This window comes from Stenotrophomonas sp. STEN035, assembly GCF_056759935.1.
Genome location: NZ_JBRRDY010000002.1, coordinates 1 through 230,686 on the forward strand (window position 1 = coordinate 1; position 230,686 = coordinate 230,686).

General features: G+C 61.7%; 178 protein-coding genes, 1 tRNA gene and 2 pseudogenes (1 of these 181 cut by a window edge). 100 read left to right on the forward strand and 81 right to left on the reverse strand.

Annotation, left to right across the window (positions count from 1 at the left end; genetic code table 11):
• The 6 genes from ACVOLL_RS01125 to ACVOLL_RS01150 all read left to right on the forward strand — a co-directional run.
• The coding region (locus tag ACVOLL_RS01125) for a hypothetical protein (RefSeq protein WP_481511187.1) at positions 1-1,438 on the forward strand (1,438 nt) is incomplete at its 5' end.
• A 910-nt stretch (positions 1,439-2,348) separates the two neighbouring features.
• Positions 2,349-3,833 carry an Ig-like domain-containing protein gene (locus ACVOLL_RS01130; RefSeq protein ID WP_481511188.1) on the forward strand — a complete coding sequence of 495 codons (1,485 nt, stop codon included), beginning with the start codon at positions 2,349-2,351 and terminating at the stop codon, positions 3,831-3,833.
• On the forward strand, positions 3,748-5,235 hold the full coding sequence (locus tag ACVOLL_RS01135) for an Ig-like domain-containing protein (RefSeq protein WP_481511361.1): 1,488 nt from the start codon (positions 3,748-3,750) through the stop codon (positions 5,233-5,235). The genes ACVOLL_RS01130 and ACVOLL_RS01135 overlap by 86 nt, the downstream gene beginning before the upstream one ends.
• A gap of 174 nt (positions 5,236-5,409) precedes the next feature.
• Positions 5,410-5,607: a hypothetical protein gene (locus tag ACVOLL_RS01140; protein WP_481511189.1), complete on the forward strand. Its 198-nt coding sequence runs from the start codon at positions 5,410-5,412 to the stop codon at positions 5,605-5,607.
• A gap of 782 nt (positions 5,608-6,389) precedes the next feature.
• Positions 6,390-11,441, forward strand: coding sequence for an Ig-like domain-containing protein (locus ACVOLL_RS01145; protein ID WP_481511190.1), 5,052 nt, complete (start codon positions 6,390-6,392; stop codon positions 11,439-11,441).
• A 682-nt stretch (positions 11,442-12,123) separates the two neighbouring features.
• Positions 12,124-17,076 (forward strand): Ig-like domain-containing protein, encoded by a 4,953-nt coding sequence (locus ACVOLL_RS01150; RefSeq protein ID WP_481511191.1) that lies wholly within the window; start codon positions 12,124-12,126, stop codon positions 17,074-17,076.
• Positions 17,077-17,824: 748 nt separating this feature from the next.
• Here ACVOLL_RS01150 and ACVOLL_RS01155 read toward each other — a convergent pair.
• On the reverse strand, positions 17,825-18,010 hold the full coding sequence (locus ACVOLL_RS01155) for a hypothetical protein (protein WP_481511192.1): 186 nt from the start codon (positions 18,008-18,010) through the stop codon (positions 17,825-17,827).
• Between ACVOLL_RS01155 and ACVOLL_RS01160 the strand changes: the two genes are divergently transcribed.
• From ACVOLL_RS01160 to ACVOLL_RS01180, 5 genes are all read left to right on the forward strand, one after another.
• Positions 18,009-19,610 carry a TolC family protein gene (locus tag ACVOLL_RS01160; RefSeq protein WP_481511193.1) on the forward strand — a complete coding sequence of 534 codons (1,602 nt, stop codon included), beginning with the start codon at positions 18,009-18,011 and terminating at the stop codon, positions 19,608-19,610. The two genes, ACVOLL_RS01155 and ACVOLL_RS01160, sit on opposite strands and share 2 nt — an antisense overlap.
• 316 nt (positions 19,611-19,926) lie before the next feature.
• Positions 19,927-20,835, forward strand: a complete 909-nt coding sequence (locus ACVOLL_RS01165) for an OmpA family protein (protein ID WP_481511194.1) — start codon at positions 19,927-19,929, stop codon at positions 20,833-20,835.
• A 133-nt stretch (positions 20,836-20,968) separates the two neighbouring features.
• Positions 20,969-21,862: an OmpA family protein gene (locus ACVOLL_RS01170; protein WP_481511195.1), complete on the forward strand. Its 894-nt coding sequence runs from the start codon at positions 20,969-20,971 to the stop codon at positions 21,860-21,862.
• Positions 21,863-22,025: 163 nt separating this feature from the next.
• Positions 22,026-22,712, forward strand: a complete 687-nt coding sequence (locus ACVOLL_RS01175; RefSeq protein WP_481511196.1) for a response regulator — start codon at positions 22,026-22,028, stop codon at positions 22,710-22,712.
• A gap of 23 nt (positions 22,713-22,735) precedes the next feature.
• Positions 22,736-26,392 (forward strand): ATP-binding protein, encoded by a 3,657-nt coding sequence (locus ACVOLL_RS01180; protein WP_481511197.1) that lies wholly within the window; start codon positions 22,736-22,738, stop codon positions 26,390-26,392.
• A gap of 31 nt (positions 26,393-26,423) precedes the next feature.
• On the opposite strand, the gene ACVOLL_RS01185 is transcribed toward ACVOLL_RS01180, so the two are convergent.
• From ACVOLL_RS01185 to ACVOLL_RS01220, 8 genes are all read right to left on the reverse strand, one after another.
• Positions 26,424-27,479, reverse strand: a complete 1,056-nt coding sequence (locus ACVOLL_RS01185; RefSeq protein ID WP_481511198.1) for a protein-glutamate methylesterase/protein-glutamine glutaminase — start codon at positions 27,477-27,479, stop codon at positions 26,424-26,426.
• On the reverse strand, positions 27,476-28,075 hold the full coding sequence (gene cheD / locus ACVOLL_RS01190; protein WP_481511199.1) for a chemoreceptor glutamine deamidase CheD: 600 nt from the start codon (positions 28,073-28,075) through the stop codon (positions 27,476-27,478). Before cheD ends, ACVOLL_RS01185 begins: the two co-directional genes overlap by 4 nt.
• Positions 28,072-28,917, reverse strand: a complete 846-nt coding sequence (locus ACVOLL_RS01195) for a CheR family methyltransferase (RefSeq protein WP_481511200.1) — start codon at positions 28,915-28,917, stop codon at positions 28,072-28,074. The genes cheD and ACVOLL_RS01195 overlap by 4 nt, the downstream gene beginning before the upstream one ends.
• Positions 28,918-28,930: 13 nt before the next feature.
• Positions 28,931-31,090, reverse strand: coding sequence for a methyl-accepting chemotaxis protein (locus ACVOLL_RS01200; RefSeq protein ID WP_481511201.1), 2,160 nt, complete (start codon positions 31,088-31,090; stop codon positions 28,931-28,933).
• A 358-nt stretch (positions 31,091-31,448) separates the two neighbouring features.
• Positions 31,449-33,818: a methyl-accepting chemotaxis protein gene (locus ACVOLL_RS01205; RefSeq protein ID WP_481511202.1), complete on the reverse strand. Its 2,370-nt coding sequence runs from the start codon at positions 33,816-33,818 to the stop codon at positions 31,449-31,451.
• Between the two features lie 83 nt (positions 33,819-33,901).
• Entirely contained in the window at positions 33,902-34,285 is a 384-nt protein-coding gene (locus tag ACVOLL_RS01210) for a hypothetical protein (protein ID WP_481511203.1), read from the reverse strand.
• A gap of 123 nt (positions 34,286-34,408) precedes the next feature.
• Positions 34,409-34,900 (reverse strand): chemotaxis protein CheW, encoded by a 492-nt coding sequence (locus ACVOLL_RS01215; protein WP_481511204.1) that lies wholly within the window; start codon positions 34,898-34,900, stop codon positions 34,409-34,411.
• 634 nt (positions 34,901-35,534) lie between these two features.
• Positions 35,535-36,302 carry a flagellar brake protein gene (locus ACVOLL_RS01220; protein ID WP_481511205.1) on the reverse strand — a complete coding sequence of 256 codons (768 nt, stop codon included), beginning with the start codon at positions 36,300-36,302 and terminating at the stop codon, positions 35,535-35,537.
• Between the two features lie 353 nt (positions 36,303-36,655).
• Between ACVOLL_RS01220 and ACVOLL_RS01225 the strand changes: the two genes are divergently transcribed.
• The 3 genes from ACVOLL_RS01225 to ACVOLL_RS01235 all read left to right on the forward strand — a co-directional run bounded on the left by ACVOLL_RS01225 (position 36,656) and on the right by ACVOLL_RS01235 (position 39,979).
• Positions 36,656-37,408 carry a class I SAM-dependent methyltransferase gene (locus tag ACVOLL_RS01225; RefSeq protein WP_481511206.1) on the forward strand — a complete coding sequence of 251 codons (753 nt, stop codon included), beginning with the start codon at positions 36,656-36,658 and terminating at the stop codon, positions 37,406-37,408.
• Between the two features lie 118 nt (positions 37,409-37,526).
• Positions 37,527-38,549, forward strand: a complete 1,023-nt coding sequence (locus tag ACVOLL_RS01230; protein ID WP_481511207.1) for a GNAT family N-acetyltransferase — start codon at positions 37,527-37,529, stop codon at positions 38,547-38,549.
• Positions 38,550-38,584: 35 nt separating this feature from the next.
• Entirely contained in the window at positions 38,585-39,979 is a 1,395-nt protein-coding gene (locus ACVOLL_RS01235; RefSeq protein WP_481511208.1) for an FAD-binding oxidoreductase, read from the forward strand.
• Positions 39,980-40,327: 348 nt separating this feature from the next.
• On the opposite strand, the gene ACVOLL_RS01240 is transcribed toward ACVOLL_RS01235, so the two are convergent.
• The 22 genes from ACVOLL_RS01240 to ACVOLL_RS01345 all read right to left on the reverse strand — a co-directional run bounded on the left by ACVOLL_RS01240 (position 40,328) and on the right by ACVOLL_RS01345 (position 68,977).
• Positions 40,328-42,559, reverse strand: a complete 2,232-nt coding sequence (locus ACVOLL_RS01240) for a methyl-accepting chemotaxis protein (protein ID WP_481511209.1) — start codon at positions 42,557-42,559, stop codon at positions 40,328-40,330.
• A gap of 409 nt (positions 42,560-42,968) precedes the next feature.
• The gene (locus ACVOLL_RS01245) at positions 42,969-45,602 is read right to left on the reverse strand and encodes a methyl-accepting chemotaxis protein (protein ID WP_481511210.1); all 2,634 of its coding nucleotides are present in this window, start codon (positions 45,600-45,602) and stop codon (positions 42,969-42,971) included.
• A 133-nt stretch (positions 45,603-45,735) separates the two neighbouring features.
• Complete coding sequence (locus ACVOLL_RS01250) at positions 45,736-47,988, reverse strand: methyl-accepting chemotaxis protein (protein ID WP_481511211.1); 2,253 nt, start codon at positions 47,986-47,988, stop codon at positions 45,736-45,738.
• A 296-nt stretch (positions 47,989-48,284) separates the two neighbouring features.
• Positions 48,285-50,246, reverse strand: a complete 1,962-nt coding sequence (locus ACVOLL_RS01255) for a chemotaxis protein CheA (protein ID WP_481511212.1) — start codon at positions 50,244-50,246, stop codon at positions 48,285-48,287.
• Positions 50,247-50,282: 36 nt separating this feature from the next.
• Positions 50,283-50,648, reverse strand: a complete 366-nt coding sequence (locus ACVOLL_RS01260) for a response regulator (RefSeq protein WP_038688521.1) — start codon at positions 50,646-50,648, stop codon at positions 50,283-50,285.
• Positions 50,645-50,953: an STAS domain-containing protein gene (locus tag ACVOLL_RS01265; protein ID WP_303749795.1), complete on the reverse strand. Its 309-nt coding sequence runs from the start codon at positions 50,951-50,953 to the stop codon at positions 50,645-50,647. The genes ACVOLL_RS01260 and ACVOLL_RS01265 overlap by 4 nt, the downstream gene beginning before the upstream one ends.
• A 279-nt stretch (positions 50,954-51,232) precedes the next feature.
• Positions 51,233-52,213, reverse strand: coding sequence for a chemotaxis protein CheW (locus ACVOLL_RS01270; RefSeq protein WP_481511213.1), 981 nt, complete (start codon positions 52,211-52,213; stop codon positions 51,233-51,235).
• Entirely contained in the window at positions 52,210-52,992 is a 783-nt protein-coding gene (locus ACVOLL_RS01275) for a ParA family protein (protein WP_481511214.1), read from the reverse strand. Before ACVOLL_RS01275 ends, ACVOLL_RS01270 begins: the two co-directional genes overlap by 4 nt.
• Positions 52,992-53,939 carry a flagellar motor protein MotD gene (gene motD, locus ACVOLL_RS01280; RefSeq protein ID WP_481511215.1) on the reverse strand — a complete coding sequence of 316 codons (948 nt, stop codon included), beginning with the start codon at positions 53,937-53,939 and terminating at the stop codon, positions 52,992-52,994. Before motD ends, ACVOLL_RS01275 begins: the two co-directional genes overlap by 1 nt.
• Positions 53,940-53,942: 3 nt before the next feature.
• Positions 53,943-54,683: a flagellar motor protein gene (locus ACVOLL_RS01285; protein WP_296250550.1), complete on the reverse strand. Its 741-nt coding sequence runs from the start codon at positions 54,681-54,683 to the stop codon at positions 53,943-53,945.
• Between the two features lie 160 nt (positions 54,684-54,843).
• Entirely contained in the window at positions 54,844-56,712 is a 1,869-nt protein-coding gene (locus ACVOLL_RS01290) for a chemotaxis protein CheA (protein WP_481511216.1), read from the reverse strand.
• A 3-nt stretch (positions 56,713-56,715) separates the two neighbouring features.
• Positions 56,716-57,336: a protein phosphatase CheZ gene (locus ACVOLL_RS01295; RefSeq protein WP_481511217.1), complete on the reverse strand. Its 621-nt coding sequence runs from the start codon at positions 57,334-57,336 to the stop codon at positions 56,716-56,718.
• A complete protein-coding gene (gene cheY, locus ACVOLL_RS01300; protein WP_296250556.1) occupies positions 57,336-57,728 on the reverse strand; it encodes a chemotaxis response regulator CheY in 393 nt (130 codons plus the stop codon). Before cheY ends, ACVOLL_RS01295 begins: the two co-directional genes overlap by 1 nt.
• Positions 57,729-57,741: 13 nt before the next feature.
• Positions 57,742-58,491, reverse strand: a complete 750-nt coding sequence (locus ACVOLL_RS01305) for an RNA polymerase sigma factor FliA (protein ID WP_481511218.1) — start codon at positions 58,489-58,491, stop codon at positions 57,742-57,744.
• Entirely contained in the window at positions 58,488-59,372 is an 885-nt protein-coding gene (locus ACVOLL_RS01310; protein WP_282271271.1) for a MinD/ParA family ATP-binding protein, read from the reverse strand. The genes ACVOLL_RS01305 and ACVOLL_RS01310 overlap by 4 nt, the downstream gene beginning before the upstream one ends.
• Positions 59,359-61,167, reverse strand: a complete 1,809-nt coding sequence (locus tag ACVOLL_RS01315) for an AAA family ATPase (protein ID WP_481511219.1) — start codon at positions 61,165-61,167, stop codon at positions 59,359-59,361. The genes ACVOLL_RS01310 and ACVOLL_RS01315 overlap by 14 nt, the downstream gene beginning before the upstream one ends.
• A gap of 152 nt (positions 61,168-61,319) precedes the next feature.
• On the reverse strand, positions 61,320-63,428 hold the full coding sequence (flhA, locus tag ACVOLL_RS01320; RefSeq protein WP_481511220.1) for a flagellar biosynthesis protein FlhA: 2,109 nt from the start codon (positions 63,426-63,428) through the stop codon (positions 61,320-61,322).
• Positions 63,425-64,555, reverse strand: a complete 1,131-nt coding sequence (gene flhB, locus ACVOLL_RS01325) for a flagellar biosynthesis protein FlhB (protein ID WP_481511221.1) — start codon at positions 64,553-64,555, stop codon at positions 63,425-63,427. Before flhB ends, flhA begins: the two co-directional genes overlap by 4 nt.
• Before the next feature lie 228 nt (positions 64,556-64,783).
• Positions 64,784-66,904, reverse strand: coding sequence for a putative bifunctional diguanylate cyclase/phosphodiesterase (locus ACVOLL_RS01330; RefSeq protein ID WP_481511222.1), 2,121 nt, complete (start codon positions 66,902-66,904; stop codon positions 64,784-64,786).
• A 169-nt stretch (positions 66,905-67,073) separates the two neighbouring features.
• The gene (gene fliR, locus ACVOLL_RS01335; RefSeq protein WP_481511223.1) at positions 67,074-67,865 is read right to left on the reverse strand and encodes a flagellar biosynthetic protein FliR; all 792 of its coding nucleotides are present in this window, start codon (positions 67,863-67,865) and stop codon (positions 67,074-67,076) included.
• A gap of 4 nt (positions 67,866-67,869) precedes the next feature.
• Positions 67,870-68,139 (reverse strand): flagellar biosynthetic protein FliQ, encoded by a 270-nt coding sequence (locus ACVOLL_RS01340; RefSeq protein WP_481511224.1) that lies wholly within the window; start codon positions 68,137-68,139, stop codon positions 67,870-67,872.
• 151 nt (positions 68,140-68,290) lie between these two features.
• Positions 68,291-68,977, reverse strand: a complete 687-nt coding sequence (locus ACVOLL_RS01345) for a TetR/AcrR family transcriptional regulator (protein WP_481511225.1) — start codon at positions 68,975-68,977, stop codon at positions 68,291-68,293.
• A gap of 110 nt (positions 68,978-69,087) precedes the next feature.
• Here ACVOLL_RS01345 and ACVOLL_RS01350 point away from each other — a divergent pair, with 110 nt between their 5' ends.
• The 5 genes from ACVOLL_RS01350 to ACVOLL_RS01370 are packed head-to-tail and all read left to right on the forward strand — an operon-like array spanning position 69,088 to position 75,619.
• Positions 69,088-70,083 (forward strand): HlyD family secretion protein, encoded by a 996-nt coding sequence (locus tag ACVOLL_RS01350; protein WP_481511226.1) that lies wholly within the window; start codon positions 69,088-69,090, stop codon positions 70,081-70,083.
• Positions 70,083-71,843, forward strand: coding sequence for an ATP-binding cassette domain-containing protein (locus ACVOLL_RS01355; RefSeq protein ID WP_481511227.1), 1,761 nt, complete (start codon positions 70,083-70,085; stop codon positions 71,841-71,843). Before ACVOLL_RS01350 ends, ACVOLL_RS01355 begins: the two co-directional genes overlap by 1 nt.
• A complete protein-coding gene (locus ACVOLL_RS01360; RefSeq protein ID WP_481511228.1) occupies positions 71,843-72,964 on the forward strand; it encodes an ABC transporter permease in 1,122 nt (373 codons plus the stop codon). The genes ACVOLL_RS01355 and ACVOLL_RS01360 overlap by 1 nt, the downstream gene beginning before the upstream one ends.
• Positions 72,965-72,966: 2 nt before the next feature.
• Entirely contained in the window at positions 72,967-74,112 is a 1,146-nt protein-coding gene (locus tag ACVOLL_RS01365) for an ABC transporter permease (RefSeq protein ID WP_481511229.1), read from the forward strand.
• 10 nt (positions 74,113-74,122) lie between these two features.
• The gene (locus ACVOLL_RS01370; RefSeq protein WP_481511230.1) at positions 74,123-75,619 is read left to right on the forward strand and encodes an efflux transporter outer membrane subunit; all 1,497 of its coding nucleotides are present in this window, start codon (positions 74,123-74,125) and stop codon (positions 75,617-75,619) included.
• Positions 75,620-75,673: 54 nt separating this feature from the next.
• On the opposite strand, the gene ACVOLL_RS01375 is transcribed toward ACVOLL_RS01370, so the two are convergent.
• Positions 75,674-76,942 (reverse strand): amino acid permease, encoded by a 1,269-nt coding sequence (locus tag ACVOLL_RS01375; RefSeq protein WP_481511231.1) that lies wholly within the window; start codon positions 76,940-76,942, stop codon positions 75,674-75,676.
• Positions 76,943-77,161: 219 nt separating this feature from the next.
• Here ACVOLL_RS01375 and ACVOLL_RS01380 point away from each other — a divergent pair, with 219 nt between their 5' ends.
• Both ACVOLL_RS01380 and ACVOLL_RS01385 read left to right on the forward strand, forming a co-directional pair.
• Positions 77,162-78,979 carry a DUF885 domain-containing protein gene (locus ACVOLL_RS01380; RefSeq protein WP_481511232.1) on the forward strand — a complete coding sequence of 606 codons (1,818 nt, stop codon included), beginning with the start codon at positions 77,162-77,164 and terminating at the stop codon, positions 78,977-78,979.
• A 512-nt stretch (positions 78,980-79,491) separates the two neighbouring features.
• Positions 79,492-80,649, forward strand: coding sequence for a metallophosphoesterase (locus tag ACVOLL_RS01385; RefSeq protein ID WP_481511233.1), 1,158 nt, complete (start codon positions 79,492-79,494; stop codon positions 80,647-80,649).
• Positions 80,650-80,801: 152 nt separating this feature from the next.
• Here ACVOLL_RS01385 and ACVOLL_RS01390 read toward each other — a convergent pair whose 3' ends face one another.
• The 4 genes from ACVOLL_RS01390 to ACVOLL_RS01405 form a co-directional block, all read right to left on the reverse strand.
• Positions 80,802-81,311 carry an MgtC/SapB family protein gene (locus ACVOLL_RS01390; RefSeq protein WP_481511234.1) on the reverse strand — a complete coding sequence of 170 codons (510 nt, stop codon included), beginning with the start codon at positions 81,309-81,311 and terminating at the stop codon, positions 80,802-80,804.
• A gap of 148 nt (positions 81,312-81,459) precedes the next feature.
• Positions 81,460-82,158 (reverse strand): acireductone synthase, encoded by a 699-nt coding sequence (mtnC, locus tag ACVOLL_RS01395; RefSeq protein WP_481511235.1) that lies wholly within the window; start codon positions 82,156-82,158, stop codon positions 81,460-81,462.
• Positions 82,159-82,290: 132 nt separating this feature from the next.
• Positions 82,291-82,845: a 1,2-dihydroxy-3-keto-5-methylthiopentene dioxygenase gene (locus tag ACVOLL_RS01400; protein WP_481511236.1), complete on the reverse strand. Its 555-nt coding sequence runs from the start codon at positions 82,843-82,845 to the stop codon at positions 82,291-82,293.
• A 28-nt stretch (positions 82,846-82,873) separates the two neighbouring features.
• Positions 82,874-83,521, reverse strand: coding sequence for a methylthioribulose 1-phosphate dehydratase (locus ACVOLL_RS01405; protein ID WP_481511362.1), 648 nt, complete (start codon positions 83,519-83,521; stop codon positions 82,874-82,876).
• 247 nt (positions 83,522-83,768) lie between these two features.
• On the opposite strand from ACVOLL_RS01405, the gene ACVOLL_RS01410 reads away from it, so the two are divergent.
• Entirely contained in the window at positions 83,769-84,161 is a 393-nt protein-coding gene (locus ACVOLL_RS01410; RefSeq protein ID WP_481511237.1) for a hypothetical protein, read from the forward strand.
• Positions 84,162-84,263: 102 nt separating this feature from the next.
• Here the strand turns inward: ACVOLL_RS01410 and ACVOLL_RS01415 are convergent, their stop codons facing one another.
• Positions 84,264-85,709 carry an amino acid permease gene (locus ACVOLL_RS01415; RefSeq protein ID WP_481511238.1) on the reverse strand — a complete coding sequence of 482 codons (1,446 nt, stop codon included), beginning with the start codon at positions 85,707-85,709 and terminating at the stop codon, positions 84,264-84,266.
• Positions 85,710-85,787: 78 nt separating this feature from the next.
• Positions 85,788-87,263, reverse strand: coding sequence for an amino acid permease (locus ACVOLL_RS01420; RefSeq protein ID WP_481511239.1), 1,476 nt, complete (start codon positions 87,261-87,263; stop codon positions 85,788-85,790).
• 149 nt (positions 87,264-87,412) lie between these two features.
• Between ACVOLL_RS01420 and ACVOLL_RS01425 the strand changes: the two genes are divergently transcribed.
• Positions 87,413-87,997 carry an NUDIX hydrolase gene (locus ACVOLL_RS01425; protein WP_481511240.1) on the forward strand — a complete coding sequence of 195 codons (585 nt, stop codon included), beginning with the start codon at positions 87,413-87,415 and terminating at the stop codon, positions 87,995-87,997.
• 324 nt (positions 87,998-88,321) lie between these two features.
• Here ACVOLL_RS01425 and serA read toward each other — a convergent pair whose 3' ends face one another.
• Positions 88,322-89,563, reverse strand: a complete 1,242-nt coding sequence (gene serA / locus ACVOLL_RS01430; protein WP_481511363.1) for a phosphoglycerate dehydrogenase — start codon at positions 89,561-89,563, stop codon at positions 88,322-88,324.
• Between the two features lie 204 nt (positions 89,564-89,767).
• Here serA and ACVOLL_RS01435 point away from each other — a divergent pair, with 204 nt between their 5' ends.
• Entirely contained in the window at positions 89,768-91,156 is a 1,389-nt protein-coding gene (locus ACVOLL_RS01435) for an FAD-binding oxidoreductase (RefSeq protein WP_481511241.1), read from the forward strand.
• A 37-nt stretch (positions 91,157-91,193) separates the two neighbouring features.
• Here the strand turns inward: ACVOLL_RS01435 and ACVOLL_RS01440 are convergent, their stop codons facing one another.
• Positions 91,194-92,261, reverse strand: coding sequence for an ATP-binding protein (locus ACVOLL_RS01440; protein WP_481511242.1), 1,068 nt, complete (start codon positions 92,259-92,261; stop codon positions 91,194-91,196).
• The gene (locus ACVOLL_RS01445) at positions 92,261-93,007 is read right to left on the reverse strand and encodes a response regulator (protein ID WP_481511243.1); all 747 of its coding nucleotides are present in this window, start codon (positions 93,005-93,007) and stop codon (positions 92,261-92,263) included. The genes ACVOLL_RS01440 and ACVOLL_RS01445 overlap by 1 nt, the downstream gene beginning before the upstream one ends.
• A 177-nt stretch (positions 93,008-93,184) precedes the next feature.
• Between ACVOLL_RS01445 and ACVOLL_RS01450 the strand changes: the two genes are divergently transcribed.
• From ACVOLL_RS01450 to ACVOLL_RS01470, 5 genes are all read left to right on the forward strand, one after another.
• On the forward strand, positions 93,185-94,288 hold the full coding sequence (locus ACVOLL_RS01450; protein ID WP_481511244.1) for an efflux RND transporter periplasmic adaptor subunit: 1,104 nt from the start codon (positions 93,185-93,187) through the stop codon (positions 94,286-94,288).
• A gap of 9 nt (positions 94,289-94,297) precedes the next feature.
• On the forward strand, positions 94,298-97,426 hold the full coding sequence (locus ACVOLL_RS01455) for a multidrug efflux RND transporter permease subunit (protein WP_481511245.1): 3,129 nt from the start codon (positions 94,298-94,300) through the stop codon (positions 97,424-97,426).
• A 93-nt stretch (positions 97,427-97,519) separates the two neighbouring features.
• Positions 97,520-97,819 (forward strand): DUF2388 domain-containing protein, encoded by a 300-nt coding sequence (locus ACVOLL_RS01460; RefSeq protein ID WP_481509754.1) that lies wholly within the window; start codon positions 97,520-97,522, stop codon positions 97,817-97,819.
• The gene (locus ACVOLL_RS01465; RefSeq protein ID WP_481511246.1) at positions 97,819-99,699 is read left to right on the forward strand and encodes a DUF7844 domain-containing protein; all 1,881 of its coding nucleotides are present in this window, start codon (positions 97,819-97,821) and stop codon (positions 99,697-99,699) included. The genes ACVOLL_RS01460 and ACVOLL_RS01465 overlap by 1 nt, the downstream gene beginning before the upstream one ends.
• Positions 99,696-100,814: a two-component system sensor histidine kinase NtrB gene (locus ACVOLL_RS01470; protein ID WP_481511247.1), complete on the forward strand. Its 1,119-nt coding sequence runs from the start codon at positions 99,696-99,698 to the stop codon at positions 100,812-100,814. Before ACVOLL_RS01465 ends, ACVOLL_RS01470 begins: the two co-directional genes overlap by 4 nt.
• A 179-nt stretch (positions 100,815-100,993) precedes the next feature.
• Here the strand turns inward: ACVOLL_RS01470 and yeiP are convergent, their stop codons facing one another.
• The 5 genes from yeiP to ACVOLL_RS01495 form a co-directional block, all read right to left on the reverse strand.
• Positions 100,994-101,560: an elongation factor P-like protein YeiP gene (gene yeiP, locus ACVOLL_RS01475; RefSeq protein WP_282270790.1), complete on the reverse strand. Its 567-nt coding sequence runs from the start codon at positions 101,558-101,560 to the stop codon at positions 100,994-100,996.
• Between the two features lie 124 nt (positions 101,561-101,684).
• Positions 101,685-102,455, reverse strand: a complete 771-nt coding sequence (locus ACVOLL_RS01480; RefSeq protein WP_481511248.1) for an SDR family NAD(P)-dependent oxidoreductase — start codon at positions 102,453-102,455, stop codon at positions 101,685-101,687.
• A gap of 65 nt (positions 102,456-102,520) precedes the next feature.
• On the reverse strand, positions 102,521-105,106 hold the full coding sequence (locus tag ACVOLL_RS01485; RefSeq protein WP_481511249.1) for a sensor domain-containing protein: 2,586 nt from the start codon (positions 105,104-105,106) through the stop codon (positions 102,521-102,523).
• A complete protein-coding gene (locus ACVOLL_RS01490; RefSeq protein WP_481511250.1) occupies positions 105,103-105,996 on the reverse strand; it encodes a hydroxymethylglutaryl-CoA lyase in 894 nt (297 codons plus the stop codon). The genes ACVOLL_RS01485 and ACVOLL_RS01490 overlap by 4 nt, the downstream gene beginning before the upstream one ends.
• A 48-nt stretch (positions 105,997-106,044) precedes the next feature.
• Positions 106,045-106,833, reverse strand: coding sequence for an enoyl-CoA hydratase/isomerase family protein (locus tag ACVOLL_RS01495; protein ID WP_481511251.1), 789 nt, complete (start codon positions 106,831-106,833; stop codon positions 106,045-106,047).
• 125 nt (positions 106,834-106,958) lie between these two features.
• On the opposite strand from ACVOLL_RS01495, the gene ACVOLL_RS01500 reads away from it, so the two are divergent.
• The 17 genes from ACVOLL_RS01500 (at position 106,959) to ACVOLL_RS01580 (ending at position 130,044) form a co-directional block, all read left to right on the forward strand.
• Positions 106,959-107,207: a FeoA family protein gene (locus tag ACVOLL_RS01500; protein WP_282270780.1), complete on the forward strand. Its 249-nt coding sequence runs from the start codon at positions 106,959-106,961 to the stop codon at positions 107,205-107,207.
• On the forward strand, positions 107,204-109,060 hold the full coding sequence (gene feoB, locus ACVOLL_RS01505; RefSeq protein ID WP_481511252.1) for a ferrous iron transport protein B: 1,857 nt from the start codon (positions 107,204-107,206) through the stop codon (positions 109,058-109,060). The genes ACVOLL_RS01500 and feoB overlap by 4 nt, the downstream gene beginning before the upstream one ends.
• Complete coding sequence (locus ACVOLL_RS01510) at positions 109,060-109,314, forward strand: DUF6587 family protein (RefSeq protein WP_481509751.1); 255 nt, start codon at positions 109,060-109,062, stop codon at positions 109,312-109,314. Before feoB ends, ACVOLL_RS01510 begins: the two co-directional genes overlap by 1 nt.
• A 311-nt stretch (positions 109,315-109,625) precedes the next feature.
• Positions 109,626-110,132, forward strand: a complete 507-nt coding sequence (locus ACVOLL_RS01515; RefSeq protein ID WP_481511253.1) for a hypothetical protein — start codon at positions 109,626-109,628, stop codon at positions 110,130-110,132.
• A 51-nt stretch (positions 110,133-110,183) separates the two neighbouring features.
• Complete coding sequence (gene dapB, locus ACVOLL_RS01520; protein ID WP_481511254.1) at positions 110,184-110,915, forward strand: 4-hydroxy-tetrahydrodipicolinate reductase; 732 nt, start codon at positions 110,184-110,186, stop codon at positions 110,913-110,915.
• A gap of 237 nt (positions 110,916-111,152) precedes the next feature.
• Positions 111,153-112,283: a glutamine-hydrolyzing carbamoyl-phosphate synthase small subunit gene (gene carA / locus ACVOLL_RS01525; protein WP_481511255.1), complete on the forward strand. Its 1,131-nt coding sequence runs from the start codon at positions 111,153-111,155 to the stop codon at positions 112,281-112,283.
• On the forward strand, positions 112,280-112,840 hold the full coding sequence (locus tag ACVOLL_RS01530; RefSeq protein ID WP_481511256.1) for a DUF2059 domain-containing protein: 561 nt from the start codon (positions 112,280-112,282) through the stop codon (positions 112,838-112,840). The genes carA and ACVOLL_RS01530 overlap by 4 nt, the downstream gene beginning before the upstream one ends.
• Positions 112,841-112,894: 54 nt before the next feature.
• On the forward strand, positions 112,895-116,137 hold the full coding sequence (gene carB, locus ACVOLL_RS01535; protein ID WP_481511257.1) for a carbamoyl-phosphate synthase large subunit: 3,243 nt from the start codon (positions 112,895-112,897) through the stop codon (positions 116,135-116,137).
• An 8-nt stretch (positions 116,138-116,145) separates the two neighbouring features.
• Complete coding sequence (gene greA, locus ACVOLL_RS01540) at positions 116,146-116,610, forward strand: transcription elongation factor GreA (protein WP_481511364.1); 465 nt, start codon at positions 116,146-116,148, stop codon at positions 116,608-116,610.
• A 2-nt stretch (positions 116,611-116,612) separates the two neighbouring features.
• The gene (locus ACVOLL_RS01545) at positions 116,613-117,536 is read left to right on the forward strand and encodes a phosphoglycerate mutase (protein WP_481511258.1); all 924 of its coding nucleotides are present in this window, start codon (positions 116,613-116,615) and stop codon (positions 117,534-117,536) included.
• The gene (recJ, locus tag ACVOLL_RS01550) at positions 117,529-119,256 is read left to right on the forward strand and encodes a single-stranded-DNA-specific exonuclease RecJ (protein WP_481511259.1); all 1,728 of its coding nucleotides are present in this window, start codon (positions 117,529-117,531) and stop codon (positions 119,254-119,256) included. The genes ACVOLL_RS01545 and recJ overlap by 8 nt, the downstream gene beginning before the upstream one ends.
• Positions 119,257-119,687: 431 nt before the next feature.
• On the forward strand, positions 119,688-121,934 hold the full coding sequence (locus tag ACVOLL_RS01555) for a type VI secretion system Vgr family protein (protein WP_481511260.1): 2,247 nt from the start codon (positions 119,688-119,690) through the stop codon (positions 121,932-121,934).
• Positions 121,935-121,952: 18 nt separating this feature from the next.
• Positions 121,953-123,569, forward strand: a complete 1,617-nt coding sequence (locus ACVOLL_RS01560; protein ID WP_481511261.1) for a hypothetical protein — start codon at positions 121,953-121,955, stop codon at positions 123,567-123,569.
• Entirely contained in the window at positions 123,566-123,697 is a 132-nt protein-coding gene (locus ACVOLL_RS01565) for a hypothetical protein (RefSeq protein WP_481511262.1), read from the forward strand. The genes ACVOLL_RS01560 and ACVOLL_RS01565 overlap by 4 nt, the downstream gene beginning before the upstream one ends.
• 18 nt (positions 123,698-123,715) lie before the next feature.
• Positions 123,716-128,338: an RHS repeat-associated core domain-containing protein gene (locus ACVOLL_RS01570; protein WP_481511263.1), complete on the forward strand. Its 4,623-nt coding sequence runs from the start codon at positions 123,716-123,718 to the stop codon at positions 128,336-128,338.
• Complete coding sequence (locus tag ACVOLL_RS01575) at positions 128,305-128,958, forward strand: DUF8184 family protein (RefSeq protein ID WP_481511264.1); 654 nt, start codon at positions 128,305-128,307, stop codon at positions 128,956-128,958. The genes ACVOLL_RS01570 and ACVOLL_RS01575 overlap by 34 nt, the downstream gene beginning before the upstream one ends.
• Positions 128,959-129,074: 116 nt before the next feature.
• Positions 129,075-130,044, forward strand: a protein-coding gene (locus ACVOLL_RS01580) for an IS5 family transposase (protein ID WP_481511265.1) whose coding sequence is annotated in 2 segments (ribosomal slippage) — positions 129,075-129,572 and positions 129,574-130,044 — 969 coding nt in all. Because the reading frame shifts where the segments join, the coding sequence is not laid out codon by codon here.
• A gap of 126 nt (positions 130,045-130,170) precedes the next feature.
• On the opposite strand, the gene ACVOLL_RS01585 is transcribed toward ACVOLL_RS01580, so the two are convergent.
• A complete protein-coding gene (locus ACVOLL_RS01585) occupies positions 130,171-130,353 on the reverse strand; it encodes an integrase core domain-containing protein (RefSeq protein ID WP_481511266.1) in 183 nt (60 codons plus the stop codon).
• 110 nt (positions 130,354-130,463) lie between these two features.
• Here ACVOLL_RS01585 and ACVOLL_RS01590 point away from each other — a divergent pair, with 110 nt between their 5' ends.
• The 4 genes and pseudogenes from ACVOLL_RS01590 to ACVOLL_RS01605 all read left to right on the forward strand — a co-directional run bounded on the left by ACVOLL_RS01590 (position 130,464) and on the right by ACVOLL_RS01605 (position 132,944).
• Positions 130,464-130,934 carry a transposase gene (locus ACVOLL_RS01590; RefSeq protein WP_481511267.1) on the forward strand — a complete coding sequence of 157 codons (471 nt, stop codon included), beginning with the start codon at positions 130,464-130,466 and terminating at the stop codon, positions 130,932-130,934.
• An 83-nt stretch (positions 130,935-131,017) separates the two neighbouring features.
• Positions 131,018-131,422 carry an Imm12 family immunity protein gene (locus tag ACVOLL_RS01595; protein ID WP_481511268.1) on the forward strand — a complete coding sequence of 135 codons (405 nt, stop codon included), beginning with the start codon at positions 131,018-131,020 and terminating at the stop codon, positions 131,420-131,422.
• A 40-nt stretch (positions 131,423-131,462) separates the two neighbouring features.
• Positions 131,463-132,278 (forward strand): annotated as a pseudogene (locus ACVOLL_RS01600) (RHS repeat domain-containing protein); the annotation flags it as partial.
• A 3-nt stretch (positions 132,279-132,281) separates the two neighbouring features.
• Positions 132,282-132,944 carry an imm11 family protein gene (locus ACVOLL_RS01605; protein WP_481511269.1) on the forward strand — a complete coding sequence of 221 codons (663 nt, stop codon included), beginning with the start codon at positions 132,282-132,284 and terminating at the stop codon, positions 132,942-132,944.
• Positions 132,945-133,131: 187 nt separating this feature from the next.
• On the opposite strand, the gene ACVOLL_RS01610 is transcribed toward ACVOLL_RS01605, so the two are convergent.
• The 8 genes from ACVOLL_RS01610 to tssJ form a co-directional block, all read right to left on the reverse strand.
• Positions 133,132-133,650, reverse strand: coding sequence for a DUF7738 domain-containing protein (locus ACVOLL_RS01610; protein WP_481511270.1), 519 nt, complete (start codon positions 133,648-133,650; stop codon positions 133,132-133,134).
• Between the two features lie 279 nt (positions 133,651-133,929).
• Complete coding sequence (locus ACVOLL_RS01615; protein ID WP_481511271.1) at positions 133,930-134,511, reverse strand: M949_RS01915 family surface polysaccharide biosynthesis protein; 582 nt, start codon at positions 134,509-134,511, stop codon at positions 133,930-133,932.
• Positions 134,512-135,051: 540 nt separating this feature from the next.
• Positions 135,052-135,609 carry a hypothetical protein gene (locus tag ACVOLL_RS01620; protein WP_481511272.1) on the reverse strand — a complete coding sequence of 186 codons (558 nt, stop codon included), beginning with the start codon at positions 135,607-135,609 and terminating at the stop codon, positions 135,052-135,054.
• A gap of 3 nt (positions 135,610-135,612) precedes the next feature.
• Positions 135,613-137,430, reverse strand: coding sequence for a peptidoglycan-binding domain-containing protein (locus ACVOLL_RS01625; RefSeq protein ID WP_481511273.1), 1,818 nt, complete (start codon positions 137,428-137,430; stop codon positions 135,613-135,615).
• Between the two features lie 12 nt (positions 137,431-137,442).
• The gene (gene tssI, locus ACVOLL_RS01630; RefSeq protein ID WP_481511274.1) at positions 137,443-140,358 is read right to left on the reverse strand and encodes a type VI secretion system tip protein TssI/VgrG; all 2,916 of its coding nucleotides are present in this window, start codon (positions 140,356-140,358) and stop codon (positions 137,443-137,445) included.
• Between the two features lie 10 nt (positions 140,359-140,368).
• Complete coding sequence (gene icmH / locus ACVOLL_RS01635) at positions 140,369-141,160, reverse strand: type IVB secretion system protein IcmH/DotU (protein ID WP_481511275.1); 792 nt, start codon at positions 141,158-141,160, stop codon at positions 140,369-140,371.
• Complete coding sequence (gene tssK / locus ACVOLL_RS01640) at positions 141,160-142,494, reverse strand: type VI secretion system baseplate subunit TssK (RefSeq protein ID WP_481511276.1); 1,335 nt, start codon at positions 142,492-142,494, stop codon at positions 141,160-141,162. Before tssK ends, icmH begins: the two co-directional genes overlap by 1 nt.
• A gap of 221 nt (positions 142,495-142,715) precedes the next feature.
• Positions 142,716-143,327: a type VI secretion system lipoprotein TssJ gene (gene tssJ / locus ACVOLL_RS01645; protein WP_481511277.1), complete on the reverse strand. Its 612-nt coding sequence runs from the start codon at positions 143,325-143,327 to the stop codon at positions 142,716-142,718.
• A gap of 238 nt (positions 143,328-143,565) precedes the next feature.
• On the opposite strand from tssJ, the gene ACVOLL_RS01650 reads away from it, so the two are divergent.
• From ACVOLL_RS01650 to ACVOLL_RS01755, 22 genes and pseudogenes are all read left to right on the forward strand, one after another.
• Positions 143,566-144,192, forward strand: coding sequence for a tetratricopeptide repeat protein (locus ACVOLL_RS01650; RefSeq protein ID WP_481511278.1), 627 nt, complete (start codon positions 143,566-143,568; stop codon positions 144,190-144,192).
• Positions 144,193-144,224: 32 nt separating this feature from the next.
• Positions 144,225-144,725, forward strand: coding sequence for a type VI secretion system contractile sheath small subunit (tssB, locus tag ACVOLL_RS01655; protein WP_481511279.1), 501 nt, complete (start codon positions 144,225-144,227; stop codon positions 144,723-144,725).
• Between the two features lie 3 nt (positions 144,726-144,728).
• Entirely contained in the window at positions 144,729-146,219 is a 1,491-nt protein-coding gene (gene tssC / locus ACVOLL_RS01660) for a type VI secretion system contractile sheath large subunit (protein WP_481511280.1), read from the forward strand.
• A 146-nt stretch (positions 146,220-146,365) separates the two neighbouring features.
• Positions 146,366-146,863, forward strand: coding sequence for an Hcp family type VI secretion system effector (locus ACVOLL_RS01665; protein WP_057628616.1), 498 nt, complete (start codon positions 146,366-146,368; stop codon positions 146,861-146,863).
• A gap of 120 nt (positions 146,864-146,983) precedes the next feature.
• Complete coding sequence (gene tssE / locus ACVOLL_RS01670) at positions 146,984-147,475, forward strand: type VI secretion system baseplate subunit TssE (RefSeq protein WP_481511281.1); 492 nt, start codon at positions 146,984-146,986, stop codon at positions 147,473-147,475.
• Positions 147,475-149,310 (forward strand): type VI secretion system baseplate subunit TssF, encoded by a 1,836-nt coding sequence (gene tssF, locus ACVOLL_RS01675; RefSeq protein WP_481511282.1) that lies wholly within the window; start codon positions 147,475-147,477, stop codon positions 149,308-149,310. Before tssE ends, tssF begins: the two co-directional genes overlap by 1 nt.
• Positions 149,274-150,359, forward strand: coding sequence for a type VI secretion system baseplate subunit TssG (gene tssG / locus ACVOLL_RS01680; RefSeq protein WP_481511283.1), 1,086 nt, complete (start codon positions 149,274-149,276; stop codon positions 150,357-150,359). The genes tssF and tssG overlap by 37 nt, the downstream gene beginning before the upstream one ends.
• Positions 150,360-150,425: 66 nt before the next feature.
• Complete coding sequence (gene tssH / locus ACVOLL_RS01685) at positions 150,426-153,176, forward strand: type VI secretion system ATPase TssH (RefSeq protein WP_481511284.1); 2,751 nt, start codon at positions 150,426-150,428, stop codon at positions 153,174-153,176.
• A gap of 21 nt (positions 153,177-153,197) precedes the next feature.
• On the forward strand, positions 153,198-153,548 hold the full coding sequence (locus tag ACVOLL_RS01690; RefSeq protein ID WP_481511285.1) for a hypothetical protein: 351 nt from the start codon (positions 153,198-153,200) through the stop codon (positions 153,546-153,548).
• 125 nt (positions 153,549-153,673) lie between these two features.
• On the forward strand, positions 153,674-156,403 hold the full coding sequence (locus ACVOLL_RS01695) for a type VI secretion system Vgr family protein (protein WP_481511286.1): 2,730 nt from the start codon (positions 153,674-153,676) through the stop codon (positions 156,401-156,403).
• A complete protein-coding gene (locus ACVOLL_RS01700) occupies positions 156,400-157,371 on the forward strand; it encodes a DUF4123 domain-containing protein (protein ID WP_481511287.1) in 972 nt (323 codons plus the stop codon). Before ACVOLL_RS01695 ends, ACVOLL_RS01700 begins: the two co-directional genes overlap by 4 nt.
• A complete protein-coding gene (locus ACVOLL_RS01705; RefSeq protein ID WP_481511288.1) occupies positions 157,364-160,864 on the forward strand; it encodes a T6SS effector BTH_I2691 family protein in 3,501 nt (1,166 codons plus the stop codon). Before ACVOLL_RS01700 ends, ACVOLL_RS01705 begins: the two co-directional genes overlap by 8 nt.
• Positions 160,865-160,894: 30 nt before the next feature.
• Positions 160,895-161,881, forward strand: coding sequence for a DUF6708 domain-containing protein (locus ACVOLL_RS01710; protein ID WP_481511289.1), 987 nt, complete (start codon positions 160,895-160,897; stop codon positions 161,879-161,881).
• 290 nt (positions 161,882-162,171) lie between these two features.
• The gene (locus tag ACVOLL_RS01715) at positions 162,172-163,095 is read left to right on the forward strand and encodes a DUF6708 domain-containing protein (protein ID WP_481511365.1); all 924 of its coding nucleotides are present in this window, start codon (positions 162,172-162,174) and stop codon (positions 163,093-163,095) included.
• A gap of 190 nt (positions 163,096-163,285) precedes the next feature.
• Complete coding sequence (locus tag ACVOLL_RS01720; protein WP_481511290.1) at positions 163,286-164,200, forward strand: hypothetical protein; 915 nt, start codon at positions 163,286-163,288, stop codon at positions 164,198-164,200.
• A gap of 220 nt (positions 164,201-164,420) precedes the next feature.
• On the forward strand, positions 164,421-165,332 hold the full coding sequence (locus ACVOLL_RS01725; protein WP_481511291.1) for a DUF6708 domain-containing protein: 912 nt from the start codon (positions 164,421-164,423) through the stop codon (positions 165,330-165,332).
• Between the two features lie 220 nt (positions 165,333-165,552).
• The gene (locus ACVOLL_RS01730) at positions 165,553-166,458 is read left to right on the forward strand and encodes a DUF6708 domain-containing protein (RefSeq protein ID WP_481511292.1); all 906 of its coding nucleotides are present in this window, start codon (positions 165,553-165,555) and stop codon (positions 166,456-166,458) included.
• Between the two features lie 845 nt (positions 166,459-167,303).
• Positions 167,304-167,582, forward strand: coding sequence for a hypothetical protein (locus tag ACVOLL_RS01735; RefSeq protein ID WP_481511293.1), 279 nt, complete (start codon positions 167,304-167,306; stop codon positions 167,580-167,582).
• Between the two features lie 141 nt (positions 167,583-167,723).
• Positions 167,724-168,710 (forward strand): DUF6708 domain-containing protein, encoded by a 987-nt coding sequence (locus ACVOLL_RS01740; RefSeq protein WP_481511294.1) that lies wholly within the window; start codon positions 167,724-167,726, stop codon positions 168,708-168,710.
• A gap of 128 nt (positions 168,711-168,838) precedes the next feature.
• A pseudogene (locus tag ACVOLL_RS01745) lies at positions 168,839-169,077 on the forward strand (transposase); the annotation flags it as partial.
• A 21-nt stretch (positions 169,078-169,098) separates the two neighbouring features.
• The gene (locus tag ACVOLL_RS01750) at positions 169,099-170,010 is read left to right on the forward strand and encodes a DUF6708 domain-containing protein (RefSeq protein WP_481511295.1); all 912 of its coding nucleotides are present in this window, start codon (positions 169,099-169,101) and stop codon (positions 170,008-170,010) included.
• A 215-nt stretch (positions 170,011-170,225) separates the two neighbouring features.
• Positions 170,226-171,140 carry a DUF6708 domain-containing protein gene (locus ACVOLL_RS01755; protein ID WP_481511296.1) on the forward strand — a complete coding sequence of 305 codons (915 nt, stop codon included), beginning with the start codon at positions 170,226-170,228 and terminating at the stop codon, positions 171,138-171,140.
• A 405-nt stretch (positions 171,141-171,545) separates the two neighbouring features.
• Here the strand turns inward: ACVOLL_RS01755 and ACVOLL_RS01760 are convergent, their stop codons facing one another.
• Positions 171,546-172,286, reverse strand: coding sequence for a hypothetical protein (locus ACVOLL_RS01760; protein WP_481511297.1), 741 nt, complete (start codon positions 172,284-172,286; stop codon positions 171,546-171,548).
• A gap of 489 nt (positions 172,287-172,775) precedes the next feature.
• Between ACVOLL_RS01760 and ACVOLL_RS01765 the strand changes: the two genes are divergently transcribed.
• The 6 genes from ACVOLL_RS01765 to ACVOLL_RS01790 all read left to right on the forward strand — a co-directional run bounded on the left by ACVOLL_RS01765 (position 172,776) and on the right by ACVOLL_RS01790 (position 180,715).
• Positions 172,776-173,369 carry a M15 family metallopeptidase gene (locus ACVOLL_RS01765; RefSeq protein ID WP_481511298.1) on the forward strand — a complete coding sequence of 198 codons (594 nt, stop codon included), beginning with the start codon at positions 172,776-172,778 and terminating at the stop codon, positions 173,367-173,369.
• Positions 173,370-173,470: 101 nt separating this feature from the next.
• Positions 173,471-173,731: a PAAR domain-containing protein gene (locus ACVOLL_RS01770; protein WP_481511299.1), complete on the forward strand. Its 261-nt coding sequence runs from the start codon at positions 173,471-173,473 to the stop codon at positions 173,729-173,731.
• A 76-nt stretch (positions 173,732-173,807) separates the two neighbouring features.
• The gene (locus tag ACVOLL_RS01775; RefSeq protein WP_481511300.1) at positions 173,808-175,199 is read left to right on the forward strand and encodes a hypothetical protein; all 1,392 of its coding nucleotides are present in this window, start codon (positions 173,808-173,810) and stop codon (positions 175,197-175,199) included.
• 16 nt (positions 175,200-175,215) lie between these two features.
• Positions 175,216-178,941 (forward strand): type VI secretion system membrane subunit TssM, encoded by a 3,726-nt coding sequence (gene tssM, locus ACVOLL_RS01780; protein WP_481511301.1) that lies wholly within the window; start codon positions 175,216-175,218, stop codon positions 178,939-178,941.
• The gene (gene tagF / locus ACVOLL_RS01785; protein WP_481511302.1) at positions 178,938-179,921 is read left to right on the forward strand and encodes a type VI secretion system-associated protein TagF; all 984 of its coding nucleotides are present in this window, start codon (positions 178,938-178,940) and stop codon (positions 179,919-179,921) included. The genes tssM and tagF overlap by 4 nt, the downstream gene beginning before the upstream one ends.
• Before the next feature lie 2 nt (positions 179,922-179,923).
• Entirely contained in the window at positions 179,924-180,715 is a 792-nt protein-coding gene (locus ACVOLL_RS01790) for an OmpA family protein (RefSeq protein ID WP_481511303.1), read from the forward strand.
• Positions 180,716-180,750: 35 nt separating this feature from the next.
• Here the strand turns inward: ACVOLL_RS01790 and tssA are convergent, their stop codons facing one another.
• From tssA to hutI, 5 genes are all read right to left on the reverse strand, one after another.
• On the reverse strand, positions 180,751-181,815 hold the full coding sequence (tssA, locus tag ACVOLL_RS01795; RefSeq protein WP_481511304.1) for a type VI secretion system protein TssA: 1,065 nt from the start codon (positions 181,813-181,815) through the stop codon (positions 180,751-180,753).
• Between the two features lie 271 nt (positions 181,816-182,086).
• A complete protein-coding gene (gene hutU / locus ACVOLL_RS01800) occupies positions 182,087-183,754 on the reverse strand; it encodes a urocanate hydratase (RefSeq protein ID WP_481511305.1) in 1,668 nt (555 codons plus the stop codon).
• Positions 183,751-184,602: an N-formylglutamate deformylase gene (gene hutG, locus ACVOLL_RS01805; protein ID WP_481511306.1), complete on the reverse strand. Its 852-nt coding sequence runs from the start codon at positions 184,600-184,602 to the stop codon at positions 183,751-183,753. Before hutG ends, hutU begins: the two co-directional genes overlap by 4 nt.
• Positions 184,603-184,975: 373 nt before the next feature.
• Positions 184,976-186,523, reverse strand: a complete 1,548-nt coding sequence (gene hutH, locus ACVOLL_RS01810; RefSeq protein ID WP_481511307.1) for a histidine ammonia-lyase — start codon at positions 186,521-186,523, stop codon at positions 184,976-184,978.
• A gap of 51 nt (positions 186,524-186,574) precedes the next feature.
• Positions 186,575-187,780 (reverse strand): imidazolonepropionase, encoded by a 1,206-nt coding sequence (gene hutI, locus ACVOLL_RS01815; RefSeq protein ID WP_481511308.1) that lies wholly within the window; start codon positions 187,778-187,780, stop codon positions 186,575-186,577.
• A gap of 66 nt (positions 187,781-187,846) precedes the next feature.
• Here hutI and ACVOLL_RS01820 point away from each other — a divergent pair, with 66 nt between their 5' ends.
• Entirely contained in the window at positions 187,847-189,211 is a 1,365-nt protein-coding gene (locus tag ACVOLL_RS01820) for a formimidoylglutamate deiminase (RefSeq protein WP_481511366.1), read from the forward strand.
• 42 nt (positions 189,212-189,253) lie between these two features.
• On the forward strand, positions 189,254-189,982 hold the full coding sequence (gene hutC, locus ACVOLL_RS01825) for a histidine utilization repressor (protein WP_481511309.1): 729 nt from the start codon (positions 189,254-189,256) through the stop codon (positions 189,980-189,982).
• Between the two features lie 60 nt (positions 189,983-190,042).
• Here the strand turns inward: hutC and ACVOLL_RS01830 are convergent, their stop codons facing one another.
• The 4 genes from ACVOLL_RS01830 to ACVOLL_RS01845 all read right to left on the reverse strand — a co-directional run bounded on the left by ACVOLL_RS01830 (position 190,043) and on the right by ACVOLL_RS01845 (position 193,017).
• Positions 190,043-191,065, reverse strand: a complete 1,023-nt coding sequence (locus tag ACVOLL_RS01830) for a restriction endonuclease (RefSeq protein ID WP_481511367.1) — start codon at positions 191,063-191,065, stop codon at positions 190,043-190,045.
• A gap of 95 nt (positions 191,066-191,160) precedes the next feature.
• A complete protein-coding gene (locus tag ACVOLL_RS01835) occupies positions 191,161-191,979 on the reverse strand; it encodes a YggS family pyridoxal phosphate-dependent enzyme (RefSeq protein WP_481511310.1) in 819 nt (272 codons plus the stop codon).
• Between the two features lie 218 nt (positions 191,980-192,197).
• Positions 192,198-192,662 carry a phasin family protein gene (locus tag ACVOLL_RS01840; RefSeq protein WP_481511311.1) on the reverse strand — a complete coding sequence of 155 codons (465 nt, stop codon included), beginning with the start codon at positions 192,660-192,662 and terminating at the stop codon, positions 192,198-192,200.
• 79 nt (positions 192,663-192,741) lie between these two features.
• Positions 192,742-193,017 (reverse strand): polyhydroxyalkanoic acid system family protein, encoded by a 276-nt coding sequence (locus ACVOLL_RS01845; protein ID WP_481511312.1) that lies wholly within the window; start codon positions 193,015-193,017, stop codon positions 192,742-192,744.
• 119 nt (positions 193,018-193,136) lie between these two features.
• Between ACVOLL_RS01845 and ACVOLL_RS01850 the strand changes: the two genes are divergently transcribed.
• From ACVOLL_RS01850 to aroA, 4 genes are all read left to right on the forward strand, one after another.
• Complete coding sequence (locus ACVOLL_RS01850; RefSeq protein ID WP_481511368.1) at positions 193,137-193,949, forward strand: FHA domain-containing protein; 813 nt, start codon at positions 193,137-193,139, stop codon at positions 193,947-193,949.
• 141 nt (positions 193,950-194,090) lie between these two features.
• Positions 194,091-195,176: a 3-phosphoserine/phosphohydroxythreonine transaminase gene (serC, locus tag ACVOLL_RS01855; RefSeq protein WP_481511313.1), complete on the forward strand. Its 1,086-nt coding sequence runs from the start codon at positions 194,091-194,093 to the stop codon at positions 195,174-195,176.
• Between the two features lie 50 nt (positions 195,177-195,226).
• Positions 195,227-196,453 carry a prephenate dehydratase gene (pheA, locus tag ACVOLL_RS01860; protein WP_481511314.1) on the forward strand — a complete coding sequence of 409 codons (1,227 nt, stop codon included), beginning with the start codon at positions 195,227-195,229 and terminating at the stop codon, positions 196,451-196,453.
• A 177-nt stretch (positions 196,454-196,630) separates the two neighbouring features.
• A complete protein-coding gene (gene aroA, locus ACVOLL_RS01865; RefSeq protein ID WP_481511315.1) occupies positions 196,631-197,944 on the forward strand; it encodes a 3-phosphoshikimate 1-carboxyvinyltransferase in 1,314 nt (437 codons plus the stop codon).
• Here the strand turns inward: aroA and ACVOLL_RS01870 are convergent.
• Both ACVOLL_RS01870 and ACVOLL_RS01875 read right to left on the reverse strand, forming a co-directional pair.
• Positions 197,928-198,419, reverse strand: a complete 492-nt coding sequence (locus tag ACVOLL_RS01870; RefSeq protein ID WP_481511316.1) for an energy transducer TonB — start codon at positions 198,417-198,419, stop codon at positions 197,928-197,930. The two genes, aroA and ACVOLL_RS01870, sit on opposite strands and share 17 nt — an antisense overlap.
• A 108-nt stretch (positions 198,420-198,527) precedes the next feature.
• Positions 198,528-199,178, reverse strand: a complete 651-nt coding sequence (locus ACVOLL_RS01875; RefSeq protein WP_481511317.1) for an energy transducer TonB — start codon at positions 199,176-199,178, stop codon at positions 198,528-198,530.
• A 113-nt stretch (positions 199,179-199,291) separates the two neighbouring features.
• Here ACVOLL_RS01875 and serS point away from each other — a divergent pair, with 113 nt between their 5' ends.
• The 11 genes from serS (at position 199,292) to ACVOLL_RS01930 (ending at position 210,944) form a co-directional block, all read left to right on the forward strand.
• Positions 199,292-200,569, forward strand: coding sequence for a serine--tRNA ligase (serS, locus tag ACVOLL_RS01880; RefSeq protein ID WP_481511318.1), 1,278 nt, complete (start codon positions 199,292-199,294; stop codon positions 200,567-200,569).
• A gap of 580 nt (positions 200,570-201,149) precedes the next feature.
• On the forward strand, positions 201,150-202,142 hold the full coding sequence (locus ACVOLL_RS01885) for a LysR family transcriptional regulator (RefSeq protein WP_481511319.1): 993 nt from the start codon (positions 201,150-201,152) through the stop codon (positions 202,140-202,142).
• A gap of 67 nt (positions 202,143-202,209) precedes the next feature.
• Positions 202,210-202,299, forward strand: a tRNA-Ser gene (locus tag ACVOLL_RS01890).
• A gap of 236 nt (positions 202,300-202,535) precedes the next feature.
• Positions 202,536-204,065: a sensor domain-containing diguanylate cyclase gene (locus ACVOLL_RS01895; RefSeq protein WP_481511320.1), complete on the forward strand. Its 1,530-nt coding sequence runs from the start codon at positions 202,536-202,538 to the stop codon at positions 204,063-204,065.
• A gap of 291 nt (positions 204,066-204,356) precedes the next feature.
• Complete coding sequence (tadA, locus tag ACVOLL_RS01900) at positions 204,357-204,860, forward strand: tRNA adenosine(34) deaminase TadA (RefSeq protein WP_481511321.1); 504 nt, start codon at positions 204,357-204,359, stop codon at positions 204,858-204,860.
• 91 nt (positions 204,861-204,951) lie between these two features.
• A complete protein-coding gene (gene orn, locus ACVOLL_RS01905; RefSeq protein WP_481511322.1) occupies positions 204,952-205,527 on the forward strand; it encodes an oligoribonuclease in 576 nt (191 codons plus the stop codon).
• Between the two features lie 5 nt (positions 205,528-205,532).
• Positions 205,533-206,387: an EcsC family protein gene (locus ACVOLL_RS01910; protein ID WP_481511323.1), complete on the forward strand. Its 855-nt coding sequence runs from the start codon at positions 205,533-205,535 to the stop codon at positions 206,385-206,387.
• Between the two features lie 94 nt (positions 206,388-206,481).
• Entirely contained in the window at positions 206,482-207,039 is a 558-nt protein-coding gene (locus tag ACVOLL_RS01915) for an NADPH-dependent FMN reductase (protein WP_481511324.1), read from the forward strand.
• Positions 207,040-207,254: 215 nt separating this feature from the next.
• The gene (locus tag ACVOLL_RS01920; protein WP_481511325.1) at positions 207,255-208,685 is read left to right on the forward strand and encodes a replicative DNA helicase; all 1,431 of its coding nucleotides are present in this window, start codon (positions 207,255-207,257) and stop codon (positions 208,683-208,685) included.
• A gap of 14 nt (positions 208,686-208,699) precedes the next feature.
• Positions 208,700-210,109, forward strand: a complete 1,410-nt coding sequence (locus ACVOLL_RS01925) for a cryptochrome/photolyase family protein (protein WP_481511326.1) — start codon at positions 208,700-208,702, stop codon at positions 210,107-210,109.
• Between the two features lie 136 nt (positions 210,110-210,245).
• The gene (locus tag ACVOLL_RS01930; RefSeq protein ID WP_481511327.1) at positions 210,246-210,944 is read left to right on the forward strand and encodes a YiaD family glycine zipper/OmpA-like lipoprotein; all 699 of its coding nucleotides are present in this window, start codon (positions 210,246-210,248) and stop codon (positions 210,942-210,944) included.
• 235 nt (positions 210,945-211,179) lie between these two features.
• Here ACVOLL_RS01930 and ACVOLL_RS01935 read toward each other — a convergent pair whose 3' ends face one another.
• The gene (locus ACVOLL_RS01935; protein ID WP_481511328.1) at positions 211,180-212,124 is read right to left on the reverse strand and encodes a GGDEF domain-containing protein; all 945 of its coding nucleotides are present in this window, start codon (positions 212,122-212,124) and stop codon (positions 211,180-211,182) included.
• A 159-nt stretch (positions 212,125-212,283) separates the two neighbouring features.
• On the opposite strand from ACVOLL_RS01935, the gene lexA reads away from it, so the two are divergent.
• From lexA to ACVOLL_RS01955, 4 genes are read left to right on the forward strand one after another with little or no spacing between them, the layout of a single operon-like run.
• Positions 212,284-212,892 (forward strand): transcriptional repressor LexA, encoded by a 609-nt coding sequence (lexA, locus tag ACVOLL_RS01940; RefSeq protein ID WP_481511329.1) that lies wholly within the window; start codon positions 212,284-212,286, stop codon positions 212,890-212,892.
• Positions 212,892-213,512, forward strand: a complete 621-nt coding sequence (gene imuA / locus ACVOLL_RS01945) for a translesion DNA synthesis-associated protein ImuA (RefSeq protein ID WP_481511330.1) — start codon at positions 212,892-212,894, stop codon at positions 213,510-213,512. The genes lexA and imuA overlap by 1 nt, the downstream gene beginning before the upstream one ends.
• Positions 213,513-213,515: 3 nt before the next feature.
• Entirely contained in the window at positions 213,516-214,937 is a 1,422-nt protein-coding gene (locus ACVOLL_RS01950; protein WP_481511331.1) for a Y-family DNA polymerase, read from the forward strand.
• Positions 214,934-218,023: an error-prone DNA polymerase gene (locus ACVOLL_RS01955; RefSeq protein WP_481511332.1), complete on the forward strand. Its 3,090-nt coding sequence runs from the start codon at positions 214,934-214,936 to the stop codon at positions 218,021-218,023. Before ACVOLL_RS01950 ends, ACVOLL_RS01955 begins: the two co-directional genes overlap by 4 nt.
• Positions 218,024-218,059: 36 nt before the next feature.
• On the opposite strand, the gene fliP is transcribed toward ACVOLL_RS01955, so the two are convergent.
• From fliP to ACVOLL_RS01980, 5 genes are all read right to left on the reverse strand, one after another.
• Complete coding sequence (gene fliP, locus ACVOLL_RS01960; protein WP_481511369.1) at positions 218,060-218,782, reverse strand: flagellar type III secretion system pore protein FliP; 723 nt, start codon at positions 218,780-218,782, stop codon at positions 218,060-218,062.
• A 74-nt stretch (positions 218,783-218,856) separates the two neighbouring features.
• A complete protein-coding gene (gene fliO / locus ACVOLL_RS01965) occupies positions 218,857-219,264 on the reverse strand; it encodes a flagellar biosynthetic protein FliO (protein ID WP_481511333.1) in 408 nt (135 codons plus the stop codon).
• Entirely contained in the window at positions 219,261-219,608 is a 348-nt protein-coding gene (fliN, locus tag ACVOLL_RS01970; RefSeq protein WP_481511334.1) for a flagellar motor switch protein FliN, read from the reverse strand. Before fliN ends, fliO begins: the two co-directional genes overlap by 4 nt.
• Positions 219,601-220,617, reverse strand: coding sequence for a flagellar motor switch protein FliM (gene fliM / locus ACVOLL_RS01975; RefSeq protein WP_481511335.1), 1,017 nt, complete (start codon positions 220,615-220,617; stop codon positions 219,601-219,603). The genes fliN and fliM overlap by 8 nt, the downstream gene beginning before the upstream one ends.
• 9 nt (positions 220,618-220,626) lie before the next feature.
• A complete protein-coding gene (locus ACVOLL_RS01980) occupies positions 220,627-221,142 on the reverse strand; it encodes a flagellar basal body-associated FliL family protein (protein ID WP_481511336.1) in 516 nt (171 codons plus the stop codon).
• Between the two features lie 208 nt (positions 221,143-221,350).
• Here ACVOLL_RS01980 and ACVOLL_RS01985 point away from each other — a divergent pair, with 208 nt between their 5' ends.
• The gene (locus ACVOLL_RS01985; protein ID WP_481511337.1) at positions 221,351-221,821 is read left to right on the forward strand and encodes an REP-associated tyrosine transposase; all 471 of its coding nucleotides are present in this window, start codon (positions 221,351-221,353) and stop codon (positions 221,819-221,821) included.
• A 113-nt stretch (positions 221,822-221,934) separates the two neighbouring features.
• Here the strand turns inward: ACVOLL_RS01985 and ACVOLL_RS01990 are convergent, their stop codons facing one another.
• The 8 genes from ACVOLL_RS01990 to ACVOLL_RS02025 all read right to left on the reverse strand — a co-directional run.
• Entirely contained in the window at positions 221,935-223,002 is a 1,068-nt protein-coding gene (locus ACVOLL_RS01990) for a flagellar hook-length control protein FliK (RefSeq protein WP_481511338.1), read from the reverse strand.
• On the reverse strand, positions 222,999-223,457 hold the full coding sequence (gene fliJ / locus ACVOLL_RS01995; RefSeq protein WP_481511339.1) for a flagellar export protein FliJ: 459 nt from the start codon (positions 223,455-223,457) through the stop codon (positions 222,999-223,001). Before fliJ ends, ACVOLL_RS01990 begins: the two co-directional genes overlap by 4 nt.
• Positions 223,454-224,839, reverse strand: a complete 1,386-nt coding sequence (gene fliI / locus ACVOLL_RS02000) for a flagellar protein export ATPase FliI (RefSeq protein WP_481511340.1) — start codon at positions 224,837-224,839, stop codon at positions 223,454-223,456. The genes fliJ and fliI overlap by 4 nt, the downstream gene beginning before the upstream one ends.
• Positions 224,836-225,477: a FliH/SctL family protein gene (locus ACVOLL_RS02005; protein WP_481511341.1), complete on the reverse strand. Its 642-nt coding sequence runs from the start codon at positions 225,475-225,477 to the stop codon at positions 224,836-224,838. Before ACVOLL_RS02005 ends, fliI begins: the two co-directional genes overlap by 4 nt.
• Positions 225,474-226,460 (reverse strand): flagellar motor switch protein FliG, encoded by a 987-nt coding sequence (gene fliG / locus ACVOLL_RS02010; RefSeq protein WP_481511370.1) that lies wholly within the window; start codon positions 226,458-226,460, stop codon positions 225,474-225,476. Before fliG ends, ACVOLL_RS02005 begins: the two co-directional genes overlap by 4 nt.
• Positions 226,461-226,470: 10 nt before the next feature.
• Positions 226,471-228,114, reverse strand: coding sequence for a flagellar basal-body MS-ring/collar protein FliF (gene fliF, locus ACVOLL_RS02015; RefSeq protein ID WP_481511342.1), 1,644 nt, complete (start codon positions 228,112-228,114; stop codon positions 226,471-226,473).
• 12 nt (positions 228,115-228,126) lie between these two features.
• Positions 228,127-228,483: a flagellar hook-basal body complex protein FliE gene (gene fliE, locus ACVOLL_RS02020; protein WP_481511343.1), complete on the reverse strand. Its 357-nt coding sequence runs from the start codon at positions 228,481-228,483 to the stop codon at positions 228,127-228,129.
• A 233-nt stretch (positions 228,484-228,716) separates the two neighbouring features.
• Positions 228,717-230,686: the end of a glycosyltransferase gene (locus ACVOLL_RS02025; protein ID WP_481511344.1), read on the reverse strand. 2,869 nt of this gene lie beyond the right edge of the window; the window shows 1,970 of its 4,839 coding nt (coding positions 2,870-4,839); its start codon lies beyond the right edge, outside the window; it ends in the stop codon at positions 228,717-228,719.

The window sequence follows — 230,686 nt, forward strand, 5'->3', positions numbered from 1 at the left end:
CACCGCTTCGGCACGGAACTCATCCGTGTACTGCTTGCTGTTGCCCATAAACACCTCGGTCATTGCCATGAATTATGGCAACCGGATGTCTACGAAAGGCTGGCCGGTCCAGGGTGTAACCAAGGACTTTTCCGTGGATGCACAGATTATTGGAAAGAACGGCACCATCGGCGCTTTGTCGAAGCCCTACGATGTGGTGGTCACCTATACGGTGTCTGCAGCGGTCAGCGACACGCTGTACAAGGATCCGTTGAACAATGCCTACCAAGGCACGGGATTCAAGCTGACGACTGATGGCGTGATTGCCAAAACGGCGGCGACAACCTCAACGCATGCTGGTATGACCTTGAGTGATGCCTCGTCACAAGCGAGCGCGCTGTTCACTTTGGCAAAGCCCGCGCGCGAGATCAGTTTGCGTCTCAGTGGAATTGACAGTGAGCAAGGCGTAAAGATCCAGCTGTTCGATGTGAAGGGAAATTTGATCGAGGAACAGACGATCTATGGCGACAAGACTGCATTCCACGCCAATGTTTTCAGCTACATGCCGGCTGATGAGCGGGTTGATATCGGGTCATTCAAGATAATCTCGAATGAAGAGAGTATTACGTTGGATGGATTTTCCAGGAAGGACGTCATACATACGGCCGATGTACGCGACCCCTATATTATCGAGTCGAACACCGAGAGTTTCTTTGGTACATCGGCTGATGATGTGGTGAGGCTGTCGGTTGGCGCATACACCTATTTCATGGGGGCAACTGCTGGTATACACGGTGGTGGTGGTATCGATACGCTGGTGCTTGCCGGAGCAGCAGATGGAGGGCTTCAGTTGGACAGCAACATGAGCTCAATGGAAATAATTGAGGTGGCTTCTTCAGTGTCGAGCGGCATATCCCTGAATTTGTCCGACGTGTTGCGTAATGGCGGTACGGACATCTTCTATACAGGGGATGTGAGTCGGGTGCAGATGATGGTTAAATCGAAGGGTGGATCAGCGACCGTCTATTTGTACGATTACCTGGTTGGTGGTTTGAATGTATCTTATAACCAAGGATACGTTGGGGGTGATCTTGGACATTGGGTGAAGAAGAATGCAGTAGCTATTGACGGTGTGATGTACGAGTCTTATCAGCATTCGACCTTGGCTGTTGAAGTCCTGACGCAGCAAGGGAGCGTGACCACCGGGATCAAAAGCCGTCCGGAGTTCCTGGAAGTTGGCGTCAAGAGTCTTCGGTCGGGTCCGCTGTCGGAGGAGGCTGATGTGCATGGGGAAGCATCGATCCTTCAGTCTGTAGAGCCTGCCCTGTTTACTTCCGAGCTTGGCTTGTTGGAGTCAGCTGTTGCTGCGGGTCCAGCCGCTGGTGGTACCACCCAGTCGTTCCATGGTTTGGGGAGTGAGCTCCTCGATCAGAATCATGTGTTGTACGCGGCGTACTGATTACTGACGGCGGCGGGTTCTCCTGTCACCAAACCTGTGTGAAACCAACGGGACGCTTCGGCGTCCCGTTTTTTTTGTTGGTTGGGGTCAGTGGCAGCGAGCCTGGCGTTGGATACTCAGAGTCAAGGTGTCTTGCAGCACGCGCAGCAGGTTCAGGGCTGAGTGAACTGTGCCGAGTCTGTGGTCAATTGTTGGGCAGGGCTGTGTAGATGGGTAGATCCCGCCTGGCCGGTCCTTGTGCTGTTCAACGGCGACGTGGCAGCTCCAATGATCTGGCTACCATTTTTAGGACTAAACCCATGTTTGCTGGCAGATGAAGGAAATATCATCGTCCCAGTTGAAACTGATCTGCATGACTCGCCTTGTAGCAGTCGGGCTTCATCCTTCGACAGCGTCCGCCTCCCGCACAACTGCCCTAGCGAAAGGGTGGGCTGCGCGCGCTATCTCTGCCGATGTCCGCAAAGGGCCGGAACTCCATACGCGCATTTTTCTGCACAAGTCAGTGCTTCCAAGGCGTCCGGCGGGCGCTGATACGACAGGAGCCGTCGGCGATCTGGTGCCCCGATCGGACTGAGGGCGCGTGCTGCCTGGGTCGTCCAGGCGGGCGGCGGTTTCTTCTATTTACCGGCCCTCTCTTCCGGTTTTGCATCATGTAGTTGCCGGCGCCTTGATAGCGCCTTTCGATGCGTGCGCCGATGAATATGGCCTCGCGCACGCGTGTGCGGCGTTCGGCCTAGGTCGATTACGCAAAAGTGCCGGGCTGTTTGAGACTCGTCCTATGTATGGCGCGTGTGGCGATAGGGATACTGCGCCCACTTGTGAAACCGACCTTGGAAGGTCGGTCCAATTTCTGTGGCGCCTGAAGTAGCGGCTCCACCAATCAATTCATGATCATTCAGGTGCTTCAGCAATGAACGTCAGCATTTCCGTAATCAGCGATAAAACCATTGTTCTGAACAAGCCGCTGGCTGATGCCAAAGGTGGCAAGTCTGTCCGCGTCAAGGCGGTCAAGGGTGGGCAATACATGCTCGCCGAGAACGGAAGTGGTGTTGGTCCAGAGAACATCACCGTCAAGCGCGTGGGCAAGAACCTGCACGTGGCACTTGAAGGTTCCGATCCGGATAGCCCGGAGCTGATCATCGAAGAGTTCTTTGGTTCTGGCGGTCAGTTGATCGGGCAGGGTGAAGATGGCCAGTACCACGAGTACATTGCGGCTGATGGCGACAGTGACAGCGCCGCTGCATTCCTGATGGACGGCATGTCCTCGCCGCTGGCGCTGGGCTATCCGCAGCTGGCAGGCTTCGGCGAAGGTCTGCTGGCTGCCGGCGGTGCTGTGATGCTGCCGTGGGCGCTGGCTGGCATTGGTGCCTTGGCTGGTGGCGCCATCGTCCAGCACAACAAGGGCGGCGACGACAAGCCAAAGGACACCACTGCGCCGGAGAACAAGGGCATTGGTTCGATCATTGATGACAAGGGTCCGACCAAGGGCGTCGTCACGCCGGGCGATGTGATTGACGATAACCGCCCGACCCTGGGCGGCTCCGGCCAGGAACCCGGTGACAAGGTCATCATCATTGACAACGGCAAGGTTATTGGCGAAACCATCGTTGATGGCGGTGGCAACTGGACGTTCACCCCGAAGGAGGATTTGGGCGAGGGTGAGCATACGTTGGAGATCGTGGTCGAGGACCCGTCCGGTAACAAGTCGGACCCGTCCGAAGGGATCGTGATCATCATCGACACCACGGCGCCGGCCAAGCCGGGTATCGACAGCGTCATCGATGATCAGGGCCCGGTTACTGGTCCTATCGCCAATGGTGGGCACACTGACGACACCCAGCCGACCCTGTCGGGCAAGGGTGATGCCGGCGATACCGTCACCATCTTCGACAATGGCAAGGTGATTGGAGAAGTGCAGGTTGGCAAGGATGGCAACTGGAGCTTCACCCCGAACAAGCCGCTTGGCGAAGGTGAGCATGCGTTCGAGGTTGTGGTCACCGACCCGGCTGGCAACAGCTCCAAGCCGTCGGACAAGCACGTTGTGCTTGTTGACACCACCGCGCCGGCCAAGCCGGATGTGGGTGGCGTGATCGATAATCAGGGCCCGATTACCGGCCCGGTCGAGAATGGCGGTGTCACCGATGACAACCAGCCCACGCTGACCGGCAAGGGCGATGCGGGTGAGCGAAGGCCAACACAGCTTGACCGCAACGGTGACCACGGTTGCCAATGGCGAGAGCGTCGCCAGCGCGCCATTCGATTTCCGCATCGACCTGACTGCGCCGGACAAGCCGTCCATCGACAAGATCATGGACGACGTGGGCGACCCGCAAGGTGCCCTGAGCCAGGGTCAGAGCACGGACGATACTACGCCAACCTTGTCAGGCAAGGCTGAGGCCGGCAGCACGGTGCATATTCTCGACAAGGGCGGTCTGTTGGGCAGCGTAGTGGCCGATGCCGGTGGTAACTGGAGCTTCACCCCGAACCCGCCGTTGCTCAGTGGCGAGCATGAGTTCACCGTGACTGCCGAGGACAAGGCGGGCAATGTCAGCGCGCCGTCGGACGGGTTTGCCATCGTCATTGACACGACCCCGCCTGCCGCGCCGTCGATCGACACCGTGCTTGACGATCAAGGCGCCAAGACCGGTGCTTTGGCCCAAGGTGAAAAGACCGACGACACCATGCCTACCATCAGTGGTAGGGCAGAGGCGGGCAGCACCGTGATCATCAAGGACAAGGGCCAGGCGATCGGCAGTGTAGTGGCGGGTAGTGATGGCAAGTGGACATTCGAGCCGAGTGCTGCGTTGGCCGCTGGTGGGCACGAGTTCACGGCTGAGGCAGTTGATGCTGCCGGCAATATCAGCCAGCCGTCCGACAGCTTTGCAATTGTTGTGGATTCGGTACTGCCAACGACGCCGAGGATCAGCAATCTCACCGACAATGTTGGCCAGCACCAAGGCCTGGTCATGAACGGCAGTGTTTCCGACGATACAAAACCGGAGCTCGGCGGTACCGGTAAGGCAGGGGAGACCATCGAGGTCCGCAATGATGGCGTCGCGCTTGGGCGCACTGTGGTGAATGAGAATGGCCGCTGGAGCTTCACCCCGGAAACGGCGTTGAAGGATGGTCATTACGTCTTCACGGCGGTGGCAATCAGCGCAGGCGGTGCCGAGAGCCCCAGCAGCAATTCCTTCCGTGTGGAGATTGATACGCTAGCGCCGGATCGCCCCCTCATCGTCAATGTCGAAGATGACAGTGGCTCCTGGCAGGGCAGCCTTTCCAACGGGCAGGTAACCGATGACCGTACCCCGACCTTCAATGGCAACGCAGAGGCGGGCTCCTTGATCCGGGTCTTCAACAACGGCGAAGAGGTTGGCGACACCCCGGTTGATGACGATGGCAACTGGACGTTCCAGACCAAGGTGCTTGATTTGGGCGAGAACGTCTTCACGTTCTACGCACTCGATCCTGCCGGCAACTGGAGCAAGGAGTCTGCGCCGTGGACTGTGATTGTGGCGTTGAACGGGCGCTCGCTCGACAAGAGTGTCGAGGTGGATGCCGCGCTGACCCTGCAGGATCTTCTGGTTGATGGGAGCGCTGAGGTTATTCCTCAGCCTTGTGATTCCGTGCACAGGACGCGCGCAGCGTTGCTGGAGCTGGATGTCGAGAACGATGCCGCCGACGAGCTGCAGGACAGTTGGGTAGTCAGCACCGCCAATGGCGGGGCCGAGAGCGAATGGATGGCTGCATACCCATTGCAGTCAGCTCAGTCGTACGATCACCAGTTGATGGGTTGATCGATGTGCTGTGCTCCGGGGAGCCTTGTTGAGGCTCTCCGGAATCGGTTCGAAATGATGTGCTACTCCGCTGGGTCGGCTGCATGGCCCGGAGAAGCTGACCAGGGCGCGAGCGACAACGTGCTCTCTCTGCGCGTTGCCGATCTGCTGGCCAATGATGCACGTGACAGGTAGTTGGCGGACGACAAGGTACAGGCGCTGGTCAGTGATGCTGATGGCGATATGAACTTGCTGGCTGAAGCCGAGGACTGGAGCGGTGCTGGAACGACCTCAGTGAATGCTGTGTCCAGCAGTGTAAGCACCCAGCACGCAGGAGCGTCGGAGCTGCCGGGCGAGGATGCGCTGCGTACTAGGAAGTTCCGCGTCGCATAGGCGCAGACTGAGTCGCTCGGTTGGGTGGCGCTTATCTCTGTTGAAGAGCCTCGCGCATTGAAGTCGCGCGACGGTTCACTTTAAGGGGCGCCTCCGGAAGTCGTCCGCCCGAGTGCCGGGCCTCGGTTACTCGACCCATTGATCTCGGGTCTGGTCCATTCGCCCTGGAAGATATCGTTACTACAGAAGGCCTCATGCGGTGCCGAATGCCTGCGATGGCTGTAACAGGCGATGGTCGAGGGTAGGTGCCAAGGTGGTCGCTGCTGTGAATGTGAAACCAACGGGACGCTTCGGCGTCCCGTTTTCGTTTTTGCCTTGCCGGAAGTTTGGGGAATCCGGCAAGCCGATGAGCGCGGCGCCTGCAGTTGGTATCACCCTTGAAACCAATCTTCAAGAAACCGGGTCACACCTACATATTTTTAGGATGAGTCTTGTGTATCCGTCGGAAATTTCAGCCCAGACTGATTTGTAAGAGGGCGAAAGTCTTGTTTGCCATGCTGCTCTCTGCGGCATTGGTTCATTGTTGAAATATTCGCCCTCTTGCGTGCGATGCGATTGCGCAATCTGGAGCATCTGTTGGTGCGGCATCTCTGTGATATGCGAGTGCAGATGGAAAGCAGCGGAAGAAATTTTCTTTCCTCTGCCTACGTCTTATGGGAGTGCCTGCACCTCATGTCGGCGATCAGCACGCGTCGTTAGCAAACGCTCCACTCCTGCGCGGAATTGCGCGGGGGAGGGCAGCTGCTGCTCAGTCAATACAGCTATGTGGAAAGGAAACGAAAATGATTACATCTGTGATAAGTGAAGCTTTCGCCGGTCGGACCCTCAAGTTCGACATCGGACGGAGCGCTGGCGAAACAACCGTCGCGGCCATCGCGGGTGCGCGCTATGTCCTGACCAATACGGATGCTGGCGCGGCAACTGCCGATATAGGTGCCAAGCGAATCGGGAATAGCCTGGTTATCAGCCAGAACTCGGACGGAGCCGGGCGTGACGTGCTGATCATCGAGGGGTTCTACGGAAGCGACGGGCGCTTGGTTGCAGTCAACGCTGATGGAAGCTACCAGGACTACATTGCCGTCTCCGATAGTGGGGCGACCAATGCAGCGCAGATGAGTGATGGAGCTTCATCTTTGCTGCAGTTGGCTGCAGCACAGAGCGCTTATCTGGGCGACGGATTTCGTGCAGTCCAGGACGGATCTGCGCTGCCTGGAGGTTCGCTGGCGAACGCCGGCGAAGCGGTCGGCAGTGCGACGAGTCTGCGGAGCGCAGATGGTGGTGGCGCATCCGGGGCGGCGAGCGCAAGTAGCTTGGTGCCAGAAATCCAGGTCGAAGGGGTTGATTCGCCTTCGACCATTGGCAGTACAGATGGGGTTCTGTTGGACGCAGTTGTTTCCAACGCTGCAGGTGGTGCAATAGCGGTATCAAGCCCAGGGTCAGAGTCAGAGGCCAATTCCGCTGGTTTGGGTGACGCAGCGGTTATCGCTGCAGCGTTCGCTGTCGATGATATTCCAGTCATTGAAAAGGTGGTGGATGACCACGGAGCAATCCAGGGTGTCATTGAAAATGGCGGTTACACCGACGACGGCTATCCGACCATCATGGGTAAGGCTGAGCCTGGCGTTAAAGTTCACGTCTATCGCAATGGTTACTTGCTGAACTATGTGTACGCGGACGCCAATGGTGAGTGGTCATACACGCCGACCACTCCATTCACCACCGGTATGCATGCGATCACCATTGTTCACGAGTATCCGGACAAGGAGATCAGTGAGCAGTCCGCGCCGTACACGATCACGATCGACAAAGTGGCCCCCGCTGTTCCGCAGATCATCGGCATTGTTGATGACGAAGGTCGTATCACCGGCGCGATTACCGACCAGACCATCACTGATGACAGCCGTCCAACCATTCACGGTACGGCAGAAGCGCACGCCAAGGTGACCGTCTACGACAGGGGCAAGGAAATCGGCACTACCACGGTCGGTGCCGACGGGAAGTGGAGCTACACCCCCGATCCGCCGCTGGCCGATGGTATGCATATACTCAGCTACTCAGCGATGGACCGTGCTGGCAACAGTAGTCAGCAAACTGCCGCGACAGAGTTTGTGGTGGATACGCGCGCAGAGAAGATCAATATCTACTATGCCGATGATGATGCGGGCAACGTGATAGGTGAGGTCTTCAGCGGCGGGGTGACCGATGACAGCATGCCAACCCTGTTCGGTACGGCGACGGCCGGCGGAACCGTCAGGATATTCGAAGGAAGCACCTTGCTTGGCGAAGTGGTTGCTGATGTTGACGGAACCTGGCAGTTCACGCCGAGCATCGCACTAAGCGAAGGGCCACATGGCCTGCACGCGACCGTAACCCTGGTCGCCAAGGGCGAAAGTGCAGCGAGCGAGCTGTTCAACCTGACCATCGATCTGACCGCACCGCAGAAGCCGCTCATCGAGCAGGTTCTGGACGACGTAGGCATCGTGCAGGGGGCGGTGACCGAAGGTTCCGTCACCGACGATAACCGGCCAACCCTGGTCGGCAAGGCCGAGGCTGGCAGCACGGTGCGGATCTATAGTGGCAGTGCGCTGCTTGGCAGCGTGGTTGCCGATGCAAGCGGCGAATGGACCTACACGCCCGATGCGCCGCTGGCCGATGGCGAGCACGCGCTCAGCGTGACTGCCGTGGATGCCGCGGGCAACGTTAGTGATAGGTCAGACGTTTTTGAGCTCGTCGTCAACGCAGCGCCTCTGGATAGGCCCACTATCGTCAGCATCCATGATGATGTTGGCAGCAGAACCGGGCTCGTTGCCATGGGCGAGGAGACGGACGACGATCGACCCGAAATCAGCGGTACGGCGGTGGTCGGTAGCACGGTGATCATCAAGGATCATGGTATCGAGATTGGTCGCGTGCAGGTTGACGCAGAAGGCGCGTGGACATTCACTCCACAGACTAGATTGGCGGACGGTTTGCACAAGCTAACCGCGGAGTCGCTTGGCATTGCAGGCAAGCTTAGCCCGCCATCGGAGCACTTTGATTTCAGCGTTGCGCAGAACGGTGACGACCATCCCCGGCATCTAAGCGCATCCGCGTCAGGGAAGATCAATGCTACGGTGGTTGTTGACACCTCTGGCAGCATGCAGGGGGTGGCAATAACCTCGGTGAAGAGCGCCTTGCAGCAGCTGGCGACGGAGTACCTGAGCGCAGCCGGCGGCGAGCCCATCACGTTGACGATGCTGACCATGACCAACACCAATCCGGTGAAATTTGTGTTCAGCAGCGTTGCAGATGCGGGTTATGTGAACTACATGGCCGCGGTGAATGCTTTGAATGGCAGTGGCGCGCCAATTTATGAAACGGCGATTACCGCGGCCATGAACAGTATCAAGGCCGATCATCAGGTCGGCAATGGCCCAAGTCAGGTATTCATCCTTGGTGATGCGCAGAACGGCCTGTCGCAGACCGTCGCTGACAAGTGGCAGGCGATGCTGCTCAACCCAACGGGTACCGCAGCGCTGGCAACTCCCATCGAGTCAACGCCGATCTCCTTCGTTCCTTTTCCGCATTCCTATGACTATTCGTTCCACTGGCTTGCCACGGACAAGAAGGCCATCGACATGCCGTCGGCGGAGATGATGCCGGAGATTCTGCTGTCAGCCGTGGTCGGTGACAGTGTTGGTGGCAACCTGCTGGTGAACGATGTCAAGCTGAGGCCGGACGGCAACGAGTATCTCACCCAGATCACCTTTGAAGGCGGAACGTTCCGTATCGCGCCCAACAATACGCTGGTGATGGCGAACGTTGACGGCAATGCGAAGGGAGCATATGCGGCGGCAACGGGCTTGCTGACCATCACCACCGAGAGTGGGACCCTGCGGGTTTACATGTATTCGTCTGACGGCAATCAGGCAGGGGACTACACCTACAAGTCAAAGGCGGTACAGCTATATCACGGTGAGCAGGCAAAGGAGGATGTCTTCGGCTACCTGGCATTGGATGGCAGCGGGGCATCGCAATCATCGAACCTGCACATTGTGCTGGAACCGGCCAACGCGCAGCGGCTGCTGACCATATCGAGAATCGGCAAGGACACCGGCACCCAAGGCGACTTTGTGACCGCCGATGGCAGCACCGGGCGAGAGATATCCGGCCTGCTGTCACAGCAACTGGCAGCGGGCCTGAAGATTCAGGTCTCGGTCGATGAAGGCAGGACCTGGCAGGACGCGGTGACGCACGGCAAGAACTGGAGCTTCATCGACATGTCGGCGCACTCGAGCAGCTGGACGGTGCAGGTGCGTGTTACTGACGGGGTCACTCACGGCACCAAGGTGCTCTCACAGGAAGTAACGCTAGTCGATGCAGTGGCTGCGCCGACCATCCTCAGCATTCCGGAGGCCGGGAGCATCTACACCGCGGCGCTCGCGCAGGATGGTTCCGAGATGACGGTGTCGCTCGCTGGAACAGGCGCCAAGGTGGGCGACAAGGTGCACATCCAATGGGGTACCAGCACCTACGATCAGGTGCTTACGCCGGTCAATATTGCCAATGGCGCGGTCACCCTCAATGTGCCGGCAAGCGTCACCTACTCAACAACCAGCTACAACTACGATTTCTCTGTGACTGCACAGATCATCGGTCAGGACGGTGCCATCGGCGCGTTGTCTGCGCCTTATGGCGTTGTTGGTACCTATGCGAGGGCGCTGGCAAGCGACACCCTGCAGCTCGCACCGGTAGACGATGTCTATACCGGCGCGGGGTTCACGGTGACAACGACGGGTGCGATGGCCAAGACGGCTGCCACCACCAGCAGTCTGTCGGGCCTGAGCTTGAGTGACAGCTTGCAGGCAAACGCAACGTTTACGTTGAGCAAGCCGGTGGATCAGATATCGCTACGCCTGAGCGGTGCGGAGAATGCTCTGGGTGCACAGATCCGCGTGTTCGACGTGGATGGCGTTCTGCTGCACCAGCAGACGGTGTTTGGCGATACTTCGGCACGCCACCTGGCCAGCTTCAACTGGGCAAAAACGGGTACGAAGGACATCGGCTCGTTCACTGTCACCGCGATGAGCCAGAACGTCACCCTGGATGCTTTCAGTCAATACGTGGTAACGCACACGCAGGACAAGCGCGATCCGAACCTGATCGACGTCCTTGCAGAGACGTTCTACGGCTCGGCGAGCGATGATGTAGTTTCGATCTCGCAGTATGCGCAGACCTATTTCGGTCAGGCGACGGCAGCCATTCACGGCGGTGGGGGTGTCGATACCCTGAAGTTGTTGGGGGGCGGCCACCAGTTGGACATGACGGCGGCCGGCAGCAAGATCAGCTCGATGGAGGTGGTCGACCTCACCGGTACCGGCAATAACACGCTGACGCTCAACCTGTCCGATGTGCTCCGCAATGGGGGTGTGGACCTGTTCCATGCTGGCGACCATAGCCGAGTGCAGATGATGGTCAAGGGTAATGCTGGCGACAGGGTGAACCTGAGTGATCTTCTGATCACAGGTGTGGATCATGGGGACTGGGTAAAGAAGACCGCCTTCTTGGTTGAAGGAGTGACATATGACTCCTACCAGCATTCCTCGTTGGGTGCAGAGCTGTTGGTGCAGCAGGGGGTGATCGTTGTGGTCACCAACTCGACTGTGGTTGGGGCGGCTGTTCTCTCCACCATGCCAGCGCTTGGTGCGGAGGCGGAACTTTTGTCGCAGCCTGAAGAGATGCTGTTTGGGCGAGACGCATCTGCGTCGGCAGTGCAGTCCGACAGTTTTGTCTCGGCGAGTTACTTCTCCTCCGAGCTGCAGCATCTGAACGAGTTCTGTCTTCAGGCTTACTGATAGAAGCAGGCAGTGGCGCTTTGGCGTCGCTGCCTGCTACCGTTCTTGAGTTGCTCGCATGTAGATGGAAGCGAAACATGCTTCTCCTCCTGTTTTCTGGATTCTGCGGATTTCAGCGTTCGGGCTATTGACGAAAGAAGGCAGCGGCGTGCTCACGCCGCTGCCTTCTTTCTGTATTCAGCTGCTTGTAGATCTGTGGACCAGCAATCGGCAGTGCTTCTCTTTGATGATTCAGTGCTGGATGATTTCAATCAAGCGGCACTTCGTTGGCGAGGGGCGATGTCGTGGCGAAGCAAGGTTCAGATCGAGCCGGCGCATCTTCCGCGGATATCCCGATTATGTGACTCCGAGGTCTTCGGTTTCACTGGTGAAACGGTGAGCGCAATAGGATTCCTCTTGTTTTCTCAAGTCTAGGACGCGTCCGATGTCCTGCCGCCTTTCGCAAAAACATACTCTCGCTGACAGATGATCTTACCTCTGCCTCATCATTAGACTGATTGCTTCTTTGGTCAGATTGATGTCTCAGAAAGGCTGCGGTGCTTGTTGTCGCCCCTGTAGGCAGGATTCGACTTGGGTTGGTTCCATTCGATGGCTGCTGCCCACGTCAAGGGCGCCACGGATGGTCTTCCCCCTGAATTCCCCGCTTAACGCTCGCATCGAATCGTCGAGGTGAGGTTATGAGATGGATCATCTGATATTCCGAACGCCGCAATGTCGTGTTATGCCCGCGACAGCGAAGCCGTGTTCGTTTCATCCCACAGCGCAAGGTATTCAGGTAATGGCAGTGATCGTATCGGTGGTAAGTGGCGGCTCCGTTGTTGGGGCCCAGTGGCTTGGCACGGCCAAGCAGGGGATTTCGCGCATCAAGGCGGTGGAAGGTGCGCGCTATGTGCTGGGCGGTGATGCTGCAGTCAGTGTGACGGCAAAACGTGTAGGCAAAAATCTGCTTATCAGCCAGGGCGATGCCGAGCAGGATGCGCTGATCATTGAAGACTTCTACACGTCAGCTGGCCAGCTGGTTTCGCAGGGCGCTGACGGGCAGTATCAGGACTATCTCGCCATCACCGCGCATGGTGCTGTGGAGGCCTCCGCGCTGGATGATGGCGAGCTGTCGTCGTTGATGTTGGCAAGCGCCCAGCCTGCAGCTTCTGCAAGTGACTTTCGGTTCTCCGAGGGCGGCTCGTCGCTGCTGTCCAGCCTGGCGACCAGTGCGGCGGTGGTCGCAGGTGGCATGGCGTTGAGTGGTGGTGGCAGGGCTGGTGGCGGCAAGTCGCAGGCGGCGCCCGCCGCCACTACCTTTGCGTTGCCTGACCAGAACACCGTCACCACCTCGAGCGTGCCGGCGCCGGCGGCGAGTGATGTGGTGCTCAGCGCCGATGTGCATGATTCGGGTGCCGTGCTGGCTTCCGAGGTTGCTGTCGAGGCCAGCAAGGCAGACGGCACCGATGGTGTCCGCGCTGCAATCGCAAGCTACTCTGTCGATGATGTGCCGGTCATCGATGCCGTCCTCGACGACCATGGTGCCATCACCGGCGTCATCGCAAATGGTGGCTATACCGATGACGGCTACCCGACCATCACCGGCAAGGCTGAGCCAGGCGTAAAGGTGCATGTCTACCGCAACAATTACCTGCTGAACTATGTATTCGCGGACGCCAATGGCGATTGGTCGTATACGGCGACCACGCCGTTTACCACCGGCAAGCACGCGATCACCATCGTCCATGAGTATCCGGACGGGGAAGTCAGCGAGCAATCCGAGCAGTACATCATCACGGTCGACAAGGTCGCGCCGGCTATTCCGAAGATCATCGGCATTTGGGATGACGAAGGCCGTATCACCGGTGCCATTACCGACCAGACCATCACCGATGACAGCCGACCAACCATCACCGGTACGGCGGAAGCGCACGCCAAGATAGTTGTCTACGACAAGGGCAGGGAGATCGGCAGCACCACCGTCGGCGCCGATGGCAAGTGGAGCTTCACGCCGGACACGCCGCTGGCTGACGGTTTCCATATGCTGAGCTATTCGACGATGGACCGTGCCGGCAATAGCAGTCAGCAGACGACGGTCAATGAGTTCATCGTCGATACGCGGCCGGAGAAGATCAACATCTACTACGCCGACGATGACGCAGGCAGCGTGACCGGCGAGGTCTTCAGCGGTGGCTCCACCGACGACAGCACGCCAACCTTGTTTGGCACGGCTACGGCCGGCGGCATCGTCAGGATCTATGAAGGCAGTACGCTGCTGGGTGAAGTGACGGCTGGTGTCGATGGCACCTGGCAATTCACGACGCCGGTATTGAGCGAAGGTGCGCACAGCTTCCATGCCACGGTGACCCTGGTGGCCAAGGGTGAGAGTGCGCCGAGCAAGCTGTTCACCTTGGAGGTGGACCTGACTGCGCCAAACGTGCCGACGATCGAGCAGGTGCTGGACGATGTCGGGGTCATTCAAGGCGTGATCGAGAAGGGCCAGTCAACCGATGACACCATGCCGACGTTGTCCGGCAAGGCGGAGAAGGGCAGTACGGTACGCATTCTGGACAACGGCGTTGTGCTGGGTAGTGCCGTAGCCGACGCCAATGGCAATTGGACGTATGCCCCGTCAACGCCGTTGATGGGCGGGGCGCATGACTTCACCATCATTGCGATTGATGCGGCCGGCAACGCCACGGCGTCGACCGACTCGTACGCGATCACCATCGATATCGAGGCGCCTGAAGCCCCGACTATTGTCAGTGTGGTGGATGACGTTGGGCCGATCCAGGGTCCGCTGCAGAGCGGTGCAACCACCGATGACGCTGAGCCGGCCATCAGTGGCAAGGCCGAGGCCAACAGCACCGTGATCGTGCGTGACCACGGTATCGAGATCGGTCGCGTGCTGGCCAACGCGGAAGGCGATTGGACCTTTACGCCGGGGGCGCCACTGAATGTCGGTGCACACCGCATTACGGTGGTGGCCTTGGACGCTGCAGGTAATCCGAGCGTGCCGTCACAGCCGTTTGAGTTTGATGTGAGCTTCGTGCCGCCGGTGGCGCCTAGCATTGTGTCGATCTATGACGACGTGGGGCCGTCGAAGGGACTGCTCGGAAGTGGTGCGGCCACCGACGACAACTTGCCGCTGATCAATGGCAAGGCAAACCCGAACAGTACGGTCATCCTCAAGGACAACGGTGTTGAGATAGGCCGTGCGCAGGCAGATGCGTCGGGCGACTGGTCCTTCATGCCGACGACGCCGTTGAGCATGGGCTTGCACAACCTGATTGCTACGTCGGTGGACAAGATGGGCAACCTCGGTGAGTCCTCGGCTGTTTTTGGCGTGCGGATCGTCGAGCCGGGTGGCGGCGGTGGGACGATGGAGAACTTCAATACGTTGAACGCCTGGCATGCAAGCGCATCGCACACCTACGGTACCGTCCTTCCGACCGGGGTAATACTGACGGGGAATTTCGGTGTTGAGAGCTATGGGAGAATTAGGACCTCAACCAGCGCAAGGCCCGAGGATCAAGATAATTGTCTTGCTGTGTTCAACACCGATTCGATGAAAATTCAACTGCCTTCAGAGAGTGGCAAGGTTACCTTTCATCAGACTAACTATAGAGTTAGCACCGTGGTGCTCTACTTCGACGCAGCCGGAATGGAGATTGGCCGAAAGACGTATCCGCCGTCCGCTGATGGAAAGGCGTTCTCGAGAGAGGTGTTTGAAGCTCCAGCCGGGAGCTTGATCGCTTCGATGGAGGTGAGGGGTGGAGGTGTGGGTGGAGCCGCTCGAATCGAAGCCCTGCAATGGGGCGAGCGATACCTGACGGGTGTGTCCATCTCGGAGGCGGGGGCGGATGGCTTTGGCGGACGCTACGTATACGGAAAGGTTTCGGGTGTTGCTCATTTGAAATCAAACGAAGAGATCCAGGTCTCCACTGACGGGGGCAAGAGCTGGACCAAGGCTGCTTTCTCGGAAGGTTCATGGGTTGCGATTCAAAAAGACATGCCGTCCGGCAGTTTTGTAGCTGAGGTTCGAGTGGTCGACAAATCGACCGGTCTGTTGTTCGGGTTGACCGACACGAAGGCGGTGGAGGGTCGCGTCGCCGGGGCCCCCGTCATTGAGCGCATCGAAGGTGCAGAAGGTTTGTACACAAACGAGACTGCGGTGAGGGGGGCGCTGGTTGAGGTGAATTTGGCAGGAACCGGGGCGAAGCTTGGAGATACGTTGCACATCCGCTGGGGCAAGACAAGCTACGACTACATCTTGACGAAATCGGATATCGCGTTTGGGCTTGCGTCGGCCATGGTCCCGGCTGAGCAGACCTACTGGCAAGGAGCGAGCAAGGACTTCCTGGTGACGGCAGAGATTATCGGAGCGAATCGAACCAACGGTACCGTATCGAAGCCTTACGAGGTCGTCACGCGTTACAGCGTGTCAGCTGAGATCACCGACACCCTGCAGAAGGCCCCGCAAAATAATGCGTATCAAGGAACTGGTTTCAAAGTAACAACCAGTGATGTACTCGCAAAAACAGCGCTATCAGCATCGACGCATGCGGGTTTGACCTTGAGTGGCGAATCGAAAGCGAGCGCCATGTTTGTGTTCGATAAACCTGTGCGCGAAGTGGATTTTCGCCTGAGCGGTATTGATAGTGAGCAGGGTGTCAAGGTGCAGCTGCTTGACGTCAAGGGAAACTTGATTGAAGAGCGAACGGTCTACGGTGATGCTGGCGCATTCCACGAAAATGTATTTCGCTATGTCTCGCCTGATTATCGGGTGGATATTGGTTCATTCAAGGTGGTCACCAATGAGTCGACAGTAACTATGGATGGGCTCGTCTGGAAAGAGGTGCTGCATTCAGTGGACACTCGTGACTCGAATACAATCGAGTCGAACTTTGAGCGATTCTATGGGACGGCCGGGGACGACGTCATAACGCTCGCGGCGAATTCAAGTGGCTATTTCAATATAGTATCTAAGGGTGGGATTCATGGTGGTGATGGAATTGATACCTTAATGATAAATCGAGGCGCAACCGCGGGCGTGACTGCGTGGAATGTAGGGATCACGTCGATCGAGATCATAGAGATAAATAGCTCTCATGTGCTTTCATTGAATGTGACGGATGTACTTCGCAATGGCGGCATTGACATCTTCTACAAGGGCGATAAAAGTAGAGTTCAGATGATGGTTCGCAGCTCGCCGAATGATAACGGCCAGTTTTCGCTGCATGACGATTTGATTGGTGGCGTAAATGTGGGGGTATACTCTGATAGCTACGGTGATGTCGGAGATTGGGTGGCGAAAGGCCTTGTTACGATCAAAGGGGTAAGCTATCGGTCGTATCAGCACACCGGGATAGATATCGAGGTGCTGACGACAGCCAATCTACAGCCGAACTTGGTCAATCGAGCCGAGTTTAAAGAGCCATGGGCATATGGCTCTGCGAAGAGCGGCGGTTTTGTATCAATGAATGCCGCTGCTGAATCATCAATTCTGCTTGCCGGGCAAGAAGAGCTCTTTTCCGCGGAGCCTGGCTTGCTGAGTCCGGGTGTAGCAAGTCAGAGTCTAGGCGCAGTCTCATCGTCGCCGCAGAATTTTGGTGCCGATTTTCTTGACTCCTCTAACACGCTGTACGCCTACTGAAGTCTGAAGTCCGCGACGTGGTTTGTCGCTGTTCTAGGCTGCAAGGAACGGGACGCTTCGGCGTCCCGTTCGTGTTTCAGGTAGCGGTCATGCTGCCAATCGGTCAGCGTCAGTATTGGAAGTTTCTCGTGGCCTGGTTTGCTTGGCAGGCAGGAGCTTCCGACTTTGCCAATAGCCAATTCATTGCTTTTCTCTCGCAGGCGAGAACAGGCATGGCGGTGTCCGATACCAGGAATGGGAGAGCCACATGCGCTTGATTCCGGTTTTGGCTGGATGTGCTTCGTTCAACGAAACAAGTCGATTCTCGTATTTTTTCGCTGTCTGCTGCATCAGTATGTACCGAGATGACGCGCGGTGGTGACGAGCAGCGGCCGCTGTATCGTCTCCTTCGTTAATGCGCCGGTGCCGCTTTTGGAGTGCGCCCCGATAGCTTTGCTCTGTTGCTTTACCCGGGCGTCCGTCAGGAGGAGTGGTGGATGGCAAGAATGCCGGGCCGAGCTCCAGCTTGGTGAAAGTCAGATCTGGCCCTGGGCACGCGGAAACTCCCGTGGTTGAAGCTTGTTGAGAGTGGCTTTTCGGTGGGCCCGATGTGCGCATTTAGGACGTGTCCCATGTACTTGGGGGGCGCGTATTTCTACGCTTGCGTCCCATCGAAGCTGCGTCGGGTAAGGCAGCTTGTTCCAGGCAACGCCATCACTGTGGGTGCCTTGGTTAACGGAAGGACTATGCGGTTCTGCTTCGAACCTGATCACGGGTTCAGCGGCAGGTCGCTGGCGGAGTCCTTTGTTTTGCCCGAAATACAGTCTTCCTCGTTCTGGAAGCGAATACTTTTGAGGTTGCGGATGAGCAGTTTCGGTAGGGGCCTTGTGTTCCACAACAAAAATGCAGAGCGGCGTCCTTTGGTTACCTTCTCGGTAATCGCCTTGGCCTGCATGTCGGTACTCAGCAGCCAGGCACAGGCCGAAGACGAGCTACTGCAGTTCCAGCAGGTTGCCCCGGGCAGCACGGTTGGTGATATCGCTGCAGGTTCGCAGCGGCCGGGCATCGAGCAATCGGCTGCTGTCAACTCGGCAGCGCCGTCTGCAGTGGTGCAGTCGGTCCGCGAAAGCCTGGCATTGCCGGCCGCCGGGAGTGTCGTCGAGGACGTGCTGGTCTTCGAGCGTCTGCCGGTTCCGCGCGTTGATATGCCGGAAATCACCGGTGAAGCGGCGCCCGCCCGCACCGAAATCACTTCCGCCCCGGTCATGCAGTTGAGCGTCGCGCAGCCTGTGCCGGGCGGGACCATCGCGGCTGCGCGGATTGCTGGAAAGGGTGAGGTGCCCGAGGCCGAGCTGCGTGTGATGTTCCTGAGCATGGTTGATGCTGCTGCTGGTCGTAGCCCGGCTGTGGCCGGTGCACTGGCGCAGTACGCGGCGTCGAAAGCTGATATCTCCGAGGCCAAGGGTCAGCGTTACCCGCAGTTGGACATCAGTGCGCGCGGGCTCTCCCGCGAGTTTGGTGCTACCGCAGCACCAGGCACTGCCGACCCGTCGCTGACACTGGGCATCACCACCACATTGTTTGACTGGGGCCGGGTTCGCAAAACCATCGAGAGCCGCACCCATCTGGCTAATGCAGCCGACTCGGCAGTGCAGGCGCAGCTGGAATCGTCAGCCTACGACGTGACCTCCAACCTGGTGGAGCTGGCCAAACAGCGTATCGTTGTGGAAACCAGTCAGCGCTATGTGGATCGCATGGCGGAGCTGGTGAAGATGCTTGAAGGCATCGTTGCCGTCGATTCCGGTCGTGTCAGCGAGTTGACCCAGGCGCGGGCGCGCTTGTTGCAGGCGGAAGCCTCGCGCAGCACGGCGGAGTCAAAGACGCGTGACATCGAAATCAACCTGCGCCGGATGGTGGGTGACCGGGCGCTGCCCAGCTTGCCGGCGTCGCAGTACTGGGACATGCGTCTGCCCGAGCTGAGCTGGCTGCTGGCGGAGTCAATGCATCATCCTACGGTGCTGCAGGCGAAGGCTTCGGCCCGTTCTGCCGACATGCAGGCCGATGCGGTGCGCTCAGCGCTGCGGCCGCAGGTCAACTGGGTAGTAAGCAAAAATACCGGTGAGGACATCTACGGGCGTGAGTCGGCGTGGCAGACCGGGCTGACGCTGTCCTGGAGCGCATTCCGCGGTGGTTCTGGTCGTGCGTCGGAACAGGCGGCAAGGCAGCGTGCGCAGGCGGGCTGGATGGGCGCCGAGCAGCAGGTACAGGATCTGGAGTACCGCATCCGCGCTGCCAACCAGGATGCGCGTTCGCTGGCGGACCGCGCGGACCTCTATCGTGGTCTGTCGTTGGAGTCGGACAAGATCAGGGCTGCGTTCTATGAGCAGTGGTACCACCTGGGTCGGCGCACGTTGTTGGATGTGCTGTCCTCGGAGAGTGAGCACTACAACAACCAGATTGGCGAGGTCTCCAGTCGGTTCGATGGCTACCAGGCCGTGGTCAGGCAATACGCGAGCTCCGGCACGCTGGTGCGCTGGTTGAGCGCGGGCAAGTAGCCGCATCGCTGGGCGCTCGGTGTGATTGATTCGTTTGGGCTCAGTGCGCTCTTGGCGGGGCACCTGTGTGTGGTCGCTGGGTGCGCGAGCTGTAATGGCCGGTATTTTGAGACTTTCCCTATGTATGGAGTCTCCGGTGAAAAACATACTGGTAGCAATGAGGTGGCCGGCTGCGCTCCTTCGGTACGCCACGGTGTGTACCGCAAGGCGGTCGGTTTCACCTGAGAGTCCAACCAGGAACGTCTTGTCACCGGGGAAGCACGAGTCTCGTCTTCTACGCGGTCGGACGCGCAGAACTGATCTTAAGGAATATGGCATGTCTTTGAACGTAACGATGAAACGTGCAGCTGCGGCAGTTGTCGCTGCAACGGCCTCCGTGCTTGTGTACACCAGTGCCCACGCTGCAATTCCGGCATCGGCGTTCGCCGATCCCTACCAGTCCGTGCCCGCCGTGGCTGCCAATCAGAGCCAGGTGGTCTACTACCGCGACGGTACGGCCGGTCATATCGCCAATACCGCGCACGTCTACATCGACAACGAATTCCATACCAGCCTGTTGCCCGGTGGTTTCACCGTCTTCTGTCTCTCCCCCGGCGCCCACGGCCTGAATGCCGTGCTGGATGATGCGCCAGGTTATGAAGGCAAAAAGGCGCAGCCGCGCACCACCCTGGAAGGCGGCAAGACGTACTTCCTGAAGGTGAGCGAGGCGGGCGCGGTGTTGCCAACGGCAGTGACCCGTGCCGATGCAGAACATGCATTGGCACGCAGTCCGCGCCAGGCGCATGTGCTGTCGCGCGCGTCGGCAGTCAAAACCTGCAATCACATTGCGCCGGTGGAACCGCAGGTATACACGCTGTCGGGCGACGTGCTGTTTGCGTTTGGCAAGGCTGGCTACAGCGATGTGCGTGAAGATGGGCGCCGCGCTGTCGCCGGTATCGTGCGTGAGCTGCAGAAGGATGGTGTCGAGCTTGATCGCATTGACGTGGTCGGCCATACCGACCCGATCGGCAGCGATGCAGCCAACGAAACGTTGGGATTGATGCGCGCACAGACCGTGCGTCAGATGCTGATCGAAAGCGGTCTGTCGGTGGGTTCGATCACCGTGCAGTCCAAGGGGCGGCGTGAGCTGCTGGTGGACGATTGCCTCGGTGATCGTGCGCACCTGATCGCGTGCAATTCGCCCAATCGCCGAGTCGTCATTCAGGTTTACGCGCGCCGCGAGTAAGGCGCAGAGAGTGGTGCGGTGGCATTTGGCTGCCACACCACATTGGTTCCATGCCCGCCGGCGTCGATAACGCTGGCGGGCGTTACGGAGTGGTGTTCAGATGTGTTGCGCGGTAGTTGATCGAATTAAAGGCATGCCCGTATTGGTGTTGGTCGCTGCCGCCAGCGTATGGTCTGTCGCCGGTACAGCGACGGCGCAGAGTCATCGTGCCTATGGTGGTTCGTATACCGCGGTGGCAGCGGTAGGGCAGGATCAGGCCCAGGTTGTCTATTACCGGGGCGAGGACCTGTCGGGCGCGTCCGTTGCCAACGTCTATCTGGACCGGGAATTCATCACCGCGCTGAAACCCGGTGGCTACACCGCGTTCTGCCTGACGCCTGGGCAACACATGCTGGGTGCCTATCTGGACGATGCCCCCACGTATTCCGGAAAGAACGACGAACTCTACGCGGCAAACTTCAAGGGCGGGGCAACGTACTACCTCAAGGTGCGCGAGGAGGGCGGTAACCAGCCCATGCCCGTGACCCGCGCGGTGGCATCGGCTGAACTGGATGGGCAACGTCAGCAGGTTCACCTGCTTTCGCGCGCATCGAGGATCGAGCCGTGCCGCCACTATGGTTACCTGGACGCACCAACCTTGGCGCTTCGTGAGTACGTGCTGCCTGCTGACATCGCGTTCAATGGTCGCCACGGCATGACCGCTGCAGGCAGCAGCCAGATCAACACACTGCTGGCTGATCTACAACGCGAGAACGCGCAGATAACCCGCGTTGAGGTCGAGGGCCACACCGATCCTCTTGGCGCGGCTGCAGACAACCAGGCGCTTGGGCAGCGTTGGGCGGATACCGTTCGTAGCGCTCTTGTCGGCAGCGGTCTGCCGCAGTCGATGCTGCAGTCAAGCAGCGCTGGCAGTCGTACCCTGGTGAAGCACGGCTGCTACGGAAGCGTGGAGCAGCAGCGAGCCTGCAATGCACCCAACCGGCGCGTCGTGCTTCGTGTCGAGGTTCGAATGACGCCAGCTCGATGAGCGACGGGAATGGCCTGGGTTGCTTGGAATAGGGCCGATCCCGCGCAGTAAGAGTACAGGCTTCAGCCAGACTGGAAGCCTGGATGGAAAATACTACCGACCAGAATGCGGCTCGGAACCTGATTCATGTTGCGGGGTTTTGCAGTGTAGAGGAGTTGATGCAGTGAAATGGTCAATCATGGCGCCACTCCGCGTTGCGGTGTTGGATGACCATTCTTTAATACAGATGGCATTGGAGCTCCGCCTGTCGCGGGAGGCAGATCTCAAGGTCGTTGGCGTCTATTCGAACAGCCGGGACTTGCTGGCCTCACTGAGTGGCACGCCGGCGGATCTGCTGATTCTCGACTATGCGTTGGGCGCGAGCGAGTTGGATGGCTTGCATCTCATCGGCTTGATACGGCGCCGCTTTCCGTCGCTGTGCATCCTTGTCTCATCCTCCGCGGAATCGCCGTCGGTGGTCAATCTGTCGCTCAGTGTTGGTGCGAACGGGTTCTTCGGGAAGTCGGAAAGTGCCGAGCTGCTGGTTGAGGCAATTCGCAAGGTCGCCTCGGGCGAAACCTATGTCTCACCAGGTTTGGCCTATCGTCTTGGCCGCCAGCCGCTTCCCGCCGGGCGTGCATCGCCCGATGTGAAGGGTGGGCAGCGCCTGTTGAACGACCCTTCGCTATCGCCCAAGGAGCGCGAGGTGCTGCGCTGCTGCCTGGACGGTATGTCGGTGTCGCAGATATCACGCAAGTTCATGCGCAGCATGAAGACCATTAGTGGGCAAAAGCAAGCTGCCTTCCGAAAACTCGGGGTTCGTACCGATGCGGAGTTGTTCAAGCTCCAGCACAGCCTCGCCACTAGCTGATTGAATCGCTGAGTATCCCAACCATGCCGCAGATTATGTTGAGGCGCCGCTTCATGCGTGCGGCATGGCTGTTTTTTGCCTTTTTGTCGCTGGTGTCGAGCACCGCTCATGCTGCACCCGCCGAAGTCAGGGACCTGACTCTGTTGGCACGCGCCAATATTCCCAATGCTCCGCTTGAACTGGGCAAGGGTGACAGGGAATGGCTGCAGAGCAAGGGCGTGCTGGTGATGGGCGTCGCCTCACCAAGCTTCATGCCGCTGGAGGTGTTCTCAGGCAATGACTGCTATGAAGGCATCACCGCGGATGCGTTTGGGGCGATTGGCGAAATGCTGGGGGTCGAGCTGCGGGTGATTCGCTACCCGGACAGGGCTGCGGCGCTGCGTGCACTGGAACACGGTGCCGTCGATATGGTCGGAAGCGCCAACAACTACGAGCTCGCCGGCCACGCGGTGCGCCTGACGCAGCGCTATGTCGAAGACACGCCGGTACTGTACGTGCGCAAAGCCGAACGCCGGCGAATGGCGCAAGAGCTGACCGGCATGCGTATCGCTGTGGCTGAGGACTATCTGCCGCAGGTGCAGATACGCGATCTCTATCCGGACGCGATAATCGCCAACTATCGCTCGCGCGAGCAGGCGTTGGCCGCGCTGGCCTTTGGTAGTGCGGATCTCTATCTGGGTGATACGGTTTCCAGCAACTACCTGGTCAATCTCAGCTATTTCAACTATGTACGTACCGTCGCGGTACCGCGCATCGATACCGGCGGCTTCGCCTTTGCGGTGCGGGAGGACGCACTGACGCTTGAGCGCGTCATCAACCTCGCATTGACAAGACTGCAGCAGACCCACGGCGCTGAATTGCTGAAGCGCTGGTCTGGCGGCGGCGGTATGGTGCCGATGGCACGGATCGAGCTGACCAGCGCAGAGCAGCGTTGGATTGCAGAGAACCCGGTGGTGCGCTTTGTGGCCAGCAATGACACTGCGCCGCTCTCTTACTTTGACACCGACGGCCGCTTCAGTGGTTTGAGTGCCGACATCATGCGTGCCATAGCCCAGCGCACCGGCCTGGAGTTTGAGCCGGTGCGTGTATCGAGGCTGGACCAGCAGATGAGAGCCCTGGAGGACGGCAGCGCTGAGCTCACGATGCTGGTGCCTACCTCAACGCGTGCGCGGAAGTTCAATTTTTCTCGACCGTTCGTGCAGACCTCGTTCGGCATCATCACGCGCGAGGAGGCGGACGGCCCGGTAACGCTCAATGACCTGCGCGGCAAGCGTATCGCGTTGCCGATGCAGCATGCGCTCAAGGAGATGCTGGTTCCGGAAACGGACTATCAGTTCATCGATACCGATACCCTTGCTGCGGCCATGGAGCTGGTGAAGGACGACAAGGCTGATGCGACGATCGCGTTCCTGCCGATGGCGCTTTACTACACTGCGGTTCTGCACGATGAGAAGCTACGTGTTTCCGATGTGGTGGAGGACACGCCGGCCTGGCTGGCTATTGCTACGCGCAAGGATCACACGGAGCTTGCCAGCATCATCGACAAGGCGATGCTGCAGATTCCGCCGGATGAGGTGGACATCTTCCAGAACCGCTGGCGCCCACGCCCCGATGCATCGCCAGCAACGTGGACGGATTTTCGTGCGCTGATCTACAAGATCACGGCCGGAGCTCTGCTGCTGATTCTGGTGTCGCTTATCTGGAATGTGCATATCCGTTCGCAATATCGTCGTAGGCAAGTGGCCGAGGATGCGCTTGGCGAGCAGTTGAATTTCATGCGCTCGTTGATCAATGGCACGCCGCACCCCATCTATGTGCGCGACGAAAAGGGCCGGTTGGTCACCTGCAATACCAACTACCTGGACATGCTGTCGGTCACCGAGAAGAAAGTGCTCGGGAAGACCTCGATGGAGGGTGCGAAGCTGGATCCGCGCGAGGCCCAGAGCTTCCACGATGATTATCTGTGGGTGATGGCCAACGGCAAACCGCTGGAGGTGGATCGCACCTTGCACCTGCCTGGGCGGGTGCTGAGCATCTACCACTGGATCTACCCGTACTTCGATTCGCAGGGCCAGGCCAAGGGCGTGGTCTGTGGCTGGATCGATGTGAGCGATCGTCTGCATCTGATGGAAGAGCTGCGCCGCGCGCTCAACGCTGCGGACCAGTCAAGCCGAGCGAAGACCACGTTCCTGGCGACGATGAGCCATGAAATACGCACGCCAATGAGCGCCATCATCGGTATGCTTGAGCTTGCTCAGAAGCACGCCGATCAGGGCCGCCTTGATAGATCGGCAATCGCAGTTGCCTACGATTCCGCCCATGGTCTGCTGGAGCTGATCGGCGACATCCTCGACGTGGTGCGCATCGAATCGGGCCACGTCAGCTTGAGCCCGAAGCGGGCCAATCTGCGTGAGATGACCGAATCGGTCGCACGCGTGTTCAATGGCCTGGCCAGGCAGAAGACGTTGCACCTGCATCTGGAGTTGGACCCGGCTGCGGATTGCGACGTATCGATAGACCCGATGCGTTTCAAGCAGGTGCTGTCCAATCTTGTCGGCAATGCCATCAAATTCACCGATCGTGGCAAGGTACGCATCAAGGTGAGTGCTGTGTCGGTGGCAGAAGCGCAGCTGCGCCTGCAGCTGGAGGTGGCCGATACCGGCATTGGCATCGCCGATGGTGACATCGCACGCCTGTTTGACCCGTTCGCGCAGGCCGATCATGGCCATAGCTCGCGGGGCGGTACCGGTTTGGGTCTGCCGATCTGTAAGTTCCTGTGTGAGCTGATGGGCGGTGACATCTCCATTCGCAGCACGTTGGGCCAAGGCACCTCGGTCATTCTGAATCTGCCGTTGGAGGTGTTGCCGCCGATTCCGGGCGCCGTCGAGGTGCTGAAGACCGTCGACGCCAAGCATCCGAGCCTGAACTTGTTGGTGGTTGACGACCACTCGGCCAACCGCACCTTGTTGACCCAGCAGCTGGCATTTTTGGGGCAGAGCGTGCGCAGCGCGTCCGACGGGCGCGAAGGCTTGGATTGCTGGCTGGAAGAGCGTGTCGATGTCGTCGTCACCGACTGCAATATGCCTGTGATGAATGGCCATGACATGGCGCGGGCCATCCGCCGGCATGAGAAGGCGAATGGACTGCAACCTTGTGTGATTATCGGTTTCACCGCCAACGCCCAGCCGGAGGAGCGGGCCAAGTGCATCGCATCGGGCATGAACGATTGTCTATTCAAACCGGTCAGTCTGAGTACGCTTTCCAGCATTTTGGTCTCGCTGGGCGAAAGGGCCGATACGGCTGCGTCGGCGCCGCGTCAGGAGCAGGCCCGTGATATCGCATCAGCACTGCAGGAACTGACTGGTGGCGACGAGGCGATGACGCGCAACCTTGTCGCCGAGGCGCACAAAAGTTTCGTCCGTGATCTGAACGAACTGCAGGCGTTGTTGCCCAAGTTCGAATCCCGGGCAATGTCGAATCTGGTTCACCGGATCAACGGTGGTGTCCGCCTGCTGCAGGTGGCGCATCTGATGGATATCTGCGACCGCGTAGAATTCCTATGCGATCAGCACGAAGTGGAGCTTGACGAGGTTGTTGCCAACGCGCAGTTCATCGCCAGCGAATTGCCGGTGATCATCGCGGTGTTGGCGGGGATGCGCGAGCCGGATCTGGTCAGCTGAGATCGGGGGCGCCGTCGCACTGGCCGTGGTGTCAGCCACGGGCAATGCCGAGGATACGCTCGGCGATCCTGTCCAAAGGCAATACTTCATCGGCCGCACCCAAGCGCACGGCGCTCCCCGGCATGCCCCAGACGACGGAACTGTCCTCGTCCTGGGCCAAGGTGGCTGCGCCGGCGTGCTTCATTTCCAGCAGGCCGCGTGCACCGTCTTCACCCATGCCGGTCAAGATCACCCCGATGGCATTGGCGCCGGCACTGGCCGCAACCGAACGGAACAACACATCCACCGCAGGCTTGTGCAGGTTGACCGGCACGCCGTCGTCAACCCGGCAGCGCCAGCGGGCACCGTCACGTATCACCCGCAGGTGCTGGCCCCCAGCGGGCAGGTAGGCGTGGCCGGGCAGGATGGCTTCACCGTCGCTGGCTTCACGTACCGACATTGCCGAGTGCCGATTCAGGCGCTCGGCAAACGCGGTGCTGAAGCTGGCCGGCAGGTGCTGGGTCATGACAATGGCTGGGGCATCAGCGGGCATTGTTTCCAGCACCACGCGCAAGGCTTCGGTGCCGCCGGCCGAGGCGCCGATGGCGATCAGGCGGTCGGTGGTACGGAAGCCGAGACTGCTGGCGCCGGCCGGGCGCTGCAGCGGCCGACGCGGACCGCCCGCAATTGCGCGTACCCGCGAGCGGGCAGCCATCTTCACCTTGCTGCGGATTTCCTCCGCATACGCATCCAATCCGCGCGCGACATCAATCTTCGGCTTGGCGACAAAGTCCACCGCGCCCAGGGCCAGCGCCTGCAGTGTGGTATCGGCGCCGCGCTCTGTCAGTGATGACACCATCACCACCGGTAGCGGATGCAGACGCATCAGGTTTTCCAGGAAAGCCAGGCCGTCCATGCGCGGCATTTCCACGTCAAGTGTCAGTACGTCCGGGTTGAGCCGTTTGATCTTTTCGCGTGCGAGCAGTGGGTCGGCAGCGGTGCCGATGACCTCGATTGCGGGGTCGGCGGCCAGGATCTCGGTCAAGATCTGGCGTACCAGCGCCGAGTCGTCGACGATCAGAACCCGGCAGGGGGCGTTCGGCATCATTCGAACAGCTCCACGCCACCACTGACCGGGGTATGCGACAGACGGGCGCGCACGGCGGTTTCGGTGGCCACCACTTCAGCATCATGTGCGTGCGGCAAGCGCTGCACCACGACGCGGCCGGTAATCGGGAAGAACCAGATCTTGCGCGGATGAATGCCGCACAGATCTTCAGCGGCGATCGGGATATGCTCGGCACGCAGGTATTGGCGGACGAACTCGGCGTTGCGGGTGCCGACCGGATTGCTGGTAAATCCCTTGAGCACGTTGGCGCCGCCAAATACTTTGGCTTCCAGGCGCTTGCGATGGGCACCGCGCTTGAGCAGATCGTTGATCAGCAGTTCCATGGCGTAGCTGCCGTAGCGTGCAGGTGCACCGTCACCGATGTTGCCCTCGGGCAGCAGGAAATGATTCATGCCGCCGATGCCGAGGATGGGGTCGCGTATGCAGGCCGCCACGCAGGAACCGAGGATAGTGGTAAGCGCGGTATCGTCGTCTACTACCAGGTACTGGGTGGGCAGTAGCTTGGCGGCAATCGTCTGGAACCGAGTGTCGCGGTAGCGCATCACCTCGTCGGGGGAGTGCTGTGGGTTCTTCATGCGCCATTCCTGCGGCTGCGGCGGTACAAGGTGCGGCCGCACGGCTGGATCAGATCGGCAGCGTGCAGATAGTTTTCGGAATGACCGGTGTAGAGCAGGCTGTCTTCATCCATATGCTGGACCAGTCGCGAGAGGATGCCGCGCTGGGTCGGCTTGTCGAAGTAGATCATCACGTTGCGGCAGAACAGTGCGTCGAATGGTCCGCCTACGTCATAGCGGTTGGACAGCAAGTTGAGCGGGCGGAATTCGATCAGGGCGCGCAAGGCGGGGACTACCCGGCACTTGCCCTCATTGGGGCCGCTGCCGCGCTGGAAATAGCGGCGTTTCATGGCCGGGTCCAAGCCGGCGATGCGGTCCATCGCGTAGACGCCCTGGTTGGCGGTAGCCAGCACCTGGGTGTCGACGTCGGTGGCGACGATGCGCACCGGCGGGGTCATTGATGAGAATGCCTCGCAAGCGGTGATTGCCATGGAATACGGCTCCTCACCGGTCGAGGCCGCACACGACCATAGCTTCAGCGGTGCCTTCGGCGCGCGTGTCTGCAGCTCCTCGCGCAGCTTGTCGAAGTGGTGCGGCTCGCGGAAGAACGAAGTGAGGTTGGTGGTCAGTGCATTGGTGAAGGCCTGCCATTCGTCGCCGCCGTGCTGTTCCAGTTGGTCCAGGTAGTCCTTGAACGAATGCAGGCCGAGGTTGCGTAGACGCCGCGACAGGCGGCCATAGACCATGTCGCGCTTGGCCGGCGCCAACGCGATGCCGGCACGGGCATGGATGAGCTCACAGACCCGACGGAAGTCGCGGTCGTTGAATTCGAAGTCACGCTGGTTGCTGTCCAGATCGATCATGGTGGCAGTCCGCTCAGCTGGCCAGGGCGAGTGCTTGAGGGCGCGTTGCCGGTGCCGGCTGCGCGCTCAGTTGGAATACCGCAACAGCCTGGTCCAGCAGGCTGGCCTGTTCTTCCATTGCGCGGGCAGCGGCGGTTGCTTCCTCAACCAGGGCCGCATTCTGCTGTGTGGTCTCGTCCATCTGCATGACGGTCTGGTTGACCTGTTCGATGCCTGCCGACTGCTCCTGCGATGCGGCGGAAATCTCGGCCATGATGTCGGTGACGCGCTGAACCGAGGTAACTATCTCGCCCATGGTGGTGCCGGCCTGCTGCACCAGCTGCGAGCCTTCGTCCACGCGTTCGACCGAGTCCTCGATCAGTGATTTGATTTCCTTGGCGGCACCGGCGGAGCGCTGCGCAAGGGTGCGGACTTCGGCGGCAACCACCGCAAAGCCGCGACCTTGTTCACCCGCTCGCGCAGCTTCCACCGCGGCGTTCAGTGCCAGGATATTGGTCTGGAAGGCGATGCCATCGATCACGCTGATGATGTCGGCGATGCGGCGTGAGGACTGCTGGATCTGACCCATGGTGGTGACGACTTCTTCGACCACGAGGCCGCCGCGCGAGGCTACCCCGGCGGCACCGATGGCGAGTTGGTTGGCCTGGCGGGCGGACTCCGCGTTCTGGCGGACGGTGGAGGTAAGTTCCTCCATCGACGCGGCGGTTTCTTCAAGATTGGCGGCCTGCATCTCCGTGCGACGCGACAGATCCGCATTGCCGGTAGCGATCTCGCCGGCGGCAAGATTGATGCTGTCGGCCGACTGCTGGATACCGGAGACGATGCCGGCCAGCTGGCTGACGGTGCTGTTGGCGTCTTCACGCATGCTGGCGAATACGCCTTGGGCATCGCCGCTCAGCTTGACGGTGAGGTCACCATCCGCGAGCGCCTGCAATAGACGCGATACCTCGCCAAGGTTGTCGTCGCTGACCTGCATCATGTTGTTCAGCGAACGCACCATTGCATGGAAGTCGTGTTCGAAGCGGTCTTCATCGCCGCGCTGACTGAAGTCGCCGGCAGCTGCCGCGCTGCCCAGACGTTTGATTTCGCTGTTGATGGCGGCGAGGTTGTTCTTGATTGCAGCCATTGTTTCGGTGATGACACGCTTGTCACCCGGCAGCAGCGGCATGTCCTGGCTGAGATCGCCAACCGCATAGCGCTGCGCCAGCGCGATCACCTGCATCTTGACGTCGATGTGGTTGCTGACCAATACGTTGGTTTCTTCCACCATCACCCCGTAGTCGCCGGGGAAGGCGCTGGCGTCGATGCGATAGCGGATCATGCCGGCGTCATGCTGGCGCGCCATCTCCGCCTGTGCGCCAATCACCGCGCGCAGCTGGTCCTGCATGTGCGCCATGCTGCTCAGCAGCTGGCCGGTTTCATCCTTGCTGGGCGCAGCGATGCGGTTGTCCATGCGGCCATTGGCAATGGCAGTGGCCACGGCGGTTGCGCTGCGCAACGGCAGCACGATGCGGTTGCCGATGATCCAGCTCAATGCCAAGACCAGCAGTACCAGCACGCCACCCGCTACCGTCATCACCGCAGTGAACTTCATGGCTTGGGCCTGCAGGTCGTCCATGTACATGCCGCTGGAAACTACCCAGTTCCATGGCGTGTACATGCCCGCATAGGTGAGCTTGCCAACCAAGCCATCCTTGCCCGGCTTGGCCCAGCTATAAGCGACATAGCCGCCGCCCTTGCGCGCAGCTTCAACCTGGTCGTAGTAGAGGCGTACGCCGTCCTGGTCACGGAAATCCTTCATGTCCTTGCCGACCAGGTCTGCGCGGAACGGGTGCATCAACAGCACGTACTTGTTGCTGTAGATGTTGAAATAGTTGACGTCGCCGTCGGAGCGCATCTTCTGCAGCGCGGCCATCGCGTACTTCTGTGCGTCTTCCAGCGGCATAGCACCGGTTTCCGCTTCCTTGGCGTAATGATCCAGAACGCCGTAGCTCATTTCCACCTGGGCGCGAAGCGCGTCCTTGCGGGTTTCGTACAAGTCCAGGTACTGCATGCGCGCCGCGATGACCGACAGGGCGATGACGCCGATGACGATCAGCGCGGTCAGCAGGTTCAGCTTGCGCCTGACCGAAATGTTGGAAATGTAGTTGTTCCAGAGCGAAGCGATATTCATCGAATCTTCCGCCAACCTTGCGGTATCGGCGCTGCGTGAGGGGATAACGGTTTATCGGCCGGAAGTGGCACGAGTTGAGAGGCAAGGCGTGAGCGGCTGGCAGAAGCAGTTGATCCGTTCACGTATGCGAAGAAGGGTGAGAGGTTGCTGTGTCACTTGCTTGTGGGAGCGGCGTCAGCCGCGAAGCTGGCAGTGCTTGAGGTGCCGAGGTAGGTCCCCTTATGGCGTGTCAGCTTCGCGGCTTACGCCGCTCCCACAAGAGCAAAAAAAAATCCGATGCCAGGGACTGGCATCGGATTCTGAGTGACTCAGTTGCCCGGGTTGGCGGCGTTGCCGTCAAAGCCGAGTAGCCTGCTGATTAGAACTCCTGCCAGTCCGAGTCGGCCAGCTCAGCTACTGCGGTCCGTGCGGCGGTACGACGACGCGGTGCGGGTGCCGGAGCCTGGCTGGCAGGGCGGGGCGCCGGTTCACGCGAGGACTTGGGGCTGGCGGTCTCGATGGCGCCTTCTTCCAGTTGGAATACCGACACTACGTTGGCAAGCTGCGCTGCCTGCTCTTCCATCGAGCGGGCGGAGGCAGTGGCTTCTTCCACCAGTGCAGCATTCTGCTGGGTGGTTTCGTCCATCTGCACGATGGTCTGGTTGACCTGCTCGATGCCGGCAGACTGTTCCTGCGATGCAGCGGAGATCTCAGCCATGATGTCGGTGACGCGCTGCACCGAGGCGACGATCTCGCCCATGGTGGTGCCGGCCTTGCGGACCAGCGCCGAGCCATCGGCAACCTTGCCGACCGAGTCGTCGATCAGGCCCTTGATCTCCTTGGCCGCGCCAGCCGAGCGCTGTGCCAGCGTACGCACTTCCGAGGCGACCACGGCAAAGCCGCGACCCTGTTCGCCGGCACGGGCGGCTTCCACCGCTGCATTCAAGGCCAGGATATTGGTCTGGAAGGCGATACCGTCGATTACAGAGATGATCTCGGCGATCTTGCGCGAGGACTGTTCGATCTGGGTCATGGTGGTGACCACCTGGCTGACCACGTCACCGCCCTGCGAAGCCACCGAGGCGGCGCCGATGGCGAGCTGGTTGGCTTGGCGTGCCGATTCTGCATTCTGGCGCACGGTGGAGGTCAGCTCCTCCATTGAGGCCGCGGTCTCTTCGAGATTGGCAGCCTGCTGTTCGGTGCGGCGTGACAGGTCGTTGTTGCCGGCAGCGATCTCGGTGGCCGAGGAGTTGATCGACACCGAGGACTGCTTGATGCGGCCAACGATGCCGGTCAGCTGCTCAGCGGTGGCGTTGGCATCGTCACGCATGGTGGCGAACACGCCTTGGTAATCGCCGTGCATACGCACGGTCAGGTCGCCGCGGGACAGGCCCGAAAGCAGGGCAGAGATCTGCTCCAGGCTGCTGGCATTGGCGTCGAGCAGGCCGTTGATCTGGCTGGCCAGCTGCAGGAAGAAGCCATCCTTGTCGGCCGTGCCGATGCGTCCGCTGAGGTCGCCAGCTGCGGCGGCTTCGATGATGCGTGCCACTTCCTTCTCAACCTGGGCTTCGGTGCTGCGATCGCGCCATTCGACAACATGGCCAACCCGTACATTGTTGTCGTCGCGGATGACTGAGATGGTCTGCGCGAACTCAGCGTCGCCAAAGCGCATTTCGCGCTTGAAGACGCCGGTCTTGTCCAATGCTTCCAGAACCTTGCCGTCCACTTCGCCGCGATATTCAAGCACGGTTACCGGCTGGCCGATCAACGGCTTGCTTGCGTCGAACTGGCTGAGCGCGCCGCTGATCTGCTCGTGATGCTCGGTGAGCTTGTCGAGCAAGGCACGGTTGGCGTAAACGATCTCAAGATCGTTGTTGGTCAGGAACACGCCAGTGGACGAGTAATCCAGTGCGGTGCGGATGCGCAGGTTCTCGTTGGCGATGACCTGGTCGCGTTCGATACGCTCACGCAGGTCGCGCTGCATGCGTTGCATGGCACGCAACAGGTCGCCTACCTCGTCGGCGCGGGACAGGTCGATGGTGCCGTCCAACTTGCCACTCGCAACTTCATTGGCCACGTCCACGGCGCCACGCATTGCGTTGACCAGCGAGCGGGCGAACAGCCAGATCAGTGCAAGGCCGGCAGCGCCGCCGACCAGCACCGCGATGATGATCAGCAGGGCTGACGCGCGATAGGTTTCAGCAGCCTGTTTGGCAGCCGCCTGAGCGCGGGTATTGTCGTTTGCAGCAAGCGCCTGCAGGGCTGCATAAGCTTTGCGGTGCAGGTTGCGGGTTTCGCCAACGAAGGTGTCGATGGCGTCATCCGGCAGGTCCAGCGCCAGCATCTCACTGACTGCGTCGTAGGAAGCCGCCGTCTTGCCCCAGTCGGCGACAAACGTGTCGAAGAGCTTCTTCTGTTCCGGGCTGTCGATCAGCTTTGGATACGCGGCGATGGTGGTATCGATCTGCATGCGCAGCTCGGTTGCGCGTGATTTTGCGTCGGCTTTTACGTCATCGCTGGCGCGGATCAAACTCTGATAGGACGCGTTGCGGTACTCGCTGACCATACCGCTCAACTCACCAGTGGTACGGAGGCTGGGGGTACGTTTCTCAGCGAGGTCGGTGGTGGCGTTGTTCAGTGAGTGCAGGCCGCGATACGCGACGACGCCCTGCAACAACATGACGAACAGCACGACGCCGAAAGTCAGCATCAGCTTAGGCTTCAGTTTCAGCGAGTTGATCCACTGCATCTTGCGCGATCTCCGGGAACAGGCCCCGCCATGTCATATGCGCGGGGTGGCACGCCGACTGAGCCGGCGTGACGAAAGGCGGATTACTTGATGTTTGCCAGCTTCAGGTTGGCCGGCGACGCCACTTCGATCTCGGCGCGCGATGCATCGCGCTGGATCTTGCCGATCACGCAGACGGTCTTGCCTTCCAGGGTTTCCAGCGGGAAGCCAAACTTGCCACGGTTGCTGCCGGCGATACGTGCCGAGAAGGTGTGACGCGGGAACATGCCGCCCATGTGCAGGAAGGTCGGCTGGCCTTCGGAGCCTTCGGCGTAACGGGCTTTTTCGACCTTGCCGCAGACCATGCCGTCCTTGCCAGCGAAACGCGCGGCGCTTTCCGGCGGGATCATCTCGGCATCGGCAACGGCGTCGAACGCGACGGTTGCCAGTACGGTGGCAGCAAACAGCGGAAGTACATGCTTGTACATCGGAAACTCCGGGAAGGGATAGAGGGCCGGTCGGGGAGGACAGGCATGCAATGGCTATCGGCCTCTAGAAGCCGCGCTTGAATTGCATGCATGAAACTGTGATCGGCTTCGCGAAACTGCCGTTTAGGCTGCTTCTTCGGCGACACTCGGCTGACCGAGATCGGCGGTGTCGAGCAGGGTTTCGATATCCAGCAGGATCAACATGCGATCGTCCTGGGTGCCGATGCCGGAAATGAAGCGGGTGTCGACCGCAGCGCCGAACTCCGGGGTCGGGCGGATCTGCTCGGCGTTGAGCGGAATCACATCGGAAACGCTGTCCACGACGATGCCGACAACGCGGTCTTCGACGTTGAGCACGATCATCACGGTGAAGGCGTCATAGCGGGCCTCGTCCAGGCGCAGCTTCAGGCGCAGGTCGATGACCGGCACGATGGTGCCGCGCAGGTTGATCACACCCTTGATGTAGTCGGGCGCATCCGGCACGCGGGTGACTGCATCGTAGCCGCGGATTTCCTGCACCTTGAGGATATCCACGCCGTAATGTTCGTTGCCGAGGGTGAAGCTGAGGTACTCGCCACCGGTGGTGTTGGTGGACGTGCTGCGGGAGTCATTCATGGCGGATCCTGGTCCTGGCGGGCTGCCGTGGCGATGCGGCTGATGCACCGGTATCGGCGTTGCGACGGGGGACTTTAGGTGGCCGGCAGGGAAAGCTCGGGTGCGATTGGGTGCTGGGTCGAAAATGTGCGCACCATCATGTTTGAAGGTGCCATTTTTTCATTCAGCCAACGGTGGACGGCGTCGGTCTGACCTGTGGGATGCAGCTGGTGATACTGGCCGGCTGAGGTTTCGATTTGGATTCAGCTTGGGGCTTGGCTCTGGCTTGGCTCCGGCTTTGCCCTGGCTTGGCTTCAGGCTTGGCTCCGGCTCCGGCTCCGGCTTGGCCTTGGGCTTTTGTCTTTGCCACTAAGCCGTCATTCCCGCGTAGGCGGGAATCGCTCTTAGCCTCTGGCTTCTGGCTCTCAGCTCTGGTTCTAGTTCTGGCTTTGATTTTCACCTTCGCTCCTTGCCGTTGTTCGCTCGCTTGGGCGGCATTGACGGCTTGGCAGCAGAGGCGATAGTCGGGACGAATTGGATAGCAAAAGCAACTGCTGGAGCAGATGCAGGAGCCGAAGCGATTCCCGCCTGCGCGGGAATGACGGCTTAATAGCAACGACCAAACCCCAACCCCCAAACCTGCCCGGTCTCCAGCTCAATCGCCGTTGCTACGCGCCTTGCGCAAACGGTCAATGCGGAAGATGTAGCGCTGGATGCTGTTGTCCGCACCGCGCGGCAGGTCGTCGAAACGCAGGCCGATGCGGGTCATCTCCGTGCCATTGGGTTGCTTTTGCTGGCGCAGGTTGCAGACCACCAGCGAGGTCGAGATCGGGGCGCTTTCGGGGATATCCAACACGCAGCTGTAGCGGCTCTGAAGCTTGAGCAGGCTCTGATCCGGTGGCAGCAGCAGTGCTATGCCGCCGGCGCTGATATCCAGTACCCGCCAGCGAGTGGCTTCCCCACCATCCGGGTCCGGCAGTACGCAGTAAGGCGAATCGCCAACCGGGGTTTCCAACCGGTAAAACTCGCGCCGTTGCAGGTGATAAACCTCCTCGGGCAGCGGTACCTCGAAGGCAACATGGCCGTCACGGTCGATGCGGCGCTGGCCTTCCAGCTGGAAGCGGACCGTGACCTTGTCGACCTGGCCAAAGCACAGCAGGTTGCTGGCGGTCTCTACCGTACGATTGATCGAGGGTACCGGGCTGGCATCCAGCACCAGCCCACGCATGTCCACGTCCAGCACCGCCGATGGGAAGGCCTGGTCGCGGCCATCCGGGTGCACGTTGATCATTGAGCGCTGATCAATCATGGCCTGCAGCAGATGCCGCACCTGATGCGCACTGCGCACCATGTATCGGTCGTCGGCATACAGGTTGCCGGCGTGCGGGGAAGGCGTCGGTGCGGGCGATTCTTGGTCGGGCATGGACACGGTTGCGATGAGGTCGAAGATCAGTGCAGCGCAGGTGAAGGCGCTACAAACTGTGATAACGGCCGCCTTTTTAACATCTTTAGTTGGATTGTTACGAGTGTCAGTATTCAGCGGCAGATTTGCCGACAGGCTGGGGAGTCAATTCATCCATTCATCGGCGGCAAGGTCGGAAGTAATGGAAATGACTTTTTCATCAGCTTGACGGCAGCTGAACATTCCATTTCATCTTTGCGAGATACATGTGATTTTTCGATGAAATGTGATTTTCATCACGGTTTTGGTGGTGATGATCCGTAAGGATCTGCAACTTCTTCCACCGCAGTACCCTCAAAAGAAGGGAACAGCAGATGAGCAGGGAAGCAGCAGATCAGTTCGATCAGTTGGGTGCGCTCTACGAGGACATGGCAACGTGGCCCTTCCGCAAATACATCGAGACGCCAAGCGTGTTTGCTGCGTTGGGCGCGTTGGAAGGCTTGGATGTACTGGAGTTCGGCTGCGGTAGCGGCTACTACTCGCGGTTGCTGAAGCGTGCTGGTGCGCGCAAGGTGGTCGGCTACGATCTTGCCGAAGGAATGCTCGACTACGCACGACGTTGCGCGCAGCGCGATGGCTTGGACATCAATTTCCGCTCCACATTGGATGCCGCCAGCCAGGGTGCGTTCGATGTGGTGTTGGCGGTCTACGTGCTGCCTTATGCAACCACGCTGGCCGAGCTCGATCAGATGGCTGCACAGATGATGGCACCGCTGCGCGCTGGAGGGCGATTGATCGCCCTGCCTATCCATCCGCATTACGCGCCAGCGCCCAGTTACTACGAAGACTGCGGTTTCACGTTGACGCCTGACGACAGCGCGCAGCCGTATCACGAAGGCGGGCGCCTGCGCCTGGGTCTGCGCTATCGCCAGTACGATGCCAGCGTGCATGCCTGGTACTGGTCGCAACAGGCAATTGAGGCTGCATTACGCAAGGCAGGCGCGGACGCGATCCAATGGTCCAATCCCAGGCTTACCGAAAAGCACGACTTGCCTGAGGTGCCGCCGGCACTGCAGGCGTATGTGGATGAGCCACATGCAGCAATCATCGAGTGTCGCAAGCGCTAGCTGCGATCGCCGATAGGTAGCGTTTCCCGGCGACGGCGGAGTCGCCGTCAATGAACCATCTCTTCGTTCCTGCCCCGGCTTGATACCCAGGGTGCTGGGCGATCCTGAGGGTCAGGCAATGTCCATTGAAGTGGAGGTCCGGCTTTCCATCGATGCGGTGGATGAGGCCGAGTACCGTGAGTTCCATCAGGCAAGTCAGGCTTCTTTTTTTTACGATTGGCGCTTCCTGTGCGCGGCGGAGCGCTCGCCTTTGCTGGCGATAAAAGGCGCGTTCTACTTGTTGGCCCGCGTCGAAGGGCGCCTGGTTGGGTTCCTGCCGACCTACCTGCAAACCGTGCAGACGGTCGACCCATTCGGGTTGCTGGCTCGGACTGCCGGAATCGAAAGCGACCGCGGGCAGATCGCGTTGTTCAGTCATGTCATGCATTGTTTCGACAGCGAGGTCATCACGGTGCCTGGTGCCGCCGTCGAGCAAGCGCTGTTGGGTGCGTTGAAAGCGCTGGCTGCCTCTGTGGACGCGCAATACGTCGGGGTCCTGAATGTGGCACGCGACCAGGCCCGGCAGCAGCTGGCAGAGCACGGCCTGGAAGTACGCTATCTGGTCGACAGATACTTCATGGACATGACCCGCTTCGACGATTTCGACGCAGTGGTGAAAGCCCTGCCCAAGGACGGGCGCTATGAGATGACCCGGCAGCTACGCAAATTTGCGGCCGCCGATGCGGAAATCAAGTTCCTCGCCCCGCCGTTCGACCAGCGCCTGGAGCAGCTGACTGAACTGTGCCAACAGACCACCGCGCGCAATGGAACCCCGCAATACTTCCCGGCACAGGCGCTGGCGCGATTCGTACGCACCTGCGCTGGTTTGGTGCGGCTGGTACTGATTGAGGACAAAGGCGTGGTGGTGGGCGGACTGATCTGCTTCGTTGATGGCCCGTTGATGTGTATCTGGTCTGCGGGCATGCGCTATGACCTGACTACTTACAGCCCCTACACCGTCAGTTTCGCGTATGCCTACAAATGGGCATTGGCTGCCGGCGTACGCACCATCGAAGCAGGGCGCTTGAACGCGCGCATCAAGACTCGTCTGGGGCTACTGCCCCTGCCGTTGTACTCGGCGACCAGCACCGTGGCCGCTTGACCCTCGATCTATCTGGCCTATCCAAGGGAACTGACATGGACCCGCTGCACCCGAAGATTCTTCCTGACGACTTCCGTGCCTTCTCGCAAACGCTGGAGGGCAAGGTCAGGTCGCGCCATCATGCCGAGTACGCCAGCTGGTACTACAGCACAGCGTGGAACAAACGTGATTTCGAACGCTACCCCGAATACATCGTGCGTGCTGCGTCCATCGACGATGTAATCAAGAGCATCAACTTCGCGCGCCCGCATAGATTGCGGGTGGCAATGAAAGGCTCCGGGCACAGCTATGCAGGCAGCTTCTTCCATCGCGGAGGTCTGTTGCTGGACCTGTCGCTGCTCAACGCAATCGAAGTTCATGCGGAGCAGCAGATGGTGACGGTTGGGCCTGGAGTGACCAGCGCCCAGCTATCGCACGCCTTGGCCCCACACGGGCTGGCGTTTCCGACGGGCCACGGAGGTAAAGTTGGGCTTGCCGGTTTCCTGCTGGGTGGCGGGCTGGGCATCAACTGTGATGCCTGGGGTGGGATGAGTACTTTCAACATCCGCGCTTTGGATGTGATAACCGCCGATGGTCAGCTACTGCACGTCAGCGAGACCGAGAATCCCGAGCTGCTGTGGGCGGCACGCGGTGGCGGCCCTTGCTTGTTCTTCGTGGTGGTTCGTTTCCATCTGAAAGTCTGGCCCGCACCGAAAGCGATGCTGTCACGCGGCTATCCGGTGGAGGCAGCAAACCTGAAGCATCTGTTGATGGCGCTGGGCGGTCGTAGCGATGACCCTCGGGTGCAGATCATGCTGGTACTTGGTGGCGCTGCGGGCGTGCCTGTGGCATTGAGTGCCAGCGTGTTCTGCGAAGACAGTGCCCAGGCCATTGCGTTGCACGAGGCGCTGCGCGCGGACATAGATCCTTGGGTAGGTGAATTCGCCGAACAGGTGCTGGACAGCTTCGATCCGATCTATCGACAGACCGAGCAGGCCATGGTGAGCAAGCGCTACCGTGCCGACAACATCATGACCGACGCGATAGAAGAGGCGGCCGATGCGCTGCTATCCGGAATGCGGGCCCGCCCGTCGGCAGCCACGTTTTCCCTGGTGATTCTGCGGCCAGAGCATGCGTTCTGCGACGCGGCGTATTCATTGCGCGGGCGGTTGTCGGTCTCAACCTACGCGCAATGGAACGATGAGGATGAGGACGAACTTAATCGGGATTGGCTGCACAGTGTCTATGACCAGTTGGCGACGGTGGCGACGGGTAGTTACATCAATGAGTTCGATCTTGAGTCCCGCTCGGATGATGTGGCGAGTTGCTATTCCGCCGATATCTGGCGACGCCTGCAGCAGCTGCGCCTGCGTTATGACGCGAAAGGCATTTTCCCGGGCGTATCGGTATTGGGCGCGGATGTGGCCGAGCGCGAGCACGCAGGCAGTTAGGGTTTCAGCTCTCTCTTGCTTGTTGGAGAGGGGATTGGGCATTTGCTGGTAAGGCGCCTGCCGGGGATGGCTCGGCAATCCGCTTAAGCCCTCTCCCGCTTGCGGGAGAGAGGCTGGGAAATTCGCTGGTAAGGCTCCTGCCGAGCATGGCTCGGCACTACGCTTCAGCTCCTCTCCCGCTTGCGGGAGAGAGGCTGGGAAATTCGCTGGTAAGGCTCCTGCCGAGCATGGCTCGGCACTACGCTTCAGCCCCTCTCCCGCTTGCGGGAGAGGGGTTGGGGTGAGGGGAGGCTCTTGCTCAGGGGCAGCCAGCAGGACGAAGAGGACCCAGTCGCCAACATTGTGGAGTTAGAACTCCTGCCAATCATCCGTACTGGCGACCGGCGCGCGACTGGTCGACTTCGGAATTGCCCGCAATGCGGGGCGACCACGCGGTGGTGCAGCCCCCGGGCTGGCAGCAACTTTCGCCAGCGATGCACTTACGGAGCCCGCCAGACGGAACTGCGCCACCGCATCCGTGAGCTGATGTGCCTGGTCTTCCATCGAGCGTGCGGCGGCGGTGGCTTCTTCCACCAATGCGGCGTTCTGCTGGGTGGTCTCATCCATCTGCATGACGGTCTGGTTGACCTGGTCGATGCCGGTGGACTGCTCCTGCGAGGCGGAGGAGATGTCGGCCATGATGGTGGTGACACGCTGTACCGAGGCAACGATCTCGTCCATGGTGTTGCCGGCGTTGCGTACAAGTTGCGATCCTTCGGCGACCTTGTCGACCGAGGTGTCGATCAAGCCCTTGATCTCCTTGGCCGCCGCCGCCGAGCGCTGCGCCAGCGTGCGCACTTCCGACGCCACCACCGCAAAGCCACGGCCCTGATCGCCGGCGCGTGCCGCTTCCACCGCAGCATTGAGCGCCAGGATGTTGGTCTGGAAGGCGATGCCATCGATGACGCTGATGATGTCGGCGATCTTTTTCGACGAGGCCTCGATCGCGCTCATGGTGGTCACCACTTGCCCGACTACGTTGCCGCCCTGCGCGGCAACCTCGGCCGCGCCACGTGCCAGCTGATCGGCCTGGCGTGCGTGCTCGGCATTCTGGCGCACGGTGGAAGTAAGCTCCTCCATGGATGCGGCGGTTTCTTCCAGATTGGCCGCCTGCTGCTCGGTTCGCCGCGACAGATCGTCGTTGCCGGTGGCGATTTCGCTGGCTGACAAGCTGATGCTGCCGCTGGCCGATTGGATACGCGAGACGATGCCGGTCAACTGGTCGATGGTGGCATTGCCATCGTCACGCATGCGCGCGAATACCCCGCGGAAATCACCTTCCATGCGCTGGGTCAGGTCGCCCTGGGCAACCGCCTGCAGCAGCTGCGAGAGGTGGCCGAGATTGTCCTCGGTGGTTTCCATCAACGAATTGACGCCACCGACCATGTCGCGGAAGTCGTGCTCGAACTGATCGGCATTGCCACGCTGGCTGAAGTCACCGGCCGCGGCCGCATGGGCAAGGCGCTTGATCTCATTGTTGATTGCCGAAAGGCTGGCCTTGGTGCTGTCCATGGCTTGGGTAATGGCGGCCTTCTCGCCAGGCAGACGGTCCATGTCCACCGACAGATCACCGCGGGCGTAGTGACGCATGACTTCAACCACGCGCATCTTGACCCCGATGTGCTGGGCAACCAGGGTGTTGACCTCGCGCACCATCCGCCCGTACTCGCCGGGAAATCGGGATTCGTCGATGCGGAAGCTGATGGCGCCCTGGTCGTGCTCACGCGCCATCTCGATCTGCGCGCCGATCACGGTCTTCAACTGGTTCTGCACGCGCTGCATCGAGGCGAGCAGGGCGCCAACTTCGTCCTTGCGGCTGCCGTCGATGGTGCTGTCCAAGCGGCCATTGGCGACATCGTCCGCGGCGCGTAGTGCGTCGTTCACCGGGCGCACTATGGCGCGCACGATCACCACGCCCAGGGCGACGGACAACAGGCCAAGCAGCAGCATGCAGACGATGATGGCGGTGGTGCTGCGTGTCTGCGCAGCCTTGGCTGCTGCGACTTCCTTGTCCAGTACAGAGGCAACGTGACCGCTGAGTTTCTCGACCGCGTCAAACAGGTCGCGGCGGCTGACGCGTGATTGATCGTTGGATATGGTCTGGGCCAGTTCGAATTGCCCCTCGGTGATGGCCTTCTCCATCAAGGCGTGCGCACTGAAGTAGGCTTCCAAGGTCTTGCCCAGTTCGGCGTAGAGCGCCTGCTGGCTGCTGTCGGCGGGCAGCGCTTCGTATTGCTTGCGGTGCTCGGCCAGCTTTTGTCGCTGTTCGATGATGCGCTGGTTGTATTCGGCCACGAAGGCTGGCTCGTTCAGATGGGAAAGCTGGGACAACTCGGCGATGCGGATCTCGGCCAGGTCCGCGCGCATCCGCTCCAGATACTGCACGGCCGGCATGTAGCGGGCGCTGACCTGGTCGAGCTGGGCGGTGGCCTGGTGCAGGCGCTGTACGGCAAAGCCGCCCATGGCGAGGGTGGTCAGCGTGGTCAGTGTGAAAGCAACTGCGAGTTTTCTGGCGATGCTGAGGTTGCGAAAGAACTCCATCTCTGACTCTCCGGATCGACTGCAGATTTGGGGCGCTGCGCAGGTCGCTTTCCAACCGTCTTTCGCACAGCGTAGTGTCCACGCCGCAAGCCTATGCGGGCGTTGTCATAGCCGATAACGGCGTTACCTGACTGTGCTGTAGGGGCCTATCTGTCCGGAATTCTGAAGAATTCAGCACAATTGTTCACGCGACTATCACGTCGCTTATCTGTTCAAAGACATCATGAAAAATTGGTGACGGCGCCGAAGTGCGGAATGTGTGGCCATTCACTATTTCACATCATTTCATCGACTCTCTTACGATCAATCGCGACGCCTGGTTTGAGCGCTTTTTTTTGTCCCGCGTACTGAAGGAAACAAAAAAGCCCCCGGCACTGGGTGACGGGGGCTTTCAGTCGGCTTGGTCGGCTCAGAACTCCTGCCAGTCTCCGTCATCCAGTTTCCGCACCGCCTGTCCACCACGTGCGCTGCTTGCGACCTGACGCAGACGCGGTTGCGGGTGCTGCACGACGGCAGCGGACGGCGCATTGCCTGTGGGCTTGCTGTTGTTGTGGGCGGCGATTCGGAATACCGCAACGGCCTCGGTCAGCTGGTTGGCCTGGTCTTCCATCGAACGTGCGGCGGCGGTGGCTTCTTCCACCAGAGCGGCGTTCTGCTGGGTTGTTTCGTCCATCTGCATCACGGTCTGGTTGACCTGGTCGATGCCGGCGCTCTGTTCCTGCGAGGCGGCCGAGATCTCGGCCATGATGTCGGTCACGCGCTGCACCGAGGTGACGATCTCGTCCATGGTGGTACCGGCCTGCTGCACCAGTGCCGAGCCTTCGCCGACCTTGCCAACCGAGTCGTCGATCAGGCCCTTGATCTCCTTGGCCGCAGCGGCTGAGCGCTGGGCGAGGGTGCGTACTTCGGAGGCGACCACGGCGAAGCCTCGACCCTGCTCACCGGCACGTGCAGCTTCCACGGCGGCGTTCAGCGCCAGGATATTGGTCTGGAAGGCGATGCCATCGATGACGCTGATGATGTCGCCGATCTTCTTCGAGGAGGCTTCAATCGCGCTCATCGTGGTGACGACTTGACCGACCACGGTGCCGCCCTGGCTGGCGACGCCATGCGCGCCGATGGCGAGCTGGTTGGCCTGGCGCGCGTGCTCGGCGTTCTGGCGCACGGTGGAGGTCAGCTCCTCCATCGAGGCCGCGGTTTCTTCCAGATTGGCAGCCTGCTGCTCGGTGCGGCGCGACAGGTCGCTGTTGCCGGTGGCGATTTCGCTGGAGGCCAGGTTGATGCTGGAGGCAGCGTGCTGGATGCGGCCGATGATATCGGTCAGCTGAGCAACGGTAGCGTTGGCGTCGTCACGCATATTGGCGAACACGCCGTGGAAATCACCCTGCATCTTCGCGGTAAGGTCGCCGCGGGCGATGGCCTGCAGCAGCTGGGACAGTTCGGACAGGTTGCCGTCGGTGGTTTCCATCAACTGGTTGAGGCTGCTGACCATGTCGCGGAAATCATGCTGGTAGGCATTGGCGTCGCCGCGCACCGAGAAGTCGCCCTGTGCCGCGGCACCGGCCAGACGTTTGATCTCGCTGTTGATCGCCGACAGGCTGGCTTTGACCGCATCCACGGTCTCGGTGATGACTGCCTTCTCGCCGGGCAGGCGTTCGATATCGACGGAAAGATCGCCGTTGGCATAGCGCTTGATGATCTCCAGTGCCGACAGCAGCATCTGGATGTGCGAGGCGACAAGCGCGTTGCTTTCCTTGACCATCACCCCGTAGTCGCCGGGGAATGCTGCCTCATCCATGCGGTGACTGATCACACCCCCGTCATGCTGTTTGGCCATCTCGCGTTGCGCGCCTATCACTGACTGCAGCTGCGACTGCATGCGCTGCATCGACGTGAGCAGTGCACCCAGCTCATCGTCACGCTGCACGCTGACGGCATTGTCGAGCTTGCCGGCGGCGATGTTGTCGGACAGCTTGACCGCTTCGTTCAGCGGTTTGAAGACGAACCTGCGCAGCAGCAGGAACAGCGCGCCGCACAGCAGCAGGGCGGCAGCAATTCCGACCACGATGATGGTCCACAGCAGGGCACGTGCCTGCTGCATCAGCAGGGCGCGAGGTACCACTACGCCGAAGGCAAAGGTCTGTCCGGCGTCGCCTATCTTCAGTGGTACATAAGTTTCCACCATGTCCTGGTCGAGGGCGTCGTCATGGTGCTGCTCGAAGCTGATCTTGCCGTTGGCGGTGTTGGCCAGCATCGCGCGGGTGTCTGCGTCATCGGCCTTGCTACCGACCTTGGCTGGATCACGATCAGCGATGATGGTGCCTGCTGGCGACAGCAGGCGCACATAGCCTTCCTGCATCGGGCGCATTTTGGACAGGCGGTCCTGCAGCGATTGCAGGGCGAAATCCACCGTCACCACGCCCAGGAACTGGCCGTCCTGCACGATAGGCGTCGCCAGCGTGGTCATCAGGATCTTCTTGCCGCCGATCTCGTAGCTATAGGGCTCCAGCACGGAGGGCTTCTTGGTGGCGGCCGGCTGGAGGTACCAGTCGCCGTCACCAGGTACGTCGTAGCCGCGCAGCGGTTCCTGCACCGGGGCGCCGTCCTGCCAGGCCCAATAGCTCATGAAGCGACCGCTGGCGTCATGGCCGTCGGCATCGATATGGTTGGCATCGTCGCCGTCGAAGGCCTGTGGCTCCCACAATGTGCCGACGCCCACCCACTGCGGATTGTTCAAGGCTTGGGAATGCAGCACCTGCGCAGCGCTCAAGCGGCTGAAGCCGCCTTGCTGGCGCAGTGCCAGGAAGCTGCGGGACAGCGTGTCGTTGGCTTCGAAGCCGCGGCCCAGTTCGCTGGAGATGCGCTGGGCTTCGAGCTGGGCCATGTTCTCAAGGCTGACCCGCGACGCCGACAGCAATGCGTCGCTGCTGCGCAGGTAGATGAACAGTGCGGTGAGGCCAAATGCGAAGGTCGCGACCAATGCCGTTCCCAGCATCAAGCGCATTGCAATACTGCGGGTTAGGAAACTTGCGGGCAAAGACATGGGTTACTGCTGGCCTGGAATGTAAGGGGTTTGTCAGTACATCGGCATCTACAGGTGTAGCTGGAGCGTTTTCTTGCTCTGAATTGACGACGCCCCTATTCAGGGGCGTCGTTTGTTGGTGGACAGCTGGCGATCAGAATTCCTGCCAATCGCCGTCGTTGTCGATGCGTACCGCGGCATTGCCACGCTGCGCCGGGGTGACTGCACGCAGGCGACGCGTAGGTGCGGGTGCTGCAGGAGCAAACGCAGCCTTGGTCTGTTGCGGCTGGGCGACAACTGCCTGTACGGCGTCGGTGCGGAACACCGCCACAGCCTCGCTCAGCTGGTTGGCCTGGTCTTCCATCGAGCGTGCGGCGGCGGTGGCTTCTTCCACCAGCGCGGCGTTCTGCTGGGTGGTCTCATCCATCTGCATCACGGTCTGGTTGACCTGGTCGATGCCGGCGCTCTGTTCCTGCGAGGCCGCCGAGATCTCGGCCATGATGTCGGTCACTCGCTGCACCGAGGTGACGATCTCGTCCATGGTGGCGCCGGCCTGCTGCACCAGCGCCGAACCTTCGCCGACCTTGCCAACCGAGTCGTCGATCAGGCCCTTGATTTCCTTGGCGGCAGCGGCGGAGCGCTGGGCGAGGGTGCGTACTTCCGAGGCGACCACCGCGAAGCCTCGACCCTGCTCACCGGCACGCGCCGCTTCCACGGCGGCGTTCAGCGCCAGGATATTGGTCTGGAAGGCGATGCCGTCGATGACGCTGATGATGTCGCCGATCTTCTTCGAGGAGGCTTCAATCGCGCTCATGGTGGTGACGACCTGACCGACCACGGTGCCGCCCTGGCTGGCGACCCCATGCGCGCCGATGGCGAGCTGATTGGCCTGGCGCGCGTGTTCGGCGTTCTGGCGTACGGTGGAAGTCAGTTCCTCCATCGAGGCAGCGGTTTCTTCCAGGTTGGCCGCCTGCTGCTCGGTACGACGCGACAGATCGCTGTTACCTGTGGCGATCTCGGTCGCGGCCAGGTTGATGCTGGAGGCGGCGTGCTGGATTCGCCCAATGATGCTGGTGAGCTGCTCGACGGTGGCGTTGGCATCGTCACGCATATCGGCAAACACGCCGTGGAAGTCGCCCTGCATCTTTGCGGTCAAGTCGCCGCGAGCGATGGCCTGCAACAGCTGTGACAGCTCGGACAGATTGCCGTCGGTGGTTTCCATCAGCTGGTTTAGGCTGCTGACCATGTCGCGGAAATCGTGCTGGTAGGCATTGGCATCGCCGCGCACCGAGAAGTCGCCTTGGGCGGCAGCACCGGCCAGGCGTTTGATTTCACTGTTGATCGCCGACAGGCTGGCCTTGACCGCATCAACCGTCTCGGTGATGACGGCCTTCTCGCCAGGCAGGCGTTCGATATCGACGGACAGGTCGCCGTTTGCATAGCGCTTGATGATTTCGAGAGCCGACTGCAGCATCTGGATGTGCGAGGCGACCAGCGTGTTGCTTCCCTTGACCATCACCCCGTAGTCGCCGGGGAAGGCGGTCTCGTCCATGCGGTAGCTGATGGTGCCAGCATCATGCTGCTGGGCCATCTGGCGCTGGGCACCAATCACCGCTTGCAGCTGCGACTGCATGCGCTGCATGGACTGCAGCAGCATGCCTACCTCATCGCGCCGCGAGGCATCGATGCGGCGGTCGAGCTTGCCGGCGGCGACATCGTCGGCAACACGGACTGCATCGGCAAGCGGCACCGTGATGGCGCGGATGATCGCCAAACCAAGTGCGCCAGCCAGCAGCAGCGCCAGGGCAAGCCCGATCAGGATTGCAGCGACCGAGCGGTCGTGTGCCTGCTGGGACTCTGCAGTCTGCTTGCTGAGCTGATCCTGGTTGTACTGCGACAGCTGCTTGAGCTGGTCGAACAGGGCGCGGCGCAGTTTGCGTGAGTCGTCACTGGAAATGCTGCTGGCGGTGACGAAGTCATCGGCAGCGATGGCCGCAGCGATACGATCATGGGCTTCGAAGTAGCCGGCACGCAGCTCCTTCATTTTGTTGTACAGGGCCAGCTCATCGGTGCTGTAACCGGCTTCGATGTCGTCGTAAGCCTTCTCCGCCGCTTCAATCAGCTTGCGGGTATCGGCCATGCGCTTGTCATAGTCGGCCAGCTGTGCGGCATCGCCCTGGTAGCCAAGCTGGGCCTGCTCGAACGTGCGGAACTCGCCGAGCTGGGCGCGCATTTCGCCGAGTTGCTGGACGGCCGGCATCCAGTTGTTGTTGACCTGCTCGATCTGGGCATCGGCCACGTTCATGCGCCACACCGCAAACAGTGCGAGCAGCAAGGTGAGCAGGCCGGTGCTGCAGAACGCAAGCACCAGCTTTCGGGTGATCGAGAGGTTCTGGAACCACTTCATTGCAGGCATCTCCGTAGACGGGCATAGGGGCTATCCACAGGTCCGGCGCTCCTGGGGAGTGTCATGAGTGGTGCAGGCCGCGACGGAGGCCCCAGGTTGGTTGACAACCTGATTGCATTGCGATGCGGTATCGGCACGCCTGCGATGTTCTTGAAGGTGTTCTGCGGTTGTGATTCAGCCGCCCGTGGCGGAAGACCTTTCAGGGGCAGCGCCGGTTCCGGCATGGTCGCGTGCACAGCAAAACGCCGCACGCCCCAATGCTGGGCGTGCGGCGTCAGATGTTTGTCATGGTGCGATCAGGCAGCTTGCTGGGTACGCAGTGAACGCACCAAACCACCAATATCGACGATCAACGCAACCCGGCCGTCGCCCAGGATGGTGGCGCCAGAGACGCCGCTGATACGGCGGTAGTTGTTCTCGATGTTCTTGACCACAACCTGCTGCTGGCCAATCAACTCATCCACTTCCAGCGCGATCTTCTGGCCATCGCCTTCGACGACGACCACCAACGGCTCGGCCTGTGGATTGTCGGGGTAACCGTAGTACTGGCCCAGCGACAGGATTGGCAGGTATTCGCCGCGAACCCGCAACACGCGGCCTTCGCCGGCCATGCTGCGGATGTCGTCTGGCTGCGGCTGCAGTGCTTCGAGTACGTAGGCCAGCGGCAGGATCAGGGTTTCGCCGGCAACCGAGACGGTCATGCCATCAAGGATGGCCAGCGTCAGCGGCAGCCGGATCAGTACGCGGGTACCTGCACCGGTGCGGCTTTCCAGTTGCACTTCGCCACCCAGTGCCTGGATGTTGCGACGGACCACGTCCATGCCGACGCCACGACCGGACAGGTCGGTGACCGCATCGGCGGTGGAGAAGCCGGGCTGGAAGATCAGGTCCCATACCTGTGCGTCGGTGGGGTTGTCCGGCACGCTCAAGCCGCGTTCCAGCGCCTTGGCCAGGATCTTGTCGCGGTTCAGGCCGCGGCCGTCGTCGCTGACTTCAATAACGATGTGGCCGCCCTGATGCGATGCCGCCAGGGTGATCGTGCCGGTCTCGTCCTTGCCGGACTCGCGACGCACGTCCGGCATTTCCAGGCCGTGGTCGATGGAGTTGCGGACCAGGTGCACCAACGGATCGGCGATCTTCTCGATCAGACCCTTGTCCAGCTCGGTACCCTCGCCGATGGTGCGCAGGCGGACCTGCTTGCCGAGGCGGCTGGAGAGGTCGCGGACCAGGCGCGGGAAGCGGCGGAACACCGCATCCACCGGCAGCATGCGCACGCCGATGACGGCTTCCTGCAGGTCGCGGGTATTGCGTTCGAGCAGATCCAGGCCAGCCAGCAATTGTTCGGCATGGGCCGGATCCAGCCCGCCGGAAACCTGCTTGAGCATGGCCTGGGTGATGACCAGTTCGCCGACCAGGTTGATCAGTGCATCGACTTTGTCGACGCTGACCCGGATCGAGCTTTCGGCTTCATGCTGCTGGCCGCTGGCGGGGGCTTTGACGGCGGCCTCGGCGATGTTGGCAACGGCCGAGGCCGGCGCTTCCACCGCAAGGCTGGGCGGGGCGGCCGGACGGATATCCAGCTCGCAGTCATCGACGACCCAGGCGAAGGTGTCTTCGATACGGCTGCGCGGCACTTTGCCGACCAGGCCCAGGTCCCAGGCCAGATAGGCTTCCAGCGGATCGAGCTGGTCGAAGCTGGGCAGGCGCGCCATGCGCGGTTCCACGTGCAGGGAACCCAGGGTTTCCAGCTCGCGGATGATGCGCAGCGGATCGTTGCCGCTCATGAACAGCGACGGCGCCGGGGCAAAGCCGATCTGCCAGGCATCCGGGGTTTCTTCCTGCTTGACGGCCGCCACGGCAACCGGCGCTGCTCCCGAAAGTACGGTCTGCAAGCGGTCGGTTATCGCCTTGACGGCTGCGGGGTCGGCAGGCTGGCCGTGCTCTACCTCGCGCAGCAATGCGCGCAGTACGTCCACCGAGCCCAGCATCGCGTCGACCGCGTTGCTTTCGAGGGCGCGCTTGCCGGAGCGCAGCTCATCGAGCAGGGTCTCCAGCACATGGGTGAGGGCGGCGATGGCGTCAAAACCAAAGGTGCCGGCACCGCCCTTGATCGAATGCGCGGCACGGAACACCGAGTTGATGACTTCGGGGTCGTGTTGGCCGTCTTCCAGTGCCAACAGGCCGGCCTCCATTGCATCCAGCCCTTCGCGGCTTTCTTCGAAGAAGGTGGCGTGGAAACGCTGCAGGTCCATGCTCATTGGCGCGGTATCCGATCGGTGGGGCAGGTGGGCTGATCAGCCCAGGACTTTCTGTACGGTGGCAACCAGCTGTTCTGGATTGAACGGCTTGACCAGCCAACCGGTAGCGCCGGCGGCCTTGCCTTCGGATTTCTTGTCGGCGGCCGACTCGGTGGTCAGCATCAGCATCGGCGTGAACTTGTAGTCCGGCAGCTGGCGCAGCTCACGAATCAGCGAAATGCCGTCCATATTCGGCATGTTGACGTCGGTGACCACGGCGTTGAAACGCTGGCCCTTGGCCCGGCCCAGAGCGACTGCGCCATCCTCGGCTTCTTCAACTGAAAAGCCAGCCGAGGTGAGGGCAAAAGAGACCATCTGGCGCATTGACGCCGAGTCGTCCACCACCAAGATTCGTGCGCTCATGCAGCGTTCTCCACAGATTTCGTTGTGTCAGGGGTTGCTTCCAGACCAAGGGTCCGGAGGACACCGAGCAGGCGCGCGGCGTCACGGAAGGTATCGGTAGCGTTGTCAAAGACGGTGCCGTTGCCAGCTTGCTGGCGGGCCAGCACAAAGGCGCACAGCACCTGCATTGCAGCGGTGTGCACACGGCCCACCTGGCTGGCATCCACGCGCAACTCGCCCGCTTGCGGCAGGTGGGTTGCCAGGTGTTGTTTCAACTCGCTGGTGGACTCGATGCCGAGATCCTGCGCCAGGGCCACAGTGCTCATCGTTGCTCCGAACAAACGTTACTGGGAGAGATAGCGGCGATACGTCAGTGATCTTTAGCGCCGCGATGCGCTGCAGCAGATAGTGTTAACGGGCGCACGGTTTTGGGCCTTGCTCCCTCCCTTGCGCCAAAGGCGGAGGGGAGGGCTGGGGAGGGGTAGCTTTTGATTGGGTAGAGCCGAGCCATGCTCGGCTGGAGCCTTACCGGGAAAGCCTCTGCCGAGCATGGCTCGGCACTACCTTTGCCTCCTCCCCTTCGCTGTGCGAAAGGAAGGAGGGAATCAGCGCAGCAGGCGGGCGGCGTCCAGCAGGATCATCGGTTGCTGGCCAACGCGGGCGATGCCGCGGAACAGTTCGTTGGAGATCTGGCAGATGCGCGCAGTGTCGGGGGGCTCGATCTGCGAATCGTTGAGGTTGGCGACGTCTTCCACCGCCGACACGCGCAGGCCGAGGGTCTCGCCATTCTCTTCCAGTACGACGATGCGGGTCTGCGAGTCTTCCGGTGCGCTCTGCACGTCGAGATGGCGGCACAGGTCCATCACCGGTACCACCTGGCCGCGCAGGTTCATGATGCCGAGCATCGCTGGGCCGGTGCCGCGCAGTGCCAACAGCGGTACCGGCAATACCACTTCCTGCACCTTCAACAGCTCCAGTGCGTAGGTCTGCTGGCCACAACGCAGACGCAACCAGCGCGAGCTGCGCTCGGCGGCGCGGCGTTGCTGCGGACCGTCGGCTGGGCGCCGTGCCTGTGCTTGTAGTTCCTGCCAGGTGCTGGGGCGTGCATCCGACGAAGGCTCTGCCAGGGCGCGGACGTTCGGAGTGCTACGCGGCGCCGGGACCGGGCTTGCCGGCAAGCCTGCGGCGGTTTCAAACGCAGCCTGCAAGCTGGCGCTGTCGCTATGGGCGAGCTTGCGGCTTTCGGCCGGGCCGGTTTCGTAGATCACTTCATCCGGCAGGTCATCCCAGGTAGGAGGGCGACCGGCATTGGCGGCGCTGGTGGCTGCCATCGCATCATCGAAGGCAGCCTGCAAGGCCGCGGTATCGCCGGGCGCAATGCTTGCCGGAGCAGGTGCCGGTGCGGCTGAAGGCTTGGCTTGCGCTTCAGCCAGTGCCGCTTCGAACACTGCTTCAAGTTCAGCGCTGTCACCCGGCACTTCGATCGCCGCCGATTTGGCGGGCGGTAAGGGTGCTGCGACCACCGCTGCGGGTACCGCTTCCAGCAGCAGTTCGCCAAGGTAGTCGTCGAGTACGTCGTTGCTCATGCGGCGCGCTCCAGTTGCGCGGCCTCGTTGAGCAGCAGCCACTCGAGTGCGTGCCGGTAAGCGGCCATGCCGCGCCCTGGGTAATCGTCGCCGAGCACCGGCACGGTCAGGGCGGCGGGATTGCAGATGCGGGTGTCAACCGGAATCGCGTCTTCCCAGACACGTTCGCCGTGACGTTCCTGCATCAGCTTCAAGGTCTCGTTGCCGGCGCGGGTTCGGCGGTCGAACAGCGTCGGCAATACCGAGATCGGTAGCGCACGTTTGCGCGAACGTTCAACCATTTCACCGGTGCGGACCATGCCATCTAGGCCGTGCAGGGCCAGCGGTTCGGCCTGGGTCGGGATGATCAGGCGGTCGGCCGCGGCCAGTGCATTGATCATCAGCAAGCCCAGCGTCGGTGCGCAGTCGAGCAGGATGTAATCGTGTTGTTCGCCGTGGCGCGCCAGGGCCTGCTGCAGGGCCAAGCCCAGACCGGGCTGGTTGGCGCTGCGCCGTTCCAGGGTGGCCAGCGAGGCTTGGGCGCACAGGTAGTCCAAGCCGGGAATATCACTGTGGCGCGCAAGTGCGGCGATCTCGTGCGGCGGGGCGGCGAACAGTTCCTGCACGCCCTGCGGCACCGGCTCAACCGGTACGCCGAAGGCGCGGGTCAAGGAGGAATGGGGGTCCAGGTCGATCAGCAGCACCTTGTGCCCGCGAGCGGCCAGGCCGCGGCCCAGTGACAACGTGGTGGTGGTTTTGCCGACGCCGCCTTTTTGGTTGGCTATGGCCCAGATACGCATCATTGGACTCCTTCGATGACCGCCGGTACCGCGCTGCGAATGGCGCCTGCGGCAGAAGTGCCGCCGTTGCCGTTGTCGTCGCTGGTACTGGCTGTGGTGTTACCGGAAGCAGGCAGATCGGCTGCTGCTGCCGAATCGGCAAGAATGATCACCATCACTCGCCGGTTGCGGTTGCGCCCTTCGGGCGCATCGTTGTTTTCGCGTGGACGGAACTGGCCGTAACCGACCATCGCCAGGCGTTGCGGCTGCACGCCATGGTCGGCGAACAGGTGCACCACGCTGGCGGCGCGTGCGGCCGACAGTTCCCAGTTGGATGGGAACTGCGCGGTAGCGATCGGCAGGTTGTCCGTGTGGCCTTCCACGCGCACGCCGTTGGGGGCGTCCAGCAATACATCGGCCAGCGTGCCCAGGGTTTCGCGGGCACCGACATCAAGCGCGGCGGAACCGGTGACAAACAGAATGTCGCTGTTGATCTCGACCTCGATCCACAACTCGGTGCGACGCACGGTGATGACGCCTTGCTTGACCAGTGGTGCCAGCGTCTTGCTCAGGCGATCAGCGATCTGGTTGAGCTGGCGCTCGGCGCGTTGCAGCTGTTCCTGGTTGTGCGCGGAAACTGGCATGCGCATATGCGACGCCATCGATGGCAGCTGGGTCGGGTCGGCCAGCGCGCCGCCGGTCATGCTCGGCGCACTGATCACCGAGGGCGAATCAAAGCCGCCGCCCTGAAGTTGCTTGTTGCCCACCTGCACTTGGCTGATGGTGCGCGGGGCGCCGCCAAAGGCGGTGGTCAAGGCATCGGCCATGACCCGGTACTTGCCTTCGTTCAAGGACGAGATCGCGTACATCACCACAAAGAAGGCGAGCAGCAGCGTCATCAGGTCGGCATAGGGGATGGCCCATGCTTCGTGGTTGGCGTGCTCTTCGTGGCGCTTGCGACGGGCCATGGCTCAGTTCACGAAGCCGGCCAGGCTGTTTTCGATATTGCGCGGGTTCTCGCCCTGGGCAATGGCGATCAGGCCTTCGATGATCATTTCGCGCTCGCGGCAGCTGCTGGCGATGACGCCCTTGAGCTTGGCCGACACCGGCAGGAACAACAGGTTGGCCGAGGCGATGCCATAGATGGTGGCAGTGAAGGCGGCAGCAATGCCGTGGCCGAGCTTGCTCGGGTCGGCGAGGTTCTTCATCACCGCGATCAGGCCGAGCACGGCACCGATGATGCCCAGGGTAGGGGCGTAGATACCCATGCCTTCGAACACCTTGGTTGCGGCCAGATCCTGTTGCTCCTGGCTGCCGAGTTCAATTTCCAGCATGTGGCGGATGGTGTCCGGCTCGACGCCGTCGACCACAAGCTGCAGGCCCTTGCGGATGAACGGGTCGTCCTGCAGTTCGACCTGCGGCTCCAGGCCGAGCAGGCCCTGACGGCGGGCGATATTGCTCCAGTCGACGATCTGCTGCACCAGCGCGCGGCGGTCGCTGGCTGGCGGGCGGATCACCCAGCGCACGATCTTGAAAGCGTGTTTGAAGACCGCTGGCGAGGTATGCAACAGGATTGCCGCCAGGGTGCCGACGATGACGATCACGAAGGCAGCAGGTGACCACAGCGAGGACAGGCCGGCGCCCTTGAGGATGCTGCCGCCCACCAGGGAGGCGAGGGCGAGGAAAAGTCCAATGATGCTGAGTCGGTCCATGGTGCGTATATCGGCCTCGTTGTAGCGGTCTTGAATCAATGAGCGGTGCAGCTGTTTTCTTTAGCCCCTCTCCCGCGCGCGGGAGAGGGGACAGTCGGGATCGCAGCACCCGCTGGGTCGCGAGATTGCAGGGCTTGCGGACGGCTTGCGCCTGCATCACTTAGCTCTGCACCCCACGCAACCCATCCACATCCAGGATCAGCGCCATCCGCCCATCACCAATCAGGGTGGCGCCGGCATAGCCGTTCAGGCCGCGCAGGGCACGTGGTAGCGGCTTGATCACCACCTCCTCGCGGCCGCGTACCTGGTCTACCACCAGGCCGAAACGGGCTTCGCCCATCTGCAGCACGACGATGGTCAGCAACGTTGACGGTGCCGGGGTAACGCCCAGCCATTGGCGCAGATCCAGCAGCGCCAGTGTGTGGCTCTTGCGATCCAATACGGCGCGGCCGTCAAACCAGCCCAGCGAGGTCGCCGGGGCATGCAGCACTTCCATTACCCGTGCCAAGGGCAGGGCATAGACGTCTTCGCCAGCCTGCACCAGCAGGGTCGGCAGGATCGCTAGGGTCAGTGGTACGCGGATCAGGAAGCGGCTGCCGCGGCCCAGCTCGGACTGGATCTGGATCTGGCCGCTGAGCTCGCGGATGCGTGACTGCACCACGTCCATGCCGACGCCACGGCCGGAAATATCGGTGACTTCCTGCTTGGTCGAAAAACCGGGCAGAAACACCAGATGCAGACACTCTTCGCTGCTCAGGCGGGCGGCGGCTTCCGGGTCGAGCAGGCCCTTGTCGCGAGCCTTGGCGCGCAGTCGCTCCGGGTCGATGCCGGCGCCGTCGTCCTGCACCTCGATGCTGACGTAGTCACCTTCCTGCTGCGCGGACAGGCGCACCCGGCCCATCCGTGGCTTGCCTTGGGCTTCGCGCAGCTCGGGCGATTCGACGCCATGGTCGATGGCGTTGCGCACAAGATGCACCAGCGGATCGGCCAGCGCTTCGACCAGATTGCGATCCAGTTCGGTATCGGCGCCGATCAATTCCAGATCGACTTCCTTCTGCAGTGAGCGGGCAACGTCGCGGGCAACCTTGGGGAAGCGCGAGAACACCTTGCCGACCGGTTGCATGCGGGTCCGCATCACCGCCGATTGCAGGCGTGCGGTGGCGATGTCCAGGGTGGAGACAGCACGGTCGAGCTCTTCGTCCTTGAGGCGCATGCGCAAGGTCTTTAGCCGGTTGCGGGCCAGCACCAGTTCGCCGATCAGGTTGACGATGGCATCCAGGCGCTTGGTGTCCACGCGCACGGTGTGCTCGGGCTCGGCAGCCTTCGCGGCGGCTGGTTTGGCTGCACCTGCTGCAGGGCGAGCGGGTGCGGCGGGTGCCGCGGCCGGCTTGGGCTTGGGCGCAGCAGGAATCGCCTGCACAGCGACAGCGACAGCGCCAGGAGCGGCACCGCCATGCAGCTTGTCCAGCAGGGCTTCGAATTCGTCTTCGTCGATCAGGTCGTCGCCGGGCTTTGCCGCAGCGATCGGCTGGGCACCGGGCGTACCGCTGCCATGCAGTTCGTTGAGCAGCGCTTCGAACTCGTCTTCGCTGATCAGGTCGCTGTCACCCGCAGGCGCAGCGACCGGTTGCGCGACCGCGACCACCGGTGCGGCGCCTACATCGAACTGTGCGATCAGTGCAGCAGGTGCGTGCTCCGGTTCGGTGCCCGAAGACACTGCGTCGAGCATGGCCTGCAGCCAATCCAGTGATTGCTGGGCGGCGTCGAAGTGATGCGCCAGCAGTTCGGCTTTGCCGGCCCGCGCCATGCCCAGGGTTTCTTCGGCGGCGTGGCAGAGCTCCACCATTGGATGGATCGCCAGAAAACCGGCGCCGCCTTTGAGGGTATGGAAACCACGGAATACGGCGTTGAGCTGCTCGCTGTCGTGCGGTGCCTGTTCCAGCGTCACCAGCTGCTCGCCGAGGCGATCCAGGATCTCCTGCGCTTCGAGGATGAAGTCGGCGGCGATGTCGTCGGCAAAAGCACTCATGTGTTACAGCCCCAGATCCGAGAGCAGGTCGTCTGCGTCCACCTGCGACACCGCATGACGGTCCAGGCCGTTGACGGCGGGGCCGGCCAGGCCCTGGTTGCGCGCGTCTTCTTCCGGCGGCGGCAGGCCGAGTGCGCCAAAACCTTCATGCACGCGACGGACGATGCCGACCACGCGGCGGATGATCTGCCCGGTCAGGTCCTGGTAGCTCTGGGTCAGCGCTACTTCGGTGAGGTTGTGGCGGATGCGTTCGAGGATTTCGCCCTGTTCGGCATTCAGCCCGTCCGCTCGCAGGCGCTCGGTCAGCGCGCGGCATTCTTCGGCCAGATCGAGCGTGCGATGGGTGGCCTGCTCGGTCATCTGCACCACGTGGTCCAGACGCGCGCAGGCGTCATCCAGCTCGCCGGCTTCGCTAGGCACGCTGGGCAGTTCGCCCAGCGCCTGGCCCAGCTCGCGTGCAAGCCTGTCCAGGCCGGACATCATCGGCTGCGTGCGCAGGGCGGCGAGCGCGTCGATTTCCCGACGCCAGCCAGCCTCATCGCCGCTTTCCAATGCTGCCAGTGCGTCCTGCAGGCGCTGCACCAGGGCCGATTTGTCGCTCAATGCTTCGCCGGACTGGTTCATCAGGCGCTCGCTGCCAGGCGTTCGAAGATCTTGCCGAGCTTCTCTTCCAGGGTCTGCGCAGTGAACGGCTTGATGATGTAGCCGTTCACGCCGCTCTGTGCGGCCTCGATGATCTGCTCGCGCTTGGCCTCGGCGGTGACCATCAGGACCGGCAGGGTCTTGAGCTTGGCGTCGTTGCGGATGGCCTTGAGCAGCTCGATACCGGTCATCACCGGCATGTTCCAGTCGGTGACGACGAAATCGAACGGCTGGCTCTGCAGCATCGACAACGCGGCATGCCCGTCCTCGGCTTCGGCGGTATTGGTGAAGCCCAGATCGCCGAGCAGGTTCTTGACGATGCGACGCATCGTCGAGAAGTCGTCAACGATCAGGATGCGCATGTTCTTGTTCAAAAGACTTTCCTCTTCATGGTTCTTCGAGCCCGGCGTCGGCCGCCTCGAAAATCTTCAGTCGGCCACGCAGACGCAGCGTGGCCTGGCCGTGGATCTGACAGACGCGGGATTCGCTTACGCCCAATACCGCGCCAATTTCTTTCAGGTTCAATTCCTGCTCGTAGTACAGCGACAGCACCAGCTGCTCGCGCTCGGGCAATTGGCCGATTGCCTTGCCCAGCTCGGCGCCGAACTGGCTGCGCTCCAGCACCTGCTGCGGGTTGGGGCCGCCGGTGGTCGGGGTGTCGAGCTCGCCCTGGTCTTCGATGCGCGACTCCAGGCTCAGCACCTGGCCACGCGAGGCGTCTTCAACCAGACGCATGTATTCGGGCAGCGGCAGCTCCATCGCTTCGGCAACTTCGCTGGCGCTGGCCGCACGGCCGCTGCTCTGCTCAAGGCGGCGGATGGTGGCAGCGGCATCGCGGGCGCGGCGGTGTACCGAGCGCGGTACCCAGTCACCGCGGCGGATTTCGTCGATCATCGAGCCGCGGATGCGGATCGAGGCATAGGTTTCGAACGACGCGCCTTGTTCGGAGTCATAGCTGCGCGAGGCTTCGATCAGGCCCATCATGCCGGCCTGGATCAGGTCATCGACCTCGACGCTGGCGGGCAGGCGCGCGGCCAGGTGATGGGCGATACGGCGTACCAGGTCGGCGTGGCGAGCGATGCAGTCATTGGCCGCGCTGCGCTGGACTTCACGGTATTGGGCGGCTGCATTGTTCATGCCTTCACCTTCTGCTGGATGATGCGTTCCAGGAAGAACTCAACGCCGCCGCGCGGGGCGGTTGGGGCTTGCCAGCGCGCGGTGCGACGGGCGATTTCGTTGATGGCCAGCGAGGCCGGCGCGGAAGGATAGAGCTTGACCACCGGCTGCTGGCGCTGCACCGACAGGCGCAGCCAGTCGTCCTGCGGCACGCAGCCCAGGTAGTTCAGCGAGACATCGATCAGGAACTTCTCGCAGACCCGCACCAGCTTTTCGTACAGGGCGCGGCCTTCATTCGGGTCGCGCACCATGTTGGCGACGACCTGGATGCGGTCCACGCCGCGCTCGCGCGAGAGCACCTTGATCAGTGCGTAGGCGTCAGTGATCGAGGCCGGCTCGTCGCAGACCACCACCACGGTGTCCTGGGCGGCCTGGCAGAAGGTCAGTACGCTGTCGGTGATGCCGGCGGCGGTGTCGATGATCATCACATCGAGCTCGCGCTCCAGCTCGGAGAACACATTGACCAGGCCAACGTGTTCGGCCGGCTGCAGCTCGGCCATGTGCCGGCGGCCCGAGGCGGCGGGCACGACCAGCACGCCGTTCGGGCCTTCGATGATGACTTCTTCCAGCGTGGCGCGTCCGGCGACCAGGTCGGCCAGGGTGTGCTTGGGCTGCAGGCCCAGCACCACGTCGATGTTGGCCAGGCCCAGGTCGGCGTCGAGCAGGAGGGTTCGTTTGCCCATGCCTGCCAGTGCCACGGCCAGGTTGGCCGAGACATTGGTTTTACCTACACCGCCCTTGCCGCCAGTGACCGCGATGGTGCGTACCGGGCCGGCGGGTTCATGCCGGGTTGCCGACAGCGGGAAGGTGTTGGTCAGCTTGGCGTACTCACGCGACTGCATTGTTCAACTCCGTGTTGCAGGGCATATCGGCCGCGCGGCGCAAATCTTCAAGGCGGAGTACAAGATTTGCGGCAGAGGCCCGATAAAGGTCTTCCGGAACGTCCTGGCCGTCGGTCACCCAGGTGATCGGCAGGCGGTGATCGACCGCCACCGACAGGGCAGAACCGAAGCGGCCGGTCTCGTCCAGCTTGGTCAGCACCACGCCCTGCGGATTGGCTGCGCTGAAGCGGCGCACCACTTCGTCCATGTCCTGGAAGGCAGTGTTGGCGGGCAGTACCAGCAGGGTGCGGATCTGGCCGGCGGCGCGCAGCCACTGCAGCTGGGCGGTGAGGGCGCGGTCGCGCTGGCCCAGGCCGGCGGTATCGATCAGCACCAGTTTGTAGTCGGCCAGCTTCTGCAGCAGCTGGTTGAGGTCGGTGCCGCTATTGGCCTCATGCACGGCGATGCCGAGCTGGCGGCCGAAGCCGTACAGCTGCTCGCGGGCGCCGATGCGCTGGGTATCGGTGGTGACCAGGGCCACGTCGCGGGCGGCATGGGCTTCGGCGAAGCGCGAGGCCAGCTTGGCGATGGTGGTGGTCTTGCCGGCGCCGGTGGGGCCGACCAGAGCGATGACGCCACCGGTTTCCATCGGATCGACCGGGGCGATCGGCAGCTTCTTGGAGATCAGCCCCAGCATCAGCCCGCGGGCGCGGCTCGGGTCAATGTCGGCCGGGATCTGGGTGGCGACGTCGCGGGCCAGGCCAGCGTCGAAACCGTATTCGTCCATCAGGTCCAGCGCATTGGCACGTACCGCGCTGCCACGCAGGCGCTCATCGGTAAAGCGGTTCATCTCGCGCTCGATCAGGTGGCGCATGCCGGCCACTTCCTGGCGCAGCTGGCTGAGCTGTTCGTCGTCGCGGGCGATGATCACCGGGCTGGTGGCGATCGGGTTGACCGGGGCAGTGCTGGCGACCACTGCGGGTACGACGGTTTCGTTGGCAGCGACGACTGCGGCATCAACCGATTGCGGGGCTGCGAACGCAGCGATCGGTGTAGCGATCGGCGCGACCTGCTCGATTGCGGGTGCCACCGCGGCGACGGCGAGCACCGGCGCAGGAGGAATTGCAGGGATCGCCACGGCAACGGCTGGCTGCTGTGGGACCAGCTCCGGCTCCTGCATCGGCGGATCGATGGCAAAGCGTGCGCGCTCGATCGGAGCCGGCGGCTCGATGGTGACGGCGGCGATGGCGTCGGCGAAGCTGGCCTGCTGGGTGACAGCAGGTACGGTTGCCAGTGGCGCGACCGCAGCGGTGCTGCCGGCCGGACGGAACGCCGGCACGATCGGCAGTTCGTCGGCGCTGGCCGGCTGGGTGGCAAACAAGCTCTGCGGCGCCGGCGCGCGGGGAGCGACTGGTTCAACCTCGGCCGACTTGAGCAGGCCGGCGAAGCGGCTGCCCGGTGCCAACTCGATGCTGTTGTCGATGGAGCGACCGGTGGCGCCAACCGCCGAACGTGCCAGGGCGGCGACGGCCGAGGTGGTGGCGGTCACCGGTTCCGGTTCCGGTGCCTTGCGGCGGGTCATCGCGGCCATGATGGCTTCGGCGGCGCTGCGCGGCTTGGCCGGTGCCGGCGGGGCCGGGCGGCTGGCTTCCAGCGCCTGCTTCACTGCGGTCTCGTCGTAGTGTGCGGCAGCCACGATCTCCACACCTTCCTCGATCCGCCGGTTGGACAGGATCACGGCATCGGGGCCGTGTTCCTTGCGCACGAGGTTCATGGCGGTGCGCATGTCAGCGGCGACGAAACGTTTGATCTTCATGCTTTGGTACCGGGAGTGAGGCTGCGGCGAAGGAGTGGCGTTGGCGATGTCGAACATGGCGTGGCGGGCTCCTTCTTGCGGAATGGGTGCGGTGCAGCAGGTGTCTGGTTTCCGTCACCGGCATTGCTGACGGTGTCGGCTTTCGGGCTGCCTCAGCTGATCGTGCCGACCAGTTTCAGGCGTTTGTCTTCCGGCACTTCGCTGTAGGCCAGGACCGACAGCGAGGGAACGCTGTGGCGAACCAGGCGCGCCAGCGCGGCGCGGACCGGGGCCGGTACCAGCACTACAGCCGGCTCGTTGCGGGCCTCCTGCTTGCCGACGCAATCGGCAAGGCTTTGATGGAGGCGTTCGGCGAGACCAGGTTCCAGTGCGGCGCCATTGCCTTGTGTTGACTCCTGCAAGACGCGTTCCAATTGCGGGTTGAGGGTGAACACCGGCAGCTCCGGCGAGGAGCCGGCGATTTCCTGCACGATGAAGCGGCCCAGTGCATTGCGGACCGAGGCGGTAAGCGCGGCGGCGTCCTGGGTGAGCGGTGCGGCTTCGACCAGCGCTTCGGCGATCTTGCGCAGCTGGCGGATCGGGATGCGTTCGACCAGCAGGTTCTGCAATACCCGCGCCACAGTGGACAGTGGCAGCGCCTTGGGCGAGAGGTCTTCGGCCAGCTTGGGCGCGCTCTTGGCCAGGGTTGCCAGCAGCTGCTGGACTTCTTCATGGCCGAGCAGTTCCGGCGCGTGTTCGCGGATCAAGTGCGACAGGTGGGTGGCGACCACGGTGGCCGGATCGACCACCGTGTAACCCAGCGACTCGGCATGGGCGCGCTGATGCGGCTGGATCCAGGTGGCGTCCAGGCCGAACGCAGGGTCCTTGCCGGCAATGCCTTCCAGCGTGCCCATGGCGCTGCCCGGGTCCAGTGCCAGTTCGCGATCCGGATGGATGTCGGCGGTGCTGACTGGCACGCCGTGGATCAGCAGGCGGTAGTGGGTGGCCGGCAGTTCCAGATTGTCGCGGATATGCACCGGCGGAATCAGGAAACCCAGATCCTGGGTGAGCTTGCGGCGCACGCCCTTGATACGCGTCATCAATTCGCCGCCCTGGGCCTTGTCGACCAGCGGAATCAGCCGGTAGCCGACTTCCAGGCCCAGTGGATCAACCGGGCGCAGTTCGTCCCAGGTCAGTTCGGCGGTCGGTGCTGGCTGCGGCTGGCCGAGCGCGTTCAAGCCGCCTTCGTTGGCGCTGGTGTCACTGGCGGAGGTCTTGGCGGCAGCACTGGTCTCGCGCTTCCACAGTTTCCAGGCAATGAAACCCAGGATCGCGGCCAGGCTGAGGAAGGCCAGGTTCGGCATGCCAGGCACCAGGCCCACCAGGCCGATGATGCCGGCGGTGATGGCCAGTGCACGGTACTGGCCGAACACCTGGCCCATCATCGCTTCGCTCATATCCTGCGAACGCGAGGCGCGGGTGACCAGCATGGCCACGGCGCTGGAAACCAGCAGGGCCGGCAGCTGCGCCACCAGGCCGTCACCGATCGACAGCAGCGTATAGGTGGCCGCTGCGTCGCCGAATGGCATGCCGTGCTGCAGTACACCAACGGCCAGTCCGCCGAGCATGTTGATGAAAAGAATCAGGATGCCGGCGATGGCGTCGCCGCGGATGAACTTGCTGGCACCGTCCATTGCACCGTAGAAATCGGCTTCCTCGCGGACTTCTTCGCGGCGCAGCTTGGCTTCCTCACGCGTCAGCAAACCGGCGTTGAGATCGGCATCGATCGCCATCTGCTTGCCGGGCATGGCATCCAGGATGAAGCGCGCGGTCACTTCCGACACACGTCCGGCACCCTTGGTGATGACCACGAAGTTGATGATGGTCAGGATCGCGAAGACCACGATGCCGACCGCGTAGTTGCCGCCGATGACGAACTCGCCGAATGCGGCGATCACCTTGCCGGCGGCTTCGTGGCCGTCCTGGCCATTGAGCAGGATGACGCGGGTCGAGGCCACGTTCAGCGCCAACCGCAGCATGGTGGTGACCAGCAGCACGATCGGGAAGATGGTGAAGTCCAGCGGCCGCTTCACGTACACCACTGCCAGCAGCACCAGCATCGAGATGGCGATGTTGAGGGTGAACAGGGCATCCAGCACCGGTGCGGCCAGTGGCACCACCACCATTGCCAGCAAGGCCAGCACGATCAACGGTGCGCCCAGCCCATGGCGCAGCATGTCGAGCACGCGGCGTGCTGAGAAGCCTGAAGTCTGGCTGCTCATCGGGCTTCTCCCTTGCCGAACTCATCAATATCGATGGATGCCATCTGTGGCATCGGGCCGGTACGCCATTGGCGCAGCTGGTAGACGTAGGACAGGACCAGGGCGACAGCCGAATACAGTCTCACGGGGATTTCCTTGCCGAGTTGGCTTTCCCGATACAAGGCGCGTGCCAAAGGCGGCGACGAGACGACGGTGACCTTGTTGCCGTCGGCAACCTGACGGATGCGCAGGGCCAGTTCGTCGACGCCGCGGGCGACCACGGTGGGGGCATTCATGCGCCCGCTTTCGTATTTGAGGGCGACCGCGTAGTGGGTGGGGTTGACCAGCACTACGTCGGCCGTAGGTACTGCTTCCATCATCCGACGCTGTGACAGCTGCATCTGCATCTGCCGGATGCGGCCCTTGACCTCGGGGCTGCCCTCGCTTTCCTTCATTTCGCGGCGCAGCTCTTCGCGGGTCATCTTCAGCTTCCGCAGCCAGTTCCACTTCTGGTACGGCGCGTCGATGGCGGCGAGCAGGGCCATGGCGCCAGCCGTGGCCAGCAGCAGTTTGAGGGTGAAGGCCAGGCCGCGGCCGATGGCGGCTTCCAGTGGCAGATGCAGCAGGCCGCGCAGGGCATCGGCGCCGTGCCAGATGCACAGGCCGGCAGCGGTGCCGACAAAAGCCACACGCAGCATCGACTTGACCAGCTCGGCCAAGGCTTCGGCGCCGACCAAGCGCTTTATCCCGGTCAGCGGGTTCATACGCTTCAGATCCGGCGTCATCGCCTTGTTGGAAAAGCCCAGCCCGCCCATCATCACCGGCGCGATCATGCCGGCGGCCAGGCAAATCAGCAGCAAGGGGCTGAAGGCCAGCATCAGCTTGAGCAGCATCCAACCGGCGTGGCCGAACAAGGCGTTCGGGGTATCCAGCAGGCCGACTTCAGGCGACAGCGCGGCCTTCATCCATTGCCGGGCCGAGCTGCCCATGGAGCCGCCCATGGCGTATAGCGCCAACACCGCGGCGACGAACACCGCGGCGGTCGCCAGCTCACGTGAGCGCGGGATATTGCCTTGCTCGCGGGCTTCGCGCAGGCGTTTTTCGGTGGGGAGTTCGGTTTTTTCCCCGGCCTGTTCGTTCTCGGACATTGCTCGGCATGGAAGAAGGGTTCTTCCAAGGTCGTGCAAAAATCATTCCAAAATGGGCTTTGGTAGTGCCGAGCCATGCTCGGCATGAGCCATCACCGGTAACGTCCCTTGCCGAGCATGGCTCGGCACTACAGTGGGATTGCTTGTAAAGCCTCTGCCGAGCATGGCTCGGCACTACAGTGAGATTGCTTGTAAAGCCTCTGCCGAGCATGGCTCGGCACTACGGTGTTACTCCGGGCTGGGCTGGAACGAAGCCAGCCGTGCTTCCAATGCCGCATGCTGTGCGTCGCCGCCATGCAGGCGCATGAAGTTCTCCGCGCTGACCGGGCGGCCCAACAGATAACCTTGCAGATGGTCGCAGCCCAGTCGTTCTACATAGGAGCGCTGCCCCTGGGTCTCGATGCCCTCGGCGACGATTTCCATGTTGAGCGCGTGACCCAGCGCGACGATGGCCGAGACGATCACCACGTCCTCGTCGCTTTCCTCCAGCGCCAGCACAAAGGCGCGGTCGATCTTGATCTCGGTGGCGGGAAGGCGCTTCAGGTGCAGCAGGCTGGACACGCCGATGCCGAAATCATCAATCGATATGCCAACGCCCAGTGCAGCGACGCTGCGTAGTACGGAAATGGCGTTGTCGGTGTCACGCATCACTGCACCTTCGCTGATCTCAAGTATCAGTCGTGAAGGCTCAAGATCGTTGCGCTCCAACGCGGCACGCACGTCTTCAATCAATTTCGGCGAGCCCAGCTGGCGGCCTGACAGGTTGACCGCGACCCGCCACTGGGCGTTGCCAGCGTCCTGCCAGCTACGCATCTGCCGGCAAGCCTCGTCCAATACCCAGTTGCCGATCACGTCCATCAGGCCGCTCTGCTCGGTAAGCCGGATGATGCGCTCGGCCGGGACATAGCCGTGCTCGGGATGGCGCCAGCGGATCAGCGCCTCGGCGCCGCTGATGCGGCCGCTGTTGGCGTGTACCCGCGGTTGGTAGTGCAGTGACAGCTGCGGGGTGCCCAAGGCCTTGCGCAGGTCTTCCAGCAGGCGCCGATCCTGCTCGACGTTGTCGTTCATCCAGTCGGCGAACACCGCGTGGGTGTTTCGCCCACTCTGCCTGGCATAGGCCATGGCGGTCTCGGCCATGGCGATCAGTTGCGCGGCGGTGGTTCCAGCCGGCAAGTGCTGGACGATACCCAGGCTGGCGGTGATCCGTAGTTCGCGCCCGCTCACCCGTACCGAATTGACGGCGAGAATGATGCGGTCTGCCAGCGAGCCGAGTTCTTCGGATTGCCTGGGCTGGCTGGCGATCACGAACTGGTCGCCACCCAGGCGGCCGACCAGGTCGTCGGCCGGTAGCAGTTGGCGCAGGCGTTCGCCGATATCGACCAGGGCGGCATCGCCGGTCTGCGAGCCAAACGCGCCATTGATATGGCGGAAGCCATCCAGGTCGATGGACATCACCGCGAATGGCTGGCCGCCCTGCAACAGTTGTTCGATACGCTCATGCGAAAGCTGGCGGTTGGGCAGGCGGGTGAGCGAGTCGTGCTGGCTGGCATGGAACAACTCCTTGCGGGCATCGTCCAGCGAGGCCGACAGCATGGAATTGCGCAGATGCAGCAAGCGCGCCTGCATGCGCTGCTCGAACAGGGAAATGGTCAGCACCACGCCCATCACGCCGACGGTCAGCAACACCACGCAGGCGGCCAGCCATTCGGTGGGGACGCCGCCGGTGGTGGCCGCCGTGCAGACGGAGTTGGCTGGGAAGCGTGCCGCTGCCATGCCGGTGTAGTGCATGCCGACGATGGCCAGGCCCATCACCGCGGCCGCGATCAATCGCGGCGGTAGCGCGTGCTCGACGGTGCGAAGGCGGAACGCGATGTACAACGCGCTCCACGAAGCACCGACCGCGATCACGATCGAAAGTACAAACCAGACGCGGTCGTAGTCGATCTCCGGGCTCATCTTCAGCGCGGACATGCCGACGTAGTGCATCCAGGCGATGCCCAGGCCCATCAGCAATGCGCCCAATGCCAGGCGCAGGTGCGGCAGGGTTGGTCGGGAAACCAGCCACAGCGCAAAAATCGAGGCGGCAACCGCGACCAGGAACGATTCCACGGTCAGCCACAGGTCGTAGCCCAGCGGGATTGGCAGGCGGAAGGCCAGCATGCCGACAAAGTGCATCGACCAGATGCCCGCGCCCATGGCCACACCGCCGGCCAACAGCCAGCGGGCGGCAGCGCGACGTGGTTGTGAGGCGGATACCCGTGAGGCCATGTCCAGCGCCGTGAACGAGGCCAGGATTGCCACCAGGATCGACAGCACGACGAACAACGGGTTGTAGCTGCCAACGAGCATCAAACCTCTCCCTAAGGTAGTCGCGCCGCGGTCGCGAAAGCGAGATGTCGTACGTGGTTCCGCATTCCCCTGCGGTCCATGCTGTACCCGGACTATCCGCCGGTATAGGGGAACCGGCAAGAGGGCCTTCAGGTAATGTGAAATCCAAAAACGTGAGCTGTGTAGGGCGTCACATTGTTACTTGCCGCGCCGTATCAAAGGCGGTGTCGAACAGGCGCTGTACCGGCGGCCCCATTTCCCCGGCCAGCAAGGTGAGCAGCGACAGGCCAAGCAGCAAGGCAACCGGCAGGCCAAGCTGCATGGGATTGAGCGCTGGCGCTGCACGGGAAAGGACGCCAAAGGCCAGATTGATTGCCAGCATCGCCACCACCAGCGGCAGTGCCAGAGACAGTGCGCCGCGGAAGATCTGCAAGGCCAGGGTCGGCACCAGTGCGGCAACTGCATGCGGATCGGGTAGGGCCGTGCCGATGGGCAAGGCCTTGTAGCTGTCGACCAGCAGCGAGATCAGCGCCAGATGGCCGTTGCTGGTGAAAAACAGCAGGCCGAACATCAGGTAGAACCATTGCCCGATCACGCCGGAGCTGCCGCCACGCATCGGGTCGGCCATCTGTGCGAAGGCCAGGCCGGTACTCTGCGCGATCATTTCACCTGCCATGGCGCCGGCTTCGAAGATCAGCCGCAGCAGGAAGCCGATGCTTACTCCCACTGCTACTTCGCGCAGGATGCTGAGCACGGTGATCGAGTCAAAGCCGTTGAAGATCGGCACCGGTGGCAAAACGGGCGCAAGCGCAACCGACAGGGCTACTGCCAGCAGTGCGCGTACCCGCGCCGGAACCGCGCGGGTGCCGACCATCGGCATGGCCATCAGCATCGCGCCGATGCGCAGCATGATCCACAGGGTATTGCCGATGATGGCAAAGGCCTGCTGGCCGTCGATGACAGTCTGGGTGACCGAATCCATGACGCTAGCCGATCAGATGCGGAATGCGCTGGAACAACAAGATGGTGAACTCGACCAGATGACCAAGCAGCAGGCTGCCCAGCGCAAACAGCGCTGCGGTCAGCGCGGCAGCCTTGGCGACAAAGGCGATGGTCGGCTCGTTGATCTGGGTGGCAGCCTGGATCACGCCGATCACCACGCCGACGACCAGTACGACAAGCAACAGTGGGCCGGCGATCCACAAGGTGGCAACCAGGCCGCCGCGGAGTTCGGTAAGGGCAAGTTCGGGACTCATGCCGGAGCAGATGCAAGAGCGATGCCAGAGTGCTGGCGGCGGGTTTTTGGCGGGGCGGCGGCGTGCTTTTGTGGGAGCGGCGTAAGCCGCGAAGCTGATGGTCTACCAGATCGAATCTGTATCAATGGCCACACAATCCCGGCTTCGCGGCTTACACCGCTCCCACATTCACAGCTGCAGGATTACTGCGGTAATCCTCGCCAACCGCCTGCAGGCCCGCAATCGCAAAGCGATGCAGGTGCGCCAGCAGGGCCTGCGATGGGCCTTGCACCACCATCTGCAACGGGCCCGGCACACCGCGCCCGATCACGATCAACATCATGCAGGGCGCGGCAACGCTGAGCAGGCAGCGCAGCAGGGCCGGCTCGTTGGATGGAATGCCGGATATCTCACTGAGGATCTGCGCTACCGCCATCATCTTTGGCGGAACGGCTTCTTCCATCAGCACCTGCAGGTGTGAGGAGGGCGCAAGCAGTTCGCGGGCCAGCACGCGTGGCGCCCAGGCCTCGGGTTGTTGCGCGCGCTGGACAAGACCAGCCAGTAGTTCGTGCAAGCGCTGTTCCGCGCTCAGCGCGCTGCCGGCGATCCGCTGCAGGTCGTCCAGATCGAGCAATTGCCGGTGCGCTTCCAGCAGCACCGCCTGGTAAAGACCGTTGCGGCTGCCGAAGTGGTAATTGATGGACGCCAGATCGGCAGCGGCCAGCTGGGCGACAGCCTTGCTGGTGGTTTCGGCGAAGCCCTGCTGCGAGAACAGCTGGCCGGCTGCTTCCAGCAAGCGGGCGCGGGTGGCTTCGCCATCGGTACGTGGTCCGCGCAGGGAGGTTTTCTGGATGCTCATTGCGTGGCAAGTTTAGCCTGCTTCATCGTTCCGAACGGCACTACTTTAAATTAAATTTAATTTGAATTAGGCTGTTCGGCAGATCCAGCCCAGCTTGCGGAAGCGTCCTGATGAAGAAGCCCATCCTTGTCGTGGTGGCCGTCGTTGCGTTGTTGAGTGCGCTGCTTTGGTGGTGGAGTAGCCGGGATAAGCCGGCTGGCGATGGTCTGCAGTTGCAGGGCAATGTGGACATCCGCCAGGTGTCGCTCGCCTTCGATGGCAGTGGCCGGGTGCAGGAAGTTCGGGTGGAGGAGGGTGACAAGGTCAAGGCCGGCGATGTGCTGGCCACGCTTGATACCCGCACCTTGCAACTGCAGGCCGATCAAGCCAAGGCACAGATCGAGACCCAGCGGCAGACAGTGGCGCGGCTGCACAACGGCGCGCGGCCCCAGGAAGTCGTGCAGGCCAGAAGCCAGCTGGCTGCAGCGCAGGCCGATGCGGCACGCGCGACGCAGGACCTGCAGCGGCTGCAGGGCGTAGCCCACGCCACCAACGGGCGCGGTGTAAGTGCACAGGAAATGGACCGTGCACGCAGCGTGGCGAAAGTGGCGGCAGCGACGGTTGAACTGCAGCAACAGGCGTTGGTGCTGGTGCAGCAGGGGCCACGCAAGGAAGACATCGCCGCAGCCGAAGCACAGCTGCAGGCTGCCGATGCGCAGCTCGCTTTGCTGCAACACCAGATCGCGCAAGGCCAGCTCACCGCTCCGGTGGCGGCGGTGGTGCGCTCGCGGCTGGTGGAGGTCGGCGACATGGCTGGTCCGCAACGCGCGGCGTTCGCGCTGGCGTTGACCCAGCCCAAGTGGGTGCGGGTATTTGCCAGCGAGACCGAGCTTGGTCGCATCCGCAGTGGCCAGCTGGCGCAGGTGACCAGTGACAGCCATCCCGACAAACCGGTGGCGGGCAAGGTCGGCTTCATTTCGTCCGTCGCCGAGTTCACTCCGAAATCGGTACAGACCGAAGAACTGCGCACCAGCCTGGTCTATGAGGTGCGTGTGGTGGTCGAGGATCCACAGGATCAGCTGCGCCTCGGCCAGCCGGTAAGCGTGCGGCTGCAGGCGGCGCGCTGATGGAAACGGCGGCTGCCACGGTTGTCGCGGTCGAGTTGCGCAAGTGTTTTCCAGCCGCCGGTGGCGGGCAACTGGAGGCGCTGGCCGGGATTTCCCTGAGCGTGCGCAAGGGCGAGCTGACCGCGCTGGTTGGACCGGATGGCGCCGGCAAGACCACCTTTCTGCGCATGGTCGCTGGCTTGCTGCCGGCCGATGGCGGCCAGTTGCAGGTGCTGGGCCATGACGTGGCGCGGCAGCCGCAACAGGTGCAGGATCGCATCAGCTACATGCCGCAGCGCTTTGGCCTGTATGAGGACCTGAGCGTGCAGGAGAACCTGGACCTGTACGCGGATCTGCATGGTGTGCCAGCGGAGGAGCGCCATGCGCGCTTTGAACGCCTGCTGCAGATGACCGACCTGGCTGCATTCAAGCAGCGCCCGGCCGGCAAATTGTCAGGCGGAATGAAGCAGAAGCTGGGCCTGGCCTGTACCTTGGTGCGTTCACCGCAGCTGTTGCTGCTGGACGAGCCCAGTGTTGGCGTGGACCCGCTGTCGCGGCGCGAATTGTGGAAGATCATCCAGCAGCTGGTGCAGGAGGAGCAGCTCAGCGTGCTGGTCAGCACCGCCTATATGGACGAAGCCGAGCGTTGTGAGCAGATCTTCGTGCTGCATCAAGGGCGCTTGCTGGCGCAGGGCAATCCAGCCGCGCTGACCGGCAAGGCGCAGGGCCTGACCTGGGCGGTAGCGCCAGCGCCGCCGCTGCAGCCGCGCGATCTGCAGGCGCAGCTGATCGACGATAGCCGCCACGTGCTGGATGCGGTGCCGCGTGCCGGGTCGGTGCGCTTCATCCTGCAGCCCGGCGTAGCACCGTCGGAAATCGCTGGGTTGCTGCAGGATCAATCGCCAAGCCAGCGACCGGCGGAGTTGGAAGACGCTTTCATGATGCTGCTGCGCGCGCAGGAGTCACCAGCGTCCTTGCCGGTGGCGGAGGTCGCACCGATAGCGATCCCGCAGGATGATGCGCCGGTCATCGTGGTACGCGATCTGGTGCGCCGCTTCGGTGATTTCACTGCAGTAGCCAGTACCAGCTTCGATGTACACCGTGGCGAGATCTTCGGGCTGCTCGGCCCCAATGGTGCCGGCAAAACCACCACGTTTCGGATGCTCTGCGGGCTGCTCCCCGCCAGTAGCGGGCATCTGGAGGTAGCCGGCCTGAATCTGCGCACCGCTCGTGCCCAGGCCCGTGCACGCATTGGCTATGTTTCACAGAAATTCGCCCTCTACGCCAACCTGACGGTACGCGAGAACCTGGAGTTCTTTGGTGGCGCTTATGGTCTGGGCGGCGCACAACTGCGCCAGCGTGTTGCTGATGCCGTTGCCCGTTTTGACCTGCAGGCGGATGCCCGCAGCGGCGACCTGCCAGCCGGCTATAAACAGCGGCTGGCAATGGCGGTGGGCTTGCTGCATGCGCCAGAAATCCTGTTTCTGGATGAGCCGACCAGCGGCATCGATCCACTGGCGCGGCGCGCCTTCTGGCGCACCATCACCGGGCTGGCGCAGCAGGGCGTGACCATTATTGTCACAACCCATTTCATGGAGGAGGCGGAGTACTGCGACCGCATCGCCATCCAGGACGCAGGTGAATTGCTGGCCCTGGGAACGCCACAGCAGGTGCGTGAGCAGGCCGGCGCTGACGGCATCGACATGAATGCCGCCTTCATTGGCATCGTCGAGCAGGGCCGTGCGCAGCGCAGTGCCGCTGCCGGTGGCAGGGCTGCGTGATGTCCGGTTTCCTGCCCCGCTTATCGGCGTTGGTGCGCAAGGAGACCCGACAGATGCTGCGTGAACGCAGCAGCCTTGCGGTGGGACTGTTGTTGCCGGCGGCCTTGATCCTGCTGTTTGGTTACGGGCTGTCGTTCGATGTCCGCCATGCACCGGTCGCAGTGGTGCTGGATGAGCGCTCGCCGACAACGCAGTCGCTGGTCGCCGGGCTGCAGGGCTCGCCGTATCTGGCCCCGGTGCAGGTCGGTGACATGACTGTCGCGGTGGCCCTGATGCGGCAAGGCAAGGTTGGCGGCATCGTGCATGTGCCGGTGGATTTCAGCAGACGCAGGGCGGAGGGCAATGCGCAGGTGCAGCTGATACTCAACGGTGTGGATGCCAATACCGCGCGGACCTTGGAAGGCTATGTGGGCGGTGCCTTGGCGACGCAGTTGCAAACCACGATGGATCGGCAAGGCAGCAGCAATGCGGGTGGCGGAGTCAATGTGATCCAGCGCATGTGGTTCAACGAGGCAAGCACCAGTACCTGGTATCTGGTGCCGGGGCTGATCGTTCTGGTGATGACCCTGATTGGCGCCTTCCTGACCTCGCTATTGGTCGCACGCGAATGGGAGCGCGGCACCTTGGAAGCACTGTTCGTCACGCCGATGCGGCCGACCGAGCTGGTGCTGGCAAAGCTGCTTCCCTATCTGGGCATCGGTGCAATCAACCTGGCGATCTGCCTGCTGACTGCGCGCTTCCTGTTCGAGGTGCCGATGCGCGGTTCGTTGCTGGCGATCGTGATCAGCTCGCTGCTTTACCTGACTGTGTCGTTGTTGCTGGGTTTGTTCATATCGGCGGTAACCCGCAATCAGTTCCAGGCCAGCCAGGTGGCACTGCTGACCAGTTTCATGCCGGCGATGATGCTGTCCGGCTTCGTATTCGACCTGCGCAACATGCCGGTCGCGGTGCAGGTGATCAGCCAGCTGCTGCCTGCCACGCACTTCATGGGCCTGATCAAGTCGCTGTTCCTGACCGGTGATAACTGGCCGTTGCTCCTGCAGAAATCCGCGATCCTGCTGCTGTATGCGCTGCTGCTGTTTGCGGCCACCCGTTCCAAGCTGCGCAAAAGGCTGGTGTAGGCATGGAAACTATCGCCATCTATTTCAGGCGTATTGCCTTCCTGTGCAGGAAGGAACTGATCACCCTGCTGAAGGAGCCGGCCAGCCGCGCCATGCTGTTCATGCCAGCGCTGATGCAGGCGTTGTTGTTTGGCTACGGCGCGACCTTCGATCTGCGTCATGTGCCGTACGCGGTGCTCGACCTCAGTGGCGGACAGGCCTCGAGCGAGCTGCTTTCGCGGATGGATGGCGCGGGCATGTTCGAGCGTGTGGCCACGCTGGATTCGTCTACGCAGATTGCAGGCTTGATCGACGCCAATGAAGCGCTGCTGGTGATCAGCATTCCGGCCGATTTCGAGCGGCGATTGGCCGCTGGGCAGAGCGCGCCGCTGCAGTTGATCATGGATGGCCGCAACTCGACCACCGCCGGTGCTGCCGCCGGTTACATCGGCTCCATCGTCGCCGATTTCAATCGAGAACAGTCCAATCGAGCGCAGTTCAACCCGGCGCGCGCTGCCGGTGGGCAGGCGGTGCAACTGGTCACGCGCAGTTGGTACAACCCGAACCTGGAATCGCGCTGGCAGCTGATGCCGGCGTTGATTGCCGCGTTGAGCATGTTACAGACGCTGCTGATTGCGGCGTTGTCGGTAGCGCGCGAACGCGAGCAGGGCACCTTCGATCAGCTGTTGGTCACGCCGCTGACGCCGATGCAGATCCTGATCGGCAAGGCCTTGCCGTCGATTCTGGTGGGGCTGGTGCAGTCCACCATCATCCTGCTGATCATCCGCTTCTGGTTCCAGATCCCGATGGCCGGCTCGGTGGGCGTGCTGTACCTGGCGCTGGCGGTGTTCACCGTGGCGTCGGTAGGCATCGGCCTGTCGATCTCGGCGGTGGCAGCAAACATGCAGCAGGCCATGCTCTACACCTTCCTGTTGATCATGCCGTTGATGCTGCTGTCGGGCTTGATGACGCCGGTGGCCAACATGCCCAAGGTGCTGCAGGTGGCGACCTATGCCAATCCGCTGCGCTTTGGCATCGATCTGGTGCGCCGGGTCTATCTGGAAGGCGCCGGCCTGCAGGAAGTGGGCTTCAACTTCATCCCCATGCTGGCGGTGGCGGCGATCACCTTGCCGTTGGCGGCGTGGTTGTTCCGTAACCGGCTTACCTAGGACGCGATCCATGTTTCCCCAATTGCGCTCACTGTTGAACGTGCCGCTGCTGCTGTCGCCGCTTGCTGCTGGCCTGATGCTCGGCGGCTGCGCGGTCGGGCCGGACTTCGTGCGTCCGGACATGGCGGCCCCTGTCGACTGGACGCAATGGCGGGGCGGTGACGCGTCACTAAATGCCGACCTTGGTACGCAGGCGCTGCAGCCGGAGTGGTGGACGCAGCTGTCCGACCCGACCTTGGATGAACTGCAGCAACGCGCCCTGCAGGCGAGTCCGGACCTGCGCACTGCAGCCTTGCATTTCGCCCAGGCGCGGGCGCAGCGGCGCACGGTTGCCGCGCAGCGCGGTGTCGATGTGAACGCATCGGCAGGCGTCAATCGCCAGCGCCAAAGCGAGAACGGCGCTGGTACGCGCATGCTCGACATCCTCAGCAATGACAGTGACGCAATGAAACAGCTGCTGGCCGAACCATTCAATCTGTACCAGGCCGGCTTCGATGCGTCCTGGGAGCTGGATCTATGGGGCAGGGTGCGGCGCTCGATCGAGGCCGCCGACGCGAGCGTGGCGCAACAGGCGGCGCTGTTGGATCTGGCCAGGCTGAGCGTCAGCAGCGAAGTGGCACGCAGCTACGTGCAGTTGCGCGCTGCACAGCGCCAGATCGAACTGGCACACGAGGACATTGGCGCATTGGAAGAGCGCCTGTCGCTGCTGCAGGCGCGGGTGGACGGCGGCTTGCAGGACCATCTGGATCTGGACCGTCAGCAAGCCGATCTGGCTGCGTTACGTGCGCGCTTGCCCGGCCTGCTGGTCGAGGAAGCGAGCAGCAGCAACCAACTCGCGCTATTGCTCGGCGAGCGCCCCGGCGCATTGCGCAGCCAGCTTGCAGCGCCAATGGTTGCAGCCAGCGACGCGTTGCCGGATCTGTCGCTGGGCCTGCCGTCGGAAGTGGCGCAGCGGCGCCCGGATATACGCGCCGCGCAGGCACGCCTGCAACAGGCGACGGCCAGCATCGGTGTTGCCCAGGCGGATCTGTATCCCAGCATCCGGCTGGGTGCCAAGTTCGGCTACGAGTCGTATCTGTCCGGTGAGTTCTCGGACTGGGGCAGCCGGACCTGGTCGATCGGCCCGGTGCTGAACCTGCCAGTGTTCGATCACGGTCGGCGCAAGAGTGTGGTGCAGCTGCGGGAGCTGGAACAGCAGGAAGCTGCCGTGGCCTACCAGAAGACCGTGCTGCAGGCCTGGCAGGAAATCGACAATGCCTTGAACGGTTACGCCGCCGCTCAACAACAGCGCGTCCAGCTGCGTGAGCGCGAGCAGGCCACGGCGGACGCTTACACGATCGCCCAGGCGCGGCACGATGCTGGCCTGATCGACTTCCTGGCGGTGCTGGATGCACGCAGAGGCTATCTGCAGACGCGGCGCGACCTGGTTGATAGCGAAGCACTACTGCGTAGCCAGTTTGTCGCGGTCAACAAGGCACTGGGCAACGGGCCGCGTACGCGCGAGTGACCGAGCCAGCTTCGCGGCTTACGCCGTTCCCACAGACAAACGGCAGGCCAGTACTCAGCGTTGGCGCAACCAGAAGTAGATCGGCAGGCCTGCCACGATCAGCGCCACACCCCACAGCAGAGCTTCGCTGCCGATGCCGGCAATCGCGTACAGGCTGAAGAGCAATGCGCCAGCAGCGGCAATGCGCGAAGCGATACCGCTGCCGCGCCACAACCATGCGGCAGCACCAGCCAGGTAGGGCAGCAGGGTGGCAGCGGTGGACAGCAGCACCGAGAACTTGAACAGGTCCACCAGCGAGCGGTTGTAGTTGCAGATCACAAGCACGGTGGCCAGCAGGCAGCTGACGATGACGCCGAAGACCGGCGCGCCGCGCTTGTTCTCGTGGGCAAAGGCGCGCGGCAGCACGCCATCGCGGGCGGCCGCCATCGGTAGCTGTGCTGCCAGCAGCGTCCAGCCATTCAGTGCGCCGACGCAGGAAATGGCCATCACCACCGCCAGCAGCATCCCGGCGGTCGGCCCCCACAAGGCGGCGGCGGCATCGGCCATCGGTGCGCTGGAACTGGCGAGCACATCGGCTGGCAGCAGGCCCAGCACGGTGGTGCAGGCCAGTACGGTCGCGATACCTGCGATGGCGGTGCCGGCGACGGTGGCACGGGCGACGGTGCGAGGTGCGTCGTCGACCGACTCGGCCGGGACCGTGGCGGCCTCGAGGCCGATCATCGCCCACAGGGTCAGCGCGACGGTGGCGGCGGCAACGCTGCCCAGCGATTCGCCGGACGGATTGAACGGCACGTAGTGGCTGGTATCCACCAGCCACAGCGCGACCAGGCCGAACATCAGCAGCGGTACTACTTTCAGGACGGTGGTTGCTAGCTGCAGGCGTCCGGCTTCGCGCACACCTATCAGGTTGACGCCTGCACACAGCCACAGCGCGACAAGACCGCAGGCCGCAGCGCGCACCGGGGTTGCGGTCAGGGCAGGAAAGATGGCGCCAATGCTGCCGGCGAAGGCGACGGCGATGGCGGCAATCGCACACCACATTGAGATCCAGTAGCTCCAGGCGACCAGAAAGCCGGGTAGCTCGCCAAAAGCGTTGCGGGCGAACACGTAGGGGCCACCGGTCTGCGGCCAGCGCTTGGCCAGCTGGGCAAAGGTCACCGCCAGCAGCAGCGCGCCGCACAAGGTGATACCCCAGCCAATCAGGGTGGCCGCGCCATAGGGGGCGAGGGTGGCTGGCAACAGGAAGGTACCCGAGCCGATCATGCTGCCCACAACCAGGGCGGTGGCGGACCAGAAGCCCAGCGGGCGACGCGAAGTAGTCATAAATACAGCAACTGCAAAGGCTCGTGCCGGATAGAGAAGCCCCGGGAGAGCGTGAATACGAGGTGGCAGACGCCGGTGGCGACCGCAGCAGGGGACGGATTATGACGGTTTGCAGGCCAGACCGCGATGTGAAACCTGCCGGTAATGACCTTTGGCCCTTCCGGCAGGGCACAGCAGCGCTGACGCTGGCGGCCTTGTTCCCTGTCCTGGAAACCCCCGATGACTGTTCGACCGCTGGCGCTTGCCGTCTCGTTCTCCCTGGCCACCGTGCTGGCCGCCTGTTCGCCGTCATCGCAACCAGCCGCTGGCGACAGTACTGCGCAGGCACCGCAGGCCGACAAGGCCGCGCAGCTGAACCAGCTGTACGCTGACTATTGGGAAGGCGTGCTCAAGCTGAACCCGCTGCAGGCCACCTTCCAGGGCGACAACCGTTACAACGACCAGCTGCCGGACTTCGGCTCGGCCGAGTTCCGCAAGCAGAGCCATGACTTCACCCAGGAATGGCTGGGCAAGGCCGAGAAGATCGGCGATGCGGGCCTGGCTGGGCAGGATCTGCTCAGCTACCGCATCTTCGTTGAAGAGCAGAAACAGTCGCTGGAAGGGGAGAAGTTCCCTACCTGGATGATGCCGGTGAACCAGATGGGCTCCACCGTCAGCTATGCGGTGATGCTGGGTTCGGGCCAGGTGGCGCAGCCGTTCAAGACGGTCAAGGATTACGACAACTGGTTGGCGCGTGCCGCGCGCGTTCCGGTGTTGCTGGAAACCGAAAACGCCAATATGCGCCAAGGCATGAAGGCCGGCGTGGTGCAGCCGCGCGTGCTTATGGAAAAAGTGGTGCCGCAGTTCGACGAGATCATCACCGCCAAGGCCGAGGACAGCCAGTTCTGGGGGCCGATCAAGTTGCTGCCGGCCGATTTCTCGCAGGCCGACAAGGACCGCCTGACCGAAGCCTTCCGCAGCGTGATCAACGACAAGCTGATGCCGGCGATCAAGCAGCAGCGTGACTTCATCGCCAACGAATACCTGCCGGCGACCCGCGACACGGTCGGCCTGGATTCCTTGCCGGACGGCAAGGCGTGGTACGCCTTCAACGCCAAACAGAGCACCACCACCGCGCAGACCCCGGAGCAGATCCACGAGATCGGCCTGAAGGAAGTGGCGCGCATTCACGCCGAGATCCAGACGGTGATGACCGAAGTGGGCTTCAAGGGCTCGCTGCAGGAATTCTTCACCTTCATGCAGAAGGACAAGCAGTTCGAGTTCAAGTCCGAGCCGGAACTGCTGGAGCATTACCGCGGCCTGGAAGCGAAGATCAATGCCAATGTGCCCAAGCTGTTCTCGCTGACCCCGAAGGCCGGTTTCGAGATCCGCCCGATCGAGGCATTCCGCGCCAAGTCGGCCGCAGGCGGCGAGTACATGCAGCCCAGCGAAGACGGCAGCCGTCCGGGCATCTTCTACGTCAACACCTACGACTTGCCGACCCGCAAGACCTGGGACGCCGAAGACCTGTTCCTGCATGAAGCCATCCCGGGCCATCACTTCCAGCTGGCGTTGCAGCAGGAACTGAAGGGCGTGCCGGCGTTCCGTCGCTTTGGTGGCGAAACCGCCTTCATCGAAGGCTGGGGCCTGTATGCAGAAAGTCTGGGCAAGGATCTGGGCGTCTACACCGACCCGTACAGCTACTTCGGCCGCCTGCAGGGCGAGCTGTGGCGCGCAGTGCGTCTGGTGGTGGACACCGGCCTGCACTCCAAGGGCTGGACCCGCCAGCAGGTGCTGGACTACATGTTCGCCAATTCCTCGGTGAGCGAGCCGGATGCAGTTGCCGAAGCCGAGCGTTACATCGCATGGCCGGGCCAGGCATTGGCGTACAAGACGGGTGAGCTGAAGATCCAGGAACTGCGCAAGCGCGCGCAGGACAAGCTGGGCACCAAGTTCGACATCCGCGAGTTCCACGCAGAAGTGCTGAAGGACGGCTCGGTGCCGCTGGACGTGCTCGACGAGAAGCTCAACGCCTGGATTGCCGAGAAGTCCAAGTAAGCGACGCAGTCGCTTACTTGTAGTGCCGAGCCATGCTCGGCATGGGCTTCACCAGCACTCCAGCAACCCCAATGTAGTGCCGAGCCATGCTCGGCAAGGGGCATTAGCGCAAAGGGCTAACCCCTCCCCAACCCTCCCCTTGGCCGTTGGCCAAAGGGAGGGAGCAGGAGCGTAGTGCCGAGCCATGCTCGGCAAGGGATATCACAGGTAGAGCTTCAGCCGAGCATGGCTCGGCTCTACAGGGTTTGTTTGTGGGAGCGGCGTCAGCCGCGAAGCTGGCAACAATGAAACCGCAGAAGGGCCTGCAATCAGCATGATTGCGGGCTTCGCGGCTGAAGCGATCGGAAAATCGGCATAAGCCGAGCATGGCTCGGCTCTACGGTTGGGCTACGTAGTGTTCCAGCTGTGGGCGCTCGGTCTGCCATGTTGCTGTGCCACAGTGCACGGCAATCTCTTGAGCCCGCTGGCGGTCTGATCGCGGGCGTTCTTAGTTTACTTACCGCGTACCGCTGATGACTTTTATCGTATCGCTGCTGCTGCCGTTGTTGGCCATTCTGTTCTGGTGGCCGGTCCATCCCTTGTCCAAACACCAGCGCCGTTGGCGGACGGGCATCAGTGTGCTGCTTGCCCTGATTGGTCTGAGTTTCGCCACCTTGTGGCGGTTGGACATCTTCAGTTACACAGTCGAAGCCTGGATCCAGCTGGTATTCGGTTGGGTGCTGGTGATGTTCATGCTGGTGCTGGTGTTCGTCCTGCTGCGCGAAACGGGCTGGTTGGTGTCACGCCTGCTGCCGCGCAGCTCACGTTTCGCAACGCTGTGGCACGGCGTCGGTTTCAATCAGGGCGCGGCGTTGTTGATTGTGCTGCTGGCCACGCTGGGCATCTACAACGGTCTCAAACCGCCGCAGGTATACGAACGCGATCTTGTCGTGCCGAACCTGCCCAAGGAGATGGACGGTCTGCGTGTGGCGGTATTGGCCGACCTGCATATCAGCCCGGTCAAACGCACTTGGCGGACCCAGCGCATCGTCGATGCAACCCTGGCGGTCAAACCCGACATGATCGTGTTGCCCGGCGACATGGCCGACGGTGGTCTGGAAGACAGCGGTCGATTCGCCGAGCCGCTGGCCCAGCTCAAGGCGCCTTATGGCGTCTGGTTGGCCCCGGGCAACCATGAGTACTACTACGACTACAGTGCGTGGATGGCGCATTTCCGGCAGATGGGCCTGGGCGTGCTGGAGAACCAGACCGCACTGCTGAATATCAATGGCCGCAGGCTGGCGGTCTCCGGCATCGGTGACCTCGCGGCACTGAAACCGAGTTCGTACATGCACGGTGGCCTGGCGCCGGACATGCAGGCCGTCGTGGATGGTGGCAGGGGCGGCGACGTCCATATATTGCTTGCGCACCAACCCAAGCAGGCGCGCGCGGCCGCCGCTACCGGCGCGATCGACCTGCAGATTTCCGGCCATACCCATGGCGGGCACATGCTGGGATTCGACCGCTGGGTGGTAGCTCCCTTCAACCACGGCTTTGTGCGCGGCGAGTACCGGGTGCGAGAGATGACCTTGTTCGTCAGCAGCGGTGTGGGCCAATGGGATGGCTTCACTGCGCGTCTTGGCGTGCCCTCCAGTATCGATGTGCTGGTGCTGCGCAGCCCGGCTGAGTAGGCGGATTTGTAGGAGCGGCGTAAGCCGCGAGGCTCGCACATCATCAGGTGACAAATTTGCCCTGATGTTCGGCAATGCCAGCTTCGCGGCTGACACCGCTCCTACAAGATTCGGCGATGTACTTGCTTGGGCATTGCGGTGGTGTCGGCTGATCAGGTATCGAGGTCGGCCTCGCTACCCTCAACATTCCTGCGTTTGTCGGGCATCAGCTTCGGTAGCGTGCTCACGACCGCCAAGGCGGCGATCGTGGTGATGAAGGCCACCATCTCCATGCCCATGCCGGCTGCCATGCCGATGGCTGCCGTCATCCAGATGCCGGCGGCGGTGGTCAGGCCCTGGATGCGTTCTTCGTTGTCGAGCTTGAGGATGGCGCCAGCGCCGAGGAAGCCGATGCCGGAGACGATGCCCTGCATCACCCGCGTCACATCGGCACCCGAAATGCCCATCTGCAAAGGTGCCAGTACGAACAGCGCTGAACCCACCGAGACCAGGATATGGGTCTTCAAGCCTGCCGCGCGCCCTTTGCGTTCCCGCTCCAGGCCAAGCAGTCCGCCGAGCACGATGGCGGTGGCCAGGCGCGAGACGATGACGGTCAATGTGCCGACATCGGGAATGGCGAACTCGGCGGCCAGGGCCTGGCCGATTTCTGCAGCGATGCTCATACGAAGGCGTCCTTGGTTGCTGGCGTGATCGGTGGGCGGGGCAGCTGAAGACTGATCGTGCGTTGGCTTTCCTTTACCGGCGGTGATGCCGAAGATACAAAAACGGCCCCGTGAGGGGCCGTCGTGTTGCGGATTGCTGTTCAGGCGATCACAGCGTGATCTGATCGAAGCGTTCCACCCGTGTGTGACCGTGGGTGGCTTCGCCGCTGCGCGGTTGCGGGTAATCGCTGAGGCGGTCGACCAGCACCGTCTGCAGGCCGGCCTCGCGCGCGGCGTCCAGTTCCTCGACCACGTCGGACAGGAACAGGATCTCGGCCGGGTCGATGTTGATGGCCTTGGCGATGTGGGTGTAGCTGGGTGCCTCGCGCTTGCCGCCGACTTCGGTGTCGAAGTTGCCGGAGAACAGACCGTTCAAGTCACCGGCATCGCTGAAACCAAAGAACAGCTTCTGTGCTGGCACCGAGCCGGAGGAGTACACGTACAGCGGCAAGCCGCTGGCGTGCCAGCCGCGCAGCACGTCGGCCACTTCCGGGTACAGGTGGGCGGTGTAGTCGCCGTTGCGGTAACCCACGTCCCAGAGCATGCCCTGCAGCGCCTTCAGCGCGGTGTGCTTGCGGTCCTGGTCGATCCAGCCCTGCAGGGTTTCGACGATGACTTCGTCCTGGCAGGCGCTGGCAGAAATTTCGGTGGCCACTGCATCCAGCCACTGGCGGACCTGGGGTTCATTGCCGTGTACCTGGACGAAGCCGGGCAGGGCGTTGCGGGCATACGGGAACAGCACTTCCTTGACGAAGGAGATGCTGGAGGTTGTGCCCTCGATGTCGGTGAGGATGGCTTTGATCGTCATGCGGTTTTCCTGCACGGTGCTTTTGTCGGCACTTATGCGTGGTTGGTAGAAACAGGGAGGTAAGAGCCAGGAGCTGCCCTCACCCCAACCCCTCTCCCGTGAACGGGAGAGCGGCTTAAGCGGAAGGCGGGTTCAGAGGGTGCTGGGCTCGTAGCGCGGGAAGCGCTGGGCGATGTCGGTGCCGGTGAAATGGCCGACCCAGCCGTCCGGCTCGGTGAAGAAGCGGATGGCGGCGAAGCTCGGTTCCTCGCCCATGTCGAACCAGTGGTTGACGCTGTCGGGCACGGCGATCAGATCGTCCTTCACGCACTCCACTTCATAGACCTTGTCGCCCACGTGCAGGGTGAACAGGCCGGAGCCGGCGACGAAGAAGCGGACTTCGTCTTCCTTGTGGTAATGCTCGTCGAGGAACTTCTTGCGGATCTCGGCGCGGGCCGGGTTGTCCGGGGCGATCGAGGCCACGTCCACGCTCTTGAAGCCATGCTCTGCGACCAGACGGTCAATGTCCTCGCGGTAAGCGGCGAACACTTCTTCCTGGCTGGCGCCCGGCGTGACCGGGTGCTTGGCCTGCCAGCGTTCGAAGGTGACGCCGATCTTGTTCAGTTCGGCGGCGATGACCTCGCCGTCGCGGCTATCGAACAGCGGTGCGTCCGGGGCGGTTTCATTGAAAATGCGCAGTCGGCTCATGGGGGACTCGACGTAGTAGGAAGAAGGATCAGGCGTGGCCGCGCAGGCGGCGCAGTTCAAGTTCGCAATGCAGCAGGAACTCGAAGGCCTCCAGGTGGCGACGGGCTTCGGCCATGTCGCGGCCCCAGGCGTACAGGCCGTGGCCGTCGATCAGATAGCCCCACATCTGCCCCTTGTCGAGTTCGGCCTCGACCTGGGCTGCCAGCACATCCATGTCCTGGGTATTGGGGAACACCTTCAGGTCGACGGCGGTTTCGTGGGTGGTGTTGCCGTGCAAGGCCTTGAGCAGCTCATAGCCTTCCAGACGGATATGACCATCGCTGCTGTACAGGCGCGAGGCGATGGTCTGCACCGGCGAATGGGTATGCAGCACGCAGCCGACTTCCGGGAAGCGAGCGTAGAGCTGGGTGTGCAGCAGGGTTTCCGCCGAAGGGCGCAGCGGCCGGCCCACGGCCTTGCCATCGAAATCCACCACCATGATGTCGCTTTCGATCAGCCGGCCCTTGTCCTTGCCGGACACGGTGATGGCCGCATGCTGGTCATCCAGTCGGTGCGAGAAGTTGCTGCTGGTGGCAGGTGTCCAGCCGGCGTGGGCCAGCTCACGGATGTTGTCGATCAGCAGCTGGGCCAGTTCGCTCAGTCGCTGGGCGTCATAGGGGACGGTAGGCGCGTTCATGGACAGCATTTTACGTGTCCTTGCCAGCGCCGGGGAGTTTGTTGGCCGTTGGCGTTCCGTCGGGACTACTGGAATCATATTCCCTCTCGGGATAAGGGCAGTTCGCTATAGGTTTAGTCCGGACAGTCATGGTTCAGTATTTGAATCGAGACAAACGGCATTTTCGGGGAAAGGCCATGCGTCGTGGTATGGACAAGCAAAAAGTGACTGCAACAGAATCGAGTTGATGATTTGACCAGGGGGTGACATGGAAGGAAGCGCATCATCAAGACGGTTCGCCGCAGTCGCCATGGCAGCTTTTGCTGCGTCTTTGCTAAGTGGCTGCACCAGCATGTGGTATCCCTACGAAGGCGCACCGCCTTTCGATGAGGCATCGTCGCAGTGTCGTAGCAAGGGAAGGATACAGTTCCCAATCAAGAACGAAGTCGCTTACCGCACGGTCTATGTAAAGCGCGAGGAGCCTTGCCGCGGCGCCGGCGAAAAGTGCGATGACGAGAAGCGCAAGATAAATTATGTCGAACACTCGGAAATCGAGACCTATGTGCTGGACATAAACGAGCACGACCGGGACCAGGAGTACACGGCCTGTATGAGCAGACAGGGCTGGCGCCTGAAATCTGACTGGTTCTGGAAGCACTGAGGACGTTGCAGTGCGCCATGCGGTAACCGGGATAGCCGGCGGTCCGCCTGCAAACGCAGGCGGCGACATGCCCCGGGCGTTGACCCGGGGCATGGTTGAGTATCAGTTCTTGCCGGCCTTGTTGGCTGCGTTCAATTTGCTGTGACGCACGCCGTACAGGAAATAGATGATGAAGCCGGTGAGGGTCCACACGCCCATCAGCATCCAGTTGTGCAGGGTCATCGCAGTCAGTAGGGCGATGCAGCTGAGCACGCCAAGGCTGCAGATCAACCAGGCCATCGGGATGCGGAACGGGCGCGGCAGGTCCGGCTGGGTCCGACGCAGGACCAGCACGCCGGCGCAGACTGCGGCGAATGCGATCAGCGTGCCCATCGAGGTCAGTTCACCGAGGATGTCCAGCGGGAACAATGCCGCCAGCAGGGCGATGCCGATACCGGTGATGACGGTATTGATGTGCGGCGTGCGGTACTTGGGGTGGATCTTGGTGAATACCGGCGGCAGCAGGCCGTCGCGGCCCATGATCATGAAGATGCGCGGCTGGCCGATCACCATCACCAGCACCACCGAGGCCAGGCCGATCAGCGCGCCGACCTCGACGATGATGCGCAACCAGTCCAGCTGCGGATGCGCGGCAACGGCGGTAACTACCGGCTCGGCGGTGCCTAGCAACTGGTAGGGCACCAGGCCGGTCATGACCGCGGCCATGGCGATGTACAACACGGTGCAGATCACCAGCGACAGCAGCATGCCGATCGGCAGGTCGCGCTGCGGACGGTGCGATTCCTGCGCCGCCACCGACACTGCTTCAAAGCCGATATAGGCGAAGAACACCATCGCCGCGCCGCGCAGCACGCCTTCAAAGCCGTACTTGCCGGGGCCTTCGTTGGCCGGGATGAACGGGGTCCAGTTGCTGGTGTCGACGTACTTCCAGCCGGCCACGATCACCAGGATGATCAGGCCAGTCTTGAGCACCACCATGGCCATGTTCATCGCCGAGGACTTGCTGATGCCGACATAGCAAAGCCAGGTCAGCAGCAGTACCAGGATTGCCGCCGGGATGTTGGCGATGGCGCCGGTTGGCTTGAGCTGTGCATCCAATGGCGCACTGACCAGTGCTGCTGGCAGGTGGATGTCGAAATGGTTGAGGAAGCTGAGAAAGTAACCGGTCCAGCTGACCGCCACTGCCGAGGCGGAGACGCCGTACTCCAGCACCAGCATCCAGCCGATGAACCAGGCGGAGAGTTCGCCGAAGGTGGCGTAGGTATAGGTGTATGCACTGCCGGAGACCGGCACCATCGAGGCGAACTCGGCATAGGCAAGCGCGCAGAACGCGCAGCAGATGGCCGCCAGCACGAACGACAGCATGATCGCGGGGCCGGCATGGTTGGCCGCGGCTTGGCCGGTGATGACGAAAATACCGCCGCCGATCACCGCACCGATGCCCAGTGCGGTCAACCCCCAGGGGCCGAGGGTGCGGCGCAGACTCAGGCCATTGGCTTCCTCATGTGCGGCGTGTGGATGTTTGGTGGCCCAGAGTTGCTTGAACATGTTTCGGGTCTTCGCTCATCGGTGCGCGGCGGGCGCGCAAAAGAAAACCGGCGCGCTGGGCGCCGGTCAGGGTGTGGATCAGGCTTGGTTGTTCAGCTTGCTGTTGCGGATGCCGTAGCCGAAATAGATGCACAGGCCCAGCAAGGTCCAGCCAACGAACAGATGCCAATGCACCACGAAGGCCTGCATGAACAAGGCCAGGCAGGCCAGCGCGCCCAGCGGGCAGATCAGCCATGCCGCTGGCACCTTGAACGGGCGCACGATTTTGGGCTTGGTACGACGCAGCACCAGCACGCCGATGCAGACCGTGGCGAAGGCCAGCAGGGTGCCCATCGATACCAGCTCGCCGAGCACGTTCAACGGCACCAGACCGGCCAGCAGCGCGGCCAGCACGCCGACTACCACGGTGCTGACATACGGCGTGCGGAAGCGCGGGTGGACCTTGCCGAACATCTTCGGCAGCAGGCCGTCGCGGGAGATGGTGTAGGCGATGCGCGACTGACCCATCATCATCACCAGCACCACCGAGGACAGGCCGGCGATGGCGCCGATCTCGACCGCGGTTTTGAGCCAGGACAGGCTGGGATAGGCTTCCAGTGCGGTGGCCACCGGCTTGTCGGTGCCGAGCAGGTTGTACGGCAGCATGCCGGTCAGCACTGCACAGACCACGATGTAGACCAGGGTGCAGATGGCCAGCGAGCCGAGCAGGCCGATCGGCATGTTCTTCTGCGGGTCTTTGGTTTCGCCGGCGGCGGTGGAGACTGCGTCGAAGCCGATATAGGCGAAGAACACGATGGTGGCGGCACGGAACACGCCACTCCAGCCGAATTCACCGAAGGTGCCGGTGTTTTCCGGGATGAACGGCTGCCAGTTTGCCGGGTCGATGTACTGGATGCCGAAGCCGACGAATAGACAGATCACGATGACCTTGATCGCCACGATGATGGCATTGACCAGGGTGGACTGGGTCACGCCGACGTAGAGCAGGCCGGTGATGGCCGCCACGATCAGTACCGCAGGCAGGTTGAACAGCTTGCCGGAATTGACGAACTCGCTACCGGTCCAGGCCAGCGGCGCAGCCGACAAAGCGTCTGGGAAGGGCATATGCAGCGTAGTGGTGATGAAGCTGATCAGGTAGGCCGACCAGCCCACGGCAACCGAGGCCGACGCGAACAGGTATTCCAGTACCAGGCACCAGCCGATGAACCAGGCCATGCCTTCGCCCAGAGTGGCGTAGGAATAGGAGTAGGCGCTGCCAGAGACCGGCATCATCGCCGCGAACTCGGCGTAACACAGGCCGGCCAGTGCACAGGCAATGCCGGCGAAGACGAAGGACAGCATCACTGCTGGTCCAGCGTGGTTGGCTGCGGCCTGGCCGGTCAGCACGAAGATGCCCGCGCCGATCACCGCACCAATGCCTAGCAGGATCAGATGCTTGGCGGTGAGGGTGCGCTTGAGTGTGGCTTCGCCTTGCAGGCTGCCTTCGATCGGCTCACCGGCATCGACATGTGCGGCCGGTTCGACCGGCTTGACCCTCAACAGTGCTTTAAGCATTCCGCAAATTCCCGAGCTGTGTATTGGCCCGAACGCGCTGGGGCGACGGGGCCGGTTGTATGGCGACGCAAGCTGAACGGTCGGCAACCGCTCTACCTTGCCAAAGGTAGCGAAACTCGACAAGCGCAACTGCAACATCGACAGCGATAATGGCCGTCGGATTGATTGGATTGGATGTGCTTACAGTCATGCACGGCGAGGATCTACAGCTGCGTCAGGCATTTGAGGACTATTCCCGGCGTCACCGGGAGCAGGGGGAGGTGGCGCAGGCCTTCCTGGCTCTGCTCGGCGAAGAGGGGGTGGACCCATTCACCCGCGAGCGCCTGGCCGGGCATTTCACTGGCAGTGCCTGGTTGGTCAGTGCCGATGGCCAGCGCGTATTGCTCACCCACCACCGCAAGCTGCAGCGCTGGTTGCAGTTGGGTGGGCATGCCGATGGCGACCACGATCTGGCCGCTGTTGCGCTGCGCGAAGCCGAGGAGGAGTCCGGCCTGCCGGGCCTGACCCTGGCCTCAGCCGACATTTTTGATCTGGACAGGCATTGGATTCCGGAGCGCAAGGATGTTCCTGGTCATTGGCACTATGACGTGCGCTATGTGGTTGTTGCCGGTAGCAACGAGAAGTTCGTGGTCAGCGAGGAATCGCTGGAGCTGGCATGGCGGCCGGTAGACGAGATCGCCAATGACCAAGATGAATCCATGCGGCGGATGGCAAACCGGTGGCTGCAGAGATAGAAGGGGCATGTGGGAGCGGCGCCAGCCGCGAAGCAGGCAATGCCTGATCGCTGGCACAGTCTGCAATCTGGATGTTCATCAGCTTCGCGGCTGACGCCGCTCCCACAACATCCCCTGACGCGACCGGCAGAGCCCCTGCCGAGCGTGGCTCGGCATTACAGCGCCCTCCCTTTCGCGTAGCGAAGGGGAGGGTTGGGGAGGGGTTGGTTTTGACGTTGCTAGGAAAGCCTCTGCCGAGCATGGCTCGGCACTACATGGCGCTGCGGCGCAGGCAACTAGCCCCTCTCCCGCGTGCGGGAGAGGGGTTGGGGTGAGGGCGGCTTGTCAGTACAGAATGCGGGTGCGCAAGGTGCCCTGAATCGCGGCCAGCTCTTCGCGGATCGCAGCGGCCTGTTCTTCGCTGGCGGTGATGTCGATCACCACGTAGCCGACCTTGGGATCGGTGCGCAGGAACTGGCCGTCGATGTTGAGGTTGTGGCGCGAGAAGATCTCGTTGATCTTGGACAGCACGCCCGGCACGTTGCGGTGGATATGCAGCAGGCGCAGGCTCTGCTCGTGCTCCGGCAGGGTTACTTCCGGGAAGTTGACTGCAGACAGGGTCGAGCCGTTGTCGCTGTAACGCACCAGCTTGGCTGCCACTTCCACGCCGATGTTCTCCTGCGCTTCCAGCGTGGAGCCGCCGACGTGCGGGGTCAGGATCACGTTGTCATGTGCGGTCAACGGCGATTCGAACAGGTCGCCATTGCCCTTGGGCTCGACCGGGAACACGTCTACTGCGGCGCCGCCGAGATGGCCCGAGCCCAATGCCGCGTCCAGTGCAGCGATATCGACCACGGTGCCGCGCGCTGCATTGATCAGGTGCGCGCCCTTCTTCATCTTGCCGAGCTGCTCGGCACCGATCATCCATTGCGTGGAGCCGTTCTCAGGCACGTGCAGGGTGACCACGTCCGAGCGCTTCAGCAGGTCGTCCAGGCTGATTGCCGGGTGCGCGTTGCCCAACGACAGCTTGGTTTCGATGTCGTGGAAGATCACGTGCATGCCCAGCGCTTCGGCCAGCACGCCGACCTGGGTGCCGATATGGCCGTAGCCGATGATGCCTAGCGTCTTGCCGCGCACTTCGTGGCTGCCGGCGGCCGATTTGGACCAGCCGCCGCGGTGGCATTCGGCGTTCTTCTGCGGGATGCCGCGGGTCAGCATGATCGCCTCGGCGATCACCAGTTCGGCGACCGAACGGGTGTTGGAGTACGGCGCGTTGAAGACCGGAATGCCGGCCAGCTCAGCCGCTTCCAGGTCGACTTGGTTGGTGCCGATGCAGAAGCAGCCGACAGCGATCAGACGCTTGGCATGGGCCAGCACCTCGGCGCTGAGGTGGGTGCGCGAACGGATGCCGACGATGTGGGCTTCGGCGATGCGTTCCTTCAGTTCGTCCTCGGGCAAGGACTTGCTGTACAGCTCGATCTGCGAATACCCGGCAGCCTTGAAGACGTCCACGGCGGTCTGGCTGACCCCCTCAAGCAACAAAACGCGGATGTCCTGCTTCGGGAACGAGGTCTTCTTGGGCGACATGTCGTGTACGGCGGCGAAGGTGGGTAGGCCGCCAACTATGCCAGAACGGCGCGCTGTTTTGTGCGCTGCGCAATGCGGCAAGGCATTGATGGGAAAAGGTTTCATATGAAATCCAGATCGTGGAGTGGGAGGCCGTCGCCGCGACTGGACGGCGCGCGACAGGGCTGTCACGCTTGGCGGCTTTCACGCCGCCGAAACACCGCCATGACCGATCCGCGCCTGGAATCCCTGTTGCAGTCCTGTCCCGACCTGCGTCTGAAGACCGAGCCGGGCGATCTGGAGCACTACGGGCGCGATTGGACCCGGCGCTGGACACCGGCGCCACTGGCCATTGCCTTGCCGGGCAGTGTCGAGGAAGTGCAGGCGGTGGTGCGCTGGGCCAATCAGCACAACGTGGCTGTAGTGCCTTCCGGCGGCCGCACCGGCCTGTCCGGCGGCGCGGTTGCGGCCAACGGCGAACTGGTGCTGAGCCTGGAGCGGATGAACAAGCCGCTCGGTTTCGACGCGGTGGACCGTACCTTGGTGGTGCAGGCCGGCATGCCGCTGGAAGCGGTGCACAACACCGCCAGGGAACATGGGCTGATCTATCCGGTGGATTTCGCCGCGCGTGGCTCCTGTTCCATCGGCGGCAATATCGCCACCAACGCCGGCGGCATCCGCGTGATCCGTTATGGCAATACCCGCGAGTGGATCGCTGGGCTCAAGGTGGTCGCCGGCAACGGCGAACTGCTGGAGCTCAACAAGGGCTTGATCAAGAACTCCAGCGGCTACGACTTCCGCCAATTGATGATCGGCTCGGAAGGCACGCTCGGCATCGTGGTCGAAGCGACCTTGAAGCTGACCGATCCACCGCCGACCACCAATGTGATGGTGCTGGCGTTGCCGTCGTTCGAAGTGCTGATGCAGGTGTTCTCTGCCTTCCGCGAACGTCTGCAGCTGGAGGCCTTCGAGTTCTTCACCGACCTGGCGGTCAAGCACGTCACCGCGCACGGCGCGCAGTATCCGTTCGAGGAGATTCACCCGTATTACGTGGTGACCGAATACGCCTCGGCTGACGAGGCAGGCGAAGCCGCCGCGCTGGCGGCGTTCGAGCATTGCATGGAGCAGGGCTGGGTGCTGGATGGCGTGATCAGCACCAGCGAAGCACAGGCGCAGCAGCTGTGGCGTCTGCGCGAAGGCATCACCGAGTCGGTGGCGCGCTACAAGCCGTACAAGAACGACGTGTCGGTGCGGATATCGGCGATGCCAACCTTCCTGGCCGAAACCCAGGCGCTGATCAATGGTGCCTATCCGCACTTTGAAGTGGTGTGGTTTGGCCATATCGGCGACGGCAACCTGCATATCAACGTGCTCAAGCCCGATGACACCAGTGACGCTGAATTCCTTAGCCAGTGCGAGCACGTGACCAAGCTGCTGGCGCAGGTGCTGCTGCGGTTTGACGGCAGCATCTCGGCAGAACATGGCATCGGCCTGGTCAAGAAGGCCTATCTTTCCAGCACCCGGAGCGAGGCCGAAGTTGCGTTGATGCTTGGGGTCAAGCGGGCGTTCGATCCGAACTGGTTGTTGAATCCGGGCAAGCTGTTCGATCAGTAATCGCGCAGCTGGCCACGCGAACTCCTGGAGGGAGCATCTACTCGCGCGGCAAATCCAGCACGAAGCGGCTGCCACCTTCGGCGCCGCTGCTGCAGCAGACATGGCCGCCGTGGGCATCGGCAATTGCCTTGACCACGGCCAGGCCGAGTCCGCTGCCACCACCTTGGCGCGAGCGCGAGCCATCGCCGCGCATGAACGGATCGAAGACGTGCGGCTGCAGGTGGGCCTCGATGCCCGGGCCGTTGTCCTCGATGGCCAGCCGCACGTGGTCCTTGCCATCCTGGATTGAGATACGCACCCGTCCCGGGCTGGCATAGCGGCGCGCGTTTTCCAGCAGGGCGAGAAGGGCCTGACGCAGCCGGGTCGGGTCGCAGTACGCCAGGTGTTCGTCGCGGTGGGTTTCAAGCTCCAGTACGGAACCGGCGCTGCGGAACGCGGGGTCGACCATGGTCATCACCGAATGCACTTCCTGCACCACGTCGGTGGGCGCACGTCGCACGTCGAGCCTGCCGTTGCCGGCCAATCCAAGCACGCGCAGGTCCTCGATCAGTCGCGACAGCCCTTCCACCTGTGCCAGCAGGCTGCGGAACTGCGCTTCGTCCGGCTGGAACACGCCATCAGCCAAGCCCTGCAAACGGCCGCGCAGGATGGTCAATGGCGTGCGCAGCTCATGTGCGATCGCCGCGTGCCACAGGGTGCGCTCGCGGTCCATGTGCTGCAGGCGTGCGGCCATGGTGTTGAAGTCCTCGACCAGCAAGGCAACCTCATCCAGCGCATCGTCGCTGGCGCTGGCACGTACGCCCAGGTCGCCATCGGCGAGCGCGCGCACCGATTCCATCAATGCGTTGAGTGGGGACACGATGCGGCGGGAGAGGCGGATCGATGTGGCCAATGCCAACGCCAAGCCGATAGCGGTGACACACGCCATCCAGGCCAGATCGGGGCCAGTGGGCAACCATTCCTGTAGTTCCAGCATGCTGACTGGATAGGAGTCGACCAGAATCGCGTACAGCAGGCAGGAGGACAAGGCCATCATCATGATGACGCCGATGACCATCAGCGACATCGACATGATGATGTGTCGATTGAGCCCAGGACGGCGCATCAGCGATCCGCCGCCAGGCGGTAGCCGACACCGCGCACACTGGCCGGCATGTTGACCACGCCCACGTCATCGAGCTTGCGGCGCAGCTTGCTGACATGGCTGTCGACGGTGCGTTCCAGTGCCTCGCTCTCGGGCAGGCATTGGTGCATGAGCTCGCTGCGACTGAAGATGCGGGTGGGTGCCAGTGCCATGCAATGCAGTAGCTTGAACTCGGTGAGGGTCAGCAGCAGCTCGTGGCTATAGCCTTCGCCCTCGACGTGCACCGAATGGGTTTGTGGATCGATCATCAGCGGTCCTGCGCGCAGCGAGGCGGTGATCTGTCGCGGCGCGGCACGCAGGGTGCGACGCAGTACCGCGCGGACCCGAGCGGCGACCTCGGCCGGGTTGAACGGCTTGACCACGTAGTCGTCGGCGCCCATCCGCAGTGCGGTGAGCTTGTCCAGGTCCTGGTCCAATGCAGTGAGCATGATGATCGGAGTGTCGCTGTTCTGGCGCAGTTGTGACAGCACGCCCCAGCCGTCGATGCCGGGCAGCTGCACATCCAGCAGCACGAGGTCGGGACGGGCACTGCGATGCAACTCCAGTGCGGCGCGGCCGTCGGCGGCGCGCACGACACGCAGCTTCTCCCGCTCCAGATAGGCAGCAATGATGTCGGCGATCTCGGTCTCGTCCTCGACAATGAGGACAAGTGCATCATGGGAGCGGTCCCATTGCGCCATCGCGGCGGCGGGTAGATGTGCAGTCATTGCCGGGTAGGGACCGAAAGGTTCTGGCCTCCATGCTATCTCCACATTCCCTCCATCGAAACCCCATCATCGCCCGCCACACTGCACGCCTGCGTTCCTGCAGGCTTTCCAGTACCACGTGTAGCGATGACCATTCGACGGATTACGGCGGCCGCGTGTGCGGCCTTGGTTTTGGCCATGACGGCCTGCTCCTCCCCTGAAGCACCTGCGGAAGCAGCGCCAAAGGTCAGCGTGCTGACTGTTGCCGCCCAGCGCGTGCAGCGTGATGACGAATTGCAGGGGCGGGTAGCGGCGTTGCGTACGGCGCAGATCCGCGCGCAGGTTGGCGGTATCGTGCGCAAGCGTTTGTTCGAGCAGGGTGCCGAGGTCACTGCCGGGCAGGCGCTGTTCCAGATCGATCCAGCGGCATTCCGGGCCGATGTCGATTCAGCGTTGGCGGCTTTGCAGCGCAGCGAGGCGGCGCTCTCACGCAGCCGGGTGCAGGCGCAGCGTCTGCAGGCACTGGCCGACGCGCAGGCGGTCAGCCAGCAGCACCGTGATGATGCGGCGTTCGAATATGAGCAGGCGCGCGCGGCGGTCGCCGAAGCCAGGGCGATCCTGGCCCGGCGCCAGTTGGATCTGCGCTATGCCACGGTCAGTGCACCCATTGCCGGCCGCATTGACCAGGCCATGGTGACCGAAGGGGCGTTGGTGGACGCTGCCGACAGCGAGCCGATGGCGCTGGTGCAGCAGATCGACCAGGTTTATGTCGATGTGCGGCAGCCGGCTTCGCAGTTGCCGCAGATGCGCGAGGGCATGGCTGACGGCGGTGCGTTGTCGGTAGCGATCATCGGTGCCAATGGTCAGGAGCATGAGCGGGCCGGGCAGCTGTTGTTCTCGGGTATCAATGTCGACGCGCGCACTGGCGATGTGGTGCTGCGGGTGTTGGTCGACAACCCTAATCGCGACCTGTTGCCGGGCATGTTCGTACGCGCGCGGGTGCCGCGTGGTGCCGCCAGCCAATCGCCGCTGCTGCCGCAGCAGGCGGTGCTGCGCAGTGCCGGTGGCCAGACCTACGCCTGGGTGATCGGCGGCGACGGCAAGGCGGTCATCCGTACCATCGAAGTCGACGGCAGCGTGGACCGACAGTGGATCGTGCGTAGCGGTCTGCAGATCGGTGAGCGGGTGGTGGTGGTGGGGCAGGAGCGGCTGCAGGAAGGGCGGCTGGTCGAAACCTCGCCTTGGCAGCCGGTGCCAGTGCCGGCGTCCGGCAAGGTCGCCGTCGCATCCAGCAACAACTGAAGGTAAGACATGGCCCGTTTCTTCATTGATCGCCCGGTATTCGCCTGGGTGCTGGCGACCTTCATCGTGCTGGCCGGCGTGCTGGCAATTCCCAAACTTGCCGTGGAGCGCTACCCGGCGGTAGCGCCAACCAGCGTCAGCATCTACGCCAGTTACCCCGGCGCCAGCCCACAGACGCTTGATGACTCGGTTGTCGGCTTGATCGAGCGCGAGCTGTCCAGCGTCAAACACCTGCTGTACTTCCAATCGTCGGTGGATACCTCCGGTGAGGCCTCGATCACTGCCACCTTCGCCCCGGGTACCAACCCGGAAATGGCGCAGGTGGACGTACAGAACCGGATCAAATCCATCGAGCCGCGCTTGCCGGCCAGCGTGCGCCAGAGCGGTTTGTATGTGGAGGCGTCCGGGTCCGGCTTCCTGATGTTGGTAGGGCTGAATTCGCCTGACGGCAGCGTTGACGAAGCGCAGCTGGGCGATTTCATGGCACGCAACATCATCGAGGAGCTGCGGCGTATCGACGGTGTTGGTCGGGTGCAGTTGTTCGGTGCCGAGCAGGCCATGCGGATCTGGTTGGACCCTACCGCTTTGGCAGGCTATGAACTGACCGTGGGCGACGTGGTTGCCGCCATCGAGCAGCAGAACCAGAACATCGCGCCGGGCCGCATCGGCGACTCACCGAGCGTGGCTGGGCAGCGCATCACCGTGCCCTTGGTCGCCGACGGCCAGTTGAGCACCCCGGCGCAGTTCGCCGCCATCGTATTGCGCGCGCACGCCGACGGCTCGCGGGTGCTGCTCGGCGATGTGGCGCGGGTGGAACTCGGTGCACAGAGTTATGCATGGGGTACCCGCGAGGATGGCCAGGTGGCGACTGCCGCCGGCATCCAGCTGCGGCCTGGCGCGAATGCAGTGAGTACGTCAACGGCGGTGCGTGCGCGCATGGCCGAGTTGCAGTCCCTGCTGCCGCCGGGTGTTGAAAGCAGCATTCCGTTCGATACCGCACCGTTCGTGAAGATATCCATCCAGAAGGTGTTGCAGACCCTGTTGGAGGCGATGCTGCTGGTGTTCGCGGTGATGTTCCTGTTCCTGCAGGATTGGCGCTACACGCTGGTGCCGGCACTGGTGGCGCCGATTGCGCTGCTGGGCACTTTTGCGGTGATGCTGGCGTTGGGCTTCTCGATCAACGTGCTGACCATGTTCGGCATGGTGCTGGCCATTGGCATCATCGTCGATGATGCGATCGTCGTGGTTGAAGGCGTCGAGCGGATCATGGCCGAGGAAGGCTTGGCGCCACGTGAGGCCACGATCAAGGCGATGCGCGAACTGACCAGCGCGGTGGTCGGCATCACCCTGGTGCTGACCGCGGTGTTCATTCCCATGGCTTTCGCCAGTGGCTCGGTGGGCGCGATCTATCGCCAGTTCACCGTTTCGATGGCGGTGGCGATCCTGATTTCGGCATTGCTGGCGCTGAGTTTGACGCCGGCCTTGTGTGCCACGCTGCTGCGGCCGGTTGCGGATGAGCGCCCACGTGGTCGCGTGTTCGCCGTATTCAACCGTGGTTTCGCCCGCATGAGCGGACGCTATCACCGCGGTGTGGCTGCGGTGCTGCGCCGCTGTGGACGCGTCATGGGGGTGTTCGCCGGGTTGGTGCTGGTGCTGCTGCTGGGCCTGCAATGGCTGCCGGGCGCCTTCCTGCCGGAAGAGGATCAGGGCTACTTCATGACCTCGATCCAGTTGCCGGCCGAAGCGACCGCAGAACGAACCCTGGCCGTGGTCCAGGCCTACGAGGCACATATCGCCTCGCGGCCAGGCATCGCCGCCAACCAGGTAATCACCGGCTACAGCTTTGCCGGATCGGGTCCCAGTGCAGCGATGGCTTACACCATGCTCAAGGACTGGGGGGAGCGCGACGGTGCCACCGCCACCGGGGAGGTGGCGGCCACCCTGAAAGCGATGGCGGCTACCGGCGAAGGCCAGGTGATCAGTGTGACGCCCCCGGCGATCGATAGTCTGGGCAACTCCTCCGGCTTCAGTCTGGCGTTGCAGGCGCGCACTGGCCAGACCCAGCAGCAGCTGCGCGCGGCGCAGAAGCAGCTGTTGGCGTTGGCCCAGGCCAGCCCCTTGCTGGGCGAGGTGCATGCTGATGGCCTGCCATCGGGCAACAGCGTGCGGCTGCAGATAGACCGCGCCAAGGCCGAGGCGATGGGCGTTGGATTTGCCGACATCAGCAACACGCTGTCAGTGGCGATGGGCTCGCAGTACGTCAATGACTTCCCCAATGCGGGGCGCCTGCAGCAGGTGATCCTGCAGGCAGATGCGCCGTTCCGGATGGAGGTCGAGGACGTGTTGCGACTGCATGTGCGCAATGCCCAGGGCGGCATGGTTGCACTTGCGGAACTGGTGAGCCCGCACTGGGAAGAGTCGCCATTGCAGTTGCAGCGCTACCTTGGGTTCCCCGCGCTGAATGTGTCTGGTGCGCCTGCCGAAGGCGTCTCCACCGGGCAAGCCATGGCCGAGGTGGAGCGGCTGGCCACGCAGCTGCCGCCAGGCTTTGCGCTGCAATGGACCAGCCAGTCGCTGCAGGAGAAGACCTCGGGCGCACAAGCGCCGTGGCTGCTGCTGATATCGATGCTGGTGGTATTTCTGGTGCTCGCAGCGCTGTACGAGAGCTGGTCGATCCCGATGGCGGTGATGCTGGTGGTGCCGCTTGGCCTGTTGGGCGCAGTGGCGGCGGTATTGCTGCGTGGCATGCCCAACGACATTTTCTTCAAGGTCGGCATGATCACGGTGATCGGCCTGTCGGCGAAGAATGCGATCCTGATCGTTGAGTTTGCGCGACAGTTGCAGCGGCAGGGGTTGACGGCGGCGCAGGCCGCATTGCGGGCGGCGCGGCTGCGTCTGCGCCCCATCCTGATGACGTCGATGGCGTTTGCGCTTGGCGTGCTGCCGTTGATGCTGGCACAGGGCGCATCGCGGGAAACCCAGCAGGCCATCGGTACCGGCGTGTTTGGTGGGATGGTGACTGCAACCGTATTGGCGGTGTTTTTCGTGCCGGTGTTCTATGTGGTGGTGGATGGCATTTGGCGCTGGTTGCGGCTGCGTTTGCACGGTTCGCGCTGGAGATCCGCTGGCGGAGGATGATGAACGGATCAGGCGGGCCGGCCAGTTGCAGGTTCCAACCGACCGCGGCGGTGGTTACTCTTGGCGTCCTTTATGCCCGATGTTGACCTGCCGATGATCCGCAAGATCCTGTTCTGCGCCTTGATTGCCCTGCCGATGTCGGCATTCGCCTCCAGCTTTGCAGGCACGTCGGCCGGTTCCGCATCTGGCGCATCGTCCAATTCCTCGGGCAGCTCCTCGGGTGACGACAAGGTGTTGCTGGACGCGCGCGAAGACGCAGCGGGTTTTGTTGCCAGCAATGGTGAAATCCGTGGCGCATGGCTGGAAGCGGCCTTGATCCAGCTGCGTGAGCGTGATGCTGCCGCGCGCGACGCCAGCGACATGGAGTTGGCCCGGAAGATCCTGGCCCTGTGATGAAGCTCCGCCGGCTGCCGCCCGCGCGGTGGCTGGCGGTGTTGCTGTTGCTCTGCAGCGCCGCGCCTCTGCAGGCGGCACTGCGCATCGAGCTGCAGACAACTGCGCCGTCGCTGGACTCGGCGCAGGTGCTGGCCAGCCAGCGACTGATTGACGACGTACTGGGACGCATTCCTGCCGGTATCGAGGACAGCAGCTCCTTGACGCTGCAGCTGCGCTGGCGTGACGACCTGCCCGAGCATGTGCAGGGCAGGGCGCGCGGGCGTGAACTTGGTTTGGATAAGCGCCTGTTGCCACTGCTGCAGGGCGACTCCGCATCTTCGGACGCCTCGGCCCAGGCGTGGCAACAGGCACGTGTCGCGCTGATCCACGAGCTGGGACACGCGTTGGACCGTTCCGCCAAGGGCGGCTGGTCACGTCAACCGCGCTTTCTGGATCTGGCCGGTTGGCAGCAACGGCCGCTGTGGCCGGGGCGTGGGCGCAACCACTTCAGTTTGCGCAGTCCGGATCGCTACGAGCTGGAGAGCCCAGCCGAGTTCTTCGCGGTGAACCTCGAACACTATCTTCTGGACCCCGAGTACGCCTGCCGACGTCCGCTTCTGCATGCCTGGTTCGTTGAGAATCTTGGCGCGCCGCGGCAACTGGACGCGATCCAGTGCCCGCAGGCCTTGCCGTTCATGCAGGCCGGTGAGCAGGAGGGCTTGGCCGACCTGCTCGACCTCGACCCGGCGCGGGTCTACGAAATCGACTATCTGCTGGCCGAAGGCAACGAGAAGCTGATGAGCCGCTGGGGCCACAGCATGTTGCGGCTGGTGGTGTGCGCGCCGGGACGTAGGCCTGGCCCGGCCTGCCGGATGGATCTGCAATACCACCTGGTGCTGTCATTCCGCGCCTTCGTCGGTGATGTGCAGATATCCAGCTGGCGCGGCCTGACCGGGTCCTATCCGTCGCGGCTGTTCGTGCTACCGCTGAGCCGGGTGATAGAGGAATACACCAAGGTCGAGCTGCGCGGGGTCTCATCCACGCCGCTGCGCCTTCAGCATGATGAGATCAACGCGGTGCTGCAGCAGGCGGCGCGGCTGCACTGGGACTACGACGGGCGCTACTACTTCATCAGCAACAATTGCGCAGTGGAAACCGGCAAGTTGCTTGGCGACGGCGCGCCGCGGCTGCGCCCGGCCGAGTTGCTGTCGATCACTCCTACCGGCTTGCTGCACAGTCTGCGCGCCGAAGCATTGGCCGATCCGCCACGCGACCGCGCGACCGCGCTGCGCGGTGGCTATTACTTCGAGTCGGCCGCTGCCCACTACGCGCTGGTGTTCGAGATCGCGCGCAAGGCCCTGCCGTTGCCGGCCAAGGATGTGGAGGCATGGTTGGCGCTGCCGCCCGCACAACGCTGGACGTGGATGCAGCAGGCCGATGATCAGGTGCTGGCAGCCATGCTGCTGCTGGAACAGGCCGCATGGAGACGGGGGGAGGTGGCTGCAGCCGATGTGCTCAAACGCAGTCTGCTTGCCGGTGGCAAGCGGGCACCGGAGATGGCGGACTTCCAGGCGCTGATGGAGCGGTCTGCCGTGCTGCTGGCCCCGGGTAGCCTGTTGGGGGCGGGTCAGGGCTATGGCATTCCCGATGCGGATGAACAGGCTCATTTGAGCGCCGAGGCTGCCGCTGGGGCGGGGCTTGCCCAGCAACAATGGAATGCCCTGCGTGAGGCTGCCTTGGCCGCCTTGCCCGGAGCGCAGCGCGCGCGGATGGAGCAGATCGAAGCGAACCTGCTGTACCTGCGGCAGCGGCTGCGTTTAGGGTACGGTACGCAAACAGGGGAGGCGGCGACGCTCGATGAGCGGCGTCCGGGTCGGTTTTCAGGAGAGCGCGGTTGATTGGTACTGAGCAGCAGACGGCCGATGCGATGGCCGAGGATGTGTTGAAGCTGCGCTCCTGCGCGATTCTCCAGCTTGATCCTGACGGACAGGTGCTCAGCTGCAATGCTGGGCTAGCAACGGTGTTTGGCTATGCCTGCGAAGAGATCCGCGGGCTGCCGTTCTCGCAGTTGTTCAGCGCTGCCGATACGCAGCGTGGCGCAGCGCAACAGGCAGTGGCACGCACGCTGCAGCAGGGCAGCGACCAGCTCAGCCTGGCGATGGTGCGCAAGGACGGGGGGCGTTTTCGCGCATCGATGATATTGGAGCGGGTGGCCGACCAGCGCGGTGCGCGCGTGCTGGTATTGATCCGTGACGTCACCGAAGCATTCCAGACCCAGAAGCGGGTACGCGAGGCACAGGAGGTCGCCTTGCGTGCGCAGCGGCTGGATGCGGTGGGCAAGTTGACCCTGGGCCTGTCGCACGACTTCAACAACCTGCTGTCGGTGATCGGCAACAGCTTGGACATGCTGTCGCTGCGCCGCTCCGGCGATGAGAGCGTACGCCGCATTCTGGACATCGCCCATCGCGCGGTTGGGCGTGGCACCCAGTTGACCCGGCAGATGTTGGCGTTCGGGCGCGGGCAGACCCTGGTGCCGCAGCTGAGCCGGGTGGATGACCTGCTAAATGCCTCGCTGGAGCTCTACCGCCGCGTCTGTGGTGAAACCATCCAGTTGAACGTGAGCCTGGCCGAACAATTGCCGCCGATTTCGGTAGACATCGGTCAGCTGGAAGCGGCCTTGTTGAACCTGCTGAGCAATAGCCGCGATGCCATGCACGGTGTTGGCAAGGTGCTGTTGTCGGCGCGCCTTGAAAGCATCATCGTGCCGTCGGGCGCGGGTGAGGCCGGGCAGTTTGTCTGCATCTGCGTTGGCGACAGCGGGCCGGGCATCCAGGCCGAGATCCAGGAAAGCGTGTTCGAACCGTTCTTCACCACCAAGAGCGTGGGAGATGGCAGCGGGCTGGGGCTGAGCCAGGTGTATGGCTTTGCGGCGCAGTCTGGTGGCACGGCGACCATTGGCACCTCGGCGCTGGGCGGGGCGGCGGTGTCGCTGTATTTCCCGGTCGTGGGGTAGCAGGCCGGTTTTCGTAGGAGCGGCGTAAGCCGCGAAGCTGGCTATCTACCAAGACACCGGCATTCTGGGGATCCCTGGAGCTGAAGCCATATCGGCTTCGCGGCTTACGTCGCGGCTTACGCCGCTCCTACAAAAAGCCGTGCACAGCCTCCCGCCGTTTGGCGGGAGGCTGCAGTCAATCAATCAGCGCGGCCGCCGAACTCACCGGTGGTGGTGTTCACCAGGATGCGTTCGCCGTTGACGATGTACTCCGGCACCATGATTTCCAGGCCGGTGCTGAGCTTGGCCGGCTTCGGGCGCTTGGTGGCGGTGCCGCCCTTCAGTTCCGGCGGCGTCTCGATCACTTCCAGGGTCACATGCTGCGGCATCTGCACGGCAACCGGCTGATCGTCGATGACCTGCACGTAGATGCCGGTCAGGCCTTCGGTGATGTAACCGGCGTCGTCGCCGATGACCTCGGCGTCCAGCGTGTACGGGGTGTAGTCCTCGTCATCCATGAACACGAAGGCATCGCCGTCCATGTAGGAGAAGGTGGACTGGCGACGCAGCAGCTCGACTTCCGGCAGGTTGTCATCGGCATCGAAGCTGGCATCGAGCTTGTTGCCGCCCGGCACGCTGTACATGATGAAGCGGAAGCGGACGTTGCCGCCACGTCCCTGCGGCGAGCTGCGCTCGATGTCGCGGATCTGGTAGACGCCGTTGTTGTACTCGACGACGTTGCCTTTCTTGATGTCGTTGGCTTTCATGGGTTGAGCGTTGGGATTGGGGAATCGGGAATTGGGATTCGTAAAACCAGAAGCGGGCACCAAGGCCGGTTGGGTGGCCTGCTGGCCACTGCCCAATCCCGTATCCCCAATCCCCGCTTCGCAGTCACTTCGGTGCCAGACGTACCGCACCGTCGAGGCGAATAGTCTCACCGTTGAGGTAGGTATTGCCAATGATGTGGCCGACCAGGCTGGCGAAATCGGCCGGCTGGCCCAGACGCGACGGGAACGGGATGGAGGCGGCCAGCGATTCCTGCACGTTCGCCGGCATGCCGTCGACCATCGGGGTCCAGAACACGCCGGGGGCAATGGTCAGCACGCGGATACCGAAGCGGGACAGCTCGCGCGCCATCGGCAGGGTCATGCCGACCACGCCGCCCTTGGAGGCGGAATAGGCGGCCTGGCCGATCTGGCCTTCATAGGCAGCCACCGAGGCGGTATTGATGATCACGCCGCGCTCGCCGTCGGCATTGGCTTCGTTGTGCTGCATCAGCTCGGCGGCGGCCTTGGCCACGTTGAAGCTGCCGACCAGGTTGACCATTACCGTGGTCTGGAAGTTGGCCAGCGGCATCGCCGCTTCGCGGCCGAGCACGCGGCCAGCACCGAGGATGCCGGCGCAGTTCATCACCACGTTCAGGCCGCCCAGGAACTCACGCGCGGCAGCCAGATTGGCGGCAACGCCGGCTTCGTCGGTGACATTGGTGGTGAAGTAGCGGGCATTGTCGGCGCCCAGTTCGGCGACCGCAGCGGCGCCCTTTTCATCATTGAGGTCGAACAGGGCGACCTTGCCGCCATTGGCAACCAGGAACTGGGCGACGCCGAGGCCAAGGCCAGAGACGCCGCCGGTGATGACGGCACGAACGGAAGACAGCTGCATTGGAACAATCCTGCTGAGTGATCCGCCGATTCTAGCTGATGCCGATCCGTGCCTGATTGGGGTGATCAGACCTGTGGTACCGGGCCTGCCACGTCAGCCCTGGTCAGTTGTCGGCTGAAGTCGGGCGGCGACAGGCCGGGGGCGAACAGGAAGCCCTGGCCGACCGGCACCCCCAGGTCCAGCAGGAACTGGCGCTGCGCCTCGGACTCGATGCCCTCGGCCACCAGCCCCAGGCCGAGACTGCGGGCGATGCCGCAGACCGCTTCGCAGACGGCAACATCGGAAGGGTTGCCGGGCACGCCACTGATGAACAGCTGGCTGAGCTTAAGGCCGTGGATGGGCAGGGTGCGCAGGTAGTTGAGCGCGCTATAGCCCTCGCCGAAATCATCGATAGTCAGCACCACGCCCATGGCGCGCAGCTCGGCAAAGGTACGCAGGGTCGCTGGGGCGTCCTCGATCAATACCCGCTCGGTGAACTCCAGTTCCAGTGCGCTGCCGGGCAGGCCGTAGTGGTCCAGTACCTCGCGGACCTGGCGCGCCAGACGGTCGCCACTGAACTGGCGGTAGGAGACGTTGATCGCCACCCGCATCATGCCCAGGCCTTCGCGCTGCCATTCGCGGATCTGGCGGCAGGCCTGGTGCAGCACCCATTCGCCGATGCGGACAATGTCGCCGGTGTTCTCGGCATGGCTGATGAAAATGTCCGGGCGCAGCTCGCCAAGCTGGCGGTTGCGCCAGCGGATCAGCGCTTCACAGGCGATGATCTGGCCGCTGCGCAGATCCACCTGTGGCTGGTAGACCAGGCGGAACTCGTCGCGGTCCAGTGCTTTGCGCAGGCGCCGCTCGATTTGCAGGCGGTCACGCTGGCGCCGTGCCAGTTCCGGCGAGAACAGCTGCCAGCCATTGCGGTCGCGGCGCTTGCATTCGTACATGGCCAGATCGGCGTTCTGGATCAGCTGCTGCGGACGCACCCCGTCCTTGGGGGCGCGGGCAATACCAATGCTGGTGGTGACCGGGAACTCGTCCTTGCCAAACTGGAACGGCGGGACGAAAGCGCGGGTGATGGCTTCGGCCAGCTTTTCCGGTCGGTTTGGCAGCTCGCGGGCGTCGCAGGTGACCACGAACTCATCGCCGCCGAAGCGGGCCAGCAGGCCCTCGGTGCCGATCGCATCGGCAATGCGGCGGGTGGCTTCGATCAGCAACAGGTCGCCGGCGTTGTGGCCAAGCACATCGTTGACGGTCTTGAACCGGTCCAGGTCGATGTAGAGCACGGCCACTTCGGCGTGCGAGGGATTGCTCAGCCGGGCCTCCAGGTCGGTAAGTGCGGCATCGCGATTCATGATGCCGGTCAGCGGATCGGTACGCGCCTGGTTCTTGAGGGTCTGTTCGGCGTGCTTGGGCTCGGTGATGTCCTGCAGGGTGCCGGCGATGCGGGTCGAGGCCAGGTCGCCAAGCTCCACCTCGCCGATCATCCTGATCCAGAAGCTGTGGCCGCTGGCGCGCTGGCCCTGCAGCTCCAGCTCGAAGCCGGTGCGCTGTTCGATCACACGTTCCATGGCATCGCGCAGCTGCTGACGCGACAGGGTGCTCAGACAGGCCAGCAGCTGCTCCAGATCGGTAGGCGCCGATTGCTGACCAAGAATGCGCTGTGCCTCGCCGGTGAGGTATAGCCGCTGCTGGCCGCGATCCCACTCCCAGCCGCCGATATGCGCCAGCGATTGGGCGCGGTCGAACAGGGCGTGGTCGCGCTTGAGTTCGGTGATGTCACTGAACAGCGAAAACACATGGTCGGGCAGGTCGCAGCCAGCCGAAAACACCGGCACGGTGGTGATCGAGATCCAGATCATTCGTCCATTGGGACGGTGGTACAGACCGATGATGGTGCTGGGGATGGTCCTGCCTTCGGCGAAGGAGCGGGTTACCGGCCACTGCTCGGGCCGCAGCCGGCGACCGTGCTCGTCAACGCTGATCCACTCATCACTGTGCAGTGGCACCTTGGCCGGGGCAACGCTGCCGAGGTTGAAGATGCGGTGTGCGGCGGGATTGGCGGAAATGATGCCCAGTTGGCGGTCGAACAGCATCACGCCTTTGTCGATGGACTCCAGCAGCAGGCGGTAACGGGTTTCGGCCTGCCAGCGCCGGCTCAGGTCGCGGGCGACGGCGACGATGCAATGGGCATCGTCATGCTCGATGGTGGCCGAATGCACTTCCACCGGAAAGCGGCTGCCGTCGCCGCGCATGTTGGTGACTTCCACCACATAGGTTTCGCCACGATTGAGGGTTTCCCAGACCGGCTCAAGATGGTCGGCGGGCAGGTCGGGGTTGAGCAGCTCAATGGGCTGGCCAACGATCTCCTCACGGGTGCGGCCATAGGCGCGGACCCCGGCACTATTGACGTCCAATACAACACCGGTGGCATTGAGAATGCTGACCGGGTCGGGTACCGCGTTGAACAGGGCGGCGTAGCGGCGTTGTGCCAGCCGCCGCTCGGCCATGGCCTCGGTCAAGGCCGAGCGTGCAGCGAGCAAGGCCTGCTGCAGGCTCAATGGCAACGGTTGTAGCAGTGCTTGTTCCAGTCCAGCCAGCGCGTCGACATGCGCGGCGCGGTGATCGCCGTCGTCAGATATCCCAAGCTGGCTGGTTCCGGTCATGACACTGTCAATGCCCTTCCTGTCTTGCTGCCTGTCTGCCGGCCCAGTCGATCTGCGAGCCAGTTCCCCGTAGCGGCCAGCGCCGGCAGATCCACGCCGGTACGCATCCCCATGCCGTGCAGCATGTAAATAACATCTTCGCTGGCGACATTACCACTAGCACCGCGTGCATAGGGGCAGCCGCCGGTGCCGGCTACGGCCGAGTCCACCACCCGCACGCCATCTTCCAGGCAGCTGGCAATATTGGCCAAGGCCTGGCCATAGGTGTCGTGGAAATGAACGGCCAGGTCGGCGACCGGCAGTTCCGCTGCCACCGCCCGCAACATCGCACGGGCCTTGAGTGGGGTGCCGACGCCGATGGTGTCGCCCAGCGATATTTCATAACAGCCCATGGCGTGCAGGCGAACAGCCACCCGGACCACATCGGCCAACGGCACTTCGCCCTGATAGGGGCAGCCCAATACCGTAGAGACATAGCCGCGCACCCGCACACCATCAGCCTTGGCGCGGGCCAGGATGGGTTCGAAGCGCTGCAGCGACTCATCGATGCCGGCATTGGTGTTGGTGCGGTTGAACTGCTCGGAGGCGGCTGTGAACACGGCGACCTCGGTGACCCCCACCGCCAAAGCACGTTCGTAGCCCTGTTCGTTGGGCACCAGCACCGGGTAGCTGACACCGGGCTTTCGCTGGATGCCGGTAAAGACCTCGGCGGCGTCGGCCAACTGCGGCACCCATTTCGGGCTGACAAAGCTGGTGGCCTCGATGCTGCGCAGGCCGGTGGCCGAGAGCCGATTGATCAACTCGATCTTGTCGGCGGTGGCGACCTGCTGCTTTTCATTCTGCAGGCCATCACGCGGGCCTACCTCGACGATACGGACGAAATCATTCATGGAGCGGTCTTTGGCTGAAGGAGGGCGCGGGTTGGGCCGGAGCGCAGATTACTGCGCGGCCCAGCGGGGAGGGCGCTTCTCGAGGAAGGCGGTCAGCCCTTCACGGCCTTCATCGGAGGCGCGCAGGGCGGCGATCAAGCCGGCATTGGCACGATCGAGTCCATCGCGATCGCCCCGCGCAGCATGTACCTCGCGAACCAGGACCTTGGCCGAGGCGGCTGCAACCGGGCCGGCTTTGCCCAGCAGATTGAGCTGGGTCTGCACGGTGGCGTCCAAGGCATCGGCGGCTACTACCTGGTGGACCAGGCCGATCTGCTGCGCGGTGGCGGCGTCGAAGTGCTCGCCCGTGGCGAACCAGCGGCGTGCCTGGCGCGGACCTATCGCGGCGATCACATAGGGCGAGATCACCGCGGGCAGCAGGCCGAGCCGGCTTTCGGTCAGGCCAAAGCGCGCGCCCTCGGCGGCAATGGCGATATCGCAGCAGGCCACCAGGCCGACGCCTCCACCAAAGGCTGCCCCTTGCACGCGGGCGATGGTTGGTTTGGGCAACTCGTCCAAGGTGCGCATCAGCCGTGCCAGCGCCAGCGAGTCGATGCGGTTCTCCTCCTGGCTGGCGCTGGCCATGGAGCGCATCCACTGCAGGTCGGCACCGGCCGAGAAGGAGGGGCCGGTACTTGCCAGTACCACGGCACGCACGGCTGGGTCGGCGCCCAGGCTGGACAAGGTCTCGGTCAATGACTGGATCAGCGCCGCGTCAAAGGCGTTGTGCAGGTCCGGCCGGTTCATGGAAAGGGTCGCTACCGCGCCCTGCTGCTGCACGAGCAATGCATCGCTCATTGGTAATGCCTGTTTGAACGGTAATCCGATGAATCATAGCGGTGCAGGGGTGGGACGCCATGACGCAGCGCGGCGATGCTAGAATTGATAACCATTCTTATCAACTCTACATAGGCGCCCATTCAGTGACGTTGTCAGATTTGCCGCTGCATGCTTCAGCGCGCGTGGAAAGCGTTCAGGACCTGCATGCAAACGATGCGATCGCGCGCCGTCTGCGCGAACTGGGTTTCGTGAACGGAGAAGAAGTTCGTTTGGTCGCGCGTGGCCCGGTCGGCGGCGAACCACTGCTGTTCCAGGTTGGTTTTACCCGCTTTGCGCTGCGTCGTAGCGAGGCCGCGCGGGTCCAGATTAGCGCTGAAGGAGCACAGGCATGAGTACGGCGATCGCGCGGTTGGCGCTGGTAGGCAACCCGAACAGCGGCAAGACCGCGCTGTTCAACCAGCTGACCGGCAGCCGCCAGAAGGTGGCCAATTACACCGGCGTCACCGTCGAACGCAAGGAAGGCCGCATGCGCGGGCCGTCCGGGCAGGAATACGCGGTGCTGGATCTGCCGGGTGCCTACAGCCTGCACCCGGCCAGCCTGGACGAGGCCATCACCCGTGACCTGTGCCGGGGCTTCTACCCGGGCGAAGCTGCCCCGGATGCGCTGATCTGCGTGATCGACGCCACCAACCTGCGCCTGCATCTGCGCTTTGCGCTGGAAGTGCGCGAGCTGGGCAAGCCGATGGTGGTGGCGCTGAACATGGTCGACGCGGCTCGCAAGCGCGGCATCGAGATCGATGTTCCGGCACTTGAGAAAGCCTTGGGCGTGCCGGTGGTGGAAACCGTCGCGGTGCGTCACAACGGCGCGCGCGCGCTGGTCGAACGCATCGATACCCTGATGCCCAAGCTCGACGCCATGCCGGTGCATGCGGCCGAGCCCGGAGCTGATTACCACGCGCAGGTGCGCGACATCCTGGCTTCCGCCGTGCGCATGCCTGCGCCCACCGCCAAGGTGGACGATGCGCTGGACCGCTGGTTGCTGCACCCGGTTTTCGGCCTGCTGACCCTTGCTGTGGTGATGTTCCTGATCTTCCAGGCGGTGTACGCCTGGGCCACACCATTGATGGATGGCATCGAGGCGGCTTTTGCTTGGCTGGGGCCGGTGGTGGCCGAGAAACTGCCGGAAGGGCCGCTGAGCAGCCTGTTGGTGGACGGCATCATTGCCGGTGTCGGCGGCGTGCTGGTGTTCCTGCCGCAGATCCTGATCCTGTTCGCCTTCATCCTGGCGTTGGAAGAGTCCGGCTATCTGCCGCGCGCTGCCTTCCTGCTGGATCGGATGATGGCCTCGGCCGGTTTGTCTGGCCGTTCGTTCATCCCGCTGCTGTCCAGCTTCGCCTGTGCGGTGCCGGGCATCATGTCTACCCGTTCCATCCAGGACCCGCGTGATCGTCTGGCCACCATCCTGGTGGCGCCGCTGATGACCTGCTCGGCGCGCCTACCGGTCTACGCCTTGCTGATTGGTGCCTTCATCCCGGCCAAAACCGTGTGGGGCGTGTTCAACCAGCAGGGTCTGGTGCTGTTTGCCCTGTATCTGGCTGGCATCCTCAGCGCGCTGGTGATGTCGTGGACGATGAAGAAGTTCCGTCGCGACAAGAGCGAGCATCCCTTGATGCTGGAGTTGCCGTCCTATCGCCTGCCCAATCCGCGCGACCTGCTGGTCGGCCTGTACGAGCGCGCGATGATCTTCCTCAAGCGCGTGGGCGGCATCATCCTGTCGCTGACCATCTTGTTGTGGTTCCTGCTGTCGTACCCGGGTGCACCGGAGAACGCGACCATGCCGGCCATTGATTACAGCTTCGCCGGCCAGATCGGCCACGCGATGGCGGTGATCTTCGCGCCGTTGGGCTTCAACTGGCAGATCTGTATTGCCTTGATCCCCGGCATGGGCGCGCGCGAGGTGGCGGTCTCTTCGCTGGCCACGATCTATGCCTTGTCGGCGGCAGATGACGATGCCGCTATCCAGGCGTTGACCCCAGTGATCAGCGATGGCTGGACATTGGCGACGGGCTTGTCGCTGATGGTGTGGTTCATCTACGCGCCGATGTGCATTTCCACGTTGGCCACGATCAAACGCGAGACCAACTCGTGGAAGCAGATGGCGTTCGCCACGGTCTACCTGTTCGGCGCGGCCTATCTGGCGGCCTTTGTCACCTATCAGGTGGCGGTGGCACTGGGAGCTGGCTGATGGACAAGGGCCTGCTGCTGCAATACCTGATCATCGCCGTGGCGGTGCTGGTCAGTGCCTGGGTGGTGTTGAAGAAGCAGTTCCCCGGCGTGTTGCGCAAGCTGCGCGGCGTGTTGGCGCTGTGGCTGGTGAAGCCGCAGCGTTCGCCGCGGCTGCAGGCCTGGGGGCGCCGCCTGGCACCGCCGGCTACCAGCGCTGCGGGCGCATGCGGCGGCTGCAATAGCTGTGGGCCAAGTGAGCCCAAGCAGCATTGAGCAATACAACAACGCCGGGGAAACCCGGCGTTGTTTCATGTCGAAGACAGCGCGCGCCTTTTGTAGGAGCGGCGTAAGCCGCGAAGCTCGAGCAACCTCAGCTGGCACCGGAGCATCGGCAGGCAGTCCGAAAGACCATTGGACACTTGCCCCCGGTGCGTGCCGCTTGCCCGGGCTACAGTCCTGGCAAGCGTCATTGGGCAATTTGGTGTTGTCACCAAACTGGTAGCGGCGCGGGCAGGGGCTCCATGTAGAACGAAGCAATTCGGCTGTACACTGCGTCGATTGCAGGAAGCAACCAGGGGAAAGACATGAAGTCATTGATTGGCGTTGTGATGTTGGTCGTGGTGTTGGCCGTAGGTGGATCGATCTATCTGCGTGGCGGCAACAAGATCACCGAGTCACAGGTGCGCGCGCTGTACCTGCGCGCTGACAAAGCGCTTGCTGCAGGCGACGACAAGCCGCTATGCGAGATGTTGTCGAAAGACTACGTACAGACCACCGTAACCAAGACCGAAACCCAGCAGGCCGAGCAGCGCTATGACAGGGAGCAGTACTGCGCCTCGTTGGCTGAGAGCATGGGCCAGCTGCGCCAGTTCCGTGAGGCCTTCGGTGGCCGCATGCCGCTGCGTTACGAGCAGAAGGTAAACAGCATCAGCATTGCCAGCGATGGTCGTTCGGCCGAAGTTGAGGTTTCGGCCATTGTTGAAATGGCGGGTGTCCGCATGGTCAGCCGCGGCCGCGACACCGTAGAGCGCAGTCGCTGGCGAACCTATTTGACCGGCAGTCGTGCGATTACCCACGTCGGCAGGATGTAATCGCGCGCTGCGCGCTTGTGCGCCGGGCCGCTGAAGCGTTAGCGTGCGTGCATGAATACGACTCCGACCCGTTTGCTGATCCATGGCGCCTCCGGGCGCATGGGCCAAGCCCTGCTGCGCCTTGCGGCAGAAGATTCCTCGTTGCAGGTGGTTGCTGCGGTGGTGCGCAAGCCGCCAATCCAGCGCGTGATTGACGGCATTCCGCATTTTGCGGCCAGTGAGCTGTCCGGCGCGCCTGCATTTGATGTGGCGATCGACTTCAGTTTGCCGGAGGGTTTTGACCCGGTGCTGGCGCTGTGCGTGGAGCGCGGCGTTGGCTTGGTGTCGGGCACGACCGGGATCAGCGAGCAGCAGCAGGCTGCCCTGGCAGCTGCTGCGAACAAGATTCCTCTGGTCTGGGCGACCAACTTCAGCCTCGGCGTGGCCGTGCTGGCCGAGCTGGTGGAGCGGGCGGCGGCGGCCCTGCCAGGCTGGGACTGCGACATTGTCGAATCGCACCATGTGCACAAGAAGGACGCACCCTCCGGCACCGCGTTGACGTTGGGGGAATCGGCCCAGCATGGTGGCGCCGAGCCGCGCTACGCCAGCCTGCGCGCCGGGGACATCATCGGCGAGCATTTCGTCCAGTTCACCGGGCTGGGCGAGCGGGTGGAGCTGGTGCACCGGGCTACCAACCGCGACATTTTTGCGCGTGGCGCACTGCATGCGGCCAAGCAACTGTGCCAACGCAGCCCGGGGCAATACCGGGTGCGGGATCTGGTCGGGATGTCCGAGCAGGCCTGAAATAGCTGAATGCGGAACACATTCCCTCCGGAATGTGGCTTTTGTAACCACTGAACAGCTGAAGGAAGGCGCACGGGGCGCTGGCGTTGGTGCCCCCTTGCCTTTACAATTCCGGCTCGCCGAAACACGTTAGCCGGACCGGTTCCCAGACCGCCGTCCGCGCTTTTTTGCAACCGGTTTTTGACCGTGAACGCAGGCGTGGCTTCGGAGTCCCCCGGTAGCCAAAGTGAGATTCCCGTGACCCAAGCCGCAATTCTCGTGCTCGAAGACGGCACCGTATTCGAGGGCGAATCCGTAGGCGCGCCCGGCCTATCCGTGGGTGAGGTGGTGTTCAACACCGCCATGACCGGTTACCAGGAGATGCTGACCGATCCGTCCTACGCCCGGCAGATGATCACCCTGACGTACCCGCATATCGGCAACACCGGTATGAACGACCAGGACGATGAAGCCTCCAAGGTATGGGCATCGGGCCTGATCGTGCGCGATGTGCCGCGCCGCCCGAGCAGCTGGCGTAACCAGGTGTCGCTGCAGGATTGGTTGATTCAGCGCGGCGTGGTTGCCATCTCCGGCATCGACACCCGCAAGCTGACCCGCATCCTGCGTGAGAAGGGCGCCCAGAATGGCGCGCTGATGGCCGGCGGCGACATCGATGTCGAGAAGGCACTGGAGGCTGCCCGCAAGTTCCCAGGCCTGAAGGGCATGGATCTGGCCAAGGTGGTCAGCACCGACAAGTCTTATGGCTGGACCGACGGCCAGCTGGACCTGGACAGCAACGAGTTCGTGCGCGCCGAACCGAAGTTCAAGGTTGTGGCCTATGACTTTGGCGTCAAGACCAACATCCTGCGCATGCTGGCCGAGCGCGGCTGCGAGCTGACCGTGGTGCCGGCACAGACCTCCGCCGCCGAAGTGCTGGCTCTCAAGCCGGACGGCGTGTTCCTGTCCAACGGCCCGGGCGACCCGGAGCCCTGCGATTACGCCATCAGCGCGATCAAGACCTTCGTCGAGCAGAAGATCCCGACCTTCGGTATCTGCCTGGGCCACCAGCTGCTGGGCCTGGCTGCCGGCGCCAAGACCATGAAGATGGGCCACGGCCACCACGGTGCCAACCACCCGGTGCAGGACATCGACGACGGCCGGGTGATGATCACCTCGCAGAACCATGGCTTCGCCATCGACGAGAGCGTGCTGCCGGCCAATGTGCGGGTCACCCATCGCTCGCTGTTCGACCAGACCATCCAGGGCATCGCATTGACCGACGCACCGGCATTCTCCTTCCAGGGCCACCCGGAAGCCTCGCCGGGTCCGCGTGACGTGGCACCGTTGTTCGACCGCTTCATCACCCTGATGGAAGGGGCCAAGGCGTGAGCAAGGCGCGCTGGCTGATGTTGCCGGCGCTGCTGGCCACCTCGGTGGCCAGCGCGGCGCCAGTGACCGCGCAGGAGATCCGCGATCTGCTGCCGCTGACCGGTTTCGAGCGCATGGGCAATGACGCGGCCACTTCCATGTTGGCCAATGTCACGCTCTTCCAGCAGATTCCGGCGGCAAAACGCGAGTGCATGGCCACGCCGATCGGCGAGGTGCTGAATGAAGCGCTGGTGGACCGCCTGGTCGCCAATATTGGCAATGACGGACAGCAGCACCTCAAGCGCTGGCAGACGTTCTACACGAGCCAGGGCGGCAAGCGCATGGTCGCTACCCAGCGCCAGATGATGTATGGCACCGCCTTGCCTGCCGAGTTCGAGGGTGAGCCCAGTGAGCTGGAGCGCAAACAGGTGGGCGAGTTCATGGCCAGCGGCTCCTATGAAGCATTGGGTGCCGTGCTTGCGGAGCTGGGCGACATGCCCGATGGCCTGCCGCTGCGCATGAGCGAGCGCATCCAGAGCCAATGCGGTGTCACGATTGATCCAGAAGAGTTTTCCTGATCGACAGCGTGCGATCACTTCCCCCAGACACGCTGTACTGACTTAGAGAAGAAAATGCCAAAGCGCACCGACCTAAAAACCATCCTGATCATCGGCGCCGGCCCGATCGTCATCGGCCAAGCCTGTGAGTTCGACTACTCCGGCGCGCAGGCGTGCAAGGCGCTGCGCGACGAGGGTTACCGCGTGGTGTTGGTGAACTCCAACCCGGCCACGATCATGACCGACCCGGAGATGGCCGATGCCGTCTACATCGAGCCGATCAACTGGCAGACGGTGGCGAAGATCATCGAGAAGGAGCGCCCCGACGCGCTGCTGCCGACCATGGGCGGCCAGACCGCGCTGAACTGCGCGCTGGACCTGGCTGACAACGGCGTGCTGGAGAAGTACAACGTCGAACTGATCGGCGCCAAGCGCGAAGCGATCATGATGGCTGAAGACCGCGAGCTGTTCCGCGTGGCGATGGGCGAGATCGGTCTGGAATGCCCGACCGCTGCTGTTGCCCACACGCTGGAAGAAGCACTGGAAATCCAGACCCGCGTTGGCTACCCGACCATTATCCGCCCGTCCTTCACCCTGGGTGGCAGCGGCGGCGGTATCGCCTACAACCGCGAAGAGCTGATCGAGATCGTCAGCCGCGGTCTGGAACTGTCGCCGACCACCGAAGTGCTGGTGGAAGAATCGGTGCTGGGCTGGAAGGAATTCGAGATGGAAGTGGTTCGCGACACCGCGGACAACTGCATCATCGTCTGCTCGATCGAGAACCTCGACCCGATGGGCGTGCACACCGGTGACTCGATCACCGTGGCACCGGCACAGACCCTGACCGACAAGGAATACCAGCGCCTGCGCGATGCCTCCATCGCCGTGCTGCGCAAGATCGGCGTGGATACCGGCGGTTCCAACGTGCAGTTCGGCATCAGCCCGACCACCGGCCGCGTGGTGGTGATCGAGATGAACCCGCGCGTGTCGCGTTCCTCGGCGCTGGCTTCCAAGGCCACCGGCTTCCCGATCGCCAAGGTCGCCGCCAAGCTGGCGGTCGGCTACACCCTGGACGAATTGAAGAACGAAATCACCGGCGGCTTGACCCCGGCCTCGTTCGAGCCGTCCATCGACTACGTCGTCACCAAGATTCCGCGCTTTGCCTTCGAGAAGTTCCCGGCCGCCGACGCTCGCCTGACCACCCAGATGAAGTCGGTGGGCGAGGTGATGGCGATGGGCCGCACCTTCAAGGAATCGCTGCAGAAGGCGCTGCGTGGCCTGGAAACCGGCAAGGTCGGCCTCGACCCGACCGAGCTGGACCTGGGCAACGAAGACGACATCGCCACCATGAAGCGCGAGCTCAAGGCCCCGGGCCCGGAGCGACTGTTCTACGTGGGCGATGCCTTCCGCACAGGCATGAGCGTGGAAGAGATCTACGGCCTGTCGCATATCGACCCGTGGTTCCTCGACCAGATCGAAGAGATCATTGCCGACGAAAAGCAGGTGCATGCCGAAGGCATCGACGCGCTGGATGCTGCGCGCCTGCGCCAGCTCAAGCGCGCCGGTTTTTCCGACGCACGTCTCGCCCAGCTGACCAGCACCAACGAAGCGGCCATCCGTGCGCTGCGTCGTGCCCACAAGGTGCGTCCGGTCTACAAGCGCGTCGACTCCTGCGCCGCCGAGTTCGCCACCGATACGGCCTACCTGTACTCGACCTACGAGGAAGAGTGCGAGGCCGCGCCGAGCAACCGCGACAAGATCATGATTCTTGGCGGTGGCCCGAACCGCATCGGCCAGGGTATCGAGTTCGACTACTGCTGCGTGCATGCCGCGCTCGCCCTGCGCGAGGACGGCTATGAAACCATCATGGTCAACTGCAACCCGGAAACCGTTTCGACCGACTACGACACCTCCGACCGTCTGTACTTTGAGCCGCTGACGCTGGAAGACGTGCTGGAAATCGTCGAGCTCGAAAAGCCCAAGGGCGTGATCGTGCAGTATGGCGGCCAGACCCCACTGAAGCTGGCGCGTGCGCTGGAAGCCAATGGCGTGCCGGTGATCGGCACCTCGCCGGACTCCATTGACCTGGCCGAAGACCGTGAGCGCTTCCAGCAGCTGGTCGAGAAGCTCGGCCTGAAGCAGCCGCCGAACCGCATCGCCCGCAACGACCAGGAAGCCCTGCTGCTGGCCCGCGAAATCGGCTACCCGCTGGTGGTGCGCCCGAGCTACGTGCTCGGCGGCCGTGCGATGGAAATCGTCTACAGCGAAGCCGACCTGGCCCGCTACGTGCGCGACGCGGTCAAGGTATCCAACGATTCGCCGGTGCTGCTGGACCACTTCCTCGATGCAGCGGTCGAAGCCGACGTCGACATTATCTGCGACAAGGACGGCAAGGTCCTGATCGGCGGCGTGATGGAGCACATCGAAGAAGCTGGCGTGCACTCCGGTGACTCGTCCTGCTCGCTGCCGCCGTACTCGCTGTCGGCTGAAACCCAGGCCGAACTGCGTCGCCAGGTCACCGAGCTGGCCAAGGCACTGCAGGTCGTGGGCCTGATGAACACCCAGTTCGCGATCCAGACCGATGCCGATGGCAAGGACGTGATCTACCTGCTGGAAGTCAACCCGCGTGCCTCGCGCACCGTGCCGTTCGTGTCCAAGGCCACCGGCATGGCGCTGGCCAAGATCGCTGCCCGCTGCATGGCTGGCAAGACCTTGGCCGAGCAGGGCGCGACCAAGGAAATCGTGCCGGGCTACTACTCGGTGAAGGAAGCCATCTTCCCGTTCGCCAAGTTCCAGGGCGTCGATCCGATCCTCGGGCCGGAGATGCGCTCCACCGGTGAGGTGATGGGCGTAGGCCGCACCTTCAGCGCCGCGTTTGCACGTGCGCAGGAAGCCGGCAGCATCAAGACCCCGCCGGTCGGCAAGGTCTTCATCTCGGTGCGCGACGCTGACAAGCAGCGCGTGATGCCGGCGGTGCAGGGCCTGGTCGAACGCGGCTACTCGCTGGTGGCTACCCGCGGCACGGCCGCTTGGTTGCAGCAGCACGGTTACACCTGTGACGTGGTCAACAAGGTGGTTGAAGGCCGTCCGCATATCGTGGACAGCATCAAGAATGGCGAGATCGTCTACATCGTCAACACGACCGAAGGCCGTGCTGCGATCAACGACTCGTTCTCGATCCGCCGCGAAGCACTGCAGAACCGCATCACGTACTCCACCACCGTTGCTGGCGCCAAGGCGCTGGTGCAGTCGCTGGAGTTCCGTGGTACCGGTCCGGTGTTGTCGCTGCAGGAACTGCACAAGGAGTTGAATGCATGAGAGCCCCCATCACGATGAAGGGCGCCAAGCGCCTGCGTGAGGAACTGGATCACCTCAAGTCGGAAAAGCGCCCCAAGGTCATCGCCGCCATCGCCGAAGCGCGCGAGCACGGTGACCTGAAGGAAAACGCCGAGTACCACGCCGCACGCGAAGAGCAGGGCTTCATCGAAGGCCGCATCAAGCAGCTGGAAGGTGAGCTGTCGCATTCGGAAGTCATCGACATCAGCAAGCTCAATGCCGGCAGCAAGGTGGTGTTTGGCGCGACTGTGACGCTGGCTGACGTCGAGAGCGACGAAGAAAAGCGTTACCAGATCGTTGGTGACCTGGAAGCGGACATCAAGCTGGGCTTGATCGCCATTTCCTCGCCAGTGGCACGCGCACTGATCGGCAAGAACGAGGGCGACGCCATCGCCATCGATGCGCCGGCTGGCCAGCGCGAGTACGAAATCGTCAGCGTCGAATACCTCGACTGACGATGGCCAAAGCCACACTGCTGCTGCCCGCGCGCAGCCGTTTTCCGGCAGGCGAACTGCCGGCGCAGGTGGCTGCGGCCCTGGGTCGTGCCGAGCGCTCGCTCGGTACGGCCGGTGAATCGGCGCAGCTGCGCCGTCACTTCAGCGTGCAGCCTGCCGACTGGTCGGCTGCTGCGTTGACCCGGCAAACCGATGCCGGCGATGCCGTTGGCGGCTTCTGGCTGCGCGCCGATCCGGCCAATATCGTGCCGGACATGCAGGGCGCGCGACTGATGGCGGCCGCCGAGACGCTGCGCTTGGAACAGGCTGACGTGGACGCCTTGTTGCCAGCGTTGCAGCCTTTGTTTGCCGGCTTCGGTTATCAATTGGATGCGCCGACGCCGTCGCGTTGGTATCTGCGTCTGCCTGCCGACACGCCGCTGCCCGAGTTTGCAGAGCCGGATGTGGTGCTCGGCGATGACTTGTTCTCGCATCTGCCCAACGGTGAGAACGGACGCCGTTGGCGCGCTTTGTTGACCGAAGCGCAGGTGGTCCTGCACCAGCATTCATGGAATGAACAACGCGTGTCCCAAGGCCAGCGTGCGGTCAATTCGCTGTGGTTCTGGGGCGCAGGCAGCCTGCCGACATCGGTACATACCGCGCACGCGCAGGTGCGCAGTCGCGATGCCTTGGTGCAGGGATTGGCCGCGATGGCGGGCGTGCGCCTGGGCGGCGAGCAGAGCGTCGATGCACTGGTCGATCTGCGCCAGCTGCGTTCGCTGCAGCAGCTGGCGCGGGATGCAATCGCCCCCTTGCTCGAAGCGCTCAAGCGTGGCGAACTCAGCGAGTTGCAGCTGGATTTTGAAGACGGCACCGGCTATCGCATCACCCGCGGGCAGCGTTGGCTCCTGTGGAAGAAACCGATCATGACGCTTGCTGATGAGTGACAGTTTGAAGATCGTTCGCCGCGATATGGTTGCGGTCGACGGCTGGAACGATGAAACCCTGCCGCTGCTGCGTCGCATCTATGCCGCACGCGGCGCGACCACGCCCGAGCAGGCACAGCCGCGACTTGCCCAGTTGCACGCGCCCGAGCTGCTGGGCGGGATGCAGGCTGCGGTGCAGTTGTTGGCCGATGCCATCACCAACGACAAACGCATTCTGATTGTTGGTGACTTCGACTGCGATGGTGCGACTGCCTGCGCGGTGGGTGTGCGCGGCCTGCGCATGCTGGGCGCGCGTGATGTGGTGCATGCGGTACCGAACCGGATGCTGCATGGCTACGGCTTGTCGCCATCCTTGGTGGAAGAGCTGGCTGCGTTGAAGCCGGACCTGCTGGTCACGGTCGATCACGGCATCGCCTGCCATGCCGGCGTACGCGCAGCAAAGGCCCTGGGCTGGCAGGTGCTGGTCACCGACCACCACTTGCCCGGCGAGCAGCTGCCGCCTGCTGATGCGATTGTCGACCCGAACGTTGACGGCGACGCATTTCCCAGTAAGGCGCTGGCCGGTGTGGGTGTTATTTTCTACGTGCTGATGGCGCTGCGCCGTCATCTGCGCGAGCAATCGGCATTCGGTACGCAGCCCGAACCTGATCTGCTTACTTTGTTGGACCTGGTCGCGGTCGGCACCGTCGCCGATCTGGTGGCATTGGACGACAACAACCGCGCCCTGGTCTCCGCCGGTCTGCGCCGGCTGCGCGCCGGCAAGGCCATTGTGGGCCTGCAGGCCTTGATCGAGGTCAGCGGCCGCGACCCGCGCCGGCTCAGCGCCAGCGACATCGGTTATGCGGTTGCGCCACGCCTCAATGCGGCAGGGCGCCTGGAAGACATGGCGCTCGGCATCGAGCTGTTGCTGACCGAAGATCCTGCACAGGCGCGGCATATCGCCACGCTGCTGGAAGAGATCAATGCAGAGCGCCGCGCAGTGCAGCAGATCATGACCGACGATGCGGAGCGCGCCGTCGCCCGTGCATTGCTGGATGACGACATGCAACGACCGGTTGCAGCCTGCCTGTTTTATGCCGAGTGGCATCCGGGCGTGGTCGGGCTGGTCGCCTCGAAGATGAAAGATAGGCTGCACCGACCGGTGATCGCCTTTGCACCAGCCGAGCCCGGTGCCGACGCATTGCGTGGCTCGGCGCGTTCGATCAGCGGCTTCCATATCCGTGATGCCTTGGCTGCGATCAACGCCAACCATCCGGGATTGATGGAGAAGTTTGGTGGCCATGCGATGGCTGCCGGGCTGAGTTTGCCTTTGGCAAATCTGGATACGTTCAAGGCGGTGTTCGAACAGCAAGTGCAGCGCAGCTTGGACCCGGCCTTGCTGCAGCAGCAGCTGCTCAGCGACGGCGAGCTGTCGCCTGCTGAACTGGATTTCCAGCACGCCGAAGCGCTGCGTCTTGCCGGCCCGTGGGGGCAGGGATTTGCCGAACCCTTGTTTGACGGTGCTTTTGAAGTGCTCGAATGGCGCGTGCTCAAGGAGCGCCATCTGAAGTTCGTATTGCGTCAGACCGGTACCTCGATGCGAATCAACGCGATCCACTTCAGCGGCTGGACCGGCACCGCACCCGCACAACACGTGCAGATCGCTTACCGCCTGGTGAGTGACGACTACCGCGGCGGCAAGGCCATCCAGCTGATCGTCGAGCACTGCACCTCCGCTTGATCTGAAGTTGTGGCGATGCAGGAAAGAGCTTGAACGCATCACCTGTAGTGCCGATCCATGCTCGGCAGCGGCCTCACCGGTGGCGCCATCACCACACATGGTGTTCCTGCGCGTACTTGTGGCTACAACAGTCCAACATTCTGTGCACGATGACCTGTGTTCGGGAATGATGTGATAGCCGTCAAAAAGTGTTGATGAATGTCCAGACAAGCGCAGAGATCTCAACCTGCAGCGAAGGCTGCTTTGGCGCAATTCAACGTGTCAGAAGCGCGTCGTTGCGTTAGGTTCTTGTGACGACCGGCGTACTCTCCTAATACTTTCCTACGAATTCAGCGTTTGATCGGGTGATTGCCGTGTCAGAAAACTGGCGCGTTTCATAAAGCAATGGCACAGTCGGGTTCTCGATCACGCATGGGACGACGGAACGCCCGATGTTCGCCGAATCACTTTCAGCAGCAGGCGGCTTGCAACGCTTGCATCAAGACCGCCGCCTGGTTCGTGTAGAAACCGCGCTTGCTCCGGATACATTTCTGGTCAAACGTTTTGATGGTAACGAATCAGTTTCCACACCATTTCTATATCACGTCGAGTTGCTTTCCACTCAACCCAGGCTGGAGTTGAAGCAGCTGGTCGGCCAGCCCTTGCGGCTTTTGCTTGGTGATGAGTTCGGTGGCCGCAGTGTGCATGGCTACGTGCGCGAGTTCGCCAGCACCGGCCAGCAGGCGCAATTCAACAGCTACCGCGCCGAAGTCGCGCCTTGGTTCGCATTCCTCGATTACACCAGCAACTGCCGCATCTTCCAGGACAAGAACGTCCTGGAGATCATTGAAGAAGTGTTTGCCGGCTACGAGCAATTGGCCCGCTATCGCTACGATCTCAACGCCGGCAAGCTGCTGCCGCTGTCGTACTGCGTGCAGTACAACGAGTCGGATTTCGCCTTCGTCAGTCGTCTGCTCGAAGACACGGGCCTGTACTACAGCTTCCTGCACGATGACGAAGGACATGAGCTGGTGATCAGCGATGACTCCACGCTCAGCGTGGTGCATGGTGAGCCGGGAAGTATTGCCTATGTCTCCGATCAGGGCACCTTGGGGCGAACCGGCCTCCATCGGTGGGGCGCGCGGCGCAGGGTAGGGCCGAGCGCGCAGACCTTACGCAGCTTCGATTTCAAGCAGCCCAAACAACAGCTCGATGGTAATCAAGGCAACCAGGTGCCGATGGGCTTGTTGCCACCGCTGGAACAGTACCGCTATGACGGCGCCGCGCGCTTCGCCAGCAGTCGTATTGGTGAAGCCTTGGCGGCAGTGCGCAATGAAGAGGTCAGCTGGCCAACCAAACTGTTCGAATGTGCCGGTAATGCGGGTGAACTTGCTGCAGGTGGCTGTTTCAGTCTGGAGCGGCATCCTGACTTCATCGGCCGCGATGCGGTGGACCGCGAGTTCTTCGTTGTGTCGATGCAGCGCGAAGGGCATAACAACTTCGCCAGTGATTTCTCCAGTGCCGAGCTGCCCAGCGTGGAGATGCAGGCGCAGGTCCTGCGGCGACGCATTCCGTTCCGTCCACTGCGACAAACGCCGTGGCCGCGCATGCCCGGGCCGCAGACCGCTACCGTGGTCGGACCGCCTGGCGAAGAGCTGCACGCCGACGCCTTTGGCCGGGTAAAGGTGCAGTTCCATTGGGACAGGAAGCTGGACCGGCGCGAGAACGCCTCCTGCTGGATCCGCAGCTCAAGTCCGTGGGCAGGCGCCGACATGGGCGGAGTATCGCCACCGCGTGTTGGGCAGGAAGTCATTGTTGATTTTCTCGATGGTGATCCTGATCGCCCGATCATCACCGGCCGTGTCTACAACGAACAGAACATGCCGCCGTTCGGTATGGAAGTCAGCGGCCTGAAGTCGAAAACGGTCAAGGGCGGCGGTTGGAACGAAGTCACCATGCACGATGGTGCCGGCGGCGAATTGCTGAACATGCGCGCCCAGCGCGACATGGTCACCACTGTGCTCAATGACCAGACCGCGAGCATCCTCAACAACAAAACCACCAGCGTGACGGTTGACCACGGCATGACCGTAGGCGGCAATCAGACCATCGGCGTTACTGGTAATCGCGGCATCACCGTCACCGGTACCGATACCTCCACTGTCACCGGTACGCGCACAACCGATGTTACCGGTGCCGTGGGTGAGACGTATCACAACGGTCAGACCAAGACGATTGTTGCGGTTGGCTATACCGAAACCATCACCGGTCCGTTCACCACGACCTTGACCGGCAACTACATCAGCCAACGTACCGGAACGTGGAAGCAGACAATCACTTCGACCTCGTGGGAGCAGGTGCAGGGGAAGGTTACCGAGCAGTACCTGGCGGGGCGCGAAACCACCATCACCGGCCTGGACAAGCGTGGGGTCACAGGTGCGGTAGAGGACGCCAACAAGGGCTCGCGCACCATTGGCGTGGAAGGCACGTTTGAGCAGGGTGTCACTGAAACCCACTCGCAATTCTCTACCGGCGACATGACCTTGGCGTCTGCGGCCAAACTGATCGCGGCGGTGGGAGAGTCGTCAGCCATCGAGATCACTGCGGGCGAGATCAAGATCAGCGCCGGTGGTTCGGAGGTGGTGATCAATGCCAGCGGCGTATCGGTCAACGGCAGCGAGATCAAGCTCAACTGCTAAGCAGAACGGAGATTCAGCATGCAGGACACCCCCATGTTGCGCGGCCTCAACACCCTGCGCGAAGCGTGGTTGCAGGCAAGTTCCGACCCTGCCAAGCGGCTGCTTGTCTGGCGTTTGCCAGCCAACGCCAGCCGCTTGTTAGCCGCGTTCTTCGAGATGCAGCGGCATGACGAAGGACGCGACACAGCGGACTATTTCCTGCGTATCGACACCCGCTACGAACTTGGTTTTCGCTATAGCCGGCAGATCAAGCAGGACTTGCTGGAACGCTATCTCGGCAGCCAGGACGAACTGCGTGAGCAGGGCGTAGCGCTGGGTTGGCGCGGCCCGAGCGAGACGCACCCGGATTCCGCTGCCGGCGTGGTCGAGGTGCTGGATGGCTTCATCGAGCATCACGGCGCGCACATGCGCTTGATGGCAGCAGTGCTCGAACCGGAGCGGCATGTTCCTGGCGATGGCTTTGAACGCTGGATATCCACTGCATTGGCGGCCGGGCCGAGCGCACGTCTGCGATTGGTGTTGGTGGATACGCAGGAAGATCCGCGCTGGCAGTCACTGCTGGACAAGCACGCCAGCACGGCGGTGTTGATCGGCGGCGATGTCGACATGTTCGGTATTGCCCGCGATACCGCAGCGCAGGCCAGCGGCCGCGGGCCTGAGGTGCTATACCGGCAGCTGCTTGCGGACCTGATGCTGTTGATCGAGCGTGGCAGCCCGGCACAGGTGGTGGCACGCGCCGAACGTGCGCAGGGATTGGCCGCACGCAACGGCTGGCACGACCAGCAATCGGTGGTGCAGATGATGGTGGCCGGTGCCTGGCTCAAGCAGGGAGATCACGCTCAAGCCATCACCGCCTACCGTAGCGCGCGCACTGCCGCTGACAGCGCACGCGCCGGCGGCAATGCCGCTGGGGCGAGTCTGGTGATGCAGAGCTGGTTTGGCGAAGCGGGCTGCTGGCTTACCGCCAAGCAGCCGGAACGCGCTGCACAGACCTATCTGCAGGCATCGGGATCGGCCGCCAGTATTCCCAACCCCATGTTCCAGCTGGAAGGGCAGCGTATGGCGGGTTGGTGCCAGTTGCAGGCGGGCAATAAAGAAGTCGCGCGCACCCAGCTGCTGGAGGCCATACGTATCGCCAAGCCGCTTTCGCCGGCAGACCGCAAGACGACGACGTTGCCACAGGCATTGTGGGACCTGCTATTGCTGCAGGATGCACGCCGCTGCGAAAAGTTGCAGGAGGTTTCGGCGGGCTATCTGCAGGCCAGCGCCAGTGTATTAGGCACCGCCGAAAGCAAGGCCATGGCGTTGGGACCGCGACCTGCGCTACCAGCATTGGACGCAATCGAAGCGCAGCTGGATGTTGCCTTGGAGCAGGGCTTCCACCGCGCCCAGCAGGAGCGCGAGCGACTGATTCAGGGCGGTGACGAGTTTTTCCGCAAGATTGTCGCGGTGGGGCGCGACTTTCTGGACCCCGGTTGGAACGGTATTCCCGCGATCGAGCATCCGCTCGACCATGAAATACCGGTATGGAGCGAGCCGCCGGCGATGCAACCATTGCCCGACCCATCAGCATTGCTGCAGCCGCCCGCCACGCCGCGTAGCGCATCAACAACCACAGGAGCAGCATTGGCATGACGCCAAGCCGGAAAACAGCAGTGATGGCAGTGGCCATCGTGATCGGGATCATCGTGGTGGCGTGGATCAGCGCGGAGTACCGCGACGAGGTCAAGGCCTTCCTGCGTGCGCTGTTGCGCGCGCTCTGAGCGACAAGGAGTGTTGCCATGAGCATCGCTGCCAAACATTTCGACCCGCAGCTGGGCATCGACATCCACATGTACGCGGTGCCGCCAAGCCCGTTGCCGACGCCGCATATCGGCCTGGTGCTCGATCCATTTGACTACATCCCGTTTATTGGTTCGACGATCAAGGTCAACGGTGTGCATCGCGCCACCGCCGGCACAGGCGGACTGGATGTGCATATTCCACTGGGCGTATGGGCGCCACCGCTGGCGGCCCCGATGGGGCCGCAGTTCGACGGTGAAGAAATCTTCATGGGCAGCCGCACGGTGTCGGCCGATGGCGAGCCGTTCTCACGGCTGGCGATGCCGGTACTGGACTGCAATCTGGCCGGCATGATCAATCCGTTCCGGATGAAGAAGCCGAAGAAGTCGCTGCGTGCAATGTCCTTGCCGACCGGCTTGAACGTCGCCATTCCGACCAGCGTGACTGTGGGTGGGCCGCCGACGATTTCGTGGACAGCGATGGCGTTCCGTGCGGCGTTTGCGGGGCTGGGGAAGCTGCGCAAGAGCAAGTTCTTCCAAGGCAAGATGGATGCCTTCAAGAAGTGGCGCCAAGGCAAGTGGGGGCACCTGCCGCCGGGCACGCTCAAATGCAGGATTCTACGCGCCGAACCGGTCGATATCCGCGATGGCAGCGTTGTGGTCAGCCATCAGGATTTCGATATCCCCGGACGCCTGCCATTGGCATGGCAGCGTAGCTACAGCTCCGCGCAGATCGGGCGCGGCGGCACCTGTGGCATCGGTTGGCAGACGCCCGCCGACATCATGCTGGAGGTGTTGGGCGATGGCTCGGTGTGGATGTCCGGCCCTGGGCAGGTGGCGTTCTTTCCTGAGCTGCCGCCGGTGGATGGCGAGGCGGCAGCGATACTCGATTTCGTAGATGGCGCGCGGTTGTTGCGTCGGCAGGGTCAGTTACGGGTGCGCTTCAAGGGTGGGTTGGAGTACGTGTTCGGCAATGATGTGCCCAGCGGTGTTGCTGCGCTGCCGGCGCACGGCCTGCAGGCGTTGGAGCGCATCGAAGACTCCAGTGGCAACTACTGGCGCTTCGAGCGCAACGGTGGTCACCTTGTGCGAATTGTCGAGAGCGGTGTGGGCGGCCTGCAAGGCCGTTTCATCGACGTGGATACGCGCCAGGGCCGTATAGAGCGAATGGCACTGCACGACCCTGCAACCGGTCTCGTGCACCCATTGGTGAGCTACCGCTACAGTAATGAAGGTGATCTGGTTGCGGCGCTGGACGCTTTGGGTGCGGCGCGCACATTTGTCTATCAACAGCATCGATTGGTGCAGCACACGGACCGGGTCGGCCTGTCGTTCTACTACGCGTTCGATGCGCAGGGGCGGGTAGTGCACTCCTGGGGTGATGATGGCCTGTACGACTATCACTTCGAGTACGACGCACTGCTGCGCGAGAGTCGCGTGACCGATTCACTTGGTCACCTGAGCGTGACCAAGTTCGACGAGAACCAGTTGCCGCTGTGCGAGATTGATCCGCTCGACGGCGTTACTTTCTTCGAGTACGACGATTTCGGCCGCACGGTGGCGGTAACGGATCCGGAGGGCCTGCGCACCGGGTTTTCCTATGACGCACACGGCAACTTGTGCTGCCTGACACGAGCGGACGGCAGTACGTTGCAGATGGAGTATGACGACCACGACAACATGGTCGCGCTGCGCTCGCCAGATGGTGCCACGTGGCAGCAGACTTATGACTTGCGCGGGTTGCTGGTTGCACAGACCGATCCATTGGCAGCGACCACACGTTATGACTATGACGCCAGCGGGCAACTGCTCGCGCAGACCAACGCGCGGCAGGCCGTCACCCAGCTGCGCTACGACCGGCACGGACTGGTTGCTGCGGTCGTCGATGCGTTGGGGCATGAGAGTCGCTACGAGCAGGATGCGCTGGGTAATCTGCTGCGACAGGTGGATCCGCTGGGCCAGGTCAGTCGCTATGAATACGACGCCAAGGGCCGTTTGCTGGCAACGGTGACGCCCGACGGTGCAGGCGTGCGCTGCGAGTACGATGCGGAAGATCAGCTTGTCCGCTACACCGATGAGGCCGGCGCGCAGACCCGGCTGGAATATGTCGGCATTGGCCAGATCGGCCGTCGCCTTCAGGCCGATGGCCATGCGGTGGCATACCGCTATGACAGCGAAGAGCAGCTGATCGCCGTCATCAATCAGCGCGGTGAGACCTATCAGCTGCTGCGCGACCCACTTGGTCGCATCATCGAAGAAGTCGATTATTGGGGCCAGGCACGACGCTATAGTTATGATGCTGCCGGGCGCCTGAGCACTACGGTCGACCCCCTCGGCCAGAAAATAGCCTTCAACACCGACAAGATGGGGCGGATTACCCGCAAGACACTGCCGGATGTACGTCATCCTGGACAGCAACTGCAGGAGCACTTTGTCTACGACAAGCTCGGCCAGTTGGTGGAAATGCGCAATCCCTCGCGTACGGTCAAGCGTCGCTACGACCCGGTCGGGCAACTGCTGGAAGAGCTGCAGGATGGCTTCCGCATCGGCTACGGTTACGATGAGGTCGGCAATCGTGTGTCACGCGAAACCTCCGCGGGCAATCGTTTGGCAATTGGTTACGACCTGCGTGATCAGGCGGTATCGATAGCGATCAACGATGAATCACCGATCCTGATGCAGCGCGACGCGCTGGGGCGGACCACGCAGGAAACCCTGAGCCCGCTTCTGCAGCGCAACTTCAGCTACGACAGCCGAAACCTGCTGACCTCGCAGTCCATCCTCAAGGACGCGGCGCCGCTGTTTGAAACCAACTACGACTACGACCGCAGCGGCAATTTGACCCGACGCAATGACAGCGGCCAGGGCGTGGACGAATACCGTTATGACGCCATTGGTCGCCTGCTGCAGCGCACCGACCCGAAGGGCAAGATAGAGCGTTTCTTCAACGACCCGGCGGGTGACCGCCTGCGCACTGAGATCAAGCAGGTGCAGGCACGGAAGGTGGTAGGGGGTAACGACGAGTTGGTCACCTGGACGCGGGAAGGTACGTATCAAGGCCTGCACTACGTCTTTGACCGGGCGGGCGACCTGATACGCAAAGGCGCACCGCACGGCGACGCTCCCGACGATCTGACCTTGATCTGGGATGCCAACCACCGCTTGGCCGAAAGCCGGCGCAATGGACAAGTCACGCACTACGGTTACGATCCGCTTGGTCGAAGGGTATTCAAGCGCAATCCAACGCAGACGACGTGGTTTTTCTGGGATGGCGACGCGATGCTGGGCGAGGTGCAGCAGGCTAACGACGCGGAAGACGCGGCACCAGTTTGGGTGGGGAATGTTGCAAACCTGGTTGAGGTCAAGGCGCGGCAGCAGAGGTTGGCGGCCTTGCATGAGCAGGTTCGGGAGTATGTCTATTATCCGAGGACATTTGTGCCACTGGCTCTCGTCAATCCGCATCTGCCGGCAACCCCAGCCGCATCCGCGCCGAGTCGTGAGGGAGTCGCAAGGAGGGAGGGACGGATGGGTGGTAAAGTCGCGTCTTCTCAAGCCGCAGATTGCGTCGCTAGTCCTCAAGCGGCTTCTCAGAAGTTCAGAATAGCGATGCCTCTGAACGAGCAGCCTAGAGCGAATGCGGGAGTCGGAGTCCTTGGGGGTTTGTGGTTGGGGTGCTCGTCTGGGCCGAGCGAGCCTGGCTCAAAGGGTACATCCAGTACCTATGAAGGTGCGTCGGCTCCGATCAGCCAAATCGCTCCGCCGCCTGCAAGCATTCAAGGGCTAATGGATGAATTCGATTCGTCGGAATTGTTGATGGGTGAAATTTCCGTAAGTGAATCACCCGCGCATACAAGCGTATTGCAGCGAGCTCAACGTCCAAAGATTCTATACTTCATCAATGATGCCAATGACAGCCCTTGTCGTATTTTGGATTGTAGTGGTCAGCTCTACTGGCAGGCTACCGTTTCGCCATGGGGCGTAGCGCTTGAGGTTGATGTGCAACTAGTGGTCAATAACATTCGGTTGCAAGGGCAGTATTTTGATATCGAGTCCGGATTTAGCTACAACCGGAATCGGTATTACGATTCCGCTCTGGGCGCTTATGTTTCGGTGGATCCGATAAGACTTGCTGGCTCGCTTAACCTGTACTCATATGTGTCCAACCCGTTCGCTGCATGTGATCCATTAGGACTTTGGGGAGAGCCAATGAATGGTGCGTCAGCAACCGTTACGGTTGGCGACGTCTCTAGGAGATCTACGAGTAGTGCAGCTGGCCATGCGGAGATAAATGGGCTTAACTGGTTTATTGACGAGGGGCCGGGTTTTGACGGGAAAAAGGTGATAATCAGTGATGTCGCTGGCCAATTCAAGAGTGGTGAAATCCCGGTTGGAGTATGCACTGGATGCAGATCTAATATTTTTGATATTTTGATTGATGGCAATGCTTCGAGTGTGGTTATTCCGAAGACCGTGGGTAACGTATTTCAAAGGAATATCGAAATTTCTTCTTCAGAGTTTGAGAGAATGAGTAGAGAGATTGGGTCAATTTATCGCGGGATCGGGACTGACAGGCAAAAATCGGATCGCGCGTGGCAATTGCTGGAGGCGGCATGCAGAGGTTGATATACCCCAATGTTTCGTTGTTCTCGTATGATCCCCGTTGGGGCGAACTGCGTTTGGGAGCGGAACCCCCGCTCTACTACATGCTCAAAGACGCAAAATTTTTCGTCGACCTGAATCCTCTTGGCGATAGGGCTATGGCTCCAGTAGAACGGATATCCGTAGGGAAGGATGGCGATGTGCTTGGAGTCGAGTCAGTCGAAGAAGGTGAGGCTGTAGAATATATTGTGTCCGCAACATGCCCCTTCGATCGCGCGAACATTGCCTTGGTGAACCGATTGACCGAGATTGCTGACATCGGTACAGGGGCGGATGACGACAAGATCGACATTCATTGTGAGGGCGGTGTAATCAAGACATGCTATATAACAAGGGTTTTTGATGGTGGTGCGCCTAGGTCTATTCGTATCGTGCGGGAGGGGGGGCGGTATCTGCTTGTAATTCCAAGCCCGAGATATCGTTCGGAGATTGATTCACTCGCGATGAATGAATCTGAACTTACCATCAAGTGCGTAGATGGCACATCCTTAAAAAGAAAGCTCTCTCTTCCAGAAGTTATAAAGGATTTTTTCTGTGTTGTAGTCGATGAATTGCGTAACGAGCGAAGCACTCGAGACGAATGACTTGGGAAATGAGTGAGCCGTCGACGTCCTCCAAGATTGAGTAACTAGGGAAGGTCTGAACAACTCCGTCGCAGCCTGTCAAACTACAGAGAACGAGTTGAGAGCCCGATCCGCCCATGCAACTGACCTTTGGCGACGCCGAGCAACAAGGCCGACGCAAGCGCACACGGCGCGAGATCTTCCTGTCTGAGATGGAGCTGGTTGTGCCGTGGAAGGCGCTGTTGTCGTTGATCGAGCCGCATTACCCAAAGACAGGCGGCCCAGGCCGGCAGCCATACCGGCTGGAAACGATGTTGCGTATCCACTTGCTGCAGCAGTGGTACGCATTGAGCGACCCGGCGATGGAAGAGGCCTTGTGCGATACGCCGGTGATGCGCCAGTTCACACGGCTGGGCGGGCTGGAGGAGATTCCGGATGAGACGACCATCCTCAACTTCCGCCGCCTTCTGGAGAAGCACCAGCTGGCAGCGGCAATGTTCAAGCAGATCAACGCGCACCTCGCGCGTAAGGGCATGAGCCTGCGCGCCGGCACCATTGTCGATGCAACGATCATCAACGCGCCATCGTCAACCAAGAATGACGATGGCAAGCGTGACCCGGAGATGCATCAGACCAAAAAAGGGCAATCAGTGGTACTTCGGGATGAAGGCGCACATCGGTGTGGATGAGCACTCCGGACTCGTCCACCACGCGCATTGCACGGCGGCCAATGTGGGTGACGTAACCCAGGTGCAGCACCTCTTGCACGGACGCGAAGAAGAGGTCTACGGCGACAGTGGTTACACCGGCGCAGAGAATCGTGCGGAACTTCAGGACATCAAGGCAGCGTTCTTGATCGCCGAGAAGCCTTCCAAGCTGCGCACGATCAAGAACAAGCGCGACTTCAAACATGCACGTCGCTGGGAGCACTTCAAGGCAAGTATCCGCGCCAAAGTCGAACACCCGTTCCGGGTTGTGAAGCGCCAGTTTGGTTACGCCAAGGTGCGCTATCGCGGTCTGGCCAAGAACGCAGCACAGGTGCTTACGCTGTTCGCGCTGTCGAACCCGTGGATGGTGTGGCGGCAGTTGCTGCCGCAGGCACTGTAGTTTTATCTGCAGGACGGGAAAAGCCGTCCTGCTGCGCAAGGATAGACCGGAAAGTTACTGCGTTCCCGACTTGTAGTACGTGGTGCCGACTCGATCAAGGGAAATCAGCGTGGCTGAGTCGATTGTTCAGACCTTCCTTAGCGCCCGGTGTGGGCGCTGTTGGTTGTAGAAGGCGATCCAGTCAGCAATCACCCGCAGGGCGTGGGTTTGGCTTTCGACGCGATGCCGATGCACGCATTGCTCTTTCAATGTCCGTATCACGCGTTCGACCATCCCGTTTTGCTGTGGGCAGTGCAGCGGATCTTCCAAATGAAAGGCTGGCAGGTCCGCAAGCGGGTACTGGGACAGCGCCCACGCATCGAAGCGAAAGTTTCCGCGCTGAGCTTCCAGATTAGCGTTGGGCCACGGACCTGTGCCGCGTGCAGGGCGGCAAGGACGGTTGGCTCAGCCTGGCGCTGGTGATCGATTGCCACCCCCGGCAACTGCTGGGCTGGCATCTGTCGCGAACCGGCCGGGCCGGCACCGCCTCCGCTGCCCTGGAGCAGGTGCTGATCACGCGCTACGGAACACTGGGGCGAGTGCGGGAGCCCTTCCTGCTTGGCTCCGACAATGGTCTGGTCTTCACCAGTCGCGACTACACCCGATTGGTGCGCAGCTACGGCTTGAAGCAGGAGTTCATCACCCCGCACTGCCCACAGCAGAACGGGATGGTCGAACGCGTGGTACGGACATTGAAAGAGCAATGCGTGCATCGGCATCGCTTTGAGAGCCAAGCACATGCATTGCGGGTGATTGCTGACTGGATCGCCTTCTGCAACCAACAGCGGCCACATCAGGCGCTGAAGATGATGACTCCAGACGCGGCCTATGCCGCTACATTAACCGCATGACCTGAGCGGGAATCGGTGGGTCATTGCAGGACCACGCAGGAAACCCTGCTTCAGCTTGCAGAAGCTAGTGATTGGGAGATCAGATGGAAGTGGCATTGAGCGGACGCATGGGAGGGCCTGAGGTTGGGGTTGCCTATCTTGCGGAGGTTGTACGGGTTCGGCCGAAGTTGAAGGCTGCGCTGGCCGGTGTGTTGGTTCCAGGGCTGGAAGCCGTCGACATAGAGCTCTGGATTGGTGGCAGTATCACTGACTACTGCTCGACCGGTTTTTCTTCTGACGCAACATACTTCCCGAAGAAGCAGAAGATCACTGTTTCCATTTGTGTTCCAAAGGATGACGCAGCGGGTATGAAGGAACGCCCTGATCTGGCAGTTCGCAGCTGGTTGGCCGAAGGCTTGAGTTCCGTCTCATTACCAAAGAGCGCACAGATTCTTGAGTTCTCTTCTGTTTCCGGCGCTGCCAAGACTGCTTTGGATATGGCTCGATAGGCCAATGTCTTTGGCTCCTGAGCGCAAGAATGAAGCTTACGGCCAGCAGTTGCAGGAGCACTTTGTTTACGACAAGCTCGGTCAGCTGGTCGAGCGGCGCAATCCCTCGCGTACGGTCAAGCGCCGCTACGACCCGGTTGGACAGCTGTTGTAAGCGCTGCAGGATGGCTTCCGCGTCGTTTATGGCTACGACGAGGTGGGCAACCTGGTGTCACGGGAGACCTCTGCCGGCAATCACCTGAGTATTGGTTACGACCTGCGTGATCAGGCGGTGTCGATAGCGATCAATGAGGAGTCGCCAATCCTGATGCAGCGCGACGCGTTGGGGCGGACCACGCAGGGAACCTTGAGCCCGCACCTGCAGCGGAACTTCAGCTATGACAGCCGCAACCTGCTGACCTCGCGGTCCATCCCCAAGGACGCGGCGCCGCTGTTTGAAACCAACTACGACTACGACCGCAGCGGCAACCTGACCCGACGTAGTGACAGCGGCCAGGGCGTGGACGAATACCGCTACGACGCCATTGGTCGCCTGCTGCAGCACACCGACCCGAAGGGCAAGATAGAGCGTTTCTTCAATGACCCCGCCGGCGACCGCCTACGCACCGATATCAAGCAGGTGCAGGCACGCAAGGTGGTGGGGGGTGACAACGACGAGTTGGTCGCCTGGACGCGCGAAGGTACCTATCAAGGCGTGCACTACGTCTTTGACCGATCAGGCGACCTGATACGCAAAGGCGTGCCGCCCGGCGATGCTCCCGACGATCTGACCTTGATCTGGGATGCCAACCATCGCTTGGCCGAGAGCCGGTGCAATGGACAAGTTACGCATTACGGCTACCATTCGCTGGGTCGATGAGTGTTCAAGCACGGCGTGGCGCAAACAACATGGTTCTCTGGATGGGATGAAAAAATGTCTCTATATATTTTGAATTATGTATCTGGTGCGCCGGGATGCCCCATTGTTCTTAAGGGAAAGTTGAACAAGGGCTGGTCATGGAATGCGTTCAATCCGGATACTTCCGTGGTTGATCCAGGAGCTGGCTACGTTTACCAAGCCGAGCATGATTTCTTGGATTTCGATTGCTGGGGTATGTGCGGGATGGCGTCCGAACGTTTCATGCGGATATGTCTTGATTTTGGCGTCGGCGTTGAATTTGTGGCGGTGGATGTGCTGCTGGCAGATCGGAAGAAAACGAAGAAGAAATACTTCTATCTGCGTTGGTCTGCGTGGGCGTCGGTGATTGATTGGGAGCGCTCCGACTACGAACTTGAGAAGGACTTGGCGACTGGAGAGGTTGTGCATTACAAGTACTTTCCGGATGTGCCCGTAATCGAAACCGTTGAAAATTTCGTTGTAGATGAGGGCAGAATTCCTGACGGCGCCGCGTTCAAGTGTTTGGATCTTGGTCACGTACTGGTCTGCAATGATGCGTTCCGCGACGCTTGCGAACAGGCAGGGCTTGCGGGCATCCAGTTTGAAGACATCACGAACTATAAGAAGAGCGACTTCTGGGATTGATCGTTTTGCCAATCAAGGTTCGCTGTTTGGTCAGGTCATGAATTGGATGCTGGTTGATCAGGGCTGCCGGCTTCTACGTGACCGAATTTTTGGAGCCGAAGACAATCCTGATTTGCCGCAGCGGCAAGCAAGGCTGTTTCCGCCCAGAACACCGGTAATGGCATTTGATTCCTGCTGATGGGCCGGACTACTCCGCAACCCTCTGCAACTCCACCGCATAAATCACGCTGTCTTCGATGCGGCCATCGACGGTGAAGGCGATGGATAGCTGGTCCGGCGCAAGATCGGTGCGGTGAGTAAAGCAAGTGGCTACACCTTTGGTGCAACTGAAATCCCAAGCTTGACCACCTGCAGTTCGCAGATCGCGCACCGTCGTTCGGTTCGTGATCACCAGTCCTTGCAAGGACAGCGGCTGACTGGAGACGCTTAGTGGTTCCAGCTCGGTGCCGGGCGCAGCGACTTCAAAGCCAGCCGCTTCGCGGTCTATATGGTTCAGGACAATGGTGACGATGCTTGCTCTTGGGCTTTTGCCGTTGTCGGGATAGACGTGGATGCCAAGCTTGTCCCAAACCAGTACGTTAAGGCCGGGGCTTGGCTGTGTGCTTCGATAGTCTTGGCCCAGCACTTGTATCCATTCGCTTACGGGCGCGCCGAGATTCAGTGCGTTTCCTTGATAGATCAAACCAGTGGGCGTGGTTTCGATCATAGGTTTTGCGTTGGCAGCTGCGGCGGTAGTTGCTGCCGGCGAAGGCTGAGCCCGGGAAGGGTTTGCATCGCAGCCGATGAGTGTCAAGCCGAGCGCGGCGGCTATGAGTAAGCGTCTGGTGACTTCTTTCCGCGCCACTTGGCCTTGTTCCTCTCGTTGAGAATATCTTTGTAGACGTGCGTGATGTTGTCTCGGCTGTCGGTCGCTGACGCAGCTATGCGCATGCGCTTGGCAAGGACTTTTGTGGTGAACGACCGCCTGGTGTGGGTGGAGCCTGGCTCAATGAGTAGATCCGCGTTTGATCGCCGTCCACACGTTGTCCAGGTGTGCCCGAAGTGGCATCGATGCTTTGGCTACGTTCGGATCATCACGGCGTTCGCCACCGAATGGTGGGTCGCCTTCAATCTCCACGAGTGAGTCGCCGTTCACCACATAGTGTTGCTGATCACCTTGGCGTACATCGATACGCAGTTGCTGAGGGTCAATGCCTCCACCGCAGAAACTGTGGCTGGCGAACGTCAGCTCTGCACGGCCATCTGCATCCAGGTCTGTTGCCTGCGTCTGCTCCGGGAAATAGCCGGCTTCCAGATCAAGGCCTTCGCATGAGGTCGGCTGCTCGACTCTCCAGCGCGAGGTCCATGCCGCGTCAGGGGAACTGCGAACGAACTGCTCAGCTCGCAAGGTAACCCGGTCGACGAGGTCTTCAGTGGCGTCTTCCTGTAGTGTTTCCTCGCTGAGCGAAAGCAGCAGAAGTCCCTCGCCATCTTTGTCCTCGAATGCGAGCTGCTTTACAAGCGTGCCTTTGAACATGCCTTTCAACTGGTCAGAAGGAAGATCGGGGCGTGCCTGTAGGGTGGTCATACGCTCCGGTTCCGCTGCAGCTGTTTCATATACTTGCGATACTTCGTGCATGTCGGATGGCGTGGGCGGACTGCAGCCGGCCGAGCCGAGCACCGATATAAGTGCTGCAGCCAACGTTCGTAGAGTTGCAAAAGTGCTCTTCGCTCCCGACCCCTGTGGAAAGAAAGCCGAGCGCTGCATTGAGGTCGGAATCTGCCAATTCACCGGGCTTTGGCTCCGATAACTTTTATGAACCAATGAGTGAGCTTTTCAGTACGAAGCGCAAACGTGAGTACGTGTGGCGCGGATCTACGGAGCGTTGCCTTGTTGACTGTTGCCTCGATAGCACAGGTGTGATGGCCGTCTGGTCAATTGCCGATGACGATTCTGCTGTCCTGTCCAATCAGAAATGTAGATGGACTGCTTGGTGTGCTCTGAACGTACGCCATTACGGTTGTTGTGCATGACGCAGGAAGAATGCTGAAAAGAAAGAAACCGAGGGCAACTTCAATCTTCGCTGGCGGGGTGGCTCCTCGGGAGGGGGCGCGCGATGCTCTCCACCTAGTCGCGCGAGCACACGGATTGTGGGTCAACTTTTGGGACTTCCTCATACGAGAAAGTCGTTTTGTTGAAGACAAGCTTTACATGTTGGGGCGGTGCATCGTTTTTTCCGGGCGTGGCACATTCCCGCGTTGCGGCCAAGTCTGGCCAAGCAGCCGCGACAGGTTCAGGGACAGTCAAACTTTTGAAGTCGCCTTCCAGTACTTTTATCGAGGTGCCGTCACCGCATTGCACGAAACCGAGGTAGTGAGTGATGTCGGCACTGCCGTAGTTGCTTCCCAGGTTCTTGGCGATCTGATCAGGTAAACCGTCGGCGTTCAGATCCGGAGCTCCAGCACTGAACGTTTGGCCAGTTGTCAGATTGTAGATGCAGCCCTCGTCCGCATCCGGGGGGCAGGCACTTATCAATCCCTGTTCATAGGTCTTGATCTCAACAAGATCGTCGATCGGTGTAGCTGCACATCGCTGCGCAAGCGTCGGTGGTGCGGCGTTTGTAGTGCAACTCGCGACGCTGCACACGAACAGAACTGAGACGTACTTGAGCCAGATGCGATTCATGCGTCAGATTCCCGTTGCATCGAGCTGGAAACTGTTGCGGCCAGCACGCAGTGACCCGAGCTCATTGTTGACTGTGTAACGGCGGCCTGCGCGACCGGCGTATTGCGGCCACGCGGCAAGTTGGTTTTGTGTTGCATTGATGGCAGCTGCATCGGAGAGCAATTGGTCAGTCACAGCCTGCTCGTGTGCATCGGTCCATTGCCCAAGTGGCAATGACCAGTTCAATCTGGTGTTGTTGGCAATGGCGGCGCGTATCGAGTTGGGAACGCTTTGGCCAGTCACGTGGGCCGGGCGGAATATGTGCCAGCGCAACAGGATGGCGGTTGCCTTCTCGGACGTGCAGATATCTCCCAGCGCGGCATTTATGACGGTTCGCCCCGAGGTGATGTTTACATTGATGGCGCGCACATCGCGCAACCGTAGACGTACCATGCCCCACATCGCCCGCTGTACGCCGGTTATGGTTCTGCCGGCCATGGCAAAACGGTGGAACCAGTGCCAGGTCTTGAAGTAATCCGCCTCAGCGGTAGCTCGATTCACCATCGGCAATTGTTGATTCGCCGTGGCTGTCTGGGCCAGGGCGGTCACGGCCTGGGCTGGCTGCGTCTGCTCATTGTGCTGGCGTATCCACCCTTCGTACTTGCGGGCGGTGCGGTTCCATAGCGTTCCGGTGTTTGCTGATACCCAAGTGCTGGATGGGAAGAGGCCGAAGCTTCCGAACGCGGTGAGGTAGTGCGCTTGGTTGCTGTGTAGAACATAGGCCAGAAATCCTGGAAGTTCGCCATTGTCGTAGCCGTTCTGCGGCATGAGGCCCATGGTCCAGTGGCATGGGCCTAACGAGATCAGCGCATCGTCGTATGCATTGATACCGTCGAACATCCCCATGCATTCCATCTCGGCGGTAGCCCGGGCCACACGGTAGGTGGATGCAGTTGCCCCGTTTGTGTTGGCCGCCAACGTCGCAAGGGTGTTGGGAGGGCCGATCAAACGTTCCGGAGTCATCTCCGCTTCGGTCCACGTGTGTGTAGGGACTTCGCTTCGAGCACCACCGTAGGTCATATAACTGGCATAGCCACCGAGGATCTGATATTCGTCTTGGCTGCGCCCGGCAGGGTAGGTGTAATAGCGACTGAAGTCGCGTGAGAACATGCGGACATATGCGGTCACGCGTCGGTTGGCGTCGCGCACCACACCTTGTGTGATCTGGTTGTAGTTCCAGATGTTGACGCCGTTGGCGGCAGGCGTGGTGCGTTGACCGGTAGTTGGCGCGACCTGCCAAGCTTCGATTACCACCGGGCATCGATAGTTGTTCTGAAGCCAATGTTCGATGGCAGCACGCGTGCGCTGGTTGACGACACCGCTGACCGGACCCGTATACCTGGCTCCATTGGCCACTCGGTCAAGCGAGCCGACATGGAAGCTCTCTGGCGGGTTGGAATTTGGACGAAGTCCCAGAGCGGCCACTTCCGGGGCGGTTGTGCCCGCTTGTGGGCGCCATCCCTGAAGGCGTCCGATGTTGACCTGGGCGACGTTGGCCATGGCTGCGTATATCTGGAACTCGCGTACCGCCCATTCCGTAGTGCGCCCGAAGTCGCCATCCGCGTTGGCAATGAAGAGGAAGCCGAGTGTCCGCAGATCATTCTGCAGCTGACGGACGTGCTGAGGTACCGCTACGGTGCCGCCGCCGCGGTTCTGGGGTGTCTGCGCAGCTGCAGGTGTAGGCGGTGGCGGATTGTTGACTCCGCCCCAACGCGGGGCACGATTGGCGCCAGGATTGCCGTCGTTGTCGCTACGTTGGAGGTTGTGGTTGGCATATAGCATGCTGCATCCGTCCTAGATGTCGTGTTTACTGCCCAGCGCAACCACGCCGTCGAGGCTTGGTGTGTTGAGACCGGGAACGTCAACCGAACGATGGAAACGTTGCAGTGCCATCCGGCTCTTTGGCCCGAAATCGCCATCAAGCGCGCCGTCGTAGAAGCCAAGATTCTTGAGTTTCGACTGTAGCCCGATGTGCTCGGTGGTTTGTTTTTGCGCTGCCAGGTCGAGTTCCCATTCCCATGGGTGATTCTCAAGGCCGAAGGGATACACCTTCAGAAGACCTTTCTTGACGCCATCGGGCATGGGCTGATCGATGGTCCCATCCGAGCTGAGTTCGCCCTCGTAGATCTTTCCGCCCAAGTCGAGACGGTAGGGCTTTCCTGCAAGCGCGCCAGGTTCGAATTGTTGCGCTACCCGGATCCCGAACTGCTGCAATGGCAACGCGGTGCCCTTGGGTAGATGCTCGGGGATGCTGGGATTGGTCTGGGGGCCAAGGAACGGATGCTCGCCCGCCTTGACCTTGAACTCGCCCGGGCAGCTGAAGGTGATATCGCCGCCTTCCAGAGTGATTGCGCTACTGCCTGCCTGCAGCACGACCTTGCCCTTCGCCAGCACATCAATGCGCTGCTCGGTGGCGGTAACGGTGATGGCTTGGTCGGCCAGCAGTTCCAGTTCGCCGTCGTTGGCCTGCAGGCTGACCGGGCCGTTGGCAGCAATCAACCGCACCGGGCCGGCTTGCGCGAACAGCGAAACCTGGCCGCCGGAGACTGCCGCGATGGTTTCCCCGCTGCTGGCATGCAGGTCTTGTTGTACGGTCAATTGCAGGTTCTGTCCGGCGAACGCAATCGCGCTTGCGGGTGTGGTCCAGGCAATGTGGTTTGGTGCTTCAGCCAGCAATAGCGGCTTGGCAAAGCGCTCAACCGCTTGCTCACCGGGTGTACGGCCATCGCTGGGCTTGAACTGGGACTGGCCGTTCACTACGCCTTGGAAACGGCCGTCTACGCTGGGATCGATCTGCTCGCGCAACTGACCAGTGTGCTGCCATGCGCTGAGGCCCGGGACCTGCTGTTGCTGCAGTGTCTGCTGCATCTGCTCCAGGCTGCGTTCGGCACCCTTGAGCTGGGCAACGACTTCGGCGTTGTTCATCACCGTTGAAGCCGCGCGCTCCTGGGTGCTGGCGGACAACAGCAAGCCTTCGGCTGCGTGCACATTGCCCCAGCCCTGCGTTGCCAGTTCAAAACCTTCGCCACGCAATGTGCCGCGCTCGGTGTTTTGATGTTGGATCAGATAGCCCAGCTCAAGCCGGCTGTCGGCCAGCGAACTGTGCAGGCGCGTGCGCAGCTGGCCGGGGGTGTCGTCGATCACCCATTGCTGACTGCCGCTGCCGTCGTGGGCTTGGGTGTGCAGGCCGCTGAGCACGCCGGGGTGTTTGGCGCTGTCGTCAATGCCGCCGCCAAAGGGCGGGGCAACGTTGCCGTTGTACAGCTGGCCGGTGATACGTGGTTGGTCGATGTCGCCATGCAGGAATTCCACCAGCACTTCGCTGCCAATACGTGGCAGGAAAGCGGTGCCCCAGTTGGGGCCGGCAACCCACTCGGCGACGGAGACCCAGCTGCCGCTGGTGTGGTCACCCGGAGCGTGCCCGCCTTGGGCACTGCCGGTTTCGCTCAAGCCGCCGGCGTTCGGGGTGCTGCCGCGCTGCCAACCGAACTGAACGCGCACCTGGTGTTCGCGGTTGGGGCTGATCGCAGCATCGGCGATGCCGACAACGCGAGCGGTCTGCGGGCCGTGCAGGGTAGGGCGGTCATGCGGTAGCGCGCGCACCGGTACCTTGGCCGCCGTCGCGATGAAGCTGTTGCGGTAGCTACCGCGCTCCAACGAAGTATTGCCAAGCAATTCAGCTATGCCACTTTCCAGATTGTTCACGGCGGCGTGGGCGACGACCAGTACCTGGAATTGGCGGCCTTCATGCTGTGGGTGTTGGCTCAGGGTAAAGCGCGCACCTGCAGCCATGCGGCGTTCGCTGCTGCAGCCGTTGTGCAACAGCTGGGCTACCTGCAGCGCATCCAGCCGCGCTTGTGCTTCGTTCTGCGCCCAGCTGGATTCGTTGAAGCGGCCGGCACGCGGCTGCACGTACACTTCCAACGCTGGAACGTCACCGGCTTCGGCGTCGGCTTGTGCAGCGATGGCATTGAGTTTGTCGGCATGCCAACTGGCGACGGTGCTGCTGTTGGGAACGAGCTGCTGCTGTTCGCTGAAGCGGGTTATCCCGTCACTGGACTCGCTGGCGGCAACGCGATGGAAGCGGACACTGCCCAGATCGGGCAATTCGGCCTGCGGCTCAAACACCACAAAGGTGTGCGCGCCATCGCCTTCCTGATTCTGCTCGATGCGCCAGGCCAAGCCGCTCTCCGCCAGCAGGCGACTGACGAACTCGCAGTCGGTCTCTCGATACTGCGTGGTGATTGCGCGTTGCGGCAGAGCTGCTTCTACGTCGAAGCGATAGTTGGCCTGAGGGTAGTCGTCGAAGATCTGCGTGCAAATGGCGCGCACATCCAGATCCTGGAAGATCACCGCATTGCGGCGCAGGCGTAGCAGCGCGGTCCACGGTTCCAGAGCAAGCTGGTAACGGGCCAGCCCACCATCGCTGCCAAGTTGGGCGACATCAGTGCACAGGCCATGCCATTGCCGCTTCGAGCCGTCCGGCAACAGCAGTTGCAGGGTCAGTGGTTGCTCCAGCCAGCCATCTGTCTCCAGATGTGCATCGGTGCTCAGGCAGTCGATCTGCAGCCGCATATCGCCGCACAGCGCTTCCTGGCCCTCGAAGCGTTCAACTACCAGGCCCTCATGTGGGGCCTGCAGTTTGATCAGCCGGTTGTGATGGGAAAGCGCAGCGAGCGCGGTAGACAACGAGGAGCTCGGGACGTCCATATCGACAGGCTCATGGCAAGGTGATCGTGATGTGCGCAGTGCGTTCAGGCATCTGCACGACGTTGTTGTAGGCAGCCAACTGCTGACGGGTATCGTGTCCCATGTAGGTGCGCAGGCCGATGAAGGCCAGCACACCAAAGCAGCCGACAACGGCGGCGGGCAGCCACAGCGGAATTACCCGGCGCAGCTGGTTGCGGATATTGTCCGGCGGCAGCGCATGTGGGGCGAAGCCGTGACGCTTGCCTTTCAAATAGACAATTTCGTCACCCAGCCGTGCGGTGAGGTAGCCAAGTTTTTCGGTGCCTTCCAGGCGGTACTTGCCTTCGAAGCCCATCAGCAGGCAATAGTGGTAAACCTCCAGTGACGGCAGGCGTGCGCCGCCCTGGCGGCGCAGCTCTTCGAGTTTGTCGAAGAAGTGCTCGCCGGCCAGATGCTCGCCGAACATGCGCAGCTGTAGCGGGCTGCGTTCCCACACTTCATGCAGGGCAGAAGGCTGAGAAAGAATGGCTTCGTCCACCGCCGCGCAGAATGCGTACTTGGATGCGTAGACGTCTTCGGCAGCAATGCCAAGGCGCATCGCGTTGCGCTCAACGCTGTCGAGGAACTTCTGCACGGTCTGCACGAAGCCTTCGGCATCGTTTGGCAGCTGGCCGCGCTTCAACAGCAGCAACAGATAGAAGCCATCGGACATCAGATCCTGCAGGCTTTGTGGCGTTGCTGATATCGGTGTGCTGCTGGCCATTGCCGCATTGCCAGTCAGCGACGGCATGGGGCCGGGGGTTGGAGGCAGGTGTGAATTCATCAGGTGGTCACCGCAACAAGTTCCAACTTCAGGTCGGCGATGCCGGCCGGGACGTAGATCATCAGCGACTGTGATTTGAGCATGCGCTCATACAGTGCGCCGCGTGGGTCAATCTCGAAATAGTGACTTCCTGGTCGTACCGGGATGGCGGCAGGAACCTGCGCTGCATGCGTGAGCTTCACGCCAGGCAGTGCTGAAAGGACGCACTTCTCGACATCATCCGGCGCGCCGATCTTGAAGCGGATCGGTACGGTCTGGATAAGGTCCTGCGCGGGCATGGAAGCCGACACGGAAAGATAGAACGAGGCCTCGCCGTCTATGCGCTGAGAGTCGAGTCGGCCGAGGTGGTAGGAGGGCTTGATCTCGCTCAGGGCGATCTTGAAGTAGCGTGTGGAGATCACGGTTTCCAGTAGGGCACGCACGATTTCCAGCAACTTACGGAACGAGGCCTCCGGTTGATCGTGGCGATACACCGGAAGGTCGTTGAGCTGATAGGTGTTGGAGAAGGTGAGCAGGGCGCCCGCCATGCGCAGCAACTCCTGATGCAGGCGCTCGGGGTGCAGCTGCGGATGATGCAGCAGATGCGCCAGCGCACTGAACGAGGAGTTGATGGTGTGCAGCAGCCAGAACGATGCAATATCGCCCGAGCGGAATTCGATGATGTTCTGCGAGGTCTGCCGATGCAGGCCATACAGCGCATCTACTTTGGCTTGCAGGGCATCCAGCACGGAGCGTAGCTCGCGATGCAGGAAGGGCGAGGCCTGCAACTGCGCGCAAGGCGGGATGAATTCATCGTCCAGTTCGAAGCCGCCACTGGAGGTTCTGCGCACGCGCGCAACCGGTACGGTGGAGTAGGCATCTTTGGGTTGGTCGTCGGTAAGCAGCTTCACTGCTTTGCTGAGATAGGCCAACTCAGCTTCCGCGGCATCGGTGAACAAGTCATCCGAAACACGATTGGCCTGCCGGTAGCGCGCAAGCACGCTGCCTTCGGCATCAGCGCAATTGCGACCGTCATCACGCAATAGCGGTAATGCGAGATACACAACGGTTGCCTGTACCCCAGGCGGAAGATCCTGAAGGGATACGGCATCGGGCAGACTGTCGTGCACCGGTGCATCGTAGCTTTCACCATCAGGGAACACCGCAGACAGGTCCAGTGGACGCAAGGTGCCGCCGGTCAACGCATGCGGATCAAAGCGCACGCGGCGCGCGCCCCAGGCATATGGGTGCAACGTCTGCGATAGATCCTGCAGGCGTGCCTCGTGATAGGCGTCTTGGCGCTGGAAGTGCTGCGGGCGCAGGAACAAACCTTCACCCCATAAGACCTTCGACATCCTGCTTACGTAAGCCACATTTCAGTCCTTGGAAATTCTGTTGGCGCGTCGCCTGAGCGTACTGCGCCATGGCGCATAACTACTGCAGTAGCAGCTTCGCAGCTTGATGTGAAAACTCCATTCACACCCTGATTCTCATCACGTCTTGTGGTTCGAATACGAAAGATACTAACGCATGCATGCGGCGCAATGTTGGGGTAGCAGCAAAAAGGCGTGCTGGTTCAGCGGGCACCGGCGCAGCGAACGGAGGCCAAGCTGCTTGGGTCGCCTGAGCTGCGTGAGCTTAGTGCTTTGCTATCAGTAGTGAGCGCACAAGCATGTACGCCAATGGTTATACCGTCGTTGGGAAGATTCTTGGTGCGCGCATCAAAGGCCATACGCCAGCGTCCTTCCGCTGGCGAACGGAACAGGGCAATCACGCCAATGACAGCGGTGCCATCGCTAAGTTGTTCGGACAATTCCTGTCGTACACCCGGTGTCAGTACTACTTCGTTGACCGAAAGCAGGTCGGCCCCGAGTGCGGCTTGCTCGCCGGCTTGGTCGAGGAATGAATTGAACGGGGCCTGTTCAAAGCGCTGTGCGCTACGTAGGTGATAGATCTTCAACACGGCAGCGCTTGCACGCTTGTCATTGCCGGCATTGAGATTTGTCCCAGCATAGATTTGCAGCGGAATTACCGGAGGTTTCTCAGGTTTTGCTTCACGCAGACCAACGGCTTGCAGTGTACTGTCCATCGCCTTGCTCAGCTTGCCGCCGGAGGCGCAGCCGGCTAATCCAATGGTATTAGCGAGGAGGAAAGTTGTGACGGAAACCACACGCAAAAGTTTGCTCATGTACGCATTCATTTAGTGATGGGCGCCTATAAAACAGCGGGTGAATGACTACATCCGGTGCAAGTGCAGCACGCCGATGTGAAGGAAATGTTTGGAGCAAACAAATCGCGATTTCGAAAATGACTATACCGGCGCGCATTCCCGAATGTACACTGCCGCCGCTGGGACTGGATTCCCGCGAGTTGTATCGGCGGAAATGCGGCTCCCTTTAGGAACTTATTTCGACGAAGGAATCACTATGGATGTGAAGGTGTTTGGGGCGGCAGCATGTCGTTCGGTGTTGGCGTTGGCACTGTTGTCGGGGTTGGCTGCTTGCGAAAGCACGCCGAAGAAAACAGCAATTCCTTTCGATGTAAGCATGGCCAATGCCGAGGCGCAGGTCTCCACGGCTGGCGCTGATGCGGCAATCAACGCATTTGAAGTTGCAGCAAAGGCTGACCCTACGCGCAAAGAGCCGTGGGTTCGTATCGCCCAGTTGCAGTTTGACCAGAATCGCTACGCACGTGCCATTGTCGCGGCTGAAGAAGTGCTGCAGCGCGATCCCGATGACCTGGTTGCCGATGGTGTACTGACCGTCGCTGGCTTCCGTATCGCCAATGAATCACTGCAGCGCCTGGACGGGCGTGGCGCGCTGGCATCGGATACGGCACAGCGCGAGGCGCAGGCACTGGTCGCCACGCTGCGTACCACCATGGGTGAAGCGATTCTTGAATCGGGTAAGCCGAAGGTGCGCCCGCCGGCGCGTCCGCCTGCGCGTCAAGCAGGGGCTGGTCGTCGTACTGGCCCAACACCGCCTGCTACGCCGCCCGCGCCGCGTCCGGCCCGCCCAACCGGCGCCGACCCCTTCCAGAACATTGGCAACTAAGCCGGATCTACAGGACCAGTCAGGAGACACTCATGGCCAAGAAGGACAGCGTTCAAAAGCGGCTACAAAAGATCCGGCCGCCGCGCGTGCAGCTTACGTATGACGTGGAAAAGGGCGACGCGATCGAGCAGAAAGAGCTGCCTTTCGTAGTTGGTGTGATGGGTGACTTCAGCGGTACGCCTGAAACTGCGCTGCCCAAGGTCAAGGACCGCAAGTTCGTCAACGTCGATCTGGATAACTTCGACGAGGTGATGGAAGCGGCTGGCCCGCGTGCCGTCTATCGCGTGCCCAACAAGATCAGTGATAGCGGTGGCGAGTTCGGCGTCGAGTTGAAGTTCAACTCGATTGATGATTTCCGCCCGGAATCTGTCGTCCAGCAGATTGACCCGTTGCGTCGTCTGCTTGAGTCGCGCACCAAGCTGGCCGATCTGCGCAACAAGTTGGCGGGCAATGAAAAGCTCGAGGACCTGTTGACGGATGTGCTCAACAACACCGAGCAGCTCAGGAAGCTCGGCGCGGCGAAGGAGGAGTAAGCGATGGCATCTGAAGCCACACAACTGGCCGCGCAGGACGCGGTCACTGAGGAAATCGATCTGCTCGATCAGATTGTCGAGAAGAGCAAGGTCGCCAAGTCGCGCACCGAGCATGAGCGTGCCAAGGACATCATCTCTGCGCTTGCGCAGGAGGTGATGGATGGCACGGTGGTGGTGTCTGACAACCTCAACCTGACCTTGGATGCGCGCATCGCCGAGATTGACCGGATCATTTCCGAGCAGCTCAGCGCGGTGATGCACGCTCAGGAATTCCAGGCGTTGGAAGGTAGCTGGCGCGGCTTGCACTACCTGTGCTCGCAGACCTCCACCGGCCCGAACATGAAGATCAAGGTCTTCAATTCGCCGAAGAAGGATCTGGTCAAGGACTTCAAGTCGGCCATCGATTTCGACCAGAGTGCACTATTCAAGAAGGTCTACGAAGAAGAGTTCGGTACCTTCGGTGGTGCGCCGTTCGGCGCCCTCATCGGTGACTACTATCTGGGCCGGCAGCCGGAAGACATGTACTTCATCGAGCAGATGTCGCACGTGGCTGCTGCTGCGCATGCGCCATTCCTGTCGGCCGCCAGTGAAGGCATGTTCGGTCTGGAAACGTTCACGGACATGGGCAAGCCGCGTGACTTGGCCAAGGTGTTCGACACGGTGGAGTACGCCAAATGGAAGTCGTTCCGCGAAAGCGAGGACAGCCGCTACGTTGGTCTCACGCTGCCGCGCTTCCTTGGGCGTCTGCCCTACAACCCCAAAGACGGAACCACGGTTGAAGGCTTCAACTTTGTTGAAGAAATCGAAGCCGCCGATCACAGCAAGTTCCTGTGGTGCAACACCGCCTATGCGGCTGGTGCGCGCCTGACCCAGGCATTTGAGAGCTATGGTTGGTGCGCGGCGATCCGCGGTGTAGAAGGCGGAGGCCTGGTTGAAGACCTGCCGACACATACTTTCCGCACCGACGACGGTGAAGTGGCATTGAAATGCCCGACCGAGGTTGCCATCACTGACCGTCGTGAGAAAGAGCTTAGTGACCTCGGCTTCATGCCGCTGGTGCACTGCAAGAACACCGACTACGCCGCCTTTTTTGGTGCGCAGTCGGCACAGAAGCCGAAGAAGTACAACACGGATTCGGCCAATGCCAACGCGATTCTGTCTGCGCAGTTGCAGTACATTTTTGCGGTTTCGCGTATCGCTCACTACTTGAAGGCGATGATGCGCGAGAAGATCGGCAGCTTTGCATCAGCGGGCAACGTCGAGGAATTCCTGAACCGGTGGATCGCCCAGTACGTATTGTTGGACGACAACGCCAGCCAGGAAGCCAAGGCGCAGTTCCCGTTGCGTGAAGCATCTGTGCAGGTTTCGGAAGTGCCGGGGAAACCCGGTGTCTACCGCGCGGTGGCCTTTATCAGGCCGCATTTCCAGCTCGACGAGCTGTCTGTTTCGTTGCGACTTGTTGCTGAACTGCCGGCGTCAGCAAAGAAATCGTAACGTTTGGCTGTTGCTGTAGCGTCAGGTGGGGACCTCGGTCCCTGCCTCGCGGTGGCGCACATTTCTAGAGGGCGAAGCCCCCCTCAACCGCCGGGCCCCCGCCCGGCAAACAATCTCACGGAAGAACGGAATTTAGGAGACCAGATATGCAACATGCTTTTCTTTCTATTGACACCATCAAGGGTGAGTCGCACGACGACAAGCACAAGGATTGGATTGAAATCCAGTCCTTCTCGCAGGATCTGCTGCAGCCTCGCTCGGCCACTGCCTCCACCTCCGGTGGTACCACGGCAGCCCGCGTGAATCTGTCGCCGATCGAAATCATCAAGTCGATCGACCTCGCTTCCACGGCCCTTAACCAGGCCGCCGCAAACGGCACCACCTTCCCGAAGGCACGCGTTGAGTTCATGCGTGCTGACAAGGACGGCAACGCGATCAATTACTACCTGGTCGAGCTGCTGAACGTGCTGGTACACCGCGTCACCACCACGGTTGACAAGGAAGGTATGCCGCAGGAAGTGGTTCAGTTGAGCTTTGGTGCGATCAAGTGGACTTACCAGCAGCAGAAGCCGGAAGGCGGAGTTGGTGGCAAGACCGTGGCACAGTGGAGCGCAACAAAGAACATCCCGAACTACACCGTTTGATGATGTGTTCTGCGATGGCGCGTCAAGCGCCATCGCAGTCTCAATCCCGGCAAGGCCAGGACAGGCCCTGCAGTTGCATCGCTGCCTTGACGCACGGATGCCTAGCTACCGGAAACAACGATGAAGGGACTCGAACCCAGCCTGTTGGAAAAACTGTTTGACGATAACCCGCGCAGTGCAGGCGCCGGGTCGATGTTCAAGTCGATTTCGCTGGAGCAGTACAAAGATTCCATCGCACGTGACCTGGAGGGGCTGCTGAACTCGCGCGCCGCTTTCCAGGAAAGCGATATGGCGGAGTTCCCGAATTGCCGCCAATCCGTGCTGACCTACGGGCTTGGCGATTTCTCGGCGATGAGCCTGGCCAATGCCTACGACCGCGCCGCCATCTGCCGCTCATTGGAGGAGGCCGTTGGCCGTCATGAGCGTCGCTTGAAGAATGTCAGTGTGCAGCTTGACGCGGGCAACCAGTTCGCTGGTGGCTTGCATTTCACCATTCATGCGCTGCTGGATCTTGAGCCTGCGCGTGAGCCGGTCAGCTTCGACGCCATGCTGCAGCCCTCGACCCTGCAGTACCAGGTCAGCCGCGCGCGGCGCACGCAACAGGCGCTCTGATGCAGGATCTGCTGCCCTTCTATGAGCGTGAACTTGCTTATCTGCGCCGCTACGGGCGCGAGTTTGCAGAGCGATATCCCAAAATTGCTGGCCGTCTGCAGCTGTCTGCCGACGGTAGCCAGGACCCCCACGTTGAACGCCTGATCGAGGCCTTCGCGCTGTTGACCGCGCGTGTATCCAAGCGCATCGATGATGATTATCCCGAGTTCACCGACGCGCTGCTGGATGTGCTCTACCCGCACTACCTGCGGCCGTTCCCCGCGTGCTCAATTGCTTACTTCGATATGGATGGCGTGGCCTCCAAGCTGAGTGCGCCGGTGCGGATTCCGCGCGGAACCTCGCTGCAGAGCCGGGCAGTGCGCGGTGTTCCCTGCGACTTCCGCACCAGCTATGACGTGGTGCTGGCGCCAATCAGCGTGGCATCAGTCGCATATCGCGCAGTGGCTGATGCGCCGATGGCGACGGCGCTGCCGGCCGGTAGCGGCGCGCAGATTTCGTTGGGGTTCCAGTTGCTGTCCGATCAGCTTGGCTTCGGTCAGCTCGGCACCGACAAGCTACGCTTGTTCATAGATGGTGAACCGTCGGTGCGTGCTGCCTTGCGGGATGCCCTGCTGCTTGGAGTGAAGGCGGCTTATGTTGAATCTGATGGTGACGGTCGTTGGCGTCGGCTGGATGCTTCCCCGATCAGCCCGGTTGGCTTCGCCGACAACGAGGCGCTGATTGATTTTCCGGCACGCTCGCACCCGGCCTATCGCTTGTTGACCGAGCTGTTCGGTTACCCGGAAAAGTTCGGCTTCGTTGACTTGGACCTGGCGGCCAGCAGCGCAGCCGCCAGCCGCCGCTTCACCCTGCACCTGATCCTGCAGGCCGGGCAGCAGGAACGCACCAATACAATGGTGCTGGAAGATATCGGCCTGCATAACGTGCGGCTCGGCTGCACGCCCATCGTCAACTTGTTCAAGATCAACGGCGAGCCGATTCGGGTGACCCATCGCACGGTGAACTACGCGGTTCTCGCCGATGCCCGCCGTGCCTATGCCTTCGAAGTCCACTCCATTGATTCGGTGCATCGCATCCGTCAGACCCCGCAAGGGGAGGCGATCCACGAGTTCCGGCCGTTCTACTCACTGCATCACGGTGAGGACCCGGACCGCACCGGGCAATACTGGGTTGCGCGCCATGATGAAAACATCGCCCGCGAGAGCCCAGGCTTCGAGATGGAGATCAGCTTCGTTGATCTCTCATTCAATCCGGTGCTGCCGCAGACCGATACGGTCAGCCTGGAGCTAACCTGCAGCAACCGCGACCTTCCGCATCAGCTTGCCCATGGCGTGGCTGGTGGTGATCTGAGCATCGAAGGTGGCAGTCCGGCCAAGGGTATCAGCCTGCTGCGCAAGCCCACGCGCCCGCTGCGCTTCCGTCATGGGCGCAGCGCGCAATGGCGCTTGATCTCGCATCTGTCGTTGAACCAGCTGTCCTTGAGCGGCAGTGGGCTGGCGGCGTTGAAGGAAATGCTGCGCCTGTATGACCTGTCCGGCAGCAATGTGTCCGCACGCCAGGTGGATGGCATCCTCGCGCTGGAGCAGGTGCCGGCAACCACCTGGATGTCTGGTCGGCAGTTTGCATCCGTGGTGCGCGGCCTGGAAATCCGTCTCACCATCAACGAGGCCCATTTTGTAGGCACCGGCGTGGCTGCATTCGCGCAGGTGATGGATCACTTCTTCGCACTGTATGTGCACGCCAACAGCTTTACCCGACTGGTGCTGATTTCCGGCGACAGCGGGGAGGAGATCGTCCGATGCCAAGCGCGCAGCGGCGAATCGATCCTGGCGTAGCCCAGCAGCTGCTGGCCGAGCCGCACCGCTTCGAGTTCTTCCAGGCGGTACGCGTGCTGGAGCAGGTGTTTGAGCGGCAAGGGGTGAAGTCGGGGCAGGCCATTCCGATGCGGGTGCGCTTCCGCAACAACCTGTCGTTGGGCTTCCCGGCAACCGAGTTGTCGGCTGACGGCGAGGTGTACTCGCTGGCTGGCGATCGCCTGCACGAGCCCGATACCATCGAGCAGGCGCTGGCTGCCGAAACCCTGGGTGAAGTACACCTGACCCCGCAGTTCATGGGCTTGCTGGGTACGGCCGGCGCGTTGCCGCTGCACTACACCGAAACCCTGCAGATCCGCGAGTTGTACGAGCGTGATCGCACTGCGCGCGCATTCCTCGACATCTTTTCGACCCGCGCCGTAGCGTTGCACTACGCTGCGTGGAAGAAGCACCGGCTGGCACTTCAGTACGAGCTGGACAGACGCGAACGCTTCCTGCCATTGGTGCTGTCACTGCTTGGCATGGGCATGCATGAGCTGCGCGACCGGCTGCATGACGGCGAAGGCGACATCTTCGACCAGGCCGTGGCGTACTACGCCGGTGCCATCCGGCAGCGGCCGGTGTCGGCTGCGCTGATGCAACGCGTTCTTTCCGACTACTTCCAGGTACCGCTCGAGGTGGAGCAGTTTGTCGGCGCCTGGTACCGGGTGCCGGCAGGGCAGGCGACGCGTCTGGGGCAGGCGAACGCCGTGCTGGGTGCCAGCGCTTTGGCGGGTGACCGCGTCTGGCAGCGCGATCTGCGCCTGCGCCTGCGTATCGGCCCGCTTTCAAAGCAGGCGTTTGATGATTTCCTGCCCGGTGGCACTGCGGCCTTGGCCCTGGCCAAGTGGTTGTCGCTGCTTACCGGCGGAACACTGGAATACGAGGTGCGGCTGGTGCTGCGTGCCGAGGACGTCCAAGGCAGTGCCCTGGGAAATGGGGCGCGCTTGGGCTGGGACAGCTATATGTGCACACGCGGGCAATCCGGCGCGCGCGATGACACCACCTATGGCATCCATACATTGCAATGACAACGCGCCGGTGGCGGTAACGCTGCCGGTAATTGAACGGTTTCAGCAGGGAGTGCGTGGTTCCGCATGAGCATCAACCTCAAAACACTTATCAGCAAGTTGGACGACACCTGCCGTCAGGCGACCCAGCGCGCAGCCAATCTGTGCATGGCGCGTGGCAACTACGAGGTGGATCTGGAGCATCTGTTCCTGGCCCTGCTGGAGCAGCCCAAGAGCGACTTCGTGCTGATTGCCCAGCGCAGCGGCATTTCGCCCGAATCGCTTGAGCGTGATCTCAGCGACGAAATCAGCCAGTTCAAGACCGGCAACACTCGCACCCCTGTGTTCTCCCAGCATCTGCCTGCCTTGTTCGAGCATGCCTGGTTGATTGCCTCGCTGGATTCGGAAACCACCCGTATCCGCAGCGGCCACCTGTTGCTGGCGCTGCTGACTGAGCCGGATCTTGCGCAGTTGGCCTACCGCGGCTCCAAGCTGTTCGTGCGCTTCAAGCGCGAGGAGCTCAAGCACGACTTTGCCAAGCTGACCGAGGGCTCGCAGGAAGCGCAGACCGTGCGTTTCGCCGATGCGTCGGCAACGGGCGAAACTGCTGGCGAAGACGCAGATGCAGTACCGGGAGAGGCCAAGGGCGGTCTGTCCAAGACCCCGGCGCTGGACCAGTTCACCACCAACCTCACCCAGCGCGCACGCGATGGCAAGATCGACCCGGTGATCGGCCGCGATGGCGAGATCCGTCAGGTGATCGACATCCTGATGCGTCGCCGCCAGAACAACCCCATCCTCACCGGTGAGGCCGGCGTCGGTAAGACCGCCGTGGTTGAGGGGCTGGCACGGCGCATCGCCGAGAGGGATGTGCCCGACGTGCTGCAAGGCGTGGAGCTGCACACCTTGGACATGGGTCTGCTGCAGGCCGGTGCCAGCGTCAAGGGCGAGTTCGAGAACCGCCTGAAGAACGTGATCGACGAGGTCAAGAAGAGCCCGCACCCGATCATCCTGTTCATTGACGAAGCCCACACCATGATTGGCGCTGGCGGCTCCGCCGGCCAGAACGACGCCGCCAACCTGCTCAAGCCGGCCTTGGCGCGTGGCGAGCTGCGCACCATCGCCGCCACCACTTGGAGCGAGTACAAGAAGTACTTCGAAAAAGACGCCGCGCTGGCGCGTCGCTTCCAGGTAGTGAAGGTGGAAGAGCCCAGCGAAGTGCTGGCCGCAGCCATGCTGCGCGGCATGGTCAGCCTGATGGAGGCGCACTTTGGCATCCGTGTGCTGGATGAAGCGGTGACCGAGGCCGTGCGCCTGTCGCACCGTTATATCAGCGGCCGCCAGCTGCCGGACAAGGCAGTCAGCGTGCTCGATACCGCATGCGCGAAAGTCGCCCTTGGCCAGAGCGCCACCCCGGCGATCATTGAAGACACCCGCAAGCACCTGGACCGGCTTGAAGCCGAGCTGGCCGCACTGCAGCGCGAAACTGCCGGCGGCAGTACCCAGCACGATGAGCGCCTTGCCGAGTTGAAGGCGCAGCAGATTGAAGCGCAGGCGGTGCTGGCCAGCAACGAACAGCGCTTGAGTGTCGAGCGCGAGCTGGCGGGGCGCGTTGCGGCGCTACGCCAGCAGCTTGAGCAAGGCCTGGCCGGCGAGGGTGAGGCTGAAGCTTCCACGGAAGCTCAGTCCGACGTTGCCGTCGCCAAAGCTACTGGCAAGCGCAACAAGGCAACACGCGAGCTTTCGCCGCAGCACGCAGAGCTGGCCAAGCTGCAGGCCGAGCTTCGCGAGCTACAAGGCGAGACCCCGATGGTGCCGCTGCAGGTGGATGGCACCGTGGTTGCCGAGATCGTTTCTGCATGGACCGGTGTGCCGCTGGGACGCATGGTCAAGGACGAAATCCGCACCATCCGCTCGCTTGGCAGCCTGCTGGAAGAGCGGGTCATCGGGCAGGACCATGCGCTCGACGCCATCGCCCAGCGCGTGCGCACCGCTACCGCCAAGTTGGAAGACCCCAACAAGCCGCGCGGCGTGTTCATGTTTGTCGGGCCTTCGGGCGTGGGCAAGACCGAGACCGCACTGGCCTTGGCCGACATCCTGTACGGCGGCGAACGAAAGCTGATCACCATCAACATGAGCGAGTATCAGGAAGCGCACAGCGTGTCCGGCCTGAAGGGTTCGCCGCCCGGCTATGTTGGCTACGGCGAAGGCGGCGTGCTGACCGAAGCCGTACGCCGCAACCCGTACAGCGTGGTGTTGCTCGATGAAGTGGAGAAGGCGCATCCGGACGTACTGGAAATGTTCTTCCAGGTGTTCGACAAGGGCATGATGGACGACGCCGAAGGTCGCGAGATCGACTTCCGCAATACCCTGATCATTCTCACCTCCAACATCGGTTCCTCGCAGATCATGCAGTCCTGCCTGAACAAGCCGGCTGAGGAAATCCCCGGTGCCGAAGCGCTGGCTGAAGCATTGCGACCGATCCTGATGCGCACCTTCAAGCCAGCCTTCCTCGGCCGCTTGAAGGTGGTGCCGTACTACCCGATCAGCGACGATGTACTGGTGCGCATCATCACTCTCAAATTGGGCCGCATCCGCGACCGAGTCAGCGCCAACCACAAAGCCAGCTTCAGCTGGGACGAGGGGCTGGTTGAAGCCGTACTGGCGCGCTGCACCGAGGTGGACTCGGGCGCACGCAATGTCGACCACATTCTCAACGGCACCTTGTTGCCGGAAATTGCCGAGAACGTGCTGACGGCCATGGCCGAAGGCACGCGTATCAACAGCATCAAAGTCAGCGCCGGCAAGAAGGGCGACTTCAAATACAAAGTTTCTTGATTACGGACGAAGGAGAACAACATGGAATTTTTCGGATTTGACCGCCAGGCAGCACTGAATCATTGCGACAGCCTCGAACTGGGCCTGGGGCGCGACCTTGACCGCGTGCGTGCATGGAACCGTCTGCGCCCGGAGCACATTGTCGAACTGCTCGATACTGCAGTGCCGGCCGCACGCCAGGGCGCACGCAACGTGGCTGGCCAGATCAGCCGTGGCTCCTGGCGCATCCAGATGGATAGCGCGCCGGTCGGCAAGCCGCAGCTGGTGAGCAATATGCGTGAGGTGCTGATTTCCGCAGGTGGGCGTGACTATCGCCTGCAGGTCAGCGAAGGCGTGCGTCTGCGTCTTGAGGAAATCACGCAGGTCGCTTGATGCGACGGTAACAACGTCATTCCGGTGCCGGCGGGCGCCGGGATGGACGGCAACAAACGGATGCATCCAGCAGTTTTCAGTCCGGGCCGTAGTGCGCACTACGCCCCATGAAGGCAGGTCACACCATGGATTTGGTAAACAACGTATTGGCAGCCCTGGCCGGGCCCGCACAGACACAGCGCTTCCTGCGGCTGCATACCGTGCTGGGCAGCGAGGTGTTGATTGCGGAAACCCTGGATGGCGTCGAACAGATCGATGGCATCGGCTTTCAATGGACCATCACCGCGCTCTCGGTCGATGCAGGCCTGCAGCTGCAACCCATGATCGGTAAGCCGGCACTGCTGCAACTTCAGCAGGCTGACGGCAGCCATCGGCCGTTGCATGGCCGCATCACGGCGGCGGAGCGGATTGGCAGCAATGGCGGGCTCGCCCGTTATCGCCTGCGTCTGCAGCCATGGTTGGCGTTCCTGTCACAGCGCGTGGACAGCTATGTTTTCCACGACAAGACCGTGGTCGAGATCGTCGAAGACATCTTCGCGGACTACGGTGCACTGGCGCCCGAGTGGCGTTGGGGGCTCACCGATGCCAGCCAATACGCCAAGCGCAGCCTGACCACCCAATATCAAGAAAGCGACCTTGCGTTCGTGCAGCGTCTGCTGGCCGAAGAAGGCATTTTCTACTGGTTCGAGCACGAAGGCGACGCGGACGCATCCGCCTTCGGCAAGCACACCTTGGTGCTCGCCGATCATAGCCACGACGTCACCGATCTGGGCAGCGTGCGCTTCCATCGCAAAGATGAGAGCGAGCGCAGCGACACCATCCAGCAGTGGCAGGAGCGACGCAGCTGGTGCACCCCCAAGGTAGAGCGTGCAACCTGGGACTACCGTAGCCTCGAACGTCGCCAGGCCAGCGCGCAAGCAGAGCAGGGCAGCGATCTCGGCATCATCGACCAGGACACCAGCGGGCCCTACGGCTGGCAGGACAATGCCCGTGGCCAGCGCCGCGCACAGCAGCATCTGGACGCACTGCGGGTGCGCGCGCATCTGATCGAAGGCGCCGGGCAATGGCGTGCACTCGCGCCGGGCGCAAAGCACACACTGTCGCAGCACCCACAGGTGGCTGGCGATACCGCTTTCCTCTGTATCTCGGTGCGGCACCAGGCCCGCAACAATCTGGACGCCGACGTATTTGATGCACTGGAACAGACGCTCGGCCCGATCAATCAGCGTGCACTTGCCCTGCCAACCGCATTGGCTGGTATCGCCAACGGCGCCGAGCGCAACGACATCGACACCGGTTTCTACGACAACCAGTTCGTGGTGATACCGGCGAAGGCAACCTACCGCCCGCAGACCGAAGATGGTCACGGCGTGCACCTGCACCCGCGTCCCAGCATTACCGGCACCTTGAGCGCGATCGTGGTCGGTGACGGCGACCCCTTGCTGTCCGATCGCGACCACCGCATCAAGGTGCAGTTCCCGTGGCAGCGCGGCGGCAGCGCCAGCAACGGTCTGGCGCACCCAGCCGGCGATGACAACGCACCCGCCGGCGGCAACGCCTGGACCTGGGTACGCGTGATGACCCCGTGGGCCGGCGACAACTGGGGCGGCGTGGTGTTGCCACGTCGCGGCCAGGAAGTGCTGGTCGCGTTTCTGGAAGGCGACATCGACCGACCAGTGATAGTCGGCGCGCTCTACAACGGTCGCGGCCAACAGGATGCACAGCACAATCAGTTGAACAACGGCGGCGCAAACGCCACCGGTAATGCCGCTGCATGGTTTGAAGGCAATGACCACGCCGCTGTGTACACCGGCTTCAAGAGCCAGGCACTGGCAGACAGCCAAAGCGGCACCGGTGGCTACCAGCAGCTGCGCTTCGACGACACACCGGGGCAGGGCCGCGCCCAGCTGTCGACAACCCAACACGACACCACCCTGACCCTCGGTCATCTAAAGGGCGGCAACGACAACGTGCGCGAAGGCGAACGTGGCTTCGGCGTGGAGCTCTCAACGCAAGCACACGGCAGCCTACGCGCCGGCCGTGGCCTGCTGCTGACAACGGAGGAGGGCACGCCGCAGATGGCAGCGCCACAAGCCATCGCACAGTTGCAGCAAGGTCACGACCTGCTCAAAAGCTTGGCCGACTCCGCGACTGATCAAGCCGCGCAGTTACCCAAAGACCCCGCCGAACTGCCCATCGATCAAACCCTGACCGAACTGCAGGAGCAGCTGAAAGCAACCCACACTGGCAGCAGCGCCGGCAGCATCAATGGCGGCGACGGCGAAGCGCCCGGCTGGAGCGCGCCCGTACTACTCGGTAGCGGCGTAGCCGGGGTGATGAGCCTCACCCCGGCCGACCAAGCATGGGTAAGTGGCACCCACACCTTGTTAAGCAGTGGAGTGGCATTGAACTGGATGACGCAAGGCTCGTTGAGCCTAGCAGTCGCGCAAGGCCTGGTGCTCTATACGGTGGGCAGCGAAGGCAGCAAAGACAGTCCCAATCAGGAGCGCGGCATCGCATTGCATGCAGCCCAAGGCAAGGTGAGCGCCCGCGCGCACAAGAACCAGGCCACGATCGCCGCGAAGACCAACGTCCGCATCGCCAGCACCGAAGCCGATATTGAACTGGCGGCACCAAGCAAGCATCTGCTGGCTACTGCGGCGGGTGCTTACATCCGGATTGAAGGTGACAACATCGAGCTGGGCGCGCCTGGGAAGATTGAGTTCAAGGCGAGTCAGAGGGATTGGGTGGGGCCGGCCAGTGTGAGTGCGGCGGCAGAGGTGCCAAACGGCGAGGGTAAAGGATGCGCTGAGCGAATTCGTGAAGCAGCCATTTCAGGCGCAGCTCTGGTATGAGTGTTGCTCTATGTTCTTCCGAAGAGATCGCTGAGCAGGCGACGTTGTCGCTTAGGCTCGAACTAGATCTGTCCAAGACGCATACCCTTGCAGTGCTAGTTGATCCGGCAATACGGGACCCTTGGTGCGAATTCGCTCCGTACCTCTCAAGCGATGCTTCGCCAAATTTTCTTAAAATTGCGCACCCAGATATTGATGCTAAGAAAGTACCGTACCTCCTCTGGATTGATGATGAGCGGAATAGTGAGCGAGTAGTAAGTGCATCTCTAGCAATCGCCGCTCGGGAGTGCGTAGCAGGTATGGCGGAGAGTCGTGGAGCAAGATCGGTTTGTGCATGGCTACCTATTCCGATCAACTCTATAAATGATGGGGCAGCTTTGGCTAGAGTGCTGGGTCGGAATGCGACCATCGTTCGATCTGGTGAAAAACCACTTTACTTTCGCTATTTTGACCCTCGAGTTATGGCTCAGCTTCAAGGCGTCCTTGATCTACAGCAACGCACTGCATTGATCTCGCCACTATCAAAATGGCTGTTTCTCGATTCGCATGGGCGTTTTCAGGTGATGGTTGGAACGCCGCGAGATCACGTGGGTGCAGATGGTTTCAGACTATCTGCAGATCAGCAGAGAGCGTTGGAGCGGGTGGCATGGTTGCAACAGTTACGGCATCAGGCAAAAGCGTGGGTGGGCAACCTATTGCCAGATGACCGACAGCTGGATGCTGCGTTGGCCGAGGCGCAATCAAAAGGTTTGGTGTCGCAAGAGGATTGTTTGGTTTACGCGACCTGTTTTTTCTTGTTTGGCTCGGAATTTGTCAAGCATCCATATGTTTCTCAGGCTGTTTTAGATGGTGCGATGAAAATAGGATGTTTTGCATCATGTATGGCTCGTCTAGAGAACACTAAATTGCAAGAAATCCGCTGTTTCGCGGAGAAAAATAGCCTAGGGCAGGGATTTCGTCATGACTGAGAAACAGGGGTCGCAAAACCTTTCCGGCGCGATACGAGCTGCAGCGAATGCTAAGGGCGAGATGCCAGGAAAGTGTCGTAACTGCACAGGCAAAATCGGCCTTGCGATTCTGCCGATCTGTTTCGCTCCTGCGCCAAATTACATGAACACCTGGCTCGAATCTGATCCGCTTGCGTCCGCGGAGCTGGCTAGACTAGGTGCGGCACTTAATGCAACTGACGAGTCCGCGACTTGGTACTACATGCGAACCCTGCAGACAGGTTACCTGTACATCTATAAACCCGACAACACGTGGGATGCGTATGTGGTAGGTGTTGATGGAATGCTCAATAGGACCCCGGTAGACGCGCTGCCAGATTCTCCGGATGGAGAGCTTCTGACCAAATGCCGTCGAGAAGGGCATAGCAATATGAAGCCACGTTTCATAACTCTGGATGCGACATTAGATAAGGTGTGGATCGCATTCAGCCAACATCGCTGGTCAAAAGAAGTTCGGCAACGCTATGAGAGCAATGCAGAAGGTTGCCGGATGCTAAGAATGACTGAACTAGACGTGGCGGCCGCTGCTAGAGGTGACGTCGGCTCAGGAAGAACGGTTGGTTTTGGCATGATGGTCACTGAAGATTCGCTTCGTGGGGTAGCTGATTTTACTTCTCCTGAGTTTCAGAAGCGTCTGCATGAATTCAGCCCCCGGGCTGTGTTGGATCTGTCTGCGATACGATCTACGTTGGCTTTGGAAATGGCAGCTGCGTCGGGCGGTGTCCCTTCCAGGAAAGGTGTCGCGCTGGTGATACCTGATCCAGTTGGGTTGGCTGATGACCACAATGCCTTGCGCTTCTTGGCGCAGCAAAGGTATGACGAGTGGAAAGCAGGTGGTGCTACTGTCGAAGGCAAAGATATCGATAGGCTTCGGGGTTGGAAGCGTCAGTCCGCTACTCATGTTACGTATATCGAGGCTTGGGTTCATCAACGGGCTGAATGGGAGGGTAAGCAGACCGCAGACAGCCTGAAGGCTGCGGGTGACATGATGCACTCGCAGGGCGGCGGCCTGCTAACGGAGCCAGACTTTCAGCGTCGCCACGGCCACGATGTTAATCAGCCGCTCAAGAAGAACAAAGGATTGAACGCCTATCATCGGGCCCGGTGGGTGCCATTTTCGGACCCCGTATCGGGAAAGCCGCGAATGACTACTTCGAAATTTTCGGAGACACTTGAGCCTCGCGATTACGATCCAAATTGGAAATCGGAGCGCCTCGGGTATGTGCAACTTTCGGATGAATTCTATGCTGCCAATGCTAACTATCATGGCGGCATAAGAGCAGAGAAGAAGTTGAATCGGTACCGCGAACGACTTGATGTTAGTGCGCTCGGTGCGTTCAATTTATTGTACGCGGCGCAAGAAGATGCGTGGCAAAGTACAATTAAAAAAATTGACGATGACTTGGTGAAGTTCGCAAAAGGAACCTGGCCAGATATTATCTTTTCAAATGACTTCGGTGTGAATTGTTCGCCCGGCAACCCAAAGGACGGGATTCAAGTCGCGCAGTCGGTGATCGACGCGGTGGCGCGTCTCCGGGCCGCAGAGTCATTATATGGCGGTGGTGCCGTTTCTGAGAGCTCATACAAGTTGCTGAATGATTTTTTTGAGCTCGATCCATCAGATCCAAAAAATTGGTTTGCGGGTGCGCTGCTTACAGGTTTCGATCTGCTCGGTAGTGCAATTTCGCCAGGAAATGCGGGAACTGTTTACTCTGCAATCGTTGGCGGTGCAATGTTGCCGAAATCATGGTGGCAGCAGTTCCGAGCCTATCAGCAGTCCGCTGTGATGGCCGCTGAAAGCTTGGTGACGGGGATGCAGCAGGTTGCAAACGAGAGCAAAAGTCGTGCTCTTAAAGCCGCGTCTGGAAAAGGTGGGGCGGCCGCGGCAGCAGCAATTGAGCAGATATCAGGCCGCGAAATCGTTTGGGTTAGAGCAGCAGCGTTATGGGATTTTATCGATTCAGAAAAGCAGCATTATTCGGTTAATGTAAAGATGAAAGTGGGCGAGTACCTTGATGCCATTACTGGTGGCAATCCCGCGTCCGCCGGTGCTTTTGAATTGAGTGGTCGAAAAGTTGGAGACAGAACCGCATCGCGGCAGGCCAATGCCAGCTCTAAGAAGATGCTAGAGAAGCTAAGTAGGCACCCTGGATTTCAGGCGGAGATTACAGTTCCGCTTATTGTCGAAAAAGACCTGTTGATTGGGGCAAAGGGTAAGCAGGGAACGGTTCAATTGTACAACATTGGTCAGGCGCAAGGCTTTTTGGAGCTTCCTGCGGACGTCGCATCAAGACTGGTTAAAGGCAACTCGATCTACCGGCCGCGAATGTGGGGAGCGTTTGTCAACAGAGAGGTTGGATTCTCTGTGTTTGGCGCAGTTCTTTCAGGGCGCCAGTTTTGGGATGCGATTCAGAAGATTGGTAGGACATCGGGATTCAATTTCGCCGATGCCGCGGTAAACGTAGTCGGCGGCATCTCAGGGACTGTGAGTGGAGTGCTTGAAATAGGTGCCTTCGCATTTCAAGCAGCAGGGCGGCAAGCCGCACCAGTGGGAGCATCTGTCCTCGCGGTTAATGTGAATCGGGCTCTCATGCTTCGGTTGCTGGCAGGGATATCGGCTGGTGTCGGAACATTGATGAGCGGAGTCTCTGCATACATTAGCGCCTTCAGAGCTGAAGCAAGGGGCGAGATAGAGGCGGAGCACAACTATCGTATTGCGGGGAAACTCCTTATCGCTTCCGGTTTTACGATGGTGGGTGGGTCGCTTCTGACTTGGAAGGCGGTCGTCGCTGCTAGGGTTGGAGAGCAAGTCGCCTTGCGGATATTGGGTGGCGTAGCACTTAGAAGTTCGCTAGGTGCTCTCGTGGGGGCAAGCCTAACTGGGATCGGCGTGGTGCTGCTGATCATAGGGGTCGCATGGGCGCTTTACGCCGCCAGCCTGGAACATGACGAGAACGAGAAGTTCCTAGATCGCTCGTTCTTCGGAAAGCATGAGCGAACCGAGGGACGATTCGGCGGACCAGCAATGGCCGATGAGGATGCTTGGTCTGGTCAAGGAATTAATGATGAGATCCTCGCTTTGGGGGCGCTTGCGCTTGGGATTTCCGCTGTCATCGATAATTGGGAGGATAACATTTTGAGCAGTGATGTTATCCGCGCAACAATAACGATTGGAAATTTGAACTTGGCCGAACAGGAAGTTCATTATCGACTTGAGGGATATGAGAGGATGCCGAACTTGTCGACAGAGCGTATTGCTTCGGGCGTTGATTTCGGAAGTAGTGCTACGGCTCCCCTGATTTTCCAGCAAGATGTGGAGAACGGATCGATCCATTTTGCAACTATTGGGCAGGATGTTCCTAGTAATTTCAATGTTGTGAGGTTGATCTATTCGCTGCATGAAAAGAAAGGAGGGGCGGCAATTGCACGAGGCGAGGTTTGGGAAAAGGATTGAAAATAAATGTGCTTCGCAGTTTGGTGAATAATGAATATTGAAGAATTAAATGGCACTTCTACAATCCAGTTGCCTCCTCGGGTCAAGCAGGCTTCCGTCAAAGCCGCCACGCACGGGGCAGTTATAGAAGTTTATGAGAATGGTCTGGCATTTGCTGATCAGATTGGAGTAATGCGCGGCTACTTAAGTAGCGGAGGAATTATTGGGCTTTTCGCCGTGGTATTAGGTATTTATTTGTCAATAAAAGTTGGTGCATCTTGGTCGATGCTGTTTGATTTCATTTTGCTTTTTGTCGCTTTTTTGTTTATTCAGATCGACTGGGTAGGTTATCGATACGAGCCAGTGCTGTTTGACCGATCATCAGGACAGGTTCATGTATTCAAATCATTGGGTCTGCCATGGTGGCAACTGGGATGGAATCTGTTTGGTCGGCCAAAAAGCGAAGTGCAGTCCTTTGACTGGGACTGCGTTGAAGCAGAGATTGTTTCCTTCACGATCTTCACGGGGCAGATTCCCAGGCGGGAGTGTTCGTTGGTGCTGTCGATCAAGAGCGAGCCGGGAGGAGCTGTCGAGATCCAGCGCGTTGGCGTCGGGCCCACCTTCGGCTACGGCGATACTAGTGGCGCTATTGAGCGTTGGGAATATGTTCGCCGCCTCATGGAGAAGCAAGGACCTGTTTGGGCGCCCGGTGAGTACCGTTTTAAAGATTTTGGTACTGGCTTCTGGGAATCGCTCACGATTGGACAGCCGCTAATAGGGCCTGGGTGCGGGGTGAACTGGCGTAAAGGCCCGTTGATCTGGATGCTTGGCGTGATAGCACTGATTGCTTTTCCCCTCACCGCGTATGCTGGCTTGTGCCGGTATGCAAGCTATAGGTTCAAGCGAGCACCTGAGTGGCCGCAGAGTGTCAAGCTCTCAGTTGGAGCAGGTCCTTTTGACGATGTTGCCGCTGCCGCAATTCATGAGGTAACGGGACGAAAGGGTAAAAAAGTTCAGCACAAAGTTGGCCGTAGCTGATGTGATTGCGCGATTGGATCACGTCAAATCGACATGGCTGGTCTTTCCAACTAACGGAGAACGCTCCTTGCGGCACCATTACATGGGTTCGAAGTGACCCAGCCTCAGGGGACTGATGTACGCCAAAGTTAAGACGTCTCGAGTGTGGTTGAAATGTTGAAAACCAGCACGGTTAGAGTGCGAAAACTCAATCAGCTGCATGCGATGGTTTACGTCTAAAGGACGAATGGGAGTAGTGGAGGATTTGAAGGTGAGGCTGAGATTGATATGAGGATGACAAATTGATCGAGGTGGATATGCTGAAGGAAACTTGGGTGGATGTATGGAGGCGGCCAGAGGTTGATCTTGAGTTTTCATCAGAGCTGTTAAAGAACAATGCTCACGCAAGGCGAGCTCCCTATCGAATACTTCCTTCGGACTTTAAGGTTTCATTGCAGGTAGATCCATATGCGCTTGGTGCAGTTCTGCGCGTCTACCCATCTGGGCTTGAGGTGGGAACTGTTCGAGGCGAGTACGCCGCGCAAACGCGGTGGTCGAAGGCTGTGGCTATAGCGTTCTTGATTTTCTGCGCGTTCGCTGCCTTTAGTGCGCTTGAGTCATTGTTTGCGGGGTCCCTCGTCGGTATTTCGTTTTCAGCAGCAATTGCATATTTTTGTCTTTGTGTTGGAATGGTCTTTAGGCGGTCCGCTTTATATCAAGCCACCGATGACCCGGTTTTGTTCAGTCGGAAGTCTCGGATGGTTTATGTGAGGCCTTATATAACCGGTGGTTTTTTTAGATTTTGGGTGAGTGGACGTCACGGACCGGCAGTTGCTTATCGCTGGGATGATCAGATTCGGGTGCGGATATACAATTATGTTTACTTCCGTGGGGCGAATCTGGCGTCGGAGGGGTTCGAGCTGGCGCTGCTCGCTATCCGCGATGGAACCGCGAACGAAGTGGAGCAGCTAATCCCGCTGGGCACGCAGGCTAATAGCTTCGATATAGACCAACTGGCACTGTGGGAGCACATCAGGCAGTACATGGAAGAAGACGGCCCGCCGCTGCAACCAGGTGACAAATTGCGCGCAACGGATCTTTCCCGCGTGCCGGAATTTCCAAAAGAGATTATCGGGGAGGTTGGTGGACCCGCCTTGGACCAAGATGCAATTGACCAGTTGGTCCAGGCGAAGCGACGCCAGTTATTACCTTTACGACTACGAGGATGGATTTGAGCAGATCTGTAAAATGTTGCGGAATCAGCACTAATTCGGATTCTCAGAATTTCTTCGTCGTAGTCGAGGAGCCGAGATCCCCCTGCTCGCTAGGATCCGCTCAGCTTGTCGACTCGCCAAGAGCTCTGCGTGGCGGTGACCTCGTCTCCTGTGGTCCTCAGGCGAAGTTGGCTGACAGTAGCGATCAGTCATGGCATTGAAGGAAACAACGGTAGCCGTCTGGAGTCAGGTAGAGCCTGAGGTCACTTTCAGTCCTGTGCTTTTCAGAGATAACGCGCACGCGCGACGCGCTCCCTATCGTGTTCTTCCAGCAGATCATTCAGTGTCTCTGGATGTTGATCCTGTAGCGTTTGACGCGGTGTTGCGGGTCTATCCGAAAGGTTTAGAGATCGGTACGGTTCGTGGCGAGTACGCCAAGAACGTCGGTTGGTCGAGGTTCTCTGCGTACTTTATGTGGGCAGTAGGGGCTTTCTTTCTGATTTTATTTATAATGGCGCTGATAGAAGAAGCCAGGCTCTCGGTCACGATTAGCTTGGTTTTCACGCTGCTTTTTTTTGGATTCCCTGCATATTTCCTTTTTTGCTTTGGATCGTATTTTTGGAGGCAGGCCAAAATTAGTTCGCTTGACGATCCAGTTTTGTTTATAAAAAAAACAAAGTTGGTTTATGTCCTTCTATACTTAAAGGGAGGTTTTTTTAAGTTCTGGAAGAGCGGTTCGCACGGTGCACCCATAGCGTACGGATGGGACGATCAGATTCGAGCGCGGATTTATAATTATATCTACTTCCGTGGAGCAAATCTTGCGTCAGAAGGCTTTGAGCTAGGCTTGCTCACCATTCGCGATGGCTCTGCCAACGAAGTTGATAACTTGATACAGCTCGGTGTTCAATCCAACGGTTTCGACAGTACGCAATTGGCGCTTTGGGAGCACATCAGGCAATACATGGAAGAAGATGGTCCGCCGCTGCAGCCGGGCGATAAATTGCGCGCAACGGATCTATCCCGCGTTCCAGAATTTCCCGCAGAGATTATCGAAGAAGCTGGTGGACCCGCCTTGGACCAGGATGCAATTGACCAGCTGGTCCAGGCGAAGCGACGCCAGTGATTACCAATATGGCTGCGAGCATGGATTTCGGCGGGTCCGCAAAACGTTGCGTTAGCAGTACTCCCCCAGATTTTCAGCTTTTTTTGGGGGTTATCGCGGAGCCAAGACCTACCCACTCGCTGGCACCTTTTCAGCGTGTCAACTCGCCAGGAGCTCGGGTGGATCGTGACCTCGTTTTCTGTGGTCCTCAGGCGGACCTCGCTGACGGTAGCGGTTGGTCATGGCGGTGAAGGAAACAACAGTAGCCGTCTGGAGTCAGGCGGAGCCTGAGGTAACTTTTAGTGCTGCGCTCTCTCGAGATAACGCGCACGCACGCAGGGCTCCGTATCGAGTTTTGCCGACGGATTTTGGTAAGTCTTTAGACGTCGATCCAGAAGCTTTTGATGCCATTTTGAGAGTGTATCCGGCGGCAATTGAGGTCGGTACTGTACGAGGGGAATATGCAAAGTATTTGAAATGGACGAAGTTTTCAGCGTTTGCTATGTGGTCGGTTAGCGCGCTTTCTTTCGTAATTTTTATGTTGGTTGTCGGTCGGATCGGCGCGTCGGTCAATGTGGCCTCTCTTGCGTACGCGGCGCTAATCGGTTCTTTGGCGTACGGAATGTTTTGCATGGGATTCATGTATTGGCGATCTGCACACTATCAATCGCTGGATGATCCGGTTTTGTTCTGCAGAGCGTCGAAATCTGTGTACGTGATGCCATATATAAGGGGAGGGTTCTTTAGGTTCTGGGAGGTAGGTCGATATGGCGAGGCGACACGGTACAGATGGAGTGATCAGATCCGCGCGAGGATCTACAGCTACATATACTTCCGTGGCGGAAATCTTGCGTCCGAAGGGTTTGAGCTAGGCTTGCTCACCATTCGCGCGGGCTCTGCCAACGAAGTTGATAACTTGATACAGCTCGGTGTTCAATCTAACGGTTTCGACAGTACGCAATTGGCGCTTTGGGAGCACATCAGGCAGTACATGGAAGAAGACGGCCCGCCGTTGCAACCAGGTGACAAATTGCGCGCAACGGATCTTTCCCGCGTGCCGGAATTTCCAGCAGAGATTATCGGAGAGGCTGGTGGACCCGCCTTGGACCAAGATGCAATTGACCAGTTGGTCCAGGCGAAGCGACGCCAGTGATTACCATTACGACTACGAGGATGGATTTGAGCAGATCTGTAAAATGTTGCGGCATCAGCACTCATTCGGATTCTCAGTATTTCTTCGTCGTAGTCGAGGAGCCAAGATCCCCCCGCTCGCCAGGATCCGCTCAGCGTGTTGACTCGCCAAGAGCTCTGCGTGATGGTGACCTCGTTTTCTGTGGTCCTCAGGCGAACCTAGCTGAAGGTGGCGGTTGATCGTGGCGGTGAAGGAAACAACAATAGCCGTCTGGAATCAGGCGGAGCCTGAGGTCACTTTTAGTGCTGCGCTTTCTCGAGATAACGCGCACGCGCGGCGCGCTCCTTATCGTGTCCTTCCGTCGAAACACGCGGATTCGCTTAATGTTGATCCTGTTGCGTTTGATGCCGTGCTGAGAGTTCATCCTTGCGGCTTGGAGATCGGTACTGTTCGTGGTGAATATTCGAAGAATGTGAGTTGGTCGAAGTTCTCTGCGTACTTTATGTGGGTCATAGGGTTGTATGTTTTTGTTTTAATTCTTTGGGCATTCATTGGCGCCTCTTTTTCTCCAGATATCGCTTTGCTTGTGGTTTCATACGGGTTCGCTTCATATTTCTTTTTTTGCTTTGGGACCTATTTTTGGCGTCTGGCGACAAAGAATTCGCTGGATGACCCTGTGCTGTTCAATAAGGAAAAAAGATTGGTCTATATCCTTCCTTACTTAAAGGGAGGGTTTTTTAAGTTTTGGAAGAGTGGCTCTCATGGCGCCCCGGTCGCGTACGGATGGGACGATCAGATTCGAGCGCGGATCTATAATTACATCTACTTCCGGGGTGCGAACCTTGCGTCAGAAGGCTTTGAACTAGGCCTGCTTGCCATCCGCGAAGGGACGATGAACGAAGTGGAGCAGCTGATCCAGTTGGGTGTTCAATCCAACGGTTTCGACAGTACGCAGTTGGCGTTGTGGGAGCATATACGGCAATACATGGAAGAAGATGGTCCGCCGCTGCAGCCGGGCGATAAATTGCGCGCAACGGATCTATCCCGCGTTCCAGAATTTCCCGCAGAGATTATCGAAGAAGCTGGTGGACCCGCCTTGGACCAGGATGCAATTGACCAGCTGGTCCAGGCGAAGCGCCGCCAGTGATTACAATTATCGCTGCGAGCATGGATTTGAGCAGATCTGTAAAATGTTGCGGCAGCAGCACTCATTCGGATTCTCAGTATCTCTTCGTCGTAGTCGCGGAGCCAAGATCCCTCCGCGCGCCAGGATCCGCTCAGTTTGTCGGCTCGCCAAGAGCTCTGCGTGACGGTGACCTCGTTTCCTGTGGTCCTCAGGCGAAGTTGGCTTACAGTAGCGATCAGTCATGGCATTGAAGGAAACAACGGTAGCCGTCTGGAGTCAGGTAGAGCCTGAGGTCACTTTCAGTCCTGTGCTTTCCAGAGATAACGCGCACGCGCTCCTTATCGGGTTCTCCCGGCGGATCATTCGGTGTCGCTAGGTGTTGATCCTGTTGCGTTTGACGCCGTATTGCGTGTGCATCCCGAGGGCTTGGAGGTTGGTACTGTTCGTGGCGAGTATGCGAAAAATGTGGGCTGGTCGAAATTCTCCGCATATTTCATGTGGGTTGTAGGGGCGTACGTTTTCATGTTGATCTTGCGATCAATTATCGTTTCTGATTTCTCGATTTCACCAGGTCTAGTTTTTCTTGTGATTTCTTACGGGTTCGCGTCATATTTTCTCTTTTGTTTTGGAACGTATTTTTGGCGTCTGGCGAAAGTTAACACACTGGATGACCCTGTCCTGTTTAACAAAAAGACAAAGTTGGTCTATGTTCTTCCCTACTTAAAAGGGGGTTTTTTAAGTTCTGGAAGAGTGGTTCTCATGGCGCGGCATTGGCGTACCGATGGGAGGATCAGATCCGAGCGCGAATCTATAATTACATCTACTTCCGTGGTGCAAATCTTGCGTCAGAAGGCTTTGAGCTAGGCTTGCTCACTATTCGCGAGGGCTCTGCCAACGAAGTTGATAACTTGATACAACTCGGTGTCCAATTCAACGGTTTCGACAGTACGCAATTGGCGCTTTGGGAGCACATCAGGCAGTACATGGAAGAAGACGGTCCGCCGCTACAACCAAGTGACAAATTGCGCGCAACGGACCTATCCCGCGTTCCAGAATTTCCCGCAGAGATTATCGAAGAGGCCGGCGGACCGGCCTTGGACCAGGATGCGATTGACTGCTTGATTCAGTTGAAGGGAGTTCCTTGAGTACTAATGCCACTGCGAAAATGAAACTCGAATAGACCTGGGCCACGCAGAAGCGCGTTTTCGACTTCTCTGGTGTCGACGCAATGCTCGAAGCCAATATTCAACGATTCAACGACAGCCGACCAGAGCACAGGCCCGCGCATGAGTAATGAAGAAACCAGTTGCACGTCGATAGTGCGCCTTTCTTCGCACAACGATCAGGTATCCGCTATCGCGGCAACGCACGGTGCGGTGGTTGAAGTTTATGAGAATGGTTTGTCGTTCGTCGATCAAGTTGGTGTGATGCGCGGTTACCTGAGTAGTGGAGGATTCCTTGGACTGGTCGGGGCGACTCTTGGGGTTTATGTGACAATGCAACTAGGGGCATTTTGGATGTTCTTAGTTCAGCTATTTATTATTTTTATTGCCTTGCTGTTCATCCAAGTTGACTGGATGGGTTATCGATATGAGCCCGTGCTGTTTGATCGGTCATCCGCGAAGGTTCACGTCTTCAAGTCAACGGGTCTGCCCTGGTGGCAGTGGGGTTGGAATATATTTGGTCGGCCAAAAAGCGAAGTGCAGTCCTTTGACTGGGACTGCGTTGAAGCAGAGATTGTTTCCTTCATGATCTTCACGGGGCAGATTCCAAGGCGGGAGTGTTCGTTGGTGCTGTCGATCAAGAGCGAGCCGGGAGGAGCTGTCGAGATCCAACGCATTGGCGTCGGGCCTACCTTCGGCTACGGCGATACTAGCGGTGCCATTGAGCGTTGGGAGTATGTTCGCCGGCTTATGGAGAAGAGCGGGCCTGTTTGGGCGCCCGGTGAGTACCGGTTTAAAGATTTTGGTACTGGGTTTTGGGAATCTCTCACGATTGGACAGCCCCTAATAGGGCCTGGGTGCGGGGTGAACTGGCGTAAAGGCCCGTTGATCTGGATGCTTGGCGTGATAGCACTGATTGCTTTTCCTCTCACCGCGTATGCTGGTCTGTGCCGTTATGCAAGTTATAGGTTCAAGCGAGCACCGGCGTGGCCGCAGAGTGTCAAGCTTTCGGTTGGAGCAGGTCCTTTTGACGATGTCGCCGCTGCCGCAATTCATGAGGTAACGGGACGAAAGGCTAAGGTAGTCCAGCAAAAAGTTGGGCGTAGCTGACGTGGTTGCGCCATTATGGACAGTTCGAACAACTCCCTCGTGACCTGTGACCTCCCCCAAGAAAACTGGTGAAGGCTAAAGTAAAGACTTCGGCAGCATTGGGCCCCGTGACGAACGAGGATTCAGGTATGAAGAAGTCGCGTTTCACCGAGGTGCACATTGCGTACGCCCTGAAGCAGGCAGAGCTTGGAACGGCATTGGGCGAGATCTGCAGAAACACGGGCATTGCCGAGGCCGCCTTTTACGTATGGCGGAAGAAGTATGGTGGGCTTGTGCCTTCCGAGCTGGAACGTTCAAGGCTACTGAAGAGGAAAGCCGCAAGCCCAGGCAGTTGCTTGCCGATCTTGGTCTGGACAATGCCATTATTAATTAAGTTCTGGAGTGAGTAATGCCAAAAGAAAGCAATCCAGACTACCGAGTGCTAATTCCTGTTTGTAGAGCAGGCGAGCCGTGGTTTGAATTTGATGCTGAGGTCAAAGGGAAGACTTCGTTGCCAGTGCTCTCCCCGTATCGCGCTGCTGGGCGGGCAAAAGATATGCCTGCGCACGACAAGGCGAGCGGCTGTGATTCAGTTTTGGCCGTGCATGAGCGAGCAATTGTTGTTGGGGCGCCAGCTGGAACCTCAGACGCATTCGCGATGCTGGTTGTTTTTTCCGTGCTTTTTTTTGTCGCGGCAGCTGGGATGATTTATTTGTCGGTTGATGCTTTCCTGGCACACATCAATGCTGAGGTCGGCTTTAATTTGCCGATCTCCATAATTTCTTCACTGGTCTCTCTGTTTCTTTTGAACTTCTCATTTTTCTGTTTTCGGCTGGCTTTCTTGACTCCTCGGGATCAGCCGGTTGTTTTTAATAAAGAAACCGGCGATGTTCATTTCTTTACAATAGTTCCAATGAAGTTCTGGAAGTTTTGGAGCCTGGCAGGTATTGGAGCGGTGAGGACGCGCCGTTGGGAGGATGTCCATGCACGGAGCTATCATGTGAGCGAGTTGACGGGAGAGGCGATGCGTTCGTCATACTCCTTGGCTCTTCTTTGGGCCAGCGAGCCCGCGTCGCGCCTGTGCACGGATGTGGTCAACATTGGCTACAAGGGCTGGTGGGAGGATGAGCTGCTTTGGCGGCTCTACGAGCACATTCGTCGTTACATGGAGGAAGATGGGGCGCCACTTCCAGAAGGCGAGTACCTGCGAACGTCGGGTCACGGGAAAATGCCTGCGTTTCCGCCCGAGGTGATCCTGGCCGCGGGCGGCGAAGCATTGAGCGAGGAGCAGATTAGACGGCGCTTTTATTCGTCGCGCTGATGCCTTGGAACGGTCGCCGTATCCAATCAGCCCGGAGATCGCTGTAAGCTCTCAAGCCTATGGCAAGATGATTTTCTGAAAGGAGGGGTGGGGTGGACTATGCTGGACTTGATGCACGGAATCTTCGTTTCTCTGTAAATCGACCGCTTAGTGATAGCGAACGGGCGCGCCGGCTCAATAAGCGCGCAAAGGCTGGCGCAGACCCATGCAGTATAATGTCGGTTATCCGCGTCAATTCGACATTTCTGGAACTGGTTGATCGCTGGTACCCAGGAAAAGGGTTCAACGTCTGGCTCGGGCTTCTGATTGGCCTTGGATATTCGCCTATCCTACAGGTGGGCTATTTATTCATGACTGGCCCTCCCTTCAAGGAGGATGAGTGGTTGATACCATGGGCTATCTGGTTGTTCATTGTGCCGGTGTCGCTGTTTATCATTTCTGGCGTTTACTGGATGGTACGCAGCGAGTGCTTCCGCTGGACTCACTATCCAATGCGCCTGAATCGGAGATCCCGAAAGGTCTACGTATTTCGACAGAACGGAACTGTGCTTTCTGCGGATTGGGATAAGTTATTCTTTTTTATCGGTGAGTCGACTACCCCGCCAGCAGGTAAGACCAATGACCTGCGTATGCATCTCCTTTCTGAAGATGGGAAGATGGTCCTGGAGACATATACCCTGGGCTATGCATACATGTCGGATGAGAACGATCTGATGCGGCTTTGGGAGTTTATTAGGCAGTACATGGAGTATGAGAACGGGCCGGAGCTGGCGGCGGCGGAAGTGCCTATCTTCCTGCCGATCCATGACCGCAGGGAGGGCTTCCTCTTTGGAGTTTTTCGGGCTTTCGCGAGCTTTATGCGATTTCCCGTTTTGCACTTGATTCTGTGTCTCCCTTTTGGGTTCATAGCACTCTGCCGCTACCTTGCGATGAGGACGTCTCGCATCCCCGTGTGGCCCGCGGATGTACAAGCCGCGAACGAGATAGGCGCAGATGATCCTTTCCAGCGTGATTGGCGGAACAACATCAAGCTTGGCTTCCTGGAATTGATCTGGCCGCTGATCTGCACGCTGATCGGGGTTGCTTCAGGAGTTTGGATCGTTTGGAGCATTTTGGAGGCGACCAGCTGATCAGCTGTGGATGGGGCAGGATGGCTTTCTGCCGTTGGATAGCTGATGTCGCCTGTCTGACAAGTTGATCCCGGCATTTTCGGAAGTGCCCAGGCAAACCAGCCTCAAGCAGACCACCGGTAGGCAAGGGAGCTTCCGTGAGCGCCGGATCGGCACGGCGTCGGTGATCCAAGCCCTTGGTTGTCTCGCAGGTTTGCTGCTGAATCACGGGCATCCAACGAGTTTCACTTTGCATACGACGAAAAACCCGCCTGGGCGGGTTCGTTTTATGGGTCAAATAGAATCAGGTTTCCGAACCCGCTTCAGTAGGGCTCGAACTTGGGCCAAATGGTGACAAAGCAGTCTTCAGTCGACTCTCAAGCGCGCATGGCCAGCCAAAGGCCCGCCAATGCGCGCGCCATCACATCACATCGCCGGACAAGCTGGATCCCTGCCGCGTACACCCGCACAGATCTTCGCGCGGCACTCCAGGCCCTTTGTGGTGTTCGCGCCAGGGCACGCGCGCAGCTGGGTCTGGATCGTGGACTCGGTTGAAGCGGTCTTCCGCGTCGCGACCTGATCGAACGCGACGCGCTCATCGTCGGCGCGCTTCTTGTCATCGGCTTCAATTTTAGCGATCAGATCATCCATGGTCTGAGGCTGTGGCGCGGTAGCGCTTTTCTTCTTCTTGCTTTCCTCTTCCTTGATGATGCCCAGCAGCGTACCCAGCAGGTTGTCGTCGGGGTTCCTGCTGCCTGCGGCAGGGCGTGCGGCTGCTGGGGTGCGTTGCGCGCGCGCGTCTCGTGCCGCGGGTGCTGGCGATGCATTTGCTGTCGCGGCTTCCGGCGGAGCAGTGGCCGCATTGCGGCTCTTCGCGTCTGCGGTTTCTGGCGCATCAACAATCATCGCCGCGCCATCGCTGGGTGCAGCAGATGGTGCGTCGGGGTGGCCGGTAGCGCCGGTTACAGATGAATCTGGATTTGCATCCGGGTTCAGTGAGTACTCGGTGCTGTCCTGGGACGCGCTACTTGCGAGCCACCACAGCGTTGCTGTGCCGGTTGCCAGCAACAATGCGCAGCACGCGCCAACCCATAACCAGACGTGCCGGCTGTGGGGTGGCCGGTCTTTGGTGGCGCGCGATGATGCGGCAACCTGTCGACCTTCCATGTCTGCGAGAATGCGGCCCGTGTTCGGTGCCGGGCCGTTGTTCTGCGCTCCCCCTGAGAGCAGACTCGGCCGATTTATTCCGCCATTATTCAAGTGCTTCCAGCCCTTGGTTTGAGTCGGCTAGTGCCGAAACGAATACGCGCATTTGTAGAGTAAGCCTCTCGATGCGTCAACCTGCATTGTCGTCATGGAGGACCGGTGACTGTAATTGTCGTTGTAGCCATTGTGCTGTTGTTGCTTGTCGCGCTGCTTTGTTGGGGCTTGCTGTTTCCCGAGTCGTTTGGCCCGGTGTTTGCGAGTCTGCGCGCGCGATGGGCTGCGGCGCGGCAAAGGGCTGGGCGTGCGGGTGATCGTGCGGGACAAGGCGCCGCAAGGGTACGTAGTGGGGTTCGTGAAGAAGTTGTTAGTGTGCGCGGTGCGCTGCGCCGGCACTGGCCTGTACTGGCGATTGCGATCGGCTTGTTGAGCATTCCTCCTGTGATAATTCTGATGTCGCGACAGACGGTTGTGCTGTCAGACTTCAGCGGTGATGACCTGGCTGAGTCCGGATCGATGGTTGCGCAGTTGTTGCGCGGGGAACGGCTGACGCCGCCGCCGGCGCCGCCGCCAGAGGTGTTCACCACTGTCGAGATAAAGCGTATGCGTCCAGAGATAGTTACAGCTGATCGCAAATGGAATCAGATTGATCCGGATCTGCAGCAACGCGTTCTGGCTATCTACGAAGTGATGCGACGCCAGTATGGTTACGAGATGGTGCTGATCGAAGGCTATCGCAGCCCTGAGCGCCAGGCAGAGTTGATGGCGGGCGGCAAGGCAACCCGTGCCGGTGCCTGGCAGAGCTGTCACCAATACGGGTTGGGCGTGGACAGTGCGCCAATCCGTGACGGTCGTCTGCAATGGGACATGGAAGACCCGTGGACCCGGCGCGGCTATTTTCTGTACGGCGAGCTTGCTGAACAGGCGGGGCTGGACTGGGGTGGCAACTGGCGCAGCATCAAGGACTACGTACACGTGGAGGCTACAGCCCAATGCAAGGCGGCACGTAACGCGAAGCGTGATGAACTGCGACGCCAAGGCTTATAAGCACGAACAAGTGCTGGTATCGTAAGCCGGTGATGACTCGGGTCGCCGTTGGACAGGGGCGATGGAAAGACCGGGTCACGGCGAATCAAGGAGCATGATGCATGGCACGACCGTTTATCGTTGTCGGCGACAAGTTGAGTCATGGCGGTAGCGTGGTGTCTGGCACCGGCCAGACCGACGTCAATGGCAAACCAATATCCCGAATCGGGGACCGCGCTATCTGTGCGGTGCACGGGGCAACTTCAATCATCAGTGGTGATGCTACCGTCGTAATCGACGGGCAGCCTGTGGCACGTGACGGAGATCGCACTGCGTGTGGTGCCACATTGATGGCCACACAGAGCAGTACTGGGTTGGGCTAATCGCGACACGCAGTACAGGAGCAGGCATGGAGCACGGCGACTGATGGCAGGATGGTTGAAGAACGCGGGGAGCGTAATGATGGTTTTCGTTGCCACCTGGGCGGCGGCCATCATGTACTGGCGTAGCAGTGGCACTACCCCCAATGGCATGCAGATGCTGGCCTATCTCGGTGTATTGCCGGTGGGCTTGAGTGGTGCCGGCTACATGCTGCGCGGCATGCTTTCCCGTGGCGTGGGAAAAGTTGTTGAAGCAAGCGCGGGTGCCGATGAGGTATCGCCTGCAGCGACGGCGGCCTCCACCGGCGCAGCGGTGCCGTCGATAGCGCTAACCGCAGGCAGCATTCACCTGAGTGCCGGCAAAGACGCCGGCGCAATGTTGACGGTTGCGTCAGCGCTGCCGAGGCCGCAGTTGGACAATCGTTTCCGCGATGCCAACAACCTTCCGATCCGGATCAGCGCCGTGGCTGATCTTGACGAGTGGTTGGTGTTGTCCGAACGTGAAGGTGATATCGATACCGCAGCCCATGAAAGGCGCGCGATGGCGTTGCTGCAACCGGTTCTGGAGCAGCTGCTTGACGCAGCTCACCTGGTGATGCCGGCGATCATTGGCGGCGAGGAGGTCGTGGTTGCCGGCCTGCGCCGGCGTGAAGAGCAACGGATTGAGAATATTCTTACTGTCGAGCTCGTCGTATCGCCGACGTGGTCCGATGGTTTGCGCCACTGGGCGCAGGCTTGGCTGCAGGAGCAGGCGGTGCAGGCCGGTTTGGATGGGCGCCGGTTTGATGTGCGCATCAGCGTGTTTGAGCGCTCAGGCGATGTGTGGGCGCATCTGCAGCGCGTTGTTGACGCGTTGAGCTCTGGTACGCCTCGCTGGCATCTGCTGGTTTCCTGTTACTCCTCGATTGACGCCGTGGTCATCAATACCTGGATGGCTCGCGGCATGTTGGCTACCGCGCAGAACGCAGATGGCCTGGTGCCGGGCGAGGGTGCGGCGGGTGTGCTGCTGGCCAGTACTCAACTCGCAGGTGAAGGTGCCGGGCGTTTGTGGCGGCCGCAGTTGGAGCGGCTTGAGGCGGCCTATGGCAGTCGGCCAGCGGAACTCCGTCGGCAGCTTGCAGCGGCGGCACAGCAATGGCTGCAGCCGTTGCTGGCCGATGCAGGCCGGCTGCAGTTTGTTCTGCACGACACCGATCAACGTCCAGACTCCATTGTTGCTACCGCAGCGGTTACGGCTGCCATCAATCCGGATCTGGACTTCAGTTCACAAAGCCTTGCCCTGGCCCTGTGCTCAGGTGAGCTCGGCCCGGTGTTGCCGGTCACGCAGCTGGCTTTGGCTTATGCGCAGTTGCAACGACAGTCCGAGGCTGTGCTGCTGTTGGGCGTTGCCGACGCGCAGCAACGTTTGTTTGGTCTCGTAGAGCCGCTTCCTTCCCCGACCCTGGCGGCTGAAATGCCAGCAGTCAACTAAACCCTGGATTCCTTGCATGAGTTTGAGCAATTTCAGCTACTACCTGCGCGACTACCGCCTGTGGATGGTGATTGGTCTTATCGGCGCCGCAGGGCTGGCCAAATACGGCGAGGCGGAAGCCCGGCAGATCGGCATATGGGCGGCAATCGCGCTCGCGGCGCTGTTGGTTGTTGCGCTGATCGTCTGGATCATCAAACGGATCATGGCGCGGCGCGCAGCGCGGCGCGTGGAGGCGATGGTGCAGGGCGAGGCCGACAAAGCCGTTGCCAACGCGCAACCATCGCAGCGGGCCGATACCGAAGCATTGCGCAAGCGCATGCTGGAAGCGGTGAAGCAGATCAAGACTTCGCGGATGGGCATGCTCAAGGGCAATGCCGCGCTGTACGAGCTGCCTTGGTACGTGATCATCGGCAATCCGGCAGCGGGCAAGAGCACGGCGATCCTCAACTCAGGGCTGCAATTCCCGTTCGAGGACAACCGCAGCAATGTCATTCAAGGCATAGGCGGTACCCGTAACTGTGATTGGTATTTCACCACCAACGGCATCGTGCTGGATACGGCCGGTCGCTATTCGGTCAGCACCGAAGACCGCATGGAATGGCTGACCTTCCTCGGGCTGTTGAAGAAGAACCGGCCGCGTGCACCGATCAATGGCGTGATCATCGCGGTCAGCATTGCCGAACTGTCCGGCAGCAAGCCCGAGTTCGCGATGGAGCTGGCCAAGAACCTGCGCCAGCGTGTGCAGGAAGTCACCGAGCAGCTGGAAGTGTTCGCGCCGGTGTATGTGTTGTTCACTAAGGCTGACCTGATTGCCGGTTTCAGCGAGTTCTTTGGCAATCTGGATCCGGGTGAACGCGAGAACGTCTGGGGCGCCACGCTGCCGGCAGATGTGCTGCAGCAAGGTGATGCGCTGACGGCCTTCGACAAGCATTTCGACGAGTTGGCCGACGGCATCAAGGAAATGAGTCTGACCCACATGGCGATGCAGCGCGGGCGCGAAGTGTCGCCGGGCCTGCTGTCGCTGCCGTTGGAGTTTGTTGGCATCAAGCCCGCGCTGCGTACCTTCATCGCCACGCTGTTCGAAGACAACCCCTATCAGTTTAAGCCGGTGTTCCGTGGCTTCTATTTCAGCAGTGCGTTGCAGGAAGGTCGCTCGGTGCACCATGCCTCCGAGCGTGTGGGCAGGCAGTTTGGCCTGCAGCGCGGCTCGAACGTTGATGAGGCACCGAGCGGACAAACCGCGTTCTTCCTGAAAGACCTGTTCCGCAAGGTGATATTTGCCGACCGCGAGCTGGTGCGGCAGTACGCAAGCCCCCATCAGAATCGCCTGCGCTACGGCGTGTTTCTGGGCGCGGTAGGTGTGCTGGCGCTTGGGCTTGGTCTGTGGACCTGGTCCTACACCACCAATGCGCAGTTGGTGGCCAATGCCACCAAGGATCTGGATCAGGCCGTGCGTGTGCAGAAGGACCGCATGGATCTGAAGTCCCGCGTTGATGCGCTGCTGCTGTTGCAGGACCGTATGGAGCAGTTGGACCGCTACAAGAAGGAAGGCGGCATCACCACCAGCCTTGGCCTGTACCAGGGCGACGCGATCCGCGAGAAGCTGTTGCGCGAGTACAACCATGGCATGCAGCAGGTGATGCTGGCGCCCACCGTTTCCAATCTTGAGAACTATCTCGGGCAGGTGGTTGCCGAGCGCGACAAGCTTGGCCAGGCCAACGCTGCTGCCGCTGAAAGCGAAACGCTGTACCAGAACGCTTCACCGACCAGCACCAATGACGCTTACAACGCGCTCAAGACCTACTTGATGCTGGGTAATCCCAAGTACGTGGAAGGCGCGCATCTATCGCAGCAGCTGACACTGTTCTGGCGCAACTGGCTGGAAGCCAATCGCGGCCAGATGAGCCGCGAGGAGATGGTGCGCGCTGCCGAGAAGCTGATGACCTTCTATGTGGCGCAGGCGGGTAAGCCTGGCTGGCCGGAGGTGCAGAACAAGGTCACCTTGGTTACCGATGCGCGTCAGGCATTGTCGGGGGTAATGAAGGGCCAGCCGGCGATGGAGCGCGTGTTCGCGCAGATCAAGGCGCGTGCCGGTGCGCGGTTTGGCACGGTGACGGTGGATGGCCTGGTGGGCGAGGAGCGCAATGCGCGCCTGATCAACGGCAGCTATGCCATCTCCGGTGCTTTCAGCCGCAAGGCGTGGGAGGACTATGTGCAGGACGCGATCAAGGAAGCCGCCAATACCCAGCTGAGCACTACCGACTGGGTGCTGGGCACGACTGAGCAGAGCGATCTGTCGCTGGCCGGCAGCCCGGAACACGTTTCGCGTGAGCTGGTGACCCTGTACAAGCAGGAATACGCTCGCGAATGGGCCAAGTTCGTCCAGGGCTTGAGCATCGCCGAGTTCAACACTTTTGATGAGGCGGCCGCGCGCGTCAATCGCTTGGGAGATGCTGGCAACTCGCCGCTGCGCACCTTGCTGGAGAAAATCAACGAGGAAACCATCTGGGATAACCCGCCTGCACAGGCGCGCTCCAGCAAGTCCGGCAAGGGCTTCGTGGCCTGGTTCCAGCGTACCATTCTGCGCAAGGACCCGGCTGCGGCCGCCGCAGCCGCGCCGGTGGGGCCGATTGGCAAGGCGTTTGAAGGCATCGCACGGCTGACCATGCCGCGTGGCGATCAGCCGGCGGTGATTGCGGCTTACTTTGATACCTTGGGCAAGCTGCGGGCACGCTTGAATGCCATCAAGTCGCAAGGCGACGTGGGCGTTGGCGCACGCAAGCTGATGCAGGACACCTTCAGCAATGAGGGCTCCGAGCTGAGCGTGGCGTTGGCGCTGGTCGACGAGCAGGTGTTGAATGGGCTGGATGAAAAACAGCGTGACGCATTACGCCCGTTGCTGCTGCGTCCGCTGACACAGACGTTTACTGCCTTGGTGCCGCCTACCGAAGATGAGGTCAACAAGACCTGGAAGGCGCAGGTCTATGATCCGTTCAAGGCGCGTATTGGCCTGCAGTATCCGTTCAATCTGAACTCGGACGTGGATTCTGCCGCAAGCGACATTGCCGCCATCTTCGGTGCCAGCGGCAGCATTGCCACCTTCAACAAGGATGCGATGGGTGCCTTGGTCATCCAGCGCGGGCCCTTGCTTGAAGCGCGTCGCTGGGCTGGCATCGGCATCAACCTGTCGGCTGAACTGGTTGCCAACTATGGCAATTGGGTAAGTGGCGCGGGTGCAGGCGCTGCCCAGGACACGACTATCTTTGAGTTGTTGCCGTCGCCTGCAACCGGCGCGGTGGAATACACCATCGAGATCGATGGCCAGCAGCTGCGCTATCGCAACACACCGCCGCAGTGGACCACCATGCAATACCCGAACGCGGGCCAGATTCCTGGCGTGAAGATTTCGGCGGTTACGGGTGATGGGCGCACGGTGGAGGTGTTCAATGCACCGGGCTCGAACGGCTTCAAACGCCTGATGTCTGAAGGCCAGTACGAACGGCTTGATGATTCCAGCCGTATCACCTGGGAAGGCAGCGGCGTTGCCGTGACCGTGGAGATGCGCGTGGTGCGCCGTGCCGGCACGGGCTCCGATGGCAGTGATTGGCAACGTGGCCTGCAGTTGCCGGAGCGGGTGGCTGGTGGCGCACCTGTCGCTGCAGCTGCTCCGGTTGCACCCGAAGGTCAGGCGCCTGCGAGCGCGCCAGCCGCGCCACAGCAGGCTGCAGGAGGTGCACGATGAGCCGCGTTGTCAGTGCCGGGGTTTCCTACTTCGGGAAAGTCCCGTCGCGCGGTGACTTCGTGCGCGCCGCCGACAATCACCAATTGCTTGGCTGGCTTGATCGCTGGGCTGGCGAATCATTGGAATTGCTGAGCCAAAGCCCGGACTGGAAGCAACGGTACGACGAGGCGCCGGAGATCAACTACGCCTTCCTCGGTTCGCGCAGCAAGATGCTTGTGTGTGGCCACTTCCTGGCCAGCCGCGATGCCTCTGAACGTCGCTTCCCGCTGCTGTCAGCATTACGGCTGGAGGCACCTGAGCCACTGCCGTTCATCGGCCGCAGCCCCTTGGCGTTGTCCAACGCGTGGTCGGGGCTGGCCCGGTTGGCGCGGCAGGCGAACGAAGATGCCGATGCAACGCAGGCGCTGAGCCAGCTGGCTGATGCTCGCTTCAGCATCAGCACCGATCCGGCCGACTACAACGCCAGCTTCCAGGACTTCCTCGAAGGCACCACCATTGCCAGCTTCGAACAGCGCCTGCGTGAGGCAGGGCATGGTGAGGTTTCGTTGCGGCAGATGCTGCCGGCATTGGGCCTGCTGTTGCAGCCCGTGTTGAGCGGTGGCGAGGTGAACATCGACAAGGCATTGGTGCTGCCGCTGGTGCGTGACCCGGCCTACCGGCCGCTGGTGGCCGCGTTCTGGCTGGACCTGGTGTCCAGCTTCGTCAGCCGCGGTGACTTCGAGTTGGCGGTGCTGATCTGCAACGATGCCAAGCCGAACATGGTGATCGGCTTCAACGGAGCGGATCGCATGGTACTGCGCGCCGCCTTGGATCCGTCCGAAGCCGGCGATTATCTGATTCACCTGCAGCATTCGGAGTGGGTCGATGACTACCTGCACGGCGACTACAACTTGAACCGCTTCGGCAGCTTCCTTGAGCGTGAAGACCTTGCATTGGTCACCGCGCGTCGGCTGTTTGGCGAGACCTTCCTGGGAACCTGACGATGCATTTGTTCAAAGTTAGCTATTTCGCCGCGTTGATGTTGGTGGCCACGCCCGTGTTCGCGCAGACCACGCCGCCGGCAACCGTGACGGCGCCGTCGGCTGCAGAGCGGCCAGTGATAATTGAAGGTGTGGTGCCTGATCAGGCCACCAAGGCCAAATTGCTCAATAATCTGCGTGCGGTCTATGGCGCAGAGCGTGTGGTTGATCGCATCCAGGTCGAGAGCATCGCCACGCCGCCCAATTGGGGCGACTACGTGGCAGGCATGATCAACACCGGGCTTAAGCGTGTCTCGCCGGGCAAGCTCGAAGTCAACGGGCAGTCAGTGCGCGTCACCGGCGAGGTGGCCAATGAAGCCCTGCGTCAGCAGGTCGCCAGTGATCTCAGCTTGGCCAGCAACACCAGCTACACCGTCAGCAACGCCTTGAAGGTGGGCTCACAGCAGGGCGTACTTGATCAGACGTTGGCCAATCGCATCATCGAGTTCCAGAGTGGCAGCGCCAAGCTGACACCATTCGGCATGAGCATCCTCGATGAGATGGTCGCCAAGATGGCACAGATGCCGGACAGCCGCTTCCTGATCATTGGCCATACCGACAACGTGGGCCAGCGCGAGTCCAATCTGTCCTTGAGCCATGCGCGTGCTGCGGCGGTGAAGAGCTATATGATGTCCAAGGGTATACCCAGCACGCATATGGACGTGCTCGGCAAGGGCCCGGACGAGCCGGTGGCAGACAACACCAGCAACGATGGTCGTGCACGCAACCGTCGTATCGAATTCAAGATCCAGTAAGCAGCCGCGCTGACGCCGAAATAAAAACGACGGGCTTATAGCCCGTCGTTGTCGTTTTTGACATCGAGCATTTCTTCCATCTGCTCGAGTGTTGTGTGGTCCTTGATGACGCGCTTCAGCCACACATGCAGCGGCATCTCGCCCCAACTCGCGGCCTTCTCGGCCAAATACGCGACAGGGCTGTGTGGTTCGGTGCGACGGAAGAATTCGGCCACCTGACGCAACTGTGCCAAGGCTTCCTTGCGGCTGGTCGGTGCACCGGCAGGACCGCGCGGTGCGGTGTTGCTGACGGCCGGTTCAGCGCCGGCAGCGGTCGGCGTGTAGAACGTGTCGCTGTGCTCATCAGCGGTGTCGTCGACTTCACCATCCAGCAGCATGCCGGCTTCGCGCGCAAAGCGCCGAACGGTGCGCTGCAGGTGATCGAGCTGCTCGCGTACCGAGCTGAAACTGGGGCCATCCATGCCCAGGCGACTGTCTACGGCGGCCTGTAGCTCATCCAGCGCTAGGCTGCAGTCGGGCAGGGCGGCTACCAGTTGGCGGTAGACGTCGTGCGAGGTACTGCGGCGTGCGGCCTCCAGGGTGTCGAGGCTGGGGCGGCCGTCGGTTTGATCGCTGCTGTTGGCATGTGCATGCTCGAAGTCAGCCAGACTGAAACGGCCCTGTGGCGCAATGGCAATCGGTATTGCACGCAGCCACTGCGAGGTATTGGCCAGCAACCAGCTGAGGTTGCCGATGCGCTCCTCGTAGTCTCCATCATGTGCAACCGGATGCACCTCATCCCAATAGCGATCGCACAGCCCTGCGGTGACCCGGAACCCAGCAGCCAAACCAGGGAAGCCTTCCTGCTGGGTCGCGGCTTCGCACAGCCAGCCGGCCAGTCGCAGGTCTTTGGTGCGGGTCAGCAGCAACTGATTGCAGTCGCGTAGCACGCTGCCCCAGTCAGCATATTTAATGTCGGTCTGCCACGCCCCTTGGTCCAGGGTCGGGTCGTCGGCACGACGGTTCTCGATAATCCGATCAAACTCGGCCGAAAACGACAGGTCTTCACCGGTCGCCGCGTGTCCGTCAATCGGGGCCAGCAGGGCATCCTGATCCAGCATGGCAATTCTCATTGTGGGTTACCCGCGGATTCTAACGCGGCTATGGGCAGAAGAATGTAGAGGTCGGTTGCAAGCTGGCGCGGTGTCGGCACTTGGCAACTGCGCTGGTCTTTGTTCGGACGTGAAGAATTCAGCTGAACAGCGCGTGTTCCGGTGCAAAGGCCGGCGCGCTTGAACGTGCTACCTGCAACCAACCGGTGTGGTGTAACGCAGAATGCATAACGGGCAGGCCAAAGGCCTGCCCGTTGTGTTTGCAGCCGGATCAGTCTGCTCAGCCCAGAATGCCGGGCAGATCCAATCCCTTTTCCTTGGCGCAGTCGATGGCGATGTCGTAGCCGGCATCGGCATGGCGCATCACGCCGGTACCGGGGTCGTTCCACAGCACGCGTGCGATGCGCTGGTCGGCGGCCTCGCTACCGTCGCAGACGATGACCACGCCGGAGTGCTGCGAGTAGCCCATGCCAACGCCGCCGCCGTGATGCAGGCTCACCCAGGTGGCGCCGCCGGCGACATTCAGCATGGCGTTGAGTAGCGGCCAATCGGAGACCGCATCGGAACCGTCCTTCATCGATTCGGTTTCGCGGTTGGGCGAGGCGACGCTGCCGCTGTCCAGGTGATCGCGACCGATCACCACCGGCGCGCTCAGTTCGCCATTGCGCACCATCTCGTTGAAGGCCAGGCCGAGCTTGTGACGCAGGCCCAAGCCAACCCAGCAGATACGCGCCGGCAGGCCCTGGAAGGCAATGCGCTCACGCGCCATGTCCAACCAACGGTGTAGGTTGGGATCATCGGCGATGATTTCCTTCACCTTGGCGTCGGTCTTGTAGATGTCTTCCGGATCTCCGCTCAGTGCCACCCAACGGAACGGGCCGATGCCGCGGCAGAACAGCGGGCGCACATAGGCGGGCACGAAGCCGGGGAAATCGAAGGCGTTCTTCAAGCCCTCGTCAAAGGCCATCTGGCGGATGTTGTTGCCGTAGTCGACGGTCGGAATTCCTGCAGCGTGGAAGGCGAGCATCGCTTCGACGTGCACGCGCATCGCGGCCTTTGCGGCGTCGCGCACTTTCTCCGGATTGGCTTGCTGCTCGGCCAGCCATTGCTCCACGCTCCAGCCGATCGGCAGGTAGCCGTGCACTGGATCGTGGGCGCTGGTCTGGTCGGTGACGCAGTCCGGACGCACGCCGCGACGTACCAGTTCCGGCAAAATCTCGGCGGCGTTGCCAAGCAGGGCAATCGACTTGGCTTCACCACTCGCCGTGTACTTGGCGATGCGTGCCAAGGCGTCGTCGATGTCGCTGGCCTGTTCGTCGACGTAACGGGTGCGCAGGCGGAAGTCGATGCTGCTCTGGCGGCATTCGATGGTCAGGCTGCTGGCGCCGGCCAGCGACGCGGCCAGCGGCTGTGCGCCACCCATGCCGCCCAGGCCGGCGGTGAGGATCCACTTGCCAGTCAGGCTGCCGCCGTAGTGCTGGCGGCCCATTTCCACGAAGGTTTCGTAGGTGCCCTGGACGATGCCTTGGCTGCCGATGTAGATCCAGCTGCCGGCAGTCATCTGCCCGTACATCATCAAGCCCTTCTTATCGAGCTCGTTGAAGTGCTCCCAGTTGGCCCAATACGGTACCAGGTTGGAGTTGGCGATCAGCACGCGCGGTGCATCCGGATGGGTGGGGAATACGCCGACCGGTTTGCCTGACTGCACCAGCAGGGTCTGGTTGTCGTCCAGACGCTGCAGGGTTTCCAGAATCTTGTCGTAGCTTTCCCAGTCGCGCGCGGCGCGGCCGATGCCGCCGTAGACCACCAGCGAGGTCGGGTCTTCGGCGACTTCTGCGTCCAGATTGTTCTGCAGCATGCGGAACGGCGCTTCGGTCTGCCAGGATTTGCAGTTGAGCGTGTTGCCGCGAGGTGCACGCGGGTTGCGGGAGGGGTCGTGACGGGTCATGCATTTCTCCTGGTAGCAAATTCCAGACAAGCGCCGAGCACTTGCTGCAAGGTGTTGCGGACGGGGCTTGCGTGTTCGGGGTCGTAGGGGGTGGGCCAGCTGTGCTCGTCCACGTCCTCGGGTGCGGGTTCGTGCATGTAGCCGCGGCAGCCCAGCTCCATCTGCAGGGTATGCACGCCGTTTGCGGTGTTGCTGTAGTGGCGGGTGATCCAGCCACCCTTGAAGCGGCCGTTGCGCACGTGCGACATGCCACTCATGGCGCAAAGGTTCTCAACCACGTCGGTGAGCGCGTTGTCGCAGGAGGTATCCGACGCGCCGCTGGGGCCAGCGCTGCCGATATTGAACTGCGGCAGTTCGCCATCGAACAGATGCGGAATCAGCGAGCGGATCGAGTGCGCGTCGTAGACGACAACGGTTTCATGCTGCGCGCGCAGGCGTGTGATCTCGCCGGCAAGTGCAGCGTGGTAGGGGTCGAACCAGGTTTCGCGCCGATACTGGATCTCCGTTTCATCGGGCTCATGCCCGGCGCGGTACAGCGGCTGGTTGTCGAAGGTAGTTAGCGGGCACAGGCCGGTGGTGTTCTGTCCTGGGTACAGGGAGATGCCGGATGGGTCGCGGTTTACGTCGATCAGCGAGCGCGAGATGGCGGTGCGTACCGTCGTCGCGCCCATTGCCTTGGCAAAGGCGTAGAGCTCGTGCACCCACCAGTCGGCGTCACGGCGTGCCAACCAGGGCGAGACGAAATGGTCTACGCGCGAGGCCGGCAGCTCGGTGCCGGTATGCGGGAAGCTGACGATCAGCGGAGCGTGACCGTGGTGGATCTGCAGCCAGTCAGTGGTGTTCGTCATGGTGATTCCTGGGATATGGCAGGCTTTGTTCTTCCCTCGTTCGCGGGGGAAGATGCGCGAAGGGCAGAAGGGGATGCTTTGCACGGTGAAGGCCGGAAACTCCCCTCATCCGGCGCTTTGCGCCACCTTCTCCCGCAGGCGGGAGAAGGGAAGGCATCGCGGCTTGCAGTGAGTTGTGCCTGGTCTGACGGATTGCGGTGCTGCTGGCTGTCGCCTCTCCCGCGTGCAGGAGAGGATGCCCGGAGGGCAGGTGAGGGCGCTCTTCGCGGTGCAGCCGAAAAGCTCCCCTCATCCGGCGCTTCGCGCCACCTTCTCCCGCCTGCGGGAGAAGGAATGACAACACGGCTTTCGGCCAGCTCTGCATGCGCTTCAATCAGGCCTTGTCAGTCACATCAACACCCGGCAGCTGTACACCCAAGCCAGCCGTCAACGCAGCAGCGCGCACCAATGCAGTCGCAGCAACCATGTCCGGGTGGAAGTAACGGTCGTCCACCAAGGTCGGTACCTGCGCGCGCAAGGTCGAACGCACCTGCTCCAACGCCGGACTCGAACGCAGCGGTGCGTGGAAGTCACAGCCCTGGCCCGCGGCGAGCAGCTCGATGCCGATCACGTTGGCAGCGTTCTCAGCCATCGCGATCAAACGACGCGCACCATGCGCAGCCATCGACACATGGTCTTCCTGGTTGGCCGAGGTCGGGATCGAGTCGACGCTGGCCGGATAGGCGCGCTGCTTGTTCTCCGACACCAGCGCTGCCGCGGTGACCTGTGGGATCATGAAGCCGGAGTTGAGGCCCGGCTTCGGGGTCAGGAAGGCCGGCAGGCCGGACAGCGCCGGGTCCACCAGCATCGCGGTGCGGCGTTCGCTGATCGAGCCGATCTCACAGATCGCCATAGCCAGCATGTCCGCAGCGAACGCTACCGGCTCGGCGTGGAAGTTGCCGCCGCTCAACGCTTCTCCGGTATCGGTGAACACCAGCGGGTTGTCAGAGACGCCATTTGCTTCAATGTCCAGCGTGGTGGCAGCTTGACGCATCACGTCCAGTGCGGCGCCCATCACTTGCGGCTGGCAGCGCAAGCAGTAAGGGTCCTGCACGCGCACGTCGTTGTCGCGATGCGATTCGCGGATCGCCGAGCCCTGCATCAACTCGCGCAGTACCGCGGCGGTGGCGATCTGCCCGCGCTGGCCGCGGATGCTATGGATGCGCGGATCGAACGGCGTATCCGAGCCCTTGGCGGCTTCCACCGACAACGCGCCGGTGACCAGTGCGGCCTGGAACACCACTTCGATCTCGAACAGGCCGGCCAGTGCGTAAGCGGTGGAGTACTGGGTGCCGTTGAGCAGCGCCAGGCCTTCCTTCGCGCCCAATACCAACGGCTGCAACCCGGCCTGCTCGAAGGCGGCTTCGGCCGACATGCGAACACCGCCGACAAAGGCTTCACCAACACCAATCATCACGCTGGCCAGATGCGACAGCGGCGCCAGATCGCCGGAGGCGCCAACCGAGCCCTGGCAGGGCACCACCGGCACCACATCCTTCTGCAGCATCGCTTCCAGCAGTGCCAGCGTCTGCGGGCGGATACCCGATGCGCCCTGGGCCAGGCTGGTCAGCTTCAGCGCCATCATCAGCCGTACCACGTTGGTAGGCATCGGCTCGCCTACACCGGCGGCATGCGACAACACGATATTGCGCTGCAGGGTTTCCAGATCCTCACGTTCGATGCGGACACTGGCCAGCTTGCCGAAGCCGGTATTGATGCCATAGACCGGCTCGCCCTTGGCGACGATGGCGTCCACCACCTGTGCGCTGCGCAGGACCGCGGCTTGGGCCGATTCGTCCAGGCGCACGTTGGCGCCGCGATAGATCTGCCGCCATTGCGCCAACGGAACGTGGCCGGGGAGGAGGGTCAAGGTAGTGCTCATGCGTGCTCCAGCAGTGCGAGGTTCAAAGTGCGAGGTCGAAAAGACAGAAGGTCAAACGGTTTGTCCGCGCCAGACGCGGGCATGCAAAGGATTGAAACCGATCCGGTAGACCAGATCAGCGGGGGCCTCGATGTCCCAGATGGCGAGATCGCAATCCATGCCGGCAGCCAGCTTGCCAACACGATTGGCGCGGCCCAGGGCACGCGCGGCTTCGCGGGTGAAGCCGGCGATGCACTCGGCTACGGTCATGCGGAACAAGGTGGCGCCCATGTTCATCGTCAGCAGCGGACTGGTCAGCGGCGAGGTGCCCGGGTTGCTGTCTGTTGCAAGCGCCATCGGTACGCCTGCATCACGCAGGCCCTGGATGGGTGGCAAGACGGTCTCGCGGGTGAAGTAGTAGGCGCCGGGGAGCAGCACGGCGACCGTGCCAGACGCGCGCATCGCAGCAATGCCTGCTTCGTCCAGGTGTTCGATATGGTCCGCGGAGAGGGCGCCATTGTGCGCGGCCAGTTCTGCGCCGTGCTGGTTGGACAGCTGTTCGGCGTGGATCTTGATTGCCAGCCCGTGCTGTTTGGCGGCGTCGAACACCTGTTGTGCCTGCGCCGGAGAGAACGCGATGTTCTCGCAGAAGATATCGACCGCTTCGGCCAGGCTTTCAGCTGCGATTGCCGGGATCATCACTGCGCAGACTTCGTTGATGTAGGCCTGTGCCTCGTGGCCAGGCGGCACTGCATGCGCACCGAGGAAGGTCGGCACAATCTCCACCTTGCGCAGCACGCCCAACTCGCGCGCGACGCGTAGCTGCTTGCGTTCGTCGGCCAGGGTAAGGCCGTAGCCGGATTTGATCTCGATGGTGGTGATGCCTTCGGCCAGCATCGCATCCAGGCGGGGCAGGCTGGCCTCGATCAAGGCCGCGTCTTCGGCGTTGCGGGTTGCGCTGACGGTGGAAACGATGCCGCCACCGGCCTTGGCAATCTGCGCGTAGGTCACACCCTGCAGGCGTTGCTCGAACTCGCCGGCGCGGTTGCCGGCATAGACCAGATGGGTATGGCAGTCGATCAGGCCGGGACTGATCCAGCGGCCATTGCAGTCGACGCGGTTATCGGCTTCAAATGCAGGTGCATCTGCCGCTGGCCCGACATGCAGGATACGGCCATCGCGGGCGGCGACAACACCGTCGCGGATGCTGCCCAGTCCGCCCGAGGCGTCGTCCAGGGTCATCAGGTTGGCGTTGTGCCATAGCGTGTCGCAGCGCATTGTCCCTCTCCGTGCCTATTTGTATATACAATAACGGCGACCATCGGAGAGTGTCCAGTGACAACGATCAAGCCAGCTTCAACTGTTCGTTTCCACGCCGCCCAGGCCTTGTTGCCGCAGGGCTGGGCGCAGGATGTGCGCATCGACAGCGTCGCCGGTCGCATCACCGCAGTGGCTGCAGGCGAAGCCTGGGACGGCCAGTCGCAGCGTCTGGACGTGGTGGTGCCGGGCCTGGGCAATCTGCACAGCCATGCCTTCCAACGGGCGATGGCCGGGCTCACCGAAGTTGGTGGACGCTCGGGCGACAGCTTCTGGAGCTGGCGCGAGCTGATGTACCGGTTCCTGGACCGCCTGGATCCGGATACCTTCCAGGCCATTGCCGCGCAGGCCTACATGGAGATGCTGGAAAGCGGTTTCACCCGCGTCGGCGAGTTCCACTATCTGCACCACACCGAAAACGGCAGCCGTTACGCCGACCACGCCGAAATGTCGGTACGGGTTGCGGCGGCGGCGGATGAAACCGGTCTGGGTCTGACCCTGCTGCCGGTGTTCTACGCGCACAGCGACTTTGGCGGAGCCGCGCCGACCCCGGCGCAGCGGCGCTTTCTGCACGACATCGATGGCTTTGCGGACCTGCTGGCCGCCTGCAAGCGAGCCCTGGCAGACACGCCTGATGCTGTGCTGGGGCTGGCCCCACACAGCCTGCGCGCCAGCACGCCGGAGGAATTGCAGGCGCTGGTTGCGTTGGCGCCGGGCCCGATCCACATCCATATTGCCGAGCAGACCCGCGAAGTGGATGCCTGTCTGGCCTGGAGCGGTCAGCGACCGGTCGAATGGCTGTATGCCAATGCCGCCGTCGATACGCGCTGGTGCCTGGTACACGCTACCCATGTCAACGACAAGGAAGTGCAGTTGATGGCGGACAGTGGCGCGGTGGTCGGCCTGTGCCCGATCACCGAGGCCAATCTGGGCGATGGCTTGTTCCCGATGCGCGAGTTCGTACGGGTCGGTGGTCGCTTCGGCGTCGGTTCCGATTCCAATGTGTTGATCGATGCAGCCGAGGAGCTGCGTCTGCTTGAGTACGGCCAGCGCCTGCAGCTGCGCGGACGCAATGTGCTCTCACCTGGCGGCTTGTCCAGCGGCCGTTGGCTTTACCAGCAGGCAGGCGAGGGTGGCGCACAGGCATTGGGCGTGCAGGCTGGCTTGAGTGTGGGTGCTGCTGCTGATCTGCTGGAACTGGATGCCCAGCATCCGGCCCTGCTCAACCGCAGCGGTGACGCCTTGCTTGACAGCTGGCTGTTCGCCGCACGTAATGGCGCCCTTCGCAGCGTCTGGCGCAACGGTCGGGCCTTGGTCCGCGATGGTCGCCACGTGAACCGCGAAGCGATCAGAGCGCGTTACCGTGCCGCGCTTGCGCGGATACTGGGCTAAGGTCGGTTAACGGCCAGACACCATCTCTTTCAGGAAACCCGAGTGAAGGGCAAGAAAGCTCCCACCCTCAATCACCGCATCCGCAGTGACATCGAAGGCCGCATCCTCAGCGGCGAATGGGAGCCAGGCTTCCGTATTCCGTTTGAGCACGAGTTGATGGAGCAGTACGGCTGCTCGCGGATGACGGTGAACAAGGTGCTGACCGCACTGGCCGAGAGCGGCATGATCGAACGCCGCCGTCGCGCTGGTTCGTTCGTGGCGCGGCAGCCGCCGCATCTGGAGCAGGTCGCGCTTGAGATCCCCGACATCGAGGTGGCGGTTACCGATCGCGGCCACGAATACGGCTTCCAGCTGCTGGAGCGTGCGCACCGCAAGGCCAGGGACAGCTCAGCCGAAGAGCTGCAACTGGTAGGCGAGGGCAAATTGCTGGCGATGCGCTGCCTGCACCTGGCCGACGGCAAGCCGCTGGCGTTGGAGCGCCGGTTGATCAATCCCGAAGCCGTGCCAGAAACCTTGAAGGTGGATTTCTCCATCCATGCGCCGGGCAGCTGGCTGCTGCAGAACGTGTCATGGACACGCGGCCAGCACCGCATCAGCGCGGTGGCTGCGAGCGCTGACGAAGCTGCATTGTTGAAGGTTCCGGTGGGCACGGCCTGCCTGGTCATCGACCGCCAGACCTGGCGTGGCGAATTGCCTATTACCTGGGTGCGGCAGATGTTCCTCGGCGACGCTTACGACCTGATTGCCCGCTTCGCGCCGGGCGCACGCTGATTCCAGGCGTCTGATTCAATCTCCAGCCAAGCCGATGGCCTGGCTGGACACTGCTGACCGTCAGATGGTGCTGCACTGCCGCCAGCGCACCGGCTCGTCCACACCCGGGCGCGGGTTGAGCTGCACGCGGGTGGTACGCAGCGCCGGGTAGCGCTGCAGCTGCTGGCAGATCAATGGCCACACCTGGGTGTCATCGCCACTGCGTTCCACCGACAGAGTAGAGCGGGTCAACCAGATGCCGCTGACCACGCCAGAGGTGCCGGCCAGGGCCTTTGAGACAGATTGCTGGTAGCGCAGCAAGGTAGCGGCGTCCGGATCCTGGACCAGATCGCCCGGGTGAGAGGCGCTCTTCGCTGAAGCGGCGGCTGCTGGCTCGGCCTTGTTCGGTTCAGTGGCAGGCTCGGCAGCAGCCGGAGCTGCCGACTCGGCAGTTGCTTCGGCGACAACGCGCGGTGCCGTGGCGATCGGCGTAGCTGCGGGGGAATCTCCTTGCATGGTCATGTAGCCCATGCCAGCCAGCAGGCCCATCGTGACTGCCGCCAAACCAGCAATGCCGGTGTGCCGAACGGCTTCGCGGCGGGCGATTCCGGTAACGGTCTCGCGTGTTTCGGTGGGCATATACGGCTTGAGCAGCTCCCACAATTGGCGCGCGTCGATCACCTCGATCGACTGCTTTTCTGCCTCGGCCAGGCCGTCGCGCTCCACGTGGCCTTCGGTGATCAGCAGGCCGCCGACGGCGCCGGTCAGGCTGATGGCGGAGGCGAGCTCATGGATCGCGGTCGCGTCGAAGCGATAGGCACGACCGTGCTTGCACGACACCAGCCAGCGTTGGCCGCCGCGTTGCAGCAGGAAGTCACTGCTGGTGCCGCGGTCGTTGTCTTCGGCATCGGTCAGCGGGTGCAGGTCGCGCTGCTCGGCCATGGCCTGATGCACGATGCGGGAAAACTCACGCCAGCGCATGCCCGCCAGCGCGGCCAGGCCATGCTGGCGCTCGGTTTGACGGCGGGCGACCAACCATAGGTATGCAGAAGCCAGGCCCCACAAGAGCAATGCAAGCAACAGGGCCAGAATCCACGAGAACATCGACATACCTGAAAGCCTAGAGAAGGGGCCCAGTCTATCTTCCCTGACGACCGTAAGAGCAGGCTGACTTCGCCTTTTTGAGCTATGTCGACGATTTATTCAGCAGGCTTTGTGCTCGGCCAGTAATGGCTGTCTGGTAACGCACGCGCGCCAAAGATGGCCTGGCCAACCCGAACCACGCTGGCGCCTTCCTCGATGGCGATCTCGAAGTCGCCGGACATGCCCATCGAGAGCTCATCCAACCCGATGCAGGCTGGCGCGTGTTGGCGCAGTTGATCGCGCAACGTCCGCAGGCGCACAAAACAGGCGCGGACCTGCTCGGGCTGGGCGGAGAACAGGGCCAGGGTCATCAGGCCGCGCACCCGCAACGCGCCGGAGCGCGGCAAGGCCTGCAGGAAACCGGCGACGGCTTCGGGTGCCAGCCCGTACTTGCTGGCCTCGTTGGAGCTGTTTACCTGCACAAATACGTCCAGCGAGCGGCCTTCGGCCTGCAGGCGACGCTCCAGGGTTTCGGCCAGACGCAGGCTGTCCAAGGCCTGGAATTCGTTGGCGAAGCGCGCCACCAGCTTGGCCTTGTTGGTCTGCAGGTGGCCGATTACCGACCAGCGCAGGTCGCCCAGGTCCTGCATGGCCTCCCACTTGTGGTGGGCCTCCTGCACCTTGTTCTCGCCCAGCATGCGGCAACCGGCTTGATAGGCCAGGCGGATATGGGCTTCGTCGATGGTCTTGCTGACGGGTAGCAGTCGCACGCCGGCCGGGTCGCGGCCGACGCGCAGGCAGGCCGCAGCAATCCGCTCGTGGACCAGTGCCAGATTGTGGCGGAAATCATCCACGGTCTCTGCGCGCGGGTAATGACCGTGCAGGGCGTGACGGGTCTGGGTGCCGGAATCAGCGTCCGGGTGCGGGGTTTGCATGCATACCTCCAGCGATTGCCGCCGTCTGATGCTGCGGGAGCGGCGCGGTGAACAGCGGATTATCGCTTGCTGGAAGGTTTGAAACCCGGGGTCTGGCTGCCTGGACAAATCGCAGGCATGAAAAACCCGCCATCCGATGCCGTGAGGGGAGGGAGACTTACGGCGCGGTACTGCTGGCGGGTGATTGATTCTTGCTCAACTAATGCTGCTTTGCAACATCATTGATCTTCAGCTTGCTGTCCGTCGTGCGCGGCGCGGCTCTCGGCCCGGGTAAGGCGCCGGTTGAGGGCGTCCAGGCGGTCGTTCAGCGCCTCGATGTCCGAGTGCGACGGGATGTCCATGCGCCGCAGCACGTTGTGAACCTGATCTTCAAACGACTTCTCGACCTTGTCCCAGGTGCCGGCAGCGCGCTCGCGGGCCTGGCCCAGGGTGTTCTCCACGGTGTCGCGCAGGCTTTCCCCTTTGCGCGACTGCTCGCGGGAACGGGCTTCGCTGTCCTGGCCTTCCTTGACCAGGGTATCGAACAGTTTGCTGCCCTCGGCCTGCGCACGTGACAGCGCGCCCAGGCCGGCCAGCCAGACCTGCTGGGCCGACTCGGTCACCTTCCTGGTCAAGCGCTCGGCCTGGCCTTGCGCGCCAGTGGTGTCGTCCTCGTCTTCCGGGCGTTGCTCGTAGGTGGTCATGACGATGCTCCTGTGCGGGGTTGGAGAGTTCAGCTACACCGTAACGGCTTGGCGGCTCGAGTTGTGTGACGGGGCCAGCTCAGCCGAGCTTGTCGGTCAGCACGCGTTGAATTTCGGACTCCACCATGCCTTTCATTGCCGACAGCAGGAAGCCCAGTTCGGCCTTGACCCGCACAGCGCCCGGCAGCAGCTCGATGGCACCGTCCACGCCGGAGCGGTTGAAGTGCAGCACCGGGCCGTCCCAGCGGGTGACCACGTCGAAGCGCTCCTGCAGTTTCTCGGCGACTTCGGCAATGGCGGTGCGTGCCTTGTCATCGGACAGGGAATGGGGGTGCTGGATATCAATGTTGGACATGGCGTGTGGCCTGAACTGCTGTTTGTAAGAAAGATGCGCCATTGTGCGGACCTGCGCGACGTAGTCCAAGCCTCGCGTACGTCTTCTGCATGACCGGACGACCTGCTAGTCTGCTGCCGGTGCGCACTCTGCAAGTCCATTTCAGTAATCGTCAGCAGCCGGATCAGTCATTGATGCCGGGTGTCCAGCGCATTGTGCGCCACGCCTCGGGTCAAGTCCGCTTGGGCGACGGCAGCGTCGGCCCATTGCTGTTGGCGCAGTTCTGTACCGATCAGCGTGGGGTCTGGCTGCAGGTTGCCAATGGTGGCCGCGGTATCCATGTCAATGGCCGCCCAGTGCGGCGCATGGCGCTGCTGCGGGCCGGTGATTCGGTGTATGCAGACGGTGCGGAAATGCTGCTGCGGGGCGACTGTGAGCAGGTGCCGCATCCCCCCGAAGCTCCGATTGATGGTGGCGAAGATCTGCGGGTGCTGCTGCGCGGGGTAGGTGGGCGCCATCATGGACGCAGTTTTACCTTGGACAAGCCGCGCGTCATTGGCAGTGATCCGGCCAGCGACATTCTTATCGACGACCCGGCCTTCGCCGAGCGTCATGCCCGTTTCGAGCGGCACGGCGACAAGGTGCTGTTGCGCGATCTGGGCTCGGCCGACGGCAGTCAGGTCAATGGTGTAAGCGCCCGTCATTGCTGGCTGCAGGCCGGCGACCAGGTGGTGTTCGAAGGCAACCACCGCTTTGTACTGGAAATTCCGCTGGGCCCGGTTTCTGCGGGGGCGGCATTCCTGATCGAGGATGATGACGAGCCCGTGGCGCTCAAGCCATCGACGTTGGCACCGGCAAAGCCCAGGCTGCCGCGGCGTTGGCCCTGGCTGCTGCTCAGCGCCTTGCTGCTGGGCTCGGCGATCAGCGCCCTGCTGCTGTTTGGCGCACGCTGAGCAGCGGCTTCTGCAGCCATCGAGTTGATGCGCGTGCAGGGCTGAAACGGCAGGCAGGAATGGGTGCAGATGCAACCTTTTCCGGGTGGCCCAAGGCTGTTGCGCTGCGGCATACTAGGGGTTCTGCTCAACAGGTGTGACATGACGCGCGCATTCAATTTCAGTGCCGGCCCTGCGACATTGCCGGAATCGGTCCTGCGCCAGGCGCAGGCGGAGATGTTGGAATGGAATGGCGTAGGTGCGTCCATTGTCGAGATCAGCCATCGCAGTGCCGATTTCATGGCCGTGGCCGCCGAGGCCGAGGCTGACCTGCGCCGTCTGATCGGCATTCCCGACGATTATGCGGTGCTGTTCCTCGGTGGCGGCGCCACCACCCAGCAGGCGCTGCTGCCGCTGAACTTCGCCAACCCCGGCCAGCGCGTGGACTATGTGGTCAGTGGCCACTGGGGCAAGACCGCGGTCAAGCAGGCCCAGCCCTATGTCGACGTCAACATCGCCGCCAGCGGCGAGGCCAGTGGCTATCGGGATATCCCGGCGCGCTCGCAATGGCAGCTTTCGGACGACGCGGCCTACGTGCATATCACCGCCAACGAAACCATCCACGGCATAGAGTTCCGTGATGTGCCGGATGTGGGCGGCGTGCCGTTGATCGCCGATTTCAGCTCGTCGATCGCTTCCGAGCCGATTGATGTGTCGCGCTACGGGGTGATCTATGCCGGCGCACAGAAGAACCTGGGCCCGGTAGGCATTGCCGTGGTCATCATCCGCCGCGACCTGCTGGAACGCGCTGGTCAGCCGCGCGCCGATATCTTCGATTACCGCTCGCATGTCGCCCGCGATTCGATGTTGAACACGCCGCCGACCTGGAACTGGTACCTGGCCGGGCTGATGTTCAAGTGGATGCTTGCCCAGGGTGGTGTGGAAGCCTTTGCCAAGCTCAGCCTTGCCAAGTCGTCGGCGGTCTATGACGCCATTGATGGCTCCGGCGGCTTCTATCGCAACGAAGTGGCTGCGGCGGTGCGTTCGCGCATGAACATTCCGTTCTTCCTGCCCAGTGAAGAGCTCAATGCGCGCTTTGTCAGCGAATCGAAGGCGGCCGGCCTGCTGGCGCTGAAGGGGCACAAGGCGGTCGGTGGCATTCGTGCCTCGCTGTACAACGCCATGCCGCTGGAAGGCGCGCAGGCGCTGGCAGCATTCATGCGTGACTTCCAGCAACGCAACGGTTGAACCACTCCCGCCGTGCGCAGCGCGCCGGCCAGTAACAGGTAGACGATTCCATGGCGACCAAGCCAAGCAAGACCGCCAGCAAGGCCAAGCCGGCCACCGCAGCCAAACCTGCCGCCAAGAAGGCAGCCGACAAGCAGGCTGCGGTCAAGAAGACTGCCGCCAGCAAGAAAGCGGTCACCGAGGCCCTTACCGTCGCCAAGCCGGTGCTGTCGGATGTACGCGCCAAGATCGACCAGATCGACCGCAGCATCCAGGCCTTGATTGCCGAGCGGGCAAACTTCGCCCATCAGGTCGGCAAGGCCAAGGGCAAGCTTGCGGCAGCCGTTGATTACTACCGTCCGGAGCGTGAGGCTCAGGTACTGCGGATGGTGGTGGACCGCAACGAAGGTCCGCTCAGTGACGAAGTGCTGGTGCATGTGTACCGGGAAATCATGTCGGCCTGTCTGGCCCAGCAGGAGCCGTTGAAGATCGGCTACCTCGGCCCGGAAGGCTCGTTCACCGAACAGGCGACGCACAAGCACTTTGGCCGTTCGGCGTTGGGTTTGCCGTTGGCCAATATCGAAGAGATCTTCCAGGAAGTAGAAAACGGCAACGCCGATTTTGGTGTGGTGCCGGTGGAGAACTCGGGTCAAGGCACGATCCAGATCACCCTGGACATGTTCCTGACCTCCAATCTCAAGATCTGTGGCGAAGTCGAGCTGCGCGTGCAGCAGTACCTGCTCTCGCGCACCGGCCGCATTGAAGACATCGAGCGCATCTATGCGCATCCGCAGGCCTTCATGCAGACCTCGGCCTGGCTGCGTGCCAACCTGCCAAAGACCGAAAAAGTGCCGGTTTCCAGCAACTCTGAAGGTGCCCGTCGCGCCCGCAACGCCGAAGACGCAGCGGCCATCGGCGGCGAGAGTGCAGGGCACGTCTATGGCCTGAAAAAGGTGGTAACCAAGCCGATCCAGAACGACGCAGACAACACCACGCGCTTCCTGGTGATCGGCCGCCAGCTGTTTCCGTCGTCTGGCCATGACCGTACCTCGGTACTGGTCTTCATCCACGACAAGCCGGGCGCGCTGTTCGACGTACTCAGCCCGTTCGCCCGCCACGGCATCAGCATGAACCGCATCGAATCGCGGCCATCGCACCAGGCCAAGTGGGAATACGGCTTCTTTATCGATCTGGCCGGCCATATCGAAGACGCATCGATGCAGGCCGCGCTGGCCGAGCTGAAGGCGCACTCGGCGCAGATCAAGGTGCTCGGTTCCTATCCGGTTGCCGTGCCGTGAGTTCCAAAGCCCCTCTCCCTGCGGGAGAGGGGTTGGGGTGAGGGCAGGGTTGCCGACATTCTTCAATTCGCTGCAGCCATGTGCTCCCGCACCCTCATCCGCCCTTCGGGCACCTTCTCCCGGAGGGAGAAGGGTTTGCTGACGCGCCGCTGGCGCACTGAATACTAGAGAGACCGCATGAGTTCCCAGCCCTACTGGATTGCACGCAAAGGTTCCGCCCTGCAGGGCACGCTCGCCATACCCGGCGACAAGTCGGTATCGCACCGTTCGGTGATGTTTGCCGCGTTGGCCGATGGCGTATCGCATATCGATGGTTTTCTGGAAGGCGAGGACACCCGCGCCACCGCCCATATCTTCGAACAGATGGGGGTGCGCTTTGAGACCCCTTCTGCGTCGCAGCGGATCGTCCATGGTGTAGGCGTGGATGGCTTGAAGGCACCGCAAGGCGAGCTGGACTGCGGCAATGCCGGTACCGGCATGCGCCTGCTGGCAGGCTTGCTGGCCGCGCAGCCGTTCGACACTACTTTGGTCGGTGATGCGTCGCTGTCCAAGCGGCCGATGCGCCGGGTGACCGGGCCGCTGGCGCAGATGGGCGCACGTATCGACACCCAGGAGGACGGCACGCCGCCGCTGCATATCCGTGGTGGCCAGACACTGCACGGCATCGACTACGAATTGCCGGTGGCCAGTGCGCAGGTCAAGTCGGCGGTGTTGCTGGCTGGCCTGTATGCGCGGGGCGAAACCTCGGTGGTCGAGCCACATCCGACCCGCGATTACACCGAACGCATGCTGCGCGCATTCGGCGTGGAGATCGAGTTCGAGCCGGGCAAGGCGCGTCTGCACGGCGGTCAGCGCCTGTGTGCGACCGATATTTCGGTGCCAGCAGACTTCTCGTCCTCGGCGTTCTTCATCGTTGCTGCCAGCATCATTCCTGGCTCGGAAGTGCGCCTGCGCTCAGTGGGCTTGAACCCTCGCCGCACCGGCCTGCTGGCGGCGCTGCGTTTGATGGGTGCGGATATTGCCGAGGAGAACCACGCCGAGCACGGTGGCGAGCAGGTCGCTGACCTGGTTGTGCGCTATGCGCAGCTCAAGGGCGTGGAGATTCCGGAAGCGCTGGTGCCAGACATGATCGACGAATTCCCGGCCTTGTTCGTGGCCGCCGCCGCGGCTGAAGGGCAGACTGTGGTTCGCGGCGCTGCCGAACTGCGGGTGAAAGAGTCTGATCGTCTTGCGGCGATGGCGACCGGTCTGCGTGACCTGGGCCTGCGTGTGGATGAGACCGATGATGGCGCGACCATCTTCGGCGGCCCGCTGGGCAGCGGCACCATCGAAAGCCATGGCGATCACCGTATCTCAATGGCCTTCGCCATTGCCGGTCAGCTCAGCACCGGTGAAGTGCGCATCAATGACGTTGCCAACGTGGCGACCTCGTTCCCGGGCTTCGACAGCCTGGCCAGTGATGCCGGCTTCGGACTCAGCGTCCGGTCCTGAATTCCACTGGTACCTGTACGACGCTGTTGATGGCGCGTCCATCCCGCATCGCGGGCTGGAAGCGCCATTGCTGCAGCGCTGCGATGGCGGCTTGATCCAGCGCTGGATCAATGCCACCTTCGTGTCCGATCACCGCGGCTTGGCTGACCCGGCCGTTGGCATCCACCTGCAGGCGTACGATCACATCGCCTTCGACACCGGCATCCAGCGCGGCGGAGGGATAGTCAGGGGTCGGATTGCTGGCCAGCGGTTCAGCGTCACGATTGCCGGCAACACTGACCACCGAGGTGGTATCGGCTGTGGTGATGGACACCGGGCCGGCGGCCATAGGCGTCTGCAGGGTGTGGTAGCCCAGCAGGCTGAAGACGCCCACAACCGCCAGCGCCAACAGGCCCCACAGCCAAGCCGCAGCAACGCCATGCGGGCGGGCCGGTACTGGATGATGGGTTGTGCTGTGCTGAGGGATGCTGGACATTGACATGTTGGCTCTGCGTAACGTCTACGCAGCAAGTCTGGTCCTGCACGCCCAAACGGCGAATGACTTTTGACATGAACCGGCGCCCTTGGGGAGCCGGGGTTCAGTTTAAGGCGACGGTTTGAAGTCGAACGGGATTTCCAGGCTGCCCTGCATGGGCTGGCCATTGCTTTGCGCCGGCTGGAAACGCCAATTGCGCACGGCTTCCTGCGCGGCACGGTCCAGATCACGGGAGCCGCTGCGCTGAACCAGGCGGACGTCCAGCGGCACGCCACTGGCATCGACATCCACATGCACGATCACTGTGCCGCTTTCACCACGGCGCAGCGCCGCAGCAGGGTATTCCGGGGCAGGACTCTGGCCTGGCAGCGGGACCGGCTGGTCGCTGGGGGCGGTGGCGGGTGCTGGCGCTGCGGGTGCGGTATCGACCGGTGCCGCCTCGGCGATGGGTTGCGGCGGCGGGGCAGGCGCTGTCTCCACCAGTTCCGGGGTTTCTTCCACGGCTTCCGGGCGCGCATCGGGCATATCGCTGGCACCGGCACCGGCGGGCAGTGGTGCGGGCAACGGCGCCAATACAGCGCTGTTGGCCTGCGGCTGCGCCGGATCGGCACGGTAGAACTCGTTCTGGCGGCGGGCATTGAGCCAGACCACCAGGAACAGCAATACACCGACGCCAAAAGAGATACCGGCAATCTTCAAACTGCTGTGGGGCAGGTGAAACGTGAAGTTCTGGTCGGAGTGGGAGCTTGGGGCGGACATGGTCTTGACCGTGTGGATCAGGCCGATTCTTGCACAGGAAAGGTGAATCACGCGGCAGACAGGCGCAGTTCGCGCGATAATCTATGGCTCACACCCGTACACAGTGCCCAGCCATGCTTGATCCAGCCCTTCTTCGCCAGCAGCCCGCCGAACTTGCCGAACGCCTGCGCAGTACGCGCGGCTACGTGCTGGATGTGGCCGCCTTCGAATCGCTGGAGGCTGATCGCAAGCGCATCCAGGTGCGCACCCAGGAGCTGCAGAACCTGCGTAACAGCCGTTCCAAGTCCATTGGCCATGCCAAGGCCAAGGGCGAGGACGTGTCGGCGATCATGGCCGAAGTGGCAGCCTTCGCCGATGAGCTGAAGAGCTCCGAGGCGCAGTTGGACGTGCTGCGCGAGCAGATCGAAACCCTGTCGATGGGTATCCCGAACCTGCCCGCCGCCGATGTGCCCGCCGGCAAGGATGAGAGTGAGAACGTCGAGCAGCTGCGCTGGGGCACCCCGCGCGAATTTGACTTCCCGGTGCTTGATCACGTCGAGCTGGGTGCCCGCAACAACGGCTTGGACGCGGAAACCGCTGCCAAGCTTTCCGGCGCCCGCTTCACCGTGCTGCGCGGCTCGATCGCCCGCCTGCACCGTGCGCTGGGCCAGTTCATGCTCAACCTGCACAGCAACGAGCATGGCTACGAAGAAACCAACGTGCCGGTACTGGTGAATGCCGACTCGCTGCGCGGCACCGGTCAGCTGCCGAAGTTCGAGGAAGACCTGTTCAAGACCGCGCTGGGTGAATCCACGCGCTACCTGATCCCGACTTCGGAAGTGCCGCTGACCAATATCGTCCGCGACGAGATCATCGACGCCGAGCGCTTGCCGGTGCGCATGACCGCGCATTCGATGTGCTTCCGCTCCGAAGCGGGCAGCGGCGGCCGCGATGTGCGCGGCATGATCCGCCAGCATCAGTTCGAGAAGGTGGAGCTGGTCAGCATCTGCGCCGCCGAAGACAGCGATGCGGAGCACCAGCGCATGACCGAATGTGCCGAGGTGGTGCTGCAGAAGCTGGGCCTGCCATACCGCAAGGTGCTGCTGTGCACCGGTGACATGGGCTTCTCGGCGATCAAGACCTACGATCTGGAAGTGTGGCTGCCGTCGCAGCAGACCTACCGCGAGATCTCCTCGTGCTCGAACTGTGGTGATTTCCAAGCGCGCCGCATGCAGGCGCGCTGGCGCAATCCCAACGGCAAGCCGGAGCTGGTGCACACCCTCAACGGCTCGGGCGTGGCGGTAGGCCGCGCGATGATCGCGGTGATGGAGAACTACCAGAACGCCGACGGCTCGATCACCATTCCGGAAGTGCTGCGCCCGTACATGGGTGGCGCTGAAAGCATCGCCTGAGCAACGAATTGCCGATCCAGCAATGTAGTGCCGAGCCATGCTCGGCAGGGCCTGCCCGGTAAAGTGTCAGTCCCAAGGCCTGCAGGGCCCGATATACCTGCAGGAGCGGTGTAAACCGCAAAATCAGGTTCGTCGAATGTTGCACCGAAGCCCGTAATCTCAAAGATTGCGGGCTTCGCGGCTTATGCCGCTGCTACAAATGCGCAACAGCTACTGCCATCACCTGTGGTGCCGAGCCATGCTCGGCAGGGCCTGACCGGTAAAGCGTCAGCCCCCGATCCCTGCAAGCCCAGAGATACCCACCGGGACGGCATGAACCGCGAAGCCCGGTTCGTCGAAATTACGCAAAGCCTGCAATCTCATGGATTGCAGGCTTCGCGGCTGACGCCGCTCCCACAAAACCGGCGTGCCGGGTAATGCCTCAGCGCAGCACGGCTGCACCCTAAAATATGAATAGGCGTCGCCCGTAGCGATCACTTCCGCCGGACTCGCTCCAATCAGGACTGTTTGTGGCCTGATTTGTAAATACAGGACAAAGGTGATTAAATTTACAGGTTCGTTCCAATGATGGGCTCAATCCATGCAGGACCTCAACGACCTCTATTACTTCGCCATGGTGGTCGACCATGGCGGCTTCGCTGCCGCCGAGCGAGCGCTGGGCATCCCGAAATCGCGCCTCAGCCGGCGCATCAGCCAGCTCGAGACCGACCTCGGTGTTCGCCTGCTGCAACGCTCCACGCGCCGCTTTGCGGTCACCGACGTTGGCACCAGCGTGCATCGACATGCGCAGACCATGCTGGCTGAAGCACAGGCAGCGCGTGAAGTGGTGGACCGGCTCAGTGCCGAACCGCGCGGACTGGTGCGCGCCAGCGTGCCGGTGTCGCTGGCGCAGATGCAGCTTCCCAAGCTGCTACCGAAATTCCTCGAGCAGTACCCGAAAGTCAGGCTGCAGCTGAACATCAGCAATCGTCGCGTCGACATCATCAATGAGGGTTACGACGTGGCTTTGCGGGTGCGCTCGCGGCTCGATGACGATGGCAGTCTGGTGATGCGCAGCTTCGGCCAGGTGCAGGAGCTGCTGGTTGCCAGCCCCGCCTATCTGGACCGGGCAGGGCGGCCGGCTTCGCCGGAAGATCTAAGCAATCACGTCACCCTGAGCATCAGCGAAGACGAAGCGCGCCAGCGCTGGGAGCTGCATGGTCCGGGCGGCGAGGTTCGCCGGGTCGAACTGCAGCCGCGTGTGGCCGGCTTCGATTTCCCGCTGTTGCAGGCCATGGTGAAGGATGGTTTCGGCATCACCATGCTGCCGGAAACCGTCTGCGCAGAAGCCGTGCGGAACGGCGAGCTGGAAGTGGTATTGCCGGACTGGTCGCTGCCGCAGGGCATCTGCCACGCGGTGTTTGCCTCGCGGCGCGGGCTGTTGCCAGCGGTGCGGGTATTCATCGATTTCCTGGCCGAGCACCTGCCGACCGAGCTGGAGGCCTCGCGCCTGCATTGTGGCGGTGCTTGTGAGCGGGCCAAGGAGAAAATCCGCGCCTCGATGGCCGGTTCATTGGCAATCGAAGCGGGTTGAACAAAAAAGCCCGCAGGCATGCGAGAATGCGCGCCCCGGAACCTTATTCGGGGTAGCAGTACGTTACGGGCAGATGGCCGAGCGGTTTAAGGCACCGGTCTTGAAAACCGGCGAAGGGTTAAACCTTCCGTGGGTTCGAATCCCACTTTGCCCGCCAGATATTCAGAAAAGCCGCTGACATCAGCGGTTTTTTTGTGCGCGCGGACATGTTGCCTGTGCAGTTGATCGCAGCGGAATGACACCGGTATCGGTCAATCAGGACAGTTACGCTGGTAAAATGGGCACGGCTTGGGGGAGCTGCGCGCCCGGGCATGCATGGGCTTCTCGCGGCACCACTTTCAAGCGTCCGCGTTGGGATCCATGGATTTACGAAAACTTATTTTGGTGCTCACGTTGATCGGAGCACTGGTGCCGTTCGCCAATACGTTCTACGCCGGCTACACCGTGCAGCGTCAGCAGCTGGTGGACACCACGCTGGACGGCAACTACGCCTACGCCAACAAACTGGCCAAGAGCACCGAAGACTTCCTGCAGGCGTCCCAGCTGCAGCTCGCCTATACCGCGCAGCTGCTCGCCATGAATATGGACGACGTCCCCAAGTTGGGAGAGGAAGCTGCGCGCCTGCGCATGATGAGCAAGAGCTTCAACTCCATCACCATCTTCGACGCCAGCGGCAAAGTGCTGGCGACCTCGCCTGAAACCATGGGTCTGCAGGGGCGCGTGCTCAACAGTGAGGCGGTGAAGACCGCATTGCGTGAGAAGCGGCCGTTGATCAGTGCGCCGTATCAGTCGGCGACAGGCAACTTCATCGTCTTCATCAATCACCCGATTGTGTCCGCGTCCGGCAGCTATCTTGGTGCAGTCGGCGGCGCGATCTACCTGCAGAAGGAGAACATTCTTGATCGTCTGCTCGGCCAGCACTTCTATGTCGATGGTTCCTACCTGTTCGTGGTCGACAAGCAGAAGCGCATCATCTATCACCCAAATCCGGACCGGATCGGTGATTTTGTGGACAAGAACGTCGTGGTCGATCGCGTTGCAGCCGGCCAGGCGGGCAAAGGGCATGCGGTCAACTCGCAAGGCGTGAAAATGCTGGCTGGCTACGCGCCGGTAGCCTCGACGGGCTGGGGCATCGTCGCCCAACGCCCCGAAGAGGTCACGCTCGCACCGTTGACCCAGCTGATGCAGAGCACCTTGTACAGGGCGCTGCCGGCTACGATCCTGACCTTGATCCTGGTCCTGTGGAGCGCTCGGTTGATCTCGCGCCCGCTGCGTTTGTTGGCCGATGGCGCGCGCAATATGGAAGATCCGTCCTCGGCCAAGGACATCCGCTCGGTGAAGTCATGGTATTTCGAGTCGCGAGAGCTCAAGAAGGCCCTGCTGATCGGTGTTGATGCGATCCACAAGAGCTTCAGCAAGCTGCGTGAGGACACCACGACTGATCCGCTGACCAAGTTGGGTAACCGCCGTCGCCTGGACGAAGCGCTGGCGAATTTCGAGAGTCAGGGCAATACCTTCTCGGTCATTTCGATCGATATCGATCACTTCAAGAGAGTCAACGACAGCCATGGCCACGCCGTCGGTGACGCGGTCCTGCAGCAGCTCGCCCAGCGCATGCGTGAGGCCTGCCGCGCCTATGACGTGCCGTTGCGCGTCGGTGGCGAGGAGTTCCTTATTTTGCTGCCTTCCACTACTTCTTCAACGGCGACGCAGGTTGCCGAGCGTCTGCGCGTGGCGGTGGAGGAGATGAAGATCGCCAGGGTTGGCGCGATCACGATTTCGCTGGGCGTGGCCAATTGGCCGCAGAGCAGTTTCGCGATCGAGGCCGTGCTGAAAGCGGCGGATGAAATGCTGTATGCGTCCAAGCGTGCTGGCAGGAACCGGGTTTCGGTGCAGCAGCGTGAGAGTGCCACGACCTCGTAGCACCCAAATTGCCTGTTTCGTGGATGCAGTGAGGCCGTGCGTTGGCCTCAATGCGGTTCATTCAAGCACTCGAGCTGCCCAGAACCAATGCGGGGCGGCTTTGTTTGTTGGAGCGGCGTAAGCCGCGAAGCACGCGGTTCACCAGGCGACGCAGTTGCATGGGGGCTGGCCAAGCTCAGCTTCGCGGCTTACGGCGCTCCCACAGGTAAATGCCTGCCGCTCGGGCCGTGCAGCAGCAGGCTGCGGTCATCTGCGTTACCCTTGCGCCGCTTCCATCCCCGTGTTCCCTGCATGTCCCAGATTGATCCAGCCCTCAACGACGAACAGTGGATGCGCCACGCGCTGGCGCTGGCCGATCGCGCGCAGCGCGAGTTCGATGAAATCCCGGTTGGCGCGGTGTTGGTAGGTGCCGATGGTGCGTTGTTGGGCGAGGGCTGGAACCTCAATATCGCCAATCATGACCCTAGTGCGCATGCCGAAATCGTGGCGATGAGACAGGCGGGCACGGCGCTGGGCAATCACCGGCTGGTTGGCAGCACCTTGTACGTGACGTTGGAGCCCTGCGCGATGTGCGCGATGGCCTTGGTACACGCACGCGTCGCGCGGGTGGTGTTTGCCGCTACCGATCCCAAGACCGGTGCCTGCGGCAGCGTGTTCGATCTGCTCGCCGATCCACGCCATAACCATCGTGTGCAGGTGCAGGGTGGGGTGCTGGCGCAGGAGGCCAGCCTGCGCCTGACCAATTACTTCCGGGCCAAACGCGGGCGACCGTTGTTGACCCCTGATGATCTTTGACGCAGTCCCTACCTTGGGCAGGGGTATCATGTGCGCTTCGATATTCCGGCCGTGCGGCGCTTGACCGCCGGCCCCAAGCATGAGGCAGCACATGGCGGACAACAGCGCGGGCAATGATCGGTTGATCTGGATTGATCTGGAAATGACCGGCCTGGATACGGACAACGATTCCATCATCGAGATCGCAACCGTGGTCACCGACGGTCAACTCAATGTGTTGGCCGAAGGCCCCGAGTACGCCATCAACCATTCCTTGGCCACGCTGGAAGCGATGGACGAATGGAACCGCAACCAGCACCAGCGTTCGGGTCTGTGGCAGCGGGTGCTGGACAGCACCATCACGGTTGGCCAGGCCGAAGCCAGGACCATTGCCTTCCTGCAGGACTGGATCAAGGCCGGTGCCTCGCCGATGTGCGGCAATTCGATCTGCCAGGACAGGCGCTTCCTGCACCGGCAGATGCCGCGGTTGGAGAAGTACTTCCACTACCGCAACCTCGATGTGTCGACGATCAAGGAGTTGTCCAAGCGCTGGTCACCTGCAGTTGCCGCCGGGGTCAGCAAGACCTCCAGCCACACCGCGCTGAGTGATGTACACGACTCCATTGCCGAACTGCGCCATTACCGGCAGTTCATGGGCGTGCTGGCGGGCTTGCCGGAAGCCGGCTGAACGCAATGAATGAGATTGTCCTTCGTCTGCACGACAACGCGCAGGATCTGGCTGATCTGGAAAGGGCTGTGAGCCTTCTGGAATCGCCCACGCTCACCGCCAAGATGGCCAACCTGATCGGTGGGCCATTGGAGTTCGCGGTGCGCAAGCTGCCCACGGCGGTGTCCTCGCGCATCCAGGGCGTGACCGAGGCGGCCTTGTACAAGGCCGCGCAGACGGCGCTGTGGACGATGGACAACAAGCAGCCCGGCAAACCGGCATCACCGCGCCTGCACAAACTGGCGGCTGCCGCTTCCGGTGCGTTGGGAGGGGCTGGCGGTCTGCCGGCGCTGGCAATCGAGTTGCCGCTGTCCACCACCATCATCATGCGCGCGGTTGCCGATGTCGCCCGCAGCGAAGGTTTCGATCTGAACGAGATGGCGACGCGGCAGGCCTGTCTTGAAGTGTTAGCACTGGGTGGCAATTCCGGCCAGGACGACGCCAGCGAGACCGGCTATTACCTGGCGCGCGGCTTCACCACTGAAGTAATGCGGCACCTGTCAGCGGAGCTGGCCGGCAGCGCCGTCAGCGGCAGTCACGGTGTGCTGCTCGGGCTGGGCCCGAAAGAAGCCGGCAAGTGGCTGGCCAGGATCGTGGAGAAGATCGCTGCGCGCTTTGGCGTGGTGGTATCGGAGAAGTTTGTCGCGCAGGCGGTGCCGGTGATCGGCGCGGTGGCTGGCGCTACCTTGAATACCATGTTCACTGCTTACTACCAGGACATGGCGCGCGGCCATTTCATCATCAAGCGGCTGGAGTCGAAGTATGGCTTTGATACGGTGCGGCTAGCCTATGGCGGGCTTACCGGTCGGCTGCGCCTCTGATGGTGCACCCCCGGCGCTGATGGCAGGCGTTGCCTTCACCTGTTGCGAAGCCCACTCTGGCTAGCCTGTGTGCTTCTTACGGAGCGAGGTCGTCATGAGCCAGTACAAGATCGCGGTTTTCGTCGGCAGTCTGCGCAAGGAATCCATCAACCGGCGGCTGGCGCTGGCGTTGGAGAAGCTGGCAGGTGATCGGGTCAAATTTGACTACATCCAGATCGGCGACGTCCCGCTGTACAACCAGGATCACGATAGCCAATTCCCGGCCCAGGGCACGCGCATGAAGAGCCAGGTGCGTGCCGCCGATGCGGTGTTGTTCGTCACACCTGAGTACAACCGTTCGATTCCCGGCGTGCTGAAGAACGCCATCGACACGGCCTCGCGCCCCTACGGCGACAACGCCTTTGCCGGTAAACCGGCAGCGGTGATCGGCACCTCCATCGGTGCCATCGGCAGCGCCCTGGCCCAGCAGCACCTGCGCAACGTGCTGGTATTCGTCGATTTGGCGGTGATGCCGCAGCCGGAGGCCTTCCTGCATTTCAAGGATGGACTTATCGAAGCCGATGGCAGCATCAGCAATGAGGGCACCCGCCAGTTCCTGCAGGGTTTTGTCGACAAGTTCCTGGTCTGGATCGAGCGCCAGCACCGCGCCTGAAGTCCTGGGGGAGCAGGGCGGCGCTGATGCTGCTCATGCGATAATCCGCACCCGGCGCTGCAACGGCGCCGGGTGCTTGTTTCTGTATGCCAGCCCAATCCCCAGCCCTTACAGGCTTGGGTTGTGGACAGGTTATCCACAGACTTGTACGTATCCCGGTGGGCAATGCCCACCTACCATGGCCGCACGGCCTTATTGCAGGAATAACGCTTTTCATGTCCGCCCGTACTGGTTTCCGTTCCGACCGCGACCGCGGTGACCGCAATGACCGCTCCGATCGCAGCGATCAGCGCATCGACGCCTTGCGCGTGCCCCCTCATTCGGTGGAAGCCGAGCAGGCCGTGCTTGGCGGCCTGATGCTGGCGCCCGAGGCCTACGACCGGGTCAACGAGGCGCTGACCGACAAGGACTTCTACCGGCGCGACCATCAGTTGATCTACCGTGCGATCCGCGAGCTGTCCGAGCGCGATCGCCCGTTCGATGCGGTGACCCTGGGTGAATGGTTCGAATCACAGGGCAAGCTGGACATGGTTGGCGATGGCGCCTACCTGATCGAATTGGCCAGCACCACGCCGTCGGCGGCAAATATCAGTGCCTATGCCGAGATCGTGCGCGACAAGGCGGTGCTGCGGCAGCTGATCCAGGTCGGCACCGACATCGTCAACGACGGCTTTCAGCCCGAGGGGCGTGACAGCTCGGAGCTGTTGCAGACTGCGGAAAAATCCGTGTTCGCCATTGCCGAGCAGGGCGCCCGCGGGCGTACCGACTTCGTCGCCATGCCGGGCGCATTGAAAGACGCCTTCGAAGAACTGCGTAACCGCTTCGAGAACGGCGGCAACATCACTGGCCTGCCGACCGGTTACAACGATTTCGACGCGATGACGGCCGGCCTGCAGCCGACCGATCTGATCATTCTGGCCGCACGTCCGGCCATGGGTAAAACTACTTTTGCCTTGAATATCGCCGAGTACGCGGCGATCAAGTCGAAGAAGGGCGTGGCGGTATTCTCGATGGAAATGTCCGCATCGCAGCTGGCGATGCGTCTGATTTCCTCCAACGGCCGCATCAATGCGCAGCGACTGCGTACCGGCCAGCTTGAGGATGAGGACTGGAGCCGCGTCACCGGCGCCATCCGCATGCTGAAGGAAACCAAGATCTTCATCGACGATACGCCGGGCGTGTCGCCGGAGATCCTGCGGTCGAAATGCCGCCGGCTCAAGCGTGAGCACGATCTGGGCCTGATCGTGATCGACTACCTGCAGCTGATGAGCGTGCCGGGCAACAGCGAAAACCGCGCGACCGAAATTTCGGAAATCTCGCGTTCGCTCAAGGGCCTGGCCAAGGAGTTGCACGTACCGGTGATTGCGCTGTCACAGCTCAACCGCTCCCTGGAAACCCGTACCGACAAGCGCCCGGTGATGGCTGACCTTCGCGAATCCGGCGCTATCGAGCAGGATGCGGACATGATCGTCTTCATCTACCGCGACGATTACTACAACAAGGAAAATTCGCCGGACAAGGGCCTGGCCGAGATCATCATCGGCAAGCACCGTGGTGGTCCCACGGGTTCGTGCAAATTGAAGTTCTTCGGCGAGTACACTCGCTTTGACAACCTGAGCCACGATTCGGTTGGTTCATTCGAATAAGCGGGAGCCGCTGCATGTCCACCGCCATTGTCTGGTTCCGGCGCGATCTGCGGCTGCGTGACAACCCGGCGTTGCAGGCCGCGATTGAAGCCGGTCATGAGATCGTTCCGGTGTACATCCATGCGCCGCAGGAAGAGGGTGCATGGGCGCCGGGAGCGGCCTCCGACGCTTGGCTGCATCATTCGCTGCAGCAGCTCGACGCCCAACTGCGCTCCATTGGCTCGGCCTTGCTGCTGCGCAGTGGCGACAGCATGGCGCAGCTGCAGGCACTGATTGCTGAAAGCGGGGCCGAAGCGGTCTACTGGAATCGAAAATATGAACCTGCCACCCAGCCGCGTGATGCTGCCATCAAGCGTGGTCTGCGCGAGCAGGGGCTGCAGGTGGAGAGCCACAACGGCTATCTGCTGTTCGAGCCTTGGGAACTGGCCACGCTGCAAGGTGGCCCGTACAAGGTGTTCACGCCATTCTGGCGCAACGCGCTGACCCGTTGGCGTCTGCCGGAACTGTCCGAAGCGCCGCGCACGCTGAGCTCGCCGAAGCTGTCGGGCCTGCCCTTGCAGGCGCTTGCGCTGGAGCCGCGTCTGGGTTGGGACGGCGGCTTCTGGGAGCACTGGCAGCCGGGCGAAGCTGGTGCGCAGGAAGCGCTGGAAGTCTTTGCCGACGGTGCGCTCAACGGCTACCGCGAGCAGCGCGACCTGCCGGACCGCACTGGTACATCGCTGCTGTCGCCACATCTGCATTTCGGCGAGATCGCGCCGTGGCGAATCGCCCATACGCTGGAAGGCATGCGCAGTGCTGGCCGTGATGCGGATATCGATGGCTACATCCGCCAGCTGGGTTGGCGCGAGTTCTCCTGGCATCTGCTGCACCACTTCCCGCAGACCAGTGACACCAACCTCAACCCCCGCTTCGAGCGTTTTGCCTGGGAACCGGCGCAGCCGGAGATGTTGGCGGCCTGGCAACAGGGCCGCACCGGTATTCCCATCGTCGATGCAGGCATGCGCGAGTTGTGGGCAACCGGCTACATGCACAACCGCGTGCGGATGCTGGTGGGTAGTTTTCTGTGCAAGCACATGCGCATGCACTGGAAAGAGGGCGCACGCTGGTTCTGGGACACCCTGGTGGATGCCGACCTGGCCAACAACAGCATGGGCTGGCAATGGATCGCCGGCACCGGCGCGGATGCCGCGCCGTACTTCCGCGTGTTCAATCCGGTGACGCAGGCGCAGAAGTTCGATCCCAACGCGCGCTATATCAGTCGTTGGGTACCCGAACTGGCGGCGCTGCCGCTGAAGGCGCGGTTCGCGCCCTGGCAGTTCCCGCAGTTGTTGGCGGAGCTTGCACCAAGCTACCCGACCCAGCCCCTGGTGGACCTTGCCAAGGGACGGGACGAGGCCTTGGCTGCGTACCAGCGCTGTCGCTGACACCGGCTTAACGTGCAAGACAGTTAGATGAATGGACACCTGTGACGGAGGTTGAGGATCACGCAGGTAGTGCGTCGTGATGTTTATGCTTGCCCGGCAAATCCACGCGGCCAGTCCGGCCTATCAGGAGACTCAGATGACCACCCTTACTGTTGTTCGTAATCTTTCCATTGGCTTGGTGGCGGCAGCCGTCCTCTCGGCCTGTGCTACCGGTGGCTCGTATGTGCAGCAGGACCAGTACGGTAATCCGACCCAGCAGCAGAACAAGACCGGCAAGGGCGCGTTGATCGGCTCGGCCATCGGTGTTGCTGCCGGTCTGCTCAGCGGCGGCAACGCCACCGAGCGTCGCCAGCGCGCAATGGTGGGTGCCGGTATCGGCGCACTCGGCGGTGCTGCGGTTGGCAACTACCAGGACCGTCAGGAGCGCGCACTGCGTGAGCGCACTGCCAATACTGGTATCGACGTGCAGCGCGAAGGTGACAACATCACCTTGAGCCTGCCTGACGGTATCACCTTCGATTTCAACAAGACCACACTGAAGCCGCAGTTCTATGGTGCACTCAATGGTGTTGCCAGCACCTTGAGCGAGTACAACCAGACCATGATCGAAGTGGTTGGGCACACCGACAGCATCGGCACCGATGCGGTGAACAACCGTATTTCCAAGGAACGTGCGGATGCAGTGGCGGCGTACCTGACCGCACAGGGCGTGCAGCGTGAGCGCATTGAAACCCTGGGCGCAGGCAAGGCTTATCCGATCGCCGACAACAGCACCGATGCAGGCCGCGCGCAGAACCGCCGCGTCGAGATCCGCGTGATCCCGCTGCGTTCGTGATCGAAGCAGTTGTTTGATGCTGTAAACAAAGGGCCGCGCAAGCGGCCCTTTGTTTTGGCTTTTGCTCTGCAGCTGTTGCATTCGCCTCTCCAGCAGGCGGGAGAGGATGCCCGGAGGGCAGGTGAGGGCGCTCTTCGCTATCCAGCTGAAAAGCTCCCCTCATCCGGCGCTGCGCACCACCTTCTCCCGCAGGCGGGAGAAGGGAGCAAAGCCAATGCCAATGCCAAAGCCAAAGCTACTCCGCTACCACCACGCTGTTGCGCCCCTTGCCCTTGGCTCTATAGAGCGCGGCATCAGCACGCGCAAACCAGTCCTGCCAGCGCTGTTCGCCGGCATACATCGCCGCACCTACCGAGATGGTGATGCGACCGCCGGGTCCACGCAGTGATTCATAGACCGCCTTGCGCAGGCGCTCGGTAAACCGGACCAGCGCTTCATGGCTGCCGGTATCGGCAAGAATCACGAACTCCTCGCCGCCAAAACGAAATACCTGATCGTTTGCACGCAGTTCAAAACGCAGGATCGCAGCCAAGTCGGACAGGGCGGTATCACCGGCACCATGACCATAGTGGTCGTTGACCTCTTTGAAGTTGTCGATGTCGATCACCACCAGGCCTTGCCGGTAGCGCTCATCACGGACGCCATCGATATGCGCTTGCAATGATTTTTCCAAAGCGCGCCGGTTGGGGACGCCGGTCAGTGCATCCAGTGATGCCAGCATCTCCAGACGCGTGCGGTCGCCTTGCAGGCGGTGGGAGAAGTGGTAGCCAAAACCGAACACCAGCACGATGACGATCAGTGCCTGCAGGTGTGCAGGGTGGCCGAGCAGTACGTTTGGCATCAGCAGCAGGCCTGCAACCAGCAATAGATTGAGCGGGGTGGCGATCTGGTTGCGGACGATGAAGAAATTGGACATCAAGGTCAGGTAGGTCCATGGCAGTGCGTCGCTGCCCAGCTGCCAGGCGGAGAGCAGGCTGCCGCCTACCGTGCTCAGGCACAGCAACACGCCGCCTGTCTCCAGGCGGGGCTTGCGCTGATGGATCCATATGCTGGCCAGCAGGGCCAGTGCTGACAACAGACAGCTGCCTGCGGCAACGAGGCGCTCCCCGTCAAACCACAGCCAAATCGCGAAGAACAGCAGGGCCAGCGTGGTGACCGGAGCAATGGTGCGCAGCGGCACGCTGCGCAATGCCTGGGGCAGGGACGGATGCGATTTTATGGAGGTTTTAGGGTCCATATGCTGCAAAAGATAGCAGCGGCGCTGTGTTTTTCGTATTCACCTGAATAGCGGCGCTCAGCCTCTGGCGAGCTTTGTGCAGATGGAGTACAAATGTACTCCATGACTGATCTCAGCCCGCGCCGTGCCGCCATCCTTCGCTATATCCGTGACCAGGTGAATGGGCACGGACAGGCGCCCTCGTTGGCCGAGATTGCCGCCGCCTGTGGGCTGGCATCACGCGGTGCGGCGCGCAAACACGTGTTGGCCTTGAGCGAGGCCGGCCTGGTCGAGGTGGCTACCGGACAGGCGCGGGGAATCCGCCCGGCGGGGCTGGCACCGCGTGCGGAGCTGCTGCAGGTACCCATCCTTGGACGGGTCGCGGCGGGCACGCCGATCGGTGCCGATGCCGAGCTGGTCGATACCCTGGCACTGGACGAACGCCTGTTTGCCGCGCGTCCGGATTACCTGCTGCGGGTGCAGGGCGATTCGATGATCGACGACGGTATTTTCGACGGCGATCTGGTCGGCGTCAGGCGCAGCAGCGATGCGCGCAACGGGCAGACGGTGGTGGCGCGCTTGGACGGTGAGCTGACCATCAAGCGGCTATCACGCAGCGGCACCCAGTTGCGCTTGCTGCCACGCAACCCGGCCTATGCACCGATTGAAGTACAACATGATCAGGACTTCGCCATCGAAGGCGTGTTCTGTGGCCTGGTGCGGCGCGGCTGATGGGCGCGGTTGTTGCCCTCGATAGCCTGCTGCATGAACGCCGGGTCTGGCGCGGCCGGCCTGCGCCGCTGCCGGCCAGTCGCCAGCCGACCGGCTATGCACAACTGGATGAGGTGCTGCCTACCGGTGGTTGGCCGGAGTCCGCGTTGAGTGAAATCCTGTTGCCAGCTGAAGGCGTGGGTGAGCTGCGCCTGCTATGGCCGTCATTGGCACGCTTGACCCAGGCCGGTGAACGCGTGGTGCTGGTGGCACCGCCGCATGTTCCGTATGCGCCGGCCTGGCAGGCAGCGGGTATCGACCTGCGTCAGTTGCAGGTGGTGCAGGCGGCGGACCAGCGCGATGCGCTGTGGGCTACTGAACAATGCCTGCGTTCGGGCAGTTGCGGTGCCGTGCTGTGCTGGCCGCAACTGGCCGAGGACAAGGCCTTGCGACGGCTGCAGGTGGCTGCCGAATCGGGGCAGACGCTGGGCTTCGCCAGTCGGCCGTTGCAGGCGGCGAAGAATCCCTCGCCGGCCGCCTTGCGTATCGCCATCGATGCGCAGCCGGCGCAGCTGCGGGTATTGAAGTGTCGCGGCGGCATGGTGCCAACGCGCCCATTACCGTTTGCCCGGGGGCAGTAAGCCATGCGCTGGGCTTGCATTCTATTGCCGCACCTGGCCATGGACGGCGTGTTGCGCGCCTGTGCCGAGCCGGAAGCGGCGCGGGTATTGATCAGTGGGCCCAGCCAACGGCGGGTATTGCATGCGGTCAATCCGGCGGCGGCAGCCTTGGGCTTGAAGGCGGGGCAATCACTGGTGACCGCGCAGGCGCTGGCCACCGGTTTTGAAATACATCCATACGAGCCTGATGCGCAGCTGCATTGGCACCAGTTTCTGGCGGCCTGGGCCTATCAATTCAGCTCACAGGTAAGCCTGCAGTATGCGCAGGCGCTGATCATCGAAATCGAGCACAGCCTGGCCTTGTTCGGGCCGTGGCCGAAGTTCGAGGCGCGCCTGCGGCAGGAGTTGGACGCCTTGGGCTTCCGTCACCGCATCGCATTGGCACCCAATCCGGTGGCCGCGCGCGCACTGGCCAATGCGCGCGATGGTTTGAGCGTGGACGAGGCTGGTTTGGCCGGATTGCTCGGGCAGTTGCCGGTGGCGCGGGCTGGCTTTGGTGCCAGCGCCTCGGCGGCATTCGCGCGCATGGGCATCCGCACCGTCAAGCAATTGCAGGGCTTGCCACGGGCCAGCATCAACCGGCGCTTTGCGCCGGATGTATTGCGGCAGCTGGATGCCTTGCTCGGCGAGCGAGCCTTTGTACTGCAACCGTATCAGCCGCCGGATGTGTTCGAGCTGCGCATCGAACTCGGCTATGAGGTGGAATCCTCGCAGGCCTTGCTGTTCCCGTTGCGGCGCCTGACCTCGGACCTTGCTGCGTTTCTTGCTGGCCGCGATGGCAGTGTGCAGCGGTTTGCGCTGTTGCTGGAACACGAGGATCGGGCACCCACCACGCTGGAGATCGGCCTGCTTGCGGCTGAGCGTGATGCAGGCCTGTTGTTCGAGATAGCCCGCAGCCGCCTGGAACAAGCCAAGATCCCGGCGCCGGTGCGCCAGTTTGGCCTGCGCGCCGATCAGTTGCCGGCGTTTGTGCCAGAGCATCGCGAGCTGTTTGATACCCGTCCGCAGCAGAGCATGCCGTGGGAACAGCTGCGCGAACGTCTGCGCGCTCGGCTGGGCGATCAATCCGTGCATGGGCTGCGCGTGCATGCCGACCATAGACCCGAATATGCTTGGCGTGGCGAGGCTGCCCCAGCTGCAGGTTCAACAACCAACAGCCTGCCATCGCCAGTACGGCCGGGTTGGCTGCTGCGCACGCCGCAGCCTTGGCCTGGTGCAAGTCCCGAACTGCTGTCGGCGCCGGAACGCATCGAGAGTGGCTGGTGGGATGGTGATGATGTACGCCGTGATTACTACCGGGTCAGCACCCGCTTCGGCCAGCAGGCCTGGGCCTGGCGCGAGGTGGGCGGCGAGGGCGGTTTCATGCTGCAGGGCTGGTTCGCATGATCGCTGCTTATGCCGAACTGCATTGCCTGTCCGCTTTCAGCTTCCAGCGCGGCGCATCGACTGCGGATGAGTTGTTCGCGCGGGCCAAGGCGCATGGCTATCAGGCACTGGCCATCACCGACGAGTGCACGCTGGCCGGCATCGTGCGCGCCTGGCGTGCGTCCAGGGAAACCGGCTTGCAGCTGATTGTCGGCAGCGAAATACAACTGGAAAACGGGGCAAAGCTGGTCCTGCTGGTGGAAGACTCCGCAGGCTATCAAGCGCTGTGTTGGCTGATCACGCAGGCGCGGCGGCGGGCGGAGAAGGGCGAATACCGGCTGTTGGCCGATGACCTTGCGGCGATTGATCGCAGCGGCCTGCTGGCCTTGTGGCTGCCTGCGGCACAACCGGAACCTGCCGAGGGCATGCAGTTGCGGGAATGGTTCCCGCGGCGCTGCTGGGTTGCGGTGGAACTGCACCATGGTGCCGATGACGAGGCGCGTCTGCAGCAGCTGCAGGCACTGGGCGCACAGCTGCAGCTGCCATTGGTGGCCGCTGGCGACGTGCATATGCATGCACGCGGACGCCGGGCACTGCAGGATGTGATGACGGCCATCCGTCACCGCGTCACCGTTGCCGAGGCCGGGCAGCGATTATTCGCCAATGGTGAGCGGCATCTGCGTCCGCTGCAGGCGTTGCAGGCGATCTATCCAGCCGAGCTGTTGCAGCAGACGCTGTGCATCGCCGAACGCTGCGCCGGGTTCGATCTGAAAGAAGCCGTCGACTATCTTTATCCCAGCGAGGTGGTACCCGCCGGTTACACCGCGCAGTGCTGGCTGGCAGAGCTGGTGGTGCGTGGCGTGCGCAAGCGTTGGCCGGAAGGTGCTACAGCAGAGGCGCAGGCCTTGATCGAAAAGGAACTGGGCCTGATCGCCAAGAAGAAGTACGCCTCATATTTCCTTACCGTGCATGATCTGGTGGCCTATGCACGCAGCATCGGCATCCTCTGCCAGGGTCGCGGATCGGCGGCCAATTCGGTGGTCTGCTTCGTGCTTGGAATCACCGAGCTTGATCCTTCGCACAGCCATCTGCTGTTCGAGCGCTTCATCTCGGATGACCGCGATGAGCCACCGGATATCGACGTCGACTTCGAGCACGAGCGGCGCGAGGAAGTCATCCAGTACGTGTTTTCTCGCTATGGCCGTGAGCGTGCTGCCCTGGCAGCCGTCGCCACGCAATACGGCGGGCGTGGTGCCCTACGTGATGTGGCGCGGGTGCTCGGCATGCCCGGCGACGTGATCACCCAGCTGACCTCCTGTGTCGGCCACTGGTCGGACAGCATTCCAGATGAGGAGCGCCTGCGCGAACACGGCTTCGACCCGGATAGCCCGCTGTTGCGGCGCATCCTGATACTGGCCAACGAGCTGATCGACTTCCCGCATTACCTGTCCCAGCATCCGGGTGGTTTCGTCATTTCCGAGCGTGCCCTGCACAGCATGGTGCCGGTGGAAAACGCAGCGATGGACGCACGTACCGTCATCCAGTGGGACAAGGATGACCTGGAATCGCTGGGCTTGATGAAGGTCGATGTATTGGCCTTGGGCATGCTCACCGCGGTGCGCCGCTGCTTCGACCTGATCCAGCGCTATCGCGGCCTGCATTTCACCTTGGCGACGATTCCACAGGAAGACAAGCCCACCTACGCGATGATCAGCCGCGCCGATACCGTCGGCGTGTTCCAGATCGAATCGCGTGCGCAGATGGCGATGTTGCCTAGGTTGCAACCTCGCACCTTCTACGATCTGGTGATCGAGGTCGCCATCGTACGCCCCGGGCCTATCCAGGGTGACATGGTGCATCCCTACCTGCGCCGGCGTAAGAAGGAAGAACTGATCAGCTATCCATCGGTGGCGCTGGAAGCGGTGCTTGAACGCACGCTGGGCGTGCCGCTGTTCCAGGAGCAGGTGATGCAGATCGCAATGGTGGCAGCCGGTTATAACGCCAATGAAGCCGATGGTCTGCGTCGTTCGATGGCAGCTTGGAAGCGCCACGGTGGGCTGGAGCCGCATCGGCTGAAACTCACCGAAGGCATGCTTGAACGCGGCTATCCACTGGATTTCGCCGAGCGTATCTTCGAGCAGATCAAGGGCTTCGGCAGCTATGGTTTCCCGGAAAGCCATGCGGCGAGTTTCGCGCTGATTGCCTATGCCAGCAGCTGGTTGAAATGCCACCATCCAGCCGAGTTCACCTGCGCACTGCTCAACAGCCAGCCGATGGGTTTCTATAGTCCGGATCAATTGCTGCAGGATGTGCGTCGGCACGGCGTGGCGACGCGGCCGCTGGATGTGCGTTACAGCGGTTGGGAGTGCTCGTTGGAACGGGAGCGCGATGGTGAGCGGCTGGCGATCCGTTTGGGCTTTTGCCTGGTGCGTGGCTTCAACGCCGAAGACGCGCTGCGGATCGAGCAGGCGAGGGCACAGGCCGTGTTCACCGATATTGCCGACCTGTGCCGGCGGGCCGATCTGGATACGCGCGCACGCGCCTTGCTGGCCGATGCCGGCGCCTTGCGTGGCATGGCCGGCAACCGCCACCGCGCACGCTGGGCGATTGCTGGTGTCGAAGACCAGCGACCGCTGTTCGACGATCAGCCGGCGACCGCTGAAGCCGATGTCGCCTTGCCGATGCCCAGCGCCGGCGAAGATCTGAACGCGGATTACGCTTTGCTGGGAACCACGCTGGAACTGCATCCACTGGCCCGCTTGCGGCGCCAGCTGAGCGCGCGCCGTTGCCGCAGTTCCAAGGACTTGGAAAGCATGCGCAGCACAGGCAATGTGCTGGTGGCCGGGCTGGTGCGCGGGCGGCAGCGGCCGGCAACTGCCAGCGGCGTCACTTTCATTACGCTGGAAGACGAGTTTGGCCAGATCAATATTGTGGTCTGGCGGCAGCTGGCTGAGCGTCAGCGACAAGTGTTTCTGGAATCGCGCCTGCTGCAGGTCAGCGGCCGGCTGGAAGCCGAAAACGGCGTGCGTCATCTGATCGCACGCCGCCTGGATGATCTGTCGCCGCTATTGGGCAGTCTGGACGTACGCAGCCGAGACTTTCATTGAGTCATCGCGGAAGTCCGTCCGAACAGCGGTCCACAACTACACCGCGTTGAAGCTCGCCGCCAAGGTGCCGACCACCAATACCCAACCGTCCACCAGCACGAACAGCAATATCTTGAACGGCGCCGAGACCAGCATCGGTGACAGCATCATCATGCCCATCGACATCAGTACGCTGGATACCACCAGATCGATGATGACGAACGGGATGAAGATCAGGAAGCCGATTTCGAACGCAGTCTTCAGCTCGCTGGTGACGAAGGAGGCAACCAGTACCGGGAACGGGATCGCATCCGGACTGGCGTAGGGGCCTTGCCCAGCCAGACCAGCAAAGGTCATCAGGTCGGTCTCGCGGACCTGCGCCAGCATGAAGGCACGCAGTGGCGCGGTGGACAGCTGCCATGCGGTCTGGAAGTCGATCTTGCCATCCAGATACGGTGCCATGCCGGTGGACCACGACTTGTCCCACACCGGCATCATGATCATCGCAGTCAGGAACAGCGCCAGTCCAAGCAGGATCTGGTTGGATGGGGTCTGCCCGGTGCCCAGCGCCTGACGCAGCAGGCCAAGCACGATGATGATGCGTGTAAACGCGGTGAGCACCAGCAGCATCGACGGCAGCAAGGTGATTGCCGTCATCAACAACAAGGTCTGCAGCGGCAGGCTGACTGGCGCACCGCCGATCTTGCCGACGTTGACGTCCGGCAGCGCCGGCACCTGCGGTCCCGGTGCGGCCCAGGCAAACAGCGGCAATGCCAGCATCGCCAGCACGATCAGTACTTGCCAGAGCGTACGTGAGTTGAAACCACGTGAGTAAAAGCGTTGACCCGACATCATCAGGGTTCCTTGCGCAGCTTCTGTGCCAGCAGCTGGGCGAAATTCGGTAGTTGTTTGAGATTGGGAAGGGCCGGGGCAGGCGTCTGCGGCAGCGGTTCGGGCAGCTGGTGCAAGGTGCTGATGCCGCCGGCGGTAATGCCCAGCAGCAGCTGCTGGCCATTGACGTCGACCACCACCACACGTTCCTTGGTGCCGACATTGATGCTGGCGACCACCTTCAGGCCTTCGGCAGGCCGGAATGCGCCGCCGGGCATGCGCTTGAGCAGCCAGCCCAGGCCGATGATCAGGCCCAGCACCAGCAGCAAGGTGAAGAACGCGCCAAACAGACCGGGCGCACTTGCCGCATGCTGGCCGACCGGTGTGGCCGCCTTGGCGGCCGGTGCGGCATAGGCGAGCAATGCGATCAACGCAGTCTCCGGATGCGCTCGCTGGGGCTGACCACATCGGTCAAGCGCACACCGAAGCGATCATTGATGACGACGACTTCGCCATGCGCGATCAGCGTGCCGTTGACGAACACGTCCAACGATTCGCCGGCACCGCGTTCCAGCTCCACCACCGAGCCCTGGTTGAGCTGCAGCAGGTTGCGGATCGGCAAGCGCGCGCGGCCTACTTCCAGCGACAAGGTCACCGGTACGTCGAGGATGACGTCCAGATCCAGATCGGTGCTGATGCCGTTGTCGGCCTGCAGGTTGCTGAACTGTGCCGGCGTTGCGGCGTTTTCAGTCTCGGGGGAGTGATTGTCATTCATCGGTGTTTTCCTGAATCACGGGGACGCTCGGGCGCTTTCCCGGAGGATGGGTAGCAGTGATCTTGATGGCGTTGCGTTCGTTGGACACACCAAACTCGCCGGTGAACACCGGGATGCCTTCCACGCACAGCGGCACCTGCTTGGGCATTTCGATCGGCAGCACATCGCCGATCTTCAGCTTGGTCAGCTCGCGCAGGCTCATGCGGCGCTTGGCCAGCACGCTGGAAAGCTCGACTTCGGCGGTATCCAGCTGCTCGCGCAGCATGATGGCCCAGCTCTCGTCACGGTCGTTGCGGTCGCTCTGGATGCCGGCGTCGAGCAGTTCGCGGATCGGCTCCAGCATCGAATACGGCAAGGTGATGTGGATGTCGCCACCGCCGCTGTCGAGCTCGACGTGGAAGCGGCTGACCACCACGTACTCGCGCGGGCTGACGATGTTGGCGAAGTGCGGGTTGATCTCGGAGTTGATGTAGTCGAAATCGACGTTCATCACCGGGCCCCACGCTTCGCGCAGATCGGTGAAGGTCTGCTTGAGCATCAACTGGATCACGCGCATTTCGGTAGCCGTGAACTCGCGACCTTCGATGCGGGTAGGGTAGCGCCCGTCACCACCAAAGAAGTTGTCGACGATGGCAAACACCAGGGTCGGCTCGAACACGATCAGGCCGGTACCACGCAGCGGCTTGAAGCGGATCAGGTTGAGGTTGGTCGGCACATACAGTGAATGCAGGTAATCGCCGAACTTGATCAACTCGATACCGCGTACCGACAATTCGGCCGAGCGCCGGATCAGGTTGAACAGACCGATGCGCCACAAGCGCGCAAAGCGCTCATTGACCATTTCCAGGGTCGGCATGCGCCCACGGATGATGCGGTCCTGGCTGGCGAAGTCGTATGAACGCGCTTCACCAGGTGCCGCCTCTGGCTCGGCGGTATTGACCGAGCCGGAATCGACGCCATGCAGCAGGGCGTCGATCTCGTCTTGGGACAGCAGGTCATTGATGCTCATCGCGGCGCCTTACTGGGTCACAAAGCTGGTGAACAACAATTCGTCGGCGCTGTTCTGGCCGGTTTCGGCCTTCATCAGCTTTTGTACTTCGGCCAGCGCGGAGGCCTGCAGTTTTTCCTTGCCCGCGCGGTCGGCGATCTGGGTTGGCTCAACCTGCGAGAACAGCATCAATAAATTGGCGCGGATGGCCGGGGCATGGGTCTGCAGCGCGGTCAGTGCCAGCGGATCACGGGTCATCAGCTGCACCTCGACCTGCAAGTAGCGCGGGCCGTCAGCCGGGCCATTGAGGTTGACCACAAAGGCCGGGTCCAACGCGAAGTACTGGGCTGGAGCCGGCGTCTTTGGCTTGGCTTCCTTGCCGGCTTCGGCGTGGGCCTTGCCCTGGGTGAAGTACCAGACGCCGCCGCCGGCAGCGGCAGCAGCGAACACGGCGATCAGGGCGGGAACCAACAACGAGCGCTTCGGTTTGCTTGCCGCTTCCTTGGTGGGTTCAGCTTTGCGGTTTTTATCTGCGGCAACGGCCACGTGGTGCTCCTCAGGATTGCTGCCCAGTCAGATGCAAGGGTTGTGCCGGAGGAGGTGAATGGGCTGATGGCGGGAATTTGACGCGAGGCGCGGGAGCTTGCGCCGCTGTAGGAGCGGCGTTAGCCGCGAAGCTGACGTCGGTACCGCCGACGCACAACCGGCTTGCTTACGGACGGTAAACAACGGGTGGTGGCTTCACCCTTTGGGCATGCCCCTGCAACCGATCAACCCAAACAGCGGCCACAAGGCACTGCGTCTAGGCCGCGCTTCCATACGTGGTCAGCTTTACCTGGCCACCTTCACTACGAACGCTCGTGTTCCGATCTTTCTGGATCATGCACTTGCGGCGACTGCAGCCCGTGCACTCCATCACTCCAAGCTTTGTCGCGACGCCGAACTGATGGCTTGGGTACTGATGCCTGATCATTGGCACGGGTTGATCCAACTGGGTCTGGAAACAAACCTCAGTGCTGTGGTTCGAAACATCAAGAGCAACACGGCGCGGTGCTTGCCGACTTCAGTGGGCCGTCCAATCTGGAGTCGTGGATTTTATGATCGGGCCTTGCGGAAAGACGAAGATACAAGGGCAGCTGCCCGTTATATCGTGATGAATCCGGTCAGGGCCGGGCTGGCCGCATCAGTTCGCTTCTATCCTTTCTGGAATGCGGTGTGGCTGTGAATCGCGCGCGCATCGCTGTAGGAACGGCGTCAGCCGCGAAGCTGACAATCTGAAACGCTATCGGCTTCGCGGCTTACGCCGCTCCTACAGGGGATCATGCTCTACGTGTGCCTTCAGGCATACGCATCCAGCAGGCCGCGCATACGCAGGTTGTGGTTGGTGCTTACTGGGAGGTCGGTGCTTTCCAGCTGGTTGCCGGTTGCCAAGCCGCTTCCAGTGTCACCCTTGTCGTTCTGCTGCTGTGACGCGGACTGTTGGCCCACGTCGGCATGGCTCAGCTGCAGGCCTTGCTCGCCCAGCATTTCGCGCAGGCGCGGCAGACTGCTTTCCAGGGCGTGGCGGACGTCGGCGTGGGCGCTGCTGAAACTGGCGTGGACGCGGTCGCCGTCCAACTGCAGCTTCACATCGATCTCGCCCATGTTTTCCGGGTTGATGCGGATGTGGGCGTGGCCGATCTTCTGCTCCGCCAGCCAGCCGACGCGGGCGCCGATGGCCTCATCAAAGTCGCCGGCATTCAGATCCGGGGTTGGGGTGGGCGCGGTGATGCTGCTGGCTGGGGTGGTTGCACGGACTTCCTGCAAAGCCTGGTTATGCAGCAAGGACGCAAACGCGGTAGGCGCCGGGGCGTCGACATCGAGGGGGCTCGCATCGTCGTTTGCGGCCGCAGCGGCCAACGGCAGGCTCAACTCTGCGCTGGCCTCGTCAGTGCTGATGGCGGCCGGGTTGGCTATGGCGGCAGCCGGAGCCGTTGGCAGAGCAGGCAGCGCGGTCGCCGCCGGGTTGGCTGGCGCTGCGCCTTGCTGATTTGCTGCTGCCAGGGCTGCTGGTGCCTGCGCTGCAGGTTCCGCCGCCTGGGTGACGATCGCAGATAGCCCAAACGGCGGCCAAGGCGCCTCGTCGGCTGCCTCCGGCGTGTCGGGCTTGTCTTCGCTGCCGGCACTGCTGGCGGTCGCAGTGCTCTGTTCCGTAGTGGCATCGCTGCTGCTGTTTTCGTTGCGCGCCTGATTGGCGGGCCTTGCATCGTTGCCGCTTGGCTTGCTGGCCGCAGGTTTCTGCGTGGCTGGCTTGCTGTTGAGCATTGAGTCGAAGCCGTTGTCGCTGGACTTGTCGGTGCTGTTGCTGCGCGCGCCGCTGCTGTCGATGCTGCTGGCACCCCCGAGGGCAGAGGAAAGAACATTCACTGGCTTTCTCCCTCGGCGTCGCCTTCGGTCTTCTTCAGGCGCGCACGACGAGCACCAATATCATCCATCTCGCGCTGGTCGCGACGGTCGGCGACCTGCTTTTCCTGGGCGCGATAGCTGGCGGCCAGTTGTTCCAGCACGGCCTTGTCACGGCTGGCCAGCAGCAGCCGGGCACGCTCGGCATCAACGCGTTCCTGGTTGCTGTCCACGGTCTTGCTCTGCGCTTCCACCGCGTTGTCGAGACGATCAAGAAAGGCGCGGCGATTGAGCAGCTGGGCGGCGCTGGTGGTGGCCAGCTGTGCGTTGGCGTACTCATCGGCGTACTGGCGCAACTCGGAAAGCCGCGATTGATGCAGGTCCAAGGCCTGCTGGCGCTCGGCCAGGGCTTTGGCGACTTCATCTTCGCGGTCCTGCGCGTGGCGCAGCAGCGGGTCCAGGCGACGGCTAGGGCTCATGCGGGCGTCTCACTATCTACCAGTTGGTGCAATGCACTGAGGCTGTGGCTCAGGTCGGCGGCGTTATGCACGTCCTGGCCAAGGAATTCCATGATCTCCGGCCAACGATCGAGTGCTTCGTCGGTGAGCGGGTCGTTGCCGCGCTGATAGGCGCCAATGGCAATCAGGTCGCGGTTGGCCGTGTAGGCCGATACCAATTGTTTGAGCTTGCGGATGCGCGCGCGCCAGACGTCGTCAGCGATGTCCTGGACCACGCGGCTGACCGAGGATTCGACATCGATGGCCGGGTACAAGCCGCTGTCGGCAACGCGACGCGACAGCAGGATGTGGCCGTCGAGGATGGCGCGGGCGGCGTCGGCGATCGGGTCCTGCGGATCGTCGCCTTCGGTGAGTACGGTGTAGAACGCAGTGATCGAGCCACGACCTTTTGCACCATTACCGGCGCGTTCCACCAGCGCCGGCAGCTTGGCGAATACCGACGGCGGGTAGCCGCGGGTGGTGGGCGGTTCGCCGACCGACAGACCGATCTCGCGCTGGGCCTGGGCGAAGCGGGTCAGCGAATCCATCAGCAGCAGCACGTTCAAGCCCTGATCGCGGAACCACTCGGCAATGGCGGTGGCGCGGTAGGCGCCATGCAGACGCGCAAGCGGCGGGCGGTCGGCCGGGCTGGCGACGACCACCGCACGGCGCAGGCCTTCTTCGCCCAGTGTGGATTCGACGAAGTCGCGCACTTCGCGGCCACGTTCGCCGATCAGGCCGACCACGATCACATCGGCGGCGGTGAAGCGGGTCATCATGCCGAGCAGTGTCGACTTGCCGACACCGGAGCCGGCGAACAGACCGACACGCTGGCCACGACCAATCGGCAGGAGCGAGTTGATCGCGCGCACGCCGACATCCAGCGGCTGGGTGATGGGCTCACGTGCCAGGGGGTTGATCGACACGCCGGCCATGCTGACCACGCCTTCAGCGCGGATCGGTCCCTTGCCGTCGAGCGGAATGCCATCGGAGTCGATGACGCGGCCGAGCAGGCCTTCGCCGACCTCGACACCGCCACGGCGGTAGGAGGGTACGACACGGGCATTGGGCAGCAGGCCGTGCAATTCGGCGCTGGGCATCAGATAGGTGCGGTCGCCGGAGAAGCCGACAACCTCGGCATCGACCCAGCCGCCATCGATGATCTCGACCTTGCAGCTGGCGCCCATCGGTGCCTCGCAGCCAACGGCTTCAAGGGTGAGGCCAACGGCACGACGCAGGATGCCTTCGCGTACGAGGCCGTGGCCGCCGCCGGCGTCCAGCGAGATGCCATCCAGACGTGCGGCCAGGCGCAGATTGCGCGCGGCAGCCCAGTCGGCGGGAGCGGGCGAGGGTGATGCGGTCATTGCGTGGCTCCGGCGCGGCGCAGCACGGTCGCCAGCGCAGCGCGCAGGCGCGCGTCGAGGGTGCCGTCGACACGTACGGCCTCGGCGTGCACGCGCAGGTCGCCACGGCTGAGGCTGTGGTCGGGCACCAGACGCTGCCCGGCAGGCAGTGTCAGCAGATTGCTGATCGCAGCGATGTCGTCCGGATGCAGGCGCACCTCGACGTCGCGATTGGTGCCGCTGACGGTGTCCAGCGCTTCATCGATCAGATCCTTCAGCAGCGCCGGGTCGGCCTCGTAAGCGCGGCTGATCAAGGCACCGGCAATGCGTACCGACAGTTCGCCAAGTGCGCCAACCACTTCGTTTTCAAGTCGTACCAGTGGCCGGCTGAAGTTGTCGAGGATGCCTTCGATCTGTGCGGTCAGACGGCGTACTTCGGCCTGGCCCTGCGCGTAGCCTTCGGCGTGACCCTGCTGGAAGCCTTCTTCCTGCGCGGCATCGCGGATCGCCTGGATCTCTTCCAGGGTGGGCGGCTGCAAGGGCGGCGGTGCCGGCTCGGCAACGATGGTTTCCAGCGACGCCAGATCATAGTCATCTGCCACCGGCTGGCCGGCCGGTGCGTTGAGGTCCGGGGCGTGCCAGCGCACGGCATTGTTCACAGCATGGACTCCGCGGCGCCGCCGAGGGTGATGGTGCCTTCATCGCCCATGCGTTTGACGATGGCGAGGATTTCGCGCTGCGCGCCTTCCACGTCGGACAAGCGCACCGGGCCACGCGCTTCCATGTCTTCGAGCAGGATCTCGGCTGCACGCTGCGACATGTTGCGGGTAATTTTGTCACGCACCTTGATGTCGGCACCGCGCAGGGCCAGGCCCAGGCGCTCGCCGCTGACTTCGCGCAGCACCAGCTGCATCTCGCGATCGTCCAGGTCCACCAGGTCGTCGAACACGAACATCAGGTCCTGGATGCGGCTGCCCAGCGGCGAATCGATGCGGGCGATTTCGGTGAGGATGGCCTGATCCTGGCCGCCGTCCATGAAGTTGAGGATGTTGGCGGCACACTGCACACCACCGATGTTCGACGACTTCAGGTTCTGGTTGCCGGCGAACTGGCGCTCCATGATCTCGTTGAGCTCGTTCAGTGCGTTCGGCGGAATGCCGTCGAGGGTGGCGATACGTAGCAGCACATCGACGCGGGTGCGCTCGGGCAGCAGCTTCAGCGCTTCGGCGGCCTGGTCGGTTTCCAGGTGGGCCATGACAATGGCGATGATCTGCGGGTGCTCGTTGCGTACCAGATCGGCGACTGCGCGCGGGTCCATCCACTTCAATGCATCCAGGCCGGTGGTATTGCGGCCGAGCAGGATGCGGTCGATCAGGTTGCTGGCTTTCTCATTACCCAGCGCCTGCACCAGCATGTTGCGGATGTAGTCGTCCGAGCCGACGCTCAGCGAGGTCTTGTTGCCCAGTTCGGCGCCGAAATCATCCATCACCTGCTGCACCTGCTCGCGGGTGACGTCGCTGAGCGTGGCCATGGCGATGCCGATCTTCTGCACTTCCTTCGGTTCCATGTGACGCAGCACTTCGGCCGCGTCGGTTTCGCCGAGCGACAGCAGCAGTACGGCGGCACGTTGCACGCCGGTCATCGGCATTGCATCAGTCATTTGACACCCATCCCTTCACTACCTGGGCAACCCGTTTGGAGTCGGTCTTCACTGCTTCGCGGGCCATGCGCAGGCGTTCTTCATAAGCGTCCACCGGCAGTGCCAAAGCTGGCTTGCCATCAAGGTGCAGACGGTCGGCGGCGAGCGCCGGCATCTCGGTGCCGTCATCCAGCACCTGGACGTCGGCGCTGAGCGGATCTTCCGGACCCGGCAGGGCCTTGGGGGTGCCGGTGATCTGACGCAGGGCGGGGCGAAGCACGCCGAACAGCAGTGCCAGGACCACGATGGCGCCAAGCACCAGGCGCAGTGCATCACGCACCTGCGGGTTCTCCCACCACTTCGGTGCTTCCACCGGAATGGATTCGCGCACAAACGGTGCGTTCATCACCGACACGGTGTCGCCGCGCTCGGCATTGAAGCCGACGGCCTGCTTGACCAGTGCTTCGACGCGGGTCAGTTCAGCGGCAGTGAGCGGCTGGTCGGTCTGCTTGCCGTTGGCACCGGCACGCGGCACATGGTCCACCAGAACCGCAACCGAGACGCGGTTGACCCGGCCCGGCGGTTGGCGGGTGTGCTGCAGGGTGCGATCCAACTCGTAGTTGCGGGTGGCGTTCTTGGAGGTTTCGGTCGGCGTGGCGGCGGTAGCCGGCGGTGCTGCAGCGACGCCCGGTGGGGTATTGCTGGTCGCACCGGGAATGCCCTGCGGGCCGGCGGTAGCGCTGCTGTTCTCGCTGATCTGCTCGCTGCGAACCTTCTGCGGTTCACCGTTGAACAGCTCGCGGGCTTCCTCGGTGACCGAGAAATCCATGTCGACGCTGACTTCCGGATTGACCCGGCCGGCACCGGTCATCGGTTCCAGCAGCTCGCGGATGCGCTGGTTATAGGAACCTTCCAGACGACGTACCTGATCGAACTGAGCAGCGTTGAGCGCGGCTTCGCTGTTGGGATCGGCGATGGTAAGCATGCGCCCGCTCTGGTCGACCACGGTCACGCGCTCGGGTGCCAGATCAGGAATGCTGGAAGCGACCATGTGCACGATGGCATCCACCTGGTTGCGTTCCAGCTGCTGGCCACCGCGTAGTTCAAGCACCACGGAGGCACTGGCGACATCGCGCTGGCGGGTGAAGGCGCTGGGCTTGGGAATGGCCAGGTGCACGCGTGCATCGCGGACCGGTCGCAGGCTGCTGATGGTGCGCACCAGCTCGGTTTCCAGCGCGTGCTGGTAGCGCGCGGTTTCGACGAACTGGCTGACGCCGAAGCCGGGATCGCGCTCCATCATTTCAAAACCGAGGCGGCCGCTTTCGGTCAGGCCGGAACCGGCCAGCTTCAGGCGTGCATCGTGCACGTTCTTCTCCGGCACGCTGATGGCACCGGTGGTGGCGTCCAGCTCAAACGGAATCTGTGCGGAGCGCAGCAGGTCGGTGGCTTCGGCGGTCGCCTTCTGGTCCAGCCCGGTGTAGAGCGGCATCATCTGCGGTTTCTGCGCCCAGAAGAACACGAACAGGCCGGCTGCTACGGCAACCGTGATCATTGCCATCAAACCCAGGCGACGGGTGATCTGCAAGCTCTGCAGACGGTCGAACCAGGCGCCAGCCCGTTCCGGATTCAGTGATTCTCTGGACAGCGCGAGTGCCATGCGTGCGGATCCTTACAGCGGCATGTTCATCACGTCCTGGTAAGCCTGGACGAGACGGTTACGGACTTCCACGGTGGCGCGGAACGCCAGCGAGGACTGTTGGGAGGCGACCATGACCTTGGCCAGGTCGGCATTGGCATCGCCACGCTCGAATGCGGCAGCCAGTTGACCGGACTTCTGTTGTGCTTCGTTGACGCCCTGGATGGCGCCCTGCAAGGCCTTGCTGAACGACGGCGCGGCAACGGCATTGCCTTCGGCCAGCCCCTGGATCGCGTTGCTGCGCGGCACATCACCGATCGGCGCGGCTTGCCCGACCTGGTTCTGCAGCGTGCGGATCTGGGAGAGAACAGAGGTGATGGAGTGGGACATCGTGCGGGGTTCCGGGCAACGTGTGGGGGAGCTGATGGGACAGCTGCAAGTTGCGTGCCGGAACCGTGAAGGCCTTGATGTTCGTGAATACGTCGCGCTGACGTGAAGTGTGTGTCGGCTTTCCGACACGCGAAATTGAGCTCATGCCTCCGGCAGTGGATTCGCAGGCACCTGAACGAAGACGGCCGCCCGAGCACCGGCGGCCGTCTTCACATATGGAGGCGGGGGGTAGATCAGGGCAACCAGGCGACGCGCCACTCATCCAAGCCGGCACCTTCAAGCATCCAGTCACGGTGGACCACAGCCTTCAATGCCTCGCCAGCCTGGCGACGTGCGTCGGCATCGGCCAGATGTTCGCGGATGGCGCCCACCCATTCGCGGTGTCGGTTACGCACGCGGGTGACTGGCAGGGCAGGGTCCCGGTAGGGGCCGACATCACTGCAGACCACCGGTACCGCGCAGGCACCGTATTCGAGCAGACGCAGATTACTCTTACACGCGTTGAAGCGATTCTCCTCCAATGGCGCAATGGCCAGGTCGAGCTGCAACTGCGCCAAAGCGCGTGGATACAGCGCGATATCCACGCCCGGGTGGAATTCGGCGATATACGGACGCAGGCGATCCGGACACATGCCGAAGAACACCCAGTCCACCTCCTGCGCCAATTCGCTGACGACATCGGCAATCATCTCCAGATCGCCGGTATGACCCAGGCCGCCGGCCCAGCCAACCCGAGGACGTGGGCTGTCTTCGCGACGGACCAACGGTAGCTGCTTCCACCAATTCACCGGCAGTCGATTGGGGGTGATGCGGATATCCGGATGCAGGCCAGCAAATGCCTCGGCCATCGCCGGGGTGGACACCACGAAACGATCCACAAAGCCCATTGCCTTGCGCAGACTACGCAGCACGTCACGCGGCATATGCTCACGGTGCGCGCTCTTGGCTGGCAAGTTGGGCAGGTAGTCGTCCAACTCGTAGATCTTGAGTGCGGACGAGTAGCGGCCCATGCGTTGTATCTTGTGCAGGTCTTCCTCGCCGACGCGGCGCTGCAGGATCACCACGTCCGGATCAATACGCGCCTGTTCGACGGGATCGAGCAGGGTTGAATAGAGCGCACCTTCGATGTGGCCCTCGGCCTTCAAGGCCTCGAACGGCTGGATGACGCGGTATTGGCCGCTGCCCCACGGATCGGCGGGCTGCGCCAATACTCGCGGTATTGGCCGCCACGGCAGCGGCTTCCACGAGAAGTCGGATTCGCCGAGGCGGAAGCCGCCAGCGATATCCAGACGCAGGCTGGGGTTGTAGGCTGGATCGAGGGCGAGGGCTGGCAGCCAGCGGCCGAGCAGTTCGTCGCCTGCGCGTTCTGCCAATGGCTTGTGCTCGGTTGAATGCAGCAGCATTGCGTGTGGCGTCCACACGGTGAGGTAGCCAAGTTCACGCGCACGCAGGCACAGATCAATGTCGGCGGCTTCGTCGGCGAAGCTGGCGTGATCGAAGCCCTCAAGTTCAGCGAACAATGTCTTGGCGATCAACAGGCAGCTATCGGAAACCGCCGAATACTGCTGCGCCACCTGCAGGCGGTTCATATAGCCAGGCGCATCGATGGCCGTGCCGGAGAATGCATGGCCGCCGCTGGAAAGCAGGCCCGGCACCAGTCCAGCGTGACTGACTTTGCCTTCGCCGGAAATGGTCTTGGCACCTACCACCCCAACTTCCGGCCGCAGACCGTGATTGAACAGCTCGTCCAGCCAATGTGGTTGCAGTACCGCCACTTCCGGTCGCAGGAACAGCAGGAACTCCCCATCGGCCTGGGTGGCAGCAAGATTACAGGCAGCGGCATGTGGCAAAGGTGGATCGAAAGCGAACGCCAGCACCCGATCAGCGGCCAACAGTTCGACTTGTTGCATCCAGTTCCGCACCTCGTCCGCGGCACCGTTGTCGACCAGCACCAGCTGGTAGCGGGCATAGCGCGTCTTTTCGAGTACCGATACGACGCAACGCTCAAGCGCGCCCAACGTAGTGTCATTGGACACGATCACCAGCAGTGAAACCGTTGGCTGCTGGCCGTGGCCATAGTCGATGCGATACGGGCCGCCATCCATGGTTTCCGCAGTTGCGTTGGCATAGCCGCGTGCGCGCAGGTGAGCAAGGATGGCGCGCTGCTGGGCCTGGCCGTCAAACCGGGGCGGCGGGCAGGTCA

Excerpts from the sequence above, each read along its gene's own strand:
- ACVOLL_RS01840 (WP_481511311.1), bottom strand. The coding sequence starts at position 192,662 with ATGACCACCTACGAGCAACGCCCGGAAGACGAGGACGACACCACTGGC.
- ACVOLL_RS01260 (WP_038688521.1), bottom strand. The coding sequence starts at position 50,648 with ATGAGCGCACGAATCTTGGTGGTGGACGACTCGGCGTCAATGCGCCAG.
- ACVOLL_RS01130 (WP_481511188.1), top strand. The coding sequence starts at position 2,349 with ATGAACGTCAGCATTTCCGTAATCAGCGATAAAACCATTGTTCTGAAC.
- ACVOLL_RS01690 (WP_481511285.1), top strand. The coding sequence starts at position 153,198 with ATGGAATTTTTCGGATTTGACCGCCAGGCAGCACTGAATCATTGCGAC.
- tssM (WP_481511301.1), top strand. The coding sequence starts at position 175,216 with ATGAGTTTGAGCAATTTCAGCTACTACCTGCGCGACTACCGCCTGTGG.
- ACVOLL_RS01435 (WP_481511241.1), top strand. The coding sequence starts at position 89,768 with ATGACCGATCCGCGCCTGGAATCCCTGTTGCAGTCCTGTCCCGACCTG.
- ACVOLL_RS01490 (WP_481511250.1), bottom strand. The coding sequence starts at position 105,996 with ATGAATGATTTCGTCCGTATCGTCGAGGTAGGCCCGCGTGATGGCCTG.
- ACVOLL_RS01510 (WP_481509751.1), top strand. The coding sequence starts at position 109,060 with ATGGACAAGGGCCTGCTGCTGCAATACCTGATCATCGCCGTGGCGGTG.
- ACVOLL_RS01400 (WP_481511236.1), bottom strand. The coding sequence starts at position 82,845 with ATGAGCCGACTGCGCATTTTCAATGAAACCGCCCCGGACGCACCGCTG.
- ACVOLL_RS01750 (WP_481511295.1), top strand. The coding sequence starts at position 169,099 with ATGCCAAAAGAAAGCAATCCAGACTACCGAGTGCTAATTCCTGTTTGT.
- ACVOLL_RS01625 (WP_481511273.1), bottom strand. The coding sequence starts at position 137,430 with ATGCTATATGCCAACCACAACCTCCAACGTAGCGACAACGACGGCAAT.
- icmH (WP_481511275.1), bottom strand. The coding sequence starts at position 141,160 with ATGAATTCACACCTGCCTCCAACCCCCGGCCCCATGCCGTCGCTGACT.
- ACVOLL_RS01230 (WP_481511207.1), top strand. The coding sequence starts at position 37,527 with ATGTCCATTGAAGTGGAGGTCCGGCTTTCCATCGATGCGGTGGATGAG.
- ACVOLL_RS01985 (WP_481511337.1), top strand. The coding sequence starts at position 221,351 with ATGCCCCTGCAACCGATCAACCCAAACAGCGGCCACAAGGCACTGCGT.
- ACVOLL_RS01180 (WP_481511197.1), top strand. The coding sequence starts at position 22,736 with ATGCCGCAGATTATGTTGAGGCGCCGCTTCATGCGTGCGGCATGGCTG.
- tssI (WP_481511274.1), bottom strand. The coding sequence starts at position 140,358 with ATGGACGTCCCGAGCTCCTCGTTGTCTACCGCGCTCGCTGCGCTTTCC.
- ACVOLL_RS01195 (WP_481511200.1), bottom strand. The coding sequence starts at position 28,917 with ATGATCGATCTGGACAGCAACCAGCGTGACTTCGAATTCAACGACCGC.
- ACVOLL_RS01160 (WP_481511193.1), top strand. The coding sequence starts at position 18,009 with ATGTCGGTACTCAGCAGCCAGGCACAGGCCGAAGACGAGCTACTGCAG.
- ACVOLL_RS01345 (WP_481511225.1), bottom strand. The coding sequence starts at position 68,977 with ATGAGCATCCAGAAAACCTCCCTGCGCGGACCACGTACCGATGGCGAA.
- ACVOLL_RS01375 (WP_481511231.1), bottom strand. The coding sequence starts at position 76,942 with ATGACTACTTCGCGTCGCCCGCTGGGCTTCTGGTCCGCCACCGCCCTG.
- ACVOLL_RS01765 (WP_481511298.1), top strand. The coding sequence starts at position 172,776 with ATGTCGCGACAGACGGTTGTGCTGTCAGACTTCAGCGGTGATGACCTG.
- tssA (WP_481511304.1), bottom strand. The coding sequence starts at position 181,815 with ATGCTGGATCAGGATGCCCTGCTGGCCCCGATTGACGGACACGCGGCG.
- ACVOLL_RS01915 (WP_481511324.1), top strand. The coding sequence starts at position 206,482 with ATGAGCCAGTACAAGATCGCGGTTTTCGTCGGCAGTCTGCGCAAGGAA.
- ACVOLL_RS01200 (WP_481511201.1), bottom strand. The coding sequence starts at position 31,090 with ATGAATATCGCTTCGCTCTGGAACAACTACATTTCCAACATTTCGGTC.
- aroA (WP_481511315.1), top strand. The coding sequence starts at position 196,631 with ATGAGTTCCCAGCCCTACTGGATTGCACGCAAAGGTTCCGCCCTGCAG.
- fliI (WP_481511340.1), bottom strand. The coding sequence starts at position 224,839 with ATGACCGCATCACCCTCGCCCGCTCCCGCCGACTGGGCTGCCGCGCGC.
- ACVOLL_RS01265 (WP_303749795.1), bottom strand. The coding sequence starts at position 50,953 with ATGAGCACTGTGGCCCTGGCGCAGGATCTCGGCATCGAGTCCACCAGC.
- ACVOLL_RS01930 (WP_481511327.1), top strand. The coding sequence starts at position 210,246 with ATGACCACCCTTACTGTTGTTCGTAATCTTTCCATTGGCTTGGTGGCG.
- ACVOLL_RS01420 (WP_481511239.1), bottom strand. The coding sequence starts at position 87,263 with ATGCTTAAAGCACTGTTGAGGGTCAAGCCGGTCGAACCGGCCGCACAT.
- ACVOLL_RS01615 (WP_481511271.1), bottom strand. The coding sequence starts at position 134,511 with ATGACCACCCTACAGGCACGCCCCGATCTTCCTTCTGACCAGTTGAAA.
- yeiP (WP_282270790.1), bottom strand. The coding sequence starts at position 101,560 with ATGAAAGCCAACGACATCAAGAAAGGCAACGTCGTCGAGTACAACAAC.
- ACVOLL_RS01365 (WP_481511229.1), top strand. The coding sequence starts at position 72,967 with ATGGAAACTATCGCCATCTATTTCAGGCGTATTGCCTTCCTGTGCAGG.
- ACVOLL_RS01340 (WP_481511224.1), bottom strand. The coding sequence starts at position 68,139 with ATGAGTCCCGAACTTGCCCTTACCGAACTCCGCGGCGGCCTGGTTGCC.
- ACVOLL_RS01925 (WP_481511326.1), top strand. The coding sequence starts at position 208,700 with ATGTCCACCGCCATTGTCTGGTTCCGGCGCGATCTGCGGCTGCGTGAC.
- imuA (WP_481511330.1), top strand. The coding sequence starts at position 212,892 with ATGGGCGCGGTTGTTGCCCTCGATAGCCTGCTGCATGAACGCCGGGTC.
- ACVOLL_RS01220 (WP_481511205.1), bottom strand. The coding sequence starts at position 36,302 with ATGCCCGACCAAGAATCGCCCGCACCGACGCCTTCCCCGCACGCCGGC.
- ACVOLL_RS01555 (WP_481511260.1), top strand. The coding sequence starts at position 119,688 with ATGTTCGCCGAATCACTTTCAGCAGCAGGCGGCTTGCAACGCTTGCAT.
- ACVOLL_RS01725 (WP_481511291.1), top strand. The coding sequence starts at position 164,421 with ATGGCGGTGAAGGAAACAACAGTAGCCGTCTGGAGTCAGGCGGAGCCT.
- ACVOLL_RS01620 (WP_481511272.1), bottom strand. The coding sequence starts at position 135,609 with ATGAATCGCATCTGGCTCAAGTACGTCTCAGTTCTGTTCGTGTGCAGC.
- ACVOLL_RS01450 (WP_481511244.1), top strand. The coding sequence starts at position 93,185 with ATGACGGCCTGCTCCTCCCCTGAAGCACCTGCGGAAGCAGCGCCAAAG.
- orn (WP_481511322.1), top strand. The coding sequence starts at position 204,952 with ATGGCGGACAACAGCGCGGGCAATGATCGGTTGATCTGGATTGATCTG.
- ACVOLL_RS01870 (WP_481511316.1), bottom strand. The coding sequence starts at position 198,419 with ATGTCCAGCATCCCTCAGCACAGCACAACCCATCATCCAGTACCGGCC.
- ACVOLL_RS01885 (WP_481511319.1), top strand. The coding sequence starts at position 201,150 with ATGCAGGACCTCAACGACCTCTATTACTTCGCCATGGTGGTCGACCAT.
- ACVOLL_RS01835 (WP_481511310.1), bottom strand. The coding sequence starts at position 191,979 with ATGCAAACCCCGCACCCGGACGCTGATTCCGGCACCCAGACCCGTCAC.
- ACVOLL_RS01150 (WP_481511191.1), top strand. The coding sequence starts at position 12,124 with ATGGATCATCTGATATTCCGAACGCCGCAATGTCGTGTTATGCCCGCG.
- lexA (WP_481511329.1), top strand. The coding sequence starts at position 212,284 with ATGACTGATCTCAGCCCGCGCCGTGCCGCCATCCTTCGCTATATCCGT.
- tssF (WP_481511282.1), top strand. The coding sequence starts at position 147,475 with ATGCAGGATCTGCTGCCCTTCTATGAGCGTGAACTTGCTTATCTGCGC.
- ACVOLL_RS01455 (WP_481511245.1), top strand. The coding sequence starts at position 94,298 with ATGGCCCGTTTCTTCATTGATCGCCCGGTATTCGCCTGGGTGCTGGCG.
- tssB (WP_481511279.1), top strand. The coding sequence starts at position 144,225 with ATGGCCAAGAAGGACAGCGTTCAAAAGCGGCTACAAAAGATCCGGCCG.
- ACVOLL_RS01385 (WP_481511233.1), top strand. The coding sequence starts at position 79,492 with ATGACTTTTATCGTATCGCTGCTGCTGCCGTTGTTGGCCATTCTGTTC.
- flhB (WP_481511221.1), bottom strand. The coding sequence starts at position 64,555 with ATGTCCGAGAACGAACAGGCCGGGGAAAAAACCGAACTCCCCACCGAA.
- ACVOLL_RS01410 (WP_481511237.1), top strand. The coding sequence starts at position 83,769 with ATGGAAGGAAGCGCATCATCAAGACGGTTCGCCGCAGTCGCCATGGCA.
- ACVOLL_RS01560 (WP_481511261.1), top strand. The coding sequence starts at position 121,953 with ATGCAGGACACCCCCATGTTGCGCGGCCTCAACACCCTGCGCGAAGCG.
- ACVOLL_RS01770 (WP_481511299.1), top strand. The coding sequence starts at position 173,471 with ATGGCACGACCGTTTATCGTTGTCGGCGACAAGTTGAGTCATGGCGGT.
- hutH (WP_481511307.1), bottom strand. The coding sequence starts at position 186,523 with ATGAGCACTACCTTGACCCTCCTCCCCGGCCACGTTCCGTTGGCGCAA.
- tssH (WP_481511284.1), top strand. The coding sequence starts at position 150,426 with ATGAGCATCAACCTCAAAACACTTATCAGCAAGTTGGACGACACCTGC.
- ACVOLL_RS01705 (WP_481511288.1), top strand. The coding sequence starts at position 157,364 with ATGACTGAGAAACAGGGGTCGCAAAACCTTTCCGGCGCGATACGAGCT.
- tssC (WP_481511280.1), top strand. The coding sequence starts at position 144,729 with ATGGCATCTGAAGCCACACAACTGGCCGCGCAGGACGCGGTCACTGAG.
- ACVOLL_RS01245 (WP_481511210.1), bottom strand. The coding sequence starts at position 45,602 with ATGTCTTTGCCCGCAAGTTTCCTAACCCGCAGTATTGCAATGCGCTTG.
- ACVOLL_RS01405 (WP_481511362.1), bottom strand. The coding sequence starts at position 83,521 with ATGAACGCGCCTACCGTCCCCTATGACGCCCAGCGACTGAGCGAACTG.
- ACVOLL_RS01415 (WP_481511238.1), bottom strand. The coding sequence starts at position 85,709 with ATGTTCAAGCAACTCTGGGCCACCAAACATCCACACGCCGCACATGAG.
- feoB (WP_481511252.1), top strand. The coding sequence starts at position 107,204 with ATGAGTACGGCGATCGCGCGGTTGGCGCTGGTAGGCAACCCGAACAGC.
- hutU (WP_481511305.1), bottom strand. The coding sequence starts at position 183,754 with ATGACCCGTCACGACCCCTCCCGCAACCCGCGTGCACCTCGCGGCAAC.
- ACVOLL_RS01215 (WP_481511204.1), bottom strand. The coding sequence starts at position 34,900 with ATGAATGACTCCCGCAGCACGTCCACCAACACCACCGGTGGCGAGTAC.
- flhA (WP_481511220.1), bottom strand. The coding sequence starts at position 63,428 with ATGAGCAGCCAGACTTCAGGCTTCTCAGCACGCCGCGTGCTCGACATG.
- ACVOLL_RS01610 (WP_481511270.1), bottom strand. The coding sequence starts at position 133,650 with ATGATCGAAACCACGCCCACTGGTTTGATCTATCAAGGAAACGCACTG.
- ACVOLL_RS01845 (WP_481511312.1), bottom strand. The coding sequence starts at position 193,017 with ATGTCCAACATTGATATCCAGCACCCCCATTCCCTGTCCGATGACAAG.
- ACVOLL_RS01205 (WP_481511202.1), bottom strand. The coding sequence starts at position 33,818 with ATGCAGTGGATCAACTCGCTGAAACTGAAGCCTAAGCTGATGCTGACT.
- ACVOLL_RS01145 (WP_481511190.1), top strand. The coding sequence starts at position 6,390 with ATGATTACATCTGTGATAAGTGAAGCTTTCGCCGGTCGGACCCTCAAG.
- fliP (WP_481511369.1), bottom strand. The coding sequence starts at position 218,782 with ATGCTGGCATTGCCGCTGTTTGCCTGGGCCGCACCGGGACCGCAGGTG.
- cheD (WP_481511199.1), bottom strand. The coding sequence starts at position 28,075 with ATGAAGAACCCACAGCACTCCCCCGACGAGGTGATGCGCTACCGCGAC.
- tagF (WP_481511302.1), top strand. The coding sequence starts at position 178,938 with ATGAGCCGCGTTGTCAGTGCCGGGGTTTCCTACTTCGGGAAAGTCCCG.
- fliE (WP_481511343.1), bottom strand. The coding sequence starts at position 228,483 with ATGTCCCACTCCATCACCTCTGTTCTCTCCCAGATCCGCACGCTGCAG.
- ACVOLL_RS01355 (WP_481511227.1), top strand. The coding sequence starts at position 70,083 with ATGGAAACGGCGGCTGCCACGGTTGTCGCGGTCGAGTTGCGCAAGTGT.
- ACVOLL_RS01330 (WP_481511222.1), bottom strand. The coding sequence starts at position 66,904 with ATGCTCGTTGGCAGCTACAACCCGTTGTTCGTCGTGCTGTCGATCCTG.
- tadA (WP_481511321.1), top strand. The coding sequence starts at position 204,357 with ATGTCCCAGATTGATCCAGCCCTCAACGACGAACAGTGGATGCGCCAC.
- ACVOLL_RS01135 (WP_481511361.1), top strand. The coding sequence starts at position 3,748 with ATGGACGACGTGGGCGACCCGCAAGGTGCCCTGAGCCAGGGTCAGAGC.
- ACVOLL_RS01380 (WP_481511232.1), top strand. The coding sequence starts at position 77,162 with ATGACTGTTCGACCGCTGGCGCTTGCCGTCTCGTTCTCCCTGGCCACC.
- ACVOLL_RS01775 (WP_481511300.1), top strand. The coding sequence starts at position 173,808 with ATGATGGTTTTCGTTGCCACCTGGGCGGCGGCCATCATGTACTGGCGT.
- serS (WP_481511318.1), top strand. The coding sequence starts at position 199,292 with ATGCTTGATCCAGCCCTTCTTCGCCAGCAGCCCGCCGAACTTGCCGAA.
- ACVOLL_RS01740 (WP_481511294.1), top strand. The coding sequence starts at position 167,724 with ATGAGTAATGAAGAAACCAGTTGCACGTCGATAGTGCGCCTTTCTTCG.
- ACVOLL_RS01760 (WP_481511297.1), bottom strand. The coding sequence starts at position 172,286 with ATGGAAGGTCGACAGGTTGCCGCATCATCGCGCGCCACCAAAGACCGG.
- ACVOLL_RS01285 (WP_296250550.1), bottom strand. The coding sequence starts at position 54,683 with ATGGACCGACTCAGCATCATTGGACTTTTCCTCGCCCTCGCCTCCCTG.
- ACVOLL_RS01445 (WP_481511243.1), bottom strand. The coding sequence starts at position 93,007 with ATGACTGCACATCTACCCGCCGCCGCGATGGCGCAATGGGACCGCTCC.
- ACVOLL_RS01700 (WP_481511287.1), top strand. The coding sequence starts at position 156,400 with ATGAGTGTTGCTCTATGTTCTTCCGAAGAGATCGCTGAGCAGGCGACG.
- recJ (WP_481511259.1), top strand. The coding sequence starts at position 117,529 with ATGAGTGACAGTTTGAAGATCGTTCGCCGCGATATGGTTGCGGTCGAC.
- ACVOLL_RS01170 (WP_481511195.1), top strand. The coding sequence starts at position 20,969 with ATGCCCGTATTGGTGTTGGTCGCTGCCGCCAGCGTATGGTCTGTCGCC.
- fliJ (WP_481511339.1), bottom strand. The coding sequence starts at position 223,457 with ATGAGCCCTAGCCGTCGCCTGGACCCGCTGCTGCGCCACGCGCAGGAC.
- tssG (WP_481511283.1), top strand. The coding sequence starts at position 149,274 with ATGCCAAGCGCGCAGCGGCGAATCGATCCTGGCGTAGCCCAGCAGCTG.
- motD (WP_481511215.1), bottom strand. The coding sequence starts at position 53,939 with ATGGCCCGTCGCAAGCGCCACGAAGAGCACGCCAACCACGAAGCATGG.
- ACVOLL_RS01155 (WP_481511192.1), bottom strand. The coding sequence starts at position 18,010 with ATGCAGGCCAAGGCGATTACCGAGAAGGTAACCAAAGGACGCCGCTCT.
- ACVOLL_RS01315 (WP_481511219.1), bottom strand. The coding sequence starts at position 61,167 with ATGAAGATCAAACGTTTCGTCGCCGCTGACATGCGCACCGCCATGAAC.
- ACVOLL_RS01240 (WP_481511209.1), bottom strand. The coding sequence starts at position 42,559 with ATGGAGTTCTTTCGCAACCTCAGCATCGCCAGAAAACTCGCAGTTGCT.
- tssK (WP_481511276.1), bottom strand. The coding sequence starts at position 142,494 with ATGTCGAAGGTCTTATGGGGTGAAGGTTTGTTCCTGCGCCCGCAGCAC.
- ACVOLL_RS01440 (WP_481511242.1), bottom strand. The coding sequence starts at position 92,261 with ATGCGCCGTCCTGGGCTCAATCGACACATCATCATGTCGATGTCGCTG.
- ACVOLL_RS01225 (WP_481511206.1), top strand. The coding sequence starts at position 36,656 with ATGAGCAGGGAAGCAGCAGATCAGTTCGATCAGTTGGGTGCGCTCTAC.
- carB (WP_481511257.1), top strand. The coding sequence starts at position 112,895 with ATGCCAAAGCGCACCGACCTAAAAACCATCCTGATCATCGGCGCCGGC.
- fliN (WP_481511334.1), bottom strand. The coding sequence starts at position 219,608 with ATGAATGACAATCACTCCCCCGAGACTGAAAACGCCGCAACGCCGGCA.
- ACVOLL_RS01665 (WP_057628616.1), top strand. The coding sequence starts at position 146,366 with ATGCAACATGCTTTTCTTTCTATTGACACCATCAAGGGTGAGTCGCAC.
- serA (WP_481511363.1), bottom strand. The coding sequence starts at position 89,563 with ATGTCGCCCAAGAAGACCTCGTTCCCGAAGCAGGACATCCGCGTTTTG.
- ACVOLL_RS01255 (WP_481511212.1), bottom strand. The coding sequence starts at position 50,246 with ATGAGCATGGACCTGCAGCGTTTCCACGCCACCTTCTTCGAAGAAAGC.
- ACVOLL_RS01275 (WP_481511214.1), bottom strand. The coding sequence starts at position 52,992 with ATGCGTATCTGGGCCATAGCCAACCAAAAAGGCGGCGTCGGCAAAACC.
- ACVOLL_RS01210 (WP_481511203.1), bottom strand. The coding sequence starts at position 34,285 with ATGTACAAGCATGTACTTCCGCTGTTTGCTGCCACCGTACTGGCAACC.
- ACVOLL_RS01650 (WP_481511278.1), top strand. The coding sequence starts at position 143,566 with ATGGATGTGAAGGTGTTTGGGGCGGCAGCATGTCGTTCGGTGTTGGCG.
- ACVOLL_RS01290 (WP_481511216.1), bottom strand. The coding sequence starts at position 56,712 with ATGAGTGCTTTTGCCGACGACATCGCCGCCGACTTCATCCTCGAAGCG.
- ACVOLL_RS01235 (WP_481511208.1), top strand. The coding sequence starts at position 38,585 with ATGGACCCGCTGCACCCGAAGATTCTTCCTGACGACTTCCGTGCCTTC.
- ACVOLL_RS01545 (WP_481511258.1), top strand. The coding sequence starts at position 116,613 with ATGGCCAAAGCCACACTGCTGCTGCCCGCGCGCAGCCGTTTTCCGGCA.
- tssE (WP_481511281.1), top strand. The coding sequence starts at position 146,984 with ATGAAGGGACTCGAACCCAGCCTGTTGGAAAAACTGTTTGACGATAAC.
- ACVOLL_RS01360 (WP_481511228.1), top strand. The coding sequence starts at position 71,843 with ATGTCCGGTTTCCTGCCCCGCTTATCGGCGTTGGTGCGCAAGGAGACC.
- ACVOLL_RS01480 (WP_481511248.1), bottom strand. The coding sequence starts at position 102,455 with ATGCAGCTGTCTTCCGTTCGTGCCGTCATCACCGGCGGCGTCTCTGGC.
- mtnC (WP_481511235.1), bottom strand. The coding sequence starts at position 82,158 with ATGACGATCAAAGCCATCCTCACCGACATCGAGGGCACAACCTCCAGC.
- ACVOLL_RS01565 (WP_481511262.1), top strand. The coding sequence starts at position 123,566 with ATGACGCCAAGCCGGAAAACAGCAGTGATGGCAGTGGCCATCGTGATC.
- ACVOLL_RS01310 (WP_282271271.1), bottom strand. The coding sequence starts at position 59,372 with ATGCAGTCGCGTGAGTACGCCAAGCTGACCAACACCTTCCCGCTGTCG.
- ACVOLL_RS01720 (WP_481511290.1), top strand. The coding sequence starts at position 163,286 with ATGGCATTGAAGGAAACAACGGTAGCCGTCTGGAGTCAGGTAGAGCCT.
- fliF (WP_481511342.1), bottom strand. The coding sequence starts at position 228,114 with ATGGCACTCGCGCTGTCCAGAGAATCACTGAATCCGGAACGGGCTGGC.
- ACVOLL_RS01270 (WP_481511213.1), bottom strand. The coding sequence starts at position 52,213 with ATGAGCAACGACGTACTCGACGACTACCTTGGCGAACTGCTGCTGGAA.
- tssJ (WP_481511277.1), bottom strand. The coding sequence starts at position 143,327 with ATGAGCAAACTTTTGCGTGTGGTTTCCGTCACAACTTTCCTCCTCGCT.
- ACVOLL_RS01570 (WP_481511263.1), top strand. The coding sequence starts at position 123,716 with ATGAGCATCGCTGCCAAACATTTCGACCCGCAGCTGGGCATCGACATC.
- ACVOLL_RS01710 (WP_481511289.1), top strand. The coding sequence starts at position 160,895 with ATGAATATTGAAGAATTAAATGGCACTTCTACAATCCAGTTGCCTCCT.
- ACVOLL_RS01295 (WP_481511217.1), bottom strand. The coding sequence starts at position 57,336 with ATGAACCAGTCCGGCGAAGCATTGAGCGACAAATCGGCCCTGGTGCAG.
- ACVOLL_RS01485 (WP_481511249.1), bottom strand. The coding sequence starts at position 105,106 with ATGACCGGAACCAGCCAGCTTGGGATATCTGACGACGGCGATCACCGC.
- fliG (WP_481511370.1), bottom strand. The coding sequence starts at position 226,460 with ATGACCGGCGTGCAACGTGCCGCCGTACTGCTGCTGTCGCTCGGCGAA.
- ACVOLL_RS01465 (WP_481511246.1), top strand. The coding sequence starts at position 97,819 with ATGAAGCTCCGCCGGCTGCCGCCCGCGCGGTGGCTGGCGGTGTTGCTG.
- ACVOLL_RS01955 (WP_481511332.1), top strand. The coding sequence starts at position 214,934 with ATGATCGCTGCTTATGCCGAACTGCATTGCCTGTCCGCTTTCAGCTTC.
- hutI (WP_481511308.1), bottom strand. The coding sequence starts at position 187,780 with ATGCGCTGCGACACGCTATGGCACAACGCCAACCTGATGACCCTGGAC.
- ACVOLL_RS01920 (WP_481511325.1), top strand. The coding sequence starts at position 207,255 with ATGTCCGCCCGTACTGGTTTCCGTTCCGACCGCGACCGCGGTGACCGC.
- fliR (WP_481511223.1), bottom strand. The coding sequence starts at position 67,865 with ATGGATTCGGTCACCCAGACTGTCATCGACGGCCAGCAGGCCTTTGCC.
- ACVOLL_RS01950 (WP_481511331.1), top strand. The coding sequence starts at position 213,516 with ATGCGCTGGGCTTGCATTCTATTGCCGCACCTGGCCATGGACGGCGTG.
- ACVOLL_RS01515 (WP_481511253.1), top strand. The coding sequence starts at position 109,626 with ATGAAGTCATTGATTGGCGTTGTGATGTTGGTCGTGGTGTTGGCCGTA.
- ACVOLL_RS01495 (WP_481511251.1), bottom strand. The coding sequence starts at position 106,833 with ATGAGCGATGCATTGCTCGTGCAGCAGCAGGGCGCGGTAGCGACCCTT.
- hutG (WP_481511306.1), bottom strand. The coding sequence starts at position 184,602 with ATGACGAACACCACTGACTGGCTGCAGATCCACCACGGTCACGCTCCG.
- ACVOLL_RS01910 (WP_481511323.1), top strand. The coding sequence starts at position 205,533 with ATGAATGAGATTGTCCTTCGTCTGCACGACAACGCGCAGGATCTGGCT.
- ACVOLL_RS01425 (WP_481511240.1), top strand. The coding sequence starts at position 87,413 with ATGGCCGTCGGATTGATTGGATTGGATGTGCTTACAGTCATGCACGGC.
- ACVOLL_RS01460 (WP_481509754.1), top strand. The coding sequence starts at position 97,520 with ATGATCCGCAAGATCCTGTTCTGCGCCTTGATTGCCCTGCCGATGTCG.
- pheA (WP_481511314.1), top strand. The coding sequence starts at position 195,227 with ATGGCGACCAAGCCAAGCAAGACCGCCAGCAAGGCCAAGCCGGCCACC.
- dapB (WP_481511254.1), top strand. The coding sequence starts at position 110,184 with ATGAATACGACTCCGACCCGTTTGCTGATCCATGGCGCCTCCGGGCGC.
- fliM (WP_481511335.1), bottom strand. The coding sequence starts at position 220,617 with ATGAGCATCAATGACCTGCTGTCCCAAGACGAGATCGACGCCCTGCTG.
- ACVOLL_RS01370 (WP_481511230.1), top strand. The coding sequence starts at position 74,123 with ATGTTTCCCCAATTGCGCTCACTGTTGAACGTGCCGCTGCTGCTGTCG.
- ACVOLL_RS01595 (WP_481511268.1), top strand. The coding sequence starts at position 131,018 with ATGGAAGTGGCATTGAGCGGACGCATGGGAGGGCCTGAGGTTGGGGTT.
- ACVOLL_RS01875 (WP_481511317.1), bottom strand. The coding sequence starts at position 199,178 with ATGTCCGCCCCAAGCTCCCACTCCGACCAGAACTTCACGTTTCACCTG.
- ACVOLL_RS01695 (WP_481511286.1), top strand. The coding sequence starts at position 153,674 with ATGGATTTGGTAAACAACGTATTGGCAGCCCTGGCCGGGCCCGCACAG.
- ACVOLL_RS01305 (WP_481511218.1), bottom strand. The coding sequence starts at position 58,491 with ATGAACAATGCAGCCGCCCAATACCGTGAAGTCCAGCGCAGCGCGGCC.
- ACVOLL_RS01830 (WP_481511367.1), bottom strand. The coding sequence starts at position 191,065 with ATGTTCTCGTGGATTCTGGCCCTGTTGCTTGCATTGCTCTTGTGGGGC.
- ACVOLL_RS01185 (WP_481511198.1), bottom strand. The coding sequence starts at position 27,479 with ATGATGCCGAACGCCCCCTGCCGGGTTCTGATCGTCGACGACTCGGCG.
- ACVOLL_RS01790 (WP_481511303.1), top strand. The coding sequence starts at position 179,924 with ATGCATTTGTTCAAAGTTAGCTATTTCGCCGCGTTGATGTTGGTGGCC.
- ACVOLL_RS01165 (WP_481511194.1), top strand. The coding sequence starts at position 19,927 with ATGTCTTTGAACGTAACGATGAAACGTGCAGCTGCGGCAGTTGTCGCT.
- ACVOLL_RS01755 (WP_481511296.1), top strand. The coding sequence starts at position 170,226 with ATGTCGGTTATCCGCGTCAATTCGACATTTCTGGAACTGGTTGATCGC.
- ACVOLL_RS01350 (WP_481511226.1), top strand. The coding sequence starts at position 69,088 with ATGAAGAAGCCCATCCTTGTCGTGGTGGCCGTCGTTGCGTTGTTGAGT.
- ACVOLL_RS01390 (WP_481511234.1), bottom strand. The coding sequence starts at position 81,311 with ATGAGCATCGCTGCAGAAATCGGCCAGGCCCTGGCCGCCGAGTTCGCC.
- ACVOLL_RS01250 (WP_481511211.1), bottom strand. The coding sequence starts at position 47,988 with ATGAAGTGGTTCCAGAACCTCTCGATCACCCGAAAGCTGGTGCTTGCG.
- serC (WP_481511313.1), top strand. The coding sequence starts at position 194,091 with ATGACGCGCGCATTCAATTTCAGTGCCGGCCCTGCGACATTGCCGGAA.